The organism is Flavobacterium sp. MAHUQ-57, assembly GCF_051908335.1.
Taxonomy (GTDB): Bacteria; Bacteroidota; Bacteroidia; order Flavobacteriales; family Flavobacteriaceae; genus Flavobacterium.
On record NZ_JBPZTE010000006.1, the window covers coordinates 924540 to 1155225 of the forward strand.

The following is a 230686-nucleotide window of genomic DNA, read 5'->3' on the forward strand; positions in this document are numbered from 1 at the left end:
AATAAAATCAGTTCCCGACGGCAAATCTAATTTCGTACCCGGTTTAATTTCATTAGCCTCTTCCCCACAAGTTGACCAAAAGCTGACAAAAAATGAGTCGTTTTCATTTCTATCTTCATTGCTATTCGGTTTTATGATGACATAGGGAAAATTGGATTTGAGAAACGAGTTTTCTTTCGTTTGTTGCTCTAAAGTTGCAATGAGCTGATTCATTTCTCCAATCACATTTCGAACAAAATCACCTCCTAAAACAGAAAAAGAGGCACTTTCATCCTTTAACAATTCCAAGAGGTATTGCATCATTTCTGAAGCATTGCGCTCATCAAAACGCTCTACACCTTTGTGTCTTAATGTGGCTTGGCCGGATTCAATACTTGTTCTGGAAAAATCTTTCAGATGATAATTAAAACCTGTCGTGTCCGTAATCTCTTCAAGATCCAAAAAATGATCATTGTTAATTAAAGGAACATAGTTAATATAGGGGTCAATTCTTTGAGCCAAATTGATTAACCTTTTGTTGATAACAGGAAAACAATTCAACGAAAAACTCAGACTTTCAAAAATAGTATTGTTGATAACTTCTGGGAATTCAATCCTTAACCAGAAAACGTCTTTTTTTGCCGTTAATTTATCACTTTCGAAAGTATTTGCGATTTCTTCTGGAAGAGTAAACATATCGGGTTGGAGTGCAATTTCTTCTGTAAGATGAATGAATTTATCAGCATAAAAAGTATTGACTTCCGAATAAATTTGGTTGATGCGATTGTAATTTCTGGTTATAATTGCATCAACGTCAAAATCTTTCGTAGTGACATTATAACCTTCATTGAACTTAATTTGTCTGTCTCCAATAAAAAATTTGGCTTGTTTGAGATAATGATAAAATACTTCCCGTTGGTGCGAATTTTTAATTTCAACATAAAACATCAAATTCTTCAAAATTTCGTCAGTATCCAAACATTGAATACCTAGCCAAAAAGTTGAAGACTTCAACGATTTTGGCGATCTCAAATAAAATTCCTTATGAATTGTGTTATTGAATTGGTATAATGAAGAACCAAAAGCCATGAATTCCACTTCGGCTGTAGTCAATTGAAATGGTGCAGTTGGCCCAAAAAAGACTTCTTTGATAGTCGGTTTCACCGGATCATATATGTTGGGAATATTCCTCTTGCAGAAAAACTGATGTTCCAAAGAAACTTTATAATTATTCTCAGATGGCTTAGCGTGAACAATTGTTCTCGATGGCAATGCCCCAGCATTTGAAGCGGGCGACATAATTTCGATGAGACGTTCAACAATTCGGGTATGGGAATTATTCAGTTCTACGGACAATTTTTCCAATTCGGAAGCACATGCTTCTAAAAGTAATCCAACAATTGGATCGAAGGAAGTTTCCAGTTCACTGTCATTATATCCCCAAACTCTTGCGGCTCTTTTTAATATTCTATCTTTAATACGTTCTTGAATCTCCATAATTTTAAATATAAGAAAGCGGTCCTACGAAAAAGTAGCCATAAAAATTAAACGGTCTATTGGTTTTTTTCACATGCCCTTTTATCACAATATTGATCTTTTTTTTCATTCTGAGATTATGATTATAAGAAGCAGCTTTGGCTTCTGTGATAGACACTTCAATTTCGGTCAATTCTAATCTATACTCATGTTGTTTCACTGCATTTTTGAGGGCATCTCTGATTTTATCTTTTAATGTATTTTGATCTGAAAGCAAGTCAAAATCCATCTCCCAAATTTTACATCCGAATGTTTCATCAAATTTGCATTCACCAAATGACGAAGTGGCCACAAGATTTATAAATTGTGCTATTGAATGTTCGATATTCGTTTTTTCAATCTCTTTCTTCCCAATCAAATCCTTAAAACTAATTGGTGTTTTATAATATATTCCGTACATCTTACAGGTAAATTATCTTATTAATTTTTCCACTTTTATCCAATTCAAACTCCTTAATGCTTTTATTTCGTTTCATAACTTGAATTTCAACATTTGGAATTGTTTTAATGAACTTTTCTCGGTAGCGAATATCTCCAATAAATCGTTGTCCATTACTGTTATCAATCACACAAAAGAAATTGTCCCTTTTCGAAGTAGTAAAAAGAGTTTCCGGAATTTCACCTGCTACAAGATTGGCTACCGCATCCCCTTTTTTTAAGGTATAGGCTAGATAATTCTCTTTAAGGGTACGGTATCTAGATACCTCAAAATGTTCGATATTTACCTTTAACGGTTCATAGGAAATAGAAGGTAGACGTGTAATTTGTTTTTTAAACCATTCCAGACCAAAAAGTGAAAAACGTCCAATACTTTTAGTTGTCAATTCCTTCAATAATAAAGTATCTCTGGTGACCTGATAAAATGTGGTTTCATTCGTTTTATCATCAGTAACACTCATTTTATAAGTCATCAATTCGAGTTCGGATACTTTATTGTTTTTATGCAATTTTACTGTAACCAACCCTGATTCTTCATCGGTTATGACAATAGTTATGGTGTGTTTTGTAAGAGCAGAATCGAATTCACTCATTTTCTCTCTCTCTCCTACCCCGGCATATAAAGGTGAACCGGGATTATCTGTTATAGACATTGAAAGTCCTAGTTGTGGAAGTGGCATTACATTTTTTTATAAATGTAAGAAAAATACTTCAAACAAAGCAAGCTTTGAAAATTGTTTTAAAAAAAAGCTATGACAATCAAAATAACCAAATGATTACCAAACAATTATAATATTTTTTGAAGCTGAAATTTACCTTTTACTATAACTCCTTTCCTATCGACTTCGAGACGAATCATTTTACCTTCTTCGGAACGCAAAATCTCTACAATTTCTTCCAATTTATATTGATAAGCATAATGTCCGTTGATATTAACAATAATATCTCCTTTTTGAAAACCTGCTTGTTCTGCGGGAGAATTAGGTCTTATCTTAGTAATTTCATATTTTGGTTTTAATGAAAACTGATACTTAAAACTTATTGGAGAAGCATCTCTTAAGTCAACATTTATAACATTCGCAGGAACCAAATTTGCTCTAAACACCGTCTGCTCTTTAACCCAATGAAGACCAATGTGTCCAATCTCCAATCCACTCATATTATAGTTGAAAGGTTCCTTGAAATCAAGATTCTTTTTAAGATAAATCGTACCATTAGCATAATCAAACAATACATGGTATCGCTTAAGTATTTCTGAACCAATAGAGCCATTTCTTCCTGATCCCATGTTTACATGTCGAATCGATTCTTGATTCGGAAAGGATATTGTTGCATTATCGATAACACTGGTTCCCAATTTGATTTTTTCTACCCGAGATCTTTTACCGAAAATTTCTCCACTAAAACCGTTTCCTAAAAAATCATCAAAATAATTTTCTGGAGAAACAATGTTATTTTCCTTATTTTCAAAAAGCCAAATAGCATCGCTACCTCCAGAATCTACTAACAATCGAGTATTAATTTCTTTTCCATTTAATGTTACCTGAGCGTTGAGATACGGTTTTTTCATTTCGATATCCAAAGGTAAAACATCATAAGCTTTCTTTCTTTTTTCAGAAAAACCTGAACTTTCTTTATAAATAGTAATTTTTTTGGCTTTGTAATTCACTTCTACAAGATGATTCTTAAAAAACTCATATCCAATGATACCATGGACAGGAATACCTATCTGTGAAGAAAAATTGATTCCTTGATCCAAAATTATAAATACATCATGATTTGAATCTTCAAACTCCTTAATTTTCAACGTATTCGTTTTAGAATACAAAGCATCAATAGGTTCTCCATTACCTAATCCGCGCATTTTTATTTTCCTTACATTATTGAAAGTAATTGAATCTGTCTCTTCAAGGCTAAATAAAATCGTATTATCAACTCCGGTATCTAACAAAAAACTTAATTCAGCCCCATTAATATTTACAGGAATAATGATTAGATTATTACTGATTTTGAACGGGATTATGATTTTCTTTTTCTCAGAATTAAATCGAAACCCTTCCTGAGAAAAAGAAAAGTTAAACGCGTTCAAAAACACGATTATGAGGTAAATTTTTTTCATTAAAATGTTGGATTGATGATTGAACCTTCTCTATAAAGTTACAAATTCCCTAGGTAGGATTTTCTTTATGAAAAGTTAATGTTTTTATTTTCAGATTCTTTGTAAGTTCGCCCAACAGGAATTTTCACACCATTCACAACTAACTCATTCGCAGCATAAACTTCAATTTTATCTATTGAGACAATAAAAGATTTATGCACCCTTTTGAATTTATTTTTATCCAAAATGTCTTCAATTTTACTTATTGGCATTTTGATTTTAACATCTTCTGTTTTGGTATGAATAACAATATACTCTCTGAAACTTTCTATGAAAAAGATATCATCAGAAAAAATTTTAAACTGACGTTTACCCACATGCATCAAAATGTAATTACGCTCACTATGCTCGATCAAGGCCTCTTCAGCTTTCAAAAAATGCTTAAATTTTTGAACCGATTTAACAAAGCGATCATAAGGAATAGGTTTCAATAAGTAATCAACAACATCTAAATCATAACCTTCCAAAGCATAGTCATGATATGCCGTAGTCACAATTACTGCAGGTGGATCTGTTAATTTTCTTAAAAAATCGAATCCTTTCAAAATGGGTAAATGAAGATCCAGAAACAATAAATCAACGGTTTCATTTTTTAAAACCGAATGAGCGTGTATTGCATCGGAACAAATTTCAACCAATTTCAGCTCTTCATCCCTAGCTATAAATGATGCAACAATTTCTGCGGCAATAGGTTCATCTTCCACAATCAAACATCTGTATTTTCTTGAATGCTGTTTCATTTGTTAAAATCAATTTTTAGAGAAACCGAATAGATATTATTCTCTTTCTTGGTTTCAAGATTGTACTTTTTAGGGTAAAGTAATTCCAACTGCCTATTGATATTCTGTAATCCGATTTTTGTAGAGTCTGTCCTATTTCGTTCGTCAGTCGAATTGGAAACCTCATAATGCAATAGATTGTCTTTTAATTGCAATTTAATAGTGATGAACGCATCTGAAATGCTCTCCGAAGCTCCATATTTGAATGCGTTTTCAACAAACTGTAATAAAATCAACGGCGAAATTTCTTTAAAAGGCTGATCAACTTCATGAATAAATTGCAAATTCAGCTCTTTATGTCTTATTTTCTGAATGGAAATAAAATCTTGTATGTTTTCTATATCTTTCTCAATTGGAACAGTATCTTTTGCCGATTCAAAAATATTATACCGCATAATTTTGGATAACTTCAAAATAATATCCGGTGTTTCATCCGATTTTTTAATTGCCAAACCATAAATATTATTTAAGGTATTGAATAAAAAATGAGGATTAATCTGTGCTTTCAGAAACTTCAATTCGGTTTGCAATTTTTCCGATTTTAATTCACTCAATTCATTTTTCATGACCAAATGTTGACGGAACTTTTCAAAACCCAAAGCCAATGAAGCACCAAAACCAATATTCATCAAAGCATTGAAAATACCAAACAATGAAAAACTATCCACATCTTCTTTGACTCTATATATTACCTCATAAACAAAATAGTGACAGGAAACGCGGAAAGTGATTACAAAAAAAGCAATACATAAAATAACCGCTACTACCTTAACTACAACAGATCTAAAAAAAGCTTTTTCAGAATCTATGATTGCTAATAAACAATAAAAACAAGGTACGATCGACAAGTCAAACACCAGTATCGAAATAACCGAAAAATTGAGCACATCCAACCAATCAGTCCGTAAATGTTGAGGAAGATAGGTACTCAAGTAAGCATACTCCGAATTAACTTGATAGATAAAATATAATATCCAAAAAATAAGATGAGATGAGACTTTGTTTTTCATTAATACGAAAATCATGATTATATCTTTTAAAAGTAGAAAAATATCTACAAACAAACGTTTGTGGTCTACGAATTACTCCAAATAATCACATTTCTTTTCTAAAAATACCTTTCGGGAACCAAAAAGACAGGAACACAAAAATCAAAATAAAATTAAATTCAATCCCATTTCTACCTCCTCCAACAACATACCAACCTTCCCAAGCATGTACCATAACAATACCAGAAATCAACACTAGGATATTCAAAATCGCCGTAGGTTTTAAATGTTTATTTACCAATAAAGTATAAATTGAAAACAAATGGATTAATTTAACGGCTATGGCTACAGGTAATCCCAAAAACCCAAACCCTTTGGGAGACAAATATTCAATCCCAAAAGCAATCACATCCCCAGAAACGATAGATGGAACGCTGTGCATAAACATCACTACTGCCATTCCAAATCTTAGCAAAAACGTATCTTTCATATTTTTTTATTCAAGTGTAAGAAATGATTTCAGGATTGTAACCATCTTAGCTACCAACAGCAATTTGGCATCTATTTTTTAACAAATCAACCCGTTATAAGCCTTTTTATTTGGATAAAATGTTGCAAATTTGCATCACCAAACTTTTTAATTATGCCTAAAATATCAAACAAGGGCCAACACATGCCTGAATCACCAATCAGAAAATTGGTTCCATATGCTGAAACAGCAAAGAAAAAAGGTCACAAAGTATACCACCTAAACATTGGTCAACCTGATATCAAAACTCCTGAAGTAGCTTTAGAAGCGATTAAAAACAATGATATCAAAGTTTTAGAATACAGCCATTCGGCAGGATTTGAAAGTTACAGAACAAAACTAGCATTGAGCTATCAAAAAATAGGATTGCCAATCCATAAAGAAGATATTATCGTTACAACCGGAGGAAGTGAAGCGCTATTATTCGCTATGGGTAGTACAATGGATGCTGGTGATGAAATCATTATTCCTGAACCCTTTTATGCTAATTACAACGGATTTGCAACAGCATCGGGAGTTAGTGTAATTCCAGTAATTTCTGGAATTGAAACCGGTTTTGCATTACCCCCAATTGCAGATTTTGAAAAGTTAATCACTCCTAAAACCAAAGCGATCCTTATTTGTAATCCCGGAAATCCAACCGGTTATTTATACTCTGAAACTGAAATACAACAATTGGCTGAATTGGTAAAAAAACACGATTTATTCCTAATTGCTGATGAAGTTTACCGTGAATTTGTGTATGACGAAGGTGCCAAACACTATTCTGTTATGGATGTTCCTGGAATCGAAGAAAATGCTATTATGATTGATTCGGTTTCGAAACGTTACAGTATGTGTGGTGCTCGTATTGGTTGCATTGTTTCCAAAAACAAAGAAGTAATGGCTACAGCAATGAAATTTGCGCAGGCACGTTTATCTCCTCCAACCTACGAACAAATTGCTAGCGAAGCTGCTTTAGATACACCGCAAAGTTACTTTGACGAAGTAATCGACGAATACAGAGACCGTCGCGACACTTTAATTCGTGAAATGAATAAAATCCCAGGTGTGAAAATTGCTACACCAAAAGGCGCATTTTATTGTATTGCACAACTACCTGTAGCTGATGCTGATGATTTTGCGCAATGGTTATTAGAGTCATTCGACTTCAACAAAGAAACGGTTATGGTAGCTCCTGCCGCAGGATTCTATTCAACTCCTGGAATGGGTAAAAATGAAGTGCGTATTGCCTACGTTTTGAAAAAAGAAGATTTAATTAAATCGGTTCAAATTTTAGGTGAAGCCTTAAAAGCTTATAAAGGATAATTTTCACATTACTAAATAAAAAAAGGCTTTCGAAATCGAAAGCCTTTTTTTGTTACTTCATTATCTCTTCATTGCGAAATGTCCTCTGAATACTTTTTGTTGTGCATTTTCTTCATAATGAACAACAAACCAATAATCTGTCGAAGGCAATGGCTGATCCAAATAAGTTCCATCCCAACCTTGTCCTGATGGATATATTACTTTCAATAATTTACCCATTCTATCAAAAATCTCAATTTTGGAATTAGATTGAGAATTTAGAAATCCTATATTCCACACATCGTGAATACCATCTCCGTTTGGTGTAAAATATCTTGGAAAATCCACTAAATCAACTTGACCGGTAATTGGACTACATACATTGTGAATATCTCTTACACTAACAATATGCGCACCAGGTGTTACTCCTGTAAATACGTTACTAGATTGGTATTGTCCGTTGTCTAACTGATACTCATAATTCCCGGTTGGACTGGCAATCACTTCTATTGATAATGTTTCTGCAAAATAATTAGAAGTCACAAATGCTAAACTTTCAGGCGACGATGAAGTCTGAACTGTTGCCGATGCACTTGCCGTTGAACAAAATGGTGCTGCTATTGTCGTTGCTACCAAACTGTAGGTACCCGGTGCAGTTGCTAAATATGTACTTTGAGTTCCAACAGTATTATTTTGATCGTCTTTCCAAACAAATGTATAATCAGTAGCACTTAATTGTGAATCCAATAACAATGTACTTAGAACTGTTCCAGTTGCACTATCAACACACACATAACCGCCGTCTAACGATACTACAGGAATTGCATTTATAGTTACAGTTACTGGTTTAATATCCGAACAGGTTCCCACTGTACTCTTAATATAATACGTTCCACCTATTGCCACTGCACTAGGAGTTGCCAATGCAGTTGTAGCTGCAGCATTGGTCCAATACGTCAAAGTACCGCTTCCTGTACTGCCAGCTGTTACTGCTGCTGCGGTCAAATCCACTGTTGATGGTTCACAAACCGCTGCTGGATTCGTAATGACCAATACCGGACTTGGACTTACTGTAACCGTTACCGGTTCAATATCTGTACAAGATCCTACTGCACTTCTAATATAATACGTTCCACTTGTTGCTACTGCATTAGGGTTAGCCAATGGTGTAGTTGCCGCAGCATCTGTCCAATAACTTAAAGTACCATTACCCGTGCTACCTGCTGTAACTGCCAAGGCTGTCAAATCAACGGTCGCTGGTACACAAACAGCTGCCGGATTAGTGATCACTAAAGATGGTGTTGGATTAACTGTTACTGTTACCGCTTCGATATCCGAACAGGTTCCCACTGTACTCTTAATATAATATGTTCCACTTGTTGCCACCGCATTAGGACTTGCCAATGCAGTTGTAGCTGCAGCATTGGTCCAGTAACTTAATGTACCGCTACCTGTACTACCTGCCGTTACTGCTGCTGCCGTCAAATCAATCGTTGATGGAGCACAAACGGCTGCCGGATTTGTAATCACCAATACCGGACTTGGACTTACTGTAACCGTTACCGGTTCAATATCTGTACAAGATCCTACTGTACTTCTAATATAATACGTTCCACTTGTTGCTACTGCATTAGGGTTAACCAATGGTGTAGTTGCCGTAGCATCGGTCCAATAACTTAATGTACCACTACCCGTACTGCCTGTTGTAACTGCTGCCGCTGTCAAATCAACGGTCGCTGGTACACAAACAGCTGCCGGATTAGTAATCACTAACGATGGTGTTGGATTTACAGTTACGGTTACCGATTCGATATCCGAACAGGTTCCCACTGTACTCTTAATATAATACGTTCCACCTATTGCCACTGCACTAGGAGTTGCCAATGCAGTTGTAGCTGCAGCATTGGTCCAATACGTCAAAGTACCGCTTCCTGTACTGCCAGCTGTTACTGCTGCTGCGGTCAAATCCACTGTTGATGGTTCACAAACTGCTGCCGGATTGGTAATTACCAATACCGGACTTGGACTTACTGTAACCGTTACCGGTTCAATATCCGTACACGTACCCAAAGTACTCATAATATAATACGTACCACTTATTGCCACTGCATTAGGGTTAGCCAATGGTGTAGTTGCCGTAGCATCGGTCCAATAACTTAATGTACCACTACCCGTGCTTCCAGTTGTAACCGCTGCAGCTGTCAAATCAACGGTTGCAGGAACACAAACTGCTGCCGGATTGGTAATCACTAACGATGGTGTTGGATTTATTGTAACGGTTACCGCTTCGATATCCGAACAGGTTCCTACAGTACTCATAATATAGTAAGTACCACTTGTTGCTACTGCATTTGGACTTGCTAATGGTGCAGTTGCCGCTGCATCGGTCCAATAACTTAATGTACCGCTACCTGTACTGCCCGCCGTCACTGCTGCTGCCGTCAAATCAATCGTTGATGGTGCACAAACGGCTGCTGGATTGGTAATTACCAATACCGGACTTGGACTTACTGTAACCGTTACCGGTTCAATATCCGTACACGAACCCACTGTACTCATAATATAATATGTACCACTTGTAGCTACTGCATTAGGGTTAGTCAATGGTGTAGTTGCCGCAGCGTCAGTCCAATAACTTAATGTACCACTACCCGTGCTTCCAGTTGTAACCGCTGCCGCTGTCAAATCAACAGTTGCTGGTACACAAACTGCTGCTGGATTGGTAATCACTAAAGAAGGTGTTGGATTTATTGTAACGGTTACCGCTTCGATATCCGAACAGGTTCCTACAGTACTCATAATATAGTAAGTACCACTTGTTGCTACTGCATTTGGACTTGCTAATGGTGCAGTTGCCGCTGCATCGGTCCAGTAACTTAATGTACCACTACCTGTACTACCCACCGTCACTGCCGCTGCCGTTAAATCAACTGTAGTTGGCGCACAAACTGCTGCCGGATTGGTAATTACTAAAGAAGGAGTAGGATTTATTGTTACAGTTACCGGTTCAATATCTGTACAAGATCCCAATGTACTCATAATATAATACGTTCCACTTGTTGCCACGGCATTAGGGTTAGCTAATGGTGAAGTTGCCGCAGCATCTGTCCAATAACTCAATGTACCTCCACCGGTGCTTCCAGTTGTTACCGCTGTATCGGTTAAATCAACTGTAGTTGGCGCACAAACTGCTGCCGGATTGGTAATCACTAACGATGGTGATGGATTTATTGTAACGGTTACAGGTTCGATATCCGAACATGCACCTACAGTACTCATAATATAGTAAGTACCACTTGTTGCCACAGCATTCGGATTCGTTAATGCGTTTGTTGCCGCTACATCGGTCCAATAACTCAAAGTACCGCCTACAGTACTACCTGCCGTTACTGCCGGAGCTGTAATATCAACAGTTGCTGGTTCACATACTGCTGCAGGATCTGTAATGACTAAAACCGGTCCAGGATTGATAGTAACACTAACTGAAGGCGCTGAATAAGAAGGACATGTTCCAGAAGCTGCTATAAAATAACTTACTGTATAGGTACCGGGTGTGCTACCTTCCGGAGTTATTGCTCCAGATGTCGGATCAATTATTAAACCAGCAGGAGTTGCCGAAAAAGTACCATTAGATGTTAAGGCATTCAATGTTGGGTTTTGTGGTGTACTTACACTATCACAAAAAGGATCAGCGTAAGAAAAAGTCCCACTAGGTGATGCTACCAAATCAATGGTAAACGATCTAAAATTAGAACAACCTGTTGTATTCTGATCGATCACTTCAACCCAAATCGTTTGAGGGTATGTAGGAGAAACAGGAACATAAGCACTTAAAGAAGCATTTGGAATCTGTGTTCCAGGAGCACCCGCATTGTCCACATAATATTTAAAAACAAAATCAGCTGCTGGATAGCCATTCAACATGTAAACATTTTGATTGATGTTGAATGGAGGTGTACCACACTGAACGATATTCTGTGGGTCTCTTGTAGGTAGTGGTCCTTCAACATCTACCGAAACATCATCCTGAATTACAACTTGTGTACCATCGCATCGGGTATAGGTAGCCACTGCAGTGTAGGTTGTAGGTCCACTAACGTTCACCGTAAGATTATTAATACCTGTTCCACCGCTAACTCCAGGGCCTAAAGAAGTAGCGCCATTGAACCATTCAATAGACACATTTGATCCCCCTGCTGCTGATGGTGTAAAACGCCATGCCTCATTCGTAGCACTCCAAGCTCCAGTGTTTCTTCCCGGAGGAATTGCTGCCAAAGTACCTGACTGATTCATAACACCTATAACACCAACTCCACTCTGCCATCCTGTACAAGGAGTTCTATTTTTCACTAAAACATCAATGGTATTGGTTGTTTCATATAAAATGATTTGTGATGTTTGCAAACCAACCCCTGAGCCACAACTAAATTGAGGTAATTCGTTAAAGTTCGCAACAAAAGCTCTGTTGGGATAGGTACCTGTTGTATAAAATCGTACTCTTTGTACTGCAGGATTAGTTACTGGAGGGGTTCTGATATCAGTATCTTGATACACCCCATAAATAGCATTTTTTTCTCGAAATGTTGTTGGATTGGTTGTTGGCAAAGTTGAAGAAAATGACCAGTCGCAACCACTATGTGTAGAGCTAACATCTGTAGAATTTGGCAACTCCGTTCCACCAGGTATACCCCCTGGAACAACAGATGGATGTATATTAAAACTTATAATACCATTCGATCCAATCAGAATATGTGTATAATTTACACCATAAAAACAAAATGGAAAAGGCAACTCATACAATCTAGACCAAACATCATCATTATTAGTAGTAGTAATCTCTTCACCACTTGTAAATGAATACGCCGGGGCAAACGGAATGGACGTTACCGTATAATTATTGGTATTAGTAGCGTAGGTTTGAAGAAAATCTGCTTGAAGAGTTGTTGCATCACCAGGTGCACAGACAGGTAATGGTGGTACCGTATTAACATAAACAGTAGGTGCATTTTGACCAAAGGAATTCCCCCATACAATTGATAAAAACAGCACAAGTAGTTTTATTTTCATAATTTAGTTCTATTTATTTTGTAAAAAACGTCGAAATTTAGCAATTTTTTAACCATACACGGTTTTTTTTTAGATTTTTTTTAAGAAATAATCTCATTCCATAAATTCAATATAATACGTATATTTGCCTCATAATTGTAAATACGAGAAATAATAGAATGGCTCATAACGAAGATTTTCAAGAAGAAATTGGAAATAACCATATAGCAACAAGTGCAACCAATCCTTTACGTAAGGACGCATTTGACAAAACCGATGACGAAAAAATTGCATTGATTAAAAAAGATGTGGAAAGCATTTTGATTACTCTTGGAATGGATTTAACTGATGATAGCTTAAGCGGAACTCCTAACCGTGTGGCAAAAATGTTTGTAAAAGAAATATTTGGCGGGTTACATCCTAATAAGAAACCTGGCTCTTCTACTTTTCAAAATCATTACAAATACAATGAAATGCTTGTAGAAAAAAACATTGTAGTGTATTCTACTTGCGAGCATCATTTATTACCTATTATAGGTAGAGCTCATGTTGCCTATATCTCTAATGGTAACGTAATCGGTTTATCTAAAATGAACCGCATCGTTGATTATTACGCAAAACGTCCGCAAGTACAAGAACGTTTAACCATGCAAATTGTACAAGAGATGCAACGTGTATTAGGAACAGAAGATGTTGCTTGTGTAATTGACGCAAAACACTTGTGCGTGAATTCAAGAGGTATCAAAGATATCGAAAGTAGCACCGTTACTTCTGAATTTGGAGGTAAATTCAAAAACGAAGCAACAAGAAAAGAATTCTTAGATTATATCAAATTAGACACTAAATTTTAAAACATAGCCCTGATAGCAGCGGCATCCTTTAAAATGGTCATTGAAAAATGGCCATTTTGAAGATATAGCGGATAGCAGGACCGAGCATCTTCCAAAAACTGAGTGTTGTGCTCCTAAAAAACAAATTAAAAAATGGCCTTATATCAAACTCATTCATTGCAAGTTTACAATACGATTTCGGGTGAAAAAGAAACTTTCACTCCATTACACGAAGGTAATATTGGTATGTATGTATGTGGTCCAACCGTTTACAGTCATGTTCACTTGGGTAACGTTCGTACATTTATGAGTTTTGATATGATCTACCGTTATTTTTTACATCTAGGCTATAATGTACGCTATGTAAGAAATATCACTGACGCAGGACATTTAACGGATGATGGGAACGTGGAAAATGATCGTTTCGTTAAACAAACCCGTTTAGAAAAATTAGAACCAATGGAAGTGGTACAGAAATACACTGTTTACTTTCATAAGGTTTTGGATGTATTCAATTTCCTACCTCCCAATATCGAACCCACTGCAACAGGCCATATCATTGAACAAATTGAATTGACACAAAAGTTAATTGAAGATGGATTTGCCTATGTAAGCAATGGCTCCGTCTATTTTGATGTACAAGAATACAACAAAAGAGGCATGAATTATGGCGAACTAAGCAATCGCAATATTGATGAGTTGTTTGCCAACACAAGAGACTTAGACGGTCAGAATGAGAAGAAAAACCCTCAGGATTTCGCGTTATGGAAAAGTGCTTCTCCGGCTCATATCATGCGCTGGAACTCACCTTGGGGTGAAGGATTTCCAGGTTGGCACCTAGAGTGTACCGCAATGAGTACTAAATATTTAGGTGAAACTTTTGATATTCATGGCGGCGGAATGGATTTGAAATTCCCGCATCATGAATGTGAAATCGCACAAGGGAAAGCACGCAACGGTGTAACTCCCGTAAAATACTGGATGCATACCAACATGCTTACCATGAACGGATTGCGTATGAGCAAATCTACCGGAAATTTCATTCTACCAATGGAATTGCTGAATGGCGACAATGATTTCTTCGAAAAAGCATTCAGCCCTAGCATTGTTCGTTTCTGCTTTATGCAAGCACATTACCGAAGCGTATTGGACATTTCCAACGAAGCAATGGTAGCGAGCGAAAAAGGATTCATCCGCTTAATGGAAGGAATTAAATTAATTGATTCATTAGCAACCAGCACTACATCTAGTGTAGACATTACTACATGGAAACAATCGTGCTATAATGCTATGAACGATGATTTCAATACGCCAATTTTAATTGCACAGTTGTTTGAAGGTATTCGTTACATTAATTTAATTAACGACAAGAAGGAAACCATTACGGAAGCAGATTTAGCAACACTAAAAGCCACACTACAGCTTTTTGTCTTTGACATATTAGGTATCAGAAATGAAGCGGAAATAGCCAACAACTCTGATAAATTGAGTGGCGTTATCGAAATGCTAATTGGCATGCGTAATGAAGCTCGTGCCAATAAAAACTGGGCGTTATCTGATGAAATCAGAGATCAGTTAGCCGCACTGGACATTGTCCTGAAAGACGGAAAAGAAGGAACTACATTTACGTTTTAATATAGAAACCCGCTTAATGGCGGGTTTTTTATTACATATCCGGTTATTGTATAGAACTGATTATTCCTTAGCAAATCATCACAACACTTCCAACACAGATAAAACATTGCTTTTTTCACTATGCAGCCTATAGGTGGTTTCATTCATCTCCTGGAAAAACGAAATAGCCAACACACTAAACAACATACCGCTCCCATCAGGCAGGCTTTCGGGGGTTAGAAATAAATTGATGGGTGTAGACCGTTTTGGAACGGTAACCGGTAAACTATAAGTGACTGTATATTCACGGCTCGCAAAATCTACATCTAGAACAGCTAACAAAAAAACAGCATGGGTCGCTCCTTTCGGGAAACGCAATTGCTTGTCCGGAGTAAAATCAGGAATGCGTAATATCCCTGCTTGACGGTCCAATTGCCAGTTACTTTGCAACACCTCACCCAAACGCGCATGGCTATTAAAATCAAAACCGCTGATAAGCGCTTTCCCTTGATCTGTTTTCAAACCTTCCGATACTTTTCGTAAACCACGCGGGGAATTGGTATCCATATCTTTGATCCGACTCATAACACCTAACATTCTTCCGGCCAATTGGGTGTCTTTGGCTTTAATCAATAAAGGAGCCAATGCATTGCGTACCAACTTTCCTGCACTGCTGCACTGCCCAAATTCAGTATTGTTCTCTCGTGTACGCTCAAATTTCGGGGAATGAGCAATGCGTTGCTTCCTGTGAAGGTCTTTACGCCGCACAAAACGCTCTCCTCCCATCTTGTAAAAAACCAAATCACCTAACTGCCCTTCTACCTGTAGTATCCCTTTTGCTTTAGCCATTGTTTTCTTGTTTCGAAATGAAATGTAAGATTTTACTCCAAATTTCAAGCCAATCTTTATTACCAATGCCGTTTTGGTCGCTTTTTGCCGTTTTTTGTCACTTTTTGCCGAAAATAGACATGAAATAGTGCTCAATTCTTGGAAAAGACGAATCAAAAAGCCCCATATATAAGGCATCCCCAATAGTTCATCCATAGTTTATCCATAGTAAAGTGCTATATAAGTAGTATATAAGTGTACTATAACTAGTATATAAGTGTAGTGTAAGTATACTCTGAGTATAGTGGAAGACGAAATTACAATGGGATTCAAATACGCCTTATAGACTTATGCGCTTTTAGCACTGAATAAAAAAGAGGGAAAACAGAACCATTTATTTTAATCCTAAAAAAGTGCACGGTAAGTTATGTCGGAATCTATATTTTTCTCAACTTAGCATCAAATCAATTTCATATCCAATGCTGAAAAAAATTTTAGTATTCCCTCTTATATTCTTAGTCCGGTTTTATCAATACATACTATCTCCGCTTATGCCAGCTGCCTGCCGGTACCAACCCACCTGCTCTAGCTATATGATTGAGGCTTTGAAAAAACACGGCCCTTTTTACGGTTTATTTTTAGGGTTGAAAAGAATTGGAAGATGTCACCCTTGGGGAGGAAGCGGTTACGACCCAGTCCCATAAAAAAACAGCCATAAAACCGTACAAAAAAAATCTTGCTTAGTCCTTTTTTAAATACTATTTTTGAATCAATCGATATAAAAAACTATGACTCACTTTTTATCCTTTGTTTGGAATCCTTCGGAAGGAATACAAATAGGCTCTTTTACCCTTCGTTTTTACAGTTTAATGTTTGTTATTGCTTTTGCATTAGGCTGGTATTTAATGGCACCCATCTTCAAACGTGAAGAAGAACCTCAAGAAAAACTAGATTCTCTATTTGTATACATGGTGGTTTCCATATTATTGGGAGCTCGTTTAGGACATGTAATTTTTTACCAACCTGAATTGTTTACAACCGATCCGTTAAGTGTCTTTTTACCTTTTCATTTTGTTCCGGAATTTAAATTTTCAGGCTTCCAGGGATTAGCCAGTCATGGTGCGGCAATAGCAGTAATCATTGCCATGTATTTATACAAAACACGTATTTTAAAACGTTCTTATTTATGGATTTTAGACCGAATTGTTATTCCGGTTGCTTCAGGCGCCATATTTGTTCGTTTAGGTAACTTTTTCAATTCCGAAATTTACGGGCCGGTAACTTCAGGAGATCACTTCTATGCAGTAAAATTTGTTCGTGAAACTGAATTTTGGGAAGATCAAAGTCCAAATTTTATCACAAAAACCAACGATATAGATAAAGCGTATGATCTGATTCAGAATGATCCCCGCTTCATAGATACCTTAAATGCGATTCCTTTCAGACATCCAGCTCAAATGTATGAGGCTGTGGGTTATGTTTTTGTATTTGCTCTTTTAATGTTCATGTATTGGAAAACCGATGCACGCAAGAAAACTGGCTTACTATTTGGAACTTTCTTAGTTACTTTGTTCTCTATCCGCATTTTAGTAGAATCAGTAAAAGAAAGCCAAGGCGGATTTGAAGAAATGAAAATGTTCAATTTACTTACCACCGGACAATGGTTAAGTATCCCATTTGTAATTGTAGGCATCTATTTAATCTTCAAAGCCAAAAAAGAAACCGTATAACATAAAACATCATAAGACAAAAAAAGAGCTCCAATTGGAGCTCTTTTTTTATTTATATCTTTTGTTTTATTCTTCAACTGGTTTTGGTTTTTCAACCGGAACCGTTTCGGTAGTTGTAGGAGTCACTGTTTCCGTTGCTACTGGTTCTTGATATACCGGTGCAGATGATTTTGCAAATGCGCCGTAACGCTGTTCTACTTTATCCCAATTTACAACACTAAAAAAAGTATTGGCATACTCTCTTTTTTTGTTTTGAAATTTCAAATAGTAGGCATGTTCCCAAACATCTAAATTCAATAAAGGCACTCCTACTATTCCTAACCCTTTCATTTGCGGCGCATCATTATTGGGTGTAGTGATGATGCGTAAACGGCCGTACTTGTCCGATAACAACCAAGTCCATCCGGAACCATTCAACTTAACAGAAGTCTCTGAAAACTGACGTACAAATTCTTCAAAAGAACCAAAATCACGATTGATAGCTTCTAGCAAATCCCCTTCCGGTTCTCCACCTGCTTTTGGCGCAATACCTTCAAAGAAAAAATTATGATTGTAAACCGCACCAGCATTGTTACGGACTTCAGCATCTGAAAAATTGAGATTCTTTAAAATCGGTTCCAATTCCAATACCTCATACTTCGTACCTACAACTACTTTATTTAAAGCGTTCACATAAGGAAGCAAATGCTTTGAATAATGCAATTCTGTAGTTGTTGCATCAAAATAAGGCTCTAAGGCTTTGTAATCAAATGGTAATTCAAACAATTGAAAAGCTCCTTCATTTGCTTTTAAATCGCTTGGCTTACCTCCTTTTTGCTCTACTGCAACTATTGGAGTTGCCGGTACATCTACAACTTCTACTAGAGTATCTTTCTTACATGAAAAAATCGTAGAAGCTAATAAAGGAAAAATAACTAATTGTTTCTTATTCATTTTTTTCGAGTGATTTCCTCAATTAAATCTATATAAGCTTGTTTTGCTTCGTCTTCAGACAAATGACTAACTTGCATCCATGCATTCAACTTAAAAGCATCGACAACATCATGTGTAGAGTAATTGATACTTCCGATATTTCCGAAAGCCGCTTGCTTATAAAAAGCGTACAAACGAAGCATAATATCTTGTGGAAGCGAATCTTGCTCCATATTAGAAGCTATTTCAAAAGCTTCTTTAAATTGACTATCTAAATCTTTTTCAGACATAAATTATGCAAGTGCAATGATCGTTTGATTACCAACTGCCTTCTCTTGTAATTTCACATTTACTTTAGTACCGATTGGCAAATAAATATCTACTCTTGAACCGAACTTGATAAATCCTGCATCAGTTCCTTGAACTACATTCGTGCCTTCTTCAGCATAATTGACAATGCGTTTTGCTAATGCACCCGCAATTTGACGATACATGATTTCACCAAAGACTTTATTTTCAATCACTACTGTTGTTCTTTCATTTTCGGTACTCGCTTTCGGATGCCAGGCCACAAGGTATTTCCCAGGATGATATTTACTGTATTTCACCAATCCCGAAACTGCATAACGAGTTACGTGTACATTTATTGGCGACATAAAGATGGAAACCTGTAGTCTTTTATCCTTGAAATATTCCGGCTCAAAAACTTCCTCAATTACAACCACTTTACCATCCACTGGCGCAACGATTTGATTATCATTTGCCGCTATGGTACGGTTTGGATTTCTGAAGAACTGCAAGATCATAATAAAGAAAAAAAGTAGCACCAGATGTAAAGCCAAACGCAACCATGATACTTCTACTAATTTATCTACCAATAACAATCCCACAACAAAACTGATTGTGGCAATCAAGATGATTTTATAACCTTCTTTATGAAACATATTCTAAAATTTTAAATAATAAAAAAACAAATGGAGCTACAAATATAATACTATCCAATCTATCGTATATACCTCCGTGACCCGGCATAATATTTCCACTATCTTTAACATTGGCCAAACGTTTGAACTTCGATTCCACTAAATCTCCTATGGTCCCAAAAACACTAACAATGATTGCAATTCCAATCCAAATAAAAAAGGAAAAAGAGGTTACATAATACTGACTGATAATTATTCCTGCCACAATGGCAAAAAACATTCCGCCTGCAAAACCTTCAATTGTTTTTTTGGGCGATATTCTCTCGAATAGCTTATGCTTTCCTAAAGATTTCCCTACAACATAGGCAAATGTATCGTTTGTCCAAATCAATATAAAGATACCAATAATTATTGAAGGTATGAAATAACCTCCTACAACAGGTAATTTTGTTATACAAATAAATGAAAATACAATATATCCCATCAATGTTGCCCACTTAGACTGGCCAAATGGTTTTTGGTTTTTAGAAAAAAGCCAAAAAGTCAATAAAACCATCGTCATCACAGCGATAAGAACCAATGCTAAATCAATCCATTGCGGGGAAGAAAAAACTGAAAAATTAATAAAAATAATTGCAGAAGCAAGTATAGCTAATACTTTGGGTAATTTGACAAGACCAGTAAATTCATTCACGGTTTGTAACATGAATAAACCGAAGAGGATTAAAAAAGATTCTCTTGAAAAAAGGGTAGCTGATATTAATAGTACAATATAAACTAAACCGGATAATGAACGTATTACAGTTTCATTCATTTTACAGATCCTCAAGTAGTAAAAGGTATAAATTCTTTGGAGAACTTCCGTAATGCAAAAAGTCTTCTTCTTTGGTTTCCTCGAAATATTTTATGCTAGTAATGTTGGTTGGATAATCTGTAGTATAGCGTTTTTTAATTTCTCTCAATCCATCACTTTTGCCCAATACGATTTGACTGGTTGAAGCAACTACAATGATGTTTAATGGTAATTCTGCTACCTTTTTTTGTTTGATTTGAGAAGAAGAAAACATAATCGAACCTTCTTCCGCCACTAAGCTTTCACAACAAGTAAGAAGAAATTTTGGATTGGTTGCATTTTGATACGAGATATTATTATCCTCCAGCATCTTGAACAAACGTGGTTCGATGCATAATGCTTCAGACTCAAACCAATCATTCTCTTCCATGATATTTTCAAATTGTTCATTGAGCTCGGCAATATTTTCACAGTACAAAAACTTTCCACCGTTCTTCTTAAAATTATGAGTGAACTGCTCATCCACTGGAAGTTGCGCGTTTACATCTTGAAAAGGATTATAATCGTTATCATTTGCTTCACTGGAAGCGTCACTGCTAGTGCCAAATATTTTTCTGAAAATACTCATCTATTGCTTTAAAATGTGCGAACTCTTTGATTCATCAATCAAAGATAAAAAAATCTTAACCTAATTTTCCGATTAGATTAAGATTTTTACTGTTTTTATTAACGAAGTTTTTAACAATTATTCTCCGAAAATTTCTTTTTCGAAAGGTCTTTTGCCAAATATGTTTTCTAAATCGTCTTTGAAAATCACTTCTTTCTCGATTAAAATATCCGCAAGTTGCTCTAACTTACCTCTATTTTCCTGCAGAAGCTTGATAGCTCTTTGGTATTGTGCTTCAATAATTAGTGATATTTCTTGATCAATAGTACGTGCAGTTTCTTCAGAATACGGTTTTGAGAAATTGTAATCTGTTTGCCCTGATGAATCGTAATAGGTAATATTTCCTAATTTTTCATTCAAACCATACACGGTAACCATGGCTCTTGCTTGTTTGGTTACTTTCTCCAAATCACTCAAAGCACCTGTAGATATATTGTCAAAAATTACCTTTTCAGCAGCACGACCACCCATGGTTGCACACATTTCATCCAACATTTGATTAGGACGTACTATTTGACGCTCTTCTGGCAAATACCAAGCAGCTCCCAAACTTTGCCCACGAGGCACAATAGTCACTTTTACAAGTGGTGCAGCATGTTCCAACATCCAACTTACCGTCGCATGTCCTGCTTCGTGAATTGCGATTGCTCTTTTTTCCTCTGGAGTGATTATTTTATTTTTCTTTTCTAAACCTCCTACAATACGGTCAACAGCATCAAGGAAATCTTGTTTATCTACAGCAACCTTATTATTTCTAGCTGCAATTAATGCTGCTTCGTTACAAACATTGGCAATATCTGCTCCTGAAAAACCAGGTGTTTGTTTAGCCAAAAAGTCAGTATCTAAGTTTTCTACTTTTTTAAGCGGTGCCAAATGCACTTCGAAAATTTCTTTACGTTCGCGAATATCCGGCAAATCAACATAGATCTGTCTGTCAAAACGACCGGCACGCATCAATGCTTTATCCAATACATCCGCTCTGTTTGTAGCTGCCAAGACAATTACACTGGTATCGGTTCCGAAACCATCCATTTCGGTCAGTAATTGATTCAATGTATTTTCACGCTCATCATTAGAACCTGAGAAATTATTCTTTCCACGGGCACGTCCCACCGCATCAATCTCGTCAATAAAGATAATGGCAGGTGATTTTTCTTTCGCTTGTTTGAATAAGTCACGAACACGAGATGCTCCTACCCCAACAAACATTTCTACGAAATCAGAACCTGACAAAGAAAAGAAAGGCACTTGTGCTTCTCCAGCAACAGCTTTCGCTAGTAACGTTTTACCTGTTCCCGGAGGACCAACTAATAAAGCACCTTTAGGTATTTTTCCTCCTAAATCAGTATATTTTTTTGGATTTTTAAGAAACTCAACGATTTCTTGAATCTCTTCTTTAGCCCCTTCTAGACCAGCTACGTCTTTAAATGTAGTTTTTACATCGTTCTTTTCATCGAAAAGCTTCGCTCTTGACTTTCCAATGCTAAAAATCTGACCACCGCCACCTCCGGCACCACCACCAGACATACGACGCATCATGAAAAACCAGAAACCAATTAAAATAATTATGGGTAGAAAATTAAACAGTACGTCTGCAAAATCACTTGACGTCTTGTAATCGTAACTTGCTAATTTTCTTCCTTTTTGAGCATCTTCCAATCTTTTTTGAAAAATTTCATCATTACCAATTTCCAAGGTATAGTGTGGTCCCGAATTCGTTTTTCCTAACCAATTATTTTTGGGTAATTTTTCATGACCTTTTAGAGCTAAAGCTCCAGGTTTTAGAAAAACTTCTGCCGATTTTTTATTATAAACAACGACTTTATCTACCTGTCCGGCATCCAAAAACTCGTTGAATTTAGAAATGGTTGTTTTAGAAGGTTCAACCCAACGAGATTGTCCTGAAATCCATATAGCAAAAAAGATGACTCCTATAATGCCATAAATCCACCATGGATTAGGTTTAAAATTATTTTGCTTTGTTTCTTTTGACATAGCTATTTTTGATTAATATTTGTTTTCAATTGTTGTGATTTTCGCATCACCCCAAAGACTTTCTATGTTATAGTATTCCCTAATATGCTTTTGAAAAACATGAACCACAATATGAACGTAGTCCATTAATACCCATTCGCCATTGTCAGTTCCTTCTACATGCCATGGTTTGTCTTTAAGTTCTTTTGAAACTACTTTCTGAATTGAATTAACGATTGCATTCACTTGTGTGTTGGAGTTACCATTACAAATTACAAAATAATCGCAAACCGTATTCTCTAATTCTCTTAAATCAAGAATATCTATATCATTTCCTTTTACGTCTTCAATTCCCTTAATGATATTTGCTAATAAAATATCATTGTTTACATCTTTTTTCGCCATTTAATTCTTATAAATATTTTGCACAAAGTTATTGATTTTTGTCTTTATTTTGAAGACAAAATGCAAATGTGCTTTCTTGACAAAGTTCCAAAATTTGACACATGAAATTAATCAAACTCGATGCCATAGATTCAACCAATGATTTTTTAAAAGGACTGTCACAAGATCAAGCCCTAGAAAACTTCACTGTTGTCACTGCCAAATCACAGACAAAAGGAAAAGGACAACATGGCGCTACATGGCACACAGAGACTAATAAAAACCTAACAACCAGTATCTTAATCAAAAATACTTTAAGTAACATTGAAGGTATTTTTGCCCTTAATATTTCGGTAGCTTTAGGAATAACCAAGGCATTAAAAAAGTTTAAAATTCCTTCAATTTCAATCAAATGGCCTAACGACATAATGGCAGACAATAAAAAAATTGCTGGCATATTGATTGAAAATTTGATTAAAAGTAACGGTTCAATTGAATCAATTGTTGGGATTGGATTGAATGTCAATCAAACTAATTTCGATAATTTACCCAAAGCTTCCTCGTTAAAAAACATCACAAACACTGAATTTGACCTCGATGAAATTTTAGAAACCATCGTAATGGAAATTCAACTTCAAATCAATTGTATTGGTCAAAATCAATCCAAACAGCTTTGGGAACAGTATGAAGAAAATTTATTCAAGAAAGGAGTCCCCATGGCGTTTGAAGAAGCATCAGGCGGCAAATTTATGGGAATCATCCGAGGTGTTACTCCAACCGGAAAACTCGTCGTACAAGTAGAAGATGATTCGTTTCGTGAGTTTGGAATAAAGGAAGTGCAATTATTATTTTAAAAAAGAAAACCCAAGCAAATACTTGGGTTTTCTTTAAATCTTTATGAGCTGACTTACAGCTTTGTCATGTTTTGTGCCAACGTTTCGATGAATTTAGTAATTGGATTTTTGATCATCATCGCCATCATTGCATTGAATTCGCCATCAAAAAACAATTGTACACCTGTTGTATCTGCACCTTCTTCAGTTAAGTTAGCAGTTAACGTAAATGGTAATTTACTTGAAGCTGCCCCTAATACAATTTTAGAGTTTGGAGTCGATTCTTTTTTTACCAATTTTATTTCAGGCATACCTTTCAAACCAAATTCGAAACAATTTTCGTCGATTACTTCAAATTTAGCGATGTTATCTGGCATTAACTTTTCGAAGTTTTTTACTTGCGATAATTCGTTGAACAAGTATTCAGCTGATTTTGAAACCGATACTTTTGGGCTTTCTAAATTCATTCTTTTGTAAGATTATTTAATTGAAAGACATAAAGAAAGACTTTACATCTTATAAAAATGTTTTTAATTCCTATAGTGTTTTACAAAAACTATACCTCAACACTCCATTCCGAAGGATTTTTACGCCATTCTTTTAACGTATCCTGTTCTGCTTCGGTGATGTATTCTTTGGCAACCGCTAAATCCAATAAATTATCGTAATTACTCAACGTGAATAAATCTACATTGGCATTTTTAAAATTATCTACTGCCACCTGGAATCCATAGGAAAAAATGGCAGCCATACCTTTTACGTTTGCCCCTTCATTGCGTAAAGCTTCTACAGCTAAAAGACTACTGTTTCCGGTACTGATCAAATCTTCCACTACCACGACATTTTGCCCTCTTTGCAAAAAACCTTCCACTTGGTTCATACGGCCGTGTTTTTTGGGTTCCGGACGTACATACACGAACGGTAAACCTAAATCTTCGGCAACCAAAACACCAATTCCAATGGCGCCTGTCGCCACTCCGGCAATAACATCCGGCTTCCCGAATTGTTTTTCAATATTCTTTGCAAACTCGTCTCTGATATAATTTCTTATGGCAGGAAACGACAAAATTACCCTGTTATCACAGTAGATTGGGGATTTCCAACCTGAAGCCCATGTAAAAGGATTTTTAGAATTCAATTTAATTGCATTTATTTGTAAAAGCAATTCGGCAGTTTTACTAGCTGTATCTTTATTAAAAATCATACTGCAAATGTATAAAGTTTTTGTAAACGACAAACCTCTTTTCTTGACAAATCAGATTGTCAAAGAGACTGATTTTAAGTTTTTTTTACTTGAAAGCATTGATATTGAACAGCTTATTGTAAGCTACTTCCAGAATAAAATCAATAAAGCCTATTTGTACCATCCTGACGAAAAGGAAATTATTAAAAAATTAAAGGAGAAAATCCCTGTTAACAAAGCTGGTGGAGGATTAGTTTATAACAAAAAAGGGGAAGTTTTATTCATTTTGCGCAACGGAAAATGGGATTTACCAAAAGGTGGATTGAACAAATCGGAAGAAATTGAAGACGCTGCCATTCGTGAAGTGGAAGAAGAAACCGGTGTAAACCAACTTAAAATCACCAACAAACTGCAGAAAACGTACCATATTTTTAAACGAAACGGTAAGTACAAACTCAAAATCACACAATGGTTTGAGATGCATACCGACTTTGACGGAACTACGGTTGGTCAAGCTGAAGAAGGCATCGAACAAGTTGCTTGGCTAAATCCGACACAAATAGAAGACGCTTTGAAGAATTCGTACGAAAACATCAAATTACTTTTCGAAGAAGAAAAAAAACTACAACGTTCCTAAACCGCACTTATTTTTCTACCCTATATACCGGATATTGCAGATGTGCTTTTTCATAGTACACTGAATTTTTATGCACCCAATCCAGTTGCATTTCTGGACTTTTGGCAAAAGTACTATCCGTTTTCAATTTTTCATCGAACTGTTGTTTAAGAATCGGGGTTTCCTGAAGGATTTTTACTGCCAAATCTTCAAATAAATAATCGGAGTAGCCTTCTTTTTGTTGTAGAATCGTATCGAAGAAATTCCAATTGAAGAACGAATCTGTCATTTCTGGCTCAAGTGCTTCTATAAGGTATTTTATTGCTTTTTGGTGCGTCGGGATGATATAATCTCCTTTCTCGAAACATACTTTTTCCGATACTTTCACCACTGATGTATTGCGATGTGGGTAATGTCCTTCGTAGGCTTGCGTAGCTGTCGTATAATTGGCAATGCGGTAACTTCCCACTTCTAGTATAGTATCTTTTTTTAAGAGCGAATACTCGCAACCGTTTTCTTTCAACAACGCAATCACGTTCCACCATGATTTTGGAACGATATACGCTTCAGGAATTATGACACTCTTTGTTGCCTTATAATGCGAATAGAAATCGATTGGCTTGTCGAAAGGTTGACTTCTGTCGTAAAACAATCGGTTGCCCGTAGTTACCTCACTTTTTTTGATTATTCCTTCGTAACCTAAAAAACGACGTTTGACCATTTTGGAAGAATCGATAGTCCACGAATAAGGATAGACACTTTTCGGTTGGAATAAATTCGCATTTGCTTTTCGAGCCTCTTTAATCGACTTTCCGTTCGAATCGGCATAATGAATTACACTCGATAGGAATTCATAAGTTGCTTTTACCCTTTTGTCATAGTCTTTCCACATATGCGTTTCCACCACATAACCAATAACATTGAACAGCGAAGTACATCCTGTGGTATATCTTGGTGAATCATTAAACTGCACAAACCCTTTGTCCGGAGTACCGCTCCATACGTTTACATACGGAGTACTTTCAATACCTTTTGCTTTCAAATCGGCTTCCAATGCCGGTGTGATTTGTTGTGTCATGAAATTGTCCAGCTCCTTCCCTATTTTTGACGGCTCTGTTTGAATAAACGTTAACGTATACTGGTAATCGGCACCATTGCTTACATGATTGTCGATAAAGATATCCGGATTGACTTTATGAATTATTTCCACCAAACCTTTTGTATTCTTCGTATCCGACTTCATCATGTCACGGTTCAGGTCATAGTTTCTTGCATTTCCTCTAAAACCGTATTCTTCCGGGCCGTTTTGATTGGTTCTCCATGTTGAATTTCTATTCAGATATCCTCCAATATTGTAAACCGGAATGGTTACAACAATAGTATTTTTAGGCACTTTAACTTTAGCAGTGGCCAAATCTCGGAACAACATCATCGAAGCATCAACACCATCGGGTTCGCCGGCATGAATCGAATTGACAATTAGCACCACCGTTTTCTCCTTGTTGTTGTAATCCAATTTTCCATCGGCACTGTAAGTAACCATATGCAATGGGTTACCACTGTCTTCGATGGCCATCTTTTGCATTTTGATTGTACCAAAATCCTTATCCAGCAATTGATAGAATGAAATGACCTCCTTATAAGTGGCGGACTGATTTCCGTTTCCTTTTTCGAAGAAGGTTAGGTATTTGGATTGACTGTAAGTAAGAGACGACAGAAGAAAAAAGAAGGCTAGGATTTTATTCATGGGTTCAAAAGAAAAGGCAAGGAAACTCCCTGCCTTATGATTGTCTGTAGTTATTATTTCACTTCCACTGCGGGTGGCACCAATACTTTGTAGTTTCCGCCGTTGCGAATTACATCACGAACAATACTTGAACTGATATAAGATGTATCTGCAGCGGTCAATAAAAATATGGTTTCGATTTTTGACAAACGGCGGTTGGTATGTGCGATAGCCTTTTCGAATTCGAAATCGGCGGGATTGCGCAAACCGCGGAGAATAAAATCGGCTTCGAATTTTTTACACAAATCGATGGTTAAACCTTCATAGGTAATCACAGAAACCGAATCTTCTCTTTTGAAAGTTTCTTCGATGAAGCGTTTGCGTTCCTCTAACGGGAACATGTATTTCTTTTCCGCATTGACACCAATTGCAATAATAATTTCATCGAATAGCGGAATACTTCTATTGATGATATCGACATGTCCTAAAGTAATAGGATCGAACGATCCCGGGAATATGGCTCTGCGCATAAACTATTTATTTAATGCTAATTCAATCGCGTTAGTAAACAAATCCTGAAGTGAGATACCGGCTTCTTTGGCTTGTTGCGGAATCAGACTCTCGTTGGTTAATCCCGGAATGGTATTCATTTCAAGCATGTACGGTTCTCCGTTGACTAAAATGTATTCGCTACGGGAGAAACCACTCATTTTTAATACTTCGTAGGCTTTTTTGGCCACTTCACGAACACGCGCTTCCACTTCCGGGGTTAATCGTGCCGGCGTAATTTCCTGTGATTTACCTAAATATTTGGCTTCATAATCGAAGAAATCATTATCCGAAACGATTTCGGTAATTGGCAATACGATAACTTCCCCTTTATAATTGATTACCCCTACTGATACTTCGGTACCGTCTAGGAAACTTTCGATAATAATTTCATTGTCCTCTTTATACGCATTTTCCACTGCGGTTAAGAAATCTTCTTTATGATGTACTTTGGAAATTCCGAAGCTGGATCCCGATTTGTTCGGTTTCACGAAACAAGGCAATCCGACACGTTCGATAATCGCCTCTACATCGATGGCATCGCCTAAATTCAAATAATACGACGTTGCCGTTTTAATTCCGTACGGTTTTAGAACCGATAACAAATCCCTTTTATTGAATGTTAGCGCCGCTTGATAGTAATCGCAAGACGTTTGTTTGATATTGAGCAATTCGAAATACGCCTGCATTAATCCGTCTTCACCCGGCGTACCGTGAATGGCATTAAAAACAGCATCGAAGGTAATTTTCTGACCGTTTACCACAACTGAGAAGTCATTTCTATCGATTGGAAATTCGGTTTCATTATCGTCTACGTATACCCATTTTTCTTTGAAGATATGGATACGGTAGCCTTTGTATTGAGTTGGATCGAGATTTTGGTAGACAACGTTTCCGCTTTTAAGTGAAATTTGGTACTCGCTAGAGTAACCTCCCATAATGATGGCGATATTCTTCATATATATTATTTTGGATTGTAGGATAGCCCTGATGGAAGCGGCATCCTTTTTTTGCTTTCCTATAAGGCAAAAAAAGATATAGCGTACAGCAGGATTAGCTCCTAATAAACAAAATTATCATTTTTTTGAATGAATTGGCTTTCGCATTTTATATTTTTTACATAAAAATTTATGTAAGTTTGCAGTAAATCACTTAATCTATGAGTTGGAAACGATTTCTCCTTAGTTTTACTTTTTTCAAGCAAGTAGCCCTTGCGTTACTTATTGTTGTAGCTTGTTTATTTCTATTCATGTATTGGATAGGATTTACAACGAATCATGGGCAGGAAATTACTGTTCCCAATTTAAGCAAATTGACTTTAGAGCAAGCGGAAGAAAAATTGGATGAGTTGGATTTGGATTATGAATTATTGGATACGGTAGATTACAATGCTACATTTCCTGAGTTGACGATTGTACAACAAGATCCACGTCCGGGTACCAAAGTGAAGGAAAACCGTGTTATTTATGTAAAGATTAATGCATCGGGTTATGCCAAAGTACGTTTACCAGATTTGGTACAAAAGACGTACCGTCAGGCTGTACCGACATTAAAAGCGTTAGGTTTGGAAGTGGGTGACACCAGCTATGTTCCGAATTTAGCCAAAGACATGGTATTAGAGATGAAAATAAACGGTTCGCCAGTGAGAGCCGGTCAACAGGTAACCAAAACCACCAAAGTTGATTTGGTTTTGGGAGATGGTAAAGTAGGTTTTGACGAAGAAGAATTGGAAGACACTCCGCAAACGGATTCCATTGTTGCTGAAGAATAAGAATGAATCAAGAAATTTTTGAAAACGAAGAGCTGGACGACGAATTGTACGAACATCACAAGTTCATTTCGCCTAAAGGTCAGTCGATATTACGAGTAGATAAGTTTTTAATGCAACTTATCGAGAATGCTACGCGCAATAAAATACAACAGGCAGCGGAAAGAGGCAATATCTTTGCCAATGGCGTTGCTGTAAAATCCAATTACAAAGTCAAGCCGTTTGATGAGATCAAGGTAATGCTATCGCATCCACCGTTTGAGAATCATATTATACCGGAAAACATTCCGTTGAACATTGTGTACGAAGACGATGCCCTATTGGTGATCAATAAGCCTGTAGGTTTGGTGGTTCATCCGGGACATGGCAATTACACGGGTACATTGGTGAATGCTTTGGCCTTTCATTTTGACAATTTACCGATGAACAGCAGTGAGCGACCAGGCTTGGTGCATCGTATTGACAAAAACACTTCCGGGTTGTTGGTGATTGCCAAGACCGAGACTGCGATGACGCATTTGGCGAAGCAATTTGAAGAAAAAACCACCGAAAGAGAATACGTTGCGATTGTTTGGGGTAATGTGAAAGAAGACGAAGGTACTATTGAAGGCAACTTAGCCCGTCACGCGACCGATCGTATGCAGATGGCGGTATATAAAGATCCGGAGATTGGCAAACCTGCGATTACCCATTACAAAGTATTGGAACGATTTGGTTATATCACTGTGGTATCTTGTATTTTGGAGACAGGCCGCACCCATCAGATTAGAGCCCACATGAAACATATTGGTCACCCCTTATTTAATGATGAGCGTTATGGTGGTCATTTGATATTGAAAGGAACAACGTTTACCAAATACAAACAATTTGTAGAGAATTGTTTCAAAATTTTACCAAGACAAGCATTACATGCCAAGACCTTAGGGTTTGAGCATCCGGTTACGAAGGAATATATGCGTTTTGATACCGAAATTCCGAAAGACATGACCGAGTGTATTGAGAAATGGCGTGTGTATTCAAAATCACATATTTTCAATCAAGAAGAAGAGTAATAGTTATGGGAAAACATTCACTTCGTACCGATAAAACCTGCTTGAACTGCCATCATGTAGTCGAAAACAGATTCTGCCCCAACTGTGGACAAGAAAACAAAGAGACGAAGGAATCCTTTCACTATTTATTCACGCACACCATTGAAGATTTAGTACACTACGACAGTGGTTTTTGGAAAACCATCAAATACTTGTTGTTTTATCCAGGTCGGTTGAGCAGAGAATACATTGCTGGTCGACGCAAAATGTTTGTACAACCGGTAAAGCTGTATATTTTCATCAGTTTCATTACCTTCTTTTTATTGTCGATTTTCACTACGATCAATCAACATTCTGGAACGCCGATTGCGGTGGTGGATAAAGAAAAAGCAAGTATAGAAAAGGAGAATATCCGCTTTTCGACTGAGAAGAAAAATACCATACAGATTGACACGACCAATATTGACTCCAATTTAGGTGAGTTGAAAGGCAGTTTTGGGGAATGGCTCAATGAAAGAGCCCGTTTTGTTGCTCTGCATGCCAAAGACAAAGATTTTGTGAAGCAATTTTATAAGAATCTATTCAATACTATTCCGAAAGCCTTGTTCTTGTATATGCCACTATTTGCATTTGTGTTGTGGTTGTTTCATAACAAAAAGAAATGGTTCTATTTTGACAGTGGCATTTTTACCATCCATTATTTTTCGATGATTTTATTGTCCTTTACCATTAATCAAGTACTCACCGAGCTCCTGTATTGGTTGTTTGGAGAAGCCAATGTAGCTACTTTGACAGGATTCATGGCCTTTGGATTGATGGTTTGGTGGTTGTTTTATTTCTTCCGTTCGCATCGTTTGTTTTTTCAGGAAAACCGATGGGTATCCCGATTGAAAGGAATCTTTATTTTTTCCATTAATTTAGTGCTGTTGCTAGCCCTTATCGTGTCGTTGCTAGCCTACAGTGCATTAAATGTTAATTAATCCTAATTTTTTTGATAATCTTTATCAATTTGGTTAAATTCGTTTAACAATTACTCATTTTATGAAAAACAGCATTTTAGTTTTGGCTGCGGCTACGTTTACGTTTACCAGCTGTACCAGTCAAAAGTCTACTTCCACCTCTTTCAAGCCGGAAGCAAAAGAAGACATTACCAAGTACATGAATACCATTACGGCTGAGGATTTAAAGACACATCTTTACATTGTAGCTTCTGATGAAATGCAAGGAAGAAACACCGGAGAAGAAGGTCAGAAGAAAGCCGGAAGATACCTTATCGACCAATATACTAAGAACGGGATTTCGTTTCCTACCGGAGCTTCGGATTTTTACCAACCGATACCCTCTTCCTATTTTCAAAAAGCATTCAGTCCTAAATTAGGTGATTCTGAAAACATTTGGGCTTTCATAGAAGGTTCTGAAAAGCCGGATGAAATTTTGGTGATTTCTGCGCATTATGATCACGTGGGTATGAAGAATGGTGAGATTTATAATGGTGCCGATGATGACGGATCTGGAACAGTTGCTTTGTTAGAAATTGCGCAAGCCTTTCAACAAGCGAAGAAAGAAGGAAAAGGGCCGAAACGTTCGATTTTATTTTTGCATGTAACTGGTGAAGAGCATGGTTTGCATGGTTCACGTTTTTATACTGAAAATCCGTTATTCCCTTTGGCTAAAACCATTACCGACATCAACATAGATATGATTGGTCGTCGTGATGCACTACACAAAGACAGTAACAATTATGTGTATGTTATTGGTTCGGATTATTTATCGAGTGACCTTTACAACATCACAGAAGAAGCGAACAAACATTTTGTAAATTTACAATTGGATTACAAATACAATGATCGTAATGACCCGAACCGTTTTTACTACCGTTCTGACCATTACAACTTTGCGAAACACAATATCCCTTCGGTGTTCTTCTTTAACGGAACACATGAAGATTACCACCAGCCGGGTGACGAACCGAACAAGATCGAGTACGATGCTTTGGCAAAAAGAACACAGCTCGCCTTTACGGTTGCATGGGAATTGGCCAATCGTAATGACCGACCTGTGGTTGACAAATCAGGTAAATAAACGCAAAACTCCGACTTTCGTCGGAGTTTTTTTTGCCTTATTTTTCGTTGTGTAACGAATTATTTTCCATGTATTTGATCCATTTCTTACCAAGTCTCATAATGCAGTACACCGCCACTACAGACAAAACAAGCAACAGTATCTGTATACAAAGTAGGCCAATACTAAGATTACTAATTGGGGTTTCCATTGCACTTGTTTATTTCTTTTTATAGTATATATAACTAAAAGAAAATGAATAAATTATACAACGGCTGTAATTCTTTTGGAGTAGAACGCTTGTGTTGCTCTTTTCGATAGATGCGTTGTTTTGCTTTTTCCAAGCCTTACTTCGCTTCTTCAAGGCGTACCTTTCTTCTTCCAAGGCTTACTTTTCTTCTTTCAAGGCTTACTTTACTTGTTCCAAGCTCTACTTTTCTTCTTCCAAGGCTTACTTTACTTGTTCCAAGCTCTACTTTTCTTCTTCCAAGGCTTACTTTACTTGTTCCAAGCCTTACTTTTCTTCTTCCAAGCTCTACTTTGCTTCTTCCAAGGCTTACTTTGCTTCTTCCAAGGAGTTTTGCGCTTGACCCAAGCCATTTTGCACTTGACCTAAGCCATTTTTCACTTGACCTAAGGCATTTTGCGATTGACCTAAGCCGTTTTGCACTTGTCCTAAGGCATTTTGCGCTTGACCTAAGCCGTTTTACACTTGACCTAAGCCATTTTACACTTGACCTAAGGCATTTTGTACTTGACCTAAGACTTAGTCATAGTTAATGCTTATTGATGTTTACAAGTCCGGTATTTTGGAATCTGTATTGAGGCATTCTAATCGGAGTTTACCTTATTCGTATTTTTGAGGATTGTTCGTACAACACTATACAAAACATTGGTATTCTCATCGTCCTTATAACTAAATCCCCTATTCACACTGGAAGGGTCATCAGCCGAATATACTGAAAAATAATGGTAGAAATTTTTGGTTTTGACCTTGTTCCAAGGAATGGTATTAATTGTGTCTTTTAGTAATCCTGGAGTTCTAATAACAAGATTTTCTTTGGTAAAAGTCACATCACCAATGGAAAACGTTTCGTTCTTTTGAAATTGTTGCAAATAGTTAATAACAATTCCTTCGAAATAGAAATTCCAGATATCGGATAAGATAGCGGTGTATAGCTGATTAAGTTGATTTGTATTTCTTCCGAGATACGACCTAAAGCTAATTTTTATTTTCTTATTGTCTTTACTACGAATTTGAATTTGATAAATTCTTCCGATTATCACTTTCACTTTAATCCATTGAATTCCGAAAGTGTAACTTTCGATATTATCCTTATGGAAGATGGTAAATAAATCGGAACCACGATCTTTGTCTTCGAATTTGATGAAGTTTTCATTCAGGACAAGTTTTCGAGAGGCATTATCTTTAAAACTACGTCGAATCGTATATTCTTTTTCTTTCATTCGGCAATTATTTGGCTTTCTATCTTTTTATTGAGCGGAGATGAATTACAACGCCTCAACGTAATAGGCTACAAACTCTCGGGGTAACGAATACAGATCCCACCATTCGAAAAAATGAGGGCTTGCGCTTTCGATGTTTTCGAAACCTTTGTTTCGGAAGAGTTTTTTGGTTCGGGTTTGGTGGAAATACTGCGAGACCGTGATAGCGCTTTTGAGGTGCAGGCTGTCCATGATGCGAATGGAATTGACTACCGTTTTCTCGGTATCGTTACCATAATTATCGACAAAAATTTGATCGGCCGGCACTTGGTGTTGCACCAAGTATTTTTTCATGGCATTGCCTTCCCATTGCCCTTCCCTACCCAATCCGCCGCTTACAATGATGGTTTTCACGCGATGGTTGTTGTACAGTTCCAGTCCCTTATCGACGCGCGCTTGGAGTCGTTCGGAGAGCGTTCCGTTGGGATTGACTTTGCTTCCGAGGATGATGGCTACATCGGCAGGTTGATTTTTATCGCGGTAGCCGTCGTAGATGATGTAAATGGTGTGTATAGTTCCCCAAATCAGTGTTCCTAAAATCATTTTTTTGGTGTATTGGAGTGCTTTTTTCATGGATCAAATTACTTTTTATTTCTTCTAACGATTTTAACTACAAGGAATATACCCAGCAAGATAGTTACTATTAGACCCATTGTTTTAGGGTAATTCATTTTAGGATTATGCAGTTTCGCCTTTTCCTTTTTCAAGCCTTCTTTTGCAAACATCATTCTTTTTTTGAATAGTTCACTTTCAAATCCGTACTCTTTTGCTTTTTCGAATACTATGACTGCATTTGCATAATCTTTCTGAAGCAATCTAAAGTTACCTAATTCGAAAAGCATAGTTGCAACGATTTTATCTTTGGGCTTTACCAATGATATTCTCTCATTCAGTTGGTAAAAAAGTGCTCTATATAATTTTTGAAGTTTTGGGGTATCTAGAAACTTTTTTGGGCTACTTTCATTTCCAAAATCAGTACCCAATAAAAACTCACCGGTTATATAGTTGTCCCCTTTGATTTTAGCTTCTAGGATATTGACATGAATCCATTCTGACCCACGGTGTGAATTTGGATCGATTTCAATCGCTTTTTTGATCCATTCCAATGCTTTTTGGTTATCCCCAATCAACTCGTAAATGGTTCCAATGTTTGAAGCCGTAGAATACTTGTTAGGCTGTTTTTTTTCAATGTTTAAGTACAGCTGAAGTGCTTCTTTGTATTTCTTTTGCAGAATAAGTACCAAACCCTTGTCAGACAAATAGGCCAAATCATTTGTCTTTTTATACAGACTATCCAATTTGAAAACCATTTCGTCAAATTCATTTTCATAAAATTCATGACCGAAAGGCAAAACATTCGAATAATCTTCATACAAATAATGACCACTTTTCAATATTTTACTTTCACCGTTTAGGCAGGCGAAAGATTTAAAGGATACAATTAATAAAAGTATCAGGAGGGATTTAAGTGTTTTCATTTATTATTTATGTGTTTTTTTAAGCAATTACTATTCGAGTGTATTTAGCCAGTTAATCCAATGCTGTTGTAGGTTTTTCAATTCTTCATCGGTAGAATACATGGTTACACTTCCAAAATTTTCTCCGGTAATCATACAGAGTAACCAGTTGGCTCTACCTGCGACAATAAATAAATCATCAGCCACAATTTCGCCGTGTCCGTAGAATTCCATGTCACCGTTATCGATTCTTTCAAAAATAATCAAATCCGCAGAGTCTGTTAATCCAACTTCCTTTTTATCTGTTACTCTGTAAATCAATTCGGGAATTGCTTCTTTATAATTGAAAAGAATCCAATATTCTGCATCAAATAAATATCCAAACTTTTTTTCGTAATCAATCTTGTCGAGTATGTAATTTATGGAATGACTCTTTATTTCTTCTCTTTCTGAATCGGTTAGAAATCTTTCATAATCCTCTTTCTTCGTATTCATTGCCTGAAGAAATACTTTCGCTTTTATTGGATTTTCGGGAAATTTCAATTGCTTTACCTTTTCCTGTGCCGCCATTGTTTGTATAGCAAACCAAAAGACAAGAAGCAGTTTTATTACTATATTAGTTTTTATCATTGGTGTTCGAATTGTCCTTTAGAATGCATACTTCTTAATTTACAGATAGAGCGAAACTATTTGGGGTTGACTTATCGACTTCACCCACTTCAATTCATTTTCTATCGTCTGTAAAAAACAAAACTACAACTTTTTTAGGGTAGTAGTTGCTATTTTTTGTGTGTAGGAAACTAATTCCGGGTTATTGGGATTTTATACATTCACTCCAAAGAGATAACCGACTAATGCAGAAAGCACCATTGCGATTGTACCCCAGATGGTAATTCTCAAAATTGCTTTTTTGCTGCTTGAACCGCCTGTTTTGGCTGATGTAAGTCCAAGAATGATAAGAAATACGATTGTAAATCCGTACAGCCAATACTCCATTCCTTTTACCGGGGCAAAGAAAACCACTAAAAGAGGCAATACGCCACCAACGGTAAAAGAAGCCCCAGAAGCCAAAGCCGCTTGTATTGGGTTCGCCTGACTGATTTCGTTAATGCCTAGTTCGTCTCTAATATGTGCTCCTAATGCGTCTTTTTCAGTAAGTTCAATGGCGACTTGCATAGCCGTTTCCTTTTTGAGTCCGCGTCTTTCATAGATTTGAGCCAAAATAGCGAGTTCTTCCTCAGGCATTTCTTTGAGTTCTTGAATTTCTCTTTGGATGTCGGCCTTTTCGGTGTCGGTTTGTGAACTCACCGAAACATATTCGCCGGCAGCCATGGACAAAGCGCCCGCTACAAGTCCGGCGACAGTTGCCAAAACAATTGGTTCTCTGGTTGCGCTTGCTGCGGCAACCCCAATAGCTAAGCTTGATATGGATATTATTCCGTCATTGGCGCCAAGAACTGCAGCTCTTAACCAGTTGCTTCTGTGAATGTAATGGCTATCTAAGTAGTTGTCAATTGTTATCATACGTTAATTATTGTGTTGTTGGTTTCAGTTGTTCTAATTTACGGATAACTTCTAAATCTACACTATAAGGAATTGACGAAGGCGTAAAATTGTAATGATTTGTGTTTGGGCTTTGTGATGGCGTGTTGTAATGGTTTCGCTATCGATTTTAAAGTTAAGGGGAAAAGATTATTGAATGATAACCGTAACGTTGAAAAAAAATTCAACTTTTAGGTTGTAGTTTATATTCATTACTCTCTTTGCGGGCACGGACTGCATCCGAGCGCAGCGAACTGAAGTAGTAAATCAGTGCGATCGGGGTTATCTTTATTTGAATCATTACCATTACCCTTTTACCTTTTTATAATAAATCATAGATAATATTTTCACAATCAAATACTTCAGAGTATGAACCTGCTATACAAAACAAATTATTTAAAGACAAATGATCCGTTTTGATTATTTTATCAATTGACATATATATTGTTTCTCTTGATAGATTATCAAGGATTAACATATCACTTGCCCAAAAAAAAGATTCTTTATTATTCCTCATTATTTGGTTTATATTTTCAGTAGTAAATAGTGTAGTAACAAAAACTGTTGAAAAATCGTTTTTAAAAACAATATAAACATCAGTGTTGTCATTATATAAATCTCTTACTCTATATCCACCTGGGAATAGTACTAAAAAATCATATTTTAAATATGTGTCTCTCATACCCATCTATTTTTATTACTTCATCTATCACTTTTGTTGGTTTTTCATTTTAGATTAACCTGTTAGAGTGGTTGTTGTTGGTGCAAGTTGTGGTTGTAATTCCTTCGACTGACGCTAAGCTCGAGTGCAAATTCGTGGAATGAAGTTTTAAATATTCAAATGCAAAATTGTCAACAAAACAGAGAGTAGTATTTCAAACTCTTTGTCCTGCTGATCTTCAAAACAATTCAATTCAAGAGTTATACCTTTACTATCGAGTATTTTTTTAAGTTTTACCTTGGCCACATTTTTTGAATTTAGTGAGATAGTTGCCCATTTTTTGTTTAAAAAGTAAAGCAAATTTGATTTCACTACAATGCTATCATCTCCCATATCAAATTCCGAAAAAAATAAATTATGGCTTTTAATCTTGATTTCGTTGGTTAGATTTTGTTCTTTAATTTTAAGAGTAAACAAAAAACTAGAGCACTTCACTAGCAAAGTATCGTTTTGATAAATTTCGGCTTTGATTTTTGAACCCAATAAAAACCTTCTCTTCATTGTTACAATAAGTTCATTGTCTTTATAAACATAAACCTCAGAATTTACGTTATTGGGTAATTGTATTGTAAGAGTTGAGGGCATGTATTGTAAGGTATAAATTGCTTTAATTGATAAGGTCGTTGTTTAGATACTCCGCATTAACTTACCTCGAACTTCAGACTTTAGCTGTGTTTTGCTGATAATTGTAAATATAGGAAAAATTGGATTTGGGTGATGGTATAGGAAAATAATAGCTACAAAAAAAGCCCTGAATTACTTCAGGGCTTCTGGGTGAAAGACGGGTCTCGAACCCGCGACCTTTGGAACCACAATCCAACGCTCTAACCAACTGAGCTACAATCACCATTTGGTTTTGCTAGAGGGCTTTGCTTCGTAATGAAACTCATTTCCCTTTTGCGAGTGCAAATATATTGCAAAAGTTGGGTTTTGCAAAAGTTTTTTATAAAAATTTACTTTAAATCCCCTAAGCTATTGACAGCCAAATACCTTTCCACGGTAAAACCTTCGGCAAAGTCGGTCCCAATGAGTCTTCCGAGGTCTTGTGCGCGGTATTTTACGCTATCCAAAAAGTTTTTGGAGGTGATTGGCGTCTCCGGTTCGTTGGTATCCGGATTATAAAACTGTGACGAGTACGCCATAATGGATTCCATTTTGATGTCCATAAATCCGGTGACGTCAACAACGAAATCGGGTTCGATAGGCAACCACTGTATGTAATGGTATACCAATTTGGGGCGCCATGCTTGTTGTATGCTCCCGTTGTAACTGGTTTCTATTTTGGGTAATCCGGATAAAAAGCACGCATCGGAAACCAATTTATTCCCTTTACCGTGATCGATGTGACGGTCGTTGATGGCGTTACAGATGACGATATCGGGTTGGTATTTACGAATCATTCGGATGACTTCAAGTTGGTGTTTTTCGTTGTTTCGGAAAAAGCCATCGCGGAAGTTTAGGTTTTCGCGAACGGAGATATTCAGGATTTCGGCTGCTCTTGCTGCTTCTTGGTCACGGATTTCGGCTGTTCCTCTGGTTCCTAGTTCGCCTCGGGTTAAGTCGATGATTCCAACTTTCTTCCCTAGGGAAATTTCTTTGGCTAAGGTGGCAGCGCAACCTAATTCTACGTCGTCGGGATGTGCTCCGAAGGCTAGTATATCTAATTTCATAAATTAATTCGGTATTGTCATGAAGCCGTTGGTATTATAATACCCGTTTCATGGTTTTTGATTTGTTTACGGTTTCCTCCCATTCGGATTCCGGATGACTGTCTTTGGTAATACCACAACCGATAAAAAGCTGTGCGGTATTGTCTTTGATTTTCATACAGCGCAGGTTGACAAATATGTCGGTCGCATTGTCGTCGTTACTGAAGTTATGGTTCAGTTCACCCAAAAAGCCTGTATAGAACTCGCGATCATAGCCTTCGTGCTTTAGGATAAAGTCTTTGGCTGCGAACTTAGGCAAACCACATACAGCTGGCGTTGGATGCAGGATATCGATTACTTTTTTTAGATTGGAGTCGTTGTTGATGATTCCTTCCACATCGGTTCTCAAATGCAATAAGTTTCCGGCTCTAGTTGTATAGGGATTGGACGCATTGATATTGAAGGCATGCGATTTTAGGTTTTCGAGAATGAACTCGGTTACAAACTCCTGCTCTTCTTTTTCTTTGTCTTTCCAGAAAACGACTTCGGTACCTTGATACGTTTGTGTTCCGGCTAATGCCATCGTATTGAAGACATCGCCTTCAGCTTGGATTAATTTCTCTGGGCTCGCTCCCATCCACATTCCGATTTTCGGATGGAACCAGCAATAGCAAAAGGCTGCTGGATACAATTGAAGCATGCGTTCAAAGATGGCTTCCATTTCGAAGCTGTCCAATTGCACTTTTTCTTTGCGAGAAAGCACCACTTTGTTGAATTCGCCTCTTTTGATGGCAAAAACGCCTTTTTTTACCAAGGCCAGAAACTGTTCTTTTTCGTAAAGATCGTCATGGCTTTCGGCTATATGCGATTCAAATTGCTTTTCGAAATAAATACTATTGTATTTGACTTCGGCATTGTCAAGAGGAAAAACAATCGGAGCACCATCGAAAGGCGCGAAAACGAATCCTTTTTCAAGAAAATTTTCCGAGAAATAGAGATGGTCATTATTTTGAAAAACGCCAATTAAAGTCTTCGAATTGGGTTTTCGGTAAACCACAAAGGGTAAATTGAGCTTCTGATGCAAATGCACTTTTTCGAATAGACTTTTCATCCTTATCTTTTTGGCAAAATCATATTGGTTAGTTTACAAAGCGAAATCACTTTTCCTTCTTCATCAACTATTTTTATTTCCCACAAGTGGATTGATCTTCCTTTATGTACGATTTTGGCAGTAGCAGTAACGATTCCTTCTCTTTTGCTTTTTAAATGATTAGCGGAAATTTCGATTCCTCTTACTTCCTGCTTTTCATGGTTAATAAACATAATTGAAGCGGCACTTCCTACACTTTCCGCCAAAGCTACCGTTGCGCCACCGTGGAGTAACCCCATGGGCTGGTGTACTTTGGAATTCACAGGCATTGTGGCTGTTAAATAATCTTCCCCAGCATCAACATATTCAATTTCAAGGGTTTGCATTAAGGTGTTTTTACACCAATCATTACATTTTTTAAGAACTTCTTCTTTATTAAAAGACATATTTTCCATTTAGTATATCAAATTTACGAAATTTAGGATTAAATTTTATTCGGCAGAATAAAAAACAATTTCATTCGTTAATTTATATTACCTATTTTTATCCAAATTTAATTTGAACAATGCGTTATACTTTTCTGTTTTTTATTGTTTTCCTCTTATCCTTAACCTCTTGTAGGCAAGATTTTGAAACGGTTCCAAGCAACGGAAAACTAGCCTTTTCTAAGGATACGGTTTATTTGGATACGGTTTTTACCAACATCAGTTCGAGTACTTATACTTTAAAAGTGTACAACAAAAGTAATGATGATATTCACATTCCAACGATTGCATTTGCGAATGGTGACAATTCGAAATACCGTATGATGGTGGACGGAATGACCGGAAGAGACGGTAAAGGAAAGTATTTTGAAAATGTAGAGATTCTGGCAAAAGACAGCTTGTATGTATTTATCGAAGCGACCGCAGGTATTGAAGATGCCGATCCGGTTGACTTTTTATACACTGATAAGGTTTTATTTGATTCCGGTAGCCTTCAACAAGATGTGGACTTAGTAACGTTAATTCAAGACGCCTATTTTATTTATCCTGAACGAACGCAAAATCCGGATGGAAGTTATACCTACGAAGGAGAACCTTTAACTGAAAACGATCCGAAAATCACTGCTTTTCCCCTTGATGAAAACGATCCTGTAAATGGCAACGAATTGCATTTCACGAATACGAAACCCTATGTTATTTATGGTTTCCCAACCGTTCCGAACAATAAAGTATTGGAGATTGATCCCGGTGCAAGAGTTCATTTTCATGACCAATCTGGGTTGATTGTAGCCGATAATGCCAGTATTCATGTGAATGGAGCTCCATCGACGACTGAAGCTTTAGAAAACGAAGTTATTTTTGAAGGTGATCGTTTGGAACCTGGTTTTGCAGAAATACCCGGACAATGGTTTGCAGTTATTTTAACCGATGGAAGTACTGATAACCGTTTCAAGAATCTAACAATTAAAAATGCAACGGCTGGCCTTTTCATTCAAAATAACGATGGTACTGCTGTAGATATAGAAAATACACAAATTTACAATTGTACGGTTGCGGGTATATTAGCGCGCACCGGAAGAATCAACGGAAGAAACATTGTCATCAATAAAGCCGGACAATATGCTTTGGCTTGTACTTTAGGTGGCACTTACAATTTTACACATTGTACTTTCACCAATTATTGGTCGGCTGGTTCGCGTTCGACGCCTTCTGTTTTATTGGATAATACTTTATTAGTCGATACTACTCTTTTTGTAGCACCATTAAGCGCAACAATAACGAATTCCATTATTTACGGCACTAACAGCATAGAAATTGGATTAAAAAAGGACAATAGTGCTGCTTTTACAACCGACATTAGTTATTCTCTTATCCGTTTCAGCGATATCAACAATCAGTTTACCGATCCGATGTATGATTTCGTCAAAAATCCGGCATCTAAAAACAATATCGTAAGCAATTTCCAAACGTTGAATGATCCGAAGTTCAAAAACCCGCAAAGAAACAATTTGAGAGTTTTATTGGGTTCTTCTGTAATCGATAAGGGAAATCCTGCCGCTTTGGTTGCCAGAGATGCAGATGACATCCTAAGATCTATCACCACTCCAGATTTGGGCGCTTATCATCATTTGAATGAGTAATAAAAATTTACTACATAAAAAATCCCGCTTAAAGGCGGGATTTTTATTTATAGGTAATTCTGTTTTAGAAAACAAACATCGCTCTTTCGCTCATCATGTCGTTTACTTCATCAGCAACTTGCTCTAATACTTCTTCGTTGGTGTGATTCATCAATACACGATCGATTAAATCCACAACCGTTTCCATATCTGCTTCGACTAAACCACGCGTTGTGATTGCCGGAGTTCCCACACGGATACCTGAAGTTACGAATGGTGATTTATCATCGAAAGGCACCATATTTTTGTTTACGGTGATTTCTGCTTTTACCAAAGCATTTTCAGCTTCTTTACCAGAAATATTTTTGTTACGTAAATCGATTAACATCATATGGTTGTCTGTACCACCAGAAATGATGTTGTAACCTCTTTTCACGAATGCTGCAGCCATCGCTTTAGCATTTTTCTGCACCTGAACTGCATAGGTAAAGAACTCATCCGATAAACATTCTCCAAAAGCTACCGCTTTTGCAGCAATGATATGCATTAAAGGTCCGCCTTGATTTCCAGGAAAAACTGACATATCCAAAACGTGCGACATCATTCTGATTTCTCCTTTTGGAGTCGTTAATCCCCATGGGTTTTCAAAATCTTTACCCATCATGATCATACCACCACGAGGTCCGCGTAATGTTTTATGTGTTGTTGTTGTAACTATATGACAGTGAGGAATTGGATCATTCATTAATCCTTTGGCAATTAAGCCTGCAGGGTGAGAAATATCGGCCATTAAAATAGCCCCAACTGAATCTGCAATTTCGCGGAAACGTTTGAAATCCATATCACGAGAGTAAGCCGAAGCACCTGCTATGATTAATTTCGGTTGTTCTTTTGTTGCAATTTCTTGAATTTTATCGTAGTTCAACACGCCGGTTTCTGCATCAACACCGTAAAAAACCGGGTTGTATAATTTTCCTGAAAAGTTTACTGGAGAACCGTGAGTTAAGTGACCACCGTGCGACAAATCAAAACCTAAGATGGTATCTCCCGGCTTTAAACAAGCAGCAAAAACAGCAGTATTCGCTTGAGAACCAGAGTGTGGTTGAACATTCACATACTCGGCACCAAAAAGTGCTTTAGCTCTGTCGATAGCGATTTGTTCTACAACATCCACTACTTCACAACCACCATAGTATCTTTTACCCGGATAGCCTTCTGCGTATTTATTGGTTAAACATGATCCGGCAGCTTCCATTACCTGGTCGCTTACAAAATTCTCAGAAGCAATAAGCTCGATTCCGTGAATCTGTCTGTCTTGTTCATCAAGAATTAAATCAAAAATTTGTTCGTCGCGTTGCATTTTTATTATTTTTTGTTAAATACCCGTCAAAAGTACAAAAAGTGTTTGGTATAATCCCAATAGAAACTATATTTGAACTATCAAAACAACGTTTTATCACAAAAAAATATATTATGCCTATAACTGCTAACAACCCAAACAGAAAATCATGGTTAGAAATTTCTTCCGATAGTGATTTTCCCATTCAGAACATTCCCTTTGGTGTGTTTTTAACCAAAGAAAACATAGTAACTGTAGGGACGCGTTTAGGCGATTTTGCCATTGATTTGGGCGCATTACAACAGTTGGGATATTTTGAAGGAATTGAGTTGACAGATGACGTTTTCTTACAAGATACATTAAACGATTTTATTTCTGACGGAAAGAAAACATGGCGATTGGTTCGCAACAGAATAGCAGAGATCTTTGATGCTGAAAACCCTGATTTACGAGACAACAAAAAACACCGCGATGTAGTTATTTTCAGAATGGAAGATGTGGAAATGCAACTTCCCGTTTTTATTGGAGATTACACTGATTTTTACTCAAGTAAAGAACATGCTACCAATGTAGGAAAAATGTTCCGTGATCCTGAAAATGCTTTATTACCCAATTGGTTGCATATACCTGTAGGTTACCACGGAAGAAGTTCTACCATTGTTCCTTCAGGGATTCCGGTTCACCGCCCAATGGGACAAACCATGCCTGCAGATGCAACTTCACCGGTATTTGGCCCGTCACGTTTAGTGGATTTCGAATTGGAGACTGCTTTCATTACTACAGACGCCAACATTATGGGTGAAAACATTCCTGTGAACGAAGCAGAAGATTATATCTTCGGAATGGTATTGTTGAATGACTGGAGTGCACGCGATATCCAGAAATGGGAATATGTGCCGCTTGGACCATTCTTAGCTAAGAATTTTGCATCATCAATCTCACCGTGGATTGTAACCATGGACGCATTGGAACCATTCCGTTGCGCACAACCAAAACAAGAACCAACTCCCCTACCGTATTTACAGCAAGATGGAGATCACGCCTTTGATATTAATTTGCAAGTGGCCATTACTCCGGAAAATGGTGAAGAAACTGTAGTATGTGATTCGAATATGAAATACATGTATTGGACGATGAGTCAACAGTTAGCACACCATACTATCAATGGATGTCGAATCAATTCGGGTGATATGATGGGTTCAGGAACCATTTCTGGACCAACAGAGAACTCTTTTGGATCGATGCTGGAATTGACTTGGGGTGGAAAAAATCCAATCCAAATGAAAGATGGTTCAGAGCGCAAATTCATTAATGATGGTGACACTGTAATCATGAGAGGTTATTGTCAAAATAATGAGGTACGAATTGGTTTTGGTGAAGTCTCAAGTAAATTACTTCCTCCAACACCTACTAAATAAAATATTACGTTTTCATTAACAGATAGATAAGAGCAATTGAATTAAATTGCTCTTATTTTTTTACACATATCAAAGTAAACAATCAAAAACTAACGAAATGAGATTGACTTTTATATTCTTACTTTCTTTACTTTCGATTTCATTATTTGCACAAAAACCATGTGAATCCAATTCAAAGTATAATGAGTTTGATTTCTGGATTGGTGAATGGGAAGTTTATGGTCCAAAAGGAATTGTGGGTCATTCTAAAATCTCTAAAATTCTAGACAACTGTATAATTCTTGAAGAATGGGTATCAGCCAATTCACAGCAAGGTTTGGTATTTTCGGGAAAAAGCTACAATACCTACAATGCAGCATCCGGACAATGGCAACAAACTTGGGTAGATAATACTGGTGGTACTACCGAATATTTAACTGGTAAATTTGAGAACAACCGCATGCAGTTTCTTAGCCGACCATTTAACAACGGAAAAAACAGTTCGATACGACGTCTAACTTTTTTTAAATTGGAAAATGGCTATGTAAGACAATTGGGAGAAATTTCAAATGATGAAGGCAAAAATTTCAGTACTGAATACGATTTAGAATACCGTAAAAAAAAGACTTCCGAACAAGAGGAAATCCTTACACTTCTTAAAGAAATGGAATCGAATTATAATAAAGGGAATTTTGAAGGAATAGCCGATTATTATTCAAAAAAAGGAAAAGTTATTGGGAGAAACACTGAATTTTCGGGTGAAGTAGAGCTCAAAAAATACTGGAAATCATTTGAAAATCTGGGTGGTACATGGAAATTAACCAATTTATCCATTGAACCCATCAACGAAACAATTTGGCAAAAAGGGATTTCTGCAATCAAAGACAAGCACAACAAAGTGCACAAAGTCAATTTTACCCTAGTATTTATAAAAGAAAACAATCGTTGGAAAATCCTTCAAGATAGTTATTGGTAAAAAATAACATCAATCCTATAAAAGTTTTTTTGGCTTGATATTTGTCTTTCCAAATACATAACTATATTTGCCAAAATTCAAGACTATGAAGAAAATTACATCTTTCGTATTACTTATCGGATTATTAGTGAGTTGCAGTGGTGTTAAAAAAACCCAATCTCTATTGAGTGACGGTAATTATGATGCTGCCATCAACCGTTCTGTAGAATCTTTAAAAACGAACAAAGCTTCAAAAGGAAAACAAGATTATGTTTATTTATTAGAGGAAGCTTACGCAAAAGCGAAAGATCGTGATCTGCGTGAAGTAGAAATGCTTCAAAAAGATGGCAATCCAGCTAATCTTGAAAAAATTTACAATACCTATTTACAACTCAACAATCGTCAGGAAAAAATCAGACCTTTATTACCTTTACCGCTTTTACAGGAAGGTCGTAATGCTATTTTCCCGTTCGATGATTATTCTTCACAAATCATAAAAACACGCGAAGCCTTATCAAAGTATTTGTATGACAATTCGAAAGCTTTAATGAAACAAAACGATAAAATGAGCTATCGCAAGGCGTATGATGATTTTGGTTATTTGAATGAAATCAATCCAGGATACAAAGACATTAAGAAATTAATGGATGAAGCACATTTCAAAGGCACTGATTTTGTACATGTGTATACTAAAAACGAAACCAACATGATTATTCCGGCTCGTTTGCAGAATGATTTATTGGATTTTAGTACGTTTGGCTTGAATGACAAATGGACTGTGTACCATAATAACCGTCAAAAAGATATTAAATACGATTTCGCAATGATCGTGAATTTCAGAAACATTACCATTTCTCCCGAACAAGTTAAGGAGCGTGAGTTTGTAAAAGAAAAACAAATTGTTGATGGCAAAAAACCTTTGCTTGATGCCAATGGAAATCAGGTAAAAGATGATAAAGGAAATGTAGTTATGGTAGACAATATGAAAACAGTACGCGCTACCATTTATGAATTCAAACAATTCAAAGCCTGTCAAATTACTGCTAAAATTGATTATATCGATTTCAGAACAAACCAATTGATTGATGCATTCCCACTCTCAAGCGAATATGTTTTTGAATATATCTATGCGAATTACAATGGTGATAAAAATGCTTGCGATAGCGATTATTTACAATATTTTGGCCGTAGAGCTACTCCATTCCCAAGTAATGAACAAATGGTTTATGATTCAGGAGAAGACTTAAAAGCCAAACTAAAAAATATCATTACCCGAAATAAATTTAGAAGGTAAACAAAATAAAAAAGCTCTGATTTCTCAGAGCTTTTTTTATGAATTTATTTTTTCACCACTAACCTAAATCCTTCACCGTGAATGTTTAGAATTTCCACATTTGTATCCGATTTCAGGTATTTGCGCAATTTAGCGATATATACATCCATACTTCTTGAAGTGAAATAATTATCGTCTCTCCAGATTTTTGTTAATGCTAATTCTCTTGGCATCAAATCATTTTCATGCAATGCAAGCATTTTAAGCAATTCATTTTCCTTTGGCGACAATTTAATAGGTTCTTCACCAGGGAACGTTAAAAAACGCAATTTAGAGTTCAGATGAAACTTTCCGATTTCGAATTCGAACTTAACCACATCTGCTTTCACTTCAGAGGCTTTACGTTGAATAATTGCTTTAATTTTCATCAATAACACTTCCGAGTCGAAAGGTTTATTCAAATAATCATCAGCACCTACTTTATAGCCTTTAAGAACATCTTCCTTCATTGTTTTAGCTGTTAGAAAGATAAGAGGCACTTCTTTATTCTTTTCACGAATTTCTTTTGCTAAGGTAAAACCATCCTTATACGGCATCATTACATCCAGAATGCACAAATCGAAATTGTCTTTTTTAAACTTTTCAAAGCCTTCCATTCCATTCTTAGCCAATACGACTTCAAAGTCATTCATAGACAAATAGTCACGAAGAATTGAACCAAAGTTTGGATCATCTTCAACTAATAATATTTTCTTGTTTGTATCCATAATTTAATAAATTAATGGGAGTTTGATTATAAATGTACTTCCTTTTCCTTTTTCACTCTCGACCAACACTTCTCCGTGATGGTCATCAACTATTCTTTTTACATAGGCAAGACCCAATCCGTGTCCTTTTACGTTATGAATATCGCCGGTATGTTCACGATAAAATTTATCGAATATTTTCTTTTGCGCTATTTTACTGATTCCCAATCCCTGATCTTTGATCTTAACTACAATGAAGTTTTTAATATTCTCAGAAGTCACATGAATGACAGGTTTTTCCGGAGAATATTTCACCGCATTTTCCAATATATTGACCAAGACATTGGTAAAATGAACATCATTAAGTAATACAGACGTTTTAGTAGCTTTCAGATTTACATTAATCTCACCTTCTCTATCTTCCACTATTAGACTAACATGCTCAACTGCTTCCTCAATAATATCATGCATATTGCATGTTTCTTTTCTGATATCTAATTCTCTCTTTTCTAATTTCGAAATTCGCAATACATTTTCCACTTGCGCATGCATTCTCTTATTTTCATCCTTAATCATTTGAAGATAACGATGTACCTTCTCTTTATCATCAATCACTTTTGGATTTTTGATTGCATCCAAAGCCAAATTAATTGTAGCAATTGGAGTTTTGAATTCGTGTGTCATATTATTGATGAAATCTGTCTTGATTTCAGAAATATGACGTTGAGTATTCAATTGTTTCAATGCACTGTAATAAGCAACGATAATGATAGCAGTAAACAAGAACGATAGAACAGCAATACCAACTAAATCAGATGCTAAAAATGCTTTCTTTTTAGGAAAACTAACCAACAATTGAAATTTGCTCACACCATCATTATCGGTAAAAATAGGGGTGTCAAAAGTGGTTTTTTTATCGAATTTAAATTTTTCCGATTTAACTTTTGTAGCCAATCCGTTACTATATATTCCGAACTCGAAAGGCGTATCTATTCCATATTCCTCCAATTCATTTCGAAACAACGCTTCCAACTGTTCATTGGAGACACGTTGCGTAATGGAACGCGTAGCAGCAATATCTTTGAAATTGAGTTGAAATTGCGCCTTATCCAATACTTCTACTACACCTGATTTTTCTGTTTTTTCAGATGGAAGAACATCATTGTTAGCAGGATTACTTTCCACATTACTTTCGTTGTAAACCTCGGTCACCCTTTTTGCAACATAATTTTTAATTCTTGTGGAATCATTAGCTTTATCAAAGAACGAGGCTGAAACCGAATAATCTTCTGGGATAATACTACTTGAATATATTATCGTTTCATTCGTTAATTCGTTTTTCTCAACATAGAAAAATTTCATCAATTCACTACGTTGCGGTGCTTTACCAATACTATCTTTTAACTGGTTGAACCTACTCAAAAATGAAAACGCTTCCTGTTCTTCAACTTTCTTTGCAACATTCGAAATTACCTGCTTAACTTGATAGGTAAACTGCTCGTCTTTGTTTTTAAAAGAAGCGTGAATAAGATAGCCTTGAACAGCAATGATACCCAAGAGGGCCACTGTCATTAAAACAATCACTAAACGAAACAAAGCCTTATTCATTGATACAAATTTAATATTTTAACATTTGAATCTTAAAAGGATTAACCAAATATTAACAATTAATAAATTTACTGAAGATTTTTCAAAATTTTAAGAATTTCGGAGAAATTTGACTTTGTTTCTGCAAAATTTTCATTTTTTATAACAAAATCACTTTTAGCCATTCGTTCCTCATCCGACCATTGATTGTGAATTCTTTCCAAAACATCCTTTTCTGACGCATTATCTCGCTGCATAACACGTTTGATACGCGTCGCCTCAGAAGCATAAACAGTAATTATTTTATCACAAAACTTATAACTACCACTTTCAAATAAAATAGCAGCTTCTTTAATTACGAACGGATGTTTTTCATGAACTTTCAACCAATCGTCAAAATGTTTTTTTACTAATGGATGAATGATAGCATTGAGCTTTTTTAATTTCTCAGGATGATTAAAAACTATTGCAGCCAATTTTTTTCGGTCAATAAGATGATCACGAACCACATCTGACCCAAATACTGAAGCAACTTCACTAACGGTTTCAGGATGGAGCATTATTTTTTTCGCTTCATCATCAGCAATGTAAACAGGAATTCCCTCGGCTTCAAAAAGTCTTGCGATAGTTGTTTTTCCACTACCAATGCCTCCGGTAAGTCCAATTACTTTTGTCATCAAAGTTTAAAAAAAAGTTCAGGGAATGCTTCTTGTGGTTTTTTCTTAAGTATAAAAATTTTAAAATACGATTCGATAAATCCCAAACCATATCCAAAGAATTGTCTCCATAAAGCAATAATCGAATTAAAACCGACTATCAGGTTTCTATTTTGATAGGTAGACACCAAAAATATCAAGACAGTATAAGCGAAATACAACTTCAAAATCCAATCACCGGAAGTAAAAATCAGTTCCAAAATGCCAATCCCGAAGAATATAACAAACAATGCAGGCAAGAAAAACGTGGGTTTTGCATATTCCGGATACCATAAATTCAAAATGGGACGTACTTTTCCGAACTTATTGACCTGAATATAAAACTTTTCCCAGTCGATTCTTCTTTTGTGGTAAACAAAGGCTTTGGAGATTAGTTTTGTTTCAAACCCTAATTTCCATAATCGGATAGACAAATCCGGATCTTCACCTGGATGGATATTAGAAAAACCTTTTGAAGCTTCAAAAGCTTTTTTGGAAATACCCATATTAAAACTACGGGGTTGAAATTTTTCCAATTTTTCAGATGCCCCACGAACACCCCCAGTTGTCAAAACAGAAGTCATGGTAAAATTAATTGCCTTCTGAATAGAAGTAAAGCTAGGCAGCATATTATCTGGACCGCCAAAGCAATCAACATACTTTTCATTAAGACTCGATTCAACTTCCGTTAAATAATTGGAAGGAATAATACAATCGGAATCGAGGATAATATAATAATCTCCTTTCGCATACTGCATCCCAAAATTACGGGAATCTCCTGGACCTGAATTGTATTTAAGATAATAAGTCAAATTCAATTTTCCGCGGTATTTATCAACGATACTTTCGCACGGAATACTTGAACCATCCTCAATAATAACTATCTCAAATGACTTTGTGTAAGTTTGTTTAGTCAAACTATCCAAAAGCTCGTCAATCTCATCAGGACGATTATAAACAGGTATGATAAAAGAAAAGTTCATCTCTACAATTTTGGCAAAGGTACATTTTAACAAAAAAAGCCACAATAAATTGTGGCTTTTTTTAACATTTATAATTCTGTAAATCTATTCTTTAATCACTTTTACCGTGTTTACCAAACCGTCAACCGTAACTTTAAACAAATACGTTCCTTTTGACAGTGAAGTCATATTGATTTCCGAAGATAACGCATTCACTTTTTGCGTTAATACTTCCTGACCCAATAAATTATACACAGCAACTGATGAAATTTCTTTTACATAAGATATTCTAAAAATATCTTTAACAGGATTAGGATATGCTTTAAATCCTTTCAAATCAAAAGAATCTGAGCTTAGAGAAGCATCATAAGCAGAAACTCTGAAATTACCAATTGCAGTATTACCATATTCCCAAACTCTGAAATACAAAGTTTCACCAGGGGTTCTACCTGTAAGAGAAATTAGAGGATGGTCTCCAGAAGCACTTAATGAATCATTACAACCTTCTAAAACTAAACTATTACAAGCTCCACTGTAAACAGCACCACCGGTATCATCAAGACCACCTACAGATTCATTCACTTCAAAAGTCAATGATCCAGAAGCTGGAACAACAGCACTATACCAAACATCACCACCTAAATAACTTGCACAACCTGGAGCAGGAATAGTTGGATCTGCATTTTGAGACGCAGTTGCTCCGGCATTAGTACCAGTCACTTCACCAGCAGCAAAATTACCACCAGGAATTAAAACTACAGCACCTGAACAATCATTATTTGCCGGCGGAGTTGGTAATGTTGTAAATGAATAGGTTACCCAGTTACTATATGATCCAGAACCACAATCCGTTCTTAAGTGGAAATAGTATTGTGTACTAACATTCAATCCTGATGCTGCATAAAACTCACCTGCTAAATCTGTACCAGAGCCAGCAGGGTTAGTAGCAACATTATCTAAAACATATTGATAGTTTCCTGATGTAGCATTCCAACTTAAATCAACAGAATTGTGTGTTAAGTTATTACCAACAATTCCAGAAGGAATTATACATGCCGGAGATAATAAATTAAGAGTAAAAGTACCTTGTTCTGCAGTACTGCTCCACACTTGTATATAGTAAGTTTGTCCAGGCGTTAATCCAGTTAACGCTTCTGTAGTTGCTGCAGTTAGATCTGAATTACAAGTCCCTGTTAATAATGTCAATGAATTACAATCGGCACCTGAATATATTGCAAAATTAGCCGATGTCATAGTTAACGGAGTAACTACACAATCAACAACTCCATTTGCAGGTCCAACAAAAGAAAACCAAACATCTTGAATTGTTCCAAAAGTATCACAAGAAGGTTGAGTTGGGCTAATATCACCACAAGTATTATCCGAATTCACATCAACACCGTTAGTACTAACTGACAATGCCGTAGCACAAGTTTGATTAGCAACAGCAGGAGTACAAGCTGAAACACAAGATGTCACCATTGTGAATGCTCCAGTATTACCTGCATTCCATCCTTCAATTGCAATATAATAAGTAGTAGTTCCATCAGAAGTAAAATTCAATTTGGATCTAGTACCACCAGCAGAACATGACGCTTCATCATCGTTCGCTCCTATTAACGTCAAAGCTCCAGAAGTTCCAGTATAAACCAACACCGAAGTATCGTAAGCAGAACCACACAAATCAAGCGTTACAGTTTGTGGAGTACCACTTCCTGTATAAGAAAACCAAACATTTGGCGCATCCATATCAGCACCAAAACCATCTGGAGCATTATCTTCGTCTAAAGAGGCAGTGGCAGTAGTTCCATTATATGTATTACCACAAGTAACAGCAATTGCATTAGCAAAATTATCATTAGCTGGTGGAGATAAAGTATTTACAGTTAAAAGGTTTGTTCCTACACTAACATTATAGTAAAAATCATAGGGGCCAGCACCACATCTTGTATATTCATACACTTTAGCATAGTATGTTGTACCAGCAGTCAAGCCAGTAACAGTTACCGCCGTACCAGTTCCATCATAAACAATTTGCTCACCTCCCGCATAAGCAGCAGCTGCAGTATTAGCCGGAGCATTTCCATTTACGGGATCAGTAAAAGAGTTCACAGAGTTAAAATAAACTACACGTCTAGTTCCATTTCCATTAACCCAATTTAAAGGTATAGTAGTCAAAGTTGCTGTACCTTGGGCTAAATTGGTAACTTGTGTTGCAGGTGCATTAGGTGGATTGACTACAACTGAAGCTGTTTGTGCTGATTGTCCTGAAGGCGTACAAGTTACATTCAATCTATAATATATTGTTGTTCCTGCAAATGCAGGAGGTGTATAAACTGAAGTAGTAGCTCCTGTCCCAGTAGCTACATCTGTCCAAGCATCACCCACACCATTATCATCTGATTCTTGCCATTGGAAAGTTAAACCTGAAACACCTGGTGTAAAACCAGTACATACAAGATTTGCAGGTATAGCACCGTTACAAACATTTTGAGCAACTGGCGCAACACTTCCTGATGAAGGTGTCCCTGTACAAAGCACAGGTGGAGTCCAAGTAAACGTTAATCCTGAAGCCGGTGAAACTGTACTATTTAGAGTAATTGTTGCATTATTAGCTAAACCAGCTGTAGTGGCAGCCCAAGATGTTGTACTTGTTCTATTGTTGTAATTTGCATTAGTTGATGCTCTTAACCCCACTTGAAGTGTTGTTGCAGTTGCACTTCCGATAGCAGTACCGTAAATTACATCAATAACATTAGTAGTTTCGTTCAAAACAATCTGATAATCAATAGTAGCCAAAGACACATTATAAGGTCTCATTCTGGTAAATTGAATAACCAAACTTTGATTTGGAGCAGTTCCATTCACTTTATAACTGATTCTTCCAGCAACATTAGTAAACGTCCTTGAAGTTCCTGTTGAAGTACAGTTGGCAGAAATTGTAATAGTTGTAGCCGTTGTAGAAACTACAGTTGACCCCGCTGGAATACCAGTACCAGCTACAACAGAACCAACAGCAAATTCAGAAGCATTACCCGAAGTAATTGTTAATACTGGAGAACCATTCGTATTACTTCCCGTTACTGCGTACCCCCCATTGGAGTCTGTTCCAAAAGCTGAAATTGCACCATCGTACACATTAGTAGTACTTATGGGCACATATGTATTAGTGGCAGGTGCAGAAGCACCAAAAGAAACAAAACCATTTGTATTTACATAAATGTTTGTTCCTGAAGCATAGTTTACCCCACTAAAATTGAAAGCAAAAGGCAATGCAATGGTATAATTCACATCATCTAAGGCTGTAGCAGCTGTTCCTGAAGCAGTCGTTTGACTTGCCAAAACAGTATCACCTGTTAAACTGGTATACGTTCCGCTAGATTGCGAAAACGAATAATTGTTCACTTGCCCACTACTCTCCGTAATCCCGGCAAGCAAAAGGGCAAGTAAAAAAGTAATTTTTTTCATATTAGTCTGTTTATTTTTAATTAGCACAGCAATTTATGAAAAAAACTAAATACTTGTTAATTTTTTAAAAAAATTAAAACAAAATCAACAATATCAAGTTAACAAAAAAAACAACCTTTACGAACTACTTTTTAGTAATCTTGACTGTTTTCAGTTGATTTCCCGAAGACAACCGAATCATGTAAACTCCTTTTGAAAAACCGGACATATCCAATGAAAAATTCGAGCTACGCATCAATTTTTCAAACATCATTTTCCCTGAGATATCAAAAATAGCTACCTTTTCTATTTCAGTTGTATTAATGATATTGACACTATTATCTACAACTGCAGGAAACACTTTTAACCCTGCAAAATTTGTGTTAGTAACACCCATTAAAGTCGGAACCCATTTAAAAATAGCACCCGATACCGGAGGAGCAATCGTGTTCACCATTGCACAACCTGTTGAAGGTGAAAAACCAGAATCCGTTGCCGCCCAAGAATTGGTAGAACTTACAGAAGAAGATACCCATCTATTGTTGTAATCCGTTTGTACATAACCACCCAGCCCTACCTGTGCACTATAACCATTAGGACCGAAAGACATGCTACCATAAACCACTTCAACCTCGTTAGTAGTTTCATACAAACGAATTTGAAAATTATAATTATGCCCCGATCCGCCCACTCTTTTAAAATTCTTCCATTGTGCAACAAATACTCTATTTGGAGCCAGACCAAGTGTTTCAATGCTTAATTCCGAATCTACAGCTCCTCCCAAATCCGAACCTAAGGCAGAAACTCTATTTCTAAGCTCATCATTTGGACTCATGTCATGTGTACCATTCCCATCTGCATCAGCAAATTGAGACAACGGTGATGTAGCAATTTGAGAAAATACAGCATTATTACCTAAGCTACTTTTACCGAAAGACAACCATCCATTTGTATTTACTGCCACTTTATCAAAAGCATTGCCATTAAAAACAAATTCAAATCCAATTGAAAATCCAGGACCTGGTATAAGATTTTCAGTTTCCCCATTAAGGTTGTTCGGATCAATAAAACAATGATTTGCACTAGAAGCATTCCCAAGAACAATTCCTCCATTAATTTCATTATAAACTCCCACTGATTGTTCAAAAGTATAACCTGAAGAGACATTAGGATTTGCCATAGGCTGCGCACCCTGTTGAGCATTACTTTGTGTAGTTAAGAATAAGATAAATAGTAGCGTATTAAATTTCATTATATTTTTAGTTTAGTGTATTCAAATAACAGAAAAGCCCTGAAATTTCAGGGCCTCTACTTTAAAAACGGGTATTATTGTATACTTTCTATTTTGACCATTTCATTGGTATCTGCAAGATAATCTACCCCATCAAAACCAAATCCAAAAAGATTCAAGAAATCTTGTTTATAACCAGCCAAATCTCCAATTCCCTTCAAACTTTCAGTATCAGCTTGCGTCCATAATGTTTTCACAGCCTCCTGAACGTCATCACGCATTTCCCAATCATCAATTCTGATTCGCCCTTTATCATCCAAAGGAACTTCATTTCCATTGTACAATCTATCTGCAAAAAGACGTTGAATTTGTTCAATACATCCTTCGTGAATACCTTTTGCTTTCATTGTTTTGTACAACAAAGAAATATACAATGGAATTACCGGAATTGCTGAACTTGCTTGGGTAACCAATGCTTTATTTACCGAAACATAGGCTTTACCTCCTAAATCTTTCAAAGATTCTGTAATTTCAAAAGCAGTAGCTTCCAAATGGTCTTTCGCACGACCAATAGTTCCTTTTCTATAAACCGCCTCAGTTACTTCAGGGCCAATATACGAATACGCCACTGTTGTAGCACCTTCGGCCAAAACCCCAGCTTTTTTCATAGCATCAATCCACATTGTCCAATCTTCTCCCCCCATAACCACGACAGTGTTATCAATATCTTCCTGAACAGCAGGCTCAATAGAAACTTGAGAAACAATTCCGGTATGAAAATCAACTGTTTTATCGCTAAAAGTCTGTCCGATTGGTTTAAGTGACGAACGATGTAAAACTCCAGTAACCGGATGCAAACGCACTGGCGAAGCCAAACTGTAAATAACCAAATCTACTTGACCTAGGTCCGATTTAATCATATCGATAGTTTGTTGTTTTACTTCATTAGAAAACGCGTCACCATTGATACTTTTGGCGTATAAACCAGCTTTTTTTGCTTCTTTTTCAAAAGCAGCTGAATTATACCATCCCGGAGTAGCTGTTTTTCCAGGAGCCGGTTCTTTTTCAAAGAAAACTCCAATAGTTGAAGCCTCAGAACCAAAAGCGGCAGTAATTCTAGAAGCCAAACCAAATCCGGTTGAAGCTCCCACTACTAAAACTCTTTTAGGTCCGTTTATATTTCCTTTCGATTTTACGTATTCAATCTGATTTTTAATGCTCTGAGCACATCCTTCTGGATGAGCTGTTAAACATATAAATCCACGCATTCTTGGCTCTATAATCATAATTTTGATTGTTAGATTTCTAAATTGTGAAACAATATAGAATTGTTAGTTATTTTATTTATCTGTTCAATTATTTTTGGTCACACAAAGCTAGTAAATATCTGAGAAGTCTGAAAATCAAAACTTCTAAAAAATCTAGTTTAGTAATGCTTTAGCGTGTGTCAGTGCCGATTCTGAAATATTCTTACCAGAAAGCATTTCCGCAATTTCAATTACCCTTTCCTCATTAGAAAGCAACTGTAATTCTGAAATTGTATTTTCGCCTTGAATTGTCTTAAACACTTTATAATGTTGATGTCCTTTTGCGGCGATTTGCGGCAAATGTGTAATAGCAAACACTTGCATTTGATTACTCATTGCTTTCATAATATCACCCATCTTATGCGCAATTTCTCCTGAAACTCCAGTATCTATTTCATCGAAAATAATGGTTGGTAATTTCGAATAATTGGCCAAAATAGACTTCACCGCCAACATAATTCTCGACATTTCCCCACCTGAAGCCACTTTCTTCAACAAACCAAAATCAGTTCCTTTATTTGCCGAGAACAATAATTGAATTTCATCTTTACCAGAAATCTGGTAGTTTTCGGAAGGTCGAATTTCGAAGTTAAAACGTGCATTCGGCATTCCTAATTGTTCTAGTATAGTCGTAATCTGATCTGTTAGCACCGGAACTGCATTCTTGCGGTTTTCTGAAATTTTCAATGCCAAATCATCCAAAACAGAAATCAGTTCATTCAATTGCAAATTCAATTTTTCAATATGACTATCCAAATCATCGGCAAGAACCACCTTGTTATCCAAATCATTTTGAATTGTAAGTAAATCCTCCACTGATGTCACATTATGTTTCTTCTGTAAACTATATATAACTTGTAATTTTTGGCTTACCAATTCCAAACGTTCAGGATCATTAACTAATTTTTCGGATTGAGTATTCAATTCAGCCATTATATCATCAAACTCGATTAAAACACTCGAAACTCTTTCAAACAGATCATTAAAATCAGTCGAAATGGCAGCAATTTTATGTAATGAAGTTTTCACTTCTTTCAATGAGATTATAATTCCAATTTGTTCCTCATTGGCTAAAGCCAGTGATTTATCCAAACTTTCCTTGATAAACTCAACATTACTAAGTTTTTCCAATTCCATTTCCAAATCAGCCTGTTCCCCAACCTTCAAGTTCGCAGCTAACAATTCTTCCAATAGAAAAGCAGTATAATCTGATTCTTTAGACAAACTATCTTTTTCTTCAATACGCTTTTTTAGCTCACTTTTAACCGATTTGTATTTAGCCAGATGTTGTTTGTATTCCGAAAGAATAGTATGATGGTTAGCTACAGCATCCAGAATTTCAATTTGATATGTCTCATTAGACAACTCCTGTGTTTGATGCTGAGAATGAATATCAATTAGAAATTCTCCCAAATCCTGCAATTCATTCAAAATAACCGGACTATCATTAATAAATGCACGTGATTTACCTGACGGTAAGATCTCACGTCGAATGATGGTCATTGGCTCATAATCCAAGTCATTTTCGGTAAAAAAATCTTTAAGATTGTATTTGTCTATTTGAAAATGTGCTTCGATTACGCATTTTTGCTCTTTATCTTTAAGTGAAGTTAGGTCGGCACGTTTTCCCAACACCAACCCTAAGGCACCAAGCAAGATTGATTTTCCCGCTCCGGTTTCCCCAGTAATAATAGAAAACTGGTTGGAGAAATTCATTTCCAACTGTTCTATCAATGCAAAATTTTTAATGGATAAGGAAGTAAGCATTCAAGAAATTTAATAAGTAATCTGGCTCCACTTACTCGTATTTGTTGGAGATAGTTTATTTAATGTTACCAAAACATCTGTAATATCGACTTTGGGACCTTCTGTGAATACACTGAGAATTTCATCAGCTTTAGCATCAAAAAAAACACGAGTTAAATAGGCATTGGGGCGAACATTAGCCACTTCTGTTAATGTCTTCAATGCTTTTTTAATCCCTTCTTTGCCTTCTTTTTGATTTTCACTCATTTTATCCAAAGCTCCAAAATGGTATTCGTACATCGTTTTTCTAAATGCGGAATAGGTTGGAGACAACATATCATTAACCAAATAAAATCTGTTTTGATTGCCTGTAGACAACCAAGCTTTATCTTGAGTTTGTTGTGCCTGAACAACAATATTCGCGGCCGTTTCGAGTGATTTTGTACCACCTTCTAAAGAAAAAGTATCCGCATCTATACCAACAATCATATTTGCATAAAATGCAACGATCGATATTAAGTTGTTTTCAAAATTATTAGGATCATAGTTTATGTTTTGAAATTCATTGTATACAAAACCCACTTCTTTATCATTTACATTTAGGATAGAAGTTGAATACGTTGAATTATAAACCGGTCGTGAAGCCTGAACTTGTAATGATCCAGAAAACTGGTTTACATTATCAAATGAAGTAATATTAAAAAAGAAAGAACAATCGATTTTTTCAACTCCTCTATAGGTCTTATCCGACCATTTTGTATTGTTTAAAAATTCGGTCAATGTTTTTTGCAACGTTTTAAAAATCTGCTGATTTGTTGCTGCCACCTGATCTGTATTGAATGTCACAGAACAATTCAATTCTTGAGCAAAAGCAGAACTAACAAGCGACAGGAATACAACAACAATATATTTACGCATAATAAGCTATAATTTTATTTACAATATCGATAGCAACTTCTTCTTTGGTCTTCAATTCTTGAGGCACGATTGTATACTCTTTATCAATAAAAGTAACTTTATTAGTTGGCTTACCAAAACCAGCACCAGTATCATTCAAAGAATTTAACACAATCAAATCTAAGTTTTTTTTCTGGATTTTTTGCTTAGCATGTTCAATTTCATTTTCAGTTTCCAATGCAAAACCGATTAAAAACTGATTTTTCTTGATTTGACCTAACGAAGAAAGAATGTCCTTAGTTTTTTCTAATTCTATTGTAAACGAAGCATCGTTCTTTTTTATTTTCTGATCCGCTACATTTTTAGGTCGATAATCCGCTACAGCAGCAGCAGCAATAGCTACATCGACAGCATCAAAATAATCATGACAGGCCGAATACATTTCTTCAGCCGAAACCACTCTAATCAAATTAATTAATGAATGTTTCACCTGAAGATGTGTTGGCCCTGAAACCAAGATAACTTCTGCGCCCAAATTTGCAGCAGCAATTGCAATATCGAATCCCATTTTACCGGAAGAATGATTTCCAATAAACCGAACAGGATCGATCGCTTCATAAGTAGGTCCGGCGGTAACTAATATTTTCCTTCCTTTTAAAGGCAATTTACTTTCTAAATCTTTCTCCAGAAATGCAATGATGTTTTCAGGCTCAGCCATTCGACCTTCCCCCGATAATCCGCTTGCAAGTTCTCCTGACTCAGCTGGAATGATTGTATTACCGAACTTTTTAAGTTTTTCAAAGCTATCCAAAGTTGAAGGATGCTTGTACATGTCCAAATCCATTGCTGGCGCAAAATACACAGGACATTTTGCAGAAAGATAAGTCGCAATTAGCAAATTATCACAATTCCCATTTACCATTTTAGACATGGTATTGGCTGTTGCAGGTGCAATAACCATAAAATCAGCCCAAAGTGCCAAATCCACGTGGTTATTCCAAACTCCGTTTCCTTCTTCTTCATTAAAGAAAGAATGATAAACAGGGTTTTTAGATAAAGTTGCCAAAGTCAGCGGGGTAACAAAATCTAAAGAAGCAGGTGTCATGATCACTTGGACCTGAGCACCTGCTTTTATAAAAAGTCGAACCAATGACGCTGATTTGTAAGCGGCAATCCCACCAGAAACTCCTAGTATTATTTTTTTACCACTTAAAACAGACATTAGTTGTTTTATTTTGATGACTTATGATAGATTTTACCTTCCAACCACTCCTGAACTGCTAACGCATGAGGTTTTGGTAATTTCTCATAAAATTTAGAAACTTCGATTTGTTCTTTATTTTCAAAAATTTCTTCCAAGCTATCATTATAGGTAGCAAATTCTTCTAACTTTTCAATTAACTCTTTTTTAATTTCAGCGTTAATTTGGTTAGCTCTTCTTGCCATAATAGTAATTGCTTCATACACATTTCCGGTCGGCTCTTCTATTACAGTTTTATTGTAAGTCACCGTATTCACCGGAGCTGTTGTTTTCTTTAAATCCATACCCTTACTTATTTTGAAAATTGTTGTAATTCATTATTTATTCTAACCAACATGTCGTCAGCTACACTTTTAAACTCTGTATTTGAATTGAATTTTAGCAATGCATCATATGCATTTTTTGCTGCATTCAAACGTTCCTCCATTTTTGAAGGTACACTATTAATTGCCAATTGATAACTAGAATCCAATTTGTAATACAAAGCTTTTTCCTTAAATGGAGTTCCCGGATACTCTGAAATAAAATTATCCAAAGCCTTTATTGCCGATTTATAATCTGAAATTGTATTGTATTGTTTTGCAATTTCAAATGCTTTCTTCTCTAATTTTTCTCTTAAGTTCTTTACCGTAGTATTTGCTTCACCACTAAAACGTGAATTTGGATACTTATCGATAAATGCCTGCATTTTTGTAATAGCTTTTTCTGTATCCGTTTGATCTAACGAGTATACAGGAGACAATTCAGAATATGACTTCGCACCTAAAAAAGCAGCCTCTTCCGCTCTAGCGTTAGTTGGATACAACGAAGCATAGCTTTCAAACTGATAACCTGCCAAATAATACTGTTTTGTTTTATAATACGATTGTGAAAACATATAAAACAGATTTTCAGCTTCTTTCTTTCCTCTGTAAGCAGAAGCAATTTGTTCAAAAAGACGAATCGCTTTGTTGTACTTTTCTGCTTCGTATAGTTTAGTTGCTGCTTCATATTTAACAGCAACATCTTCAGATTTTAAAGCTTTTTGGTATTCCCCACAAGATGAAATGACCCCTGCAAGCAACAACACATATATAAGTTTATTCATATTTTGATTTAAAACAGTCAATTTTAGGGCATTCCCTTCGCCTTAAAACGAACTGCAAAGTTAGTCATTAATTTATTTTTACAAAACTTATTTTTTCTGCTTATTTGGACAGCTGTTTTGTAAAAACATCCAATCGATCAGCTAGATTCTGATTCACATTTACCAAAGGTAAACGAACCGTATTTTCAGACAATCCCAATGATTTAAAAATCTCTTTAATTCCTCCAGGATTTCCTTGTTCGAAAATCATATCGATACTATCCATCAATTTATAATGCAACGCGTAGGCCTCATCAACCTTACGTTGTAATCCCAATCGAACCATTTCGGAAAACTCCTTTGGATACCCTTCTCCGATTACTGAAATCACACCTGCACCACCTGCAAGAACCATCGGTAAAGTAATCATATCATCACCAGAAATTACCAAAAACCCTTCCGGTTTGTGCTGAATTAATTTCATTGCCTGTACAATATCACCAGCTGCTTCTTTAATTCCGACAATATTTTTAAAGTCATTTGCCAAACGCATTACAGTTTCCGGCAACATATTACTAGCCGTTCTTCCAGGCACATTATAAACAATTACAGGAATTGGAGAAGCTTCCGACACCATTTTAAAATGTTGATAAATTCCTTCCTGAGTTGGCTTATTATAATAAGGAGAAACCGAAAGTATTGCTGTAAATTTTGAAAAGTCTCTTGTTTTTAATTCTTCAACAACCTTTAATGTATTATTTCCACCCACTCCTAACACCAATGGTAATCTACCATTGTTAGCCTCAACGATTGTGTTGATAACCAATTCTTTTTCATCTTGCGATAAAGTTGCTGATTCGGCAGTAGTTCCCAAAACCACCAAATACTCCACTCCACCATCAATTACGTAGTTTACAATTTTTGTAAGTGCTTCGGTATCGACTGAAAAATCTTTTCTGAATGGTGTTACCAAAGCAACGCCAGTTCCCATTAATGACTGCATAATAATCTATATTTTGTTTAAAATTTTTAAATATCGGAATAATTCATGAACAAAAACTTTATAATTCTCCGCATTGGTATTAATCATCAAATGATGCAATCTTTTGTCCACAGCTGAAAATCCAGCTTTAAATAAAGCTTTAGAATGATGCGTAACCAACAACAAGGGCGTTTTTTCCATATCGTAGTAACTGATCAGCATATCAAAAGGTGTATTGATAAAATCGTTTACAAAAGCTACTGAAAAATCTCCTTTCCAGCCCATATGCTTAGCACTGAATGCGGGCAGATCAGTAACTTCATTTTTTTTTACCTTATCCTTAAAAACCAAGACGGCAATATTATCAGAAGGAATACCTTGTTCTACTAATTCTCTTACTAATTGCTCCTTTTCGGCAAAATAACTTTCATCAACTAATATGCCTACAGTACTGACTGGCGAAGCCAAAGAGCTGGGTTTTACATTGTGCAGACTACTTTTGAGTATTTTTTTAACAGATAATTCTTTTATATACTTTGTAAACATATTATATTTGCGTCTTGCAATCTTCGGAGCAAAGTTAAGTTTTTGTATTTAATTGGCACGATAAATGCATTGGTAAAAATAAAAAGAGAATATTACAAATGAAACATTTTGGTTTAATTTTAACGTTATTCGCTGTAAGTTTAAATACAACAGCACAGGACGTTGTTACAATTATTGAAGGTAAGCAGATTAATATCAATGATAAATCTGCGGCTAAAGAAGATTTTGAAGCCTTGATCAATCCTTTTAGAGAAAAAATCAACAAAGATTTAAATCAGACTCTTGCCGTTTGTCCAGAGACATTGGATAAAACCAAAGGACAATTCCAAAGTAATATTGGAGATTTCTTGGCTCAATTGGTGTTGGATAAAGCAAATTTTGTTTTTACACAAAGAGGTAACAAAAGCATCGACATCAGCATTCTGAACCACGGAGGAATCAGAGCTATGATTCCACAAGGTGCAGTTACTGCTCGAAACGCATTCGAAGTATTACCTTTTGAAAATTTTGCAGTAGTAGTAGAATTAAAAGGAGAACAAATTGTAGAATTTGTTAATTACTTCATTAACGAAAGAAAACCGCATCCTATTGCAGGTCTTACTTTTACCATCACTGCAGATAAAAAACCAAAAGACATCAAAATCAAAGGAGAACCTGTTGATTTGGCTAAAACTTACTATGTTGTTACTAACGATTACTTAGCCAATGGTGGGGATAAAATGGAGTTTTTCAAAAAAGCCACTAACTTAACGTCTTTAGATTATAAATTACGAAATATGTTAATTGACTACATGAAAGATGTTGACACATTACAAATACCGAATGAAGTTAAAGTAACACAAGAGAATTAAAGCAATGAAAAGAAGAGAATTTATTAAAAGTACGGCTGCAGGAACTACTTTACTGGGGCTTGGAGGTTTATCATTGAGCAGCTTTAACTCTGCTGTAGAAATAAAAAAGATTACCATCTTACATACTAACGACACTCATAGTCAGATTGATCCGTTTCCTGCGAATCATCCCAAAAACCCAAATATGGGTGGTGTTGCAAGAAGAGCTGCCGTTGTGGAGCAAATCAGAAAAAGCGAAGAAAATGTATTATTATTAGATGCTGGAGATATTTTTCAAGGAACACCGTACTTTAATTATTATGGTGGTGAATTGGAATTCAAACTGATGAGCATGATGAAATACGATTTGGCGACAATTGGTAATCATGATTTTGACAACGGTATCGACGGTTTATATGCACAATTACCACATGCTAAATTCGAATTTGTAAATTCTAATTACGATTTTAAAAACACAATTATGAATACTCACGTAAAACCGTACAAAGTATTCAAAAAAGCAGGTCTTAAAATTGGTGTTTTTGGATTAGGAATCGAATTAAAAGGTTTAGTAGACAAAAATCTATACAAAGAAACTATTTACAACAACCCTATTGAGGTAGCTACTGATACTGTAAAAACATTAAAAGAAGTTGAAAAATGTGATTTAATTATCTGTTTATCACACCTTGGTTTTGAATATAAAAATGATCCAGAAAAACCTTCTGATATCATGTTGGCTCGCAAAACCAAAGATATCGATTTGATCATCGGAGGTCACACGCATACTTTCTTAGATAAACCAGTTGTTGAAAAGAATTTGGATGGAAAAGAAGTAATCGTTAATCAGGTTGGTGCTTATGGTGTTAACCTTGGTAGAATTGACTTCTTCTTTGATAACAAAATGAATTTATCAGCTGCTGGAAAGAAAATATTAATCTAACGCTCCTTATTACTTTCAGCCAATATCATGAATTTATAAAGTGCATACTGCGCAAATACATATAGAATCATAGATATTGGCTGAAATATTACCATTGATACATAAAATAGTTTCAACACTATAATAAATTGAATGACTGCAAACAAAATACTATTAATTAGTAGCCAATAATTCATTTTATTTTCTTCAATAATATAATTTGACAGAGCAAAACCTCCTAGAAAGCTCATAAATAAAACCTGGATGATGTATAATCCGAAACCCTCTCCTAATTCATCCATAGTCATAAAAGTCAAATAAGCAAACACTGTTAAAAAAGGAATACTTCCCAGAAATACAGGCAAAAAACGCTTAATTTTTACATTTTTAAGTACTAAATAAATTACCAACGTCCTGTGCAATAAAAAAAAAGTAGAAGCCAGAACTATAGAGGTAAAATCCCTAGAAATAAATAACAAATTGGCCAACAACGCAAAAAACATAGACACTAAAAAATAAGGATTTCGCCTAGTTGATGTTTTCCAATATATAAGTGTTAGTATTGGAATTATAAGAGGTTTGAGAATATAAACAAATGCTATTTTATTAAAAAACTCTGCAAAAATTTCAGCAAAAGAAACAAAGAAAAAAAGCACTAAAAGCAATTTCTCTTCCGATTTATTTGAATTTTTAATTTCTCTTGCTATCATTTAAATTCCTTTTTGTTGAATAAGTCACCTTATAACTTATCATATAAAAATAAGACACGAATTGAGCTGCTAAGTTTAGCAACAAAAACACATACATGTTTACATAAAAATTATAAACTATATAAAAAACATCCGTTGTTATAAAGCAAATACACATAATCAAAGCATAAAATGTTTTAAGATTATGCGCTGCGACATGATTGATTATCGCCAAAGACGCCAGTGTTGAAATAACGAGTCCATAGATTAGATACATCACCAGTGTAGTAGTAGAGATATCACTCATCAGCGTCAGCATAATATACACAACAGCCAAAAAAGAAACCAAATTACCGAAGAAATACACAATTTTTTGAGTCTCTAAATTTTTAAAAGAAAAATCATGAATTACATAGTAAAGCATCACTACATAGGTAAACATATTCAGTAAAGTAATAACAACCTGATGATTTTCAACATCAAGCAATACAATCATATCAGATGCATAACTACTCAGAAGTCCAAGAAAAAAAAATACCTCAATCTTAAATTCATTTCGTTGGAGATAATAATAGAATATCGCTGGAACAATAATCGGTTTAATCAAAAAAGTAAGCCACTCCCATTCTATTGCTGTACTGATTACCGCAATTACAGAAGTGATAACATATAAAACCAATGAAGGATATTTTGATTGCATTGAATTGTTGTTACATTTTGGTTTTATTAGTTATTAGAAAAAATCGCACAAGAAAATAATAAGATACTATATTCGCCATTAAAGTTAAACATCGGAACAATATAAAATCAAAATAGTAATAATAAACGACATAAAATAAATCTGCCATTAAATAGCAAAAACTGGTTAACATCAAATACACATCCGCTTTGGTATGTTTCAAATTGTATAAAATGGAATTCAACACCACCAAAGAGGAAAGAATACAACCATACACTACCATTGGCACATAGAGTTCATAAGATGTATCAAAGATCATGAACAACAATACATACATCAAACAAGATAAAAACAGCACCATTAAAAATATGTAGGCTAAATTGACTTTATCTGTGAAACGTATTTTCACTTCAAATAGACTTTTTATGATATGGCTTATTAAAATTCCATAACCAAAAGCATTCAAAATCAAAATATAAAGTAACGCTTGGACGTCTTCAAAAAGATTCAGTATACCGCTAACAAAAAAGAACAACAAAACCAAGATATGCCAAGGATTTACCTTTCCATCCGATTCTTGCCAATAATAAAACATAATGGCAGTTGGCACAACTGGCTTACTAATAAAAACCAGGTATTCATTACCAGCCATAGACGAAATAAAGAATATAATTCCTGCAATGACATATAACGCTAATGCTGGATTAACTGATCTCATTTATACCATATTAGTATCTAAATACATATTTTCCCTATCGATAAAGTAGGCAACAATGTAAAAATAAGAAATGATTTGCAAAGCAAATTCTATGTAAGTTAAAGCTTTTACATTTAAAACCATATTGGTAAATACAAAAATAACATCTGCCACGAGACTGAAAGAAGCAGCCAAAAAAACCAATGATGCAATTTCAGAAAAATTCGTCATTAAGAAATTATACGAGCTAATACTTACAAAAAGCCCCAAAACAATTCCGTAAGACACACAAGCAAAAGTCAAATCAATTGATTTCATTGAAAAAGCATCCAGCAGAAAATACATAGCAACCATTAAAATGATAAAATAAAAAATACTCAAACTAAAATTTACTTTACAAAAGCCAATTTTAAAAGCATCCTCTGTAACCACTTTTATCAACATTATATAGGGAATGTAATCCAGCACAACAAGATAACTGGTAATTCCTTCCAATTTCACTAATGCAATAGCGTCAGAAACAAAATAAACAAGCAAAACGAAGACCAATTCCAAGCTTAACACTTTCTTTTCTGAAAAAAAATAGTATGCCAATAAAGCTGGAATAATCATTGGTTTTGATAAAATCAGCAGCCATTCGTTATTAATAATCGAAGCTAACAGAGCCAAAAAACCTGCGATTACGAACAAATAAATCGAGACAATCCTACTTTCCATGAATCATATTTTCAAAGTCATTTTCACTGATTATTGGAATATTCAACTGATTGGCTTTTTCCAATTTAGCCGGCCCCATATTATCTCCAGCAACCACGTAACTCGTTTTGGCTGAAATAGAACTACCTACTTTTCCGCCATTATCTTCAATGGCTTTCTTTAAATCATCACGTGAGAATTTTTCAAAAACCCCAGAAACCACAAAGACTTTCCCATCTAAAATAGAGGAAACTGATGTATTTGCTTCTTCTGAAATTTCCAATTGTACACCGAATTCCTTCAATCTTTGAATGATTATTTTATTTTCTTGATTCTCAAAATATTCAATTAAACTTTGCGCTATTTTCTCACCAATTTCGTCAACGGCAATCAATTCTTCTGTAGTAGCTACTGATAATGTTTCTATATTTTTATAATGTTTCGCTAGTTTTTTTGCCACTGTCTCACCAACATAACGAATACCTAAAGCATACAAGACACGATCAAAAGGAATCTTCTTTGACTTTTCAATTCCAGTTATTAAATTTTCAGCAGATTTATCGGCCATTCTTTCCAACACTACCACTTGCTCTTTCTTCAGTTCATACAAATCAGCATAATTAGTAACCAATCCGTTATTGAACAATAAAGCCACCGTTTCACCACCCAAACCTTCAATATCCATTGCTTTTCTGCTGATATAATGTTGAATCCTACCTATAATTTGAGGAGGACATCCATAAAAATTAGGGCAATAATGATTGGCTTCACCTTCTTTTCTCTCCAATAAAGTATTACATTCTGGACAATTGGTTATATAAGTTGTCGCTACAGAATCGGAAGCTCTTTGTGACATATCCACACCAATAATTTTAGGTATGATTTCCCCTCCTTTTTCTACAAACACTTCATCACCAATTCGTATATCCAGTTTTTCTATCTGATCCGCATTGTGTAATGAAGCTCTTTTTACTATTGTTCCTGCCAATTGAACTGGTTCCAAATTCGCCACAGGAGTAATCGCTCCTGTCCTACCCACTTGGTATGAAATTGAATTCAGGCGCGTAGAAACTTGTTCCGCTTTAAACTTATACGCAATTGCCCAACGAGGAGATTTAGCGGTATATCCTAATTCTTCCTGTTGATGAATACTATTGATCTTAATTACAACACCATCGGTTTCATAAGGTAATTCGTGTCGGTGTTCATCCCAATAGTTAATAAACTCCAATACTTCGTCCATATTTTTAGCCAATTTGGAATGTACTGGCACTTTAAACCCCCATTGACGCGCTTTTTCCAAACCATCGAAATGTGAAGCTATTGGCAGATTATTTCCAATTAAAGAATACAGCAAGCAATCGAGCGGTCTTTTCGCAACCTCGGCACTATCTTGTAATTTTAAGCTACCGGAAGCCGTATTTCTTGGATTAGCATAAGGCGTTTCACCAATCTCTATCAAATCTTGGTTCATTTTTTCAAATCCGGCAAAAGGCAATATAATTTCTCCTCTGATTTCAAACTTATCAGGATAATCACCTTTCAATTGAATTGGAACCGCTTTAATCGTTTTGATATTATTGGTTACATCATCACCTTGAAAGCCGTCTCCACGCGTTACAGCACGCTTCAACTTACCTTTTTCATACAAAATACTAATAGATGCACCATCATATTTCAATTCACAGGTAAACTCAAGATTCACATTACCCAACAATTTTTGAGCACGTGTTTGCCAATCGAGTAAATCTTCTTTGGAATAGGAATTATCTAAAGAATACATTCGAAATTCATGCTTAATTGTCTCAAAATTTTTGGTAACAGCACCACCTACTCGTTGTGTAGGCGAGTTTTCATCAAAATATTGTGGATACTTTTCCTCAAGATCTTGTAATTCTTTAAGCTTAGAATCAAACTCAAAATCTGAAATTGTAGGATTATCCAATACGTAGTAATTGTAATTATGTAAGTTTAATTCTTCTCTTAAGGCTTGAATTTTAGGCAACACATCCATATAAAATAAAAAAAATTGGCTGAATTAGTTTAATGCAACTAATTTAACCAATTTCCAGTAAAGCAAGGCTTTTTTTCTTTATTTCTATTGTTCTAAAATGGAAGACATTTGTTCGTACAATTCACCTTTACTAAAAATAGCACCTTGTTTCACTAATTCGAAAATTTCTGGGTTTCTGTCACCTGCAAAAACCTTTTGTCCTTTCTGTACTTCCACAGTATCAGTAAACAAATTATCACTCAACCACTCTAACCCTGTTTTGGTCATAAAATCTACGTCTTCAGCAGTTTTGATGATAATCGTTCTCATATATACTTCATCACAGTAGAATAAAAAGATATAATTTTTAGAATAATGTTCTAAATAACGTGCATTTGTTAAAACTCCTTCCCAAATCAAATCTGAGAACACCTCAATTTCTTGATCTGCGACATCGGGTTTGTGCTCTTTGATCAAATCCCATTCGTTTTTATCTATCTGTTGTGCCGAAAGAAAGTTGATAAATTCTTCGTGCAATTCTTCCAATTGCTCCTTTGACAGTTTTGCGTATTTCATCAATGCATAATTTATTAATAAGACTCTACCTCTCCAATCACTATAATATGAAAAATTACAGCCAAAGATGTTTAAATATAAAACTTAATACAGTAAGGTCAAATCTTTAGTATAAAAAAAGTCCCGAATTCGGGACTTTTACAATGTATGTTTTGTACAAAATTATGCTTGTTCAGCAACGATTTCGTAAGCTAATTCAACGATTACTTCACGGTGTAAACGAACAGAAGCAGTATATTTACCAGTTCTTTTCACGATACCTGAAGTGATGAATTTTTTGTCAATTGCTTGACCGTTTTTACCTAAAACTTCAGCGATATCAGCGTTAGTTACCGAACCAAAAAGTTTTTCACCACCTGCTTTAGCAGTAATTTTGATATCCATAGCTTTCAAAGATTCAGCTAAAGCTTTTGCATCAGCAACAATTTTAGCTTCTTTGTGTGCTTTTTGTTTTAAGTTTTCAGCTAATACTTTTTTAGCTGATGGAGTTGCTAATACAGCAAATCCTTGAGGAATTAAAAAGTTACGACCGTATCCTGGCTTAACAGTTACTACATCATCTTTAAATCCTAAGTTTTGAACGTCTTGTTTTAAAATAAGTTCCATGTTGTTGTCCTTATATTTTAGAAGTTAGGTTCCTTTAGGGAAACCAACAACTAGAGTTTATAAATTATTTTAATAAATCAGCTACGTATGGCATTAAAGCTAAATGACGAGCTCTTTTTACCGCTACAGATACTTTTCTTTGGTATTTCAAAGATGTTCCTGTTAAACGACGAGGAAGGATCTTACCTTGCTCATTTACAAATTTTAATAAGAAATCAGCATCTTTATAATCAACATACTTGATTCCTGATTTTTTGAAACGACAATATTTCTTTTGTTTGTTCGTATCAATGTTTAAAGGCGTTAAATATCTAATATCTCCGTCTTTTTTTCCTTTTGCAGATTGCTCGATTGTTGACATGATAATTAAGCTTTTTTAGTTTTTAACTTTTCTCTTCTTCTCTCAGCCCAAGAGATTGCGTGTTTATCTAAACTTACAGTTAAGAAACGCATTACACGCTCATCACGTCTAAATTCAGTTTCAAAAGCTTTCAACACTTCTCCTTCAGCTTGGAATTCAAATAAATGGTAAAAACCAGATTTTTTGTTTTGAATTTCGTAAGCTAATTTTTTCAAGCCCCAATCCTCTTTCGATACCATCTTAGCACCTTTTGAAGTTAAAAAATCTTCAAATTTGCTAACTGTTTCCTTTACCTGTTGTTCAGATAAAACGGGATTCAAGATGAAAACAGTTTCATAATGATTCATAGTTATAAAAATTTATTTGTTATAAAATTGGGTGCAAAAGTAGTGCTTTTATTTTAACCCGCAAACATTTCAGACAAATAATCGATGAAATTGCATTTTTTGCACAAAAAAGTTTGGAGGATAATTTTTTTATCCTATTTTTAACAAACCAATCTATTAAAATTGACGCTTATGAAGTTGAACTGTATTGTTGTAGATGATAGCTCTATCCAAAGAATTTTGGTCACAAAATTAGTAGATGCACATCCGAACCTTAATTTAGTTGGCGAGTTCTCAAACGCCGTCGAAACTAAAAACTGTTTAGCCACCAAGCAGGTTGATTTGTTATTTCTTGACATTGAAATGCCAGTTATTAACGGATTTAATTTACTTGACGGATTAAAAGAAAAACCTCAAATCATTTTCATTACAGCTAAAGCTGAATATGCAGTCAAAGCATTTGATTATGACGCAACCGATTATCTTCAAAAACCCATCACCAAAGAACGTTTCAATGCGGCAATCAAAAGAGCAATGGATTTGTACCAGCTTCGCCGAGAAAGTCTTGAGGAAGAAGGAGAACACATTTTCATTAAGAGCAATCTGAAAAAGTTGAAAATTTACACCTCAAAAATCAAATGGATTGAGGCTTATGGTGATTATGTAAAGATAGTAACGGAAGATGACAGTCATTTAGTACTTTCAACAATGAAATCTTTTGAAAAGGATTTATCGAAAGAGAAATTCATCAGAGTACATAAATCATTTATTATCAATATTGATAAAATCGAGAAGTTTAACAGTAAATTCGCAGAAATAGGAGTAACAAAAATACCTTTAAGTAGAAATAAGAAAGAAGACCTAGTAAAGGCTCTTGAATCTTAATCTTTAATAAAAATCAACATTTACAGCAACTTTAATTGTTCTGTATTGTGCAATCATATCAAAGCTGTTCAGTATTCTCTGAATGGCTTTTTTTGTATTTCCCAAGTGATTCTCTTGCGGTATTTTAATTAGTATTGTCCGTATATATTCGTTACGGATTTTACTTACCGGCGGTTCTTCCGGACCAAGAACAGGTATATCAAATTGTTGCTTCAATACTTGATACAACCACATCGAACCTTCTTTCAATTTCTCGAAATCTTTATGCTTTAATGTAAGCTTTATTAATTTAAAATAGGGCGGATATTTATAAATATGTCTTTCATACAATTGCTCCTTATACATCCCTATGTAATCATTATGAGTTACCTGCTGTATCGTATTATGAACGGGATTATAGGTCTGAATTACCACATTTCCTTTTTTGTCAGAACGACCTGCCCTACCTGAAACCTGTGTCATCATTTGATAACTACGCTCAAACGCCCTAAAATCAGGAAAATACAGCATCGAATCTGCATTAAGAATTCCAACCAATGACACATTATCAAAATCCAAACCTTTGGCCAACATTTGAGTTCCTACCAAAATATCAATCTCTCTGTTCTTAAAACTATCGATTAATTTTTCGAAGGCATACTTACCTCGTGTGGTATCCTGATCCATTCGTTTAACATTCTTCGATGGAAAAAGGGAAGCCAATTCCAACTCAATTTGTTCGGTACCAAACCCTTTTGAAGTCAAATCCACACTTGAGCATGCATGACAATTGGTTGGTTTTGCCATACTGTAACCACAATAATGACAACGCAACTGTCCTTTAAATTTATGATAAGTCAAACTTACATCGCATTGAGGACATTGCGGAATATGTCCACAAGTCATGCATTCAATAACCGGCGAATAACCTCTCCGATTTTGAAACAAAATAATTTGTTCACCATTCGATAAAGCTTCGGTCATACTTTCAATTAAAAACTGACTAAAATGACCCGTCATCTTTTTTCTAAAGTAATTATCCTTCAAATCTACCAGATGAATTTCAGGCAAAACTGCATTTCCAAAACGTTCCTGCAATTCAACGAAACCATATTTTCCACTTTGCGCATTAAAATAGCTTTCAATACTTGGCGTAGCTGAACCCAGCACCACTTTCGATTCATGAAAATTCGCCAATACAATGGCTGCATCGCGAGCGTGATAACGAGGTGCAGGATCAACTTGTTTGAATGTTGGTTCATGTTCTTCATCCACTACGATCAAACCGAGATTTTGAAAAGGTAAAAACAAAGCGGATCGGGCTCCGATAACAATCTGCGCCTTATCCGATTGATTCAAAACTTGATTCCAAACCTCTACCCTTTCATTATTACTGTATTTAGAGTGAAATACCGCTACTTTATTTCCGAAATGCTTCGTTAAACGGTACACTAATTGTGTGGTCAAAGCAATTTCCGGCAACAAATACAATACCTGCTTGTTTTGCTCCAAATAGCTTTCAATTAATTTAATATATACTTCCGTTTTACCTGAAGCCGTAACCCCATGGAACAAACAAACATCTTTGGTTTTTAAACCTTCTTGAATTTGACAAAAAGCCTCATTTTGATGGTGACTCAACGTGATTTCACTCTCCTCCACATCCTCAAAAGAAACCCTATCATGTTGCATGAAATATTCTTCGAAAATCCCTTTATCAATAAGTGCTTTCACAATGGCAGCCGTAGCTCCGGAGTAATCTGTCAATTCTTTTACCGAAACCGGTTTGCGTTGTGAAACTTGTAATTGAAAATAACTCAACACTACTTCTTTTTGCTTCTGGGCATTTTTCAAGAGATTCAACAACTCTTCAAGTCTATCTGCTGAGTTGAATTCAGGAAACAGTCGAATATAACGAACCAACTTAGGTTTGTATTCGTCCACCATTTCCTCTTGAAGTGACAACACTCCTTTTGCCATCAATTGCTGGATAACTGGAAAAACTTTTTTCTTATTCAGAATTGAAGCCGCTTCGGTGATTTTAATTGAAGTTTGTTGTTGCAATGCCTCAACCAATAGGTATTCCTCATCCGATAATTGCGTTGGATCTAGTTCGATATTTTTCTGAGCCGCAATTATTGTTTCACTTTCCAGCATCAGTGCCGTAGGTAAAGCAGTACGATATACTTCACCGATGCTACACATATAATAAGATGCAATCCATTGCCAATGTTTTAGCTGAATTGCTGTTACAATAGGAAACTCATCAATAATCTGATGAATCTCTTTAGCTTCATATAAAGTGGGTGGATCATTGTGTTTATCAGCAACTAAACCGGTATAGAATTTACTTTTACCAAATGGCACGGCTACACGACATCCTTTTTTGATATAATCAAACTCGGCCTCAGAAACTTTATAAGTAAAAGTCTGTGGCAGCGCAATTGGTAAAATAACTTCTATAAAAAACATTTATCGAACTCTAACCCAAGTTTGAGAGCGGCCAATTAAAGAGATCCCCATATAACCGCGAACCACTAATTTTTCTTTACCTTCCAGTTTTAAGTTGCATTTGTACAAACTACCTGATTCCGGATCTAAAATTTTTCCTCCGCTATACTCGTTGTCATCTTTTTGTAATCCACGAATAATAACCATCCCTAAAACTGGCTTGTTTTTATCTGATCCTTCACATTTATCACATTTGCGATCTCTTTTAGTTTCGTCAAAAATTTCGACGATTTTTCCGTAAATCTTTCCGTTGTTTTCATAGATTTCTACAACAGATTTCGATTTTCCCGTTTTATCATCGATGGTTTTCCATTTTCCGGTAACAGTTTGTGCATTAATTTGCGTACAAGCTAAAAGCAATAAGGTCAGTAGTATTCTTTTCATAGTTATAAGTTATAAATTTAGAGATGAGGATTTTTCGTTGGATTTGATTTTAATTTAGCAATGGAAGCATCTAATTCAAAACCTAACAACAAAACCATACAGTTAATCCACAGATAAAACATGACAACCAAAAGTGTGCCAATGGATCCGTAGAGTTCATTATATTTCGAGAATTTCACTACCCATATTCCAAAAAAATAGGAAGATAGTACAATTAATATCGTAGTAAAAACTGTACCTATAGTGATTAATTTTTTCCTTTTAGATTGTTTAATACCATATTTAAAAAGTATGGCGGTTGCCAAAAGAATCATAAGTATTACAAAAACGTATCTTCCCATTTCCAACAAGGATATCTTATCGGAAACTCTACTGGTTAACACATCCTGAATAATCGTTTTTTGAATGATAACCTCTAAAACAATGATGGCGGCAACGGTAATAATAAGAATACTCGTTAACAACAATGAAATAAGCAACGCCACAAAATACTGTCTGAAATAAGGGCGTTTCACTGTTACATGCAACGAAGTTTCAAAACCACTCATAACCGCATTTACGCCGTTTGTCATTAAAAAAACAGAAAGAAAAACCCCCCAAGACAATAATCCGGAATGACTATTATGAAGGATATCATTAATAATCTGTTCAATAGCCGCAAAAGTAGTCGGTGGTACACTTTCCTGAACGAAATAGAGAAAATCTTCCTGAAATCCTTCGATGGGAATGTAAGGAATCAAGTTCAGAATAAATAACGCAAATGGAAACAAAGCCATAAAAAAGCTAAATGCAATAGCAGCCGCTCTATAACTGATTCCTCCTTGCAAAATACCTGAAATGTAAAATTCAATAAGATCGTAGAAAGAGACACCTTCAAGCCAAGGCAGCTTAATATTATCTAAAATCACCACCAATTGTTTAATCAGCGGAATCTTATTTAGTATTTCTCTGGTTTCACTCATTTAGATTGCTTTCAGACTTAAATCCATATTATGAACCGAATGGGTCAATGCTCCCGAAGATATGTAATTTACGCCACATTCAGCATATTGACGGATGGTATTTTCGTTAATATTTCCCGAAGATTCTGTTAAACATTGATTCCCAATAAGTGCCACCGCTTTTTTGGTATCCTCAAAATTAAAATTGTCAATTAAAATTCTGTAAACACCATCGGATTGCAAAATTTCTTCAATTTCAGCCAAGTTTCTAGCTTCAACAATAATTTTCAAATCCAGATTATTTACTTTTAAATAGTGCTTCGTTTTTTGAATAGCCTGAGTAATTCCTCCTGCAAAATCATTATGATTGTCTTTCAACATCACCATATCGTACAATGCAAAGCGATGATTTTCTCCACCACCAATTTTTACAGCCCATTTTTCGGCTGCGCGAAATCCAGGAGTTGTTTTTCTGGTATCTAAAACTTTCGTAGCTGTTCCTGCAAGCAAATCAACGTAATGACGTGTTTTCGTTGCAATAGCACTCATTCGCTGCATCGAGTTTAATACTAAACGTTCGGCTTTTAAAATTGACTGAGAACTTCCTGAAACATGAAAAACAACATCACCATATTTAACCCGACTTCCGTCTTCAATAAAAACCTCGACTTGTAAATTCGCATCAACGTGATTAAAAATCATTTTGGCAAACTCTACGCCTGCAATAATTCCTTCGTCTTTTACTAAAAGTTTTGCCTTTCCCTCAGCTGAAGGAGGAATACACGCTAACGAACTATAATCGCCCAGACCAATATCCTCACGAATTCCATTTTTTATAATTGACAATAATTCTTCCTGAAACTGTGCTTCTGAAATCATACGATTGAATTTTTTATAAGGTTGCTAAAATAAGGAAAAAACTGGATTTTGTTATTTGTTGAATTGTTATTTGACAAAGCTTTTCAAGTTTGTAACTTTGCTTTTTCCGCAATTCACTTAAAATGAACATCAAACTATTGGCCATAGGCAAAACCGACAATAAAAATCTTCAAGCTTTAATTGATGATTATACTAAAAGATTATCGTTTTACATCAAATTTGAACTGGAAATCATTCCGGATATTAAAAATGTAAAAAATCTCAGCGAATCCCAACAGAAAGAAAAAGAGGGAGAACTTATTTTGTCGAAACTCTCTGCTACTGATCAGCTTATTTTATTGGATGAAAACGGGAAAAACTTTTCCAGTGTTGGTTTTAGTGAAGAATTACAAAAAAAAATGAACTCAGGTGTAAAAACCTTGGTATTCGTAATTGGCGGTCCGTATGGATTTAGTGAAGAAGTATACAAAAAAGCTCAAGGAAAAATTTCACTTTCTGCAATGACCTTTTCTCATCAAATGGTTCGTTTGTTCTTTATTGAGCAATTGTACCGTGGATTTACTATCTTGCGCAACGAACCTTACCATCATCAATAAGTGTTATCCGTACTGATTCCAACATATAATTATTCGGCATTGCAACTCGTAAATGAAATCCTTCGTCAATGCGAAGAGGCGCAAATTATCTTTGAGATTGTAGTTTCTGATGATGGTTCCAACGACAAAACAACTTTATCTGAGAACCTTATAATCAATAATTTATCATACTCTAGATTTGAACAAAATCCGATCAATCTAGGCAGAGCTGGAAACATGAACCTTTTGTCAAAAAAAGCACAATACGAATGGTTACTTTTCATGGATTGCGATACCTTTCCGAAAGAAAAAAACTTCATCAGTAATTATCTTGGTGAAATACAAAAAAGCGATCAACTTGTACATTTCGGAGGTATTTGTTACAAAGAAAACCCTCCAAACACTAATCAGATTTTGAGATGGAAATACGGTAGAAAACGGGAAGAAATCAAAGCTTCTGATCGGCAAAAACATCCTTACAAAAACACACTAACATCCAATATTTTAATTCATAAAACCATTTTTCAAAACGTAACTTTCAATTTGAAGATTACAGAATATGGCTATGAAGATTGGGTATTTGTTACCGATTTACAATCCGAAGGAGTTACTATCAATCATATCGACAATCCGACGTATCATTTGAATTACGAAACCTCTAAAATCTTTTTAGAAAAAACGAAAAAAGCGTTAGAAACATTAGTATTTATTGAAGAGTCCAAACTTATTTCAACTGAAAAAACCAAAGTTCAAAAAGCATACAAATTCCTTCAAAAGTTTAAATTATCAGGTATTTTTTGCTATTTCTTCAACTTGGTTTTTAAAAAAATCGAACATCAACTGGTTTCATCAAATCCGTCTTTATTGTTTTTCGACTTTTACAAATTAGGTTACTATACTAGGCTGAAGTCAAATCGTTAAATAGAGCTTCCCACTTTGACATAATTCTCTCAATACTGAATTGCTTTACAGAACTATTCCCCTCACTACCGATTCGCTTACGCAATTCAAAATCTTCCATTAATGCTTTCATTTTTTGCACAAATTCGTCTTCAGTTTGACTTAAATAACCATTATTACCGTTTTCTATTATTGTTCTTGGCCCAACGGGGCAATCATAAGCAACAATAGGTAATCCCATAATTTGCGCTTCAAGAAGTACCATTGGAAACCCTTCGGAACGTGAAGTCATCACATAAATCGAAGATTCTAGGTATTTATCTTGAATATTTTTAACCGGTGCATAGAAATTAACAGAAGTTGTAATGTCCAAAGAATCGGCCATCGCAAGATGTTCATCCAACAAATGTCCATTACCATAAATATCCAAAACCCAATCTTTTTTCTCTTGAACAACTTTACTCCAAATTTGAAGAAGTCTATCAATTCCTTTTTCATAAGAGTGACGCGCTATCGAAATCACTCTCTTTTGGGTCAGATTACTCGTCACCTCCGAACGAAAACTAACAGGGTTCGGTATAATCTTTCCTTCTAATTGCCATTCTTCGCGGCTATGTTCTGATAAAAAAACTCTTTTTTCAAATGTTTTCAAAAGCGTTACCCGGAGATATGCCCGTAGCGAATTTAAAAAATCAAATGATTGTTTTCTAGTTTCATTATATTTTGATCCATGAATTTCAAATACAATCTTTGCCTTACTTTTTACGAAGAGATTAAAACAAAATCCTTTCCAACCAAAATCACAAATAACAATAAGATCCGGCTGAATTTGATCGAGATAGGACTTTACTTTTTTATAATAATCCAATATACGAAATGGCTTAAATCCATTGGTTTTACAATCTATTACATTAACTTTCGGATTAAAATCGTAAAAAAAAGAAGTTGTTTCATTATTGGAAGTCAGAATATAAACTTCGTGACCACAAGCTTCAATGAAATGATTGGTTTTAATTGAAAGAACTCTGGCCACTCCTCCTTCATCATATACAGTAGGTGTCAGATATAGAATTTTCATTTTTTTGAACTCAAAAATTCATCATAATTCCTTATATAATCCTCTTCGTCAAACTCTCCTGAATTCAAAACCAAACAAACTGATCCTGAAGAAAAATTTTGAAGCTCGCGCCAGAATCCAGGCGGTATCAAAAGACCAACATTGGGTTTATTGAGAAAGAAAACCTGCTTTTCAAAACCGTCATCAATGATAACCTCAAAGCTTCCACTGAGAGCAATCAATAATTCCAGTTGTGCAATGTGAGAATGTCCACCTCTGAAAGCACTCGAAGGAACATCGAAGAGATAATAAACTCTTTTACATTCAAACGGAATAGTTCCGTTTTGAATAAAAGCCAGATTTCCTCTAGTATCTTTAATTGTTGGTATTTCTATCAGCTGTATCTTTTCCAAAATCTTCTAAATTAATCGTTTTGTCCACAATAAAAAGTGGCCTTTGTTTCACTTGATTGTAAATCCGTAACACATACTCTCCAATTATTCCTAGTGAAATGAGTTGCACACCACTGAATAAAATTATAGCCAAAATTGTTGCCGTAAAACCCTGAGGAATGTCGTTGTACATTAACTTGCGGTATAAATTATACCCAAAATAAAGCAATGAAATACATATTGTCATCAATCCTAATCGGGTGATAAAACGAATTGGAAAATCACTGAAATTAAAAATACCTTTAAACGCCAACTGTATCAGTTTTCCCCAAGTATATTTTGAGTTTCCGGCGAAACGTTCTTGTCTTTCATATTCAAATCCAATTTGTTTAAAGCCAACCCAGGCTCTAATTCCTCTCAAATACCGATCCTGTTCGGGCATTTCATTCATCAAATTGACAACTCTTGTACTCAACATAGAAAAATCCCCACTATCGATAGGTATTTCGAAATTAGAAATTCTTCGTTGCAGGCGGTAGTATAACTTGTAGCAAATCCGTTTCAAAAGGGATTCTTTTCTGTTTTTTCTAACCGCATAAACCACATCGTTTCCTTTACAAAGCAAATCATAAAAATCATGAATCAATTCAGGCGGATCTTGTAAATCACCATCAATTATTAAAACACCTTTTCCGGGATTACTATATTTCAAACCAGCACTAACTGCAATTTGGTGCCCATAATTTCTAGAAAGAAAAATTCCTTTGAAATTGGTATCATTGCCACAAATATCTTCAATCATTTCCCGAGTCAAATCAGTGCTTCCGTCATTCACCAATACAACCTGAATAGAAAAACTGGCCGTTTTGATTATTGCTTTCAATCGTTCCACTAATGGATACAATGTTTTCTCTTCATTATAAAGAGGAACTACAATAACTATATCATTTTTAAAGGAATTCATACAATCGTTATTCTGTTATGGTAGAATCTTTAACCCGTATTACAATTGATTTCTTCTGGTAAAAATCCATTAATTCCTGGTTTTTCCAATTGTCTTTATCATTTGTAAGTCCCATATCCACCGCATTATAAATTGTTGTTGGTTTGTTTTCCAAAGGTTCAACTACACAATCCTCATTTTTAGTATTTTCAAGAAAATGAAATCTTGCTTTCAATTCTTTATCATACTTATAAGCTTTCAAAGAAAGTAAATCTTTATATGCAATTGTTACATTATTATGTGAAATGAAATTAAAAATAATCAAAATTCCTAAAACAACTTTTGTGGATGGATTGATTTCAAAATGAACTCTGGCTGAAAAATAATGAACCAATGATACAAAAAAGTAGAAAAATGTAACGATAAAAAAGAATACCGAAGTATTGATGGTTCTTCCGGGTGGTGGACCATTAGTACTCCATAACCCAGGAAATATTCCCATGAACACAATCAAAAGAAGCAATCCAAGAACCAATAAAGGGTGTAAAAAAAATCTTGACGGTATTGCTGCAATTTTTTCTTTAATCGTATTGAAAAGAAAAAAACAAATTAATGTCAGCAATGGAATCCAAAGTGTAATGTAATAAAATGAAAGTTGAATTGATTTCAATATTGAATGCACTAATAAATTCTTAACCGTAAAATGACTTCCTCTCACGGAATTTCCTGGAGCGAGAACTTCAAAAGCTGCCAATCCACAGGTTAACAGCAATAGCAACAATAATAACCAACTGATTTTCTTTTCCTGAACATAAAATAATACATTTAAAAGACAATGAATCAGCAGCATTATAATTACAATAATTTCATTGCAACCCATGATCATTGGCAAAAGAACTAATGCAGCCAACACGTATTTTATTTTTTTAGCTCTATAATAATGAATAAGTGACGTAAAGTAGAATAATGCCAAGGAAACTGGCAATTGATTCGTTATAGCTCCTGGCATCCAGTAAAAACCTTCACATAGATCCGGCATCAAAAAAAGATAGGAAATTACGATTGCTGATGACAACCCTAATTTTTCACATTTGTTCAAATCCAATTGTAAACTTGCGACAAAAGCAAAAACTGAAAAAACAAATAACCCAAAAAGGAGAATCGGCAAAATTTTAAAACCGAAAAAATCATTGAAATATAGAGGATCTAAACTAAGTAAACCATTAGAAAAATACCTTCCCGACCAATCATGATATCTTCGAATTTGTACACTCCAGAAAGGCTCCAACTGAGATTCATAAGCATACCAAAAATCATCAGAACCTGGATTATTAAAAAAAGAAAGCAACAACAACGGAAACAAACTGATTAACATCAGATAATACATAAGTTTAGGGCTAACAATAATATCTGTTATTCTCTTAAATTTATTGAAAAAAATCATGGTAGTTTTGTCGCTAGGTTGACTGTTTGTCATATTTTTGCCTCAAATATAACTCTTTTGTCTACAAAAATGATTAAAAAACCCATTGTTAGTGTAATCTGCCTCTGCTATAATCATGAAGAGTATGTGACGGATGCATTGGACTCAATCATTAAGCAAACGTATGACGAAATAGAAATTATCATTATCGACGATTGCAGTACAGACAAGTCGGTTGAAAAGATTGAACTTTGGTTACAAAACCACCCCGAAATTGTTTTCATCCAAAACAAAGCAAACCTTGGCAACACCAAATCCTTCAATATTGCTGCAAAGCAAGCCAGTGGAGAATATCTGATAGATTTTGCGACTGATGACCTTCTGATTGAGAATTGCATTAAGAAACAAGTCGATCGATTTCAAAATTCCATATATAAAAATCTCGGATTAGTATATGGCAATACCCTTCTTGTTAATGAGAAAGGTGAATTTCATTCCTATTTTTTTGATGTAGACCACAATGAGAAAACAATTGTAAAAAGACCAACAGGAAGAATATTTGACCATGTTATCGATACGGGAAAAGCGATATGCTCAGTTTCTGGCATGGTTTCCAAGAAGGCATTCGATGAATTAAATGGTTATGATGAACAATTAGCTTACGAAGATTTGGATTTATGGGTTAGATTATCGTATGAATATGAAATCGATTACATTGATTCGGTATTGGTCAAAAAAAGAATCATTTCAAATTCTTTAGGTTCGCAATTCCACCGAGAAAAAAAATATTCCCAAAAAATCAATCATTCCACTTATCTGATTTTAAAGAAAATCATTCGATTGGTTACCACCAAAAATCAATGTAAAGCACTGTTAAGGAAGATTAATTATGAGATCAATCTTTCCATAAAATCAAAAAACTATGGTTTACTAATTAAGTTACTTATTGTAAAAATGAAAACACATTGGTTAATGCTTATTAAACCAAACTTTTCCTGAAAATCACCACCAAAACACAAGTATACAAAACGTAGGTTATGGCGTGCGCAATAACAACTCCTTCCGTTTTTAAGCAATTAATCAATAGCGTACTTGAAAACAACAATATCATTAATGAAATTAATTCGGTTATTATGAATGTTTTGGTCATTTTTTTAGCAAAAAACTGCATTCCAAGAATCAAAGAGGCTCCTTTAAAAAAATCGCCAATCAATTGCCAGAAAAACAAGGTTTCTACAGGTTTAAAATCATCAGTAAACAAAAGCTGTATCAAACTATTTTTCAAGACAAAAACCACAACCAAACCAATTCCGAACACTGGGACAATGTGTTTATAAAATCCTCGAATCACCTCTTTCGTTTCGTCCTCATTTTCTGCCAAAACCATTTTCGGATAATAATAAACGGTGATTAATGTGTTCAAAAACAACAAATAATACGATGAGATTCGACACATTGCCTCCCAATAACCAGCGGCATTAATATCCACTGTTGTAATCAAATGATTACGTATCAAGAGTAGAACCAAAGGACCAAAAATCCCCGACACAAATGCCATAAGAAAATAATGTGACAAATTTTGCAGCAAACTCCAGTCAAATAAACCGGGTTTAAAAAAAGTTGCTATTGAAAAATCTTCCAATAGAAAAAAGAGACTCACGAAAAACAACAATCCAGGCGTAATGATAATCGAGATAAGCGCACCGTAAATCTGAAAGTTAAAAACCAAAATCACAGTGACTAATAAACTCAAAAGTGTACCTATAATCGTAATATAAATAATCTTTTTAAACTTCCCTAAACCATTAATTACTGCATTTAAATATAATCCTCCAATATGAAGTGGCAATACAAAACCTAATAATTTAAAAATGTATTCAAAATGATACTGCTCCCCAAAAATAAACGTGTTCAACTGTTCAGCCAATACAAAAAGTGAAATTCCAAAAACAATGGTTACTACAAATAAGCAACAAAATAAGGTAGAAATAATTTTCTTCAAACCCTCTTTGTCTTTTTCATTTTCAGCCACATACTTTACTATTCCCGACTGAAAACCAAGACTAGCCACATTTTCAATTGAAACCAAAAAATTACGAAGGTTTCCTAACAAAGCCATCCCTGTTGGGCCAACAAAAATAGCCAACACTTTTGATGTAATTAAACCAACACCAATTTTAAGCAACACACTGATACTGTTCAAAGAAGTTATTCGAAACAGTTCTGAGGTTTGTATTTTTTTTACAATCCTCACTTAGTGTACCGATTTAAAACTGAAATAATATGACTTACTTCATCATCTGTCAAAACAGCACTCATTGGCAAACTCACTACTTCATCATGAATTTTTTCAGTAATTGGAAAAGACAATTGATTCCATTCCGGAATTGCCTTTTGTTTGTGTGGAGGAATTGGATAATGAATCATGGTTTGGATTCTATTTTGATGTAAATAATCTTGAAGTTGTAGTCTGTCTTTACATCGAATAACAAACAAATGAAACACATGGTTATCTGATAAATCCCAATGAGGCAAAACAATTGCATCGTTTTTAATTTCATTGATATAACGTTTTGCGATACTTCTCCTTCTTTCGTTATCCGAATCCAAATCGGGAAGTTTTATATTTAAAAAAGCCGCTTGTAATTCATCCAATCTGGAGTTAAAACCGATACTTTCGTTGTAATATTTTATTTCAGAACCGTAATTTCGCAATTTAAGAATTGTTTTTGCTAACATTTCATCATTGGTTAACACGGCTCCACCATCACCCAATGCACCAAGATTTTTACCTGGATAGAAGCTGAATGTTCTGGTGTGACTTCCTTGAAATGGCAATCCGTGACCTTGCGCGGCATCTTCAACAATTAAAAGATCATATTGATAACCCAATTCGATTATCCGATCCATTTTTGCTAACTGCCCATACAAATGAACGATTAAAATCCCTTTGGTTTTATCCGTAATTTTTTCCTCAATTAATTCAGGATTGATATTATAAGTAGTTAACTCCGGTTCAACCAAAACAGGTACTAATCCAGCATGCAGAATTCCTAAAATACTGGCAATATAAGTATTGGCTGGAACAATAATTTCGTCACCTTTTTTCAACACGCCTCTTTCGATATAAGCCAAAAAAGTCAATGTAATGGCATCCAATCCGTTACCTACTCCAACACAGTACTTGGATTTACAGTATTGGGCGAAATTTTGTTCAAAATCCTTGACTTCATTACCCAAAATATACCAGCCACTATCCATAACCCGCTTCAGACTTTCCTGAAAAACGGCTTCATAGCGAAGGTTTATTTTTTTAATGTCTAAAAATGAAATCATAGTTTAATTTTATAATGCTCCTGTGAATAAATAGCACAGCCTAATTCTTCTTTCTGTTTCAACAATCCTTCATTATACGAAGTTCCATCATTGACAATACCCATGTCAAAAAATCGCTTTCCTTCCCTTTTGAATTTTTCAATCAAATACATAAAAAGAAAATCCAAGGCTCTATCTTCTTCACCTTCTTTTGTTGTTGCTCCGTACTGTGATTTAACGCCGTTTTCAAATTCAAAAATGGTTATTCCGGCTAAAATAGTTTCCTCTTTATAGATCGAAAATTGACGAATAGAATGGGGAAATAAAACCTTTAACTTTTCCATTTCATCTAAAGTGTGTACAGGACTTGATTGGTGTTTTTCTGACAGTCTCGGGACCAACACTTTTTCCCAAAACACCTTTACACTCGATTCCTCTTTAATCTCCAAATGCAAATCATCAAACTTCTTCCAGTGTTTTTCTTTCGATTTATGAAAACGATGCTGTTGTGAATAATCAATTAGCAACGCCATATCCTTTCGATAGGCAGTGACACCTTTCTGAAACAAACAAAAATCAAGACCAAGATTTCCAATTTCACTATACAGCGGAGGTTGCATTTTAATTGTAAAATTAGTTATACCATTGCTTAGCAAAAAGGTTAAAACACTTTGAAAAACCAACGTAAAATTGGATCCCCCAATATTTTTTGTCATAACAAATCCGCCGTAGGTTAATCCTTGATGCGAAATCACTTCGCTTTTAGAAATAGTAGCAGGAGTAATGGCAATAAGATTCTTTTTCGAGTCAAAAACCAGCATTGAAAAATCTTCAAACCGATCTTTATGGTATTCCATGAAATCTCTATGAAATAGGAATGTGCCATTTTTAGCCTCTGAAACAAATTGGTTCCAAATAATATAATCTGAGGATTGGTATTTTCTTACGGAATAGTCTTTCACTACTTTACATGTTTTGAGTATAGTAGTTATAATCTTTCAAAATAGTGCGGATAAATTCTCTGTTATTGGTAGTCTCCATTTTTTTGATACCTGTAACTTTTTCGATTTTTTCCTTCAACTTATTAATAAGTTCATAATCATCCTGTGCAACCGCGTTATTGAATGTTTCCTTAATAATTCGCATATCATTATCGGAAAGTTTAATTACCATAGCATACGTTGGCACGTATTCGTTTCCAATTTCTTCCAATATCGTATTGCTAATAGTGATACTGTTCTTAAGAGTAATTACTGCTGTACCTGCAGCCATATCTCCAAAACGTTGTACTTTTTTACTAGAAACCATCGCAATTAGTCCAATTATACCTCCCATTAAATTATTTTCGATAATTCTAAAAATCCAACGTATCAAATAATCGCCAAAACCGGCTTGGTACCCATCCAGTTTAACCACTTTTATTTTGATTAGTTTTTTTCCGATGGTCTGTCCTTCAAAAATAGATTCCAATACCAACGAATAAACAAAAACAGGAAAAAACAAAACAATGATTACAGTTATACCAGACCAAGGATCTGCATTATCAATGTATCTTGACAATCCCAACATATTCAAAAACACATAGGAAATTACCAAAACGTAAGCCAATTTTATCACAATATCTATAAAACTTGCCAGTATTCGTTCGCCTACCGAAGCTGCTTTAAAATTTATATTGACATTTTGTGTTGTATTTATTGTTAATTCTGACATAATAATTATTTTAGCACTCTAATGAGAGAAGTAGCTTTTATAAAACAAAATAAAGAAAAATGGCTTGAACTTGAGCAAGCAATTTTGGGTAAATCTATAAAAAATCCTGATGAAATAGCCAATTTGTATATTCAAATCGTCAATGACTTATCCTATGCCCAAACGTATTACCCTAAAAGTAAGACTGTTGTGTATCTAAACCATTTGGCCTCACAGATTTTTCAGAAAATTTACAAAACCAAAAGAACCGAAACAAATCGACTTGTGTATTTCTTTACAACAGAGGTACCGCTATTGGTTTATCATTACAGAAGGTATTTACTGTACGCCTTTGCGTTGTTTTTTGCTACTGTTGCCATAGGAGTGGTATCGGCAAAATACGATCAAGATTTTGTGCGATTGATTTTGGGAGACGCTTATGTGAATGAAACATTAGACAACATCAAGGATGGAAATCCTGTAGCAATTTATAAATCGGGAAGTAATTGGGGCAGCTTTGTGGGTATAACATTCAACAATTTACGCGTTGGAATTATGTGCTACATCTACGGATTTTTTGCAGGAATTGGTACCTTTTACATTTTCCTTCAAAACTGTATCATGTTGGGTTCTTTCCAATATTTCTTTTATGAACAAGGTGTATTTTGGGAAAGCGTTCGTGGCATTTGGATTCACGGTTCGATGGAAATTTTTGCGATCGTAATAGAAACTGCAGCCGGATTCATTTTAGGCGCTTCAATCCTATTTCCAAGGACTTTTTCAAGAATAAATTCTTTGAAAATTGGTTTTAAAGACAGTTTTAAAATTTTCTTGAGTACTTTTCCCTTTACCATATCCGCGGGTTTTCTGGAAGGGTTTATCACAAGATATTCAATTGACATGCCCATTTGGCTTAGTAGCTTTATCATTTTATCAACATTGGCAGCTATATCCTATTACTATTTAATATACCCATTTCTAGTTCATAAAAAAATCAACAATAATTATGTTCCAACTCTATAAAAAAAGAACTTTTGGAGATTTAATTTCCGATACAATTGCTTTTTTCAGAAGCAACGGAAAACATTATTTTAAAAACTATATTTCAATCAACGGAATCTTCATTGTTCTTTTTGTTGTTATTATTTATTTCTTGATGCGACTATATATGGATTTTATATTTTCCATGTCAACAATGGCTGGTCAGAATAATAATCCTGAAAGTATTTTCAACCAATATTTCAATGAAAATTTTCCATTATTCATAGGAAGTATAATCGTGACAATGCTATTGGCAATGATTGTATCGATGTTAAATTTTGCTTTTCCGGTAATTTATCTTGACTTAATGGAAAAAACCAGAGGCAATGAATTTGGATCCAAAGAAATTATTACTGAGTTGAAAAATAATGTCGGCCGATTGTTCATTTTTGCTATCGCTTCCATTTTTATTATGATGCCTATTCTATGCATCATTGTAATGATTGTTTTTGCATTGGTATTCATAATCATTGGTTTCCCTTTACTTTTCATCGTATTCCCTGCTATATTATGTTGGGTTGGACTTAGTTTCTACGATTACCTTACCGCAAAATCAGGCTATTTTGAAGCGCTTGGCAATGGATTTTCTTTATTAAAGCAAAAATTCTGGACTAATATTGGTACCGTAGCAATTGTTATATTTATGATTCAGGTGGCACAGGGAATTATTACCATGATTCCTTATATGATTGGAATGTTTTCCATGATGACCACATTACAAAATCCTGAAGCAATTCAAGATGGCACTTTTTTAAGTGGGTTTTCTTTATTATTTTCTGTTGTAATGGTATTATCAGTTCTATTAGGACTATTTTGTAATAATATACAATTCATTAACCAAGGGCTCATTTATTACAGCCTACGTGAAGAAAACGAAGAGCATGGTTCTCATTCTGAAATTGATTTAATTGGTACTGACAGTGAATAGACTTTTATATATTTTTTTATTTTTTATTTCGAATAGTTATGCTCAAAGAGATTCTTTGGATATGGCAAAAGTAAATATTGATAAGACATCAGCAGTTGAAGTCCGTCATTTCGGATCTGACTTTAAAACCAAATATAAAGATCCAAGTTTCGTCTATGAATTCAAGACACCTGAGAAAAATGCTTGGGACCGGTTCAAAGAAGCAATTGCCGATTTTTTTAATGACTTGTTTGGATTCGCGGATAACAATATTTCGGCTAAAACAATCGAAATAATCTTAAAATCAATAGCCGGACTTATCATTTTATTTGTGATTTATCTCATAGTGAAAGCGATAATGAATAAAGAAGGAAAATGGATTTTTGGAAGAAATTCAGACAAAAAAATCATTGATTACTCTGAAGTCGAACAAAACATTCACAGTGTTAATTTTGAGAAATTAATCAAAGAAGCTTTAGAACGCGGAGAAAAAAGAATCGTTATTCGATATTATTATCTATGGTTGCTAAAAAAAATGTCTGATAAAAGCATCATTGAATGGGATATTGAAAAAACCAATTCGGATTATAGTTACGAAATTCAAAATGAAAAGCTCAAAACAGATTTCAATTATCTTTCGTACCTCTATAACTACATCTGGTATGGTGAATTTGAAATTACAGAAGACACCTTTGATAAGACAAGAAGATCATTTGAAACCACTTTCCAATCATTAGTAAAATGAACAACAAAATAATTTTATATATCGTTATACTATTACTAGTGATTATTGGTGTGGGCTACATTGACGCTGCGCGACCAAAACCCATAAATTGGAATCCTAGTTATAAAGTCAGCGACAAAATTCCGTTAGGACTTTATGTGTTTGATAAAGAAATCGGAGGATTGCTCAAAGATTCCAAAATTGAAAAGTTAGACGTAACACCTTATGAATTTTTCACGCAGAACTATGCGAATTCGGAGGATTATGAAAATGACTCCATTGCTCCCGTATATACAAAAGAAGGTACATTTCTGTATATTGATGAATCAGCACGATTGGATGATGAATCCATCAACGAAATACTTACCTTCGTTTCTTACGGTAACAAAGCTTTCATCAGTGCAAAGGATTTTCCAAGAAGTTTACAAGACAGCTTACAACTAAATCTTACTTCCGAATATTCATTTGGTATGGATATTTATAATTCGGTGTACAATGATAAACTTGGGAAAAAAGAATACAAACTCAACGAAGGAGTTTCCAATAGTTATTTCAACAAAATAGATTACGAAACCACTACTGCTTTGGGTTATATCAGACAGGATACATCCAGAATCAATTTTGTGAAAATAAATTATTATCAAGGAGAGATTTACCTTCACAATCAACCGGCTGCCTTTACCAATTTTCATTTGCTAAAAGACAATCATCACGAATATGCCGAAAAAGTACTTTCCTATGTTCCTAAAGGAAATATCTTTTGGTATACCAAAGAACAAATGGGTAATAAGGATGCTGAATCGCCATTACGCTATATTTTGAGTCAACCGGCGCTAAAATGGGCATGGTATATTTTCTTGATTGGTACATTATTGTTCATGATTTTTAATGTCAAGAGAAAACAACGTATTGTTCCTATCATTAAACCATTGCACAATACCACAATTGATTTCGTAAAAACCATTGGAAATTTATACCATCAGGAAGGAGATCATGACAATATCATCGAGAAAAAAATCATTTATTTTCTGGAAAGAGTACGAAATGAATATTTAATGGACACAACAGTTCTTGATGATCATTTCATCCGAAAATTACACCAAAAATCAGGAAAAGACATTTCAGTAATAGAGAAAGCGGTTCGATTAATCAATGCGCACAAAAAAAGTCCGCACTCTGCCATTGAATCCGATTTAATAGAAATTTCAACAGCAATAGAAAACGTTTTACATAAAGACTAACAATATGGAAGAGAATACAGCACAGGAAGTAAATTTTGAATCACGCATCAATTTAAATCCACTTTTAGAAAATATAAATGCTATAAAAAAAGAAATCGCGAGCGTTATTGTAGGTCAGGAAAAAATGATTGACCAATTATTGGTAGCCATTTTATCCAATGGCCATGTACTTTTGGAAGGCGTTCCTGGTGTAGCTAAAACCATTACGGCCAAATTAGTAGCCAAAACTTTGAACATTGATTTTAGCCGTATCCAGTTTACGCCCGATTTAATGCCTTCTGATATTTTAGGAACTTCTGTGTTTGATTTGAAAAAATCAGAATTCGAATTCAAAAAAGGACCCATTTTTTCCAATTTGATTTTAATTGATGAGATCAATCGTGCCCCAGCTAAAACACAAGCGGCTTTGTTTGAAGTAATGGAAGAACGCCAAATCACAATTGATGGGAACCAATATGCATTAACTGCACCGTTTTTAGTAATCGCAACACAAAACCCAGTAGAGCAAGAAGGAACGTACCGTTTACCAGAAGCACAGCTGGACCGTTTCTTGTTCAAAGTAAGTATCGATTACCCTAAATTGGAGGAAGAAATTGCCATTATCCAACGTGAACACTCGTTACAAAGCAACAACAAGTTGGAAAACATCAAAGCGATTTTAACCGCATCGGATATTGTTAGCTATCAGGCATTGGTAAAACAAGTGATTGTTGAACCAAATCTAATTCAATACATTGCCAAAATAGTAACCAATACTAGAGAAAACGGTTTCATTTATTTGGGTGCCTCTCCACGTGCTTCTATTGCTATTTTGAACGCTGCCAAAGGATTTGCTGCCATCAAAGGTCGTGATTTCGTAACTCCGGAAGACATCAAAGAAGCTGCGATCCCAGTTTTACAACACCGTATCATTGTAACTCCGGAACGCGAAATGGAAGGGATTACGAGTACTGAAGTAATCAAACAAATCATTGATTCAGTAGAAATTCCAAGATAATTTTTAATCTTAATAAGTCCGATTTGAATTTTTTTAAAAAACTATACATCAATAACTTCTTTTTCTACTGCCTTATCGGCATTGTAGCACTATTTTGTTTGGCATTCATGTTTCCAGTGCTTTACAATATGGTGTGGAATGCATTATTGACACTAATCACATTCCTTGTATTGGATATAGTGATAGTCTTTTTTGCAAAAACCGGAATTGAAGCCACTAGGATAACTCCAGAAAAACTTTCGAATGGCGATGAAAACCCTATCCGATTGGAAATCAAAAACTATTTCACGTTCCCGATTTGGATAAAAATTATTGATGAAATTCCGTTCCAATTCCAAGTCCGTAATTTTGAAATCAATAAAAAAATAAAGGCATCCGCTGAAGAGATTCTAAATTACAATTTACGTCCAACACAACGCGGGGAATACCATTTTGGCAACTTGAACATCTATGTTTCTTCACCCCTTCGACTCATTTCAAAGCGTTTTATATTCGATGGTGGAAAAATGGTGCCAACTTACCCTTCCTACATTCAATTACGAAAGTATGACTTAATGGCTTTTTCAAACAATCTACACCAATACGGACTAAAAAAAATAAGAAGAATTGGTCATACGATGGAGTTTGAACAAATCAAAGAATATGTACAAGGCGACGATATAAGAACATTGAATTGGAAAGCTACGGCGAAGAAAAATGCGTTAATGGTCAACCAATTCCAGGATGAAAAATCACAATCAGTATATATGCTAATCGATAAAGGGCGTGTCATGAAAATGCCTTTTAACGGATTGAGTTTATTGGATTACGCCATCAATTCTACGTTGGTTTTATCCAATATCATTCTGAAGAAACAAGACAAAGCCGGAATGCTAAGTTTCTCTAAAAAAGTGGAGAACCGTGTAATTGCAGAAAAGCGTTCGTCGCAAATGCAGAAAATACTGGAATCGTTATACAATATCAAAACCGATTTCTTCGAGAGTGATTACAGCCGATTGTATGTTGATATTAAGAAAAACATCACGCATCGAAGTCTGATTATTTTGTACACCAATTTTGAGACATTAGATAATCTACACCGTCAATTACCCTATTTGAAAGGAATTGCTAAAAATCATTTATTAGTAGTTGTCTTCTTTAACAATACCGAATTGAATCAGTTCATCGATAAAAAAACGGAAACCATTCAGGAAGTATACGATAAAGTCATTGCCGAAAAATTCACTTTTGAAAAACGTTTAATTGTCAATGAGTTGAAAAAATATGGGATTTACACCGTACTTACCCAACCTGAGAATCTGACATTAGACACCATCAATAAATATTTGGAAATAAAAGCCAGAGGAATTCTGTAATTCATTGTGTTTTTCTCATTTGGAGATGAAAAAAAACTTAGTAACTTAGCCATTTAGTAACTAAGCTATACTCCCATTGAAACAAATCACTTCGGTACAAAATCCATATATCAAATCTTTGGTTTTACTTCAGGAAAAATCGAAAGAACGCAAAAAAACGGGAACATTTTTAATAGAAGGTGTTCGTGAAATTGAATTGGCCCAAAAAGGCGGATATGAATTGCTAACGATTTTATATTGTAATGACGTATTGGATCATTCGCAAATAGCAAAATTCGCAAATACTGAAATTGAACGAATAGAAATCTCCCGTGATGTCTATCAAAAATTAGCTTATCGCGACACTACGGAAGGTATTTTGGCCGTAGCAAAAGCCAAATCATTCCATTTATCTGATTTACAACTACCTGACAATCCTTTGATTTTAGTAGCCGAAGCTCCTGAAAAACCGGGAAATATTGGTGCCATGCTGCGCACTGCAGACGCTGCTAATTTGGATGCAGTAATTATTGCCAATCCGAAAAGTGATATGTTCAACCCGAATATTGTCCGTTCGAGCGTAGGTTGTATTTTCACCAATCAAATAGCAGTTGGAACGACCGAAGAAATTATTCGCTTTTTAAAAGATAACAATATTGATTTTTATGCTGCTACATTGCAAAATTCGACAAGCTATCATGTGCAGGATTATACCAAAGCAACTGCATTAGTTGTAGGTACCGAAGCAACCGGTTTAAGTCAAGAATGGCGCAATCATGCTACACAGAATATTATCATTCCGATGCAAGGTGAAATAGACAGTATGAATGTATCTGTTGCCGCCGCAATATTGATTTTTGAAGCCAAAAGACAACGCAATTTCAAATGATAAAAAAACTCTTTTTTCTAATTCTTGGTTGTATGGCTATCCTGATGGTTTTCCGCAAAAAAATTGCCGATTGGTATTTCAAAAATAAAACCAAGCATACTGTAGAACAGGTTATTTCTAAACACGAAAAAAAAGTATTGGAGAAGTACACTCTAAACTTTAAAGAGGCGAAAATTGATTCCACTAACTTTGAAATTGCTTTATTAGCCTTTAAAGATACTCGAAAACTGGAACTATACGTTAAAAATCCAAATTCCGATTACAAACACCTCAAAACTTACGACTTCACCGCTTTCAGTGGTAAGATTGGCCCAAAATTAGTCAACGGAGACAAACAAATACCAGAAGGTATTTACAGCATGGAATACCTCAATCCAAATAGCCGTTATCATCTTTCCATGAAAGTCAGTTACCCTAATGCTTTTGATTTGGAAAAAGCCAAAACGGATGGTCGAACTGATTTAGGTGGAGACATTATGATTCACGGAAAAAAAGTAACCATTGGATGCATACCCATTGGAGATAAAAACATAGAAGAAGTCTTTACTTTGGCTGCCAAATCGACCAATCAGCGGTTTCCAATCATCATTGCTCCAACCGATTTCCGCAAAAACAAAAAATTCCCTGTTATTGAATCCATTAATTGGGAAAATGAACTATATTCCACTATTCAATTCGCACTAGAAAAATACAACACCCTATGAAGAAAATTTACTTTTTCGCATTACTACTAATAAGTTACAATGCATTTGCACAAATCACTTCGCAACAAATAGATGAAGTTGCTGCTAAAACATTAACGGCTTTTAATGTACCCGGTATTGCTGTTGCTGTGGTGAAAGACGGCAAAATAGTTCATGCCAAAGGGTATGGAGTAAAGTCATTGCAAACTAACGAACCCGTTAACGAAAATACCCTATTCGGAATTGCATCCAATAGTAAAGCATTTACATGTACGGCCTTAGCTATATTAGCTGATGAAGGTAAATTAAAATGGGACGATAAAGTCACTACATATTTACCTCACTTCAAAATGTATGATCCGTATGTAACACAACAATTTACAATTCGTGATTTGGTAACCCATCGTAGTGGTTTAGGTTTAGGCGCCGGAGATTTGATGGTTTGGCCTGACGGTACCGATTTTACAGCCACGGAATTGGTGTCCAATATTCGTTACCTTAAACCGGTTACCAGCTTCAGAAACAACTTCGAATACAATAATGTTTTGTATGTAACTGCGAGTGAAGTTGTTGCAAAAGTAAGCGGTAAATCATGGGCCGATTTTGTACAAGAGCGTATCCTAAATCCTGTTGGAATGACTAACAGCGTAAGCAATGTTGGAAATTTAAAAGACACTTCCAATGTTATTGACCCTCATGTTCCCACGGATGGTAAATTGGTAATCATCCCAAGATACAGTAGTCATATATTTGACGGTGCAGCGGGAATTTACTCGAGTGTAGCTGATATGAGCAAATGGGCTTTGGTTCAGTTGAATGGTGGAAAACTCGACAACAACAAACCATTGCTGTCCGAAGCGCAATATAGAGAAATGGGGCAATTACAAACGATTACACCAAGTTTCACTAGAGCACCATACAATACACATTTCAGTGGATATGGCTTGGGTTGGTTTTTAAGCGATATTAAAGGCTACAAACAATTGTCGCATACTGGTGGTTTGGAAGGAAACGTAACACAATTCACTTTAATTCCTGAAATCAATTTGGGAATCATAGTATTTACTAATCAACAATCTGGAGGAGCATTTTCAGCAATCACAAACACAATCAAAGACAGTTATCTAAATGTAGAGACTAAAGATTATGTGAAATTATATAGCGAAAGAGAAGCGGAAGCCTTTAAAAACCATGAAAAAACCATGTCAGAAGCTTTCGGAATTGCCAAAGAAACGTTTTCATTCCCTTATGTAGGCAAGTACAGAGACAATTGGTTTGGTGAAATTGAATTGTACCAATCCAATGGAAAATATTATTTTAAATCCACTCGCTCTAAAAACCTAAAAGGCCAAATTTTGAGCTACAAAGGCGATACATACATCGTGAAATGGGACAATCGAACCCTAACAGCCGATGCTTTCATGACTTTCGAAAACAAAGGAAAAAAAATGACGATGAAAGCCATTTCCGATTTAACAGATTTCAGTTATGATTTCCATGATTTGGAATTTACGAAAGGAACTTCAAAAGGTGTTAAAAAATAACCTAATTTTCATACAACTCTTTGAAATGTTTTCAAAAGTGAGTAATTTTAAGGAATAGAAGAAGAATGACATGGTTGAGATAGATATCGAGAAGGAAAACAAAGCAATTGCTCAGGAATACAAAGAATTACTTCGCATTAGTTACCAGACCCTTACAACTGAAGACAAAAAACTGATCAGAAAAGCTTTCGATGTTGCTGTGGAAGCACATCAGGATCAACGTCGTAAATCAGGTGAAGCTTATATATTTCACCCCATTGCTGTCGCTAAAATTGTGGCTGGTGAAATCGGTTTGGGTGCCACTGCCATTGCTGCTGCCTTAATGCACGATGTTGTAGAAGACACTGATGTTACCGTAGAAGATATCGAAAAGTTGTTCAACCCTAAAGTTGCTCAATTGGTTGCCGGTTTAACCAAAATATCTCAGGTTAAAAAGGACATGAATATCTCTATGCAGGCGGAGAACTTCCGTAAGATGCTACTTACCTTGAATGATGACGTTCGCGTAATCATTATTAAGTTGGCCGACCGACTTCATAATATGCAAACCATGGAATCCATGGCCGATTACAAACAAGTCAAAATTGCTTCAGAAACCTTATACATTTATGCTCCTCTTGCCCATCGTTTAGGCTTGTACAACATCAAAACACAACTGGAAGATTTAGGGCTAAAATATACCGAACCGGCCGTTTACAATGATATCGTTAGTAAAATAAAAGAAACCAAAGAAGAACAGGACGCTTATATTAAAAACATTTCCGATGTGCTGAAAAAATCGTTGGATGAAGAAGGAATAGAATATATTATCAAAGGCCGACCAAAATCCATCTACTCGATTCGACGCAAGATGGCAGCACAAAACGTAAGTTTTGATGAAGTGTATGATAAGTTTGCCTTACGCATTGTTTACAAATCGAATCCTCACGATGAAAAATTTCTAGCTTGGAAAATCTATTCGGTAGTAACCGATCATTACCGCCCGTCTCCGAGTCGTTTGCGCGATTGGATTTCTTCTCCAAAATCAACAGGATACGAAGCGTTACACATTACCGTTATGGGACCATTGGGAAGATGGGTTGAGATTCAGGTGCGAAGTGAACGAATGGATGAAATTGCCGAAAAAGGATACGCAGCACATTACAAATACAAACAAGGTGCTAACGAAGAAAGCGGCTTGGATACTTGGTTGAATTTATTAAAAGAGGCTTTGGAAAATTCGGAAACCAATGCCGTAGATTTCGTGGAAGATTTCAAAATGAATTTGTATGCCAAAGAAATCTATGTCTTTACTCCGAAAGGAGAAATCAAATCCTTGCCAAAAGGGGCAACTTCTTTGGATTTTGCCTTTTCCATACATTCTGAAATTGGTGTAAAAACAAGAGGAACGAGAGTTAATGGAAAATTAGTTCCGCTGAACCATGAGTTGAAAAGTGGCGATCAAGTAGAAATTATTACTTCAGCCAATCAAAAGCCAACCGCCAACTGGTTGGATTATGTAACTACCGCCAGAGCTAAAAATAAAATTCGCAACGTACTCAACGAGAATACAAAGAAAATTGGTGAAGAAGGAAAAGAAATTCTGGAACGAAAACTGCGCCATTTAAAAATTACCCTGAACGAAACTACGGTCAACGAATTGGTTGCTTTTTTGAAATTAAAAACCAGTTTAGACTTGTTTTATCGTGTTGGTATAGGATCTGTAGACAATCAGCAATTGAAAGATTATGCGGCTCAAAAAAGCAATACCTTTTTCAATTTCTTCAAAAATAAAATCAAACGAACTCCGACAAATCCGGAGATGTTGCAAAAAGACGAACTCACTAGCAATTACGACTTGTTGGTGTTTGGTGTCGAACAAGATCGATTGGATTATAAACTATCTTCTTGCTGTAACCCGATTCCTGGTGATCCCGTATTCGGTTTTGTGACCATCAATGAAGGGATTAAAGTACATAAAAGAGATTGCCCTAATGCCATCAGTATGCAATCAAACTATGCGTATCGTATTATTCAAGCTAGGTGGATTGACTCTTCACAACAGGAATTCAAAGCGACACTTCAGATTACCGGTATGGACAGTATCGGACTCACAAACGAACTAACGAGAGTGATTTCGAACAATATGCATGTTAACATTCAAAATATTTCACTTTCTGGAGAAGCTGGTATTTTTAATGGAAAACTAACCGTTGTCGTTCCCAATAATACAGTACTTAAGAAATTGATTGACAACATCAAAAAAATTGACGGGGTAGACAAAGTGACTAGAGTTTACAATAATTAACTTAGTAGTCTATTCCTGATCCATTTCTGAAAACAACACCATTTTTATCTCAGCATTTTATTCGTAAAAAGATAATCGGCTGTCTGGTACCATGAAATGGCTTCATCGAAAAACGTCTTGTTTATTGGAATGGGCGTTAGACTATTGTCGGATTTATTCCAAGTATAAAAATTTTGTTTTTTCTGATCCGACAAAACCATCACTTTATCCTGCTTCATCAGTACTAATTTTCGATAAGTTCCCATCAAGGCTCTTTCTTTAAAATTATCTACCAGCACATTTTTCCCAAAGAAATTGGATTCATACTTCCAATTCAGCATCGAAAAGAACGTTGGAAACAAATCAATTTGAGAACATTGCTTCTCAATTTTTTGGTTCATCTTATTGGGCATATTGATAATGAAAGCGGGAATATGGTAATTGGCAACGTCAATTTCTTCTTTCCCTGCACTGCTCGCACAATGATCAGCTATAATCACAAAAACTGTATTTTTAAACCAAGGTTTTTGTTTCGCTTTTTCGAACATTTCTTTCAAAGCAAAATCGGTGTATTTTACCGCTCCATCACGACTAGTTCCGGATGGAATATCTATTTTACCTTCCGGATAAGTATATGGACGATGATTGGAGGTAGTCATTACGAAATTGAAAAAAGGAGTTTGATTTTTATAATGCGCATCGGCTACTTGAATCATTTTACGGTAAATATCTTCATCACAAATGGCCCACGTATTTTCAAAAGTCACTTCGCTATCGTTAATATTATTTCGAGTGGTTTTTATTTGATCGCTTAAAACACTCCCTCTACCCCTATCGTAAATAGTAAATCCATTACCACCGAAGTAAGCATTCATATTATCAAAGTAACCATCACCTCCATAAAAGAAATTGGAAGAATATCCTTTTGATTTAAAAACGTTAGATACGGTAAACAAATTTTGATTCTCCGGTCGTTTTACAATACTTTGACCCGGCGTAGGCGGAATACAGAGTGTCATGGCTTCCATTCCTCGAACCGTTCTGGTTCCGGTTGCATACAAATTATTGAAAAAGACACTCTTTTGCGCAATACTATCCAAAAAAGGAGTAATATTCTTCTTATTACCAAACTCCTTCATAAAACTACCGCTCAAGCTTTCTACCAAAATGAAAACTACATTCTTTTTGACTTCAGGTTGATTGTTTCCACTTTTAATCGTTCTGTGAATCGAGAAATCATTGAAACGAAACGTCGCATTATTTTCCTTCAAACTATTTTTCACAATGGCAAACGCCTTATTCTTATCTATCGAAGTATAAAACTCATCATACTTCATTTGATTGTTTCGAAAAGCGGCAAAAAAAGAATAGATTCCTGATTTGGAAATTTCCGAATTGTAACGGTTCGAAGACCATTCAGCCTGATTATTGGTAATACCCATTGCAAAAGTCAATACAATCCCAGCTACTACTAAAAGTAGAAGCACACGTTCTTTCCAAGTCGCTTTTGTTGTAAAAGTAATTGTGAATGATTTTCTTTTATTGAATAAAAACAGCACTAAAAAAGTTACTACAGTCACACCTAAAACCAACAAAGGCAAAGGATAGGATTCCTGAATATTAGACACTACTTCATGGGTATAAATCAGATAATCGACAGCAATAAAATTGAATCGTGTTTTAAATTCTTCCCAAAACGTTATTTCGGCAAAAAAAGTAAGCACCAAAACAAACACGGTAAGTGATGTAAAGCACCAAACCAACAATTTATCCAACCACGAACCAATCCATTTGTTCGGAAAAACGGCAAAATAAAGTGTTGCAGGAAAAACAATAAAGGCTATGGTTCCGATATCAAAAATAAAACCGGTGAAGAATGTTCGCAAAACCGTAAAAAGATTCCAAGACACGTCTTTCTTCTCCCAAACATAAAAAACGATACGTAAAATTTGAGAGGTAATTATAAACCATACCATAAAATGAAGCAAAACCGAGAAACGATTTCGCATACTATTCAATACCAATTTTATCATTGCTGAAGATTAAGTTTACAGCAAAGGTCCAATTGAAATTAGAAGAAATTTAGAATTTTAAAAATGCAGGGTGAAATTATGCTGTCCGTTTTCAAAACCATATTCAATTCGCCAATGGTTCAAATCGACAATTTTTTTTACGATAGACAACCCCAAACCGTTCCCTTTCGAAGAAGGATCAATCTTTGCAAAGCGTTCAAATAGTGTGGTACTACTAAGTGGTTTCGAACTGCCGGTATTCGAAAAGGAAAGCGAATGATTGTTTAATGCAACCTGTATCGTTCCGTTTTCAATATTATGATTGATTGCATTTAAAAATAAATTACTCACTAAAATTTCAAATAGTGATTGATTGGTTTTCTTTAGCACATCGTTTTCCAAATGGAGAGTAATGGTAATATTTTTGGAAAGCGCCTGTTCTTTAAAAAAGTCGGACTGATGGAGAATTGTGTCATTTAATACTACCTCTTCATCCACTACATACTGTTTGCTGTCTAATTTTGACAATAATAACAAATTACGGTTCAACTTACCAAATCGGGCTGTTCTTTCGTTGAGCTTATCCAAAAGTTCAAACTGTTCGTCATTCAAATCGGTGCGTTGTAATAATGTTTCGATTTTACCTTTAAAAATCGCAATGGGTGTTTGCAATTCATGAGCGGCATTTTCGATGAACTCTCGTTGACTTTGGAAGATGATTCGATTCTTTTGGATAAGATTTTGAAGGGCATGATTCAGTCTTTCAAATTCTTCCGTTGAACTGGCGATTAATTCGATGTCTGTTTCCTTATCAATTTCAAATCGTTCAATTCGATCCAAAGCCACATAAAACGGATTCCAAATCGTCTTCGAAATGATTTTGGTAATTATAAAAAAACCTAAAAATAACAGAAGTAGCAATGAAATAAAAAGCGTAACCGTACTAAATACCAAGTTTTCTTTTCCCACCATATTCATTCGGGCCGAAAAAGTATACGCTTTACCTTCAATTTGTATTGGAGATTCTAAAATTCGGAACGGTTCGACTTCTTTATTCACCGAATCATAAAAATTAAAATCAAACAAGGTATCCTTTACCTTACCATTTGCTTTTTCAATTTTCATATCGTGACTGAAATTATTCCAAGAAACGATATCTTTTTCTTTCAGTTTACGAAGAGTGTGATTCGTAAAATTATCCTTTAGAACCAATAGATCTTCATCGGCATCATTTTCAAAAAGAAAACTGGAAATGAGATAAAATGAAGGTCCGATACTTAGTAATACAACTAAAGCATACACAAAATAATAGTTCAGTGTTTTATGAAGTAATTTTTTAGTCATCTTCCCATTTATAACCCGTTCCATATACAGATTTGATATAATCGCTGCTTCCGGATTCTTTTAATTTCTTTTTTAGGTTTTTGATATGCGCGTATACAAAATCATAATTATCGAGCATATCGGCCATATCTCCGGAAAGATGCTCCGCAATGGCACCTTTTGACAATACTTTATTTTTATTCCCGATGAGAAACAAAAGCAAATCCATTTCTTTTTTGGTGAAATCAATTTTCTTCCCTTCAATTTTTACAGTTTTACCCAAAACATCTACTTCAATTTCATTAAAAACCACCAAATTATTTCCACCGAAATTCTTTCTTCGTACCAATGCTTGAATCCGAACCAGCAATTCAGAAAGATGGAAGGGTTTGGTGAGATAATCATCGGCACCAAGATTGAAGCCTTCGATTTTAGTTTCCAGAGTTTCCTTCGCCGAAATAATAATCACTCCGTCTGTTTTATCCAATGTTTTCAGCTTCTTGAGAATCTCAAATCCGTCACCGTCCGGGAGCATTAAGTCCAGAACGATACAATCATAATCGTACAAACTGATTTTATCGATAGCGGATTGGCAGCTATCATTCATTTCGCAAAGTATTTCATTTGACTTCAAATAGTCACGTATACTATTGGCGATTTCTTTCTCGTCTTCGATAATTAAAATTTTCATGATGCAAATAAGTGACTCAAATTTGAAGCAAAATTGAATTTGGCGAATCAATGAACTAATGTACTACATATTTCCTAGAATTCACAGTTACGCTCATAGCATCTCCTTACATTCTTGCCATCTTGCTTCCAGCATTTTTCGGTAGTACTCCAAAGTCTCCAATTTCATACGGTATTGCTCTTGAATATGCCAACCGCATTTGTATAATTTTACTCTTATCCGTTCTTCAATTACAATTAAAGCCTGCATTTCGTATGAAGATATATCTTCCTCTTGCTGTTTCCAAAACTCCAATGCCTGCAAAGCCATTACTACCGATGTATACTTCTCAGTAATCCTCTCAATCTGACGACGTATTTTTATTTGCTCGAATTCATTTTCCCTGATTTCATTCTTCAAAAATACTTTCATACTTTCTTCCTGTTCTTTAAAAAACGGCATCTTTTCCTTTACTTTTTTTTCAGCAGTTTCAGCATATTGACATCCTTCTCTCAACATTTTCATTGCCCGCACGGGTATATTCTTCTGGTCCAACTCATATAATGACAATTGGCTACGCGAAACTTTTAAAATTATAGCGGCGTCTTCCTGTGTAAGACCCAACATGGATCTAAAACTACTATTTCTATTCATCTATTTTATTTTTTTTATCAGAAAATTCTTAGTAGCAATTTTTAAGCCAGAAAAAAAACTTACTACTTTCAATCAGTAGCATTTTTTAAATATCAAAAAAAAAAATGCTACTCATGATTTGTAGCAATTTTTAAATAGTAAATTTTCTCTGCTACACAATCAAAACAAAACTACTTTTCAAAAGGAATTCTTATAAACAATCTGATGTCCATTCGTTTACAACTTTACTCCTTTCATAATTTTTTCTTTTAAACAAAAGAATTATCTTTGCAGGATATGACACAAATAGCTTCGGATAATACTTCAAATCAGGAAATTGTAAAAAATGTTTTTACACTGTACCTGGAACAAAAAGGCCATCGCAAAACTCCTGAACGTTATGCCATCCTTCAGGAAATTTATGATAGTGAAGAGCATTTTGATATTGAAAATCTGTATATCAAAATGAAAAACAAAAACTATCGCGTTTCCCGTGCTACTCTTTACAATACCATTGAATTACTTTTGGATTGTGGATTGGTGCGTAAACATCAGTTTGGTCAAAACCAGGCACATTATGAAAAATCGTACTTCGACAAGCAACACGATCATATCATCATGACCGATACCGGAGAAGTAATCGAATTTTGTGATCCGAGAATTCAAACAATAAAGCAAACCATGGAAGAAATCTTTGGCATAGATATCCAAAACCATTCGCTTTATTTTTACGCTACAAAAAAACAATAATTACAAATACAACAACACAACACAATGACTGTAGACTTACTGTTAGGATTACAATGGGGTGATGAAGGCAAAGGAAAAATTGTCGACGTACTAACCTCAAAGTACGACATTATTGCCCGTTTTCAAGGTGGGCCCAATGCGGGACACACTTTGGAATTTGACGGAATCAAGCACGTTTTAAGAACGATTCCTTCTGGAATTTTCCACAAAAACTCAATCAACATTATAGGTAACGGTGTCGTAATTGATCCTGTGGTTTTCATCAAAGAGATTGAAGGCTTGGAAAAATTCAATATCGATATCTATTCAAAGCTTTTAATTTCAAGAAAAGCACACCTAATACTTCCTACTCACCGCTTATTGGATGCCGCATCTGAAGCCGCAAAAGGGAAAGCGAAAATTGGATCTACATTAAAAGGAATCGGTCCAACGTATATGGACAAAACCGGACGTAACGGAATCCGTGTTGGCGATATTGAATTAGCCGATTTCGAAGAGAGATACCGTAATTTAGCCAACAAACATGAGGAAATGATCAAGTTTTATGATGTTTCCATACAATACAATTTGGCCGAATTGGAAAAGGAATTTTTCGATGCAGTAGCCGACTTAAAAAAATTAACTTTCATCGATTCTGAAGAATACTTACACCAAGCACAAAAAGCAGGAAAATCTATTCTATGTGAAGGTGCTCAAGGTTCGTTATTAGACGTAGACTTTGGAACCTATCCATTTGTTACTTCTTCGAATACAACAGCGGCAGGTGCTTGTACCGGATTAGGAATTGCACCGAATAAAATCAAAGAAGTATATGGAATTTTCAAAGCCTATACCACCCGTGTAGGTAGTGGGCCTTTCCCTACTGAAGATTTTGAAGAAGCTGGAGATACTATGGCTAAAGTGGGCAACGAATTTGGATCGGTAACCGGCCGTCAGCGTCGTTGTGGATGGTTGGATTTAGTTGCTCTAAAATACGCTATTCGAGTGAATGGTGTTACGCAATTGATGATGATGAAAGGTGACGTTCTTTCCGGATTCGATACTTTGAAAGTATGCACATCTTACCAATACAAAGGGCAAACAATTGATCATTTACCGTACAACATTGAACCGGAAAATGTAACACCGGTTTATACAGAATTCAAAGGTTGGCAAGCAGATTTAACGGGTATGAGTGCATACGACCAATTGCCAAAAGAATTGAAAGACTACATTGATTTCATTGAAAAAGAAGTGGAAGTGCCAATTACAATTGTATCAGTTGGCCCAGATAGAAAACAGACCATCACAAAATAATACAAATAAAAAAAACGCTCAGTAAGAGCGTTTTTTTTATATCTTTCTATTTATTATTCGATTACTAGATCTTTCTTCGTTACCGCTTTGTATTCTGCTCCAATTTTATCGAGCATCACTTTCCATTCGGCAGCATTTTGCTGAATGATATTGTTGAATTTTTCTTCAGCTTGAATTTTTACTTTACAATTCGCTTCAGTAACATTTTTCTCGTCAGCCGTTTTCAAAACCTCCATGAACTCCATAAAAGCTTTTCTCTTATTTTCTTCACAAGCCTTAATTTCATTACTTTCGATAATTCTCAATCCAAAATCACCCTCTTGAGTAGCATTCCATTTTTTTACTTTAGTAAGTTGCGCTAACGCTTTCACATACTTCGTCTGATTTGCTTCTTCTTGAATTTTACTTCTTGCCGATGCTTTTTCTACAGCGTCTTGAATATCTTTAACACCACATCCAGAAGATTGAGCGAAGGTTAACTGGCATGCAAAAGTGAAAAAAGAAATAATAAAAATTTTTTTCATCCGTTTATTAGATTTTTATTTAAAAACCAAAAATAGTTTTTTTAATTAGAATACAAATACATAGATAATGATTTGTAAAGTCCTATTGTTAGCTTTTACACAAAAATAAAGCCTATATTTGTAATTCTACATTACTATAATACAATGCCAACACGAATTTCAGCATCATTTCAATTATTCTTGAGAAAAATTTTACGTCGTTTTGAAATTTTCTTTTTTCTTGCCAAAGAAGTTTTATCAGAACGCAATTTCATTTATTTCTCCTGTGTAGCTGTTGCTATTTCTTGTGCATTTGCGGTAATACTTCTAAAAAGTTTTGCTCACAATGTTTTTTTGTGGGCCAACTACATCAATAATTATTTAAAATTACCTTATTCGAACAGTATACTTCCTATTGTGGGTATTATTTTGACTGTTGTTGTCATCCAACGTTTTTTGGGTGGTAACATCGAAAAAGGAAGTTCCCGTATATTACATTCGGTAGCCAAAAAGGGAGGAATTATACCCCGAAAGCAAATGTATGCACAAATCATAACAAGCTCACTTACAGTTGGTTTGGGTGGATCTGCTGGATTAGAAAGCCCGATTGTGATTACCGGCGCTGCTTTTGGCTCCAATTATGCTCAAAATTACAAGCTGTCGCAAAAAGACCGCATATTACTATTAGCCTGTGGTGTTTCGGCCGGAATTGGTGCTGCTTTCAATGCTCCTATTGCTGGCGTATTATTTGCAATTGAAGTCATACTGACTGATATTACCATTTCTGCCTTTATACCCATTATGATTTCAGCAGCAACAGGTGCCTTGATTTCTAAAATAGTATTGAGTAGCGACATCCTTCTTAGTTTCCAACAAGAACAAGATTTTAACTTTAGAAATACGCCTTACTATGTTTTACTGGGTATTTTAGCCGGTTTGGTTTCTGTATACCACGCAAGAACATTTCGAAAAGTAGAACATTATTTTGCTCATTTTTCGGAAAGAAAATATGCCAAAGCTATTTTTGGTTCATTGGTTTTAGCCGTATTAATTTTTCTTTTCCCTACACTTTTCGGTGAAGGATACGAAAGCATCAAAACGCTGTCTACTGCGCATCCCGAAGAATTATTAGACAACACTTTATTGGAAAGTCAAAAAAGTAAAGAGTGGGTACTATTACTTTTTGTTGGAGCCATTGCATTAATTAAATCAGTGGCAACAGGAATTACATTAGGAAGCGGAGGCAATGGAGGTAACTTTGCACCTTCCCTATTTGTTGGATCGTATCTTGGTTTCTTTGTGGCTAAAACTGTGGAAATGCTAGGACTTTCAAAATTACCCATTACCAATTTTACCATTGTAGGCATGGCAGGAATTTTGAGCGGTTTATTTCATGCACCGCTAACTGCCATATTTTTGATTGGAGAAATTACAGGAGGCTATGATTTAATGATTCCACTAATGATAGTTTCTTCCATTAGTTTTGCCATTTCAAAGCGTTTTGAAATCCATTCGATGGATGTAAAAACATTGGCAGACAAAGGAGAAGTATTTACCAGCGATAAAGACCGTAATATTTTGCAAAGTATCGATGCGTTAAATTTAATCAAAACGCACAACGAATCAGTTACCGAAGACACTTCATTGGAAAAATTGACAGCGCTTTTATCGTCTCGCAAACAAGAGATTTTTCCGGTTTTAAAAAACAGCAATCAACTGATTGGCATTATAGAGTTCAACAAAATCCGCGATGTGATATTCAATTCTTTTCAGGTAAAATATTCGACGGTTAAAGAATTCATGTACTATCCAGAAGTAACGTTAGAATATGACGAAGACATCGACTCTATTATGGAAAAATTCGATTTTTCAGATCACGAAACATTACCCGTACTTAAAAATGGTAAATTTTTTGGCTTCTTATCCAAACTAGATATTTTGGAGGCGTATCGTATCAAATTCAAAGAAATGGTGATTGAATAAGTGATAAATAATTCTTAATGCAATCCTGATTTGGCTGATTTTAGTTAATTTTGGCAAAAAAAATAAACATACTTTGAGTAAGATATATTTTCGAATTTTCCTTTTCCTACTGATTACTTGTCAGCACCAAGGCTGGTCACAGGTTAAGCCAGCACAAGCGACTCCTCCTGTAGACAGCAAGCAGATTTTTATTGAACATTCAGACTATTTGGATATTTCTGAAAAAGAAGTACCAGGCGCTGTTGTACTTACAGGAAATGTTGTAGTTATTCATCAAGGAGTACGTATGACTTGCAACAAAGCCTATCATTTTACCAAAACCAATTATGTAAAAGCCTTTGGAAATGTGAACATGGTTCAAGGCGATACACTAAGCATGAGCAGCAAATATGCCGAATACGATGGCAATAAAAAATTTGCTTTTGCCTCTGGAAATGTCATCATGACCGATCCAAAAATGACGGTTACCACAGATACCATCAACTTTGACAGAAACAGTCAGATTGCGTATTACAACACGGGAGGAACCATTCGTGATGCAGAAAACACATTAACCAGTAAGTCAGGAACCTACCATTTGAACCAAAAGAAATTCCAGTTCAACACCGCTGTAACGGTTAAAAATCCGACACATACCATTCGTACCAATCATTTGGATTATTACACCAATTCGGGTCATGCCTATGTATACGGACCATCGACAATTGCATCGGCTACCAATACAATTTATACTACCAAAGGATTTTACGATACTAAAAAAGACGAAGGAAAACTCCAGAAAGGTTCCAAGATCAAATACCGGGACCGACTCATAGAAGGTGAAGATTTGTACTATGACCGAAAAAAGGATTATGCACGTGCCATCAACAACGTAAAAATCACCGATACGGTCAACAAAATGGTGGTAAGAGGTCATTATGCCGAAGTTTTCAAACAAAAAGACTCGATCTATATTACCAAAAAAGCATTGGTATCAGGACTTTTTGAAAAAGATTCGGTTTGGTTTCACGCCAAGCGATTGGTCGTAACCGGAAAGCCACAAGAACGTATTTTAAGAGGTTACAATAACGCCCGATTCTTTAAAAAAGACATGAGTGGCAAATGTGATTCCATTCATTTTGATCAGAAAAAAGGATTGACACAAATGATTGGCCAACCTATTTTGTGGAATGGTAAAAATCAAATGACGGGTGATGTAATGCATTTGATATCGGATGCCAAAACGGAAAAAATAGATTCCTTAAAAGTACTAAACAATGCTTTTATCATTTCCAAAGACACTATTGGAAACGGATTTAATCAGGTGAAAGGACAAAACTTATTTGGTAAGTTCAAAGACAACAAACTGCACGAAGTAGATATTGTCAAGAATACCGAAGTACTATACTACATGAGAAACGACAAACAAGAACTCATTGGTATCAATAAAAATGTCAGCAGTAAAATCAATATGATCCTTAACGGGAATACCATCGATACCATTACTTTTTTCACCAACGTAGACGGTGATATTTTCCCGGAAAACGAATTGCCTGAAAATGCAAGGACGCTACGAGGATTTGTATGGCGCGGTGACGAACAACTTTTATCCGTTGACGATATATTCCCGAAAGAAGAACTCGAACTCGACGCCAAGGCCAAAGCGGAAGTTAAGAAAAAATCACTGGAACCGGATGCGCCAATGGAAGCTTCAAAGGAAACATTGGAATACGACAAACCGAAACCAACTGCTAAAAAACCGGTTGCAAAGAAGAAAAAATAAACAAGTAATGCTCAACGATTTCTACAAATACCAAGCCCAAACTTCCCCCTATCCATTAGGAATGGAAGTTTCTCACGCATTGGGCTCATATATCTACGATACCAAAGGAAAGAAATACCTGGATTTTGTTGCCGGTGTATCAGCATGTACATTAGGACATCAGCATCCGAGAGTTAAACAAGCCATTATTGATCAGTTGGACAAATATGCCCACGTAATGGTATATGGCGAATATGCGCAAGATCCATCGGTAGCCTTGTGCAAGTTAATGGCAGAACACATGCCTCCGCAATTGAATAAAACCTATTTAGTGAATTCTGGTACTGAAGCTACAGAAGGTGCTTTAAAATTGGCCCGACGTGTAACAGGAAGAAGCCAACTGATTTCCTGTTTTAATGCGTACCACGGCAACACTATGGGTTCGATGAGCGTGATGGGATTTGAAGAACGCAAGCAAATATTTCGTCCTTTGATTCCGGATGTAGATTTTATTACGTTCAACAACGAAGAAGATTTACTTAAAATCACCGAGAAAACAGCAGGAATTATCTTAGAAACCATTCAGGGTGGAGCTGGTTTTATACAGCCGCATAATGACTTTTTAAAGAAAGTCCGTCAACGTTGTGACGAAGTGGGTGCTATGATGATTTTGGATGAAATACAACCTGGTTTCGGAAGAACAGGGAAACTATTCGGATTTCAGAATTATGATGTGGTTCCGGATATTGTCGTAATGGGCAAAGGAATGGGTGGCGGAATGCCTGTGGGTGCGTTTACTGCCAATGAGAAGCATATGGATTTATTAAGCCACGATCCAAAACTGGGTCATATCACCACTTTTGGTGGTCATCCGGTAATTGCTGCCGCCTGTTTAGCCACTTTACAAGAATTGGTGGAAACCGATTTAATGCCGGAATGCTTGGAGAAAGAGCAATTATTTCGTAAATTGTTAGTACATCCTTTGATTAAAGAAGTACGCGGTGAAGGATTGATGCTTGCTGCTATGACAGAAAGTCCGGAAATCACCAATAAAGTAATCTTCAAATGTCAGGATAAAGGATTGATTTTGTTCTGGTTACTGTTTGAAGGCTGTGCTATACGCATCACTCCGCCTCTAACCCTTTCAAAAGAAGAAATAGAAGAAGGATGTGGCATTATTATTGAAGCTATGAATGAAGTATTGAGTGAATTGTAACGTTTTACTGATTACAGAATTCGATAAGTTTACTACAATACAATTATAGGACTGAAAAATAGCCCCGATAGAGCCGGTATCCTTTTTTGTTGAATTTCATTTTCACGGAATTTCGGAAAGATACAACAACAAAAAAGATAAAGGCGAAAGCGGGATCAGCTCCAAAAAAAAATAAAAATTGTTAATTAAATTGTTCACAACAATTGATTTTCAATACCAATAACAAATTAAAGGTTTCCTAATTTTATTAAGGATAATTCTAAAAGCAATGAGTATGCATTTGAGTCACGAAGAAGAAGATCGCAATTTATCCTTATCACGTTTTGAATCAATGTTGAAAACAAACAAAGTGTTGTTTTTTGATTCAGAAGAATTTGAGGATATCATACTACATTATATGGATATCGGAAAGCCGTCATTGGCTAAAAAAGCGCTCAAATTAGCTTTAGAGCAACATCCGAAATCAACAGGTTTACGATTGGTCCAAGTGGAAATGCTGGTTTTTGAAGACAAATTGGAACCCGCTGAAAAACTGCTTAACGAATTGTATGCTATAGAGCCTACCAACGAAGAAATTTACATCCAGAAAGCCAATATTTATTCCAAAAGAGACAATCACGAAAAAGCGGTTGAACTTTTGAAAATGGCGCTACGCTATACCGATGATTATGCAGATGTGTATAATTTGATTGGTATGGAATACCTTTTCATGGACGAATTGGAATTGGCCAAAGAAAACTTCATCAAATGTTTGAACGAAGAACCCGAAGAACAATCCAGTTTGTACAATGTTATTTACTGTTTTGAATTTTTAGAACAATACGAAGATGCGATTGCTTTTTTAACGAAATACATCGATGAAAATCCGTACAGTGAAATTGCGTGGCACCAATTGGGTCGTTTGAATTATTCGATCAAACGCTATGAAGAAGCGTATTTTGCTTTTGATTATGCCACTGTAATTGACGATCAGTTTATGGGTGCCTTCATGGAAAAGGCAAAATCATTGGAGCGTTTAAAAAGATACGAAGAAGCTATAGAAAACTATCAAGAAACTATTATTTTGGACGATCCAACTTCGTATGCTTTGTTACGTATTGGAAAATGTTTTGAAAAACTAGGTAACGAAATAGAAGCTTTAAAATTCTACAACGAAACCGTACATGAAGATCCACTTTTGGATAAAGGTTGGATTGCCATCACCGATTTATATTTTAAAAAGAAAAATTTTCAAAAGGCTTTATTTTTTGTCAACAAAGCATTAGCTATTGACAGTGAAAATAAAATGTACTGGAAACGATATGCTACCATAAATCGTGCTTTAAATTTTTATGAAGAAGCTGAAATGGGCTATCGTAAAGCCGTGGAATATGGCGATTATGAATTGGACACCTGGTTGTACTGGGTAGATATTTTACAATTCTTGGGTGAGTTTGATGTTGCCGTGCAAACCTTACTTCAGGCTTGCGAGTATTTCCCGGAAGAGCACGAAATCGAATACCGTTTGGCCGGTTTGTACTTTATGTTACACGATACTGAAAAAGGCTCTTTTCACCTTAACAATGGTTTACGCATCAGTTTTAAAAACAGAAATACTCTGGAAGAATTGTTCCCAATCATTTGGGAAAGAAAATCGGTACAGGATATTGTAGAACGCTATAAAAAATAATGAAAAACTATTTGGTTTTAATGGGATTACTATTTTTTTGTCTAAGTTTTGGACAAAAAAAGACCAATCCTCCAACAGCAACTGAATTAATTATTAACAAAGAAGAAAAAAACTACAATCCAGATATTAATGGAGACTCTTCGAAAAAGAATTCATTAGAATTAGAAGACTCTACTGTATTTTCTATAACAGCAATCGAAATAAAACCCGAATTCAAAGGAGGTAGTAAGAATTTCTACAATGTATTCAATAAAAGTTTCAAATTGTCTTCTAGTCTTGAAAACGATGTCAAAGGAAAAATTATAGTAGAGTTCATAATCGAAAAGAACGGAGAACCAAGTAATATTAGATTAGTTCGTGATTTACCTTATCCAGGAATAAGCATAGAGGCAATTCGAGTATTCAAAACCATGGGGAAATGGCAAGCAGGTATTCAGAATGGCAAACGTGTTCGAACTTCTTACTTACTACCCATTGAAATAGATATAAAAGCGAATACTGATTATAATTCCTATGTTCCTGAAAAGCAACCCCAAACCTTTGATACCACAAAATGAAAAAACTAGGTTTGTTAGGTAGAAATATCAACTACTCGTTTTCTCGTAACTATTTTGCCCAAAAATTCATCAATGAAGGATTATCGCAAGACTACAGTTATGAAAACTTTGATATTCCATCCATTGCTCAATTTTCATCCATTCTAAAAAACAATCCGACTACCATTGGGATGAATGTTACTATTCCTTACAAAGAAGAAGTCATTCCGTTTTTAGATCAATTATCCGAAAATGCCAAAGCCATTGGTGCCGTAAATACCATTAAAGTGTTAGCTGACGGTAAACTGGAAGGTCACAATACCGATTATTTTGGTTTCACCGAATCGTTAAAACCATTACTTGAAAGTCACCACAAAAAAGCACTGATTTTAGGCACAGGTGGCGCTGCAAAAGCGGTGGCTTTCGGCTTACAAACATTGGGCATCACTTACCAATACGTTTCCAGAAAAGCTTCAGACAAAACCATTGCATACGAACAACTCGACGCGGCAGTTTTCGCTGAATACACATTGATTATCAACTGTACTCCTTTAGGAACACACCCTAACATAGAAATTTGCCCTGACCTGCCCTACGATTGTTTTACTGAAAAACACATTGCGTACGATTTGATATACAATCCGGAAACAACCGAATTTTTAAAAAGAGCCAAACAAAAAAAAGCCGTTACTAAGAACGGCTATGAGATGTTAGTTTTACAAGCTGAGAAAGCTTGGAAAATCTGGACAGATTAGTATTTTTTCAAGTTTCTGGCAGCAGCAATTTTATCAGCGGCCAACTTTTTATACGTCGTGAATTGTTCTTCCGACAACAACTGTTGCATTTCGGCGTATTTCTTTTCTTCCAAAGCATCTTGCTTTTTAACTACTTCTGAAGAAGGAATATTCATTTCCATTAGCTCGTCATTCAAACCAACATACTTATTTGTCAATTGAAAATACTGCGCTTCCTGTTCCGATGATAATTTTAATACCGATACTTCTTTTTTGTACTCTTTACTGGTTCTCAAATCTTTGTTAGCAGTTTGGGAATAACCGGCTATCGACAATAACAATACCGATACAATGAATAACTTTTTCATAATAGTAGGTTTAACTGAATGTAAATTTATGAAATAAATTGAATTACACAATTAATCCAATTTATAACCTACCATAGAACGAACAATTTAAACCAAAATTGTGGTTATAATGGATTATGTTCCCTTTAAAACGGTAATTCACCAATTAAAAATTGTTTTATAACGGTTTTTACTTTTGATTTTAGTTCGATTTTAGTAACTTCGGCGGTAAATAACTGTAAATATCCTGCAAGATGCAAGAAGAAAAACACGATAACCTGTCAGTGGAGAGTACAACGACAGACGGAAATATTACTCAAAATGAAGCTGAAATTGTAAACGAAGCGGTTGAAGTAATTGAAAACCTTAATGCTGAAGTGAGCGAAGATGCTTCTATAGAAGAAAGTCATGACATTCCAATGAAAGACTATGAAACTTTGGACATGGATCAACTTGTTTTAGAATTAGAACATTTGGTGAGCCAAGAAAAGGTTATGGCAATTCGAAACCATGTTGAAGAAATCAAACAAGCCTTTTTATCAAAATACAATCATTTTATTGATGAAAAGAAAGAAGAATTTTTACATGAAAACCCGAATTCAAACGAAGAATTTGAATATCATTTTCCATTAAAAACCAAATTCGACTCGATATACAACAACTACAAAACTAAAAAAAGCTCTCATTTTAAAAGTCTAGAATCGGCTTTAAAAGACAATCTTCAAAAGAGACTGGCAATTATTGAGGAGTTAAAAACAATAATTAATCCCAATGAAAACATCAAAGACGCGTTAAAACATTTCAATGATTTACGTGAAAGATGGAAAAATGCCGGTCCTATACCTAAAGACAAATACAACCACGTTTGGAACAATTACCATTTCCATGTGGAAAATTTCTACGATATTTTACATTTAGACCGCGAGGCACGCGATTTGGATTTCAAACATAATTTGGATCAAAAATTAAAAATTATAGCTCGCGCCAAAGATCTATTAAACGAACACGATGTTTTCAAAGCTTTTAGAGAATTACAATCGTTACACAAAATCTGGAAAGAAGAAATCGGTCCGGTTTCTAGAGAACATCGAGAAGAAATTTGGAATCAGTTTAGCGAAATTACCAAACAAATGCACGATAAGCGTGAATCTATGTTTGGCCAAATGCGCGAAATCGAACAAGAGAATTTGAATAAAAAACGTGAAATTATTGCTGCTATTGAAGCAATCGCTACCGAAAAAGTAGAAGTACACACCGGTTGGCAGGCACAAATCAATAAAATTGAAGCGTTACGACAAGAATTCTTCTCAACAGGTAAGGTTCCCGTTGAAGTTAACGAGCAAACTTGGAGCGATTTCAAAACGGCTGTCCGCAATTTCAATGCACATAAAAATTCGTTCTATAAAGACATTAAAAAAGAACAGCAATCCAATTTAGACAAGAAAAATGCTTTGGTAGCCCGCGCCAGAGAATTACAGGAAAGTGAAGATTTTGCTGCTGCAACACCTGTAATGAAACAAATTCAGGAAGAATGGAAAAAAATTGGTCATGTTCCGAAGAAGTTTTCCGATGCTGTGTGGGCAGAATTCAAAGAAGCCTGCAATCACTATTTCGATCGTTTGCATGCGGCTAGAAATCAAAACGAAGAAGTAGAAATCATAGCTTTCGATAAGAAGAAAGAATATCTTGAAAAAATCAAAGAATTTGAATTTAGCGGTAATCATAAAACTGATTTAGATGCCATTAAAGCGCATATTGAGACTTGGAAAAGTTTCGGTAAAGTGCCTTTTGCAAGACGTCATATTGAAGGTAAATTCAATAAAGTGTTGGATGTATTGTTTGAAAAGTTGAGTTCAAGCAAAAAAGAAGCGGAAATGATGCGTTTCAATAGTCGTTTGGAACAATTAGGCAATGACAACCGAAAAATTGACGGTGAAAAGATTTTCATACAGCGTAAAATTGAAGAAGTACAGAATGAGATTTTCCAATTGGAAAATAATATTCAGTTTTTTGCCAATGCCAAGAAAGACAATCCTATGGTTGCAGAAGTGAAGAAAAACATTGACCGCCATAAGGAAGAATTAGCCACTTGGAAAGAGAAACTGAAACAGTTAAGAAATATGTAATAAAAAAGCCATCATTATGATGGCTTTTTTTTATTTCTTCTCTTCTTCTTTTTTTGTTTCTTTTTTGACTTCATTCGTAGGGACTGTTTCACCACTTCCTTCCTTAGTCACTTCTTGCGTTTTCGACTTTAAAAGCGTTCCTTTTGGCACTCTGTTGATATTAAATTTAGCTTTAAAACCTGTAGACAATCCCCATTTGTCTTCAGTAATCAACATCCCTTGTTCGTCAAAGAATCCAAATTCACCTGTATTAGGCGATAAAGCTCCTTCGTTTAATGCTTCAATTTCAATATGATTAATTCCTTCCAATAAACCAATATATAATTTATTCGAATTGGCTCTTAACTCTACCATTGTAACAACTAACTTTCCATCGACCCATACTCTAATTCTGTCTGCATCAATCTCACCAAAATCCCTATAGTTAAGAGAAATAGTTGCCGATTCAGTCTTAAATTCACCAAAATACATATGTCTTCTGAAATCTTTACTGTTATCGTTTCCTTCTTTAACAACCACATTGGATTTATTCATTTTTTCAGCATAAAGTTTCCCTACATTCAAATCGCTTTTAGGCTGATTGGACATTCCTCTAGGTTCAATTTTCGGTTCTTCATAAACCTTGGTTGGAAACTTGAATCTTTCAGGCTCAAAGGGTTGAGAAATCGAATATTGAGGATTGGCAGGAGCTGATTTGGCTTTATCATCCGGTTTAGGCAAATCGACTCTTGGCAATGCAACAGCCTTCAGCACTTTACCGTCCTGAGCATACCCTATTAAGGGCAAAAAAGAAAGTATGACTATTATTTTCTTCACAGCGTAAATCTAACAAAAATTATTCCAAAGCTCAATTATTCTTTTTCAAAACTATATTCCCTTTCTACAAGACAAATTCGGGTTCTATAGGATTGGTACCACTTTTCTCTGCCTTTTTGCTGCGCCATCAAGTGGTCAATGTTTTGTTTCCAATTGCGAATTGATTCCAAATTCTCCCAATAGGATACAGTAATACCTATTTGGTTGCGTGCCGATTCCACTCCTAAAAAACCATCTTGTTCTTTAGCCAGCTTTACCATTAAATCAGCCATTTCATCATAACCTTCTTCGATATCCGTGCGAACCGAGGTAAATATCACTGCATAGTAAGGTAGTTCCATTTTATAATCGTAATTTTTTAAACGCTGTAAAAACTGCATCGTGTAAGACATCACCATGGTTTTTCCCAGCAAACTGACAGAAATGAACCTCCTTGGCTGTATCCGAGGCTGATAGTACTTCATTCAACATTTTAGCATCATTCTCCATTACCTCCCCTTCAATGCCAATTCCGATGAATATTTTAAGTCTTTGTTTAAAACCTGCTTTAGCAAATTCAGGAGTTAATTTAAGTAACGATTGATTGTCCCACCAAAGACTTGGACTAATGATGATATAATTCGAAAAAAGCGTTGGTTTTTTAAACAAAATTTCGGCTGCCAGCAACCCACCCAATGATTGACCGATGATTGTTTTTGAATCGGTTGTTTTGTATTTATTTTGCACGAAAGGCTGTAATTCATTTTCGATGAAAGCAATGAATTTTGCAGAAGAACCTGTAGTTGGGTAATCTTTTTTATCTTGCTCGATTGTTGTTGGAAAAGTAAAATCCCGTTTTCTGTCCACGTTAGCAATACCAACCACTATTGATTTTGATACTACATTAACCCAATCAAAATTTCCATATTGTACCAAACCTGCGATATGGATAAAATCTTCATCGGCAGATCCATCAAGTAAGTAGATCACCGGATAGCTCTGATTCGCGTCATATCCGGCTGGAAAATAAACATTAAGCGTTCGTTCTTCGTTGAGTATAACTGACTTAATAGTTTCAATTTTCCCTAAAACAAAATCTTTGCTTTGGGCATTAGACAGTAATGAACAAATTAATAATACGGCGGATAACGCTTTTTTCATTATAGGATTTTATATTTTAAAGTTTTTTAGCTTCTTCCCAGAATACGTCCATTTCCGCCAATGTCATATCAGAAAGATTCTTACCCAGTTCGCTAGCTTTACCTTCCAGATAAGTGAAACGTTTAATGAATTTCTTATTCGTGCGTTCCAAGGCATCCTCAGGATTTATTTTTAAGAAGCGAGCATAGTTAATCATAGAGAACAATACATCTCCAAATTCAGCCTCTATTGCATCCTGATTACCATTTATAACTTCATGTTGTAACTCACCTAACTCTTCTTGCACTTTCTCCCAAACTTGTTCCGGCTCTTCCCAATCAAAACCAACACCTTTCACTTTATCCTGAATACGACTCGCTTTGACTAAAGCGGGTAAACTCTGGGGAACGCCTTCCAAAACCGATTTTTTTCCTTCTTTAAGTTTAAGCTTCTCCCAATTTTGTTTCACTTCTTCTTCGTCGGCGACAACCACATCTCCATAGATATGAGGATGGCGGTGGATTAGTTTATCACAAATATCATTGGCTACATCGCCCATGTCAAAATGTTGCGTTTCACTTCCTATTTTGGCGTAAAAAACTATATGGAGCAACAAGTCGCCCAACTCTTTCTTTACTTCATCCATGTCATTTTCCAAAATAGCATCGCCGAGCTCGTATGTCTCCTCAATGGTTAAATGACGTAACGACTGTAATGTTTGCTTTTTGTCCCATGGACATTTTTCACGGAGATCGTCCATGATATCAAGTAATCGGTTAAAAGCATCTAGTTGTTCTTGGCGTGTGTTCATAAAATAGTTTTACTTCATACAGTTCGACCTCAAGGTCGGAGTTGTGTAAAAATAACAAATCCTGCTGTAGGTTACCCACAGCAGGACTTATAATTATGTTAAAATTGGACTATTCTTTCGATTTAGTCGCTTTTGCTTTTTTAGGTTTTTCTTCTGTAGTTGTCTCTACTTTATCAGCTTTAGCTGCTTTTTTAGCTACCTTTTTAGGAGCTTCAGCTTCTACAACTTCAGCTACTTCAACAGTTGCTAAACCTTTAGCTTGTAAAATATTATACCAGTTTAATACTTTTTTGATATCCGAAGGATATACTCTATCTTGATCATAATCAGGTAAAACCTCTAAGAAATACGCCATCAAAGCTGCTTTATCATCTTTTAAAACAGGAGCCTGACCACCATTTTCTTTTGTAGCAATAGCATTCATTACTTCAACCAATGGTTTTTCTTCAGAATACGTATACATTGAGATTTCGGATAGCAAACTTACATTACTGCGCATGCCCACTGTTACTTTTTTACCGTCAACTAATGATTCGGCAACAAAGCCAGTACGTGTTTGCATTTTTAATTCATACAATCCCGGTTTACCAGAAACAGCTAAAATTTTTTCTAATTTCATTTTTGTAATTCTATATTGTTCAACTAATTATCTTCCTTTTTTTGGTGCTGCAAAACGCATACGGTAATCAGGACGAGCCTTTCCTTCCATTATATTTTGCAATTTCTTTTTTATTAACGTTTTTTTCAGTGTAGAAATTTTATCCGTAAATAAAATTCCTTCAATATGATCGTATTCATGCTGAATAACCCTAGCAATCAGACCATCATAAACTTCAGTTTTTTTCTCGAAATTTTCATCAAAATACTCAATGGTGATTTTTTCATTACGATACACATCCTCACGAACATCAGGAATACTCAAACAACCTTCATTGAATCCCCACTCTTCTCCTTCTTCCTTTAGGATTTTCGCATTGATGAATGTTTTTTTGAAACCTTTCAATTGATTTGCCTCTTCTTTGGACAAATCATCACTTTCACTGAAAGGTTCAGTATCAACAATAAACATACGTATCGCAAGTCCTACTTGAGGTGCAGCCAATCCAACCCCATGTGCATTATACATGGTTTCGTACATGTTTGCAATTACATCTTTCAAATTAGGATATTCCGGTGTTATGTCTTCTCCGACTTTTCTTAGAACCGGGTCACCATAACCTACAATTGGGTAAATCATTTTTACATTTATTTTAAGCGTTACCCTAAAAGGGAAGTACGACATGCCACTTCAGGTAAATCTTTCAAAAACGAAAGTGACCTGCAAAGCATTCCTTAACGCATTTTTTTTAAAATTTAGAATGCAAAAATAAGTAAATTTCGAATTAAACGTTCAATTTTAATACTTGATTCGTCTTTTTTCTTACAGCATCACATAATTCCGCATTATCATTGAGGTTTTGACCAAAAGAAGGAATCATATCTTTCAATTTGGCCTGCCATTCAGGCGATTTGTATTGCTCAGGGAAGCATTTTACCAACAATTCAAGCATAATCGAAGTTGCAGTTGACGCTCCTGGAGAAGCACCTAATAAAACTGCTAAAGAACCATCTGCTGCAGAAACCACTTCGGTACCAAACTCCAACACACCGTTTCCTTCTTTGTCTTTTTTGATAACTTGTACACGCTGTCCCGCAGTTTCCAATACCCAATCCTCTTTTTTCGCAGAAGGAACATATTCTTTCAAAGCTTTCATACGATCTTTTGACGATTGAAATACTTGCTCAATAAGGTATTTTGTCAATGGAATATTTTTCATTCCCGCTCCCAACATTGGTTTAATATTATCCAATTCAATGGATTTAATCAAATCAAAGTAAGAACCACTTTTCAAGAATTTTGTAGAAAAACCAGCATAAGGTCCAAATAACAACTCCTTTTTGCCATTAATCAAACGAGTATCAATATGAGGTACCGACATTGGTGGTGCCCCAACCGATGCTTTACCATAAACTTTTACAGCATGCTTTTCAATAACATCTGGATTGGTACATTTTAACCATTGGCCACTTACCGGAAATCCTCCATAACCATGTCCTTCAGGGATATTGGCTTTTTCAAGTAGCAACAATGAACCTCCTCCTGCACCAATAAAAACAAATGGTGTATAGGTACGTTTTTTTTCTCCAGTCGTTAGGTTTTTAGTTTTGATACGCCATTTCCCATCCGATTTCTTTTTCAATTTGTAGACATCATGATTGAAATGCATCGACACTCCATCAAGGCTTTCAAGGTATTTAAAAATACTACGCGTTAAAGCTCCAAAATTTACATCGGTACCATATTTCATTGAAGTAGCCGCAATTTTATCTTTGCCTTTACGGTTTTCCATAACCAATGGTGCCCACTGCTTTATAACATTCACTTCCTCGGTATAGACCATTTCTTTGAACAATTCAAAGTTTTGTAAAGCTTCAAAACGTCTTTTTAAATAACTTACATTTTCTTCTCCCCAAACAAAACTTAAGTGAGGCACACTCTTGATAAATGTCTCTGGGTTTTTCAACAATCCTTTCTCTACCAAATACGACCAAAACTGTCTCGACACTTCAAAAGCTTCTGAAATTTTCACTGCTTTTTTAGTATCAATAGAGCCATCTTCCAATTCGGGAGTATAATTCAATTCACAAAAAGCGGCATGTCCGGTACCGGCATTATTCCATGCATCGGAACTTTCAGCGGCTGCGACGTCTAATCGTTCGTAAATTTCAATCGTAAGATTGGGTTGTAATTCTTTGAGTAATAATCCTAGAGTAGCGCTCATAATTCCGGCGCCAATTAATACTACATCAGGTTGCGTTGTGGGAGTTGTTGTCATTTGCTCAAATTATGATGCAAAGATAACCTCTAAAAAGCAAAATTCATCTTAATTTTCAAGTGATTACCCATTTTTTGAAAATTATCAAAAAACACTAGATCATTTTTCGGGTTAAATAATCTCTAAGCATAATTGTTGCAGAAATTTCATCAATCAGCGCTTTATTTTGTCGTTGTTTCTTTTTCAACCCACTATCAATCATGGTTTGAAATGCCATTTTAGAAGTGAAACGTTCATCAACCCTTACCACAGGCATATCCGGAAAAGTTTCTTTGAATTTGGCAACAAATGCTTCAATCACGGGAGTACTTTCGGAAGGCTCTCCATTCATCTGTTTGGGTTCGCCAATAAGTACTTTAAAAACATCTTCTTGATCAAAATAATTTTTCAAAAAAACCAAAATCGTATCCGATGGAATGGTAGTCAATCCCGAAGCAATAATCTGCAGTTCGTCGGTAACTGCTATTCCGGTACGTTTCATTCCGTAATCTATGGCTAAAATTCTTGGCATATCATAATGTTTTTACAAAGATAATGCATTTGTTGTTAGAGACAGAAATAAATAAAACCTCCACTCAAAACGAGTAAAGGTTTATAAAAAATGTAAAATTGGTTATTTTACTACTCCTTCTTTTAAGCATTAAAATTAGATTATAAAACAATCTCATCGATCCTATATTTACACCACTTAAAATTAAAATCTACAATTAACGATTCATTAGTTTTACAATTTTTTCAAAATCCAAATATAATTAGTATTGTTATCTTTCTTTATATTTGTTTCAATCCACTCAAAATGAGATTTCGATAGAAATACCAACAATACTAACCATCCATTACCATTTCTATTTCAATGAACGTACTTCAACAAATAACTCCTATACTATTACATACTGGAGCAAACTCTGGAAAATCAAGACTGATAAACGAAATTACAATGGCTCAAAAACAAGATAAATTAATTGCAATAACAAAACGGATTCTTGCAAAAGTGCAGGTTAATCCTAAAAAGTAAAGTTCCACTAACATTGTTTTTTAAAAAAATCAATATGAAGATAAAAGCCTTTTGTTTCATAATTTTACTATTCACACTTTGCAATTCGGCTACGTTGAAAGCAAAGGACTCATTCTTCAATAAAATAAATCGCAATCGAAGTAGTGGTAATTCCGAACAGAACTATATCGGAACCATTAATAAAAAATTGAATGTCGTTTTTCATATCAAAAATGCAAACGGTCTTTTGGAGGGTTTTTATTATTATGAAAAAATTGGTGTCGACATCAAATTCATTGGAAAACAGACCGGCAACACAATAGCTCTTTATGAATTGGATTATCAAAACAATAAAGTCGCAGAAATCAAAGCGGAAATCAATTCAAAATCCATTAGTGGTCAATGGACGAATCTCAAAACAAACCAAACCTTCGCATTACATCTATCCCTTACCTCAAAGCCAATTCCTGTATTACCCAAAAACCTAGAAGGTAGGTACAACCCCGAAATCAAAGGAAACCAATGCAATATTTCGTTGCAACTGACTAAAGTCAAAGGAGAATATCGATATCAATTCCAATCTGATTCCCGAAACAAAAGTGGAGCAGTTACTTTCTACCGAAGCTTGGATGAAAATGCAGTCTATATTGTCTTCAAAGGGATCAAATGGGCCGAAAACCTAGGCGATGTAAGCAATGAAGAAGATGTAGTGGATTCGAAGAGAAAGGAAATAAAGTTACCCGAGGAAATCGAAGGACTTCTCTCTGAAGAAGAAATCACCATTCAAAATACAGGAAACGCAATGAATTATTATGTCAAATTATACGATTGCGATCAAAAATTCATCCATTTACAAAAAATTAAAAAGCTGAAGTAATTTCATAATTTCAATTCAACAACAATGGAACAAAGTAATAGCAATTACTGGATACTTTTCCTTTTAGCACTTCTCACCTCCTGTACCCCAAGAGCCAACAAATTGTATGCGAAAGATTTTATCCTTTTGAACAAAACTGAAATGGCTAAAAAGTACAACAAACTTTATACGACTCAAAAGGTAGACTTCTCAGAACTCAAAGAAAACTAAGTATACCTAACGCATCGAAACAACGATGCTTTTCAAATTGTCGTTTTTAGCAATGACCATTACATCTATACCACTCAGTTACTCCCACTGTATTTACTGGATAGTCTCCGCTCCGCAAAGCTATTCAAAACCAATTATTTTGTTGCAGAAAAGAAAAACCTAAAAATTGAATACATTACGAAAGATATTCAATCCAAAATAGAAGAAGGAAGAATTGAAAAGGATACCATCTTCATGAATGAAAATCAAAATGGCAACAATCAGACTCGTAAGGTGTCATTAAAAAACAAATACATCGTATTACCTGATGTAACAGCATATAATTTTAATGATTTTATAATCGTAGAGAAGCAAAAACCTAAGAATGTCATCAAAAAAAACTAAAACATAATTCTTCAAACGTTTTATAATGCATAAAAAATATATCCCAACGCTACTACTTCTAACTGCTCTCTCGGCTTTAGGACAAACCCGAATGGAAATGTTGCGTTCTGGTTTGAACGGCAATACTATAGCTAAATTAGTTCAAGATGAAGAAGATAAAGGCTTTTTCACTGATCCCGTTGATGATACCCTTAACTTCAATAAAGTAATAGACAACATTTACAAAGACAAAAAGGGCAAAGTATATCTTCTAACAGGAAGCTTCCGACCCATTGCTAAAGATACCGCAGTATACTTTGAATACTACAAAGACATATCGGATTTCCTCGAATTGAAAACCTACAAATCCATCAAAAACGGTTTCTTTCAAAATAAAAATAAGGTGTATATCTGGTGGGAAAACTCAGACGGTAATTACCCTATTGAAGTTAAAGGAGCTCATGCGAAAACATTTGTCCCTTTTGACAGCATTTGCGGCGGTTACGACAAAAAACATGTCTTCTATGGTGGTGGTCCTGATGACTTTGAAATCATCAAAGGTGCCGACCCCAAAACGATTAAGGTCGTAAACCCAAAAAAAGGTTGCTGGAATTGTAACAATTGCTATTTCATTGACCGTAAATCAGTATATTTTGGAGTAACAAAAATAAATGTGGCCGATCCAAACACATTCCAATTAGTAAACACCGAAACCGTTGACGCCGAAGACAAAAACGGTTACTATGTTGAAGGCAAACGGATCTCCAATAAATAAATACATTCTTCCTCTATACTGCGGAATATTTTTGAAGGCAATAGGTGAATAAATAGATTCCATTGAAAATGAAAACGCTGATAAAGCCATTTTATAAATTCACAACATCAAAGTCCAAATAACTGAATCTTGGATTACTTTACATGCAAAAATGATTCAATTTACTTTTATGTACTGTTTGCTGCAAAGTTTTGGATATTTTTGTGTAAATCATTGTCTCTCATTCAATCACCTTTTGTAAAAAAGGCAGCACTATCAAAGCACATAAAAAATGAATTCTGAAAGCACTTTTTCTTTTTTCTTGAAACAGCCTTACCCTTTTTATTATAAAGGCAATAAACTGTTCTGGATTGTAAGTGTCATCTTTCTGATTTCTTTCTTTTTCAATTACTTACTCCAGCCATTTGATGTCAATAGCAATGAACATAAAATGGATTATTTCTGGATTTCAGTTATCCATTCGCTTTCACCCATAGCCGTGGTATTGTGTTTCTCTTTACTGTTCAGGCTGTTTCCAACTATAACGAACTCCTGGACCATGAAGAAAGAATGCATTACTGTTTTTCTTCTCGTACTTTTTACCGGAATAACACAATTCCTAATCCGCGATATCATTTATAACAATCCGCTAAACGGGTCATGGCATTATTTCAGAGAAGAAATTACCAATTCACTAGTGGCTGGGTTTTTCCTTGCTCCAATTATCATCTTCATCAATCTGAACCACCGCAAACTAATCAACAAACAAAATGCCGAACGCCTCTCTTCTACCTTATCGCATACTGAACCAACAATAACCGATACGATAATTACCATCACCACCGAGGTCAAATCCGAAAAATTTACCTTCTGTAGCAATACATTTCTTTATGCCAAAGCCGAAGGAAATTATGCCGAAATCTATCTGAAGGAAGCAACAAAAGTGCAAAAAGTAGTGAAACGCATTACGATTAAAAACCTGGAAGCGCAACTAAGTTCTTTTCCGTATATCCTAAAAACACACCGCTCAATTGTATTGAATCTGAATCATATCGAACAGGTGGCCGGAAATGCACAAGGTTATAAAGTCACTCTGAAAGACTGTCCGGATCCCGTTCCTGTTTCACGAAATTATATCCAAGCGTTCGATTTCGCTGTAAATACAATCTAAAACTGCCTTGTCATTCGTCCCAGAAGTTGCTGTCAGTCCCAAAACCTTGCCCTTCATCCCATAATCTTGTTCTTTGTAACAAGTAATTGTAGCATTCCTTTTTTGCCCGCAACTTTGTCAAAAAAAATCAGGATTATGCGTAGATATGACTTAGACTGGCTTAGAGTAATTGTATTCGGATTACTTATTTTTTATCATGTAGCAATGTTTTTTGTGGCTCCGGATTGGGGCTGGCACATTAAGAACAACCAGACCTACGAGTGGATCAAATATCCCATGTTATTTTTAAACCAATGGCGGTTACCTATCCTTTTTGTAATTTCAGGCATGGGTACATCTTATGCACTTTCGAAAAGAAATGCGAGCCAATTTGCCTGGGAAAGAACCAAGAAATTACTATTACCGCTTATCTTCGGAATGCTGGTTATTGTGCCTCCACAGGTATATATTGAAAAGCTTTCCAAAGGTCTAATCAAAGGCAGTTACTTCGACTTTTGGCCATCGCAGGCCTTTATCGGTGAATACCCCGAAGGCAATCTAAGCTGGCACCACCTCTGGTTTATTCCTTACCTGCTTCTATTTTCATTAGTACTTATTCCCGTTTTCCTTTATTTAAGAAAAAATCCCGATTGTGGCATTTTGAGGCTGACAGCAAAAATAAGTACCACCAGATGGGGTTTGTACTGGTTTGTCCTTCCTTTGTATCTGATTGAATCTTTTATAGAACCCTTTTTTGAAGAAACCCATGCTTTGGTAGGCGACTGGTTTGTGATCATGAACAGCATTACTCTATTCTTTTTCGGATTCTTACTGATCTCCGTAAAAGAAGTATTCTGGAGCACTGTGGAGAAAAACAGAAAAAGTTATCTGTTGTGCGGAAGTATTGCTTTTGCTCTTTTCCTGATGCTTATTACCGCTTTTGAAGATGGATATGTAAGACACTTCATTGAAGCACTGGTGTATGTTGTTTCGTTCTGGTCATGGATACTGACTTTATTTGGTTATGCCTCAAAATACCTCAACAAACCCAGCAATGTTCTGGCCTATTGCAACCAGGCTGTCTATCCATTTTATATTCTCCATCAAACCGTTACGGTGATTCTGGGCTACTTCATAATGCATCTCCAATGGAATTTTGCAGCAAAGTTCCTGTTCCTATCGGTTGGCACTTTCCTGATTTCATGGTTGGTCTATGAAGGCTTCATCAGAAGATGGCTGTTGATACGACCGTTTTTCGGTTTACAACAGACCAAAACAACCAAACAGTATGGAATACTGGAAACGAATTAATTCAAGGGATTGGTAATTTGTTGCATGTACTTTCTATATTTGCTTAACTAGTTCATCAACCGATTACCAATCGCTATCTTTTTCCATCACAAAACTATTACAAAAAACAATGAAAAAAGTTCTGTTTTATACTTTCCGATATCTTACACTTTATTTTCTTAGTTTTTTACTTTTTAAGTCAGTAATCCGATTTTCAGATTACAATGATACCGTTTACAACATTATCTTCATTCCATTTTTAATTATATTGCTTACTATCAATTTAATAGTGCTCTATAGTAAAGAGTATTTCAGAGGCAAAAAACAAGGCACAATCCATTACAAAACAACAAATTATACCGTTGGCTCTATTATCTTGTTTTTTATTGTTACCTATCCTTTATCTGTATGGTATAATGACAATGGACAAATAATTTCGTCAAAATTGGTTAGCGGCCACGAAGAGGTAACGCTTACGCTTTATGAAAACAACAAGTTCGAGATTAGTGAACAGAATCCACATACATCAAGTCATTATTTTGGCGATTATACTTTACAAAAGGATACGCTTCATTTATTTAGAGACGATATTGTTGAAGTCTCTGAAAACTTACTTACAAACCATTACCTCTATAATGCCAAGCAAAAGAAATTTATTCCACAATCTGAAGGTTACAACGAATTAATTGACCCGGAAGAAGTATACGGTATACTAGAGTAATTTATACCGTAGCGTCTTCTTACTTAAAATCAATTCATTTTTTTTGCTTATAAATATATATTTATTGTTTATCAATAAATTTTTTAGTATTTTTAACCATAACTTTAAAACTAAAGAGTATGGAAATTAGAATCAATTCGAAGCAAATACTACTGCTTTTACATGTCCTTTCTTGGATAATTTTCATTGGATTATGCCTACAAGCCGGTGGATTTATTTTCAACACATTCTTTACCTATTACATCAATCCAATTGATGCACACTTTTTTTGGAAGGAAGTCGATTTATCAGACCTTTATGCTCATGATCCTGGGTATTTTTTAGTAGAATGCTTAATTATGACTATTGTAGCTGTCTTGAAAGCGCTATTATTTTATCAGATAATCAAAATCCTTTACGATAAAAAACTCAATATGACTCAGCCTTTCAACAAAGAAACTGGTCGATTCCTTTTTTTAATTTCCTATATAGCTCTCGGAATTGCTATGTTTTCGCATTGGGGAGCTAAACATGTGGAATGGTTTATAACGAAAGGAATAAAAATGCCGAGCATCCAACAATTACACTTAAGCGGAGCCGATGTATGGTTGTTTATGAGTGTCATCTTATTTGTTATCGCACATATCTTCAAAAGAGGTATCGAAATCCAATCCGAAAACGAATTAACCATATAAGCTATGGCTATAATTGTAAACCTTGACGTGATGATGGCAAAACGTAAAATGTCTCTTAACGAACTCTCAGAAAAAGTCGACTTAACTTTGTCCAATCTTTCCATTCTAAAAACAGGAAAAGCAAAAGCAATTCGTTTCAGTACTTTGGAAGCCATCTGTAGAGTTCTCGATTGCCAACCCGGCGATATCCTGGAATTTGTCGATGAGAAATAACAACAAACCTATTAGCTTTATCATTATCGCATTTTGACAATCACTATGTTGCAATAAACAAAAGAGGAACGCAGAAGGGTTCCTCTTTTACTTGGTATACTACCACTACTACTGCCTACTTCTAAGTGATATTTAATAGGCAACTTGAAAGTTATGATTGGAGCAACGAAGCGAGAATCAAAAAGGGCGCCTCAATGAAACGCCCTTCAGAATTAAAATTAAGATTTCGCTTTAGCTTCTTTACAGTTGCCGCAACATCTTCCATCAGTCGCACAAGAATGCTTTTCCGCAACTGAGGAAACAGCTTTCGCTTTGTCCTTAGCGCAACAGTTCTTTTTATCGGCTGCTGCCACTACACAACATTTGGAATTATCCGACGTACTAGCCGCTTTCTTATCTGTCGAACAACAAGCTTCTTTTTTAGCTTTTGCTTTGGGTTCCTGTGCATTCGCTGTTAAAGTAAATGCAAAAAGGAATACTACTATTATGATTGAATTTTTCATGATTTTGATATTTAAATGAATTATAAAGTGTGGCGCACGGAAAAACATCTACTATCCTTCGAACAAAGAAATAGCAATGTAAAATCCATAGCACTGATTGTATCGAAAATAATTTAAATAATTTGTGGCGGATGCCAAATATCAAAAGATGATAAAGTAATTAAAAGTCGCTTGAGATTGAAGTTGTTTTGCTGAAGAGGTTCTAACAAAAACTGAGGGATTGGCTTTTCAAAAGAAGTCAAAAACAACTGTATTTTACAACAAGGTGAAGTCAAACAGCTTTTTTACTGCAACCATCGGTTTCATCATCCGAATCCGGCACTTCTGAACAAGTCGTACCGCATTGCTCCGAAGTCATTTTAGCATACAAAGAAGCCACTACCGGCATTTCTGTCAGCATTAGAATATGAAAGCTCAATATAAAAGCCAAATACTTCATCAATTCAAAAATAACGAAAAACAATATTTCTAAATAAGACAAACCAAAACTTTATGATTTTATTATGCTATTTTTCAGCTTCTTATTCAATAGAACTCTACTCAACATCCTTAATTTTAACTTCATAAACGTAAAAAGAACCTACAAGCTTGTCGTATAAAATGACTGCCCTTCTTACTCTTCTTGCATATACTTCTTTCCAAAGTAACATATATGGCGTATATATAGCGTATATATGTCGTATATATGTCGTGTTTATGTCATATCAAAATACAGTTGGATGAGTAGATGATTAAACCCTCCGACTTGTTAACTATTCAGATTCACACTACCAACTTTAAAACATTAACCCTAAACAATAAACAACAAATCCCTTTTTTTTAACAAAATCAAGTTTTTTAGTGTAGCTATAGTTTTGGCGCTTTCAAAACTTTATCTTTGCTGTAAATAGATTTTTTATGCAACACTTACAATCAATAATAGAACAAGCTTGGGAAAACAGAGCGTTGTTACAGGAAGAAACGACACAAAACACAATCCGTGAAGTGGTTAATTTACTAGACGCTGGAACTCTTCGCGTTGCAGAACCAACAGACAACGGTTGGCAGGTTAACGAATGGGTAAAGAAAGCGGTAGTAATGTACTTCCCTATCCAGAAAATGGAAACGTTTGAAGTGGGTATCTTCGAATACCACGATAAAATTCCATTGAAAAGAGGCTATGCTGAAAAAGGAATTCGTGTAGTACCTCACGCTGTTGCCCGTCACGGTGCATACATCTCAAAAGGGGTGATCTTAATGCCAAGTTACGTAAACATTGGTGCATATGTTGACGAAGGCACCATGGTAGATACTTGGGCAACTGTAGGTAGTTGCGCTCAAATCGGTAAAGACGTTCACCTAAGCGGTGGTGTAGGTATCGGTGGCGTATTGGAACCATTACAAGCAGCTCCGGTTATTATCGAAGACGGCGCTTTTATCGGTTCACGTTGTATCGTAGTGGAAGGTGTTCGTGTTGAAAAAGAAGCAGTTCTAGGTGCCAATGTATGTTTGACGGCTTCTACCAAAATCATCGATGTTACTGGTCCGGAACCAGTAGAATACAAAGGTATCGTTCCAGCTCGTTCTGTAGTAATCCCAGGAAGTTACGCTAAAAAATTCGAAGCGGGTGAATACCAAGTACCTTGTGCTTTAATCATCGGAAAACGCAAACCATCAACCGATTTGAAAACATCTCTTAACGATGCATTAAGAGAATATAACGTAGCAGTATAATTCCCTAATGAAAGTATTAGTAATACAACAGAAAATGATTGGCGACGTACTGGCTAGTACAGTCATCTGCGAAGCAATCAAAACACAACATCCCGACTGGAAAGTACATTACATGGTACAACCCAATACGATGCCTGTTGTAGACAATAATCCTTTCATCGATAAAGTGGTCTTTTTCGAGAAAAAGAAAAAAGACGGATTTCTCAAGTTAATCCAGTTCGGACTACAACTCAAAAAAGAAGAATACAATGCGGTTATTGATGCCTACGGAAAATGGGAAAGTATTATTCCTGCCTATTTCTCCAGCGCCAAAACCAGAATAGGAAACCAAAAATGGTATACTAAATTACTGTTCACCGAAACGGTTATCCCTAAAAAGTATATTGAAGGTTCGGCCATAGCACACCGATTGCAATTGGCCGAAGCTTTACTCAAAAAGCCAACTTCTATCCTATTCCCTAAAATTTACCTGACGGATACCGAAATAGCTTCGGCTCAAAAAAGCATTCAGGAAAGGCTGGATACCTCAAAACCAATCGTTATGATCAGTGTCTTGGGAAGTGATACCAACAAGAGCTTACCTACCGCACAAATGGCCACCACTCTGGATGACATTGCAGCACAAAGCAACGCTCAATTATTATTCAATTTCATGCCCAACCAGGAAGCTGAAGCCAAAGCCATTTATGACGCTTGCTTGCCTGAAACGCAACAACAAATTGTACTGGATTTTTATACCAAAGGATTACGCACTTTCTTGTCGGTACTTTCACAATGTGATGCCATGATTGGTAACGAAGGAGGTGCCGTAAATATGGCGAAAGCATTGAATATTCCAACGTTTACCATTTTCTCTCCGTGGATCAACAAATCATCTTGGAATATGCTTACGGATGATAAAAACCATATTGCCGTACATTTAAACGATTACCATCCGGAAATCTATAACGGACAGCATTCCAAACAATTCAAACAACAGGCACTGGAGCTGTATAAAAAACTAACGCCCGATTTGTATCGAGCGTCATTAATTGATTTTATAAAGCGAATTACTTCGTAAATTTTTCCAAATACCAGTTTACTTGTGCTTCTAAACCTTGCTTCAAGCTTACTTTAGGCGCATAGCCCAATAAGTTTCTAGCTTTATCGATAACAGCAGCAGTTCTTTGCTGATCTCCTTTACGAGGTGGCTGATGGTCTATAATTAAGGTTTTATTCATGATTTCTTCCACCGCTTTGATGCCATCGGCAGTAGTATTCACTTCATCGGTTCCTAAATTGATGATTTCTCCGTCTACCTTGTCTTCTTTTCCGATAATCGCCGCTAGTCCGTCAACAATATCCCCAACATAAGTAAAACTTCTTTCATGCTTTATACTTCCTTCAAACAAAGGAAATGGTTTGTCGTAGTACAAATTCTCAATTAGTTTAGTGTACAATTTCTCCGGACGCTCTCTTGGACCAAATACTGAATACAATCGAATAGAGCAAGCTTTCAACTTACCGGTACGTTGTAACCCCAGTACCAATTGCTCAGCAGCTAGTTTAGTCGAACCATAAAACGAAACCGGTTTTGCAGGCACTTCTTCATCTACAGTTGCTTCGATACCATACACCGATGAAGTTGCAATGTTCACGAATGATTTCAGTCCCGGATTGAATTCCAAAACCGCTTCCAATAAGTTTTGAGTCGCATATATATTATTATCCACATACTCCTGTAAAGAAGTCGTAGAAGAAATACCCGGTTGAGCCGCTAAGTGGTAGACATAATCGAAAGGCTTCTCGAATACAGCACTCAAATCCGAATTCAAATCAACGCGATGAATCTGAATTCCTTTATCTGCCAAATCTTTAGCATTTAACTCTTTTAAATTCACATCATAATAATCATTGATGTTATCAATCCCGACAACTTCATGACCTAATGAATATAACTTTTCACATAAATGTGATGCAATAAATCCGGCTGCTCCAGTAACTAATATTCTCATTATGCTGGTAGTTCTTGTTTTTTAATACCAAATGGAGTCCATTTGATTTTTTTATCTTTTACTTCTTTTCTGATGGCTAAATTGGCTGCCAAAGATTCAGGTGTTTTGTACCCTCTGGCATGATCCAAATGCAGTACGATTGCTTTATGACGAATTTGCTTTCCTTTGACTCCGTAATTTTCCAAACGCTCCCCAAATTCTCGGTCAGGACCACCGTATTTCATACGCTCGTCGTATCCGTTTACAGCAATCATATCCTCTTTAAAACCCGAAGAATTACAATTATTAAACGAAGGAGTAGTTGGTGAAAAGAAGTCCAATGCTTTGGCCGCAATTGTAGTAGAGCCTAATTTCAATACATTAGAAAACCCTAACTTATCAATACTCTTCAACCATTTCACATTGAAACATTTCCCTGAAACAATATCTTCTTTGGTAATATATTTACTAGTAGTCATTGGTAATTTGCAGTAGCCACCGGAAAGAAACTTCCCTTTTTGAGCTTGTTTCGCATGAATTTCTACAAAATCCTTACGAGGAATACAATCCCCATCAGTCATTATAATATATTCGTAAGCCGCATCAACAATGGCAACATTTAAAATTTCCTGACGTCTGTATCCCATATCTTCATGCCATAAATGACGCAAAGGCACTGGATATTCTGCAGCGTATTTATCAATTAAGTCTTTGGTGGACTGGCGAGATCCGTCATCAGCGATGATTACTTCAAAATCTTTATACGTTTGAACACTATATCCAATTAAGACTTTTTCCAACCATTCCTCAGCATTATACGTACTGACTACAACCGATATTTTCATAAATTAATGATCAATTTAGGTACAAAGGTAATTGATTTTTAGATTTTATACCTGTTTTACAAATTTCTGCTTTATTTGTTTCGTTTCCAAAAGAAGATTTTCCTTTTAATTTCCCTTCTTCGGTGAAAACTATATTGAAAATTGTCTGCTTTATTTTTTAAAACCTCATACACTTTATCACTTTCAATCCCTGACAGTTGAGCATATTCAGCACTAATAACCCTCAATACCTTCTCGTTGGAAGTCAGTTTTGCCAAATTAGTCATTCTCAACTCAAAAGACATGTTTTGGTGAAAATTCATCCGATTCAAATCCACCAAATAGAAATCATACCGATCATTGGCCTCTTTTTTTAATAGAGTATTTCCGGAGGTATTGTCGATGAATTCAATTCCTTTTTGATGCAATCGGAAAGAAAACTGTGCAAACTGCTTCAGTATATTTTCAAAGTCGGGATAATCTGTATTCGTTGTCAATTCCCGAAACATCAAATCCATAGCCAACTGTTCACTAATGTAATAACTTTTTCCCAAACCTAACAAACCGGATTCTTCTATAAATCCAATCGGTAGCGGCGTACAAAATCCATTTTCAATAAGGTAATTGGCATTTTCAAACGATCTTCTCGCTTTCGATTTTCGGATATATCGGTACACGAACTGATTAAAAAACTTGGGAATCTTAAACGCTTTCACATTGATTTCCAAACCATCGGACAGTAGAAACGTTTTAATCAAATTTCGTGTTCCGCCATATAAAACCTCGCCTTCCTTTTCAAAATCAGTTATACATTTGAGTATTTCATTGCTTTTATTTTGAAAATTTGCATTGAATTGGATCTTCATATGGTCTTTAATTAGTACTGCAAAATTAACCTTTTTAATATATTTACTTTATTTTTACACCAAATATTAGCTTACACAATGTTCGACCATTATCTTATCACCCGATTTAATCTAAGAAACCCGAAATGGGATGTTACCAAAAACAATGAATCGTTATTAACCGACGATTGGATGGAAGACAGGATGTGGCTGTTTGAAAACTTTTGTTTTCCTTCGGTTACTGCACAGGTAAATCAGAATTTTGAATGGTTATTATTTTTTGATACTACCACTAGTGATAAATTCAAAAACAGGATAACGGAACTTACTCGAGATAAAAAGAACATTACTATTTTCTTTATTGATGGGATGCCAGCTTTTTATGATGAAATCCAACAATACATTACAACCAATAGCGAAGGAAAATCACATCTGATTACCTCTCGAATTGACAACGATGACAGCATTAGCAAATATTTCATTGACGAGGTACAAAAACAATTCAAAGCACAGGATTACCAAGCCATTGATATCATAAATGGATATTCATTGCAGGTAAAACCTAATTTTATATTGGGTAAAAAAGAACATATTTTCAATCCGTTTATTAGTTTGATTGAAAAAAACAACCATCCAAAAACGGTTTGGTTTAGTGATCATAATATGTGGAAAAAAGAAACGCGTATCACACAAATCACGAACAAACGACTTTGGCTATCCATTATTCACGAGAAGAACAAAGTAAATGAGTTTGATGGTTATGGCAATATCAAATGGGAAGATATAAATGGTGAGTTCATTCTATCCGAAGCTATCAATAAAAAAATAAGTACCGATTTAGCGCCGTTTAGTTCGTGGTGGTTTTTAAGTTTGAAAAACTTCCTTTATGTTAAGATGGTTTTATTCAGTAAGGTTATCAAACGAAAACTAGGTGTTTATAAAATCAAATAGGCAATTGGATTAAATCCGCAAATTCTTTATTAAAATGTTCTACGGTTATTCTTTGTTTTCCTCCCCAAGGGAAAAAAGTCAATTCACCGAAATAGGTTTTATTTTGAATTGAATACAAATCAACACGCATAAAGATGAAATCTTGAGAAAGTTTTTCGGCAACCCAAATCATTTCTTCAAAATTATCCGGTCGTTTCATATCCAATTCTAAAAAATTAGAGCGATAATTTTCTTCCTTGATTTTGTTCCAATTCAAATCGTAATAACAGTTTCTGTATTTTGAATCGTGAAATGTTTTTACCCAAACGTATTTTGCTTTACCATTAAAACAGAAAAACTTATAATCAACAATACATTTTTCCTCCAATTGTGACAAGTAATTTTCGGCTAAGATTCTTGGTTTGATTTCTTTATAAATCGCTTCTTGATTTACTTTACTGTAATCCCTTTTCATAAAACCACACAACTCTTTCTTGGCTTTTTTACTATCTAATTTAGTCTTGTCGGGCACAATAACATTAAAACCAGAACCATGGGTTGCTTTTAAAACAAATTGATCGGGTAATTCATCAAAATTGATAGCGTCAACTTCATCAAAAACTCCTATTATGCTATTCAGATATTGCTCACCAATTCTTTCCTTCACAAATTGCCTAACCTCGTACTTATCCACATAGTTCTTGTAACTTTCTTTGTAATAAAAAAGCTTTAACCATTGAAGTTTTTCCATAAACTCCTCAGGTTTGTCTAAATCTAAAAATTTTAGATTTTTACTATAGTATTTTGCTTTAGAGATAGCAACATCACTAGCTCCAAACATTTTCAAAATTACTATGTAAACAGCAAAAACCTTTCTTTTAATAAAATTCATTGTTTTTTAGGTATTTCGATTATTCCATTCTTCATCTTTTCAGTAATTTCTTCATTTATAAAATTATCACCTAAAATGATGCCAATTGACTCTACATTCATCATTATGAACAAAAATCAAAGTATATCAACTCAATTTACTAGACTTCCAATTTGCATCCATAAACCCTAAGCTAGTTTCTCCATCTATTATAACTTCTGGAATTTCACCAAACATTGGTAACATAGATTGAAATAGAAGTAGCACAGGGCATAAATAAAAAACAATCAAGGGATTCATTATCAAAAATGAAAAAGCAACAATTCCTAAAAATTTAGGAAGTTGAAGCAATTTTCCGTACTGCTCATTCAAGCATTGTAATAGTATTTTTTTGGCACCACCATTGGGTATGAAAGTTAATTCTCCAAAATAAATTGTATCATCAACAGAATATAGATCAACACGCAAAAAAGGAAACCCTTCCGATAATCGAGCGGCTACATCCCTCATTTGGTCTAAATTTGCAGGTTTGGGCAGTTCTCCTTCAAGATATATCTTACAATTTACATCGGGTTGGTATTTAGTCCAATTCAGATCGTATACCGCCATTTTACCAATACCGTTTTCAGTTGATTTAATTAAAACATTGGCAGGTACACCATCAAAACATTGAAACTTATAATCAATCAATGTATTGCCATTCCCTTGCTCTAACAATTCTTCAACAATAATTATCGGTTTTAGGTTTTTATAGATTTTCTCTCTGAACTTATAATAATAATTGGAGGCCATGAATTTTCTCAATCTGGCTCTTTCTTTTTCCAAATTCAGTTTCGATTTATCATGAACAATTAAATTATACCCCGAACCGTGAGAGCATTTTAAAGCAAATTTATTGGGCAATTGATCAAAATTAATGGCATCAACAGAGTCATGTGTGGCAATCAATTTTACCAAAATATCCTCACCTACTCTTTCTTTAACCACTTCCCTACACTGGTACTTATCTGCAAATTTTCCAAAACTTTCGTCATAATAAAAAAGTTTCAGCCATTGCAGTTTATCGGCAAACGTAACCGGATTTTCTAAATTCAGTTTTTCTCCGGTTTTTAGATAGAACTGCAATTTTGATATTGCAATATCATTGGAAGAAAACGTTTTTAAAAGATTCAGATAGAGTTGACAAAACTTTTTTCTGAAAAAATTCATTGTATTATTTTGCATTATTAATCATAACCTCGTTCAATTCATCAAACATTTTTTTGGCAATCACTTCTTTCGTAAAATTGTCAATTAAAAATTGGTATCCATTGGTAATGAATTTTTGTTGTAAGTCATTATCATGAATTAAATACGATACCTTATCCGCAAAACTTACGGGATTACCCACTTCAGCCAGCAATCCTGTTTCTCCATCTACCACAACTTCAGGAATCCCTCCTGCGTTTGCTGCCACAATTGGAACATGACAAGCATAGGATTCTAATAAAACGCCACCAGTAGGCTCATTATTAGAGGTAAATAAAAATAAATCAAATTCGGGTAAAATTTCGGGGATGTCCTTTCTAAATCCGGCAAAAATAATTTCGTTTTCCAAGCCTAATTCGCGCACTTGGCTTTTTATTTCAGCTTCTAGTGGACCATCTCCAACAAGTATATATTTAATTTTTTCTCCTCTTTTATGTAATTCCGCTACAGTATTTACCCATGTTTTATGATCTTTAAAACCAGTAAATGCCGCTATATTACCCACAATTTTATAATCCAGTGGGATATCAAACTCCTTGTGCAACAATCCAGTTTTATGCTGCTTTGGAAACTTATTAATATCTGTAACACTCCCTACCACAGAAAGTTTACTATGATCCTTCACTGCAAATTTAAGCACATCCACCACCGGATAGGACACACAAATGATTTTTTTGATGCCTTTATAGTTGTATTTCCATTTTCTGAAAAAATTGGTATCCACCCTTTTTATTAAGGTTCTACAAAGAACAAGCGGTGTTTTCAATCCATAAAACAAAGAGGATAGTACGGCTAAAGTATGCGACTCACTGTTATGAATAAAAACAACATCTGCTTGGTGTTCAACAGCAAATTTCTTTAAGTCTTTCGCAAATTTCAAATCGTATTCTGATCGAATATCATAACCGAAAACCTTCATGTTTTTAGCAGTAGCTATTTTGAATACTTCTGAATCTTTGGGACATATAATCCATTGTTCTTCAACATAACCGAAATCTCTAAATGCTTCATATAAATAAATGATCTTCTGTTCATGGCCTCTCCATCCCTTTGAAGCAGTTATTTGAAGTAATCTCATAAGTAGGTATTAAGAATTTTTTAACAAATATATCACTTTTATCAAGATCCTTTTTATCACAAATTGTTATTCTTTACCTTTAAAAAAAAAGTTTCTTTCATCATTTTAACAACATTTTCTTATTATTGCATAATATATATTCTATTCGGTGAAATTAAAAAATTACAATACCCCTAGAAAAATTTTTATTTCATTACTTAAAAAGATGAAGTTCCTTCCTTTGAAGCTATACGTACCTATTCAGTATGAATCAGTTACTCAAAAAAGGCTCAATTTGGAAAAACCGGAAACTTTTAATGAAAAACTCCAATGGTATAAAGTCTACTATAAAAACCCTTCATTTCATCAGCTTGCAGACAAATACAATGTAAGAGATTATATCAAACAAAAAGTTGGCGAACAATACTTAAACGACTTGCTGGGTGTTTATAAAACTCCAAAAGAAATTGATTTTGAACAGCTTCCTGAAAAGTTTGTATTAAAGTGTGTGCATGGCAGCGGTTTTAATTTAATAGTAAAAAACAAAAAGGACATTTGCTTTAAGCAAACAATAAAGCTTTTGAAAAAATGGCAGAAAAAGAACTATTACAACAAAGGAAAAGAATGGTCCTATAAAAATATCGAACCTTTAATTATAGCCGAAAAATTCCTGGAAGATTCCAAAAATAAAATCATTAATGATTACAAGTTTTTTTGCTTCAACGGCGAAATAAAATTCATTCAAGTCGATTTGGAACGCAAAGTGAACAACTTTAGATGTCACTATGACACCAACTGGCAAAAACTTCCTTTTTATCATGAGAAAAATCCGTTTTATACCGGTGAAGCGGAGCAACCTTCAAACCTTGAAGACATGATTTATGTGGCACAAACATTATCAAAAGACATCCCATTTGTTAGGGTCGATTTGTACTCCATTGATAACAAAACAATTTTTGGTGAAATGACATTTTATCCTTCCAATGGAACAAATCCTTACTTACCTTTGGAGTACAATAAAATAATAGGCAATTATTTCGTTCTACCCAATAAAATTTAGACATGGACATCAACACTGAAGTACACAACGCATACGAAATCATTAAAAACGGAGGTATTATACTTTATCCTACAGATACGGTTTGGGGTATTGGATGTGATGCAACCAACCCAGAAGCGATAAAAAAAATCTATGCTTTAAAACAACGTGAAGAAAGCAAAAGCATGATTGTTTTGATGAATGGGGAACGTATGATGTATACTGTATTCAAAGACATTCCCGAAGTGGCTTGGCAAATTTTAGACTTATCAGAAAAGCCAACCACCTTAATTCTGGACAATCCGCGAAATGTTGCGGATAATGTCGTAGCAGAAGACAAAACACTTGGAGTACGATTAGTCAAAGAACCTTTTTGCTTCAAATTGATGGAACGCATGAAAAAACCTTTGGTTTCCACTTCCGCTAACATCTCCGGCGAACCAACCCCGAAGTCTTTCAAAGAAATTTCACCTGAAATTATAAAAGGTGTCGACTATGTAGTAAATTTGCACCACGACAAGATTTGTGACAAACCTTCAACCATTATCAAATTAACCGCTGACAGTCAAGTTAAAATCATAAGAAAATAGGTTCTGTAGCAGTCATAGTTTACAGTTTTCAGTTTAAAGTCAACCACTTTACACTGTAAACATTTAAACTTTAAACTTCAAAAATGAACTACAAACAACATTTAGAAAATAAAATATTCAGTATCATCACACAAGCGGCGCATGAACTTAATGTAGAATGTTATGTGATTGGCGGATTTGTGCGTGATATTCTTTTGGATCGAAATCACAAAAAAGACATCGACATCGTTGCTGTAGGCAGCGGCATCGATTTGGCTTTAAAAGTATCAGAACTGATTCCGCACAATCCTAAAGTACAGGTTTTTAAAAATTATGGAACAGCCATGCTTCGTTATGAAGATATGGACATTGAATTTGTAGGAGCTCGTAAAGAAAGTTACCATTTTGACAGCCGAAAACCAATGGTAGAAAATGGTACTCTCGAAGACGACCAAAACCGCAGGGATTTCACGATCAATGCACTTGCTTTGTCGCTAAACGAAAACAACTTTGGAGAATTGGTAGATCCATTTGGCGGTGTGAATGATTTGCAAAGCAAGATTATCCGAACACCGTTAAACCCAGACATTACCTATTCTGATGATCCGTTACGTATGATGCGTGCCATCCGATTTGCATCACAACTTCATTTTGAAATCGAAGCAGAATCATTGGAAGCGATTTCAAGAAATAAAGATCGGATCAATATCATTTCGGGCGAAAGAATTGTAGATGAACTCAACAAAATACTGATGTGTCCTCAGCCTTCAGTTGGTTTTTTATTATTGTACAAAACCGGTTTATTAGACATCATACTCCCTGAACTAACTGCATTAAATAATGTGGAAGAAGTGGAAGGACATACCCATAAAAACAATTTTTATCACACTTTGGAGGTTGTAGATAATATTTGCCCTAACACAGATGATGTTTGGTTACGATGGAGTGCATTATTACATGATATTGGAAAAGCACCAACCAAGCGCTACAACAAAAAACAAGGATGGACATTTCATGGACATGAATTTTTAGGTGGTAAAATGGCCAAGAAAATCTTCGAAAGATTACACATGCCACTCAATCACAAATTGAAGTTCGTTCAGAAAATGGTCATGATGAGTTCACGTCCGATTGTTTTGGCACAAGATATCGTTACCGATTCTGCAGTTCGTCGATTGGTTTTTGATGCTGGAGAAGATGTAGAAAATTTAATGATTTTGTGTGAAGCGGATATCACAACCAAGAATCCTAAAAAATTCCAGAAATACCATAATAATTTCAAAATCGTTCGTGAAAAGATTGTTGAAGTAGAAGAACGAGATAAGGTTCGTGTATTTCAACCGCCTATCACTGGAGAAGAAATTATGGGATTATTTAATTTAAAACCATCACGCGAAATTGGCGTATTAAAAGAAGCGGTTAAAGAAGCTATTCTGGAAGGGGAAATCCCGAACGAATATCAGGCGGCCTATGATTTTGTTTTGGCCAAAGCTGAAAAGATGGGATTGAAGAAAGTGAACTGACAATAATCATAATTCCCTACTAAAAACTATTTGATATTTGCAACGCTGAAATTATTGAGTTATGAATTTTACCAAAATTGCTAAAACCGCTTTAATCTTTGTTTATGCTGTTATAATTGCTGGAGCACTAGTCCGAATGACAGGTTCAGGAATGGGTTGTCCTGACTGGCCAAAATGTTTCGGTTACTATATTCCACCAACCGATGTAAAAGAACTCACTTGGGCTGAAAACCGCGTTTTCAAAAAAGGAATGGTGATTATCAAAGAGGAAAAATTATGGGTAGCTAAAGCCGATTGTTTAACTGGTAAAACATTTGATGCCTCTCAATGGGAGCCCTATACAAAACACGATTATGCCGTATTCAATCCAATGCACACATGGGTAGAATACATCAATCGGTTAATTGGTGCTCTGGCTGGTTTCGTTTGCCTTTTTATGGCTGTAGTTTCTATTCTAGAATGGAAAAAGAACAAAAAAATCACATTGTTGTCTTGGCTTGTGGTTTTTCTTATGGGATTCCAAGGATGGCTGGGTGCTACCGTTGTTTATTCGGTATTGAATCCCCTCAAAATTACCATCCACATGGTCATGGCGTTGATTATTGTTGCTTTTATACTCTATATCATCCATTTGGCCAATCCTAAGGAAAATAAAACCGTTTTCAACGCTATGTTCCGCAATATCCTTTGGTTAACTCTATTCATGACACTGCTTCAGGTTGTATTAGGCACACAAGTACGTCAGTTTGTGGACGAACAAGTAAAATCAGGGGTAACTGATGCTTCTTTATGGCTAAATCAACCGGAAATTAGCTTTTATTTTCACAGAACCTTTTCTCTAGTTGTGTTGTTTGCCAATTTCTTTCTGTACTTAAGAAACAAACGTCTGAATTTAGGTTTTGAAAAAATCAATTGGGTACTTGTACTTCTTTTGATTGAAACTTTATCAGGCATGATGATGTACTACGTTGATTTTCCTTTTGGTAGTCAAGCCTTACATTTGGTATTAGCATCCATCCTATTTGGAGTTCAATTTTATTTGATTTTAGAATGTAAAAAATCGAAGGTGAGTGTATAAAAATTAAAACACAATCAATTTACACCAAGATAAGAACCGTATTTAATGGGAAAAGTGGCCATTGAAAATTACCCAATCCATTCTTTGAAGTCAGTAACACGCTCACGTGCAACAATCACTTCGTCTTCGGAATAGGTTGGCAAAATAATTTTCAGGCGTGAATTGGTATGCACTTGTATTTCCTTGATTCCTTTCATCGGAATGATGAATTTTCGGCTAACACGGAAGAAATCCTTCGGATCTAAATCGGTTTCCAATTGCTCCAAAGTCCCATCCAACAGATAATCTCTATTGTCTATCGTATGCAAGTATGTTCCTTTGTTTTCACTATAAAAACATTCAACCTCTTCAATTGGAATGAGCTTTAACTGTTGACCAACCTTAACTGTAAATCGTTTTTTATAGCTTTTATCCACAGGATTGACCAACATACGCTTAATCATTTCAAAATCGAGCGATAAATTGGTTGCGTTCTGAGTTCGTATTTTGAATTTCTGAACGGCTGCTTCTAAATCGTCTTCATCGATGGGTTTTAGTAGATAATCAATACTATTGAGTTTGAAAGCTCTCAATGCATATTCATCATAAGCCGTTGTAAATATTACCGCACTTTTGATATCTATGGCTTCAAATATTTCAAAAGACAATCCGTCAGACAGCTGAATATCCAAAAAGATCAAATCCGGATGTTGGTTCTCTTGGAACCATTCTAACGCTTCTTCGACAGAGTGAAGCATAGTGTTAACAGTTAACCCCAACTTTTCCACTTTTCTTTGTAACAATCGTGCGGCTGGCTTTTCGTCTTCGATAATAATAATATTCATTTGTGGCATTCCTTAGTTTGTAGTAGATGGTTTTGATAAAAAATAGCTTATTCCCATTTTCCGGGTTTGTCTTTGTCCATTAATTCTTTAATCTTTCTTTCTTCCCAATCGGCACCAAAAATCCATCCTGGCAAAAATAAAGAAAGACCATGTGTTAGCAAGCCCAATCCCCAGAAAAAGGCGGTAAAAAAGTTATGCAACTGAAAATACGATTCTCCCGGATCCAATTCCTGAATATTAATAACAACAATCATTAAGTTCACCATGAGGTAAACACCCGCGTGCGTATAAAATCCTTTTATCTTTTTTACCCTTTTGGCAACTTCATAGTATTGCGCTTCTTCAGGAGTGCTCGGAACAAAATCTTTAAATGCTCTACGTTCCATTCTTCGTTCTCTTCTGCTTTCGATACTCATTTTACAATTGTTTATTCTGATTGCGTTTTTCTTCTTCCATAAACTCTCTAATCTTTCGTTCTTCCCATTCTTTGTTCATAAATGGAAACCAATTGAACACTTTAGCTCCGTGAAACAGAACACCCACACCCCATCCAAGCATTGGCCAAAAAAACCAAATATGATCCGGTGAGTACTTCAAATTGACAAACATCAAAAACAAATTGACCAAAACGTACGATATCAGATTGCCGTAAAACCCTTTAATATCTTCAACTTGCTTTCTGGCTCTTTGGTATTTTTCGTATTCTTCTTTGTTATAGTTTTCCATTGGTATCCTATTTTTTAAAGTCCATTTTATCCTCATTCATTATCTTTCCGATTTGCTTTTGTTCCCAATTGTCTCCAAATACTTTTTCAGAAAAGAAAAGTTGAAAACCTTCAACGGCAAATACAAAAGTCCAAATCCACATAAAAAATTCATTCATATAGTTTAGCGGTATGAAATTCAGTGGTGCTCCAAAATACGTCTTGGTTATATAAACTGCCAATCCAATCAGGTACACCAAAAGATGCCCATAAAAATGTTTGATTTTACGCACCCTTTTTCTTGCCAATGCTTCAAGGGTATTTTCTGGTGATTGATACTTCTCCATAACTATTTCCATTTATTGTTTGAAGCATTTTGTTTATTTAAGATTTCCCTTATTTTTCTTTCTTCCCAGTTTTTACCATAACCGAAAGTTTCAAAAGCGTGCATTGTTAGTCCGAATCCCCATCCCAACATTGGAAACCAAAACCATTGAAATCCGCTTGATGTTTGTAGGTTAATAAAAATTAAAATTGGAATCACGCAGCAGTAAGAGATTAGGTTGCCATAAAACCCTTTAAGTTTTTCAACTCGTTCTTTTGCTCTGGCATACGCCCTATTTTCGTTGTATATATTTTCAGTTTCCATAAATGCAATTTGTTTTGTCAGTATTGGAATTTTCACTTTAAAGAAAACATCGTTTTCTTCAATTAGCACTTTCCTTTCAGAGATCAAGGCATAACGGTTGACAATATTTTGCAAGCCAACCCCTTTTCGATCTTGTAACACTTCTTTCTTTTGTAAATTATTCTCAATGATCAGATAGTTGTTCTCCACATAAATCCTGATATGAAGTGGTTTTTTTTCACTTACTACGTTGTGTTTAATGGTATTTTCCAATAAAAGTTGTAGCGAAAGAGGCACTACGCGTGCTTCGGGATTATCAAAATCAGATGGTAGCTCATACGTAATACTATTTTCGAATCGCATTTTTAGCAAATTCATATACGTTTTGGCAAACGACAGTTCTTCTTCCACTGAGACCAATTCCTTATCCCGCTGTTCCAGTACATAGCGATAGATTTTAGATAACGAAGTAGTAAACTTCTGTGCACTTTCAGGGTTTTCTTCAATCAAAGAACTCAATACGTTCAAACTATTGAATAAGAAGTGAGGATCGATCTGATTTTTTAAGCTCTCAAATTTGGCAGAAGCTGTTCCTGCGATAATTCGCTGCTCTTTGATTTTATTTTCCTGATACGTTTTGTAAAAGTAAAAAGCATAAAACGAGACCGAAACAAACAACGTAATAATAACTGCAACTACATAGTTCCCGAGTTGTTCATTTGCAATAAAATCACTAAACCCCTTTTTTTCAATGATTACATCTTCAAAAATCCGCAGTAGAAAAATAACACCCATTGAAAGCAAAAAAGAAGACAGAAAACCGATTATTACTCTTTTGGCTGAAAATCGGTTTTCAACAAAGACTCTGTCCAGATATAAAAAAAGTGCTTTATTCGAGTAACCTAAAGTAAATGAATACAATTGCGTATATACAAATCCGATAAGTAATTTATTTGCCGATGGCAATGCATTCCCGAAAGCAAGGTTAATCAGTTGAATGATCATAAATACCCCGCATCCAAAAAGGAAGACTTTTACTATTTCTTTGAAAGAGACTTTCATTCTTTTCTACTTCTTTATTTTTTTGTGGATTATTGTTTTGCTTTAAGAAGTGCAGATGCGATAAATCCGACACCCATTCCAATTAAGGTTCCTACTGCAATTTTATCGACACACATTCCGATTCCCATTCCAACGAACATACATCCGATAAAAACTTTACTACCAATGTTGCTCCAAAGATTATTGTTTTGATTTTCCATGATTTCTATTGTTTTTTTTAGTTTGTTATCTGATTACTTTGTACAGTTTTCCAATGTTTTTTTGGCTCTATCCAATCCCCAGTTTGGGTGCAATGCTGTTTCTGGCTTAAAAGTAGCAAAAAGTTCAATCGATTTCTCAACTTGAGCACATAAAGGTTTAGTATCTGCACCTGACCATTTGGCTCCACCAATTTCAAATTCAGCTTTACAAAATACAACTCTAGGGTTATTTGGAGCAATAGCTTGAGCTTTAAAATATTGTTCCATTGCTTTATTAGAATATTTCATTCCGTTAGTCATTGGATCTTGAACAATCCATGCGGTATACACTAATGCTTGTAATACCATAATTTCTGCATTATTCGGACTAATGATTGCTGCTTCGTCTACTGCTTTTTGTGCTTTTTCCAGTAACGCAGGTGCTTTTTCTCTGTTCTCTGGTTTGAAAGCTTCGGTAGTATTAATCATTCCGATATAATAATTAGGCAACCAATTGTTTTTTTCCACTGATGCAATTCGTTCAATTTTTGCAGAAGCTTCCGTTGGATTACCTTGTCCCCAAAGAGCCAAAGACTCTCCCATGTTTTGCTCAAATTTTGCTTGTCCAAATACAACTGAACAAAATAATAAAACCGCTGTTGTAAATAATCGTACCATAATTTTTTAATTTAATTTGTTTAAAATTTATTGTATTGTTTTTGATGATTGAAACCCTTTGTTTGAATTTCTGAATCAAAAGTACTGTGGTTATAACTCCTTTAAAATTTATTCTGACCGAACTGTCGTTTTTACAGGATGAATTGTTCTAAAGTGTAATTTCTTTATTCAACAGGGGAATTATCAATAGTATATGAACAAAAAAAACCTGAAACATAAAGTCCCAGGTTCTTAATTATTTATAAAAAAGAATTATTTGTCAACCGTAAATTTGAGACTACTTATCTTGTTATCATTTTTCACTTTTAAGAAATATACTCCTTTTGTTAAATGATTGATATTAAGCTCGAATACATTTGCTTGAATCTTTTGGGATGGAATTACAACTTGTCCCATAACATTGTAAACCTCAAGATTGGCATTTTCACCGAGCGATAGTAATTTTACATTCAAATTAGTACTCGCCGGATTAGGATAGACTGTTAAATTATCTGCAATTTCATCAGCTGAATCAACTCCTAAAGTACAAGTACCTGAAAGATTCAGTTCAAGACCCATCTGACCTAAGTTTGCGGCTACAAGAGTTGGTGTTCCTCCCGCAAGAGAGGTTGTATAATAAGTAGTTGTCAAATTAGGATTAGTATAAGCATTTAAAGGATAATAAGCCGATGCACCCGTCGTTTGAGCCATTCCGAAATACACTAATTGATTAGCCGTAAGAGCAACGGAAGGACTAAAATTAAATGTTCTAAAAGTATTTAAATCTCCATTCGCTATAGTTAAAGTATTTGTGCTCGTAGCTAAAATTGCCCCGGAACTATTTAAAATAACACCATAAATATTTCCTCCAACTGAAGCCGGATTATTTGCAATTGCAATATTTAAACCGGTTATTGTAGACGCGACAGTTGTTTGGAATGGTGTGGACAATATACCTGAACCTGAACCAAAACCAACTGCTGTATTATAAGTTACCGGATTTTGGGCTGCACCATAGACTCCACAACTTACCGTAGTATTAAAGTTGAATGAATTGTTTGTATTTACTTGATCATTCGGAACACTCACATTTAAAGTATTGGCACCTAAAGCAGCGGGTGTCCAGTTATTAAAATTTACTATCTGGGTTGCTCCTGGTGCAATTGTGGCCACAATTTTAGTATCGGTATAACTATTTGCACCCGTCATATTAGCACTTACTGAAATATTAGTTAAAGTAGTATTGCTCTTATTTCTTACTACAGCAGAAATAGGAACGGGCGTATTCAATACATTCGCTACATTACCTAACGTAGTAATGGTTTCAACAGACATTTCATTTGTATAAGGATTAGGATAACCGAATCGCATAACAGGTCTGAAATTTGTTGTAGCCAAAGTAGTTGGTGCTACCGTTGCACTTGCTGCGGAAACACATCCTCCAGTTAATCCAGAGGAATTAGAATCATACGTAGCTGGTGTAGTTGCAGCAGTACCACTTCTCACAAAATCATAAGCAACATAAACTGAACCACCGTTATACACCAATGGTGTGCTCAATGTTAAATCAATATTTGTTGCATTTGCTGGAACAGTATACGCACCCGAATAGACTTGTGTCATCCCTGTAATGATAGTATTCCAATTTGTTCCCAATGTAAAAGAGGTATCAGTACTGTTTTTCATATAAACAGTTAAAGTCCCGGTTACAGGTACATTTGCCCCAGCAGTAGTAACAAAGCCAAACAAACTCAATGATGAACTTGCTGGAATTCCTGTTAGTTCAGAGGTTAATACAAGCGCAGAACCTCTCATAAATGAATGGTTATTGGTTCCATTTGGAGCGCGATTCTGAGTTGTCGAAGCATCACTTACTGGTGCATTAACAATAGCGGTTACTTGCCCAAAGGTTACTGCTGTTGTTAGAATTAAAAATGTGAAAATCAGCGTAATTTTTTTCATAAGTTAATTTTTTAGATATCACTAAGTTAACCAATTTTAATCACACAAATAAACTTTATTTAAATCTCACAATTTTTACATAAAAAGTTAATTACTATTACTATTCTTACAGATTATCCAAATTATTTGCTTTCTTATCGCTGCTTATTGTCCAAAAGAACCCCACGAAAAAGAAACGATCTGCAGGTTGCCCAATGGCCTGGCGCTGAAAAGTACCCGCCAAATCGGGAGAATTGGCATACTGATATCCAAATACATTGTCTCTTCCTAATACATTTGAAACCGAGAAGAACAATATCTTTTGTTGCGTTAGCAGATACGCCCAACTCAAACTCAAACTATTGTAGGCTTTCGTTTTTCCGTTCATGAATTGTGTCTGATTGGGATCGTTATACGGTCGACCCGTTGCAAAACTATTGGTTATACTGATTTGTGATTTCCAATCGTTTACCCAATACTTCCCAACTACAGAAACCGTATGATCGGCTACAAAACTAGGCTGTACTTCGGCACTATAATTTCTAAAATCTCTCTTACTATCAATAAAAGAATACGAAACCCAGTAATCTAAATTTTTGATGGTCTTACTGTCTCTCCAAAACACATCCAAACCTTTGGCATAACCAAAACCATTGTTGGTATAGTTACTGTTGTACATTGCTGTTTGGGTATCGTACTTCACTAAATCTTTATACTCTTTATAGAAAACCTCAGCACGTAATGTTCTTTTATTGGCAGAGTACATATAATTCAAAATATAATGAGCTGTTTTCTCATAATTGAAATCGGTAGTGTATTTCAGGTACTCTTGCTTTGGAGTTTGATGGAAATCTCCATACGCCAATGAAAACTGTCCGTTTTGTGAAGATTTAAAAGCCAAAGAAACTCTAGGTTCTACAATTCCTTTATCCAGTAGGTCATTGTACATTCCTCGTGCTCCCAATTTCATGGCAACGTTTTTCGATAAAAAGATATCGGCTTCGGTGAATACGGCACTCACACCACTTGAATAACCACTGTTGTAATTGGTATCACCAAAAGGTTTAAAAGTTTCGTCAAAGTTCGTAATGAAATAGTCGCCACCAAAAGCCAATTTCACTCGATCCGAGAACTTCTTATCCAATTTCACTTTAAGATGCGAAGCTACTTCCCTATTGTTCAAATTATCCTGATTCAAGTTGAAGTACACGTTATTCAAGCCAAAGCTTACCCCGGTTTGAATTCCCCATCCCGATCCGAAACTACCTTTGTACGATGAATTGAAATACAGGTTATTGTTTTTATTGCTCACTCTTACGGGTGAAGTTGCATTGATATCCTTCTGATTCAAGTCAAATTCAGAATAATCGAAAGCCGAGTACATTTTGAGTAAACCATTTTTAAGTTTCAAACGGTAAACGGCTTCTCCTGAAACACCTCGGTAGGGTTTGTTCCAATCGGCGTTTTGAGGAATTGCCCATTGATACGGCGCCAAATCAATGTAAGACGTATTGATACTGAACGAACTCTTGTCCCATTTTTTTGTTCTTCCGATACCTAGACCGACGGTCATGAACGAATATTCGGTTTTGTCCTGATCGGGTTCAGAAATCGAATTCATCAATAAAACACTAGACAAAGCATCGCCAAATTCGGCAGAGTAACCTCCTGTTGAAAACGTCATTCCGTTGAAAAGAAAAGGAGAAAAGCGACCACGAGTAGGCATATTATTAGCAGTTACCCCATAAGGTTGTGCCACACGAATACCATCAATATAGGTTTGGGTTTCATCACTTTCTCCACCACGAACAAATAATCGTCCGCTCTCCCCATTAATTTGTGCACCGGGTAAAGTTTGCAACGCACCAACGATATCTCCAGCCGATCCAGCAGTAGTAACAATATCCAACGGTTTTAATGCCGAAGCCTTACTATTATCACCAGCTTTAAACGAACCAGCAGTAATTACAACAGCATCCAATACATTGATACTCGCACGCATTTTCAACGTAATTGCTTGTGCTTTTTCGATGACAATGGGCGATTTCAAATCGTCATAATTTAAAGCCGTAGCTACAATTGTTTGGTTTCCTCTTTCGGTGGTTTCGAAAGTAAACTCCCCTTTCTCATTGGTAGTAGCGCCATCATAAGTTCCATCGATGTATACATTGGCACCTACTAAAGGACGTTCTTTGTTGTCGATAATCTTTCCAGAAACCGTTTGGTTTTGTGCCAATGCACTAACTGAAAAGAAAAAAAGTAAAAGTTTAAAAGCAGTATTCATGGTTTGTTTATTTTGATAGTCCAAAATTGCAATGAATAGCCCTCCTCTCCAACTTATACTAACCGAACTGTAGAATTTTTAGGATGAAGTGTTTTTTAGCACTTAGTTTTTAGCTCATAGTCCTTAGTACCAGTTAAAAAGTCTTTGGTACCACTTAAAGAGTATTTAGTACTTAGCTCATAGTCCTTAGTACCAGTTAAAGAGTCTTCAGTACCACTTAAATAATCATCTGTACCACTTAAAAAGTCTTCAGTACCACTTAAATAATCATCTGTACCACTTAAAAAGTCTTCAGTACCACCTAAATACTCATCTGTACCACTTAAAAAGTCTTCAGTACCACCTAAATACTCATCTGTACCACTTAAAAAGTCTTTGGTACCACCTAAATACTCATCAGTACCACTTAAAAAGTCTTTGGTACCACTTAAATAATCTTCGGTGCCACTTAAAAAATCTTTGGTACCACTTAAATAATTATCAGTACCACTTAAAAAGTCTTTGGTACCACCTAAATAATCATCGGTACCACTTAAATATCCGATTGACTGCTAACTTTCGTTACACACGAATCATTATCTTTGGCCAAATTAAAATTTACATGAAAAACGTATTCCTAAGCCTGCTGCTTGCTGTTTCATTTTCCAATTATGGTCAGGACTATTTTGAACAATTCAAAACCTCTTGGAAAAACGACCATGATTTTACGAAAACAGAGAAAATCATCAAAGAATGGGAGTCTAAAACAACCAACGATCCGAATTTATACATCGCGGCTTTTAATTTCTATTTCACCGAATCCAGAAAAGAAATCTTGGCATTGGATACCCATCCTGGAGAAGGAGAAAACTTTGAGCTTAAAGATTCTTTGAATAAAACTGCCGGATATATTAAGTCGACTAACCTTCGCAATGACGGACTGTTCGACTTGAGTCAAAACTATTTGACAACCGGAATTCAAAAATTCCCTACTCGTTTGGACTTGCGTTTTGGAAAGATTTTTGCCTTGGGTGATTTCAAGCGATTGGATGATTTCACGAAAGACATTTTGACTACGTTGGATTATTCTGCTAGCATCAATCATAAATGGTTGTGGAAGGAAGATAAGCCACTTGAAGGCGAAATTATTTTTATCAAATCGGCCGTTCAGGATTACCAAAATACACTATACCAAAACAATTCGTATGTGAATATGCGAAAAATTGCCGAGAAGATGAATACCCTGTTCCCAAAAGATCCGATTATTTTATCGACTTTAGGAACGAGCTACTTATTGGAAGAAAAACATGAAAAAGCATTAACGATATTTAAAGAAGGAAATAGTTTAGATCCTAATGACGAAATCATTATAAACAACATTGCCTTTTGTTATTTCCATTTGAATGACAAGGCCAATGCAAAGAAATACTACGAGCAATTAACGAAAGCTAAGAATACTGACATTAGTGAATTTGCGAAAGAGAAACTAAAAGAATTGAAATAATAATTCAACAGAACGATATAAAAACCTAACTCCAAAAGTTAGGTTTTTTTGTGACATTTTCAATTGTAAACAATCCAAACCAATTGGTCCTTCGACTTTTCTCATCCAAAATCTTTTGTAACTTTACTTCAATAACAGCATTATCATGAAAAACCTATTTTACACACTTCTGCTTTGTTGCGGATTGGCTGTCACTGCACAAACTGACAAACAGCAACTCTATAATGAAAAGTTAGCAAAGGAATTGGGTGCCGATGACTACGGAATGAAACATTACATATTTTGTATTCTAAAAACCGGATCCAATACTACCGCCACGCCTGACGAGAAAAAGAAATATTTCGAAGGTCATATGGCCAACATCAATAAATTAGCAGATGAAGGCAAACTGGTTGTTGCAGGTCCCTTTATGAAAAACGACCGTAATTACCGTGGTATTTTCATTTTCAACTGTGCTACTGTGGAAGAAGCACAAAAAATGGTGGAAACCGACCCTGCAGTACAAGCCAAAATCTTTGAGGTAGAACTAACGCCTTGGTACAGCAGCGCCGCTTTGATGGAAGTAGCCAAAAACCACGACAAAGTAGCCAAAACCAAGTTTTAATATGAATATTGAGAAATTACAGGCTATATGCAAGGCCTTACCTCACGTCACCGAAGATATTAAATGGGGCAACGACCTGTGCTTTTGCATAGGCGGAAAGATGTTCTGTGTTGCAGGCCTAAACCAGATACCTACTTCCGCATCGTTTAAAGTAACCGAAGAAGAGTTTGAAACCATGAGTCAGTTACCAGGCATAAAACCTGCTCCGTATGTGGCTAAATACAAATGGGTTTTGGTGGAAGATATTAATACGCTTTCTGCCAAAGAATGGGAACACTATACCAAACAATCGTACAATCTGGTCAAAGAGAAACTGACACCAAAGATTAAAAAGGAACTCAACCTACTCTAGTCAGCCTGCTTCTAGAGGTTAACTTTAACATTTTTACAAGATTTTTTGGCTCACTGTACTGTATTTTTGCGGTGACCATCCCAATTACATAGCACTCATGAAAACACTAAGCCACATCAAGAAGCACTATTCCCGCATCAAATACCAAAAACTGGCTGTCGTTGCTGTTCTGATTGGATTCCTTTGTGCTTTTCTGGCTGTTTCGCTAAAGCATATCACTGAACATTACGAAGACATTTTGTTTCATAAAGCTTCTGCCAATAGCTTCTTGTTGTTGGTATTCCCGGCTTTCGGTCTGTCTGTTATTTATTTCTTACGATACTATCTGTTCAAAAAGAAAGAAAACAAAGGCATCAAGGAAATATTTGATACAACTTCCGAAAGAAAGAATAGTCTTCCGGTTTACAAAATACCATCCCATTTCATCAACGGATTGCTTACTGTAGCTTTCGGTGGTTCCACCGGTATTGAAGTGTCAACAGTGGTGGCCTCAGCTACGGTGGGTTCTGTAGCGCAGGAAAAGGAGAATCTGTTCAACCGTCATAAAACAGAATTGATTTGTGCGGGTGTTGCTGCAGGTGTAACGGCGCTTTTCTGTAGTCCGTTTGCCGGTATACTCTTCGCTTGGGAAGTCATTTCCAAGAAACTCACCAAAACATTTCTGATTACAACCTCAATTGCCGTAATAACCGCACTGATCGTTATTTACTTACTGGACGAGAAATCTCTTTTCCATGCCGATGTCACACACTGGAACTGGAAAGCCACACCGTATTTTATGCTGTTGGGTGTCATTGCCGGAATGAATTCGGTTTACCTGACCAAATGCGTGATCTTCTTTAAAAAGAAGTTCGCAGCCATCAGCAAACATTCAACACGAATTCTGTTAGGCTCCGGCATCCTAAGCATCGCTTTACTGGCTTTACCTCAATTGTATGGTGAAGGGTATCATGCTATTAAAGAAAATCTGATTAATTCCAACCAATTAACGCTTTCATTGTCTTTATTCCTGACATTCTCCGGCATCATCATTCTAAAACCTATTGTGACTTCAGCTACGCTGGCCGCAGGTGGCGATGGTGGTGTATTCGCACCAAGCATCTTCACAGGTGGTTTTATCGGCCTCTTATTGGCCATTCTCCTGAATACCTTTTTTGATGCACAGGTCATCCCGTTGAATTTCATGATTCTCGGAATGGGTGCCATGCTAAGTGCCAGTATCAATGCTCCTTTTACAGCTATCTTTCTAACCTGCGGTCTCATAAACAATTATGTCTTGCTTTTCCCCGCAGTCATTGTCTGTTTAGTGGCAAAATACACCGCACAATACATTTATCCGCATACCGTTTACAGTTACCAGCCTAAAAAAGTCAGTTAATTTATGCCTACACACAAAATAAAACGCAATTACCGCAAAGCGAAATACGTACTCTACAAAGAAACACTGGTTGATTTCAGAGAGCACTTCTGGGCTTTCTTAGGTGCTTTTGTCGGCATGGGTAGCATTGCTTACCTCCAGTACAATGCCTTTCCAAAAGAAGATTATGTTTTTCTGATAGGCTCTTTCGGTGCCTCATGTGTCTTGGTCTATGGCGTAATCCAAAGTCCGCTGGCGCAACCCCGAAACTTAGTCGGTGGTCACGTAATTTCAGCTTTGGTTGGTGTAACAGCAGCTAAACTTTTCCCTGATACCCTTTGGTTGGCTTCAGCCCTGGCAGTAGGACTGGCAATTGTTGCCATGCAAATGACCAAAACATTGCATCCTCCAGGTGGCGCCACTGCCTTGATTGCAGTTACCGGTTCTCCGGCAATTTTAAAATTAGGTTATTGGTATGTTATTTCACCGGTACTGACTGGTGCATTGATTCTTTTACTGGTGGCATTGCTTTTTAACAATATGACTACCAACAGACACTACCCTACTAACAAAAAATTCACTAAGTTTAAAAGCAAAATTTTCGACAGGATCAAATCAGAAAGTGCAAACTAAACTAACGGATACAATGACACCATCAAAAACCTTCTTAACCGGAATATCCGGTGTTTTACTTTTTGCCTTAACCACAATTATTGCAGGAATAGTACACCCCAATTACAATCCGATGGCACAGTTCATCAGTGAATTGTATGCAGTAGATGCGCCCAATGCAGATTTTATCCGTTTCTATTGGTATATTCCAAGTGGAGTACTTCTCTTTTTGTTTGGTTTATTTGCCATTCAAGAAGCCCCGAAATCTGCTTTAGCCACGTTAGGCTTTTTAGGAGTAGGTTTGGGTTATGGATTAGGAACTGTTTTTTGCGGATTTTTCAATTGTGATGCCGGTTGCAATCCTGATTTAGTCAATCCGAGTTTTAGTCAAATCTTACATAACTTCATGGGATTTCTGACCTATCTGATTGTACCATTCAGCATTTTATTCGTAGCTATAGCCTCCCAAAAATGGAGAAATGCTACTTCTTTTTCACTATGGAGTTTTTTGTTTGCGGCTGTTAGTTTTGTCTTTTTTCTACTATTGAACGTCAATCTACAATCCCCTTACAAAGGAGTAATTCAACGTATTATTGAAGGAAGTATTTTACTTTGGATTATTTTCTGCGCTATCTATCTCTTCAAAAACAAACACAATGCTACAGCTGAATAAAGTCCATCATATTGCTATTATCTGTTCCGATTATTCAAAATCAAAGTATTTCTATACCGAACTCCTTGGATTGAAAATTCTTCAGGAAGTCTACCGAGAAGAAAGACAATCCTACAAATTGGATTTGGCACTCAACGGCATCTATACTATCGAATTGTTTTCGTTTCCGGATCCACCACAAAGAGTATCAAGACCAGAAGCGGCCGGATTGCGTCACTTAGCGTTTGAAGTGAATGCCATTAACGCTACCCGAGATTTTTTACTACAGCACAACATCATTTGCGAAGCAATCAGAACCGATGAGTACTCGGGAAAACGCTTTTTCTTTATTGCCGATCCCGATGGTTTGCCTATCGAATTCTATGAGAGCTAATTAAAATCTTATCAACAAATCGGATTTCCTAAATCCAAAATCGAAATTATATTTTACCTTTGACGTTTCAATAATACAAACGATTATGGTTTACAAATTCAGAGTCATTCTTGACGCAGAAGAAGATATTTTCAGAGATATTGCCATCGAAGAAAAAGACACCCTGGAAGACTTACACAATGCATTAGTGAATGCTTTCGGTTTTGATGGAATGGAAATGGCAGCATTTTATACTTGTGACGACAAATGGAATCAAGATGAGGAAATTCCTTTATTTGATACCGGGGATACTCCGGGTGAAGGATTAACCATGGGTGACTATCTTTTATCATCTACCTTTGATGAAGAGAATACCAAAATGATCTATGTGTACGACTTTTTGAACATGTGGACTTTCTTCGTTGAATTGGCAGCTATTGAAGAACCTGAAGCAGGCGTAAGTTATCCTGATTTATTATTCTCTCACGGAATAATGCCGGCTTTCGCACCAGATAAAGAATTTGAAGCAGAAAAAGACGGCGGCTTTCATGACGAGTTCGAAGATGACTATGATGAAGATGATTTAGATATGTTCGAAGGAGACGACTCTTTTGAAGACTACGGCTTCGAGGAAAACTGGAATTAATTTTTAAAGTAACAAAGGTTCTAAGGTTCTAAGATTTATGAGTACATTCAGAGATTTATTGATTTGGCAGAAATCAATGACTTTAGTCACAGAAATTTACCTTTTAACCAATTCATTTCCTAAAGAAGAAATCTACGGACTCACTTCACAAATCAGAAGATGTTCGATATCAATACCGAGTAATATAGCTGAAGGATTTGGAAGAAATGGCAATCAGGATTACCTGAAATTTTTGAGTTTTTCTATTGCTTCTCTTTTTGAAATGCAAACACAAATAGAAATTGCTTTTAACTTGAATTATATTACTCAACAACAATTTAATACAATATACAACGAAACTAAAGAATTGGAGCGTATGACAAGTTCTTTTATCCGAAAAATAAAGGAACGCATATAAAAACTTTGAAACTTTGTGACTTTGCAACTTAGCACCTTAAAAAAAAATGATCAACTTATTTAATACACACATTGACAATCTTTCCATACACAGAGTAGGAAACAAAAGTCGTAACGAAGCTATTTTCTTATCCGATCAGCCGTATGGCTTAAATGATGAAATCATGCCGCTTTTAAAAGAGTTCTTCTTCAAGCCTTTCAGAAGTAGTGAAGAAAACTATTATCAGTTTGCTCATGATGTGGATTTGGATTACAACGAAATGTACAACCTGGCTACAGAGATATTTGCTAATCCGGGAAGTGTACATGAAGTTTCCAAAAAAATAACCAAACATTTATTCGAGCAATCCAACCATCCGCACATTAAAAACGGTGAAGTGTATGTTGCTTATTTGACTAATGTTTCTATTGATAACAAACCGGTTGATGCTATTGGTGTTTTCAAAAGTGAAATCAAATCCGACTTCCTTCAGTTTGAAGAAAACGGATCGCAATTGGACATGATTTTACAACAAGGTATCAACTTGCAAAAACTGGATAAAGGTTGTTTGATCTTCAACTATAAAAAAGAAGAAGGTTACAAAATCCTTACCGTAGATAGCAATCGTTACGATGCGCGTTACTGGTTAGAACACTTCTTGAGTGTAGATGCGTTCCAAGACGAAAACTTCATGACGAAAAAGTACCTTAAATTTTGTCAGGACTTCGCAAAAGAAGTAGTACTTCCTGCGGAAGACAAAAAAGAGGAAGTAATGTTCATGAACCGTGCTGTAAATCACTTTGCAAAGAATGACAATTTCGAAGAAGCCAATTTCTTAAGTGAAGTAATTGACAACCCGGATTTAATCTCAGAATTCAAAAATTTCAAAGTAGATAAAGGAGAAAAATACAGCATTGAAGACTTGACTACCTTCCCGATTGCCAATGCAGCAGTGAGCGATGCACGTCGTAAAATGAAAAACGTGATTGAACTGGATACCAACATCCAAATCAAGTTAGACTTCATCAACCCTGAAAGTGCTGAAAAGTATGTGGAAAAAGGCTGGGATGAAGAAAAACAAATGTATTACTACTTGGTGTACTTCAACAAAGAACAAAAATCATAATACAACAAAAATCCTCAACAGTAGTTGGGGATTTTTTTTAGGTTTTATAGTGCACTCAGTAGAGAATGGACTTCGGCAAACAGTACTTCATTTTTTAATGGTTTTGTAAGATAGCTGTCACATCCCAATTCAAAGACTTTTTTTCTGGTTTCTTCAGTCACATCTGCCGTAACCGCAATAATTGGAATTTGAGCATTATGACTTCCGGCATTTCCTTTCCTAATCTCAATCGTAGCTTCATAACCGTCCATTACGGGCATTTGTAAATCCATTAAAACAATATTGACAATTTGATTTTTTAGAATTGCAATCGCCTCTTCCCCATTATTGGCAAATACTAATTCGATATTATTCCATTTGCTCACTATTTTTTCAATTACGTACTGATTAACGCGATTGTCTTCAACAACTAGAACTCTTTTGTTCTTAAAATCATATTGTAAATCAATTGCAGCTACTTGGTCCGATTCTTTGTTTTCAACCACTTCAAAATCGAGTGCAAAAGTACAACTGGTTCCTTTGTCGATGACACTGGAAACGTGTATGGAACCTTGATGAAGATCTATTAATGATTTCACGATAAACAAGCCTAAACCGTGTCCGCCGAATTGTCTTTTGTTGTTACTGCTATTTTGTGAAAAAGAATCAAATATACTACCCATCTTATCGTCGGAAATCCCTATACCCGTGTCTATAATCTCAACGATTAATGTTCCAAAAGCCTCCTTTTTCAGAATAAACTCAACCTCTAATTGTATCGTTCCCTCCGAAGTGAATTTTAGAGCATTGTTCAAAAGGTTATTCAAAATTTGACTTACTCTTTCCTGATCACCAACTATTTCTTGTGGGATTTCACTTTTTTCATTATACACAAAATCGAGGCCTTTGTTTTTAGCCAAAGTTTCGGCATTTCGTCGAATACTTCCAATCAATCTTCGGAGATCGAACGGTTTCTTTTCGAGTACTATTTCACCTTTATCTATTTTAGAAAAATCGATTATATCATTGATCGAACCCAATAAACTCTTCGAGGATTCCTTTATAATCTTACAATCATCTTCAATCTGTTTTGTAGTGTTTTCCTTCAAAATCAGATCCGTTAAATTTAAAATTGCATTGAGCGGCGTTCGCAGTTCATGACTAATATTGGATAAGAAGTACGATTTCAAATCGCTCATTTCTTCTGATTTGGTCAATGCAATAATGTTGAGTCTTTCCTTTTCATTCTTAAGATTTCGAATCAGATTAGACATCGAAAGTGAAAGAAAAACAATTTCGAAACCGGTGCCAAATTTCGGGCTGTTTTGGGTCAAGAAGTTATTATCCAACAAGCCGATATTGTACAAAATAAAAATTCCGAAACCACTGATTAAGCATAAAATACCAACGGTAAAGAAATAATCTACCGGAACTTTGGTAGTATACAAATAAACAATAGAGCCAATGATGAGCAATAAAAAAAGTAAAGACAACAAATTCACAACGATATAAGCCAATTGTAGTGCTTGCGGCACAAACACAATCGTTACAAAGAGCACCCATAAAGACATATATGCTACTTTATATAGCAGATAGAGTTGTTTACTGTACACTTTTATTTTTAGAAACGCTTCGCTGTATTTTCCAGAGAAATAAACCGCAATGATGGCAATTAAAAGTACTGCGTGTGTATCAATCCATCCCAGATCGTGAGAAATATATTCATGCAAAAGACCATCAATTGAAAATTGCAGTAATCCTACAAAAAAAACGTAGAGGGTATAGTATAAAAATATCTTCTCTTGTAAGGCAAAATAAAAGAAGAAATAAATGATGCCAACGATGGCTAAAATCCCATAGAAAAACCCAAAAAACAATTCCTCACTCGCCGTTTCACTTATAAAGTTACTTGCGGAATGTAGTTTCAATGGCAACTTGAGCACTTCACCATCGCTTTTAATATGCAAAAACAAACTAACCTTTGCATTGGGTGGAAATTGTAATTCAAAAATATTTTTTCGGCTATTGAAGCTACGCTCTTTATAAGGAATAGCATCACCGTTACGAAGTATTTGAATGGCATTGGAGTTTTCATCTACTACATACAATTCTACCAAATCGGTTATTGGTCTAGCCGTTTCAAGGTAATACGTATAAAATGCATTCGATTGATTTTCGATTGTGGTTTTTGTCCAATAATGATTCTGCGTAAATCCTAAATCTTCAATTTCATTTTTTATTATTTGGGGATTATATTTAGCAAAGCTTCCACGAATTTGATTAAACGTTAGCTTTTGAGAACCAACATTTACAATTGAAGTATGTTTATGCAGAGAAATTTCGTTTTGTCTTGAATTGGTCAGTATATACTGTGCATTGCATAAATTGTAAGCAAAAATGAAGAGTAAAAAAAGGGGGCATTTTAAAACTCGCATCATAATAAATCGCAGCTGTTTAAGGTAATAGGCAGTAATTTACAACTTATTTTCAATTAAACGATTATTAAATTGATTTATAGTTACTTATACTAACCGAAAATGAAATCACTTTTTGTTAAGACACAAACAAATTACTCACTCGATCAAGTCTTTGTTATTTCTATATAATGTCTTCCTAAATTTCTATGTGATTATTTTTTCGTTTTAAAAATTTAATCACACTTTCTGTGATTATTTTTTTATTTTAAAAAAGAAATCACAATTCCTGTGATTATTTTTTCGTTTTGGAAAATAAATCACAACGATGAGAGTTTCGGCGGAATAATAAAACACCGAAGGCTTGAAGGGTTTATAGGATAGTTGCCTAAGTCCGTTTGGAAAGTTGTGTAAATAAAAAACCCGAAACTTTCGTTTCGGGTTTATTTCCGCGGAGAAAGAGGTATTTGAACCTTATACATTCAGATATATCTAAATTTAGCAAACTCCTTTATTGTCAATAACTTTAGTGTAATGTTAATATTTGATACTGCTCAAATATGGTATTAAATCATATCTTTACTGTCAACTAAATTGTCAACTGACATATATATGAGAAGTACATTCAATTTAAAAGAGCCAAACAGAGATAAGGAAAGTTTGATTTTGTTTTCAGCCTATTTCAAAAATGAAGGTCGAAAATTTGTCTATTCAACTGGAGAAATGATTCATCCAAATGATTGGGATTTTGAAAACAAACAGCCAAAAAACCTTAATGGGAGGACTGAAATTGCAAATAAATTAAGAGGTATCAATAGACAATTAGAGCGTTATTCGAACTATTTTTCTGATTTAATTCAAAGATATAAGCTTTCAAATCGTGAAATTATTATCAGTGACATCAAAGATGATTTTGATATAGAATTTAAACGTACTACTTCGATTTCAAGTAAATTTTTTGAGGTTTATGATTTGTTTTTAAGCGAAAAGAAAAATGATTTTACTGACGAAGCCAATTCTGAAACGACTATTAAGCGATATGAATACAATAAAAAATTGCTTTTTGATTATCAAACAAATAGAAATAAGAAAATAAATTTCAATCAAATTGATAAAGCTTTTTACAACTCATTCATTGAGTTTTGTATTTCTGAAAAAAAACACTCAGCAAATACTGTTAGAAGGAATGTAGGTCTATTCAAAACATTTCTCTATTGGGCTACTGAAAATAATCATACTTATAAAACGGACTATCAGAAATTTAAATCTCCTAAATCTCAATTAACGGATGAGGTTGCTCTTACTTTAGAACAAGTTCAGGAAGTCTTTGAATATGATTTCAGTACAAATGAAAAATTAGAACGAGTTAGAGATTTATTTGTTTTTGGTTGTGCTACTGGAATGAGAATCAGTAATTATTCAGATATAGAAAAAAAAGACATTCATGACGGATTTATTAAAGTTAGAGATAAAAAGAATACTGATAAGGCTTTAGAAATCCCTTTGAATGATTTTTCTATTTATCTACTTAAAAAATATGATTACAAATTGCCCAAAATATCCAACCAAAAATTCAATGATTATATTAAAGAGGTTTTCAAAATAATTGGATACGACCAAAGCATTAAAAAGACAGTGAAAATCGGAAAGGAGATAATAGAGCAAATAAATCCGCTTTATGAGCGAATTTCTTCTCACACAGCTCGAAGAAGCTTCATTACTATTATGAAAAATAACAAGATACCTGACAAAGTTATTATGAGTTATACTGGTCACAGAAGCTTGGAAGTATTCAATAAATATTACAAGCCAAACAATGATGATAAAAAAGATTTCATGCAAACTGTTTGGAAAATGGAAAATGCACAACTTAAAAAAGTCGATTAATGACAGCCATCAACAAAACTTTTTATATAGATACAGCAGAAGAAATAGATATTTGTGGTTCAAAATTCATCACTTTAGAAGGTGGAGCATATCAACTTCCTTATGACGTAAAACCTGCCGAAGGTGAGCATAATTATTCAACTTGCGAAGGTTGTAGAAAAAAAAGGCAAAAGTTAATTAAAGAAATCAAGAGAGCAAATAAATTTCCATTGTGTTGTGATGGGCATAAGAAGCTTCATTTATTAGAACAGTTTAAGCAATCTGATTTTCTCGGATTAGAAGGAAGTATAGCAGATAAAATTATATATACTGCTCAATTTATAATTAACAATCTTGACAATGATGATTGGTTTGAGGATTTCCAAAATTATTTTGAATATGTTATTGAGAGTTTCGGTTGCTTTCCTAATGGATACGGTTCGCCTTATCAAATAAGTAATTATTACTCCTTTGTTGTAGATTCTATTGAAAATAAAAAAAAGTTATTGAGTTCATCAAAGATTACAAATGATGAAATCAATGTAAGGTTAGATAAAATTTTGGAACACATTCACAATGCTTTCGTTCCTACAAATCAATCACCTTCTAAAAACAACAAAGATTTTAATCTCTTATTAGCTACTTATAACAAATGGTATAAAACATTTCCATTTGAATTATCTTATTTTCAACCTTTACAAAAGAAATATAGCAAAACATTACCTCTTATTAATGGTGAAATAAAATATAATAAGTACACTGGTTTAACAACTGCATCACTTCACTCAAAAGAAAGTCTGACTCAATTTTTGGTGGAATTAACGAAAGCTATTATAACAAATATAAATGGATTAAAGCTGTACGAGAAAGGATTATTGAATGATATTCAAAAAGTGCAATTAGAGTTAGTTTTAAGCAACAGAGAATTAGAGCTTTCAGAGATAAATTCTAATAAAGAAATTGATTCCAAAACGTATATAAAAACACTAAAAAACTGGTTCAAATCAGAGAAAAAATTTATCACGGAAATAACTCCGTTATTAAAAACCAATAAATCATCTACTGAAGAAAGGCAAAAACCTCAACTTAGTATCAAACAAATAGCATTAAAGTTGGTTTACGAAGGTGCAGTCGTTAATAGGAATAATTCTCAGGCTATTGTAAAAGAATATGGTCACACTTCCGGTGAAAAGCTTTTTCAGGAATACACTTATTTTTCCAGTCAAGCAAATAGAAAAGGTAATCCATCACCTCAAACACTGAAAAAATTTGACAATAAGATTGAATTATTTGAAAGTGTGATTCAATTACTATCTGAACCTCATAAACAAAGGGCTTTGGATGAATTAAATATACTCAAAATGAATCGAGATAATTTATTTGGGTAAAAATTGTAACCAGTTATAACCGGTTACCCAAATCAAATTAGACAAAACATTTGCACATAACTCAAAAGCAAATGTTATGAATAATCCCTTTGAGATAATCGAACAAAGATTATCAAACATCGAAAACCTTCTGTTGGATATTAAGCATAAACCGATAGAAGAAGAAAAAACAGAAAATCTAACGGTAAAAGAAGCCGCTGAACTCCTAAAGGTTTCTGAACAATCAATACACAATTATATCAAAAGAGGTTTTTTACCGGCTCAAAAAGTTGGTAGAATCCTGCTTATCAAACGTATTGATGTTGAGCAATCACTCCAAGAGGTAAAATCCCTAAAGTACAAAAGAGCCTAATCCTCAAAGTTGAGGTAATAATCTGCTGGAAATGGGAAACATCTATACATTAGGACAAAACGGGACAAATAAAACGGGACAAAAACCTGTTTTTATTTCAGGAAATGGCTCTGACCTTAGCAATGATGAGGTTTTGAAAGGAAGGGCAAAACGTAAATTTATCACACAATCTATGATGCTAAGCCTAATGGATGTAGCAAAAGAAAAAGGAGATAAAGAAAAGCAGAAAAGTTATTGGAACAGTTACTATTGTCAAAACCGAGTTACAAGTGTTGATGGTCGTTTGTATGGCAACTACTGCAAAAACAGATTTTGTACTCTTTGTTGTAGCATCAGGAAAGCCGAAATCATAAACAAATATTATCCGATTATTGAGCAATGGGATGAGCCATATTTTGTAACCTTAACTGTTAAAGCCTGTTCCGCTGCAAGGTTAAGAGTGATGGTTAAAAAAGTTATGCAGGGATTTCAAAGGATAAAAGACCGTCACAAAAAGAACTATTTGAGAGGGAAGGGAATCAAATTAATTGGTGTTAAATCGTTGGAGTGCAATTTCAATCCGGCAAAAAAGACTTATAATCCTCATTTGCATTTGATAGTTGCTAATAAAAAAATGGCAGAAATACTGATTGCAGATTGGCTAAAACTGTGGACACCAAAATTTGCCCAAAGACAGGCGCAGGATATGAGGGAAATATTCAACGCTGAAACAGGGTTGATAGAGATTATAAAATATGGAAGCAAAATATTCACCGAACCGGATATAAAGAAAAAAGGAGATAATGCTTCCTATCAAATTTATGTTTCTGCTTTAGATAATATACTAACTGCAATGAAAGGCATCCGCATTTTTGAGCGTTTTGGTTTCAATGCTGAAAAGAAAGAGGAAATAATCACAAAAGAACCTCAACCGGTTATGAAGTATGAAGAATGGGAATTTAATCCACATCTTTTTGATTGGCAAAATACAGCCACAACTGAGGTTTTAACCGGATATAAGCCAAAACCTCAACTTACAGCTATATTGTCAAACTGTATTGATATTACTTCTCAATAGAGTTAGAATTTCATTCTTTGTATTCTTACTGCATTTAGGATTGCTAATAATGCCACACCAACATCAGCAAAAACAGCTTCCCACATAGTAGCCAAGCCACCTGCACCAAGAATCAAAACAATTCCTTTTACTACGAAAGCCAAAGTGATGTTTTGCCAAACTATCCTTTTGGTTTGTTTACCGATATTGATAGCCATTGGAATTTTACTCGGCTTATCATCCTGAATGACTATATCGGCAGTTTCAATGGTTGCATCGCTGCCTAAACCACCCATTGCAATACCTACATTGCTTAAAGCAACTACTGGAGCATCATTCACACCATCACCAACGAAAGCAACAGTTTCATTTTTAGCTTTGATTTCTTTAACCTTGTTTACTTTGTCTTCAGGCAATAAATCCCCAAAAGCATTAGTGATGCCTAATTTGTCAGCTACAAACTTTACAACGGTGCTTTTATCACCGCTTAACATAGTGGTTTTTACATTCAAAGCCTTAAACTTATTAATGGCTTCCTGAGCATCTTTTTTTATAACATCTGCAATAGTTATATAGCCAACAAACTTTTTATCATACGCAACAGCTATAAGCGTGTAAACGATTGAATTTGGGTCAATATCGTATGGGATTGAATGTTTATTCATTAACTTAAAGTTACCCACTAACAAGCTTTTACCGTCAACGGTTGATTTCAGTCCTTGCCCTGCTATTTCTTCTACTTTTCCAAGTTTGATAGAAGTATCAACTTTGCCAACAAATTCGTGAATGGCAGTCGCTACCGGATGAGTGCTTTGGCTTTCTAAGGCATTGACCATTTGCAGTATTTCCTTTTCCTTAAACTGCTTATCAAAAACAACTTCCTGTACTTTGAAAACGCCTTCGGTCATTGTTCCGGTTTTATCCATAACAACGTTTTGAACGGTTGCAATTACATCAAGGAAATTACTTCCTTTGAATAATATCCCGTTTCTACTCGCTGCACCAATTCCACCGAAATAGCCTAATGGTATTGATATTACTAAGGCACAAGGGCAGGAAATAACCAAAAATATCAAAGCCCTGTAAAGCCAATTTGAAAATATGTAATTCTCAACAAAGAAATAAGGCAGAAACGCAATCAAAACAGCCAATACAACCACAATAGGAGTATAGATTTTGGCAAACTTCCTGATGAATAATTCAGTAGGTGCTTTTTGTGCTGTGGCATTTTGCACCAACTCTAAAATTTTGGAGAGTTTACTATCGGTGTAAGCCGTGGTAACTTTTACCTGAGATACTTTATTGAGGTTAATCATTCCGGCTAAAACCGTATCACCTTTTGCCTTTGTGTCAGGTTTGCTTTCACCTGTTAGGGCAGCTGTATTGAATGAAGCTGATTCAGAAAGCAATTCACCATCCAAGCCTAATTTTTCGCCTGCTTTTAATTGGATTATATCACCAATTTTGGCATCAGCAGCTTTAATGGTTTGCGGAGCAGAATCGATCAAAATTGTTACCTCATCGGGTCTTTGGTCTAATAAGGATTTGATATTGGCTTTGGCTCTTGTTACGGCTAACGTTTGGAAAACCTCACCAACAGAATAAAACAGCATCACAGCAACTGCTTCGGGATATTCGCCAATAGCAAATGCCCCGACAGTAGCTATAACCATCAAAAGAAATTCGGAAAAGATTTCACCTTCTTTAATACTTTCAATTGCTTCTTTTATTACAGGAAAACCAACAGGAATATAGGCAACCACATACCAAACAATCCTTATCCATCCGGAAAACCAATCATTAGCAAAAATATTATCAAAGACTATGGCGGCTAAAAGCAATGCTAATGAAATGATTGAAGGCAAAAACATTTTGAATGTACTTTCATAGGCTGAATCATTGTGCTCGTGTCCATCATCCTCTGAATGGTCATGATGCTTTTTACTTTTGGTAGAACAACAACCTTCATCCTCAATCAAATCCTTTGCACTGGCTTTAGTATAGATTTTTTCTTCCTGAGTACAACAAAGTTGCTTTCCCTGAGCATCATATTTATGCTGATGTTCCATTTTACTTACTTTTATGAATTAGCATTTAGAATTTCCTGAATATCTTTTGGTATTTCCATAGGTCTTAAAGGAGGTACATTTGCACCACCTGTATTGCCAACCGGAACATGACCAACAAACGATTTCACACCACCAACAAGCAGTCTTGGTATTTGACCGATAACTTCTTTAGTGCTTTTAATTTTAAATCCAAACTGTAACATTTTCCAATGGACATAAGTATGCTCTAACGGATACCTTTGCCCAATAATATGTGCTCGTTCCAAATGATGCCAACTACTTTGTAAATTATTACTTTTCAAATCATTTTGAGCAGCAATTAATTCGCTTTGGTAAAAAGGCAATAATGTTTTAGGAATTGAAGTATAGAATCTCATAGTTAAACTTTACAACAGCCATCTAAACTTTCGTAACCTTTTGGATCGGCTTTAACATCATCCGCATCATAACCCAATTTACTGATGGCTTTCTTAATGGTTATCAAATCGGTTTTTTTGGAGTTAAAATATACTGTGATAGTCATTTTTTTCTCATCCAGTTCATACATTTTAACTCCCGTAATTTTAAGCATGTTCTCTTTGAACTTCATCCCACAAGTTTCACATTCTTTGCAATGGTCACAGTTGATTTTAGTTTTGATAATAGCTTTCTGATTTGATTTTTGTTGAGCAACTGCTACATTTGAAATGAAGAAAATTGCTGTAAAGAGCATCATTGATTTTAGAATTGAGTTTTTCATTTTTATTAATTTAAAATTATTTTTATTACTTATTTAACAACAGCTTTTTTCTGCTTGAATTGGGGGACATTTTACTGAACCATAGCTACAATAGACACAACAATCGCCTTCCTGTGGTTTGAGTACTGTTTTACATTTTTCACATTCATAAAAAAATTGACATGCGTTTGTTGGCATTATTTCGTTTTTCTTATAGCCACATTTAGGGCATGTGATTGTTGATTTTAATTCAACTGTTTTGCCTTCATAGATTGTACACGTTTGGCAACTTCCATGCAATTTATTTCGATAGTAATTGACTCCTGTCGCAATCAAAATTCCGAACATACCCATGTAAATGAATGTGGTATCACCCCCAACATAAAAGCCATATAAAATTAATAATGCACTTGGAATAGCTATTAATAAAGGGTATAAACATTTATGCTTTTTATAGGAAATAGAAAAACCAATAATAGAAATTAACACCATCATTAAAAACACCCACATTGTCCAACCTCCAAATAATTCAAAGCTACCCAAGCCAAGTGCCGATGCACCAAACGCAAATAATGGAAAACAACAAGGCGAAAACAAGGCAGTAACAAAAAGCCCTAAAGTTCCTAATTTATCGATGTTTGATTTCAGTTTCATATTTTAATTTATAAAGATTTGTCATTAATGTTCGTGTTCTCCACCACCTTTGGACTGTGCCAATAGATAATATGCTCCTTTAATCACAATTTTGGCATCCGAAGGAATTTCTTCAATCACCTTTACTTCTGTATAGCCTAAATCAGTTGTTCCTACTGCTACCTCAACGGCTTTGAAATGGATTTCTTTGTGTGATTCTTCTTCTTCCTTATGTGATTCTCCTTCTTTGTGTTCATGTTCTTCAGCTTCTTTTTTTGGTGCTTCTTCGTGTCCTTCTTCCTGAATGTAGATAAAGTACTTATCGCCATTTCTCACAACCGCATCTTTAGGCAATGCCGGAACAGTTTGATTTGAGATATTGATATTTGCTGCTACATACATTCCCGAAATCAAATCTTTAGTGCTACTCGTAATTTTAGCATGAACTGCCACCGTTTTACTCTCATTAGAGAAAGATTTATTGATTCCGAAGATTTTTCCTTTGATGGATTTATTGGATTGGTTAGTCAATACAAAATCAACTTCCTGACCAATTGAAATTTTCCCTAAGTCTTTTTCAAACACATTCAAATCGAGGTGCATTTGAGTATTGTCAACAACCTCAAAAAGTGTTACTCCTGTTTCTGCAAATGCTCCTTTGGTAATACTGATTTTACCAACATAACCGCTTATAGGAGAAACTATCGGAACTAAAGAAGTACTTCCTTTAGGACTTACATTCAATGCCAATAATTTATTTTTAGCAGCTTGAGCTTTGGCTCTTTCTGATGCTAATTTTGATTTCACTTCTTGAAATGCTTTTCGTGGATTTACATTTTCATCAGTAAGGGTTTTTTGGCGTTTAAATTCCTGCTCCAAATATTCAATACTGGCAATGGCTGACTGATATTCTTCCTGCATTTCTGAAACCTCAAGATTTTGGATTGTAGCTAATGTTTTTCCTTTGGTTACAAATGTCCCTTCCAAAACAAAAATATCCTTTACAACGCCACCAATAAGCGTAGAAACATCAGCTCTGTTTTGAGGTGGTACTGCTGTATAACCATTGGCTTTGATAATGGTGTTGAGGTTTTTCATTTCAATGCTTCCGGTTTCAATTCCAATTGTTTTGGCTTGTACTTCTGTTAATGCTACTTCTGTTTCCGACTTTTCTTCTTCGTGTTCTTCAGTAGCTTCTTTTTTACCACAGGAAACGAGTAGAAATAGCGAAATGGAAAGTATGAATAGCGATGATTTATTAATTATTATATTTTTCATTTTACTTGATATTAATTATTAGTGATTACTTCGTCAGTTCGCTTCGCTCGAGTGATGGGAATTGCAACTGAATTGCACTTTGATTGTAAAGATTAATCGCTTCGGCATTTTGTTTCTTAATGTCAATAGCCTGATTTAAGAAACTAATATATGACCAATAGCTCATATCACCATTAGCATAGCTTTTTTGCGCTGTATTGATTATTTGATTGGAGTATTCCAAACCTTCATTTTGATAATAGTCAAGGGCTTTTTTCTGTTTGTCATATTCGTTTTGCAATTCCTCTTTTCTTAGCTTCATTGTTACCTTATTCCTGTCTAACATCATTTGAGTTTGGGAAACATTAATTTCAGATGCTTTGGCTTTAGCTGTATTAGCTCCACCGAAAAGGGGAATCTGTAAACCGGCTGTAAATCCCTGAAACATTGATTTAGTGTCAATGGTTTGGGCAAAATAGCCCAATCCTAACTTTGGTGTTCTTTGGGCTTTGAAAACATTCGTTTCCTTTTGGTTTACCAAAATCTGTTGAGAGTAGAAATCATTCATCAAACCATCTACTTTTGAGTTATCAGCATCCAAAGCAACTTTGTATTGCAATGCAGAAGTTGTATCAGGAACTATGGCATTATCGCTTTGCACAAAGTATTGCAGCTGTTTTTGATAGATAGTCAAATCATATTCAATTTGTACTTTGATTGTTTCTATTTCCTTTACTTTAGCTTTAGCACTGATAACTTCAATTTTACCGCTTTCTCCTGTTTCAAATCGTAATTCTGCATTTTTGAGAAACTTAGTATATATCGCATTCAATTCATTGTTCAGCTTTTGCAACTCAACCCCATACAAATACTGATAATAAGATAATGTTACAGCCTTTTCAATTTCATATTCAGATAGGGCTTTTCGCTTTTCAGCCAAGTTTGCCAATTCTTCCTGTAACTGTCTATTAGCCTTTGTTATTTTCCCAATTGGGAAATACTGCTGAACCGAAACATTATGGTCATAAGCATCACTGTTGAATTGTCCACCCTGATACTGAATTTGTAATGGGTCAGCCTGAAAAGCTCCTTTTTTAAGTACTTTTTGCTTCTCAATTTCCTTATCAGCTATTTTCAAAGTACTGTTGTTCTTTTTGGCTAATTCAACAGCTTGTTCTAATGTTACTGTTTGAGGATTTTGTGCAAACGAAAATGCGCTAAATAATAGTAGTACAGCCGTAATGATTGGAGTTTTCATGTTTTTTCTTCTTTTGATTTTTGTTTCAAATAATAGATAGAGTATTGGCAAAACAATCAGCGTTAATAGAGTTGCTGAAATCAAACCGCCTATTACAACAGTTGCCAAAGGTTTTTGAACCTCAGCACCACCGCTTGTAGATAATGCCATTGGCATAAATCCTAAAGAAGCCACAGCTGCGGTCATTAAAACTGGTCGTAACCTTGTTTTTGTTCCTAATAAAATCCTTTGTAAAGGGTCTGTGATACCTTCTGTTTTAAGCTGATTGAAATAAGATATAAGCACAATTCCATTTAATACAGCAATACCGAATAAAGCAATAAAACCAATTCCAGCAGAAATACTGAAAGGCATTCCTCTCATCCATAACGCAAAAACACCACCTATTGCAGAAAGTGGAATTGCTGTAAATATTAAAAGAGATTGTTTGATACTTCCAAATGTGAAATATAGTAATACCATAATCAAACCTAAAGCAATAGGAAGAGCAACCGATAGCCTTTTATTAGCTTCGATGAGGTTTTCAAACTGACCACCATAAGTAATATAGTAACCGGCAGGAAGTTTAAAGTTTTTATCCAACTTAGATTGGATTTCTTCAACTACGCTTTTAACATCTCTACCACGAACATTTAAGCCAACAGTAATTCTTCGTTTCCCATCTTCACGCACAACCTGAACAGCTCCCTGTTCATAGCTGATGGTTGCCACTTGAGAAAGTGGGATTTGCTGCCCATTCGGTAACGGAATGAATAAATTACTTACATCTGAAATATCGGTTCTATTATCTCTATTCAATCGTACAACAACATCAAAACGTTTGCCTTCTTCATAAATTTTACCTGCACTATCTCCCGCAAATGAGGAGCGGATAATTTGATTGATGTCGCTAATATTCAATCCATAAAGGGCAATTTTGTTATAATCATATTTAACGGTAATTTGTGGCAATCCTGCCACCTTATCGGCTTTCAAATCGCCAATGCCTTCAATAGATTTAATTTTGCTTGTAAGCTCTTTGGCTTTATTGTCTAAAACTTCCAAATCATCACCAAAAATCTTAATGGCTACATCACTCCTACTTCCAGTCATAAGTTCATTAAAACGCATTTGAATAGGTTGGGAAATTTCGATGTTAGCTCCAGGAATCACTTCCATTTCCTCTTTCATCATATTGGCTAAATCTTCCCAATTATCCGCTGAAGTCCATTCGCTTTTCTCTTTCAAGACAATAATCAAATCAGCACTTTCGATTGGCATTGGGTCGGTAGGAATCTCACCGCTACCAATCTTTGCCACTATGGTTTTGATTTCAGGGAATTTTGCCTTTAGTATCTTTTCATACTTGGTTGTAGTTTCCACTGTTTGACTTAAAGAACTTCCTGTCATTATTGTAGCATTTAAAGCTAAATCACCTTCCTCAATCGTTGGAATAAATTCGCCACCCATATTTTGAAAAGTAAATAGGGCTAATACAAACAAACCAATTGAAATTAGAATAACAGTCTTTTTCATTTCCAATGCTTTATTCAATAGCGGAGTGTATTTGCTCTCAAACCAAGCCATCATTCTATCACTGAAATTAACTTTATGCTCTGTATTCTTTGACAGGAACATTGCACTCATCATTGGTACATAAGTTAATGACAGTATAAATGCTCCAATTACTGCAAATCCTACAGTCATAGCCATTGGTTTAAACATTTTACCTTCAGTTCCTACCAAAGCCAAGATTGGCAGGTACACAATTAGAATGATGATTTCTCCAAAGGCTGCACTGTTTCTGATTTTGGAAGCTGAGTTGTAAACTTCGCTATCCATTTCGGCTTGTGTTAGCTCATTTTTCCTTTTCAGTTTGGCTAAATGGTGCATTGTGGCTTCCACAATAATTACTGCACCATCGACAATAATTCCGAAATCAATTGCCCCTAAACTCATAAGGTTTCCGCTGACACCAAAATAATTCATTAGGATTACTGCGAAAAGCATCGATAGTGGAATTACTGAAGCAACAATAAGCCCTGCACGAAGGTTTCCAAGAAACAGAATCAATACAAATATGACGATTAATGCTCCTTCGATGAGGTTTTTGGTAACCGTTCCAATAGCATTATCAACCAATTTACCTCTGTCAATAAATGGTTCGGCAACAACGCCTTCAGGTAAGCTTTTATTGATTTGTTCCATTCGCTCTTTTACCCTGTCAACTACTGCACTTGAGTTTTCTCCTTTGAGCATTAGAACCAATCCACAAACGATTTCTCCTTTTCCATCTTTGGTAGATGCTCCATAACGCAAAGCTATACCTTCACGAACTGTTGCTACATCGCGAACCAAAACAGGTGAGCCGTTTCTATTTTTGATAACTACATTTTGCAAATCACTTATTCCTGAAGCCATTCCGACACCGCGAATGAAATAAGCATATTGGTCTTTCTCTATGTAAGCGCCTCCGGTATTTTGGTTATTCTTTTCTAACGCTTCAAAAATCTCGGTGATGGTTACCCCCTGACTATTAAGCGTGTTTGGATTTACTGCAATTTCATATTGCTTTAATTTTCCACCCCAACTACTAACCTCTGCAACGCCTTCTACACCTTGCAACTGCGGAATAATTATCCAATCCTGAATGGTTCTCAATTTTACGGCATCAAATTTATCTTCGTAGCCTTTTTTAGCATAAACGTCATATTGGAATATTTCACCAAGTCCAGTAGAAATAGGAGCTAATTCAGGTGAACCAGCATACTTTGGGATATTTTCTTCAGCATCTTTGATTCTTTGGAAAATTTGTTCCCTTGCCCAATAAATATCCACATCGTCTTTGAAAACTACAGTTACAACCGAAAGCCCAAAGCGTGAAATACTACGCAATTCAACAACTTTAGGAATGGTTTTTACAGATTGCTCTAATGGATAGGTAATCAACTGTTCTACTTCCTGACTGGCTAATGTAGGTGCAGTTGTAATAATTTGCACCTGATTGTTCGTAACATCGGGTAATGCATCAAGCGGTAACTGCTTAATAGAATAGCTACCCCAAGCTAACAACACAAGGGTAAAAAGTAGTATAACGAACTTATTCTTTATACTGAATTGTATAATCTTATCTAACATTGAAAATGTATATAATGAATTAGAAAATATGCAAATGGATATTTGCTATTATTAGTGCTATCGCACAACTTTCTAACCCGAAATTACTCGGGCATCATTATACTATTTGTGGGGGTTGCCAGATACTTCCGAAAAAATTGGAATGTAAAGTTGAAGTATAAGTTGAGGTTGAAGATTTTATTTCTTCAAACTGAACTGGAAAATCGTAAATGATTTCAGGTGTATAGGTTAAAGTAACCTGTCCACAACAATTGCAAATGCAAAATGGTGAGCACATGTCATTACTCTTATTGTGTGAATGATTGTCTTTATCTGATGAATAATTAACCGTCGCATGTGCAATACTGTTAATCTCTATATCTGCACAAGGAACAGTAGAGAGAACAAAAATGTAAAAGGATAGTATGACAGTTATAAATCTCACAGTGTAAATTTAAGAAGATAATATTTATATTCTAATTTTTAGGAAAAATTTATAAACTAAAAGAAGGGGAATTGTCAACTATATTGTCAACTAAAAAACAAAAGCCCCGAATATCGGGGCTTTTTAACCATTTTCGCGGAGAAAGAGGGATTCGAACCCCCGGACCTGTTACAGTCAACAGTTTTCAAGACTGCCGCATTCGACCACTCTGCCATTTCTCCAGTAAGACTCGCACTACTTCCGTATTGCGAGTGCAAATATAACACTGTTTTTTATTTCTGCAAGCGTTTGATGAAGAAAAAAACGAAATATTTACAACTTATTTTTTAACTGTTTCATTTCGTTTCATTTACATCCGAAACTTTTTTTTAATAAGTTACGTATTCTACGATTTCTAATCCGTAACCAATCATACCTACACGCTTACCCACTTCGGTATTGGATACCAATCGGATTTTAGAAATATCCAAATCATGCAAAATCTGAGCTCCAATTCCGTAATCTTTGCTGTCAATAACAATTTTAGGCGCTTTCATTTCGCCTTGTTGCTGTAATTCTTTCAATTCGGCAATACGATTCAACAAACTCACCGATTGCATATCCTGATTGACAAAAATTACTGCACCTTGTCCTTGTTCATTAATCACTCTGAACATATCATCCAATTGTTTGTCGGCATTATTGGTAAGCGTTCCCAATAAATCATTATTTACTTGGGAAGAATTGATTCTTGTTAATACCGGTTCACCTGAATTCCAAGTTCCTTTTGTAAGCGCAATATGGATTTGCTTATTCGTAGTTTGTTCGTAAGCACGCATTCTGAATGTACCGAAACGCGTTTGAATATCGAAATCTTCTTTTTTCACGATCAGACTGTCATGTTGCATTCTGTAGGCCACCAATGCTTCGATTGAAACCAATTTCAAATCGAATTTCTTAGCCACTTCAACCAATTGCGGCAAACGAGCCATGGTACCATCTTCATTCATGATTTCCACAATCACTCCAGCCGGTTTAAATCCAGCTAAACGAGCAAAGTCAATTGCTGCTTCTGTATGTCCTGTACGACGTAATACACCGCCTTGTTTTGCAATTAAGGGAAAAATATGACCCGGGCGTGCCAAATCAAATGGTCGTGTCTCTGGATTAATTAATGCCTGTACAGTTTTCGCTCTATCTGAAGCCGAAATACCCGTAGTTACTCCATGACCTTTCAAATCTACAGAAACGGTAAAAGCTGTCTCCATATGATCTGTATTGTTCGTTACCATCGCTCTAAGTCCTAATTCCTTACAGCGACTTTCGGTTAATGGCGTACAGATTAATCCTCGACCATGTGTTGCCATAAAGTTGATCATTTCTGGTGTTACTTTTTCAGCAGCAGCCAAAAAATCACCTTCGTTTTCACGATCTTCGTCATCTACTACTATAATCACTTTTCCTTGACGGATATCTTCTATAGCTTCTTCTATTGTGTTGAGTTGAATGGTATCAGTAGCCATTTTTTTATTGTGTATTGTTGTTATTGTTTAATTTTTTGGTAATAAATTCAAATGCGATTCTAAACGGCTCCGTAATGAAGTCAAAATTCACTCCACCGTTATCATTTATAGCAATTTTGGTAAAATAGATTGCCAATGGCGTTAGCACCATAGAAGACAACCACGCTCCCATGAATGGAGATATACCTGATTCTTGTGCAAACTTTTTACCGAATGTATTCAGAAAGTGAAAAGTAATGAAGATTAGCATAGCAAAAACGATAGGTAATCCCAATCCTCCTTTTCTAATAATTGCTCCTAAAGGCGCACCAATGAAAAACATAAAAATACACGCGTAAGCAATTACAAATTTCTCGTAGATGGAATGCCAGTGGCTGTTGATGTCTTTTCTTTTGGATTTGAATGTCATTTCATTCATTTCAAGATTTTGTTTTGAACTTATTGCATCACTCGAGGCAACTTCCAAAACTCTTAATTTGTCCTGACTCTTCAAAAAGCTTGTCAAATCTGGAGTTTTTGGATTCTTGGGTTTTACTGAATCCACTTGGTAGTAATTGGTAACTCCTAATCGTTGGTATACATTATCAGCAACAGAAATCACTTCTTTATTATAATCTCCCGTTAACGAATCGACCGTATATTGCAATTCACTAATTTTCAACATCGAATTGGTATTTGTTATTTCATCATCAGCTCCTTCTACCCTATTTAGCTTTGACAAATCGATGTTAATATTATATTTTTTGAAAAACGCTTTAGCAAAAGGCATTTTTTGTCTTTGCTTGAAATCTTTCGGTGTTACATCTTCATAATAATATCCATCTATCAACACCAACTGCAAAAGATTAGACTCCTCACTACTGATTAAATGTCCCTTTTTAGACTTAATTACTGTTTTAGCACCTTCACCCAGATTCGATTTCTTGTGAATGGTTACACCGGTAAGTATTTCTCCGTTTTCACCTGATTTTTTATCCACTTTGATATTGATACTCCCGATATCACTAAATTGCCCTTCTGCAATTGCCAATGCAGGTTTTACTTGCGCAATGTTTTTTCTGAAATTGACAAACTTATACTCGGCATACGGAATAACATTATTCGCGAAGAAAAAAGAGCACAAACTCAACAACAGAATAAAAATCCCTAACGAACGAAGCGTGCGCTGAAAAGATACACCCGCAGATTTCATGGCAGCAAACTCATAATTTTCGGCCAAATCACCGAATGTCATGATAGAAGAAAGCAATACCGTTAGCGGCAATACCATGGGAACCAATTTGGGCGATGCAAATAGCAAAAACTTAAAGATCATAATAATATCTAAGTCTCTACCTGCTAATTCGGAGATAAACAACCAAACGGTTTGGAGTATGAATATAAAAAACAAGATTACAAATACCGAAGTAAATGTAATCAAGTAGGTTTTTAAAAGGTAACGATCAAGAATTTTCATTCATCAAAATTAGTCCAAATTATTGATGTAGTAATTAGGATATTTAGCTTTAACAAAGGTAAAATGATTTTTAGCTAACGCAACATTTGTTTTAAAAGAATTAACAGTCAGGGTTACTTTAGTTCCATTTTTACCTACAGTGATAGTGTTATAAATTGTATTGGTAGCAACATCTACACCAACCAATATTTGTTTTCGGTCATCTTTTGAACTGATTGGGGTCAGTTTTACATACTGAATTTTCTTTCCTTTCACAGTTTGTGTTATGTCCCAAGCATATTTAAAACCTTTACTGAAAAAAGTCAGCATTTTTGCTGGAGTATCATTATCATCCTCCCCTTTACCAACAGAAACTACACTCACTTCTTCATCTTCCTTAGAAATTGTGTATACTTTTTTTCCATCACACATTTTTGTCACACCCATAAAATTCAGAATATACTGATTTCCACTTAGCGTAACATTTCCTTTGCTATCTTGGTTGATATTTTCTTTTGTATTTTGCAAGTTGTATTTAAAATCCAGTTGGATATTTTTATACGTTTTCACTTTAGCGGATACTTTATCCAATAATGCTTTTGCCTTCTCTGCATTTTGAGCTTGCATTGAAAAACTCAACAAAACGATGACAAGTACACTTACTATCTTTTTCATAATTAACTATTATTTTGTTCATTCATAAAAAACTGTTCCAGAGAAGCCAAGTCAGGAATATTAACCGAACGCGCTTTACTTCCTTCAAAAGGACCAACGATTCCTGCAGCTTCCAATTGATCAATCAATCTTCCGGCTCTATTGTAACCCAATTTTAATTTACGTTGGATTAACGATGCAGAACCCTGTTGCGCAGTAACGATTACTTCCGCTGCTTCTCTAAACAAAGAATCTCTTTCTGAAATATCTATATCAAGACTTATGCCACTATCTTCACCAATAAATTCTGGCAACATATATGCTGTTGCATAGGCTTTTTGCGATCCGATAAATTCAGTGATTTTTTCCACCTCCGGAGTATCCACAAAAGCACACTGTACACGTACCAAATCGTTACCGTTAGAGAATAGCAAATCACCTCGTCCAATTAACTGATCGGCACCACCTGAATCCAAAATTGTTCTTGAATCGATTTTTGAAGTTACTCTAAAAGCAATTCTAGCCGGGAAATTCGCTTTAATCATACCTGTGATTACATTCACTGAAGGTCGTTGAGTAGCAATAATCAAATGGATACCGATAGCACGCGCCAATTGAGCCAAACGAGCTATTGGAGTTTCCACTTCTTTACCGGCAGTCATAATCAAATCTGCAAACTCATCCACTACCAAAACGATATACGGTAGAAAACGATGCCCGTTTTCAGGATTTAATTTACGTTGTTTGAATTTTTCATTGTATTCTTTGATGTTACGCACCATGGCATCTTTCAATAAAGAATAGCGATTATCCATTTCCACACACAATGAATTTAGTGTGGTTATTACTTTCGAGTTATCGGTAATAATAGCATCTTCGGCATCTGGAAGTTTCGCCAAATAGTGTCTTTCAATTTTATTAAAAAGTGTCAACTCTACTTTCTTAGGATCGACCAACACAAATTTCACTTCAGCAGGATGTTTTTTGTACAACAAAGACGTTAAAACGGCATTCAAACCAACCGATTTACCTTGTCCGGTCGCTCCCGCCATCAATAAGTGAGGCATTTTAGCCAAATCGACAACAAAAGTTTCATTAGAAATCGTTTTCCCTAATGCAATTGGCAGTTCCATTTCCGCTTCTTGAAATTTAGCCGAAGCGATAACTCCTTTCATCGGAACCATTGTTGGATTTTTATTCGGTACTTCAATTCCGATTGTACCTTTCCCTGGCATAGGCGCGATAATACGGATACCTAATGCAGATAATGACAAAGCGATATCATCTTCCAGGCTTTTGATCTTAGAAATACGAATTCCGGCTTCGGGAACAATTTCATACAACGTCACCGAAGGACCAACCGTCGCTTTAATTTGAGCGATGTCAATTTTATAATTGCGAAGAGTTTCAACAATTCGGTTTTTATTTTCTTCTAATTCTTCCTGATTAATTGTGATTCCACCAGTTCCGTAATCTTTAAGTAAATCAATCGTTGGGAATCTGAAGTTGGACAATTCTAAAGTTGGATCAAACTCACCAAAATGCGACACCAATTTAGCTGCCAGATTTTCTTCGATTATATCCTCTTCTTCCACCTTCTCAATAACCAGTTCATCAGGATGTGGTTTTATATCTTCCTGAATAACTTCTGGTTTTTTTGAAACTTCCAAAGACAATTCAGAAGCTGAACCAATAGTTGGCTTTAAGGCCTCTTTATTGATTTCAAATTGAGAAGGAACTGTTTTTAAAGTAATTTCTCCCAATTCTTCCTCATTCTCTTCAAAATCATTTTTATTTGGCGTTGTAATCAAAGTGTCTTGAGCCGTTGAAGTTTCTTCGGCAACAGCGAATTCCTCGAGATTATAAGCTGCTGAGGACGATGCCGAAACCGGCGTAGACAAATCGTCACGAATTTCATTTTTCGTTTTCTCGAAGGCTCCTTTAATTTTGTCCGGAGAAACCTTAACCTTAAAAATAAGATAGATTACGATTCCGAAAAGCAAGGCCAATAAAGTTCCCGTTTTTCCGATATAATCCTGAGAAAATAAATTCATTTCGAACCCAATCACACCCCCTAGTTCTGGCAATTGCTTTCCAAAAAAACCAAAAAGAATGGATAAAATGATGATGACAAAAATATCCCAAAACCATGTTTTTTTCAATTTCGAAACCGCCATATCCAATACAAGATAGGCTCCAGTCAAAAACAAAAGTCGCGCAAAAAGGAAGGAAGCAACTCCAAATCCTCTATAGATGAAAAAATCCGCCAAAAAGGCACCAAATTTACCGAGCCAATTCTGTACTTCAGAATTTCGGTCGGTAAAATCATTCAATTCGCTTTGATCGAATTTCCCATTTACAAAATAAGACACAAACGATACCGTCAATGCTACTGCAAGTAGGATTAACAATATTCCGAAAGTGACACTTTGTTTTCTATTGGGTGCAAAACGACTGAAAAAATTAATTTCTTCAGGTTCAATAGCAGCTTCGGTAGTTTTTTTTGATTTGGCCATTAATAATGTAAACGTTTAAAACAAAATAACTGTTCTACTTATTAAAATAGTTTAGGAACATAAATTATTGCACCGATTGTAATTGCAGTCATTGCTGCGAAGAATACAGCTCCAGCAGCAATATCTTTAATAAAACCGATACGTTCGTGATAATCTGGGTGTACAAAATCTGCAATTTTTTCAACGGCGGTATTCAAACCTTCAATACTTAGAACCAATCCAAACACTAAGATTTGAAACATCCACTCTGTTGTAGAAATTCCAAAATAAAAACCTGCAATTGTCATTAGTACAACCAATGAAGATTGAACCATCACACTATGCTCAGTGGTAATTAATTTCACTGCGCCTTTAAAAGCAAACACTATACTTTTCAGTCTTCCTGTAAAAAGAGTTTCGTCTTTTTTAAATTCCATATTATAGCGCTGTTAACGCTGCCTCGTAGTTAGGTTCGTCAACAATTTCGGCAACTTGTTCTGTATATTTCACAACTCCATCTTCATCAATCACAATTACAGCACGCGAATGCAAACCTGCCAACGGACCGTCAGTAATTGTCACGCCGTAGTCATTCCCAAAAGAATTACTTCTAAAATCCGACAAATTCATAACATTATTCAACCCTTCAGCTCCACAAAAACGATTTTGTGCAAAAGGCAAATCACGTGAAATACACAATACTGTTGTATTCGGTAAATTACTCGCTTTTTCATTAAACTTACGAACTGAAGTAGCACAAGTTCCTGTATCTACACTTGGAAAAATATTCAAAACCACTTTAGTTCCTCTGTAATCTGCCAGTGTTTTCACTGACAAATCTGTCGCTACTAATTCAAAATCTTTTGCTTTAGATCCTACTTCAGGCAAATTACCCACAGTAGTAATTGTATTTCCTTTTAATGTTATTTGAGCCATCTTATTGTTTTTTTTTAATGCTTCCAAAAGTACAGAAAAAAATCGATTATTTATTTGGAAGTTTAAATTGATTTATCGTAATATTGCAATATTAAAATACAAACATACAATGGGCGCATCCAAATCCGATTTTTTTACAGTAGAACAGAACGAAATAGCCACTTTATTTAAGGCTATGTCACATCCAGCAAGAATTGCCATAATAGACTATTTATTAAAAGTGGACAGCTGTATATGTGGTGATATTGTAAACGAATTGCCATTGGCACAACCTACAGTTTCTCAACATTTGAGAGAATTAAAAAATGCTGGAATCATTAAAGGCACTATAGAAGGCACTGCAATTTGCTATTGTCTCAATAACGAAACACTAGAGAAATTTGAAAATTATTTCAGTATCATTAAAAAACAATTACAGAATAAATGTTGCTAATTACTAAACAATTACATTATGAGACTATCCGAATTTAAAAAGCATTTATCCGAAAATGATAATTTCGAGATCCAATTACCTGATGGCAAACAAATCCCAAGTCATTTTCACATTACAGAAATGGGCATTGTCAATAAGAAGTATACCGATTGTGGTAATACGTTTCGTGAAGAAAATTATTTTACTTTTCAATTATGGCATACAGACGATGTTTGGCACAGATTGACTTCCGAGAAAGTAATAAAAATCATTAGTGGTATCGAAAAAAACACAGTTGAATCTGACTATGAAATTGTTGTAGAATACCAGACTGAAGCTACTATTGGTAAATTTGGTTTAGCCCACAACGGAACAACTTTTGTATTGACTTCCACTAAAACAACTTGTCTTGCCAATAGTCAATGTGGAATTATCCCAGAAAAAGCCAAAAAAGAATTACAAGAACTTACGAATTGCTGCCAACCCAACTCAAACTGTTGCTAATAAAATGGAAAAGTTCTTTACAAAATACAAGAAACCAATTATTATTACTCTTGGAATAACTCTATTGAATCTCTATTATGGTTTTGACCCTAGATTTACAATTATTAACCTTTTATGGCTTTTGGTATGATTAACATTCTAGTACTTTGTACAGGCAATAGTTGCCGTAGTCAAATAGCGCATGGCTATTTATCCCATTTTACCGATAATGAGAAGGTAAAAATATACTCCGCCGGAGTAGAAACACACGGTGTAAACCCTAGAGCTATCGAAACCATGCAAGAAGAAGGAATAAATATATCGGAACACACTTCCAATCATATTGACGAATATACCGGAATTGATTTCGACTTCATCATCACCGTTTGTGATCATGCAAAAGAAGTTTGCCCTTATTTCCCTTCAAATGCGATCAAACTTCATCACAACTTCCCAGATCCAGCAAAATTCATTGGAAATGAAGAAGAAACCAAGGCAGAATTCAGAAGAGTACGAAAATTAATCGAAAATTTTTGCCAGGATTTCACAAGCAAACACCTAACAACCTAACGCACTTATTTATACTGTTTTATGATTTTTGTAAGATAATTTTTGGTAACTTTATATAGAACTTAAAATTAAAGAATTATGAAAGTAGCAACGATTATTGTAAGAGTATTGTTAGGTGCTTTATTGATTTGGGCATCACTAGCTTTCTTCTTAAAACTAGCACCAGAAACCGAAGCCGTAGGAGAACTAAAAGCCTTCAAAGCTGGAATTGTAGCCTCACACTATATTATGCCTTTAGCTAAAGCAATTGAGTTATTATGCGGAATCGCCTTTGTAGTTGGAAAGTTTGTACCTCTAGCCAATTTAGTAATTCTGCCAGTTACTGTTAACATCCTTTTGATCAACTTAATGATGAGTACAGACACTATGGGTTTGATAATGGGATTATTTGTCGCTTTTGCCAATGTATTCTTAATCTACAGTTACTGGGATAGATACGAAGGAATCGTTTCTCCATAAAAAAAGCTCTCACAATTGAGAGCTTTTTTATTTATCTATAGAACCTAGAACCCTTTGCATAAAAGCGTTTAACGCTTCTTTTTTATCTGTTCCAGTCTTCACCATTTTATTCACTTCCAAAGCACCATACATATTGGATATCAATTCACCAATCACATCCAATTCTTCATCTTTTAAAGAAGGAATTTCGGTAAGAGCTTCAAGAACTTCAATAGTCTCAACGATATAATCCTGATCATTTTCCTCAATAAACTGTGTCAAATGTTTAATTACCGGTAACTTCATAATTAAAGGATTTCTGTAACTAGTTCCGTTAAAACCTCCGCTTTGTTCGTTTGAGTTTCATTCACCAATTTCCCACCAACAAAAGTTGCAAAGGTTGGTAAGTTTGAAACATTAGCCATCTTTCTTGATTCTGGCGAATTTTCAGCATCAACAATTACAAAAGTTATATTTTCGTTTTCTGTTGCCAATTTTTTGAATTTAGGCTTCATGATTCGGCAATTCCCACACCAAGAAGCCGAAAACTGTACCACTACTTTTTCATTGTCATTAACAACGTTTTGTAATGTATCTTCGTTTAATTCCAGTAACATATTTCTGATTTTAAAAAAGAATTCCAAATCCCAACCATAAACAACATAATTTACACATTGGAATTTGGAATTAAGTTATTGATAATTGATTTAGTTTTGAGCCAAGTAAGCTGCAGTACTTAATCTGTCAGCATTCATCGCTTCTTTACCTTGTTCCCAGTTAGCAGGACACACCTCACCTTTAGTTTGTACGTGAGTATAAGCATCGATTAAACGCAAGTACTCACCAACATTTCTACCTAACGGCATATCATTAACACTTTCGTGGAAAATTTTACCAGTTTCATCAACTAAATACGTAGCACGGAAGGTAACGTTTGATCCTTCAACTAAAATATCATTTGATTCTTCATCATATACTTCTTGAGCATCTAAAATATCTAAAGCTTTAGACAAATTGCGCGTTGTATCAGCTAACAAAGGATAAGTAACACCTTCGATACCACCATTGTTTTTAGCAGTGTTCAACCAAGCAAAGTGTACTTCGTTGGTATCACAAGAAGCTCCGATAACAATTGTGTTTCTTTGCTCAAACTCAGGTAATGCAGCTTGAAAAGCGTGTAATTCTGTAGGACACACAAAAGTAAAATCCTTTGGATACCAGAACAATAATACTTTTTTGTTGTTTTTTGTTGCTTCTTCTAAAACGTTGATTCTTAAGTTATCTCCCATCTCAGAGATTGCATCAACGGTAATGTTAGGGAATTGTTTTCCTACTAATGCCATAGTTTTTAATTTTAAATTTTGGCAAATGTAGCTATTGCATTTTGTAATTTCTCCACTCTTTTAAAACAAAAATATTATATACCGATAGAATTATCTTATAGAAAGCAATTCACAGTTTTTTTATTGATTTTTTCATAAATTTAAATTCATTATACAATAAAATACTTAAAGAATTAACAAAATTCATTAAATTTAAATACTAATAAGATTGCAGTATATTATACCTGCTTTTAATTACAATCAATTTAAAAAGACCAATAAAACTATAATTTTTATCTATTAAAACCAAGAATATCATAGATTATCATTCTTTAATTTTACAATCAGGTTATTAATAATCAAATACAAAAACACATACAATGGAAAACAACACAAATTCACACGCACATGCAGGTAATGGTGGTGGAAAATGTCCTTTTTCAGGAGGAAATTCAGCCAAACAAAGTGCCGGTGCAGGAACCAGAAACACAGACTGGTGGCCTAACCAGTTAAAATTGAACATTCTTAGACAACATTCCTCCCTTTCCAATCCTATGGGAGAAAAATTCAATTATGCCGAAGCATTCAATTCGATTGATTTTGCCGCATTAAAAAAAGACATTCACGAAGTGATGACTACCTCTCAGGATTGGTGGCCTGCTGATTATGGAAATTATGGACCATTTTTTATCCGTATGGCGTGGCATAGCGCAGGTACATACAGAACTGGTGACGGACGTGGCGGTGCCGGATCAGGAACACAACGTTTTGCTCCATTAAACAGTTGGCCGGATAATGCCAATCTCGATAAAGCCAGATTACTATTATGGCCTATAAAGAAGAAATATGGCAATAAAATATCTTGGGCCGATTTAATGATCTTGGCTGGAAATTGCGCTTTAGAATCAGCTGGCTTTACACCTTTTGGATTTGCTGGGGGACGCGAAGATGTTTGGGAACCTGAAGAAGACATTTATTGGGGAATAGAACGAGAATGGTTGGGAGACAATCGTTACTCAGGAGAACGTGATTTAGAAAATCCATTAGCAGCCGTTCAAATGGGATTGATTTATGTAAACCCACAAGGCCCTAACGGCAATCCTGATCCGATACTAGCTGCAAAAGATATAAGAGAAACATTTGCCCGAATGGCTATGAACGACGAAGAAACCGTTGCCTTGATTGCCGGAGGCCATACCTTAGGAAAAACTCATGGTGCAGCTAATCCTGATCAATATGTAGGTAGAGAACCGGCTGCCGCAGGAATTGAAGAACAAAGCTTAGGTTGGCGAAACACCTATGGAACAGGAAATGCAGGAGACACTATTACTAGTGGTTTAGAAGGCGCTTGGACAGTAACTCCAACTAAATGGAGTAACAACTATTTCGAAAACTTATTTGGCTACGAATGGGAACTAACAAAAAGTCCGGCGGGTGCACATCAATGGCGACCTAAAAATGGAGCTGGTGCAGGATTAGTTCCAGATGCACATGACCCTTCTAAAAGTCATCAACCTTTCATGCTAACAACTGATTTATCCTTGCGTTTTGATCCAATATATGAGAAAATCTCAAGACGTTTTTTAGAAAACCCAGAAGAATTCAACGATGCATTTGCCAAAGCTTGGTTTAAATTAACACATCGTGACATGGGACCAAAAGCTCGTTATCTAGGTCCTGAAGTACCAACAGAAGAATTATTATGGCAAGACCCGATTCCGGCGTCAACTCAACCACTTATCAACGAACAAGACATCGCTTCCTTAAAAGCAACCCTTTCAGGTTCAGGACTAACAGTCTCTCAATTAGTCACAACAGCCTGGGCGTCAGCTTCAACATTCCGTGGTTCTGATAAACGAGGTGGAGCCAATGGTGGTCGTATTCGACTTTCTCCACAAAAAGAGTGGAAAGTCAACAATCCCGTGCAATTAGCAAAAGTATTGGAAACACTAGAAAAAATTCAAAAAGAGTTTCCCAAAAATGTTTCCATAGCCGATTTAATCGTTTTAGGCGGTTGCGTAGGAATTGAGCAAGCTGCAAAAAATGCGGGTCAAAACATCACAGTTCCTTTTACACCGGGAAGAGTAGATGCGTCTCAAGAACAAACAGATATAGATTCTTTTACTTTTTTAGAGCCTTTAGCGGATGGTTTTCGAAATTACACGAAAACAAAATTTACCGTTTCAGACGAAGAAATGTTAATTGACAAAGCCCAATTATTAACATTGACAGCACCAGAAATGACAGTTCTTTTAGGTGGTTTACGCGTCTTAAACACCAACTTTGATCATTCTCAAAACGGCGTCTTTACCAAACGTCCCGAAACATTGACTAATGATTTCTTTGTCAATTTATTGGATTTAGACACCAAATGGAAGTCGGTTTCAGATACTGAAGACGCATTTGTTGGAACAGATCGCAAAACCGGTTCCATAAAATGGATGGGAACCAGAGTGGATTTAATTTTTGGTTCAAATTCAGAACTACGTGCAATTGCAGAAGTATACGCTTGCGAAGATGCACAACAAAAATTCGTAAATGACTTTGTAGCGGCTTGGACTAAGGTCATGAATTTAGACCGATTTGACTTGGCATAATCAAAATCAGAAAACTATAACAAAAGGTGATCTTCGGGTCACCTTTTGTGCTTTAATTTATCAACATCATCCCTAATTACCAATTGGTTTTATATATTTGTTGGCTTTTAACAAACAAACCAAACAAATTATATGTCATTTTTTAATTTATTTAGAAAAAAACCTCTAACTACAATATTACAACAAGGCGGTGACGGAGAGCATTCGGGATTAAATAAAGTACTGAATGTAAAAGATTTAACTTTCTTCGGAATTGCAGCTATCATTGGTGGCGGAACCTTTTCTGCAATTGGTAACGCTTGTTTTTCAGGTGGTCCCGGAGTAATCTTATTATATGTAATGTGTGCCATTGCTTGTGGTTTTACAGCAATGTGCTATGCAGAATTTGCTTCAAGAGTTCCGGTTTCAGGAAGTGCTTATACTTATGCCTATGTGTCATTTGGGGAATTGTTCGCATGGATTATCGGTTGGGCATTATTAATGGAATATTCAATTGGTAACATTTACATTGCCTTTTCATGGAGTGGATATTTTACCAATTTGCTTGAGACTTTTGGTATACATTTACCAGAATGGCTTACCATAAATTATAAATCGGCACATGCGGCATTTATAGATAATAAAGTTGGCGAAGGATTAACAGCTTGGCAAAACGCACCGTCAATTGGCGGATTACGAATCATTTTTGACATGCCGGCTGTATTAATCAACATATTGATTACCTATTTAATTTACAAAGGCACCAAAGAATCCAAAAACCTAAGCAACGCAATGGTTTACATTAAATTAGCCATCATCTTATTAGTAATCATAGTAGGTGCTTTCCATATTGATATTGATAACTGGACTCCTTTTATGCCAAATGGTTTTGGTGGTGTTATGGCTGGAGTTTCTGCTGTATTCTTCGCTTATATTGGTTTTGATGCTGTTTCAACTTTAGCAGAAGAAAGTAAAAATCCGCAACGCGACTTACCAAAAGGAATGATTTATTCATTGATAATCTGTACTGTGGTATACATTATTTTAGCCTTGGTTTTAACAGGAATGGTTAAATATGACTTATTAGGAGTTAGCGATCCTTTGGCTGAAATTTTTGCCATCAAAGGAATTAAATGGATGTTATTCATTGTTTCTATTGCTGCTGTTGTAGCCATGACCAGTGTAATGTTAGTTTTCCAAATGGGACAACCTCGTATTTGGATGACTATGAGTCGTGACGGATTAATGCCGAAAAAATTTGCCGAAATACATCCAAAACACAAAACTCCAGGATTTGCAACAATTGTGACTGGTTTTGTTGTAGGATTACCTATTTTCTTTACCGATGAAAATTTCGTTCTTGACTTTACAAGTATTGGAACTTTATTCGCATTCGTATTAGTTTGTGGTGGAGTCTTGATGCTCTCTGCGCAAAGCGAAGCTGAACTAGCTGAACGTGCTACCAAAGGAAAATTCAGAATCCCTTATGTGAATTCTAAGTTCATTTTTCCTGCAATTGTAGTAATCGCTTCGGTTTTAGTGAACTATTATGTTCCGACATTTTTTGGTGATACTTTTGATTTTTCTGAAGGAAAATTAGCAGCCAACTTACCTATGCTTGCCTTCTTTATTTTAACAATCGCAATGGCTGTGACGGCATTTCTTAAGAACTTATCATTAATCCCTTTGTTAGGACTGATTTCTTGTTGCTATTTATTAACAGGAATGGCCGTATCAAACTGGAAATGGTTTGGAATTTGGTTAGTAATCGGTTTAGTGATTTACTTCGCTTACGGATTTAAAAACAGTAAGCTTAACAAAAATAAAATACAAGCAACTTTAGAAGATTAAAAAAATAAAAACCCGATGAAATTATCGGGTTTTTTTATACTTAAAATTCAGCTTTAACTTCAATTGTCATTACCTCACCACTAACCGGATGCTTAAAAGTAATTGCTTTAGCATGAAGGTGTAAGCGATTCGCTTTTGTTCCGTATAAATCATCTCCTACAATAGATGTATTTAATCCTAAAGGATGAGAGGCATGCACTCTTAATTGGTGAGTCCTTCCGGTTATTGGATAAAAATGCACTCGGGTTTTACCATTGTCTACAGAAATTGTTTCCCATTCTGTTTGTGCCGGTTTTCCATATTCATAACAAACCAATTGTCGTGGTCGATCCTCCAAATCTACACGAAGCGGCAATTCAATCATGCCACTTTTATTTACCAAAACTCCGTCCAATAACGCTTCGTAGCACTTCTTTACTGTTCGTTTGATAAACTGACTTTGCAACTCTACATAAATCTCTTGCGATTTGGCAATTAACATAATACCCGAAGTAGACATATCCAAACGATGAACAATCAATGGACCTGTGGCATCTGGAAACTTAGTTTTCATACGTTGGTATACCGAATCGGAGATTTCTTTTCCAGGTACGGACAAAAACTCGGAAGGCTTATTCACCACTACAATAACGTTGTCCTCATATACAATTTCCAACTCTTTACCTTCTGCTGGATTGTTTAAAAAAGGGTTCTCGTCCATTATAATTCCATCCAACATATGTCCTAATAAAATAGGCTCGCATTTGCTCTTACAAGCCGGATAAAATTGACCGTGTTTGCGAACTTCAGATTTTGGCGATTGTCCCCACCAAAACTCAGCCATACAAATGGGCTTCAAATTGTACTCGAAAGCATAATGCAATAACTTTGGTGCAGCACACTCACCAGCTCCAGCCGGTGGATTATTGTCAAATATATCCCCTAAACTTTTGCGCTTTCGTGATTGATTTAAAAAAGAATACTCCGCAAATAATTTTTGTTGTAATGCCGCCGATTTAGTTTTACGCTCTTCCTTCAACTGATTGATTACATCATCAAAAATCTGAAACTCTTTTTGTGCATCGTTAATTTTATAATTCCAATACGCCGACATTTTTTTCAACAAAATACCTTCTTGCTGACTTTGATCCTTCAACTCTTGAAGTAATTTTTCATATTCTTCTGAAGAAAGTTGTTGTTCAGCTTCTATCCGCTGCCGGTTTCTGATTATTTTCTGCGCTTTGACATGATTTTTATGACGTTGAATATCACGTTCAGCTTCCTCTTTGGTATTTTCCAACTTTTTTATAGTATTCAAATAATCCGATTCGTTTTCCAGTTTTTCAATTTTTGCATTGATCACATTGATGATTCCTTCTTCCTTTTTGAAAAAACCATCAGGATCAAGCATGTCAAAAACCGTTGGTACAAAATAATCCAAATGATTCACTTCCGCCAATTTCCCTGAAAAAGCCCATAAATAACCTAATTCTCCATTGCTATTCTGACAGACCAATACGCCAAACATTTTACCAATAACCAAACCATCCTGATCTTCAATTAATCCGAAGTTATGTTCCCAATCTGTTTGTGTTGTTAAATAATGTTGCAATTCACGAGAAGCAATTACACTCAACTCATGTGGTTCATAATAAAATGGAAAGGTGAATTTTTCAGGCAAAGCAATACCTGATATATCCGTTTGAAAGGGTTGAAAAAGGTTTTTTAACATTTGACAAAGATAAAGTAAACAGTCAAAATAAAACTCGACACCTAATGAAACAAGATTCCACAGAAATTAAACAAAAAAAAGTCTGCAAACTCCAACATTGGCTCGTCATTTGCTATGATACAAAAGAATATGTACAAAATACATTCAACTATTCCATAAAATCACCGAATTAAAGTAAAGATTATAAAAGGGAGAATAGTCATCACAACAGAAATACAAATGATCAAAAAGAATTAAAACAGAATAATTTTAAATATTTTGGAGTATTTTTACTTAGTTTTAGAAAATAAATCTATAATTTTGCATTAGTTTAGATTTTAATTCTTTTAATATTTATTAAATCCGAATTCTTAACCAATCTAAACTCCTTAAAGTATATGGACGCTATAGATAAAAAGCTACTGAAATTGCTTCAAACAGACAGCAAAAGTACAACAAAAGAATTATCGATGAAATTAAATTTATCGGTAACTGCTGTTTACGAACGTATTAAAAAATTAGAAAAAGACGGAACCATCAAGAAATACGTTGCTTTAGTAGACCGCAACAAAGTCAATAAAAGCCATGTGGTTTTTTGTCATATTAAGTTAGTACAACATGCAAAAGACTTTATTGCCGAATTTGAAAATGCAATTTTAAAACTTGATGAAGTCTTAGAATGTTTTCACGTGAGTGGCGATTACGATTACATTCTCAAGATCTGTGTAAAAGACATGGAAGAATATCGAGAATTTATGGTTACTAAATTAACATCCATTAAGCACATTGGAAGTACACATTCCTCGTTTATGATTGGTGAAGTAAAAAACACAACTGTATTTGATATCTAAACCATGAAAAAATACCTATTCATTATATCGTTATTTCTTTTAACACATTGTGATTCCAAAAAATCGGCCATAGATGCTGAAAAAGAAGCAAAGAACAGATTAAAGAGAACCTGGATGTTGGTCGAACTCAAAGGATATACAAAATCGTTTTTGATTGCCAATTCTGTAAGTTTGGATTTAACAGGAGAAGAGGCTGCTATTTATGGTGGATGCAATCGCATCAAGGCAAACTTTGATATCGTAGACGACGAAACCATCAACTTTGAAGGTTTTATTTCTACCAAAATGTTTTGTAATAAAACAGCCGATTTAGAGATTAAATATTTGCAGATGTTAGAAAAATCGACCATTTACAAAGTGGAAGGCCATCAATTAACTTTAGCAACAGAAAAGGGAAAAACCTTAAAATTCATCGCACAAGATTGGGATTAATTTTTATAACAATTTATTGCCTATTTACTACTTTTAATAGTTTATAAATTGCTAATTTTGCCATTCGAATTTAAAAACAACATAAAATATATACTATGAGTTCATTTGACGTAGTTATAATAGGTTCAGGTCCTGGTGGATACGTATCAGCAATACGTTGTGCACAACTAGGAATGAAAACAGCCATTATTGAAAAATATTCAACTCTTGGTGGTACTTGTCTTAATGTAGGCTGTATCCCATCAAAGGCTTTATTAGCTTCTTCTCATCACTTTGAAGAATTACAGCATTTTGCAGATCACGGGATTGAAGTTTCGGGAGAAGTAAAGGTAAACCTTGAAAAAATGATTGCTCGCAAACAAGCAGTTGTTGATCAAACTTCAGGTGGTGTGAAATTTCTAATGGACAAAAACAACATCACTGTTTTTGAAGGTGTTGGTTCATTCGAAAATGCAACGACTATCATTGTAACTAAAAATGATGGTTCAGTTGAAAAAATCGAAGCTAAAAACACTATTATCGCTACGGGTTCTAAACCTTCGTCTCTACCATTTATCACTATTGACAAAGAAAGAGTAATCACTTCTACCGAAGCCTTAAAATTAGCAGAAGTTCCTAAACATCTAGTTATTATTGGTGGTGGAGTAATTGGATTGGAATTAGGTCAGGTTTATTTACGCTTAGGAGCTCAGGTTTCTGTAGTTGAATTCATGGATAGAATTATTCCTGGAATGGATGGTGCTTTATCCAAAGAATTGACCAAAGTACTGAAGAAACAAGGAATGAAATTCTATACTTCACATAAAGTACAATCTGTCGAAAGAGCAGGAAATACAGTGACCGTTAAAGCGGAAAATGCAAAAGGTGAAATCATCACTTTGGAAGGTGATTATGCTTTGGTTTCTGTTGGTCGCCGCCCATATACTGACGGATTAAATGCCGATAAAGCGGGAGTGAAAATCACAGAACGAGGTCAAGTGGAAGTAAACGATCATTTACAAACAACTGCTTCTAATATTTATGCTATTGGAGATGTGGTACGTGGTGCCATGTTAGCTCACAAAGCAGAAGAAGAAGGTGTTATGGTTGCCGAATATTTAGCAGGTCAAAAACCACATATTGATTACAACCTAATCCCCGGTGTTGTTTATACTTGGCCAGAAGTTGCTGCTGTTGGTAAAACGGAAGAACAATTAAAAGAAGCTGGTATTGCCTACAAAGCTGGAAGTTTTCCTTTCAAAGCATTAGGACGTGCTCGTGCCAGTGCAGATACAGACGGATTCGTAAAAATTCTTGCCGATGCAACTACAGATGAAGTACTAGGTATTCATATGATTGGTGCCCGTGCTGCCGATTTAATAGCAGAAGCAGTAACTGCAATGGAATTCAGAGCATCTGCCGAAGATATTTCAAGAATGTCACATGCACATCCGACTTTTGCTGAAGCAATCAAAGAAGCAGCTTTAGCCGCTACAGGCAACAGAGCATTACACGTGTAAGAAAAAACACTATATTTTTAAAAAACCCGCTTTTTGCGGGTTTTTTGTTATATTTCTGTTAAATCAATTGAAAAGGGAAATTAACAACTTTCCATAAAAAAACATTTCTTATTACGGTATCCTCATTATTACAACCTAAAAAAAAACATAATCTCAGAACAGTCCTTAAAACTGCTACAATTAACCAATCAATCAAAAACACAAACCACCGCAACCCCCATGTAATCAAGTATTTTAATCGGCTGACATTTAATAAATTTGCACGTCTCCAATTAAAAAAAGCATGAAAAAAATTACTCTTCTTACCATTATTACTTGCCTTTTTTCGTACATAACCAGTTTTTCACAGGTTGGAATCGGAACCACAACTCCAAGTGCTTCTTCCCTACTTGAACTAAAAAGTACAAACTCAGGTTTATTAATCCCTCGTATCAGTTTAACCTCCTCAACAGATGTTACTACAATACCAAGTCCTGCAACAAGCCTTTTAATTTACAACACAAGCACTATAGCTGATATCACCCCAGGATTTTATTATTGGGATGGTTCTTGGAAAGCATTAACCACTTCAGGAACACCTTCAGTAAGTCCGGGATTGACTTGGAATTTAAGTGGCAATACAGCAACTGCTGCTGATTATATAGGAACAAACAATTTTTTCCCTTTTAACGTTAAGGTAAATAACTCTGACTTTGCAAAATTCCATCCAAACGGTGGCATCAACATTGGATTCAATTCGGTAGCCAATAATAATAATTCAGTAGCCATAGGAACTTCTGCACAAGCTTCAAACAACAATGAAGCTCTTGCTTTAGGCACTTCTGCCAATGCAAGTGGCTATCAATCAGCAGCATTAGGCCGTTCCTCTGTCGCTTCAAACAATAGTGCATTGGCATTAGGTCATTTATCCAACTCATCGGGTTACAGATCATCAGCAATAGGTTACTCCGCGACTGCATCAAACAATAATGCCATTGGATTAGGAAATGCTTCCAATGCTTCTGGCGAACAAGCATTAGCTTTGGGATTTGAAGCAGCGTCTTCGGGGCAAAATGCAACAGCCATCGGTTACCAAGCAAACACATCGCAAGCCAATGCTATCGTATTGGGTAATTCCAGTAATACAAGTAACAAAGTCGGAATTGGTACAAACACACCAGATGAAAGATTACATGTTGCAGGATCTGTAAAGATAGTCGATGGCACACAAGCCAATGGTTATGTTTTAACTTCGGATGTCAATGGAAAAGCGTCTTGGAAAGTTCCAACTCTTTTGAATTCCTACGGTGAAATTTACAAAACATCCAATTCAACATTAACATCAGGGGTAATTACTTTTGGCACTAACGGATTAAACCAAAGCACGACATTAAATGCAAATAACATTCAAGTAAGTAAAACCGGAACATATAGAATAACCTATTCTGTTACTTTCCGAAGAAATAGTGGAGGAACAACCATACCTGAATTTTTCATAGCTGTAAATTCATCAGAAATAGCGGGAACAAGAGCTACGGGAACAGTTTCAAACGGAGAATCCATTACAATAACAAAAAGCAGATTATTCAACTTAACGGCTTCACAACAAGTAAGTATTCATTCCAATATTAGTGATGTAAACACCACTATTTTAGGCATTGGTACCAGCCTATTGGTTGAATCTGTAAATTAATAAAAACAAAAAGCCGCTCAATGAGCGGCTTTTTGTTAAGATTGCTTTTTACTAATGCGCTTAATTAGGAAATAAGCACCAAATCCTAACAAAGCAATCCCCCATAATTGTACAACGAAAGCAATAATCGCTTCAAGCATAAACCAACCTGTTTTTAAACTATCCCAAATTTGTAAACCAATATTAGGACGATAGGCATTTATACTCTTCTCATTGGCAATCATCTCCTGTTTCACAGAATCATTCTGATAAATCGCTAAAGTAAGCGTACTGAAATTCACTTGATCTTTCAACGAGAGATTTTCAATTTTAACATTATCATTTTGTTCTTTTTTTGCATCCAATTGCTCCTCCGCATTCAACACGTTGTCCAATTTCTTTCCTTTGCCATCAATCGCATTTTCAATTCTCTTTTCCGAAGCAGAACTTCTCTTTTGTGCCAATTCGTTTGCCAACATTTTCAATGAAACATCATCTGCTTTAATTACTCTGTAATCCAGAAAATCGATTTCTCTTGCAATGGTTTTAATTACTGTGTCCAGCTTGGTATTAGGAACACGTATTGTAATATCATTCGTTACGGCATATTTCGTTGTTATTAAACTACTGTCCTGGCTCACTTTAGTTTCTTCTTTTTCAGAAACAACACTCTGAAGGTTGGTGTAAGTAACAAAACCACCAAATTTTGTGGTAGCATCTTCAATAGCGTAAGTTGATTTAGCAACATTATCTACTTTGAATTTAATATCCGCAGTACGGACGAATTTTCGGTCTGAATTTTTAGGTTCTTTGGCTGCAGAAGAGGAAATCACTTGAGTAGTATCTGCCGATGCTGCCGCAACTTCCTCCGCAGCAACTTCCTCAGAATAGTCTCTTTGTTTACAAGAATAAACAATCATGGCAACCATCAGTAGCGCCAAACCAGTGTAGTGTACTTTTTTCATACAAATAATTGATTAAAAGGTTAAAATTAAGCGTGTAGTTTTTTAATCAATATTCTTATGAAATTTAGTGTTAAACTAAACTTCACTGCACGAAAAAACATGCCAAAAAAAGGCGATTCTTCTATTTTAGTTTTTATTTAACTTTTGATTCTCGAACCCGTAAGTTTTACATCCGCATATTTCCAGCTTTCAGCAATTTGATCTTCCATTTCAGATGCTTTGGCTTTATCTTTCAATTTTTCGTAAGCCAATTGAAGTCCGTGTTGCGACCATCCGTTTTTGGGTAATTTTTTCAAATCCTCCTGATAGGTAATAACCGCCTCTTTATAAAACTCTCCATCCATCTGAATGGCTCCTAGATGATGACGCACCGAAAAAAACCAATCTGGAGGCTCATTATAATTCAGACCGTCTTCGATAGCAATAGCTTCATTCAAGAGACCAATACTTTGAAAGTATTTTTTTTCCGTTGCATAAATTTCAGCCTTCAATACTTTATAGGCAATAGTAACAACATCATGCATGGAATTTATTTCCCAAATGGTCATTTTTTTCAAATAATCATCTTTCGTAAAAGCCTCAAGTTTTGCCAGTTCTACTTTAGCATTCTTACTATCCTTTTTTCCTAAAAAAGCCATTCCTCTGGCATAATGTGAAATCGCTTTTGGATATTTAATAGTATCATTGATTAATTTCATCTTCATTATATCATCCCATCTTCCAAATTTCACTGCAACAAAATAAGGTATCACATAATAATGTTGCAAAGTGCCCAATCCGGGAATTACCATTGTTGAAGGATGAACCATTTCCGAGGTTTTATTTGCTCCGATGATGGCCCATTTTGAGTTACCTTCCAAAGTTGCAGTAGCAGCCATAAAATGATAATTATGTGGATAGTAAGCCAATGGATAGGCACCTTGCGCATGACAAATAGTAGTATAAAGACTGTCGATTTTCACAGCATTTACATTAGACATTGTTCCTTTATGATACTCACCAGTACGGATGTAAATATGTGAAGGCATGTGTGTTAAATGCCCCGATCCCGGAACCAAACCTTTATCAAACAACGCTGCCGATGCATTCCCTCTTTCTGGATTTTTAGAAGCTTCAACGGCATGTATGTAAAAATGATTGGCACCAATGTGTTTCGGGTCTTTCTTTAAAATCTGTTCCAATAGAGCAACTATCTCGGGAGTCCATTCTTTTGGAGAACCATTCTTCTCATACAAATCCCAAGGATGCAAATCCAAAATCGATTCAGCATATAATGCATTGATCTCAATGTCGTCACTGTATTTATCATTCACCGCTTTCATATCTTTGGAGTAAGCGATATCAAGATGATTCCTGTTGTCAATCGGTTTTCTAACATATCTTTTTGAGAGTGCATTAATAAGTGCTTTTTCCTTTTCTGTAGCATTTCGAGATAATTGTACCGCCTTCTGAATTGCTTTATAAGCTCTTTCATAATTGTCCGGTTCCATACCAGCGTTATAATTTGGTCCCAAAACATAAGCTAATCCCCAAAAACACATGGCACATTCAGGATCAAGCTTTGTAGCATAATAAAAAGAACGTGCCGCTTCGGCATGATTGAATCCATATGCCAATGCCAATCCCTGATTGAAATATTTTTGCGCTTCTGATTTTTTTGTCGAAATAGTATAATTAATCACATCCAAACCTTCAAAAATAGGCGCTTTTTTATCCGAAGAATACCAATCGACATCACTAACGGGTGGTGGACAACCATAGCTATTCATTCCAATTTTAGCTACTTCCTTAACTGTAGCATTCTCTTTTCTGCAACTGTAGAAAAAAAGAGAAACCATCACCAAAAACAAAACTTTTTTCATGGTACTTTTTCTATTAAAATTACTCAAAATCAACGATTTAATTCATTTTATTTTCAAATACCAATCGGATATAGTAGCAAAATGCATTTTCCTTGTTTACTTCAGGGTTAAATAGTAATTTTACATTTAAATAAATCACTTGAGAACATCCATCATAAAGACTATTTCAAACCAACTGGAATTTAAGAACCAACTACTGGCTTGGTCGCAGCAATTCCGTGAAATTGTCTTTTTGGAAAGTAACGATTACCCTCAACACTATTCCAGTTACGATGCTATTTTAGCGGTAGATGCGTTTACTTCCATTCAAACCGATTATCACAATGCATTTGAAGATCTTAAGCAATACCAGCAACAAAGTAAAGATTGGATTTTTGGGTATCTATCGTATGATCTAAAAAACGATACCGAAAAACTCAAATCGGCTAATTTTGACGGTTTGAATTTTCCTGATTTGTTCTTTTTTCAACCTAAAAAATTATTTCTGTTAAGGGGAAATCAAGTTGAAATTTGCTATCTGAATATGTGTGATGATGAATTGGAAGAAGATTTCGCGGAAATACTCCATTGTCAAAAACAGAACGTTGAAAATTACAATGCTGTAAACATCAAACAGCGAATTTCAAAAGAACAGTATATTGAGAAAGTATCCAAAATGTTAACCCATATCCATCGAGGTGATATTTATGAAGCTAATTTCTGCATGGAATTTTATGCAGAAGCTGCCGAAATTGACCCGTTGGATTGCTATCAGAAATTGAATACGATTTCAGAACCTCCTTTTGCCACTTTTTTCAAAAACGACACGAATTATTTACTCTGTGCCTCTCCTGAACGTTATTTAAGAAAAGAAGGTTCAAAAGTCATCACGCAACCTATTAAAGGAACTTCCAAACGTTTTGAAGACATGACTTTGGACGAACTGTCAAAAAAAGAATTAGAGCAAAACCCGAAGGAGCGTTCCGAAAACATCATGATTGTTGATTTAGTTCGTAATGACTTGTCTCATACCGCCACAAAAGGATCAGTTCAAGTTGAAGAATTGTGTGGTATTTATATTTTCAAGCAAGTCCATCAGATGATTTCCACTGTAGTTTCAGAAGTAGATCATGCAACATCACCAATAGAAATTATCAAAACCACATTTCCTATGGGAAGCATGACCGGAGCTCCTAAAATTTCGGCTATGCAAATTATAGAAGAATTGGAAGAAACCAAGCGAGGTTTGTATAGTGGTGCAGTAGGTTACTTCACTCCTACCGGTGATTTCGATTTCAATGTTGTTATACGAAGTATTCTATACAATCGTAAAGCGAATTATGTTTCATATTCTGTAGGAAGTGCAATCACGGCGCTTTCTGATCCTGAAAAAGAATACGAAGAATGCTTATTAAAAGCCAAAGCGATGCTGGAAGTTTTAAGCTAATACATTAGAAGATAAAAAGACATGTATAACATGAAGAAAAAAACAACGTTTTTATGTTTAGCACTATTCTTTACACCACTAGCCAGTTTTGCAGGTTGGGCCCGTGAAGCAAAAGACCCTTATCTGGGTATTACAATGTTCGTTTTCTTATTCACTTTAAGCATTACTTCTGCTCTATTTTTTGGACTTATTTCGGCTCTTCTAACCAGAATTATCTTGTTTGTTTTAAATTCGTTACATATTATACGAAGTAATTTTATTTTTAATTTTAAAAACAATAAAAAGACACGTCATTTAACGATGATTGCCATTACACTAATCAGTGTATTTTGTTTTTGTGTCACAAACAAATTTCATATTTCAGCAATTATTGCAGGAATAGTATGGGGTTGTATTACGAGTATTTCATTTCGCTTTTTTTTATTAAAGTTTACACCTGTTAACTAAATAGTGATGCTTCAAAACTTACAAAATCATATTCAAAAAAACCTACCGCATCTATCCGGTAAAAAATTGCTTTTAGCGGTTAGCGGAGGCATTGACAGCATGGTTTTGATTGATTTGTTTCTCCAACTCGATTTTAAAATTGGAGTTGCCCATTGCAATTTTCAATTAAGAGCGGAAGAAAGCGATCAGGACTTTTCTTTTGTAGCAGAGTACTGCAAAATAAAGAACATCTCCTTTTTCGGAACCCATTTTGACACAGCGCACTATGCCGAAATCAACAAGCTTTCAATCCAATTGGCAGCACGAAAACTTCGCTACGAATGGTTTGATGAATTACTCAATACTAAAGGTTTTGACTATCTTTTGACAGCGCATCATGCCGATGATTCTATTGAAACCTTTTTAATCAATTTTACTCGAGGTACCGGTTTGGATGGTCTCACCGGTATCCCGCAGCAAAATGATAAAATCATTCGCCCTTTGCTACATTTCTCAAGAGAAAAAATTGAAAAGTATGCCAAAGAAAATAATATTCAATGGCGTGAGGATTCCAGCAATGCATCAGATAAATATGTACGAAATAAAATTCGACATGCTGTTATTCCCATACTGAAAGAATTGAATCCGTCGTTTCTAGCTTCTTTTCAAAACACCATTGAAAATTTACAACAAACACAATCATTAGCCTTCGATGCAACTGAACTAATGTATGCTAAAATCGTTTCTGAAGAAGGAAATGAAAAAAAAATAGACCTCGAAAAACTTCTGGAACTCGACAATTACAAAGCGTATTTGTACCAATGGCTACAACCATTCGGATTTACAGCCTGGAATGACATTTACGATTTGACCAAAGCGCAATCCGGCAAGCAAATATTTTCTGAAAATTACTTTTTACTAAAAGACAGAACAACCTTAATCTTGTCTGAAATCAAAAAAAACAACGATTCAATTTTTTTGATTGATGAAGATTCTTCAGGAATTGTTTACCCAATTAAAATGCATTTCAGTGACCAAAATCACATTTCAAATGCAGGTACAAACACTATTTTTGTTGATAAACTTTCGTTAAAGTTTCCGTTAACTTTACGAAAATGGCAAGATGGTGATTATTTTTACCCCGCGGGAATGTCAGGAAAGAAAAAAGTCAGTAAATACTTTAAAGATGAAAAATTTTCATTGCTTGATAAAGAAAACACATGGCTTCTTTGCTCTGATAATCAAATTGTTTGGATTGTAAATCATCGAGCTGACCAACGTTTTACCGTTACTAACAACACACAACATATTATTAAAATAGAATTACAATAATGAAAAAAATCTTAACCTCAATTGTACTATTTCTTACCTTTTTAGGTGCCCAATCACAAATTTTAGATCCTGTAACTTGGAAAACATCAGTAGAAAAAAAATCAGATACTGAATTTGTGTTGGTTTTGGATGCTACCATAGAAAACGAATGGCATATGTTTTCGCAATTCACACCGGAAGGTGCTTCGTTACCAACGGTAATTCAATTCAAAAACGCCAAAGGAAACTATACTTTAGTAGGTAAAACCAAAGAAAGTCCTTATAAAAAAGTGTACAGCGATATTTTTGAAGTAGACGAATATTTGTTTGAAAACAAAGCGCAATTCAGACAAACTATAAAATTGACCAACCCGAATGCAACTTCTGCAAAAGTGTATGTAGAATACCAAGTTTGTAAAGAAGCCTGCATTCAACAAGATAAAACGTTTGACATTAAGTTACCGGTAACAACTGCAGCGACTGAAACAACTGAAACTGCAAAAGACACCTCGAGTAAAGTTATCGCAGTACCTTTGATTACAGAGGAAAACAAACCTAGCGATACAACAGCTTCTTCTTCTCAACAAGAAGATACTGATGCTAAATTGTACGGTCTCACACTATCCGAAATCAAACAACTAAAAGCTGAATCTACTTCAGATGCATCATCAAATCCAAAGATTCAAAAATCGTTGTGGAGCATATTCGGATTGGGTTTTATTGGTGGTTTATTGGCATTGCTAACTCCTTGTGTGTTTCCAATGATTCCATTAACTGTGAGTTTTTTCACTAAAAGCGGAGGAAAAAAAGCATCTGGTGGTGTAGGAAAAGCGATTTTATATGGTGCTTTCATTTTAGGAGTATATTTAATCTTAAGTATTCCATTTCACTTATTAGACAGTTTGAATCCCGATATCTTAAATGAAATTTCAACCAATGTATGGCTGAACATCATTTTCTTCGTCATATTTATCTTTTTCGCCTTTTCTTTCTTCGGTTTTTATGAACTAACCTTACCGGCGAGTTGGACCAATAAAACCACACAAGGTGAAAATATCGGAGGAATTTTAGGTATCTTCTTCATGGCATTGACATTAGCGATCGTTTCGTTTTCATGTACCGGACCAATTTTAGGTTCATTATTAGCAGGTTCATTGACAGCTGATGGAGGTGCATGGCAATTAACCGCTGGTATGGCTGGATTCGGATTTGCATTAGGCTTACCATTTGCATTATTCGCTATGTTTCCTAATATGTTGAATTCATTACCGAAATCCGGCGGATGGTTGAACACAACCAAAGTCGTTTTAGGATTTTTAGAATTGGCTCTCGCCTTCAAATTTTTATCGAATGCCGATTTAGTGAAACACTGGGGAATTTTAAAGATCGAACCTTTTTTAATCCTTTGGATCGTCATTTTTGCAGGTTTAGCATTGTACCTATTTGGAAAAATCAAATTTCCACATGATTCACCACTACAAAAATTATCTATTTTCAGAACTGCACTAGCTATAATCACGAGTGTATTTGTAGTGTATTTGGCATCAGGATTTAGAGTCAACGAAGAAACCAAAACTTTCAGTTCTTTGAATTTACTGAGTGGATTGGCCCCACCTGTAGGATACAGCATTTTATATCCTAATGAATGTCCGAACAATTTAAATTGTTTTAAAGACCTAAAATCCGGACTGGATTATGCAAAACAGCAAAACAAACCGGTACTGATAGATTTTTCAGGTTACGCCTGTGTGAATTGCCGTAAGATGGAAGAACATGTTTGGTCAGTTCCTGAAGTAGATCGATTATTAAGAAATGACGTTGTGTTGATTTCATTATATGTGGACGACAAAAAAACATTGCCGCAAGAAGAACAAATTGAAGTGAGCAGAATTGACGGAGGAACGAGAGTTCTGGAAAATTATGGCCACAAATGGGCTCATTTTCAAACCAAGTTTTTCCAATCAAATTCACAACCTTTCTATGTGCTTTTCAACCCGAAAACCAATGAAATTTTGAACACTCCTGTGGCATACATGCCCAATTCCGAGGAGTACAAAGCATGGTTGGAAAGTGGTATCAAAAATTATAAAAAATAAATCAATCCCGGGAAACCGGGATTTTTTATTACCATAACTTTTCTATATTTGTGTTATTATAAGCCATTTAAAAAAATATACGCCATGTTAGTAAAAGTATTTGGAAGCGCCGTTTTCGGTGTTGATGCCACCACCATTACCATTGAAGTAAACATCGATAAAGGTATCGGTTACCATCTAGTAGGTTTACCCGATAATGCCATAAAAGAAAGCAGCTATCGCATTGCTGCCGCTTTAAAAAACAACAACTACCATTTTCCCGGAAAAAAAATTACCATCAATATGGCGCCTGCCGATTTACGGAAGGAGGGTTCTGCATACGATCTAAGTATCGCCATAGGTATTCTTGCTGCTTCGGGGCAAATCAAATCGGAGGAAATCGATAAATATGTCATTATGGGAGAATTATCACTCGATGGCAATCTTCAACCTATTAGAGGCGCATTATCTATTGCCATTAAAGCCAAAGAAGAAGGATTCAAAGGATTTTTCTTACCCAAACAAAATGTAAAAGAAGCGGCTATTGTTACTGGATTGGATGTGTATGGTATCGAGAATGTTACTGAAGTGATTGATTTTTTTGAAGGAAAAGGGTCATTGGAACCCACAACCATTAATACTCGGGAGGAATTTTACAAAACATTGGATTATCCTGAATTTGATTTTGCGGAAGTTCGTGGACAAGAATCGATTAAACGCTGTATGGAAATTGCAGCAGCCGGTGGTCACAATATCATATTAATTGGTCCGCCCGGAGCAGGAAAAACCATGTTAGCCAAACGTTTACCTAGCATTTTACCTCCAATGACATTAAAAGAAGCTTTGGAAACCACTAAAATACATAGTGTTGCAGGCAAAGTAAAAGATACCGGATTAATGAATCAAAGACCGTTTCGTAGTCCACACCATTCTGCATCGAGCGTTTCGTTAGTGGGTGGAGGGAGTTATCCGCAACCGGGTGAAATTTCTTTAGCGCATAATGGGGTATTATTCCTAGATGAATTGCCCGAGTTTAAACGGGAAGTTTTGGAAGTAATGCGCCAACCTTTAGAAGACCGAGAAGTTACCATTTCAAGGGCCAAATTCACAATAACTTATCCCTCCTCTTTTATGTTGGTTGCCAGTATGAATCCTAGTCCGGGAGGTTATTTTAATGATCCCAATGCACCTGTAACCTCTTCCCCTTCCGAAATGCAACGCTATTTAGGAAAAATTTCCGGACCATTGTTAGACCGGATTGACATTCATATTGAAGTAACTCCGGTTCCATTCGACCAACTGTCCGAAAAAAGAAATGGAGAAAGTAGTGTCAAAATTAGAGAGCGTGTTACCAAAGCCCGAGAAATCCAATCCCAACGATTTACCAATTACGATCATGTGCACTACAACGCCCAAATGACTACAAAGCAAATTAGGGAATATTGCGAACTGGATGAAGTAGCATTACAACTTTTAAAAACCGCAATGGAACGTTTGAATCTTTCTGCAAGGGCTTATGATCGCATTTTGAAAGTATCCCGAACTATTGCCGATTTAGAAGCTTCGGAAAACGTTACGTCCCACCACTTAGCGGAAGCGATTCAGTACAGAAGCTTAGATAGAGAAGGCTGGTTGGGGTGATTATGAGTTATGAGTTATGAGTTATGAGTTATGAGTTATGACCTGAGCCGCAGACGAAAGAAACGAAGCCTGTCTTAATTTGATGCTATCCAGGTATCGCGAAATTGCGTCTGTTTACGATTGAACCTTTTTGCTTGTTCGTTGAGCCTTTTTGCCTCTTCGTTGAACCTTTTTGCCTCTTCGTTGAGCCTTTTTGCCTCTTCGTTGAGCCTTTTTGGTTCTTCGTTGAACCTTTTTGCTTCTTCGTTGAGCCTTTTTGCTTCTTAGTTGAACCTTTTTGCTTCTTCGTTGAACCTTTTAGGTTGTAATTATAAGTTCCGAATAGAATTGTAAAGCTTATTTCTAGCCCTGATAGTAGTGGAAAGCAAAACGCTCAAAAAGCACTTTCTATTTTACACTACCAAAGAGCGACCAACGGAAGCTCCTTTTGTAGTGATAAAATGGTGTTTTTTGAACGTTTTCTTGCAACGTATAGAAGGAAAAGCTCCTAATTTTAAGATTTTGCAATATTGTTTATCATCCCTTTAAAAATAAAAAAATGAAAAGGCAGCATACTGTACCAGTAGAGTCTACCCAAAATACCTTTGGGGCGAAAAGTGGCTATTTGATGTAAGGTGTTGTCGTCATCAATTTTAAATTCCAACCAGGCTTCACCGGGTACTTTCATTTCGGCAAAAAGGAGTAATCTTCTTTTCTCTTTATCCGCTAATAAAACACGCCAAAAATCAAGCGAATCACCACCATCTAAATGGGTTGGACTTGTTCGACCTCTTCGTAAACCAACACCACCAAAAAGCTTATCTATAAACCCTCTGATTTCCCACATCCATGTGCCATAATACCAACCTTTTTCTCCTCCTATTGACCATATATTTTCCAAAGCATTTGAAGTAGCATTGAGTTGTATTTTTTGATAATCTTTCAAACATCCGTATTTGGGTACTTCGATATAGTTTTTCAAGTGTGGTTTAAAATTGCTGCTGGACAAACTGTCTTTCCAACTGGATAAGACTAAGTTTTGTTCAATCTTCTTAAAAGCCAATTTAATGGCATCTGTATAGGATATTGGTTTGATATTTAGGATTCTTTGCAATTGATTGTCTTTGCAAATCACCTCAACCTTCATACTATCCACTAAGTTCCGAGCCAATTTAAAAGAGGTAGAAGTGACAAAATACAACCAATATGAAGAAAGTTTAGGTGTCATAAAAGGTACCGTTATCATTACGATTGTAAACCCCCTCACTTTCGCATACAATTGCATCATTTGTTTGTAGGTCAATACATTGGGACCGCCAATATCAAATGATTTATTGAAGCATTCTTCTTTATTGATTACACCAATCAAATACTGAATCACATCACGAATCGCTATAGGCTGAGATTTTGTCAGCACCCATTTTGGGGTAATCATCACGGGCAATTTTTCACATAAATCCCTGATAATTTCAAAAGAGGAACTACCCGACCCTACAATTATTCCGGCACGTAAAACGGTCAGATTAAAATTTCCTTTGTATAAAATATTTTCCACGTTACTTCGGGAATGCATATGTTTGGAGAGATTGGGGTCGTTCACAATGCCGCTTAAATAAATGACTTGTTTGACATTCATCTTATCCATATAAAGATTAAAATGTGAGGCTGAATTGGCTTCCATTTCCACAAAATTCTGTGTTGAATTGGCCATGGAGTGAATCAAATAATAGGCTACGTCTATTGTATCAGGAAGCGTATCAAAGCTAGGTTCATTAATAAAATCCACTTCCCATATAGTCACTTTTTTTAATGTTTCTTCTTCCAATCCTAGTCGTGAACTATCACGAACACAGCAAACCACTTCATGACCACTGGCTAGTAATTCAGGCAAAAGTCGTCTGCCTACATATCCATTTGCACCTGTTAGAAGAATTCTCATTTTACACTATTTATGGTTTGCCATTTTTTTTGATATTCACCGTTTTTATCGTATTCCGATGCTTGTTTTTTAGTATCAAAATATCTTGAAGATCTAGGATCATTTCCTACACCGGCGAGATAAGCCCAATTGCCCCAATTATTAGAAACATCGTAATCGATCAACTCTTGTTCAAAATAGGAAGCACCATAGCGCCAATCCACCTTCAAATCATTAATCAAATAACTTGCAACTATTTGACGGCCTCTATTACTCATAAAGCCAGTACACTTCAATTCGTTCATATTCGCATCTACAAAATCATTACCGGTCTCTCCTTCTATCCAAGAATGTAATTGATCCAGATTGGTGTTTTTTTGATACTTGATCGATTTAGCAATGCCATTTAACAAAAACAATTTTTCGTTGTGTTTCTTAAACATAAATCGGAAAAAATCACGCCATAATAGCTCAAATACTAACCAATATGTGGATTCATTTTCACCATATTCTGCTTCAAATTCTTTAATTTTAGCGTAAATATACCGAGGAGAAATAGAGCCCATCGCTAGCCATGGCGAGAGTTTGGTAGAATAATCGCTTCCCAATAAACCATTTCGTGTCTGCTTGTAGTTTACTATCAATTTTTTATCAAACAAATAATAATCAAGTCTTCGACAAGCATTTGTCTCCCCTCCTACAAAGTGTAAAACACTTCTTTCATCAAATTCCACCGTATTGGAACCTATTAAATCAGAGAGGGGAGGCAAATTGAATTCGGGCAAAAAAGGCGATTGTATTACACTTGGAGCATTATAAACAGCTCTGACAGTCGATTCTTTTTCTACTTTCTTTCTAAAATCTGTAAAAATATCTGGAATATCTTTGATGGAAAAGGGTAAATCTTCCGGATGATACAATGTGCTCGTGCTAAAAATAGACACATCGCAATGTATTTTGGATGCAGCAGTTCGAACTTTTTCTAAGGTATTTTTTTCACTATAGGCAACTTCTTTTTTCGTATAGATTTTAGTGGCTCCATATTTCAAAATAATTTTAGGGATTTCAATTTCAGGTTTCCCTTTCACTACTAGTAAACCTGAGCCTCTTTTTTTTAATTGATCATTTAAGTCTTGTAAGGATTCCAATAAAAATTTAGCTCGGTATTTCCCAGTTTTCTGAAATCCAAAAGCACCTTTTCCAAAGTCATTTTCATCAAAACAATAAACAGGAATGATCTCTTTATTATTTTGAATGGCTTTAAAAAGCACTTCGTTATCATTTACTCGTAAATCTGTTTTAAACCAAACTATAACTCGCTGCATTACTCAAATTTTTAAGTTACCCATTCCTCCATCTACCGCCAATATTTGTCCTGTAACCCAACCTGATTTTTCACTTAACAAAAATGAAATCATATGAGCAATATCTTCGGGCTGACCTATTTTTTGCATCGGATTACGTTTCTGCATAGCTTCAATTTTCTCATCAGTTGCTAAAAATTTTGCACTCAATGGGGTATCCACTAAAGATGGAGCGATTGCATTTACTCTTATTGCTGGTGCAAATTCAGAAGCTAGTGATCTAGTTAAGCCTTCAAGTGCTCCTTTCGCCATTGCTATTGAAGAATGAAAAGGCATTCCAACACCAACAGCGACAGTACTGATTAATACAATGGATGCATTTGTAGATTGCTTCAAATTGGGCAAATAGTGTTGAATTACATTCACAGCTCCCAGCGCATTCACTTTATAATCTGTTAAAAAATCTTCCTCTTTGTATCTGTGAAATGGTTTTAGATTTATGGTACCCGGAAAGAAAACGATACCATCAATTGGTTCTTCCAGCTGTGGTAAACTTGCACTCGAATAGTCAACAACAGAATAAGAAGAGTCATACTCCGTAAATTCTCCTTTCGTACTAAGTCCAATAACATGGTAAGAATCTTTTTGCATAAGGTTTTTGGTAGCCATAGCTATTGCACTTGATGCGCCGGCAAATAAAACTGTTCTTTTCATTGTTTTGTTTAATTTATTTACAATAAAGTTAAACAAAAATATACTAAGTACTACGCAAACAAGCCTTAAATTTTTGCAAAAAAAATAGCCAACATAAAGTTGGCTATTGAAATAAAAAGATAGATTATTAATTAAGTTCTGCAAAAGTATCACCTTGACGGATATCTCCTGTTTTAAACCCTCTCATAAACCAATATTTTCGCTGTTCTGAGGTTCCATGGGTAAAAGATTCTGGAACCACGTGTCCTTGCATACGACTTTGAATCGCATCATCACCTACAGCTTCTGCAGCGCTGATTGCTTCATCAATATCATCAGGATCCAAATTTTGCTGATTGTATTTCGCCCATAATCCTGCATAAAAATCGGCTTGAAGTTCCAAAGCAACAGACAATTTGTTCGCTTCTGCCTGGGTCATATTGGCTTGCAACTTTCGGACTTTATTCGAAGTTCCCAATACCGTTTGTACATGATGACCCACTTCGTGAGCAATTACATACGAAATGGCGAAGTCGCCACCTTTGGCACCAAATCGGGTTTTCAATTCATTAAAAAATGCCAAGTCCATATAGACTTTTTCGTCTCCAGGGCAATAAAACGGACCAGAAGCTGCCGTTGCTGATCCACAAGCTGTTTCCACTGCATCTGTAAACAAGACCATTTTTGGCAATCGGTATTGCAAATTATTTTCGGCAAAAATTTTCTCCCAAGTATCCTCATTATCCGCAAACATCGTTGAGACAAAATCGCCAAGTACTTTTTCCTCTTCGGTAAGTTCTCTTTGTTCTGTTGGAGCCGAAGTGGTTTGTTGTTGATTCATTTGCTCCAGCACAGGTGTAATCATTTGTGCATTTTCTCCACCGAAAAGATTTACTAATAGTATAATAATTCCAATGATCCCACCACCTGCAACTACTTTCCCTCCAGATGACATACCTCTGCGGTCTTCTACGTTATCACTTTGACGTCTACCTTGCCATTTCATATTGTTTGTTTTTTAGTTGATGTGAATATAAAAATAAATTTAGATTTATTGTAGCCATTTTAGTAGCATATTTTCAAAAATGTCTTTATCAATAGGTTTAGAAATATAATCATTCATCCCGGATTCGAGACATTTTTCTTTTTCCCCTTTAATGGTTCCGGCAGTTAAAGCAATAATTGGAACTTTGCTATTGGATTTCCTAATATCAAGTGCCGCTTCGTACCCATTCATAATTGGCATTTGAATGTCTAGTAAAATTAAATCCGGATTGAATTCGCTACTCCGTTGTACTCCAATTTTACCATTTTGTGCTTCAATAATGTTTGCCTTTGGTAAAAGCTTTTTAATCAATGTCCGAGCCAAAAGCATATTAATTTTATTGTCTTCCACAATTAGAATCTTCTTTTCCAGTTCAAAAACATTCCGCAGGTATTGATGACTTAAATCCTCATAACGCACATCCAAGTTATTGACATCTATGGTATTGATTCCTTCGTCTTCTGAAAAATAATCCAACGTCAAATCAAAATAAAACGTACTCCCTTTTCTGAAATCGCTATGCAATTCCAAACTACTGTTCATTAAATTCAATATCTTATTGGAAATAGCCAATCCTAAACCTGTTCCACCATACTTTCTTGTGGTAGAATTATCTTCCTGTGAAAAAGGTTCAAAAATTTTATCTTGGTTTATTTTTTTGATTCCTATTCCGCTATCAATCACTGAGATTCTGATTTTGGATTTGTTTTCGTCCTGATCGATTAGATCCATTCTCAGCTCAACCGTTCCTTTGCTGGTAAACTTAACTGCGTTTGACAATAAATTGAGTAAAATCTGTTTGATACGAAGTGCATCTGTTGAAACGTATTTAGGCACACCCACACCAATATTGAATTTCAGTTCGATATTCTTTTGCACCGAATCGAATTTAATGATATCTAACACCTGATTGGCGGTTTCGAATAAATTGACTTGTTGGATTTCCAGATCCAACTTGCCGGTTTCAATTTTAGAAAAATCTAAGATATCATTAACAACATCCAATAAAATTCCAGCCGATTTGTTAACGGTACTTAAATATTCGTGTTGGGTTTTATCCAGTTGGGTTTCGCCCAGAATATCAGTAAAACCGATAATTGCATTCAAAGGTGTACGTATTTCATGGCTCATATTCGCCAAAAACTCTGATTTGGCCTTATTGGATGCTTCAGCATACTCACGGGCTTTGATTTCCGTTTCGATGGCTTTTTTCTCGGTGATATCAATTAAAATCCCTTCGATATAGGCTACTTTACCTTCTTTTAAAATCGTATCTCCAAACTCTTCTATCCAAATGTATTCCCCCGATTTCTTTTTAAGACGATACATAACATGAAAAGGTTCACTTCTTTCAATACACTCATTGGTATATTCTTTCAGATTTTCTTGATCGTCCGGGTGCACCAAATCAATTAACGACACTTCCCCTTTTATGAATTCCGACTTGTTGTATCCGGTTAGTTTCTCGATTTCATCATTCAGATATACTTTTGTCCAATTATCATCGAATTCAGAAAGATAAACCGTACCTGGAATATTATCGGCTAAGAGTTTGAATTTATCTTCACTTTCTTGAATTAATCGCTCCGAATGGATACGTTCTATTGTAGCAGAAATATTATTGGATAAAATTTGTAAAACGCCGATTTCATCTTCAGTCCATTTTCTACCATTGGTACAATCATCGAAACCTATAAATCCATAGAATTGATTTTTTACAAAAATAGGTAGTATAACAATGGTGATAATATTCTGTTTTTCCAACATTTCTCTGAGATGGCTATCGCCAATTTCGCTAACCACTTCATTAAAAATCTTGTCCCGCAGCAATGCAATAATCATAGTGTCAATCTCTTCATGCGGAATATTCTGTAATTCATTATTCGGCAATTGAGAAAAAATACCTTGTCTTACCCACTCTTGTTTTTGGCTTAATGTTAAAGTAATCGGATTGTTCTCAAAGTAATAAATTCGATCCACGTTTGCTGCTTCGCCCAATTTGGACAATGTAGTACTGAAAATTTCATTGAACGCTTCATCAATATCCGTTTTTTTAATAAGGATTTCAGTTGAAGAAGCAATGGCCGCAAGAATTTTGGTTTTTTCTTCCAATCGTTTCTCTGTTTCAAGACGCTTACTGGATTCTATAGCAAGTGACACCACTTCCGATACGGAACGCGCAAAATTGATATCATCATTGTCCCAATTTCGAAATTCCTTGGTTGTTTCAAAAGACAAAATAGAATGCAATTGTCCATTGACCATAACAGGCACATCTAAAAGAGATTTAATGCCGTTTTTAGGAAAATAAGTCGCTGTAAATTCTTTTGTCGCATCATTGTTATACACATCTGAAGCAACAACGATATTATCTTTTTCGAAAATCTCAAAATAGATTGGGTTTTCCGATTTGTAACTCACCAAATTTTCACCAAAACTATCCGAATGCAAAGAATAAGTATAGGGGCAAAACAAATTCTCTGTGGTGTAATTCCAAAAACTAATACGGTCAATTTTTGATCCTTGAGAAGCAGCTCTCAAAATATTCTTCGCCATATCCTCAAAAGAATCATTTGCGGTATACTGCTGCGTTACTAGATTATTGATGGTTTTGCTGTAAATTTCATTTTTGGCCTGTCGTTCAAACTGCTCCAGCTGAATTTTTTTGAGCAATGTCACATCTCGGGCAATAGCTCCAAAACCAGTAACTCTTCCTTCGTTATCACGGGTTAAAGACACTTTTTGAGAAATCCACAATTCCGAACCGTCTTTTTTTCTCGTTGGGAATTCGATGGTTGGAATTTCCTCATTCTTACCATAATATTTTTTATAAAACTCTAAAACTTCCGTCACATAGTCTTCTCTGATAAAATCGCTAAAATGTTTGCCTATGATGTCGTTATCCGAATAATTCAGCAATTTTCTGGAGAATGGATTCAAATAAATAAAATAACCGTACTTATCAATTTCATAGATGATATCCGAAGCATTTTCAATAAGAGTTTTGTAGTGATTCTGCGTTTCCTGTTGTTCGGTTACATCATGACCGATACCCAAATAGGTATCCTCCGAATACTTGGAATCCTTCCATTGTATGTATTTATAGCTTCCGTCTTTGCATCTTAACTTACGTACATAAAGCGTTTTACTTATCTCATAATTCTCGGTGGTAAACTCTTCATCCTGCGTAAGTTTCCAAAAATTAAACCCTTTAACTTCCTCCGAAGAATAACCCAAAATAGCCGTAATAGTTTGGCTGCAATACACAACTTCACCGGCTTTATTCACAGCAATGACCAATGAGGTACCTTTGTTTACAATATTATCTGCAAATAAGAAATTATCTTTTACTTTTAAGTTAACAATGTACCTGACATGATTAATAATAGAAATTAAAAATGCACTATACAAGGTTGTTACCATATACACTTTAGGTATCCAACCTTTATAATTGAAAAACAATAAAATGAAGAAATTTGTAACCGCAAAAATCCAATACATTCCAGGAGTTCTGAAAATATTATACGAGAGTACAAAGAGAATTAGCAAATCAAAATAACTAGCTACATGTTCGGGAACATTGATGATCCAATAGAGAATCAGAAAATAATACCCAAAAAAAACAATCGTGAATATTTTACTTATATTCTGAAAAACACTTTGAACTCTTTGGCTCAAAAAATAAATCATAACCAATACCACACCAATTGTAGCATTAATCTCAAAGGAATCTCTCCCTCGAACTGTAAAATATTCTACCAAAAACTCTATAGTTGGAATGGTAACTCCCAAAAAGAGAAAGTACAGACTGTATTGTTCGTTGGAATTTTCAATTTCAGAATAGCCTTCTATTAAATCGCGATTAACCGCTGAATAACCTTTAAAACCGTAAAAAATGACGAAGGCCAAAATAAAAATAAAGAAAGTAATAAACCACCAAGAATGATAGATATTATTAGTCAATTGGAGTGATAAATCATCCAAACTAGCAACACTTAAGGAATTGAACAGTATAATAAACTTAACCATCGATTCTAAAATCATTAATAGGCTGTGTTTCTTAAATTTATGAAGCAAACTAAACCTAATTTAGTAAAAAAAATGATATCCTTACTTATTTAGACGCTTTTTTATTTTTCTCTTCAATCCACTTGGACATAAATTTTGTACTCTGAAAAGAATGTTGGTATAGCAAGTTCCCAATAAAATTTGTTTGACGGTGTTCTCTTATATTTTCATAAAGTTCGTTAATCCGTTTTTGAAATTGATTTACAAACTGATTGCTGTTAAACTGTTGCAATATTCCAAACCCGTTTTTCTGCTTTTCACTCCAAAGATTTTGGTTAGTATACAAAGCCACAGCACTTGCACTAAAGGTTTCAAAATCGTCTGCTACAAAGCCATTCCAATTGGAATTATCCGCAATGCCTTCAATGCCTATAGTAGTGGTAACTGACGGAGTTCCCACCTGCATAGCTTCCAATAGTTTCCCTTTTTGACCTGCACCAAAACGCAGAGGTGCCAGCATTATTTTTGCACGTTCAACCACATCCTGAGCATCTTCGGCTCGTCCCATAATTAAAAAGCCTTCCTTTTCATTATGCAATTGCAGTACTTTTTGGCTTGGATAGGCACCATAAACAAAAAGTTTAGTGTGAGGTAATTCCTTTTTTATCAAAGGCCAAACTTTCGACTTTAATTGTTTCACTGCATCCCAATTCGGTTCATGAATAAAGTTGCCTATAAAAACAAAATCATTTCTTTCCTCAAATTCCAAACAATCATCTACATGCTTTGATTCATAAAACATGGGTAAATAATGTAGTAAAGCAGAATCAATTTTGAAACAATTTTTCAGAATACTCATTTCATATTCTGAAATCATCAAAGTCAAATCACATCTATAAATACTAGCAATTTCGCGCTTTGCAATGTCGGAATCCAACAAGTTTTGAAGGTCAAAATTGATTTCTTTTTTGATTGAATTTTGCCTTTCCAATCGAAGACAATGCAAATCCTCCGTATCCAAAACTCGAATGGCATTCGGACAATTCTCTACTACACGCCAACCAAATTGCTCCTCAGAAATGTATCGATCAAAAAGCACCATATCCGGGTTCAGTTTTTGTACAAAGGCATCAAAACCGGAAGCGTTCAGTTCAATACTTTCTTTCTGAATTCCCTTTGAATTCAAGTCGAACGAAAACTCACTTTCCTGAGCAGCCGAAGCAAATGTAACCTCAAACCCTTGACCAATGAATAGATCAATCAGCTGAAGAATTCTGATTCCCGCAGCGGAAGAAGTGGGTTCTGGCCAAACCAAACCGATAACTAAAAGGCGCTTCTTTTCCAAAATGAATATTTTATACAAAATACCCACTTTTATCTGTAATAATCAATGTCAAAAAATGTAATTTTGCATACTTATTTTAAGAAAATGCTGGGATTAAAATTAAAAACTGACCCAAGATGGGCCAATATCGTAGAAAGTAACATTGGTGAGATTTTATCAGACCATGCTTGGTGTGAACAAAAAGCAGCAACCAATGCAATAACCATGATCATCAATAATTCCGAAAAAGAAGAATTGGTTACCGAACTGATTACTATTGCTCGCGAAGAAATGGAACACTTTCAAATGGTTCACGATATCATCAAAAAAAGAAATTTGGAATTTACCAGAGAACGAAAAGATGATTATGTCAATCAATTGGCCAAATTCATGAAAAAAGACGGTAGTCGTGAACAATCCTTAATTGATCGATTGCTATTTTCGGCAATGATTGAAGCCCGTAGTTGCGAACGTTTTAAAGTACTTTCAGAAAACATAAAAGACGAGGAATTAGCAAAATTTTACCGCGACTTAATGATTAGTGAAGCTGGACATTATACCACTTTCTTAAATTTTGCCCGAAAATATGGCAATGTGGATGAAGTCAATAAACGTTGGAAACAATGGATCGAATTTGAAGGCGAGTTAATTACCAACTACGGAAAAACAGGAACTATTCACGGTTAGTCACAAGGATATCGTATCTTTTATTCACAAAGAAAAACAACATTTTTAAAAAGAAAACTATAGAATTTTCGCCACAAAAGGTTATTTTTATATTTAAAATAACTTTTTGAAGGCGAAATTTTTTCATATTCTTCTTTTTCTTTTTGCAAATCAGCTATTTGCACAACAACCCGTTACCATTCAATTAACCGAAAAAGACGGCCTACCTGACATTGAATTCTACGACATTTTAGAAGACAAGAGCGGTTTTATTTGGCTAGCTGCCGACAAAGGTCTCTATCGATATAACGGAAAATCATTTGTTAATTTTACGCATCCCGAAAAAAGAGGTTTGTCTGTTTTTGGTTTATTTCAAGATGAAAATGGTACAATCTGGTGTAATAATATTTCCGGTCAATTCTTTTATGTGAAAGATGGAAAATTGATTTTGTTTACCGACTTAAAAAATGAGTTAAAAGGACAACTCCCAGAATTTATTGTCAAAAAGAATGAACTTATTGCATTCTCAGAAAAAGGAATATTCAAAATCAATACTCAAAGCAAAAAAAAGGAATTAATCAAGGACAAATTTTCAAATTCTCCTTATTACAGAAATCCTTTTCAATACAATAATCAATTGTATTTCTCTTTGACCAATGAAATCAAAACTTTTAATCACAATCAAATTGAAACTCAATTTACATTCACTAATAAAGGGATAGAACCCAAAAACAATGCCTTCTGTGATTTAAAAGGTGCACTTTTGTTTACAACGTTTTATGATGGAAAACAACATTTCTTTATAAAAGAAAATCAAGACAAATCATTTACCAGTATAGAAGTACCCAGTCAATTAATTGACAAAACTTTTGTTCGTATCTTGAAAGAAGACAATTTACTCTGGTTTTGCACCAATCAAGGTGTGGTGGTATGTCGTCAGGAAGGACATAAAATCATCTATAAAAGCACCTATTTACCCAACGAGTATATTACCAAAGTAATAAAAGATAAAAACAATAATTTCTGGTTTAGCACATTAAGAAATGGCGTTTTTATTATGCCCAATATATATATACAAAAAATACAACTACCGGAAATTGCCAAAAACGTGAGCACAATGACAGTTATTGGCAATGATAATATCGCATTTGGAACACCCGAAGGGTTACTGGGAATAGTAAATACAAAAACGTACAAAAGCACAACTTTTCAACTCGAAAACAAATCGAAAATATGGCAACTGGTATACAATGAAAATTTCAACTCATTGTTTATAAGTCAGGAAAATCAATCGTATCTCTGGAACCTTAACGAAAGTACAATCTATAAACTCGCACATTTCACTGCTTCAAAAACGATGGTGGTGGCACAAAACAACTCTTTATTGAATGCCAGTTTTGACAGAGCCAATGTTATGGAAAACCCATTCACTGGTAACCGAAATCGAACCCTTTTCAATACCAATTTAACCCCAAAAATTTCAAATAGTACAATTACCCCAACCATTAAAAACATTAGAAAAAAAAGAGCGTACACTTGTTTTTATAGCTTAAACAACAATACTAATTATGTAGGTTTTGTTGATGATTTAATTCAATTTGATTCCGATTTCAAACCCACTGTTATACGTCATAAAAACCAACCTATTTTTGCAATTGGCATAGCAGAAACCAATGACGGCACCATTTGGGTTTCCACATTCAAGGATGGCATATTAGGAATAAAAGACAAAAAAGTAGTCTACAATCTAAATGCAAAAAAAGGATTACTTTCCAACGAAACAGGGAAACTTAAAAGTGATGGTGATCAACTTTGGATTTCGACCCAGGGCGGACTTCAGGTTTTTGATGTAAAAACAGGTTCGTTTCTAAATATTACCAAAAATGACGGACTCGAAAGTTACAGTATTTCGGATATAGAAATCATTCAAAACCAAGTGTATCTCTCCTCCAACAAAGGAATATTTACTTTGGATAAAACTAAAAGTTTCAAGAACCTGCAAAAGCCCGAAATATATTTCACAGGAGTAACCATTCAAGACAAAAACTCAGCTATACAAAAGAATTATTCGCTTAGCTACAATAAAAACGCTATTAAAATAAGCTTTAACAGTAATGGTTTCCAATCTTCAGAGAGCATCACATACCACTACCGCCTGACTGGATTCGCAAATGAATGGCGACCATTGGAAAAAGGAATTGATTTTGTTCGGTATTCCAGCTTACCTCCTGGAAATTATAGTTTTGAAGTAAAAGCAGAAAATCAAAATAAGATTCAATCCAAACCCATTTCAATCCATTTTGCAATAGAAGCTCCATTCTGGCAAAAATGGTGGTTTTACACATTTCTTTCGTTGATTACCGTTTTTATGATTTGGTTTTATTTCAGAAATCGCCTTCAAAGAGTAGAAACAGAAAAAAAGGTAATGATTGAAAAAGCTGAAACCGATAAAGAACTTATTCTTTCTCGACTTGAAAATTTGCGTTCTCAAATGAATCCCCATTTCATCTTCAATGCACTAAATTCTATTCAGGAATATATTTTAACCAATGAAAAAGAAACTGCCAGTACTTTTTTGGTTAAATTTTCACGTCTGATGCGCATTTACCTTGAGCACAGCAAAGAAAGTGAAGTACCACTAGAAGAAGAATTAAAAGCCATGCGATTGTATTTGGAACTAGAAAAAGACCGCTTTGAAGACACATTAGATTATACTATCATTGTAGACAAAGCACTAGACACGCAATCACTAAGCGTTCCGTCTCTTTTTATTCAGCCTTATGTAGAAAATGCTTTAAAACATGGTTTGCTCCATAAAAAAGAAGATAGAAAACTCGAAGTCCATTTTCGCATGAATCCAGAAAACGACACATTAATCTGTACAGTTACTGATAATGGAATTGGTAGGAAAGCATCCGCTGAAATGCATGGTAAAAAAGCGTACCTGCACAAATCCTTTGCAACCAGTGCCAATCAAAAACGAGTGGAACTAATCAACAAAACAAGAACCAAAAAAACCAGTGTTACAATTGAAGATTTACATGATAGTGATTTTGTCGCTACTGGAACAAAAGTGACTATATTAATTCCCATCTGAAAAATTTCAGCAAAAACTATGATTGTTTCAGAAAGAAATTATACCTAAGTAAAGAAAGAATACTAAAATTTGCAGTAAAAACAGAATCATGAAGGTTATCATTATAGACGATGAAAACAAAGCAAGACGTCTTATCAGCACTATTATTTCAGAAAATTTTCCCGAAATAACTTCTTTACTTGAAGCATCTGATTTAAAAGAAGGTGTTTCTCTGATTAAAGAACATCAACCTGAAATTGTTTTTTTGGACATTGAAATGCCAAATCATTCCGGTTTGGAGATCATGGACTTTTTTGAACCCAATGAAGTTAATTTTCAAGTAATCTTTATTACCGCCTATAACGACTATGCCATTCAGGCTTTTAAACTATCTGCCGTAGACTATATTTTAAAACCCGTAGATATTTCCGAATTAAAAAATGCAGTTGAGAAAGCAAAACAAAATATTGAAAAAGCAAACATCAACGACAAACTCGAAAATCTTAGAAAAGTATTCCATCAATTATCACTGAATAAGATTATTTTGGAAGTTCCCAAAGGCATTCTTTTTGTTGCACATGACGATATCATTTTGTTTGAAGCAGACGGAATGTATACTAAAGTATACATGAAAAACAACGAATCTCAATTGATTTGCAAACCGCTTAAACATTTTGCAGATCAACTTTCTGAAAAGTTCATTTTCTATAAACCTCACCGATCTTATTTGGTTAATTTGCGATACATGAAAGAACTTTCAAAAAAAGACGGATTTCATATAATCATGGAAAACAACAAAACCATTCCAATTGCAAAAGAGAAAAAAGAAGAGTTCATGCAAATGATTCAGGAATTGTTTTAAAATACATTTCAGCAAAAAAAAGAGACTGTTCAGAAAAAATTTGACTACTCCATCTTCGTTCCGTTTGATCTTTGTAACGAACATTAAATCAAACGGCTATGAGATTACAATTACTCTTTTTTACTTTCCTTTGTTGCACTGTGGAAGCGATTGCACAAATTCCAACAAATGCGTTAATCAAAGATTATAAATTTACTAACGGAGCCATAACCAGCGAAGTCAATCCGGCACTTTACTCAGGGAGCGCATTGCTAGTTCCCACAGGAAATTCAAGAACAAACACTACTGACCGAAATGGTGAAGCAAACAAAGCCATCAATCTAAATGGGGATTCTTTTAGTGCTGGCGGAACCAATGCGGCGAGTGTAAATAATTTTGCAGTAAGTTTTTGGTTGAAAACCACAAACAATGAAACCTCTAAACGCTATATTTTAGACCAACACAATACCGCTGCCAATCCAGCTGGTTTCAGTATCGCTTTAAAGGACGGAAAAATTTATTTTAATGGACAATACAGTTGGAATTTTCAATCCACAAGCGGAGCCAGCGGTGTACAAGAAGTAATTAGTCAGACCATTAATGACGGCCAGTGGCATCATGTTGTATGCCAGATGAGTTCAACAAGTTCTGGTCAATACGCTGGAAGCTTGGTGCAATACACCTTAACGTATACCTATTCAATGTATATAGATAATGTTTTTGTTGGAGCCGATGCTGAAACCAATTACGCCTCAGGATTAGCATCAGACACCTATTCGGTTAGAGCAATTACAGCCAACAAACCATTATTAATTGGAAAAAGTCATGATATCAATTTTTCAAATTATCAAGATGAAATCGATCAAATCCGATACTACGAACGTGTTTTAACCACACCGGAAATTGACATACTTTTTAATGAAGACAAACCTAGAATTAAAATCTATGTAAATGCGAATGCAACCGGTGCCAACAACGGTACAAGTTGGACCGATGCCTATACTAGTCTCGATGCCGCTATCACAGCTTCTACTTCTGCCAATGAAATTTGGGTAGCTGCAGGAACTTACAAACCATCGGGAACTGCAAGAACCTCAACATTCATGATGAAAAATTCTACAAAATTATATGGCGGATTCATCGGTACTGAAACGCAAATAAACCAAAGAAATCCTAAAACAAACACCACTATTTTATCCGGTGATTTGAACGGGAACGATACGAACAACATCATTGCGACTGAGTCTTCCCGACAAGACAATGCGTATCATGTCATTACAGTGAGAGGAAACATTCGGGATATAACTGTAGATGGATTTACAATCACTGGTGGAAATGCCAACGGACCAACATTAACTGGTGGCACAGCATCGGCACAATACTATCATACACGTGGTGGAGCAGTTTACATCAATACCTTTGCAGCCAATGACAATGCATTTATTACGCTTCAAAATTGTATTCTAGAAAAAAATACGGGCTCAGATACTGCAGTAATGTCGGGTTATTTTGCCGGAGGTGTAAACAATCAAATTTTCAATGCTAATCTTGACTCATGCATCATTCGTGATAATCATTCGGCAACCAATGCACAAATCCTTATTGCCGGTGCCAATGGTTATTCTTGGTATGGTAACAGCGAAATTAAAAACTGTCTTTTTTACAACAATACATCAGCATCTGGTGCATCTTGCTTGTATCTGAGTGCTAGTACTACTAATGGTGGAAATCAAAACGGTATCAATGTCGATGTAATCAATTCAACATTTTCGAATAATACTGGAGTAACCGGAAATACAATACGCACGGACAACGGATCCAATACCCGTTTTAAAAATAGTATTATATACGGTAACGGATCGACAACGCCATTCTCAATCAACGGTACATTGGGTGGACCGTCTTTACAGAATACCATTTCGCAAGGTGGACAAATTAGCGGTATAAACAGCAATCCTGATTTAAAATCGGATTACACATTAAATTCAGGTTCACCAGCCATCGATGCGGGTAATAACAATCATATTCCATATGGATTAAATCTTGATTTAAATGGAAATCCACGTATTGTAAATACAACTGTTGACTTGGGAGCCTTTGAATATGATGCCACATTGAGTAATGACAACTTTGATGCATATGATGCTTTCACTATTTTTCCAAATCCAGCAAATAACCATATTACCATCAATAGTTTAGAAAGTATTGAAAAAATAGAAATCTATTCATTGTTGGGGCAAAAGGTAAGTTCATTCTCTTCTGTATGGGCCGATATCTCTGAACTTCCATCAGGTATTTATCTCCTAACCATCCAAACTACCGAAGGTAAAATTGGAACTAAAAAAATGATCAAAAAATAATTCAGACTACCAATTCAATTTAAAGTGCTTCTCAATTTAGGAAGCACTTTTTATTTGTTTTCATGTAACATTTCTTCGTAATAATTGTCTAATTACTATAATTGAAAAACTAAAGAAATTATGCAAGCTCACGAAATTGATTACCATATTTATGGTGAAGAAATGCAATATGTTGAAATAGAATTAGACCCACAAGAGGTTGTTGTTGCCGAAGCAGGAAGCTTTATGATGATGGACAACGGCATCAAAATGGAAACAATTTTCGGTGATGGATCCGGACAACAAACAGGTATCATGGGTAAACTTTTAAGTGCTGGTAAACGAATGCTTACTGGCGAAAGTTTATTTATGACCGCTTATATGAACCAAGATTCGGGCAAAAGAAAAGTATCGTTTGCATCTCCGTATCCTGGAAAAATTGTCGCTATCGATTTAACTCAGTATCAAGGAAAATTCATTTGCCAAAAAGACTCTTTCTTATGTGCTGCCAAAGGCGTTTCGGTAGGTATTGAGTTTTCTAAAAAATTAGGCCGTGGGCTTTTTGGTGGTGAAGGTTTCATCATGCAAAAAATTGAAGGAGATGGAATGGCTTTTGTACATTCTGGTGGAACATTGGCCCGCAAAGAATTACAACCCGGCGAAGTTTTAAAAGTAGATACAGGATGTATTGTTGGTTTTACCCAAGATATTGATTACGATATCGAATTCATTGGAGGAATCAAAAATTCAATCTTCGGAGGAGAAGGTTTGTTCTATGCTACACTTCGAGGACCAGGAATAGTCTATATCCAATCGTTACCTTTTAGTAGATTAGCCGGCAAAATTATTGCCGCTGGTGGATTCAACAGTACCAAAGAAGAAGGTGGAGTTTTAGGTGGATTAGGAAAATTAGTCGACGGAATTTAATCTGAGACTTCAATACATAAAAAAAAGACTAAGCAATGCTTAGTCTTTTTTTTATGTATTCTTTGTAGTTTATATTTTAACGGACAATTTTTTAATTCCCATACTAAACAACGTAAAAGCCTGAATATCTACATTTTCCTGGATAGTTGCTGCCACAGATTTTCCGGCACCATGTCCAGCATTGATATCGATACGAATTAGCATCGGATTTGAACCCGAATATTTCTCTTGCAATTCGGCAGCAAATTTAAAACTGTGTGCAGGCACTACACGATCATCATGATCACCTGTAGTTACCATAGTGGCAGGATATTGTCTATCGGGTTTCACATTATGCACCGGCGAATATTTTTTAATATACTCAAACATTTCCACCGAATCTTCCGAAGTTCCATAATCGTAGGCCCAACCTGCTCCAGCAGTAAATGTATGATAACGCAGCATATCTAAAACTCCAACAGCAGGTAAAGCAACTTTCATCAAATCCGGACGTTGCGTCATTACTGCACCAACCAATAATCCACCGTTTGAACCTCCTCTAACTGCTAAAAAGTCATTTGAAGTAAACTTCTCAGCAATCAAATATTCGGCTGCTGCAATAAAATCATCAAAAACATTTTGCTTCTGCATTTTAGTTCCCGCATCATGCCATTTCTTTCCGTATTCACCACCACCTCTCAAATTGGGTACTGCAAATACGCCTCCATTTTCCAACCAAAGCGCTGTAGAAATACTGAAACTTGGCGTTAAACTCACATTAAAACCTCCATAACCATAAAGAATGGTTGGATTCTTTCCATTAAGTTTGATTCCCTTTTTATAAGTAATAATCATGGGAATTTTAGTTCCGTCTTTGGAGGTATAAAATACTTGTTTGGATTCGTATTCGTCCGAATTGAAATCAACTTTCGGTTTTTGATATACCTTAGAAATTCCGGTTTTAGGATCTAAAGAATAAATACTTCCAGGAGTATAATAATTAGAAAAGAAATAATACAAAACATCATCTTTAGGTTTACCCGAAAAACCACCTGCTGTACCTACTCCAGGCAACTCAATAGTACGAACTAAATTACCATTATAATCAAATTGTTTCACCAAAGAAACAGCATCCTTCATATAATCTGCAAAAATAAAACCACTACCGGTTGTAACAGATAAAACATTATCCGTTTCACCGATTAAATCTTTCCAGTTTTCCGGTGTTGGATTCGCCACATCTACGGTTACAACCTTCTTATTTGGTGCTTTGTAGTTGGTATAGATGAACAATTTACCACCTACGTTTTCAACAACATCATTATCGGAATTGAAATTATCCACAATTGTAACAATTGGACTATTTACTGCAGAAAGATCTTTAATATACAATTCGTTACCGGAAGTCGAATTCGAAGCCGAAATTACTAAATAGTGATCGTCTTCCGTTACACCACCACCAACATAACGTCGTTTTTGATCTAAACCAAAGATTACTTTATCTTCTTTTTGAGATGTCCCTAATTGATGATAATACAATTTATGTTGATCGGTTTTTGCCGAAAGTTCACTTCCATTTGGTTTGTCATAACTTGAATAATAGAATCCATCGTTTTTATACCAAGAAATTCCACTAAACTTCACATCAACCAATTTATTCTCGAGTACTTGTTTTGTTTTCGTATCAATAATAATTACTTCGCGCCAATCTGAACCGCCAATTGAAATTTGATACGCTGCTTTACTTCCATCTTTTGAAAAATTAATTCCTGCCAAAGAAGTCGTACCGTCTGTAGAAAAAGTATTTGGATCCAAAAAAACCTCTTCTTTTCCTGATTGGTCTTTACGATACAAAACCGATTGATTTTGTAAACCGTTGTTCTTAAAAAAGTAGGTAAAATCACCCTCTGTAAAAGGTGAGCCTATTTTCTCGAAATTCCACATTTTTTCCAAACGCTTTTTCAAAGCATCTCGATACGAAATCTGATCTAAATAGTTATAGGTAACCGAATTTTGCTCTTTTACCCAAGCTTCTGTTTCTGAGGAGCGATCGTCTTCCAACCATCGGTAAGGATCATTCACTTTGATACCAAAGTAGCTATCAACATGTTCTACTTTCTTTGTTGTAGGATATTTCATTCCTTTTGCAATCTTTTTTGTTTGAGCATTAGCCGAAATTGTAATTACTATGGCCAATGATGTAACTAGTTTTTTCATTGTTTGAATTTGGTTTAACGCAAAAATACGTTTTCAAACCATAATATCTAGTTAATAACAAAATACCTGAAATTTGTTACAAATTAAAATTAATTCCAATACTAAAGTTTCTACCAATATTTGGAATACCGTCTGCTTTTAATCGCGATAAATGGGAAACATACTCACGGTTGAGCACATTATTACCATTTAAACTTAATTCACATTTAAATGCTTTACAATTAATTTGACCTCCCAATCCGAAATTCAACAAACTATATTCCGAAGTTTTCGTTTCAAACATTCCAACATTGTTTTGAGCAAAAAAAGTGTCAAAGTTTAAAGAGGCATAACCTGCTTTAAGCCATTTGAATTTAAAATCAGTTTTAATGGTATTACTCCATTTATTAGAAGGAATTAGTGGCAAAAATTCTCCATCATGTTTCTTCCCGGTTACAGATTCGAAGCTACTGGTAATATGCAGCCAATCTACTGGATGCGGATGCAAGTGAATTCCGGCTTCCCCACCATATAAATTGGCATCGTTTTGTACATAATCGTAAACATCATTACCATCGATAACATTTCCATTCGGAGCAATAAAAATATAATTCCTGATACGGTTGTAAAATCCGTTCACAAAAAATTCAAAATGTTTATTTCCGTATTCAAAATTCAAATCGGTTTGAATGTTTTGTTCATTTTTAAGGTTCGCATTACCAATTTCGTAGCGATTACTCCCTTCATGAACCCCGTTTGATGTTAGTTCGGCTAAGTTGGGTGCTCTAAATCCAGAAGCAATATTCAAACGCATGGTTAAATTAGCGGTGATTGATGTTTTATAACCCAATGAAGCGTTCCAACTGTTGAATTTTTTATCAATGGCTTGAAAGTAACCTTCTTCTCCCACTACTCCATGATTTTCGGTAGTAATATTTCTATTATCAAAACGAATACCCGCTTGAATTACATGCTTTTTCAACGTATAATTTGTCGTTATCAAAGCTCCGACATCATTAGTTTTAGCATTAGGAATTAACATCTCCTCACCAAAATTGGTATTTGTTTGTGTCATTCCTTGTACACCAAAAATAGTTTCAAATTTTCCGAATTTTGGAAATTCATATTTTGCATCAAAATTAAAAGTTTGCAAATCCATATCTAGAATAGGTTTCAAACTATCTTCAAATTCTTTTCTATCGTTAGCTATATATCCAAAATCCAAATTCAATTTAGAGTTTTTAAAGAAGATTTTATTGTGCAAGCTTGCAATTTGACTAAACACACCCTGACGCGGGAAATCTGGGTTTCTAACCGTGGTGTTTTTACCAATTTCCTCGGGTAATCCTAAAGTCAAAAGATTTAAATTATAGCGAAAGGTTGAAGAAAATTTAGCATTACTGTAACTAATACCGGTTTTAAAATCGGTTTCTTCAAAACGAGTATTGGTAACCCTGTTTCCATTTGGCATTTGGTAATCGATATGAGTATTATAGCTACCCCTAGTTAAAAATTTCCAATTTTCATTGGATGATTTCAAACCAAAACTGGTCGTACTACCTTGTGAATTGGTAAAATACTTTTGGCTAAAATCTGCTGCATATGAATTCGGATTTGCAAATTTTTCTGGATTAAAATACAACACACCTCCCAAAGCATCTGAACCATATAATAAAGAAGCCGGTCCTTTGATAACCTCTACACTTTCAACACCATTATCATTCAATCCTAAGCCGTGTTCTTCGCCGAATTGCTGATTTTCCAATCGAACACCTTGTGTATAAATCAAAACTCTGTTTCCGCTTAAACCACGTATAACCGGCTTACCTATGGAAGTACCTGTAGAAATATTGGACACTCCGGGAATCGTTGCCAAACCCTCAACTAATGAAGCCGCTCCTTTTTGTTTCAAATCTTTGATCTTCTGATTTTCAACTTTCATTACATTTTGCGATTGCATTTTATTGAAAACTGTCGAAACGATCACTTCATCAATATGGTGAGTATGTTCCTCCGTCAATACAACATCATACTCTGTTTCACCATCTTTCAATTGGATAGTGACAATGGTACTATCAAATTCAGGGTGTGAAAAAATAATCGTAAAACTTCCCGATGGTAAATTCACAAATCGGTATTTACCTTCTTCGTTGGTAATTATTTCTTTATGCAACTCTGGGATAGCCACAGTAGTATTTTTAATGGGATGCTTATTTTCGTCCGATACAGTTCCGGAAAAGCTGCTTTGCGCATTTACAAAAGACGTTAACCCTATAAATAGGGATAAAAAAAATGATTTCATTGGATTTAATGATTATTGTTTAAATAGAAAATGGAAATCCAAAATGAATTGGAAATCCTAAAAAATATCGTAAACAATAAAAGAAGGTG

The 230686-nt window shown here is 35.4% G+C and carries 218 protein-coding genes, 2 tRNA genes and 1 pseudogene (2 of these 221 only partly in view); 90 read left to right on the top strand and 131 right to left on the bottom strand.

Translation table 11 applies throughout. The features are described 5' to 3' along the window. From ACS8MM_RS04660 to ACS8MM_RS04690, 7 genes are all read right to left on the bottom strand, one after another. Nucleotides 1-1476: the 5' portion of a type VI secretion system baseplate subunit TssF gene (locus tag ACS8MM_RS04660; protein ID WP_379713570.1), read on the bottom strand. Its footprint begins 369 nt before the window's first position; the window shows 1476 of its 1845 coding nt (coding positions 1-1476); its start codon is at nucleotides 1474-1476; the stop codon falls past the left edge of the window. 4 nt (nucleotides 1477-1480) lie between these two features. Then, nucleotides 1481-1915, bottom strand: coding sequence for a GPW/gp25 family protein (locus ACS8MM_RS04665; RefSeq protein ID WP_379713572.1), 435 nt, complete (start codon nucleotides 1913-1915; stop codon nucleotides 1481-1483). A 1-nt stretch (nucleotide 1916) separates the two neighbouring features. Next, nucleotides 1917-2606: a hypothetical protein gene (locus ACS8MM_RS04670; RefSeq protein WP_379713574.1), complete on the bottom strand. Its 690-nt coding sequence runs from the start codon at nucleotides 2604-2606 to the stop codon at nucleotides 1917-1919. Between the two features lie 134 nt (nucleotides 2607-2740). After that, a complete protein-coding gene (locus tag ACS8MM_RS04675; RefSeq protein WP_379713576.1) occupies nucleotides 2741-4072 on the bottom strand; it encodes a retropepsin-like aspartic protease in 1332 nt (443 codons plus the stop codon). 65 nt (nucleotides 4073-4137) lie between these two features. Next, a complete protein-coding gene (locus tag ACS8MM_RS04680; RefSeq protein ID WP_379713578.1) occupies nucleotides 4138-4851 on the bottom strand; it encodes a LytR/AlgR family response regulator transcription factor in 714 nt (237 codons plus the stop codon). Beyond that, nucleotides 4848-5915 (bottom strand): sensor histidine kinase, encoded by a 1068-nt coding sequence (locus tag ACS8MM_RS04685; protein ID WP_379713580.1) that lies wholly within the window; start codon nucleotides 5913-5915, stop codon nucleotides 4848-4850. The genes ACS8MM_RS04680 and ACS8MM_RS04685 overlap by 4 nt, the downstream gene beginning before the upstream one ends. 70 nt (nucleotides 5916-5985) lie before the next feature. Then, complete coding sequence (locus tag ACS8MM_RS04690; protein WP_379713582.1) at nucleotides 5986-6369, bottom strand: DoxX family protein; 384 nt, start codon at nucleotides 6367-6369, stop codon at nucleotides 5986-5988. 153 nt (nucleotides 6370-6522) lie between these two features. Here ACS8MM_RS04690 and ACS8MM_RS04695 point away from each other — a divergent pair, with 153 nt between their 5' ends. Next, nucleotides 6523-7716 carry a pyridoxal phosphate-dependent aminotransferase gene (locus ACS8MM_RS04695; protein ID WP_379713584.1) on the top strand — a complete coding sequence of 398 codons (1194 nt, stop codon included), beginning with the start codon at nucleotides 6523-6525 and terminating at the stop codon, nucleotides 7714-7716. A gap of 60 nt (nucleotides 7717-7776) precedes the next feature. On the opposite strand, the gene ACS8MM_RS04700 is transcribed toward ACS8MM_RS04695, so the two are convergent. After that, nucleotides 7777-12762 (bottom strand): T9SS type B sorting domain-containing protein, encoded by a 4986-nt coding sequence (locus tag ACS8MM_RS04700; RefSeq protein WP_379713586.1) that lies wholly within the window; start codon nucleotides 12760-12762, stop codon nucleotides 7777-7779. Nucleotides 12763-12920: 158 nt separating this feature from the next. On the opposite strand from ACS8MM_RS04700, the gene folE reads away from it, so the two are divergent. Together folE and cysS are read left to right on the top strand one after the other, a co-directional pair. Then, a complete protein-coding gene (gene folE / locus ACS8MM_RS04705; protein WP_379713588.1) occupies nucleotides 12921-13592 on the top strand; it encodes a GTP cyclohydrolase I FolE in 672 nt (223 codons plus the stop codon). Between the two features lie 132 nt (nucleotides 13593-13724). After that, nucleotides 13725-15206, top strand: a complete 1482-nt coding sequence (cysS, locus tag ACS8MM_RS04710; RefSeq protein WP_379713590.1) for a cysteine--tRNA ligase — start codon at nucleotides 13725-13727, stop codon at nucleotides 15204-15206. A 78-nt stretch (nucleotides 15207-15284) separates the two neighbouring features. Here cysS and ACS8MM_RS04715 read toward each other — a convergent pair whose 3' ends face one another. Then, on the bottom strand, nucleotides 15285-16082 hold the full coding sequence (locus ACS8MM_RS04715; protein ID WP_379713592.1) for a hypothetical protein: 798 nt from the start codon (nucleotides 16080-16082) through the stop codon (nucleotides 15285-15287). A gap of 410 nt (nucleotides 16083-16492) precedes the next feature. On the opposite strand from ACS8MM_RS04715, the gene yidD reads away from it, so the two are divergent. Both yidD and lgt read left to right on the top strand, forming a co-directional pair. Next, nucleotides 16493-16717: a membrane protein insertion efficiency factor YidD gene (yidD, locus tag ACS8MM_RS04720; protein ID WP_379713594.1), complete on the top strand. Its 225-nt coding sequence runs from the start codon at nucleotides 16493-16495 to the stop codon at nucleotides 16715-16717. 84 nt (nucleotides 16718-16801) lie between these two features. Then, nucleotides 16802-17743, top strand: a complete 942-nt coding sequence (gene lgt, locus ACS8MM_RS04725; protein ID WP_379713596.1) for a prolipoprotein diacylglyceryl transferase — start codon at nucleotides 16802-16804, stop codon at nucleotides 17741-17743. A 66-nt stretch (nucleotides 17744-17809) separates the two neighbouring features. Here the strand turns inward: lgt and ACS8MM_RS04730 are convergent, their stop codons facing one another. The 7 genes from ACS8MM_RS04730 to rsfS all read right to left on the bottom strand — a co-directional run bounded on the left by ACS8MM_RS04730 (nucleotide 17810) and on the right by rsfS (nucleotide 23417). Then, complete coding sequence (locus ACS8MM_RS04730) at nucleotides 17810-18676, bottom strand: superoxide dismutase (RefSeq protein WP_379713598.1); 867 nt, start codon at nucleotides 18674-18676, stop codon at nucleotides 17810-17812. Then, complete coding sequence (locus tag ACS8MM_RS04735; protein WP_379713600.1) at nucleotides 18673-18945, bottom strand: acyl-CoA-binding protein; 273 nt, start codon at nucleotides 18943-18945, stop codon at nucleotides 18673-18675. The genes ACS8MM_RS04730 and ACS8MM_RS04735 overlap by 4 nt, the downstream gene beginning before the upstream one ends. Before the next feature lie 3 nt (nucleotides 18946-18948). Further along, on the bottom strand, nucleotides 18949-19599 hold the full coding sequence (locus ACS8MM_RS04740; RefSeq protein ID WP_379713602.1) for a phosphatidylserine decarboxylase family protein: 651 nt from the start codon (nucleotides 19597-19599) through the stop codon (nucleotides 18949-18951). Then, nucleotides 19589-20392: a phosphatidate cytidylyltransferase gene (locus tag ACS8MM_RS04745; RefSeq protein WP_379713604.1), complete on the bottom strand. Its 804-nt coding sequence runs from the start codon at nucleotides 20390-20392 to the stop codon at nucleotides 19589-19591. The genes ACS8MM_RS04740 and ACS8MM_RS04745 overlap by 11 nt, the downstream gene beginning before the upstream one ends. A gap of 1 nt (nucleotide 20393) precedes the next feature. Continuing rightward, nucleotides 20394-20999, bottom strand: coding sequence for an LUD domain-containing protein (locus ACS8MM_RS04750; protein WP_379713606.1), 606 nt, complete (start codon nucleotides 20997-20999; stop codon nucleotides 20394-20396). Nucleotides 21000-21116: 117 nt separating this feature from the next. After that, entirely contained in the window at nucleotides 21117-23033 is a 1917-nt protein-coding gene (gene ftsH / locus ACS8MM_RS04755; RefSeq protein WP_379713608.1) for an ATP-dependent zinc metalloprotease FtsH, read from the bottom strand. Nucleotides 23034-23045: 12 nt separating this feature from the next. After that, a complete protein-coding gene (rsfS, locus tag ACS8MM_RS04760; protein ID WP_379713610.1) occupies nucleotides 23046-23417 on the bottom strand; it encodes a ribosome silencing factor in 372 nt (123 codons plus the stop codon). A 101-nt stretch (nucleotides 23418-23518) separates the two neighbouring features. On the opposite strand from rsfS, the gene ACS8MM_RS04765 reads away from it, so the two are divergent. After that, a complete protein-coding gene (locus ACS8MM_RS04765) occupies nucleotides 23519-24250 on the top strand; it encodes a biotin--[acetyl-CoA-carboxylase] ligase (protein WP_379713612.1) in 732 nt (243 codons plus the stop codon). 53 nt (nucleotides 24251-24303) lie between these two features. Here ACS8MM_RS04765 and ACS8MM_RS04770 read toward each other — a convergent pair whose 3' ends face one another. Together ACS8MM_RS04770 and pyrE are read right to left on the bottom strand one after the other, a co-directional pair. Further along, the gene (locus tag ACS8MM_RS04770) at nucleotides 24304-24696 is read right to left on the bottom strand and encodes an SRPBCC family protein (protein WP_379713614.1); all 393 of its coding nucleotides are present in this window, start codon (nucleotides 24694-24696) and stop codon (nucleotides 24304-24306) included. Nucleotides 24697-24785: 89 nt separating this feature from the next. Continuing rightward, entirely contained in the window at nucleotides 24786-25433 is a 648-nt protein-coding gene (gene pyrE / locus ACS8MM_RS04775; protein WP_379713616.1) for an orotate phosphoribosyltransferase, read from the bottom strand. Between the two features lie 7 nt (nucleotides 25434-25440). Here pyrE and ACS8MM_RS04780 point away from each other — a divergent pair, with 7 nt between their 5' ends. Beyond that, nucleotides 25441-26049 (top strand): NUDIX hydrolase, encoded by a 609-nt coding sequence (locus tag ACS8MM_RS04780; RefSeq protein ID WP_379713618.1) that lies wholly within the window; start codon nucleotides 25441-25443, stop codon nucleotides 26047-26049. A 7-nt stretch (nucleotides 26050-26056) separates the two neighbouring features. On the opposite strand, the gene ACS8MM_RS04785 is transcribed toward ACS8MM_RS04780, so the two are convergent. Genes ACS8MM_RS04785 through ACS8MM_RS04795 form a run of 3 tightly spaced genes read right to left on the bottom strand, consistent with a single transcriptional unit; the run spans nucleotide 26057 to nucleotide 29262 of the window. Further along, nucleotides 26057-27775 (bottom strand): M14 family metallopeptidase, encoded by a 1719-nt coding sequence (locus tag ACS8MM_RS04785; RefSeq protein WP_379713620.1) that lies wholly within the window; start codon nucleotides 27773-27775, stop codon nucleotides 26057-26059. 53 nt (nucleotides 27776-27828) lie between these two features. Then, a complete protein-coding gene (gene coaD, locus ACS8MM_RS04790) occupies nucleotides 27829-28284 on the bottom strand; it encodes a pantetheine-phosphate adenylyltransferase (RefSeq protein WP_379713622.1) in 456 nt (151 codons plus the stop codon). Nucleotides 28285-28287: 3 nt separating this feature from the next. Continuing rightward, complete coding sequence (locus tag ACS8MM_RS04795; protein ID WP_379713624.1) at nucleotides 28288-29262, bottom strand: D-alanine--D-alanine ligase; 975 nt, start codon at nucleotides 29260-29262, stop codon at nucleotides 28288-28290. A gap of 200 nt (nucleotides 29263-29462) precedes the next feature. Here ACS8MM_RS04795 and ACS8MM_RS04800 point away from each other — a divergent pair, with 200 nt between their 5' ends. From ACS8MM_RS04800 to ACS8MM_RS04815, 4 genes are all read left to right on the top strand, one after another. After that, complete coding sequence (locus tag ACS8MM_RS04800) at nucleotides 29463-30074, top strand: PASTA domain-containing protein (RefSeq protein WP_379713626.1); 612 nt, start codon at nucleotides 29463-29465, stop codon at nucleotides 30072-30074. Between the two features lie 2 nt (nucleotides 30075-30076). Next, nucleotides 30077-31123 carry an RluA family pseudouridine synthase gene (locus tag ACS8MM_RS04805; protein ID WP_379713628.1) on the top strand — a complete coding sequence of 349 codons (1047 nt, stop codon included), beginning with the start codon at nucleotides 30077-30079 and terminating at the stop codon, nucleotides 31121-31123. Nucleotides 31124-31128: 5 nt separating this feature from the next. Then, on the top strand, nucleotides 31129-32082 hold the full coding sequence (locus tag ACS8MM_RS04810) for a DUF3667 domain-containing protein (protein ID WP_379713630.1): 954 nt from the start codon (nucleotides 31129-31131) through the stop codon (nucleotides 32080-32082). Between the two features lie 61 nt (nucleotides 32083-32143). After that, the gene (locus ACS8MM_RS04815; RefSeq protein ID WP_379713632.1) at nucleotides 32144-33184 is read left to right on the top strand and encodes a M28 family metallopeptidase; all 1041 of its coding nucleotides are present in this window, start codon (nucleotides 32144-32146) and stop codon (nucleotides 33182-33184) included. Between the two features lie 810 nt (nucleotides 33185-33994). Here ACS8MM_RS04815 and ACS8MM_RS04820 read toward each other — a convergent pair. The 11 genes from ACS8MM_RS04820 to ACS8MM_RS04870 form a co-directional block, all read right to left on the bottom strand. Then, nucleotides 33995-34630, bottom strand: a complete 636-nt coding sequence (locus ACS8MM_RS04820) for a hypothetical protein (RefSeq protein WP_379713634.1) — start codon at nucleotides 34628-34630, stop codon at nucleotides 33995-33997. A gap of 45 nt (nucleotides 34631-34675) precedes the next feature. Further along, a complete protein-coding gene (locus ACS8MM_RS04825; RefSeq protein ID WP_379713636.1) occupies nucleotides 34676-35242 on the bottom strand; it encodes a YdcF family protein in 567 nt (188 codons plus the stop codon). An 8-nt stretch (nucleotides 35243-35250) separates the two neighbouring features. Then, a complete protein-coding gene (locus tag ACS8MM_RS04830) occupies nucleotides 35251-36147 on the bottom strand; it encodes a tetratricopeptide repeat protein (RefSeq protein WP_379713638.1) in 897 nt (298 codons plus the stop codon). A 30-nt stretch (nucleotides 36148-36177) separates the two neighbouring features. Next, a complete protein-coding gene (locus ACS8MM_RS04835; protein ID WP_379713640.1) occupies nucleotides 36178-36696 on the bottom strand; it encodes a hypothetical protein in 519 nt (172 codons plus the stop codon). Between the two features lie 252 nt (nucleotides 36697-36948). Beyond that, on the bottom strand, nucleotides 36949-37650 hold the full coding sequence (locus ACS8MM_RS04840; RefSeq protein WP_379713642.1) for a VIT1/CCC1 transporter family protein: 702 nt from the start codon (nucleotides 37648-37650) through the stop codon (nucleotides 36949-36951). 340 nt (nucleotides 37651-37990) lie between these two features. Continuing rightward, complete coding sequence (locus ACS8MM_RS04845; protein ID WP_379713644.1) at nucleotides 37991-38350, bottom strand: hypothetical protein; 360 nt, start codon at nucleotides 38348-38350, stop codon at nucleotides 37991-37993. A 147-nt stretch (nucleotides 38351-38497) separates the two neighbouring features. After that, the gene (locus ACS8MM_RS04850) at nucleotides 38498-38974 is read right to left on the bottom strand and encodes a hypothetical protein (RefSeq protein WP_379713646.1); all 477 of its coding nucleotides are present in this window, start codon (nucleotides 38972-38974) and stop codon (nucleotides 38498-38500) included. 187 nt (nucleotides 38975-39161) lie between these two features. After that, nucleotides 39162-39237 (bottom strand) — tRNA-His (locus tag ACS8MM_RS04855). 105 nt (nucleotides 39238-39342) lie between these two features. Then, on the bottom strand, nucleotides 39343-40059 hold the full coding sequence (gene bshB1, locus ACS8MM_RS04860) for a bacillithiol biosynthesis deacetylase BshB1 (protein WP_379713648.1): 717 nt from the start codon (nucleotides 40057-40059) through the stop codon (nucleotides 39343-39345). 34 nt (nucleotides 40060-40093) lie between these two features. Next, on the bottom strand, nucleotides 40094-41149 hold the full coding sequence (locus tag ACS8MM_RS04865; RefSeq protein ID WP_379713650.1) for an isochorismate synthase: 1056 nt from the start codon (nucleotides 41147-41149) through the stop codon (nucleotides 40094-40096). Nucleotides 41150-41151: 2 nt separating this feature from the next. Then, nucleotides 41152-41574 carry a PaaI family thioesterase gene (locus ACS8MM_RS04870; RefSeq protein WP_379713652.1) on the bottom strand — a complete coding sequence of 141 codons (423 nt, stop codon included), beginning with the start codon at nucleotides 41572-41574 and terminating at the stop codon, nucleotides 41152-41154. A 119-nt stretch (nucleotides 41575-41693) separates the two neighbouring features. Here ACS8MM_RS04870 and ACS8MM_RS04875 point away from each other — a divergent pair, with 119 nt between their 5' ends. Beyond that, the gene (locus ACS8MM_RS04875; protein WP_379713654.1) at nucleotides 41694-43253 is read left to right on the top strand and encodes a hypothetical protein; all 1560 of its coding nucleotides are present in this window, start codon (nucleotides 41694-41696) and stop codon (nucleotides 43251-43253) included. Nucleotides 43254-43317: 64 nt separating this feature from the next. On the opposite strand, the gene glyA is transcribed toward ACS8MM_RS04875, so the two are convergent. Next, the gene (gene glyA, locus ACS8MM_RS04880; RefSeq protein WP_379713656.1) at nucleotides 43318-44592 is read right to left on the bottom strand and encodes a serine hydroxymethyltransferase; all 1275 of its coding nucleotides are present in this window, start codon (nucleotides 44590-44592) and stop codon (nucleotides 43318-43320) included. 113 nt (nucleotides 44593-44705) lie between these two features. On the opposite strand from glyA, the gene fahA reads away from it, so the two are divergent. From fahA to ACS8MM_RS04895, 3 genes are all read left to right on the top strand, one after another. Next, nucleotides 44706-45989: a fumarylacetoacetase gene (gene fahA / locus ACS8MM_RS04885; RefSeq protein WP_379713658.1), complete on the top strand. Its 1284-nt coding sequence runs from the start codon at nucleotides 44706-44708 to the stop codon at nucleotides 45987-45989. Between the two features lie 97 nt (nucleotides 45990-46086). After that, nucleotides 46087-46944, top strand: coding sequence for a nuclear transport factor 2 family protein (locus tag ACS8MM_RS04890; RefSeq protein ID WP_379713660.1), 858 nt, complete (start codon nucleotides 46087-46089; stop codon nucleotides 46942-46944). Nucleotides 46945-47029: 85 nt separating this feature from the next. Further along, nucleotides 47030-48217 carry a hypothetical protein gene (locus ACS8MM_RS04895; RefSeq protein ID WP_379713662.1) on the top strand — a complete coding sequence of 396 codons (1188 nt, stop codon included), beginning with the start codon at nucleotides 47030-47032 and terminating at the stop codon, nucleotides 48215-48217. 44 nt (nucleotides 48218-48261) lie between these two features. Here ACS8MM_RS04895 and ACS8MM_RS04900 read toward each other — a convergent pair whose 3' ends face one another. The 14 genes from ACS8MM_RS04900 to ACS8MM_RS04965 all read right to left on the bottom strand — a co-directional run bounded on the left by ACS8MM_RS04900 (nucleotide 48262) and on the right by ACS8MM_RS04965 (nucleotide 64669). Beyond that, nucleotides 48262-48963 (bottom strand): response regulator transcription factor, encoded by a 702-nt coding sequence (locus ACS8MM_RS04900; protein ID WP_379713664.1) that lies wholly within the window; start codon nucleotides 48961-48963, stop codon nucleotides 48262-48264. Nucleotides 48964-48966: 3 nt separating this feature from the next. Then, nucleotides 48967-50550, bottom strand: coding sequence for a sensor histidine kinase (locus ACS8MM_RS04905; RefSeq protein ID WP_379713666.1), 1584 nt, complete (start codon nucleotides 50548-50550; stop codon nucleotides 48967-48969). 68 nt (nucleotides 50551-50618) lie between these two features. After that, on the bottom strand, nucleotides 50619-51206 hold the full coding sequence (gene coaE / locus ACS8MM_RS04910) for a dephospho-CoA kinase (protein ID WP_379713668.1): 588 nt from the start codon (nucleotides 51204-51206) through the stop codon (nucleotides 50619-50621). Beyond that, nucleotides 51206-52207 (bottom strand): glycosyltransferase, encoded by a 1002-nt coding sequence (locus tag ACS8MM_RS04915; RefSeq protein WP_379713670.1) that lies wholly within the window; start codon nucleotides 52205-52207, stop codon nucleotides 51206-51208. Before ACS8MM_RS04915 ends, coaE begins: the two co-directional genes overlap by 1 nt. Nucleotides 52208-52291: 84 nt before the next feature. Beyond that, nucleotides 52292-55654 carry a T9SS type A sorting domain-containing protein gene (locus tag ACS8MM_RS04920; RefSeq protein ID WP_379713672.1) on the bottom strand — a complete coding sequence of 1121 codons (3363 nt, stop codon included), beginning with the start codon at nucleotides 55652-55654 and terminating at the stop codon, nucleotides 52292-52294. Between the two features lie 124 nt (nucleotides 55655-55778). Continuing rightward, nucleotides 55779-56885 (bottom strand): T9SS type A sorting domain-containing protein, encoded by a 1107-nt coding sequence (locus ACS8MM_RS04925; RefSeq protein WP_379713674.1) that lies wholly within the window; start codon nucleotides 56883-56885, stop codon nucleotides 55779-55781. A 74-nt stretch (nucleotides 56886-56959) separates the two neighbouring features. After that, nucleotides 56960-58150: an enoyl-ACP reductase FabV gene (gene fabV, locus ACS8MM_RS04930; protein WP_379713676.1), complete on the bottom strand. Its 1191-nt coding sequence runs from the start codon at nucleotides 58148-58150 to the stop codon at nucleotides 56960-56962. A gap of 135 nt (nucleotides 58151-58285) precedes the next feature. Beyond that, a complete protein-coding gene (gene recN / locus ACS8MM_RS04935; protein ID WP_379713678.1) occupies nucleotides 58286-59938 on the bottom strand; it encodes a DNA repair protein RecN in 1653 nt (550 codons plus the stop codon). 9 nt (nucleotides 59939-59947) lie between these two features. Then, nucleotides 59948-60835 (bottom strand): DUF4835 family protein, encoded by an 888-nt coding sequence (locus tag ACS8MM_RS04940; RefSeq protein WP_379713680.1) that lies wholly within the window; start codon nucleotides 60833-60835, stop codon nucleotides 59948-59950. Beyond that, a complete protein-coding gene (coaBC, locus tag ACS8MM_RS04945) occupies nucleotides 60828-62036 on the bottom strand; it encodes a bifunctional phosphopantothenoylcysteine decarboxylase/phosphopantothenate--cysteine ligase CoaBC (RefSeq protein WP_379713682.1) in 1209 nt (402 codons plus the stop codon). Before coaBC ends, ACS8MM_RS04940 begins: the two co-directional genes overlap by 8 nt. Nucleotides 62037-62044: 8 nt before the next feature. Continuing rightward, a complete protein-coding gene (locus ACS8MM_RS04950) occupies nucleotides 62045-62359 on the bottom strand; it encodes a DNA-directed RNA polymerase subunit omega (protein ID WP_250597961.1) in 315 nt (104 codons plus the stop codon). A gap of 8 nt (nucleotides 62360-62367) precedes the next feature. Continuing rightward, nucleotides 62368-63162 (bottom strand): outer membrane protein assembly factor BamD, encoded by a 795-nt coding sequence (locus tag ACS8MM_RS04955; protein ID WP_379713684.1) that lies wholly within the window; start codon nucleotides 63160-63162, stop codon nucleotides 62368-62370. A 100-nt stretch (nucleotides 63163-63262) separates the two neighbouring features. Then, complete coding sequence (gene dapA / locus ACS8MM_RS04960; RefSeq protein ID WP_379713686.1) at nucleotides 63263-64144, bottom strand: 4-hydroxy-tetrahydrodipicolinate synthase; 882 nt, start codon at nucleotides 64142-64144, stop codon at nucleotides 63263-63265. A gap of 6 nt (nucleotides 64145-64150) precedes the next feature. Then, the gene (locus ACS8MM_RS04965) at nucleotides 64151-64669 is read right to left on the bottom strand and encodes a DUF6913 domain-containing protein (RefSeq protein ID WP_379713688.1); all 519 of its coding nucleotides are present in this window, start codon (nucleotides 64667-64669) and stop codon (nucleotides 64151-64153) included. 98 nt (nucleotides 64670-64767) lie between these two features. On the opposite strand from ACS8MM_RS04965, the gene ACS8MM_RS04970 reads away from it, so the two are divergent. Together ACS8MM_RS04970 and ACS8MM_RS04975 are read left to right on the top strand one after the other, a co-directional pair. Beyond that, nucleotides 64768-65520 (top strand): 5'-nucleotidase C-terminal domain-containing protein, encoded by a 753-nt coding sequence (locus tag ACS8MM_RS04970; protein WP_379713690.1) that lies wholly within the window; start codon nucleotides 64768-64770, stop codon nucleotides 65518-65520. Nucleotides 65521-65524: 4 nt separating this feature from the next. Continuing rightward, nucleotides 65525-66442: a bifunctional metallophosphatase/5'-nucleotidase gene (locus ACS8MM_RS04975; RefSeq protein WP_379713692.1), complete on the top strand. Its 918-nt coding sequence runs from the start codon at nucleotides 65525-65527 to the stop codon at nucleotides 66440-66442. Here the strand turns inward: ACS8MM_RS04975 and ACS8MM_RS04980 are convergent. The 9 genes from ACS8MM_RS04980 to rpsF all read right to left on the bottom strand — a co-directional run bounded on the left by ACS8MM_RS04980 (nucleotide 66439) and on the right by rpsF (nucleotide 73065). Continuing rightward, complete coding sequence (locus ACS8MM_RS04980) at nucleotides 66439-67131, bottom strand: lysoplasmalogenase family protein (RefSeq protein ID WP_379713694.1); 693 nt, start codon at nucleotides 67129-67131, stop codon at nucleotides 66439-66441. The two genes, ACS8MM_RS04975 and ACS8MM_RS04980, sit on opposite strands and share 4 nt — an antisense overlap. Next, nucleotides 67112-67810: a hypothetical protein gene (locus ACS8MM_RS04985; RefSeq protein ID WP_379713696.1), complete on the bottom strand. Its 699-nt coding sequence runs from the start codon at nucleotides 67808-67810 to the stop codon at nucleotides 67112-67114. Before ACS8MM_RS04985 ends, ACS8MM_RS04980 begins: the two co-directional genes overlap by 20 nt. Before the next feature lie 10 nt (nucleotides 67811-67820). Continuing rightward, a complete protein-coding gene (locus ACS8MM_RS04990; protein WP_379713698.1) occupies nucleotides 67821-68507 on the bottom strand; it encodes a hypothetical protein in 687 nt (228 codons plus the stop codon). After that, nucleotides 68508-69203 carry a hypothetical protein gene (locus ACS8MM_RS04995; protein WP_379713700.1) on the bottom strand — a complete coding sequence of 232 codons (696 nt, stop codon included), beginning with the start codon at nucleotides 69201-69203 and terminating at the stop codon, nucleotides 68508-68510. Next, nucleotides 69193-71196: an NAD-dependent DNA ligase LigA gene (gene ligA / locus ACS8MM_RS05000; protein ID WP_379713702.1), complete on the bottom strand. Its 2004-nt coding sequence runs from the start codon at nucleotides 71194-71196 to the stop codon at nucleotides 69193-69195. The genes ACS8MM_RS04995 and ligA overlap by 11 nt, the downstream gene beginning before the upstream one ends. A gap of 84 nt (nucleotides 71197-71280) precedes the next feature. Continuing rightward, nucleotides 71281-71751, bottom strand: coding sequence for a DUF6495 family protein (locus ACS8MM_RS05005; protein ID WP_379713704.1), 471 nt, complete (start codon nucleotides 71749-71751; stop codon nucleotides 71281-71283). Nucleotides 71752-71913: 162 nt separating this feature from the next. Then, nucleotides 71914-72357: a 50S ribosomal protein L9 gene (rplI, locus tag ACS8MM_RS05010; protein ID WP_379713706.1), complete on the bottom strand. Its 444-nt coding sequence runs from the start codon at nucleotides 72355-72357 to the stop codon at nucleotides 71914-71916. 64 nt (nucleotides 72358-72421) lie between these two features. Beyond that, nucleotides 72422-72718 (bottom strand): 30S ribosomal protein S18, encoded by a 297-nt coding sequence (gene rpsR, locus ACS8MM_RS05015; RefSeq protein WP_014164395.1) that lies wholly within the window; start codon nucleotides 72716-72718, stop codon nucleotides 72422-72424. 5 nt (nucleotides 72719-72723) lie between these two features. After that, nucleotides 72724-73065 (bottom strand): 30S ribosomal protein S6, encoded by a 342-nt coding sequence (gene rpsF, locus ACS8MM_RS05020; RefSeq protein ID WP_379713710.1) that lies wholly within the window; start codon nucleotides 73063-73065, stop codon nucleotides 72724-72726. 171 nt (nucleotides 73066-73236) lie between these two features. On the opposite strand from rpsF, the gene ACS8MM_RS05025 reads away from it, so the two are divergent. Beyond that, entirely contained in the window at nucleotides 73237-73929 is a 693-nt protein-coding gene (locus ACS8MM_RS05025) for a LytR/AlgR family response regulator transcription factor (RefSeq protein WP_379713712.1), read from the top strand. A 3-nt stretch (nucleotides 73930-73932) separates the two neighbouring features. Here the strand turns inward: ACS8MM_RS05025 and priA are convergent, their stop codons facing one another. Genes priA through nadC form a run of 4 tightly spaced genes read right to left on the bottom strand, consistent with a single transcriptional unit; the run spans nucleotide 73933 to nucleotide 78623 of the window. Continuing rightward, nucleotides 73933-76380: a replication restart helicase PriA gene (gene priA, locus ACS8MM_RS05030; protein WP_379713714.1), complete on the bottom strand. Its 2448-nt coding sequence runs from the start codon at nucleotides 76378-76380 to the stop codon at nucleotides 73933-73935. Further along, on the bottom strand, nucleotides 76381-76803 hold the full coding sequence (locus ACS8MM_RS05035) for a DUF2147 domain-containing protein (protein ID WP_379713716.1): 423 nt from the start codon (nucleotides 76801-76803) through the stop codon (nucleotides 76381-76383). It abuts the gene before it with no gap. A 17-nt stretch (nucleotides 76804-76820) separates the two neighbouring features. Further along, nucleotides 76821-77765, bottom strand: a complete 945-nt coding sequence (locus tag ACS8MM_RS05040) for a YihY/virulence factor BrkB family protein (protein ID WP_379713718.1) — start codon at nucleotides 77763-77765, stop codon at nucleotides 76821-76823. After that, complete coding sequence (nadC, locus tag ACS8MM_RS05045; protein ID WP_379713720.1) at nucleotides 77766-78623, bottom strand: carboxylating nicotinate-nucleotide diphosphorylase; 858 nt, start codon at nucleotides 78621-78623, stop codon at nucleotides 77766-77768. It lies immediately after the preceding gene. A gap of 122 nt (nucleotides 78624-78745) precedes the next feature. Here nadC and rlmH point away from each other — a divergent pair, with 122 nt between their 5' ends. Then, a complete protein-coding gene (gene rlmH / locus ACS8MM_RS05050; RefSeq protein WP_379713722.1) occupies nucleotides 78746-79219 on the top strand; it encodes a 23S rRNA (pseudouridine(1915)-N(3))-methyltransferase RlmH in 474 nt (157 codons plus the stop codon). After that, nucleotides 79220-80119, top strand: coding sequence for a glycosyltransferase family 2 protein (locus ACS8MM_RS05055; RefSeq protein WP_379713724.1), 900 nt, complete (start codon nucleotides 79220-79222; stop codon nucleotides 80117-80119). Here ACS8MM_RS05055 and ACS8MM_RS05060 read toward each other — a convergent pair. The 4 genes from ACS8MM_RS05060 to ACS8MM_RS05075 are packed head-to-tail and all read right to left on the bottom strand — an operon-like array spanning nucleotide 80097 to nucleotide 83967. Then, the gene (locus ACS8MM_RS05060; protein ID WP_379713726.1) at nucleotides 80097-81176 is read right to left on the bottom strand and encodes a glycosyltransferase family 4 protein; all 1080 of its coding nucleotides are present in this window, start codon (nucleotides 81174-81176) and stop codon (nucleotides 80097-80099) included. The genes ACS8MM_RS05055 and ACS8MM_RS05060 overlap by 23 nt on opposite strands. Then, nucleotides 81173-81568, bottom strand: a complete 396-nt coding sequence (locus tag ACS8MM_RS05065; protein ID WP_379713728.1) for a sugar 3,4-ketoisomerase — start codon at nucleotides 81566-81568, stop codon at nucleotides 81173-81175. The genes ACS8MM_RS05060 and ACS8MM_RS05065 overlap by 4 nt, the downstream gene beginning before the upstream one ends. After that, nucleotides 81531-82511 carry a glycosyltransferase family 2 protein gene (locus tag ACS8MM_RS05070; protein WP_379713730.1) on the bottom strand — a complete coding sequence of 327 codons (981 nt, stop codon included), beginning with the start codon at nucleotides 82509-82511 and terminating at the stop codon, nucleotides 81531-81533. Before ACS8MM_RS05070 ends, ACS8MM_RS05065 begins: the two co-directional genes overlap by 38 nt. Nucleotides 82512-82518: 7 nt before the next feature. Then, a complete protein-coding gene (locus ACS8MM_RS05075) occupies nucleotides 82519-83967 on the bottom strand; it encodes a DUF6056 family protein (RefSeq protein WP_379713732.1) in 1449 nt (482 codons plus the stop codon). Nucleotides 83968-84003: 36 nt separating this feature from the next. On the opposite strand from ACS8MM_RS05075, the gene ACS8MM_RS05080 reads away from it, so the two are divergent. Then, complete coding sequence (locus tag ACS8MM_RS05080) at nucleotides 84004-84912, top strand: glycosyltransferase family 2 protein (protein WP_379713734.1); 909 nt, start codon at nucleotides 84004-84006, stop codon at nucleotides 84910-84912. Here the strand turns inward: ACS8MM_RS05080 and ACS8MM_RS05085 are convergent. From ACS8MM_RS05085 to ACS8MM_RS05100, 4 genes are read right to left on the bottom strand one after another with little or no spacing between them, the layout of a single operon-like run. Then, nucleotides 84893-86116 carry an O-antigen translocase gene (locus ACS8MM_RS05085; RefSeq protein WP_379713736.1) on the bottom strand — a complete coding sequence of 408 codons (1224 nt, stop codon included), beginning with the start codon at nucleotides 86114-86116 and terminating at the stop codon, nucleotides 84893-84895. The genes ACS8MM_RS05080 and ACS8MM_RS05085 overlap by 20 nt on opposite strands. Before the next feature lie 47 nt (nucleotides 86117-86163). Next, on the bottom strand, nucleotides 86164-87249 hold the full coding sequence (locus tag ACS8MM_RS05090; RefSeq protein ID WP_379713738.1) for a DegT/DnrJ/EryC1/StrS family aminotransferase: 1086 nt from the start codon (nucleotides 87247-87249) through the stop codon (nucleotides 86164-86166). Beyond that, entirely contained in the window at nucleotides 87246-88190 is a 945-nt protein-coding gene (locus ACS8MM_RS05095; RefSeq protein ID WP_379713740.1) for a FemAB family protein, read from the bottom strand. The genes ACS8MM_RS05090 and ACS8MM_RS05095 overlap by 4 nt, the downstream gene beginning before the upstream one ends. 4 nt (nucleotides 88191-88194) lie before the next feature. Continuing rightward, entirely contained in the window at nucleotides 88195-88941 is a 747-nt protein-coding gene (locus ACS8MM_RS05100; protein WP_379713742.1) for an RDD family protein, read from the bottom strand. 21 nt (nucleotides 88942-88962) lie between these two features. Between ACS8MM_RS05100 and ACS8MM_RS05105 the strand changes: the two genes are divergently transcribed. The 10 genes from ACS8MM_RS05105 (at nucleotide 88963) to ACS8MM_RS05150 (ending at nucleotide 100567) form a co-directional block, all read left to right on the top strand. Then, nucleotides 88963-89943 (top strand): stage II sporulation protein M, encoded by a 981-nt coding sequence (locus tag ACS8MM_RS05105; RefSeq protein WP_379713744.1) that lies wholly within the window; start codon nucleotides 88963-88965, stop codon nucleotides 89941-89943. Further along, nucleotides 89927-90889 carry a hypothetical protein gene (locus ACS8MM_RS05110; protein WP_379713746.1) on the top strand — a complete coding sequence of 321 codons (963 nt, stop codon included), beginning with the start codon at nucleotides 89927-89929 and terminating at the stop codon, nucleotides 90887-90889. Before ACS8MM_RS05105 ends, ACS8MM_RS05110 begins: the two co-directional genes overlap by 17 nt. A gap of 61 nt (nucleotides 90890-90950) precedes the next feature. Then, nucleotides 90951-91613, top strand: coding sequence for a DUF4129 domain-containing protein (locus ACS8MM_RS05115; RefSeq protein WP_379713748.1), 663 nt, complete (start codon nucleotides 90951-90953; stop codon nucleotides 91611-91613). Further along, entirely contained in the window at nucleotides 91610-92833 is a 1224-nt protein-coding gene (locus ACS8MM_RS05120; protein WP_379713750.1) for a DUF4350 domain-containing protein, read from the top strand. Before ACS8MM_RS05115 ends, ACS8MM_RS05120 begins: the two co-directional genes overlap by 4 nt. Nucleotides 92834-92837: 4 nt before the next feature. After that, nucleotides 92838-93830 (top strand): AAA family ATPase, encoded by a 993-nt coding sequence (locus ACS8MM_RS05125; protein ID WP_379713752.1) that lies wholly within the window; start codon nucleotides 92838-92840, stop codon nucleotides 93828-93830. Nucleotides 93831-93853: 23 nt separating this feature from the next. Then, the gene (locus ACS8MM_RS05130; RefSeq protein ID WP_379713754.1) at nucleotides 93854-95185 is read left to right on the top strand and encodes a DUF58 domain-containing protein; all 1332 of its coding nucleotides are present in this window, start codon (nucleotides 93854-93856) and stop codon (nucleotides 95183-95185) included. 76 nt (nucleotides 95186-95261) lie between these two features. After that, on the top strand, nucleotides 95262-96053 hold the full coding sequence (locus tag ACS8MM_RS05135) for a TrmH family RNA methyltransferase (RefSeq protein ID WP_379713756.1): 792 nt from the start codon (nucleotides 95262-95264) through the stop codon (nucleotides 96051-96053). A 32-nt stretch (nucleotides 96054-96085) separates the two neighbouring features. Then, nucleotides 96086-96757: a L,D-transpeptidase family protein gene (locus tag ACS8MM_RS05140; RefSeq protein WP_379713758.1), complete on the top strand. Its 672-nt coding sequence runs from the start codon at nucleotides 96086-96088 to the stop codon at nucleotides 96755-96757. Further along, the gene (locus ACS8MM_RS05145; RefSeq protein ID WP_379713760.1) at nucleotides 96754-98280 is read left to right on the top strand and encodes a serine hydrolase; all 1527 of its coding nucleotides are present in this window, start codon (nucleotides 96754-96756) and stop codon (nucleotides 98278-98280) included. The genes ACS8MM_RS05140 and ACS8MM_RS05145 overlap by 4 nt, the downstream gene beginning before the upstream one ends. A 70-nt stretch (nucleotides 98281-98350) precedes the next feature. After that, nucleotides 98351-100567 (top strand): RelA/SpoT family protein, encoded by a 2217-nt coding sequence (locus ACS8MM_RS05150; RefSeq protein WP_379713762.1) that lies wholly within the window; start codon nucleotides 98351-98353, stop codon nucleotides 100565-100567. 44 nt (nucleotides 100568-100611) lie between these two features. Here the strand turns inward: ACS8MM_RS05150 and ACS8MM_RS05155 are convergent, their stop codons facing one another. The 4 genes from ACS8MM_RS05155 to ACS8MM_RS05170 form a co-directional block, all read right to left on the bottom strand. Next, nucleotides 100612-102555 carry an LTA synthase family protein gene (locus ACS8MM_RS05155; RefSeq protein ID WP_379713764.1) on the bottom strand — a complete coding sequence of 648 codons (1944 nt, stop codon included), beginning with the start codon at nucleotides 102553-102555 and terminating at the stop codon, nucleotides 100612-100614. Between the two features lie 81 nt (nucleotides 102556-102636). Further along, entirely contained in the window at nucleotides 102637-103902 is a 1266-nt protein-coding gene (locus ACS8MM_RS05160; protein WP_379713766.1) for a sensor histidine kinase, read from the bottom strand. Beyond that, entirely contained in the window at nucleotides 103895-104572 is a 678-nt protein-coding gene (locus ACS8MM_RS05165) for a response regulator transcription factor (RefSeq protein WP_379713768.1), read from the bottom strand. The genes ACS8MM_RS05160 and ACS8MM_RS05165 overlap by 8 nt, the downstream gene beginning before the upstream one ends. Nucleotides 104573-104665: 93 nt before the next feature. Beyond that, nucleotides 104666-105076, bottom strand: coding sequence for a hypothetical protein (locus ACS8MM_RS05170; RefSeq protein ID WP_379713770.1), 411 nt, complete (start codon nucleotides 105074-105076; stop codon nucleotides 104666-104668). A gap of 405 nt (nucleotides 105077-105481) precedes the next feature. Here ACS8MM_RS05170 and ACS8MM_RS05175 point away from each other — a divergent pair, with 405 nt between their 5' ends. Both ACS8MM_RS05175 and ACS8MM_RS05180 read left to right on the top strand, forming a co-directional pair. Beyond that, entirely contained in the window at nucleotides 105482-105934 is a 453-nt protein-coding gene (locus ACS8MM_RS05175; RefSeq protein ID WP_379713772.1) for a Fur family transcriptional regulator, read from the top strand. Between the two features lie 24 nt (nucleotides 105935-105958). Next, nucleotides 105959-107230, top strand: a complete 1272-nt coding sequence (locus ACS8MM_RS05180; RefSeq protein ID WP_379713774.1) for an adenylosuccinate synthase — start codon at nucleotides 105959-105961, stop codon at nucleotides 107228-107230. A gap of 53 nt (nucleotides 107231-107283) precedes the next feature. On the opposite strand, the gene ACS8MM_RS05185 is transcribed toward ACS8MM_RS05180, so the two are convergent. Continuing rightward, nucleotides 107284-107754, bottom strand: coding sequence for a hypothetical protein (locus tag ACS8MM_RS05185; RefSeq protein ID WP_379713776.1), 471 nt, complete (start codon nucleotides 107752-107754; stop codon nucleotides 107284-107286). Between the two features lie 144 nt (nucleotides 107755-107898). Here ACS8MM_RS05185 and ACS8MM_RS05190 point away from each other — a divergent pair, with 144 nt between their 5' ends. From ACS8MM_RS05190 to ACS8MM_RS05215, 6 genes are all read left to right on the top strand, one after another. Then, nucleotides 107899-109716 (top strand): chloride channel protein, encoded by a 1818-nt coding sequence (locus ACS8MM_RS05190; RefSeq protein ID WP_379713778.1) that lies wholly within the window; start codon nucleotides 107899-107901, stop codon nucleotides 109714-109716. Nucleotides 109717-109789: 73 nt separating this feature from the next. Continuing rightward, nucleotides 109790-111478 carry an OstA-like protein gene (locus ACS8MM_RS05195; protein ID WP_379713780.1) on the top strand — a complete coding sequence of 563 codons (1689 nt, stop codon included), beginning with the start codon at nucleotides 109790-109792 and terminating at the stop codon, nucleotides 111476-111478. Between the two features lie 7 nt (nucleotides 111479-111485). Continuing rightward, nucleotides 111486-112673, top strand: a complete 1188-nt coding sequence (locus ACS8MM_RS05200; protein WP_379713782.1) for an aspartate aminotransferase family protein — start codon at nucleotides 111486-111488, stop codon at nucleotides 112671-112673. A gap of 274 nt (nucleotides 112674-112947) precedes the next feature. Further along, nucleotides 112948-114342, top strand: a complete 1395-nt coding sequence (locus ACS8MM_RS05205) for a tetratricopeptide repeat protein (protein ID WP_379713784.1) — start codon at nucleotides 112948-112950, stop codon at nucleotides 114340-114342. Continuing rightward, nucleotides 114342-114899, top strand: coding sequence for an energy transducer TonB (locus ACS8MM_RS05210; RefSeq protein WP_379713786.1), 558 nt, complete (start codon nucleotides 114342-114344; stop codon nucleotides 114897-114899). Before ACS8MM_RS05205 ends, ACS8MM_RS05210 begins: the two co-directional genes overlap by 1 nt. After that, nucleotides 114896-115633 carry a shikimate dehydrogenase family protein gene (locus ACS8MM_RS05215; RefSeq protein WP_379713788.1) on the top strand — a complete coding sequence of 246 codons (738 nt, stop codon included), beginning with the start codon at nucleotides 114896-114898 and terminating at the stop codon, nucleotides 115631-115633. Before ACS8MM_RS05210 ends, ACS8MM_RS05215 begins: the two co-directional genes overlap by 4 nt. On the opposite strand, the gene ACS8MM_RS05220 is transcribed toward ACS8MM_RS05215, so the two are convergent. Next, the gene (locus ACS8MM_RS05220) at nucleotides 115630-115980 is read right to left on the bottom strand and encodes a hypothetical protein (protein ID WP_379713789.1); all 351 of its coding nucleotides are present in this window, start codon (nucleotides 115978-115980) and stop codon (nucleotides 115630-115632) included. The genes ACS8MM_RS05215 and ACS8MM_RS05220 overlap by 4 nt on opposite strands. Nucleotides 115981-116213: 233 nt before the next feature. On the opposite strand from ACS8MM_RS05220, the gene ACS8MM_RS05225 reads away from it, so the two are divergent. Next, nucleotides 116214-118085 (top strand): DUF349 domain-containing protein, encoded by a 1872-nt coding sequence (locus tag ACS8MM_RS05225; RefSeq protein ID WP_379713790.1) that lies wholly within the window; start codon nucleotides 116214-116216, stop codon nucleotides 118083-118085. Between the two features lie 30 nt (nucleotides 118086-118115). On the opposite strand, the gene ACS8MM_RS05230 is transcribed toward ACS8MM_RS05225, so the two are convergent. From ACS8MM_RS05230 to ruvX, 8 genes are all read right to left on the bottom strand, one after another. Then, nucleotides 118116-118901 carry a hypothetical protein gene (locus ACS8MM_RS05230; protein ID WP_379713792.1) on the bottom strand — a complete coding sequence of 262 codons (786 nt, stop codon included), beginning with the start codon at nucleotides 118899-118901 and terminating at the stop codon, nucleotides 118116-118118. A 35-nt stretch (nucleotides 118902-118936) separates the two neighbouring features. After that, nucleotides 118937-119242 carry an antibiotic biosynthesis monooxygenase family protein gene (locus tag ACS8MM_RS05235; protein ID WP_379713794.1) on the bottom strand — a complete coding sequence of 102 codons (306 nt, stop codon included), beginning with the start codon at nucleotides 119240-119242 and terminating at the stop codon, nucleotides 118937-118939. Nucleotide 119243: 1 nt separating this feature from the next. After that, entirely contained in the window at nucleotides 119244-120041 is a 798-nt protein-coding gene (locus ACS8MM_RS05240; protein WP_379713796.1) for an alpha/beta hydrolase, read from the bottom strand. A 16-nt stretch (nucleotides 120042-120057) separates the two neighbouring features. After that, complete coding sequence (mazG, locus tag ACS8MM_RS05245; protein WP_379713798.1) at nucleotides 120058-120831, bottom strand: nucleoside triphosphate pyrophosphohydrolase; 774 nt, start codon at nucleotides 120829-120831, stop codon at nucleotides 120058-120060. 109 nt (nucleotides 120832-120940) lie between these two features. Continuing rightward, nucleotides 120941-121450, bottom strand: a complete 510-nt coding sequence (locus ACS8MM_RS05250) for a DUF5606 family protein (RefSeq protein ID WP_379713800.1) — start codon at nucleotides 121448-121450, stop codon at nucleotides 120941-120943. 27 nt (nucleotides 121451-121477) lie between these two features. Next, nucleotides 121478-122068 (bottom strand): peptide deformylase, encoded by a 591-nt coding sequence (def, locus tag ACS8MM_RS05255; protein WP_379713802.1) that lies wholly within the window; start codon nucleotides 122066-122068, stop codon nucleotides 121478-121480. Nucleotides 122069-122213: 145 nt separating this feature from the next. Then, nucleotides 122214-123707, bottom strand: coding sequence for a malate:quinone oxidoreductase (locus tag ACS8MM_RS05260; protein WP_379713804.1), 1494 nt, complete (start codon nucleotides 123705-123707; stop codon nucleotides 122214-122216). A 94-nt stretch (nucleotides 123708-123801) separates the two neighbouring features. Continuing rightward, nucleotides 123802-124218 (bottom strand): Holliday junction resolvase RuvX, encoded by a 417-nt coding sequence (ruvX, locus tag ACS8MM_RS05265; protein ID WP_379713806.1) that lies wholly within the window; start codon nucleotides 124216-124218, stop codon nucleotides 123802-123804. 538 nt (nucleotides 124219-124756) lie between these two features. Here ruvX and ACS8MM_RS05270 point away from each other — a divergent pair. The 9 genes from ACS8MM_RS05270 (at nucleotide 124757) to ACS8MM_RS05310 (ending at nucleotide 130953) form a co-directional block, all read left to right on the top strand. Further along, nucleotides 124757-125578 carry a hypothetical protein gene (locus ACS8MM_RS05270; protein WP_379713808.1) on the top strand — a complete coding sequence of 274 codons (822 nt, stop codon included), beginning with the start codon at nucleotides 124757-124759 and terminating at the stop codon, nucleotides 125576-125578. Nucleotides 125579-125602: 24 nt separating this feature from the next. Then, on the top strand, nucleotides 125603-125788 hold the full coding sequence (locus ACS8MM_RS05275) for a hypothetical protein (protein WP_379713810.1): 186 nt from the start codon (nucleotides 125603-125605) through the stop codon (nucleotides 125786-125788). A 234-nt stretch (nucleotides 125789-126022) separates the two neighbouring features. Continuing rightward, the gene (locus tag ACS8MM_RS05280) at nucleotides 126023-126172 is read left to right on the top strand and encodes a hypothetical protein (RefSeq protein WP_379713812.1); all 150 of its coding nucleotides are present in this window, start codon (nucleotides 126023-126025) and stop codon (nucleotides 126170-126172) included. Between the two features lie 25 nt (nucleotides 126173-126197). Next, nucleotides 126198-126926, top strand: coding sequence for a DKNYY domain-containing protein (locus tag ACS8MM_RS05285; protein ID WP_379713814.1), 729 nt, complete (start codon nucleotides 126198-126200; stop codon nucleotides 126924-126926). A gap of 271 nt (nucleotides 126927-127197) precedes the next feature. Next, nucleotides 127198-128076, top strand: coding sequence for a LytR/AlgR family response regulator transcription factor (locus ACS8MM_RS05290; RefSeq protein ID WP_379713816.1), 879 nt, complete (start codon nucleotides 127198-127200; stop codon nucleotides 128074-128076). Between the two features lie 135 nt (nucleotides 128077-128211). After that, nucleotides 128212-129366: an acyltransferase family protein gene (locus ACS8MM_RS05295; protein WP_379713818.1), complete on the top strand. Its 1155-nt coding sequence runs from the start codon at nucleotides 128212-128214 to the stop codon at nucleotides 129364-129366. A 109-nt stretch (nucleotides 129367-129475) separates the two neighbouring features. Beyond that, nucleotides 129476-130066: a hypothetical protein gene (locus ACS8MM_RS05300; protein ID WP_379713820.1), complete on the top strand. Its 591-nt coding sequence runs from the start codon at nucleotides 129476-129478 to the stop codon at nucleotides 130064-130066. A 119-nt stretch (nucleotides 130067-130185) separates the two neighbouring features. After that, the gene (locus ACS8MM_RS05305) at nucleotides 130186-130740 is read left to right on the top strand and encodes a DUF2975 domain-containing protein (protein ID WP_379713822.1); all 555 of its coding nucleotides are present in this window, start codon (nucleotides 130186-130188) and stop codon (nucleotides 130738-130740) included. A 3-nt stretch (nucleotides 130741-130743) separates the two neighbouring features. Beyond that, a complete protein-coding gene (locus ACS8MM_RS05310; RefSeq protein WP_379713824.1) occupies nucleotides 130744-130953 on the top strand; it encodes a helix-turn-helix domain-containing protein in 210 nt (69 codons plus the stop codon). Nucleotides 130954-131171: 218 nt separating this feature from the next. Here the strand turns inward: ACS8MM_RS05310 and ACS8MM_RS05315 are convergent, their stop codons facing one another. Both ACS8MM_RS05315 and ACS8MM_RS05320 read right to left on the bottom strand, forming a co-directional pair. Then, nucleotides 131172-131456 (bottom strand): hypothetical protein, encoded by a 285-nt coding sequence (locus tag ACS8MM_RS05315; RefSeq protein WP_379713826.1) that lies wholly within the window; start codon nucleotides 131454-131456, stop codon nucleotides 131172-131174. A gap of 271 nt (nucleotides 131457-131727) precedes the next feature. Continuing rightward, entirely contained in the window at nucleotides 131728-131937 is a 210-nt protein-coding gene (locus ACS8MM_RS05320) for a hypothetical protein (RefSeq protein WP_379713828.1), read from the bottom strand. 416 nt (nucleotides 131938-132353) lie between these two features. Here ACS8MM_RS05320 and ACS8MM_RS05325 point away from each other — a divergent pair, with 416 nt between their 5' ends. Both ACS8MM_RS05325 and ACS8MM_RS05330 read left to right on the top strand, forming a co-directional pair. Next, on the top strand, nucleotides 132354-133169 hold the full coding sequence (locus tag ACS8MM_RS05325) for a 2,3,4,5-tetrahydropyridine-2,6-dicarboxylate N-succinyltransferase (protein ID WP_379713830.1): 816 nt from the start codon (nucleotides 132354-132356) through the stop codon (nucleotides 133167-133169). A 7-nt stretch (nucleotides 133170-133176) separates the two neighbouring features. Then, nucleotides 133177-134229 carry a glycosyltransferase family 9 protein gene (locus tag ACS8MM_RS05330; protein WP_379713832.1) on the top strand — a complete coding sequence of 351 codons (1053 nt, stop codon included), beginning with the start codon at nucleotides 133177-133179 and terminating at the stop codon, nucleotides 134227-134229. On the opposite strand, the gene ACS8MM_RS05335 is transcribed toward ACS8MM_RS05330, so the two are convergent. The 3 genes from ACS8MM_RS05335 to ACS8MM_RS05345 all read right to left on the bottom strand — a co-directional run bounded on the left by ACS8MM_RS05335 (nucleotide 134219) and on the right by ACS8MM_RS05345 (nucleotide 136832). Beyond that, the gene (locus ACS8MM_RS05335) at nucleotides 134219-135163 is read right to left on the bottom strand and encodes an NAD-dependent epimerase/dehydratase family protein (RefSeq protein ID WP_379713834.1); all 945 of its coding nucleotides are present in this window, start codon (nucleotides 135161-135163) and stop codon (nucleotides 134219-134221) included. The genes ACS8MM_RS05330 and ACS8MM_RS05335 overlap by 11 nt on opposite strands. Beyond that, nucleotides 135163-135987 carry a glycosyltransferase family 2 protein gene (locus ACS8MM_RS05340; protein WP_379713836.1) on the bottom strand — a complete coding sequence of 275 codons (825 nt, stop codon included), beginning with the start codon at nucleotides 135985-135987 and terminating at the stop codon, nucleotides 135163-135165. The genes ACS8MM_RS05335 and ACS8MM_RS05340 overlap by 1 nt, the downstream gene beginning before the upstream one ends. Before the next feature lie 71 nt (nucleotides 135988-136058). Next, nucleotides 136059-136832 carry a Kdo domain containing protein gene (locus ACS8MM_RS05345; RefSeq protein WP_379713838.1) on the bottom strand — a complete coding sequence of 258 codons (774 nt, stop codon included), beginning with the start codon at nucleotides 136830-136832 and terminating at the stop codon, nucleotides 136059-136061. A 78-nt stretch (nucleotides 136833-136910) separates the two neighbouring features. On the opposite strand from ACS8MM_RS05345, the gene ACS8MM_RS05350 reads away from it, so the two are divergent. Continuing rightward, entirely contained in the window at nucleotides 136911-137762 is an 852-nt protein-coding gene (locus ACS8MM_RS05350; RefSeq protein ID WP_379713839.1) for a glycosyltransferase, read from the top strand. On the opposite strand, the gene ACS8MM_RS05355 is transcribed toward ACS8MM_RS05350, so the two are convergent. The 3 genes from ACS8MM_RS05355 to ACS8MM_RS05365 all read right to left on the bottom strand — a co-directional run bounded on the left by ACS8MM_RS05355 (nucleotide 137755) and on the right by ACS8MM_RS05365 (nucleotide 140938). Continuing rightward, nucleotides 137755-138633, bottom strand: a complete 879-nt coding sequence (locus ACS8MM_RS05355) for an ATP-grasp fold amidoligase family protein (protein ID WP_379713840.1) — start codon at nucleotides 138631-138633, stop codon at nucleotides 137755-137757. The two genes, ACS8MM_RS05350 and ACS8MM_RS05355, sit on opposite strands and share 8 nt — an antisense overlap. Before the next feature lie 126 nt (nucleotides 138634-138759). Further along, nucleotides 138760-139821, bottom strand: coding sequence for an ATP-grasp fold amidoligase family protein (locus ACS8MM_RS05360; RefSeq protein ID WP_379713841.1), 1062 nt, complete (start codon nucleotides 139819-139821; stop codon nucleotides 138760-138762). 4 nt (nucleotides 139822-139825) lie between these two features. After that, nucleotides 139826-140938 (bottom strand): glycosyltransferase family 4 protein, encoded by a 1113-nt coding sequence (locus tag ACS8MM_RS05365; RefSeq protein WP_379713843.1) that lies wholly within the window; start codon nucleotides 140936-140938, stop codon nucleotides 139826-139828. A gap of 205 nt (nucleotides 140939-141143) precedes the next feature. Between ACS8MM_RS05365 and ACS8MM_RS05370 the strand changes: the two genes are divergently transcribed. From ACS8MM_RS05370 to ACS8MM_RS05385, 4 genes are all read left to right on the top strand, one after another. Then, the gene (locus tag ACS8MM_RS05370; protein WP_379713845.1) at nucleotides 141144-141977 is read left to right on the top strand and encodes an ATP-grasp fold amidoligase family protein; all 834 of its coding nucleotides are present in this window, start codon (nucleotides 141144-141146) and stop codon (nucleotides 141975-141977) included. Between the two features lie 2 nt (nucleotides 141978-141979). After that, nucleotides 141980-142546 (top strand): L-threonylcarbamoyladenylate synthase, encoded by a 567-nt coding sequence (locus ACS8MM_RS05375; RefSeq protein ID WP_379713847.1) that lies wholly within the window; start codon nucleotides 141980-141982, stop codon nucleotides 142544-142546. A gap of 83 nt (nucleotides 142547-142629) precedes the next feature. Then, nucleotides 142630-144048 carry a CCA tRNA nucleotidyltransferase gene (locus tag ACS8MM_RS05380; RefSeq protein ID WP_379713849.1) on the top strand — a complete coding sequence of 473 codons (1419 nt, stop codon included), beginning with the start codon at nucleotides 142630-142632 and terminating at the stop codon, nucleotides 144046-144048. 61 nt (nucleotides 144049-144109) lie between these two features. Next, complete coding sequence (locus tag ACS8MM_RS05385; protein ID WP_379713851.1) at nucleotides 144110-145126, top strand: COX15/CtaA family protein; 1017 nt, start codon at nucleotides 144110-144112, stop codon at nucleotides 145124-145126. Between the two features lie 68 nt (nucleotides 145127-145194). On the opposite strand, the gene ACS8MM_RS05390 is transcribed toward ACS8MM_RS05385, so the two are convergent. The 10 genes from ACS8MM_RS05390 to ACS8MM_RS05435 form a co-directional block, all read right to left on the bottom strand. Then, nucleotides 145195-145950, bottom strand: coding sequence for a LytR/AlgR family response regulator transcription factor (locus ACS8MM_RS05390; protein ID WP_379713853.1), 756 nt, complete (start codon nucleotides 145948-145950; stop codon nucleotides 145195-145197). 47 nt (nucleotides 145951-145997) lie between these two features. Then, nucleotides 145998-146366, bottom strand: coding sequence for a 2TM domain-containing protein (locus tag ACS8MM_RS05395; RefSeq protein ID WP_379713855.1), 369 nt, complete (start codon nucleotides 146364-146366; stop codon nucleotides 145998-146000). Nucleotide 146367: 1 nt separating this feature from the next. Beyond that, nucleotides 146368-146676, bottom strand: coding sequence for a 2TM domain-containing protein (locus tag ACS8MM_RS05400; protein ID WP_379713857.1), 309 nt, complete (start codon nucleotides 146674-146676; stop codon nucleotides 146368-146370). 7 nt (nucleotides 146677-146683) lie between these two features. Then, the gene (locus tag ACS8MM_RS05405) at nucleotides 146684-147001 is read right to left on the bottom strand and encodes a 2TM domain-containing protein (protein WP_379713859.1); all 318 of its coding nucleotides are present in this window, start codon (nucleotides 146999-147001) and stop codon (nucleotides 146684-146686) included. A 2-nt stretch (nucleotides 147002-147003) separates the two neighbouring features. Then, nucleotides 147004-148344, bottom strand: coding sequence for a 2TM domain-containing protein (locus tag ACS8MM_RS05410; RefSeq protein WP_379713861.1), 1341 nt, complete (start codon nucleotides 148342-148344; stop codon nucleotides 147004-147006). Between the two features lie 29 nt (nucleotides 148345-148373). Next, nucleotides 148374-148544, bottom strand: coding sequence for a hypothetical protein (locus tag ACS8MM_RS05415; RefSeq protein ID WP_379713863.1), 171 nt, complete (start codon nucleotides 148542-148544; stop codon nucleotides 148374-148376). Between the two features lie 33 nt (nucleotides 148545-148577). After that, nucleotides 148578-149201, bottom strand: coding sequence for a tetratricopeptide repeat protein (locus ACS8MM_RS05420; RefSeq protein ID WP_379713865.1), 624 nt, complete (start codon nucleotides 149199-149201; stop codon nucleotides 148578-148580). 252 nt (nucleotides 149202-149453) lie between these two features. Beyond that, nucleotides 149454-151142, bottom strand: coding sequence for a T9SS type A sorting domain-containing protein (locus ACS8MM_RS05425; RefSeq protein ID WP_379713867.1), 1689 nt, complete (start codon nucleotides 151140-151142; stop codon nucleotides 149454-149456). 106 nt (nucleotides 151143-151248) lie between these two features. Continuing rightward, on the bottom strand, nucleotides 151249-153405 hold the full coding sequence (locus tag ACS8MM_RS05430) for a TonB-dependent receptor (protein WP_379713869.1): 2157 nt from the start codon (nucleotides 153403-153405) through the stop codon (nucleotides 151249-151251). 95 nt (nucleotides 153406-153500) lie between these two features. Continuing rightward, nucleotides 153501-153950 (bottom strand): hypothetical protein, encoded by a 450-nt coding sequence (locus ACS8MM_RS05435; RefSeq protein ID WP_379714998.1) that lies wholly within the window; start codon nucleotides 153948-153950, stop codon nucleotides 153501-153503. A gap of 56 nt (nucleotides 153951-154006) precedes the next feature. Here ACS8MM_RS05435 and ACS8MM_RS05440 point away from each other — a divergent pair, with 56 nt between their 5' ends. The 10 genes from ACS8MM_RS05440 (at nucleotide 154007) to ACS8MM_RS05485 (ending at nucleotide 160986) form a co-directional block, all read left to right on the top strand. After that, nucleotides 154007-154888, top strand: a complete 882-nt coding sequence (locus ACS8MM_RS05440) for a tetratricopeptide repeat protein (protein WP_379713871.1) — start codon at nucleotides 154007-154009, stop codon at nucleotides 154886-154888. A 145-nt stretch (nucleotides 154889-155033) separates the two neighbouring features. Next, on the top strand, nucleotides 155034-155492 hold the full coding sequence (locus ACS8MM_RS05445) for a YciI family protein (RefSeq protein ID WP_379713873.1): 459 nt from the start codon (nucleotides 155034-155036) through the stop codon (nucleotides 155490-155492). Between the two features lies 1 nt (nucleotide 155493). Further along, nucleotides 155494-155844 (top strand): MmcQ/YjbR family DNA-binding protein, encoded by a 351-nt coding sequence (locus tag ACS8MM_RS05450; RefSeq protein ID WP_379713875.1) that lies wholly within the window; start codon nucleotides 155494-155496, stop codon nucleotides 155842-155844. Between the two features lie 97 nt (nucleotides 155845-155941). Then, entirely contained in the window at nucleotides 155942-157222 is a 1281-nt protein-coding gene (locus ACS8MM_RS05455; protein WP_379713877.1) for a chloride channel protein, read from the top strand. Nucleotides 157223-157225: 3 nt separating this feature from the next. Next, complete coding sequence (locus ACS8MM_RS05460; protein ID WP_379713879.1) at nucleotides 157226-157834, top strand: HPP family protein; 609 nt, start codon at nucleotides 157226-157228, stop codon at nucleotides 157832-157834. Between the two features lie 13 nt (nucleotides 157835-157847). Then, on the top strand, nucleotides 157848-158486 hold the full coding sequence (locus ACS8MM_RS05465; protein ID WP_379713881.1) for a DUF998 domain-containing protein: 639 nt from the start codon (nucleotides 157848-157850) through the stop codon (nucleotides 158484-158486). Further along, a complete protein-coding gene (gene gloA2 / locus ACS8MM_RS05470; protein ID WP_379713883.1) occupies nucleotides 158470-158859 on the top strand; it encodes an SMU1112c/YaeR family gloxylase I-like metalloprotein in 390 nt (129 codons plus the stop codon). The genes ACS8MM_RS05465 and gloA2 overlap by 17 nt, the downstream gene beginning before the upstream one ends. 85 nt (nucleotides 158860-158944) lie before the next feature. Next, nucleotides 158945-159484, top strand: coding sequence for an IS1096 element passenger TnpR family protein (locus tag ACS8MM_RS05475; RefSeq protein WP_379713885.1), 540 nt, complete (start codon nucleotides 158945-158947; stop codon nucleotides 159482-159484). A gap of 37 nt (nucleotides 159485-159521) precedes the next feature. Beyond that, nucleotides 159522-159881, top strand: a complete 360-nt coding sequence (locus tag ACS8MM_RS05480) for a four helix bundle protein (RefSeq protein ID WP_379713887.1) — start codon at nucleotides 159522-159524, stop codon at nucleotides 159879-159881. Nucleotides 159882-159927: 46 nt separating this feature from the next. Continuing rightward, a complete protein-coding gene (locus ACS8MM_RS05485; protein WP_379713889.1) occupies nucleotides 159928-160986 on the top strand; it encodes a nucleoid-associated protein in 1059 nt (352 codons plus the stop codon). A gap of 44 nt (nucleotides 160987-161030) precedes the next feature. Here the strand turns inward: ACS8MM_RS05485 and ACS8MM_RS05490 are convergent, their stop codons facing one another. Then, nucleotides 161031-163403, bottom strand: coding sequence for a hybrid sensor histidine kinase/response regulator (locus ACS8MM_RS05490; RefSeq protein WP_379713891.1), 2373 nt, complete (start codon nucleotides 163401-163403; stop codon nucleotides 161031-161033). 588 nt (nucleotides 163404-163991) lie between these two features. Between ACS8MM_RS05490 and ACS8MM_RS05495 the strand changes: the two genes are divergently transcribed. From ACS8MM_RS05495 to ACS8MM_RS05510, 4 genes are all read left to right on the top strand, one after another. Continuing rightward, nucleotides 163992-165266, top strand: coding sequence for a tyrosine-type recombinase/integrase (locus ACS8MM_RS05495; protein WP_379713893.1), 1275 nt, complete (start codon nucleotides 163992-163994; stop codon nucleotides 165264-165266). Then, entirely contained in the window at nucleotides 165266-166633 is a 1368-nt protein-coding gene (locus ACS8MM_RS05500; RefSeq protein WP_379713895.1) for a hypothetical protein, read from the top strand. The genes ACS8MM_RS05495 and ACS8MM_RS05500 overlap by 1 nt, the downstream gene beginning before the upstream one ends. 76 nt (nucleotides 166634-166709) lie before the next feature. After that, entirely contained in the window at nucleotides 166710-166985 is a 276-nt protein-coding gene (locus ACS8MM_RS05505; RefSeq protein WP_379713897.1) for a helix-turn-helix domain-containing protein, read from the top strand. Nucleotides 166986-167016: 31 nt separating this feature from the next. After that, complete coding sequence (locus tag ACS8MM_RS05510) at nucleotides 167017-168042, top strand: protein rep (protein ID WP_379713899.1); 1026 nt, start codon at nucleotides 167017-167019, stop codon at nucleotides 168040-168042. 2 nt (nucleotides 168043-168044) lie between these two features. On the opposite strand, the gene ACS8MM_RS05515 is transcribed toward ACS8MM_RS05510, so the two are convergent. From ACS8MM_RS05515 to tpx, 15 genes and pseudogenes are all read right to left on the bottom strand, one after another. Then, on the bottom strand, nucleotides 168045-170090 hold the full coding sequence (locus ACS8MM_RS05515) for a heavy metal translocating P-type ATPase (RefSeq protein WP_379713901.1): 2046 nt from the start codon (nucleotides 170088-170090) through the stop codon (nucleotides 168045-168047). Nucleotides 170091-170101: 11 nt separating this feature from the next. Next, nucleotides 170102-170467: a DUF3703 domain-containing protein gene (locus tag ACS8MM_RS05520; RefSeq protein ID WP_379713903.1), complete on the bottom strand. Its 366-nt coding sequence runs from the start codon at nucleotides 170465-170467 to the stop codon at nucleotides 170102-170104. Between the two features lie 2 nt (nucleotides 170468-170469). Then, nucleotides 170470-170829 (bottom strand): heavy-metal-associated domain-containing protein, encoded by a 360-nt coding sequence (locus ACS8MM_RS05525; protein WP_379713905.1) that lies wholly within the window; start codon nucleotides 170827-170829, stop codon nucleotides 170470-170472. 33 nt (nucleotides 170830-170862) lie between these two features. Continuing rightward, on the bottom strand, nucleotides 170863-171081 hold the full coding sequence (locus ACS8MM_RS05530) for a GDCCVxC domain-containing (seleno)protein (protein ID WP_379715000.1): 219 nt from the start codon (nucleotides 171079-171081) through the stop codon (nucleotides 170863-170865). Between the two features lie 51 nt (nucleotides 171082-171132). Continuing rightward, nucleotides 171133-171462 (bottom strand): annotated as a pseudogene (locus ACS8MM_RS05535) (MerC domain-containing protein); the annotation flags it as partial. Between the two features lie 24 nt (nucleotides 171463-171486). Next, the gene (locus ACS8MM_RS05540; RefSeq protein ID WP_379713907.1) at nucleotides 171487-172719 is read right to left on the bottom strand and encodes an efflux RND transporter periplasmic adaptor subunit; all 1233 of its coding nucleotides are present in this window, start codon (nucleotides 172717-172719) and stop codon (nucleotides 171487-171489) included. Nucleotides 172720-172744: 25 nt separating this feature from the next. Then, nucleotides 172745-177073, bottom strand: coding sequence for a CusA/CzcA family heavy metal efflux RND transporter (locus ACS8MM_RS05545; RefSeq protein ID WP_379713909.1), 4329 nt, complete (start codon nucleotides 177071-177073; stop codon nucleotides 172745-172747). A 97-nt stretch (nucleotides 177074-177170) separates the two neighbouring features. Further along, the gene (locus tag ACS8MM_RS05550; protein WP_379713911.1) at nucleotides 177171-177497 is read right to left on the bottom strand and encodes a DUF6660 family protein; all 327 of its coding nucleotides are present in this window, start codon (nucleotides 177495-177497) and stop codon (nucleotides 177171-177173) included. A 136-nt stretch (nucleotides 177498-177633) separates the two neighbouring features. Continuing rightward, nucleotides 177634-177718 (bottom strand) — tRNA-Ser (locus tag ACS8MM_RS05555). 147 nt (nucleotides 177719-177865) lie between these two features. Then, nucleotides 177866-178999, bottom strand: coding sequence for a 3,4-dihydroxy-2-butanone-4-phosphate synthase (ribB, locus tag ACS8MM_RS05560; protein ID WP_379713913.1), 1134 nt, complete (start codon nucleotides 178997-178999; stop codon nucleotides 177866-177868). Between the two features lie 4 nt (nucleotides 179000-179003). Further along, nucleotides 179004-180455, bottom strand: coding sequence for an LptF/LptG family permease (locus tag ACS8MM_RS05565; protein ID WP_379713915.1), 1452 nt, complete (start codon nucleotides 180453-180455; stop codon nucleotides 179004-179006). 9 nt (nucleotides 180456-180464) lie between these two features. Then, complete coding sequence (locus tag ACS8MM_RS05570; RefSeq protein ID WP_379713917.1) at nucleotides 180465-181109, bottom strand: LolA family protein; 645 nt, start codon at nucleotides 181107-181109, stop codon at nucleotides 180465-180467. 2 nt (nucleotides 181110-181111) lie between these two features. After that, nucleotides 181112-183604, bottom strand: a complete 2493-nt coding sequence (locus tag ACS8MM_RS05575) for a DNA translocase FtsK (protein ID WP_379713919.1) — start codon at nucleotides 183602-183604, stop codon at nucleotides 181112-181114. 41 nt (nucleotides 183605-183645) lie between these two features. Then, nucleotides 183646-184020, bottom strand: coding sequence for a diacylglycerol kinase (locus tag ACS8MM_RS05580; RefSeq protein WP_379713921.1), 375 nt, complete (start codon nucleotides 184018-184020; stop codon nucleotides 183646-183648). Nucleotide 184021: 1 nt separating this feature from the next. Then, the gene (gene tpx, locus ACS8MM_RS05585; protein ID WP_379713923.1) at nucleotides 184022-184519 is read right to left on the bottom strand and encodes a thiol peroxidase; all 498 of its coding nucleotides are present in this window, start codon (nucleotides 184517-184519) and stop codon (nucleotides 184022-184024) included. A gap of 109 nt (nucleotides 184520-184628) precedes the next feature. On the opposite strand from tpx, the gene ACS8MM_RS05590 reads away from it, so the two are divergent. The 4 genes from ACS8MM_RS05590 to ACS8MM_RS05605 all read left to right on the top strand — a co-directional run bounded on the left by ACS8MM_RS05590 (nucleotide 184629) and on the right by ACS8MM_RS05605 (nucleotide 186443). Continuing rightward, nucleotides 184629-184952 (top strand): ArsR/SmtB family transcription factor, encoded by a 324-nt coding sequence (locus tag ACS8MM_RS05590; RefSeq protein WP_379713925.1) that lies wholly within the window; start codon nucleotides 184629-184631, stop codon nucleotides 184950-184952. 18 nt (nucleotides 184953-184970) lie between these two features. Beyond that, a complete protein-coding gene (locus tag ACS8MM_RS05595; RefSeq protein ID WP_379713927.1) occupies nucleotides 184971-185435 on the top strand; it encodes a DUF6428 family protein in 465 nt (154 codons plus the stop codon). Between the two features lie 126 nt (nucleotides 185436-185561). Next, on the top strand, nucleotides 185562-185984 hold the full coding sequence (locus tag ACS8MM_RS05600; RefSeq protein WP_379713929.1) for an arsenate reductase ArsC: 423 nt from the start codon (nucleotides 185562-185564) through the stop codon (nucleotides 185982-185984). Nucleotides 185985-186062: 78 nt separating this feature from the next. Continuing rightward, nucleotides 186063-186443: a DoxX family membrane protein gene (locus tag ACS8MM_RS05605; protein WP_379713931.1), complete on the top strand. Its 381-nt coding sequence runs from the start codon at nucleotides 186063-186065 to the stop codon at nucleotides 186441-186443. A 27-nt stretch (nucleotides 186444-186470) separates the two neighbouring features. On the opposite strand, the gene ACS8MM_RS05610 is transcribed toward ACS8MM_RS05605, so the two are convergent. From ACS8MM_RS05610 to ACS8MM_RS05620, 3 genes are all read right to left on the bottom strand, one after another. Further along, on the bottom strand, nucleotides 186471-186728 hold the full coding sequence (locus ACS8MM_RS05610; protein WP_379713933.1) for a DUF6952 family protein: 258 nt from the start codon (nucleotides 186726-186728) through the stop codon (nucleotides 186471-186473). 2 nt (nucleotides 186729-186730) lie between these two features. Continuing rightward, nucleotides 186731-187039 carry a thioredoxin family protein gene (locus ACS8MM_RS05615; protein ID WP_379713935.1) on the bottom strand — a complete coding sequence of 103 codons (309 nt, stop codon included), beginning with the start codon at nucleotides 187037-187039 and terminating at the stop codon, nucleotides 186731-186733. Nucleotides 187040-187129: 90 nt separating this feature from the next. Then, a complete protein-coding gene (locus ACS8MM_RS05620) occupies nucleotides 187130-187765 on the bottom strand; it encodes a peroxiredoxin (RefSeq protein ID WP_379713937.1) in 636 nt (211 codons plus the stop codon). Nucleotides 187766-188124: 359 nt separating this feature from the next. Between ACS8MM_RS05620 and katG the strand changes: the two genes are divergently transcribed. Then, nucleotides 188125-190341 (top strand): catalase/peroxidase HPI, encoded by a 2217-nt coding sequence (gene katG / locus ACS8MM_RS05625; protein WP_379713939.1) that lies wholly within the window; start codon nucleotides 188125-188127, stop codon nucleotides 190339-190341. Nucleotides 190342-190473: 132 nt separating this feature from the next. Next, nucleotides 190474-192171 carry an amino acid permease gene (locus tag ACS8MM_RS05630; protein WP_379713941.1) on the top strand — a complete coding sequence of 566 codons (1698 nt, stop codon included), beginning with the start codon at nucleotides 190474-190476 and terminating at the stop codon, nucleotides 192169-192171. 40 nt (nucleotides 192172-192211) lie between these two features. On the opposite strand, the gene ACS8MM_RS05635 is transcribed toward ACS8MM_RS05630, so the two are convergent. Further along, complete coding sequence (locus ACS8MM_RS05635) at nucleotides 192212-193882, bottom strand: RluA family pseudouridine synthase (protein ID WP_379713943.1); 1671 nt, start codon at nucleotides 193880-193882, stop codon at nucleotides 192212-192214. Nucleotides 193883-194259: 377 nt separating this feature from the next. Here ACS8MM_RS05635 and ACS8MM_RS05640 point away from each other — a divergent pair, with 377 nt between their 5' ends. The 4 genes from ACS8MM_RS05640 to ACS8MM_RS05655 all read left to right on the top strand — a co-directional run bounded on the left by ACS8MM_RS05640 (nucleotide 194260) and on the right by ACS8MM_RS05655 (nucleotide 198315). Next, nucleotides 194260-194712: an Lrp/AsnC family transcriptional regulator gene (locus tag ACS8MM_RS05640; RefSeq protein ID WP_379713945.1), complete on the top strand. Its 453-nt coding sequence runs from the start codon at nucleotides 194260-194262 to the stop codon at nucleotides 194710-194712. A gap of 3 nt (nucleotides 194713-194715) precedes the next feature. Further along, the gene (locus tag ACS8MM_RS05645; protein WP_379713947.1) at nucleotides 194716-195144 is read left to right on the top strand and encodes an META domain-containing protein; all 429 of its coding nucleotides are present in this window, start codon (nucleotides 194716-194718) and stop codon (nucleotides 195142-195144) included. Nucleotides 195145-195239: 95 nt separating this feature from the next. Then, a complete protein-coding gene (gene lpdA, locus ACS8MM_RS05650) occupies nucleotides 195240-196643 on the top strand; it encodes a dihydrolipoyl dehydrogenase (protein WP_379713949.1) in 1404 nt (467 codons plus the stop codon). Nucleotides 196644-196926: 283 nt separating this feature from the next. Continuing rightward, nucleotides 196927-198315, top strand: a complete 1389-nt coding sequence (locus ACS8MM_RS05655; RefSeq protein ID WP_379713951.1) for a hypothetical protein — start codon at nucleotides 196927-196929, stop codon at nucleotides 198313-198315. Nucleotides 198316-198350: 35 nt separating this feature from the next. Here ACS8MM_RS05655 and ACS8MM_RS05660 read toward each other — a convergent pair whose 3' ends face one another. Both ACS8MM_RS05660 and ACS8MM_RS05665 read right to left on the bottom strand, forming a co-directional pair. Continuing rightward, the gene (locus ACS8MM_RS05660) at nucleotides 198351-199259 is read right to left on the bottom strand and encodes a DUF4349 domain-containing protein (protein WP_379713953.1); all 909 of its coding nucleotides are present in this window, start codon (nucleotides 199257-199259) and stop codon (nucleotides 198351-198353) included. A gap of 137 nt (nucleotides 199260-199396) precedes the next feature. After that, nucleotides 199397-201121: a tetratricopeptide repeat protein gene (locus ACS8MM_RS05665; RefSeq protein ID WP_379713955.1), complete on the bottom strand. Its 1725-nt coding sequence runs from the start codon at nucleotides 201119-201121 to the stop codon at nucleotides 199397-199399. Nucleotides 201122-201260: 139 nt separating this feature from the next. Between ACS8MM_RS05665 and ACS8MM_RS05670 the strand changes: the two genes are divergently transcribed. The 5 genes from ACS8MM_RS05670 to ACS8MM_RS05690 all read left to right on the top strand — a co-directional run bounded on the left by ACS8MM_RS05670 (nucleotide 201261) and on the right by ACS8MM_RS05690 (nucleotide 208000). Then, nucleotides 201261-202547, top strand: coding sequence for an anthranilate synthase component I family protein (locus ACS8MM_RS05670; protein WP_379713957.1), 1287 nt, complete (start codon nucleotides 201261-201263; stop codon nucleotides 202545-202547). Between the two features lie 30 nt (nucleotides 202548-202577). Then, nucleotides 202578-202994 (top strand): hypothetical protein, encoded by a 417-nt coding sequence (locus ACS8MM_RS05675; RefSeq protein ID WP_379713959.1) that lies wholly within the window; start codon nucleotides 202578-202580, stop codon nucleotides 202992-202994. 6 nt (nucleotides 202995-203000) lie between these two features. After that, a complete protein-coding gene (gene tilS / locus ACS8MM_RS05680; protein WP_379713961.1) occupies nucleotides 203001-204305 on the top strand; it encodes a tRNA lysidine(34) synthetase TilS in 1305 nt (434 codons plus the stop codon). Then, on the top strand, nucleotides 204305-206380 hold the full coding sequence (locus ACS8MM_RS05685) for a protein-disulfide reductase DsbD family protein (protein ID WP_379713963.1): 2076 nt from the start codon (nucleotides 204305-204307) through the stop codon (nucleotides 206378-206380). The genes tilS and ACS8MM_RS05685 overlap by 1 nt, the downstream gene beginning before the upstream one ends. Nucleotides 206381-206464: 84 nt before the next feature. After that, a complete protein-coding gene (locus tag ACS8MM_RS05690) occupies nucleotides 206465-208000 on the top strand; it encodes a YifB family Mg chelatase-like AAA ATPase (RefSeq protein WP_379713965.1) in 1536 nt (511 codons plus the stop codon). A gap of 493 nt (nucleotides 208001-208493) precedes the next feature. Here the strand turns inward: ACS8MM_RS05690 and ACS8MM_RS05695 are convergent, their stop codons facing one another. The 6 genes from ACS8MM_RS05695 to ACS8MM_RS05720 form a co-directional block, all read right to left on the bottom strand. Continuing rightward, nucleotides 208494-209918: an SDR family oxidoreductase gene (locus ACS8MM_RS05695; RefSeq protein ID WP_379713967.1), complete on the bottom strand. Its 1425-nt coding sequence runs from the start codon at nucleotides 209916-209918 to the stop codon at nucleotides 208494-208496. After that, nucleotides 209915-211222 (bottom strand): DASH family cryptochrome, encoded by a 1308-nt coding sequence (locus tag ACS8MM_RS05700; RefSeq protein WP_379713969.1) that lies wholly within the window; start codon nucleotides 211220-211222, stop codon nucleotides 209915-209917. Before ACS8MM_RS05700 ends, ACS8MM_RS05695 begins: the two co-directional genes overlap by 4 nt. Before the next feature lie 3 nt (nucleotides 211223-211225). Next, nucleotides 211226-211915 carry an SDR family NAD(P)-dependent oxidoreductase gene (locus tag ACS8MM_RS05705; RefSeq protein ID WP_379713971.1) on the bottom strand — a complete coding sequence of 230 codons (690 nt, stop codon included), beginning with the start codon at nucleotides 211913-211915 and terminating at the stop codon, nucleotides 211226-211228. A gap of 127 nt (nucleotides 211916-212042) precedes the next feature. Further along, nucleotides 212043-212900 carry a KPN_02809 family neutral zinc metallopeptidase gene (gene ypfJ, locus ACS8MM_RS05710; RefSeq protein WP_379713973.1) on the bottom strand — a complete coding sequence of 286 codons (858 nt, stop codon included), beginning with the start codon at nucleotides 212898-212900 and terminating at the stop codon, nucleotides 212043-212045. 45 nt (nucleotides 212901-212945) lie between these two features. After that, on the bottom strand, nucleotides 212946-216983 hold the full coding sequence (locus tag ACS8MM_RS05715) for a PAS domain S-box protein (RefSeq protein WP_379713975.1): 4038 nt from the start codon (nucleotides 216981-216983) through the stop codon (nucleotides 212946-212948). Nucleotides 216984-217053: 70 nt separating this feature from the next. After that, complete coding sequence (locus ACS8MM_RS05720) at nucleotides 217054-218292, bottom strand: glycosyltransferase family 4 protein (protein WP_379713977.1); 1239 nt, start codon at nucleotides 218290-218292, stop codon at nucleotides 217054-217056. Between the two features lie 84 nt (nucleotides 218293-218376). On the opposite strand from ACS8MM_RS05720, the gene ACS8MM_RS05725 reads away from it, so the two are divergent. From ACS8MM_RS05725 to ACS8MM_RS05745, 5 genes are all read left to right on the top strand, one after another. Further along, the gene (locus ACS8MM_RS05725; protein WP_379715002.1) at nucleotides 218377-218958 is read left to right on the top strand and encodes a tRNA-(ms[2]io[6]A)-hydroxylase; all 582 of its coding nucleotides are present in this window, start codon (nucleotides 218377-218379) and stop codon (nucleotides 218956-218958) included. A 106-nt stretch (nucleotides 218959-219064) separates the two neighbouring features. After that, the gene (locus ACS8MM_RS05730) at nucleotides 219065-222034 is read left to right on the top strand and encodes a sensor histidine kinase (protein WP_379713979.1); all 2970 of its coding nucleotides are present in this window, start codon (nucleotides 219065-219067) and stop codon (nucleotides 222032-222034) included. Nucleotides 222035-222122: 88 nt separating this feature from the next. After that, a complete protein-coding gene (locus ACS8MM_RS05735; RefSeq protein WP_379713981.1) occupies nucleotides 222123-222875 on the top strand; it encodes a LytR/AlgR family response regulator transcription factor in 753 nt (250 codons plus the stop codon). A 98-nt stretch (nucleotides 222876-222973) separates the two neighbouring features. Beyond that, nucleotides 222974-225214 (top strand): T9SS type A sorting domain-containing protein, encoded by a 2241-nt coding sequence (locus tag ACS8MM_RS05740; protein ID WP_379713983.1) that lies wholly within the window; start codon nucleotides 222974-222976, stop codon nucleotides 225212-225214. Between the two features lie 120 nt (nucleotides 225215-225334). Further along, entirely contained in the window at nucleotides 225335-226120 is a 786-nt protein-coding gene (locus tag ACS8MM_RS05745; RefSeq protein WP_379713985.1) for a TIGR00266 family protein, read from the top strand. Nucleotides 226121-226189: 69 nt separating this feature from the next. On the opposite strand, the gene ACS8MM_RS05750 is transcribed toward ACS8MM_RS05745, so the two are convergent. From ACS8MM_RS05750 to ACS8MM_RS05760, 3 genes are all read right to left on the bottom strand, one after another. Next, complete coding sequence (locus ACS8MM_RS05750) at nucleotides 226190-228238, bottom strand: prolyl oligopeptidase family serine peptidase (RefSeq protein WP_379715004.1); 2049 nt, start codon at nucleotides 228236-228238, stop codon at nucleotides 226190-226192. A 154-nt stretch (nucleotides 228239-228392) separates the two neighbouring features. Beyond that, entirely contained in the window at nucleotides 228393-230597 is a 2205-nt protein-coding gene (locus tag ACS8MM_RS05755; protein ID WP_379713987.1) for a TonB-dependent receptor, read from the bottom strand. A 57-nt stretch (nucleotides 230598-230654) separates the two neighbouring features. Continuing rightward, nucleotides 230655-230686, bottom strand: partial view of a hypothetical protein gene (locus ACS8MM_RS05760; protein ID WP_379713989.1) — the 3' end only. It continues 331 nt past the right edge of the window; the window shows 32 of its 363 coding nt (coding positions 332-363); its start codon lies beyond the right edge, outside the window; its stop codon occupies nucleotides 230655-230657.

What these genes read in the sequence shown, in the direction of transcription:
- ACS8MM_RS04665 (WP_379713572.1), bottom strand. Translation starts at nt 1,915, where the DNA reads ATGTACGGAATATATTATAAAACACCAATTAGTTTTAAGGATTTGATT.
- ACS8MM_RS04670 (WP_379713574.1), bottom strand. Translation starts at nt 2,606, where the DNA reads ATGTCTATAACAGATAATCCCGGTTCACCTTTATATGCCGGGGTAGGA.
- ACS8MM_RS04675 (WP_379713576.1), bottom strand. Translation starts at nt 4,072, where the DNA reads ATGAAAAAAATTTACCTCATAATCGTGTTTTTGAACGCGTTTAACTTT.
- ACS8MM_RS04680 (WP_379713578.1), bottom strand. Translation starts at nt 4,851, where the DNA reads ATGAAACAGCATTCAAGAAAATACAGATGTTTGATTGTGGAAGATGAA.
- ACS8MM_RS04685 (WP_379713580.1), bottom strand. Translation starts at nt 5,915, where the DNA reads ATGATTTTCGTATTAATGAAAAACAAAGTCTCATCTCATCTTATTTTT.
- ACS8MM_RS04690 (WP_379713582.1), bottom strand. Translation starts at nt 6,369, where the DNA reads ATGAAAGATACGTTTTTGCTAAGATTTGGAATGGCAGTAGTGATGTTT.
- ACS8MM_RS04695 (WP_379713584.1), top strand. Translation starts at nt 6,523, where the DNA reads ATGCCTAAAATATCAAACAAGGGCCAACACATGCCTGAATCACCAATC.
- ACS8MM_RS04700 (WP_379713586.1), bottom strand. Translation starts at nt 12,762, where the DNA reads ATGAAAATAAAACTACTTGTGCTGTTTTTATCAATTGTATGGGGGAAT.
- folE (WP_379713588.1), top strand. Translation starts at nt 12,921, where the DNA reads ATGGCTCATAACGAAGATTTTCAAGAAGAAATTGGAAATAACCATATA.
- cysS (WP_379713590.1), top strand. Translation starts at nt 13,725, where the DNA reads ATGGCCTTATATCAAACTCATTCATTGCAAGTTTACAATACGATTTCG.
- yidD (WP_379713594.1), top strand. Translation starts at nt 16,493, where the DNA reads ATGCTGAAAAAAATTTTAGTATTCCCTCTTATATTCTTAGTCCGGTTT.
- lgt (WP_379713596.1), top strand. Translation starts at nt 16,802, where the DNA reads ATGACTCACTTTTTATCCTTTGTTTGGAATCCTTCGGAAGGAATACAA.
- ACS8MM_RS04730 (WP_379713598.1), bottom strand. Translation starts at nt 18,676, where the DNA reads ATGAATAAGAAACAATTAGTTATTTTTCCTTTATTAGCTTCTACGATT.
- ACS8MM_RS04735 (WP_379713600.1), bottom strand. Translation starts at nt 18,945, where the DNA reads ATGTCTGAAAAAGATTTAGATAGTCAATTTAAAGAAGCTTTTGAAATA.
- ACS8MM_RS04740 (WP_379713602.1), bottom strand. Translation starts at nt 19,599, where the DNA reads ATGTTTCATAAAGAAGGTTATAAAATCATCTTGATTGCCACAATCAGT.
- ACS8MM_RS04745 (WP_379713604.1), bottom strand. Translation starts at nt 20,392, where the DNA reads ATGAATGAAACTGTAATACGTTCATTATCCGGTTTAGTTTATATTGTA.
- ACS8MM_RS04750 (WP_379713606.1), bottom strand. Translation starts at nt 20,999, where the DNA reads ATGAGTATTTTCAGAAAAATATTTGGCACTAGCAGTGACGCTTCCAGT.
- ftsH (WP_379713608.1), bottom strand. Translation starts at nt 23,033, where the DNA reads ATGTCAAAAGAAACAAAGCAAAATAATTTTAAACCTAATCCATGGTGG.
- rsfS (WP_379713610.1), bottom strand. Translation starts at nt 23,417, where the DNA reads ATGGCGAAAAAAGATGTAAACAATGATATTTTATTAGCAAATATCATT.
- ACS8MM_RS04765 (WP_379713612.1), top strand. Translation starts at nt 23,519, where the DNA reads ATGAAATTAATCAAACTCGATGCCATAGATTCAACCAATGATTTTTTA.
- ACS8MM_RS04770 (WP_379713614.1), bottom strand. Translation starts at nt 24,696, where the DNA reads ATGAATTTAGAAAGCCCAAAAGTATCGGTTTCAAAATCAGCTGAATAC.
- pyrE (WP_379713616.1), bottom strand. Translation starts at nt 25,433, where the DNA reads ATGATTTTTAATAAAGATACAGCTAGTAAAACTGCCGAATTGCTTTTA.
- ACS8MM_RS04780 (WP_379713618.1), top strand. Translation starts at nt 25,441, where the DNA reads ATGTATAAAGTTTTTGTAAACGACAAACCTCTTTTCTTGACAAATCAG.
- ACS8MM_RS04785 (WP_379713620.1), bottom strand. Translation starts at nt 27,775, where the DNA reads ATGAATAAAATCCTAGCCTTCTTTTTTCTTCTGTCGTCTCTTACTTAC.
- coaD (WP_379713622.1), bottom strand. Translation starts at nt 28,284, where the DNA reads ATGCGCAGAGCCATATTCCCGGGATCGTTCGATCCTATTACTTTAGGA.
- ACS8MM_RS04795 (WP_379713624.1), bottom strand. Translation starts at nt 29,262, where the DNA reads ATGAAGAATATCGCCATCATTATGGGAGGTTACTCTAGCGAGTACCAA.
- ACS8MM_RS04800 (WP_379713626.1), top strand. Translation starts at nt 29,463, where the DNA reads ATGAGTTGGAAACGATTTCTCCTTAGTTTTACTTTTTTCAAGCAAGTA.
- ACS8MM_RS04805 (WP_379713628.1), top strand. Translation starts at nt 30,077, where the DNA reads ATGAATCAAGAAATTTTTGAAAACGAAGAGCTGGACGACGAATTGTAC.
- ACS8MM_RS04810 (WP_379713630.1), top strand. Translation starts at nt 31,129, where the DNA reads ATGGGAAAACATTCACTTCGTACCGATAAAACCTGCTTGAACTGCCAT.
- ACS8MM_RS04815 (WP_379713632.1), top strand. Translation starts at nt 32,144, where the DNA reads ATGAAAAACAGCATTTTAGTTTTGGCTGCGGCTACGTTTACGTTTACC.
- ACS8MM_RS04820 (WP_379713634.1), bottom strand. Translation starts at nt 34,630, where the DNA reads ATGAAAGAAAAAGAATATACGATTCGACGTAGTTTTAAAGATAATGCC.
- ACS8MM_RS04825 (WP_379713636.1), bottom strand. Translation starts at nt 35,242, where the DNA reads ATGAAAAAAGCACTCCAATACACCAAAAAAATGATTTTAGGAACACTG.
- ACS8MM_RS04830 (WP_379713638.1), bottom strand. Translation starts at nt 36,147, where the DNA reads ATGAAAACACTTAAATCCCTCCTGATACTTTTATTAATTGTATCCTTT.
- ACS8MM_RS04835 (WP_379713640.1), bottom strand. Translation starts at nt 36,696, where the DNA reads ATGGCGGCACAGGAAAAGGTAAAGCAATTGAAATTTCCCGAAAATCCA.
- ACS8MM_RS04840 (WP_379713642.1), bottom strand. Translation starts at nt 37,650, where the DNA reads ATGATAACAATTGACAACTACTTAGATAGCCATTACATTCACAGAAGC.
- ACS8MM_RS04845 (WP_379713644.1), bottom strand. Translation starts at nt 38,350, where the DNA reads ATGAGAGACACATATTTAAAATATGATTTTTTAGTACTATTCCCAGGT.
- ACS8MM_RS04850 (WP_379713646.1), bottom strand. Translation starts at nt 38,974, where the DNA reads ATGCCCTCAACTCTTACAATACAATTACCCAATAACGTAAATTCTGAG.
- bshB1 (WP_379713648.1), bottom strand. Translation starts at nt 40,059, where the DNA reads ATGAAATTAGATATACTAGCCTTCGGAGCACATCCCGACGACGTAGAA.
- ACS8MM_RS04865 (WP_379713650.1), bottom strand. Translation starts at nt 41,149, where the DNA reads ATGAAAAGTCTATTCGAAAAAGTGCATTTGCATCAGAAGCTCAATTTA.
- ACS8MM_RS04870 (WP_379713652.1), bottom strand. Translation starts at nt 41,574, where the DNA reads ATGTCTTTTAATAAAGAAGAAGTTCTTAAAAAATGTAATGATTGGTGT.
- ACS8MM_RS04875 (WP_379713654.1), top strand. Translation starts at nt 41,694, where the DNA reads ATGCGTTATACTTTTCTGTTTTTTATTGTTTTCCTCTTATCCTTAACC.
- glyA (WP_379713656.1), bottom strand. Translation starts at nt 44,592, where the DNA reads ATGCAACGCGACGAACAAATTTTTGATTTAATTCTTGATGAACAAGAC.
- fahA (WP_379713658.1), top strand. Translation starts at nt 44,706, where the DNA reads ATGCCTATAACTGCTAACAACCCAAACAGAAAATCATGGTTAGAAATT.
- ACS8MM_RS04890 (WP_379713660.1), top strand. Translation starts at nt 46,087, where the DNA reads ATGAGATTGACTTTTATATTCTTACTTTCTTTACTTTCGATTTCATTA.
- ACS8MM_RS04895 (WP_379713662.1), top strand. Translation starts at nt 47,030, where the DNA reads ATGAAGAAAATTACATCTTTCGTATTACTTATCGGATTATTAGTGAGT.
- ACS8MM_RS04900 (WP_379713664.1), bottom strand. Translation starts at nt 48,963, where the DNA reads ATGGATACAAACAAGAAAATATTATTAGTTGAAGATGATCCAAACTTT.
- ACS8MM_RS04905 (WP_379713666.1), bottom strand. Translation starts at nt 50,550, where the DNA reads ATGAATAAGGCTTTGTTTCGTTTAGTGATTGTTTTAATGACAGTGGCC.
- coaE (WP_379713668.1), bottom strand. Translation starts at nt 51,206, where the DNA reads ATGACAAAAGTAATTGGACTTACCGGAGGCATTGGTAGTGGAAAAACA.
- ACS8MM_RS04915 (WP_379713670.1), bottom strand. Translation starts at nt 52,207, where the DNA reads ATGAACTTTTCTTTTATCATACCTGTTTATAATCGTCCTGATGAGATT.
- ACS8MM_RS04920 (WP_379713672.1), bottom strand. Translation starts at nt 55,654, where the DNA reads ATGAAAAAAATTACTTTTTTACTTGCCCTTTTGCTTGCCGGGATTACG.
- ACS8MM_RS04925 (WP_379713674.1), bottom strand. Translation starts at nt 56,885, where the DNA reads ATGAAATTTAATACGCTACTATTTATCTTATTCTTAACTACACAAAGT.
- fabV (WP_379713676.1), bottom strand. Translation starts at nt 58,150, where the DNA reads ATGATTATAGAGCCAAGAATGCGTGGATTTATATGTTTAACAGCTCAT.
- recN (WP_379713678.1), bottom strand. Translation starts at nt 59,938, where the DNA reads ATGCTTACTTCCTTATCCATTAAAAATTTTGCATTGATAGAACAGTTG.
- ACS8MM_RS04940 (WP_379713680.1), bottom strand. Translation starts at nt 60,835, where the DNA reads ATGCGTAAATATATTGTTGTTGTATTCCTGTCGCTTGTTAGTTCTGCT.
- coaBC (WP_379713682.1), bottom strand. Translation starts at nt 62,036, where the DNA reads ATGTCTGTTTTAAGTGGTAAAAAAATAATACTAGGAGTTTCTGGTGGG.
- ACS8MM_RS04950 (WP_250597961.1), bottom strand. Translation starts at nt 62,359, where the DNA reads ATGGATTTAAAGAAAACAACAGCTCCGGTGAATACGGTGACTTACAAT.
- ACS8MM_RS04955 (WP_379713684.1), bottom strand. Translation starts at nt 63,162, where the DNA reads ATGAATAAACTTATATATGTGTTGTTGCTTGCAGGGGTCATTTCATCT.
- dapA (WP_379713686.1), bottom strand. Translation starts at nt 64,144, where the DNA reads ATGCAGTCATTAATGGGAACTGGCGTTGCTTTGGTAACACCATTCAGA.
- ACS8MM_RS04965 (WP_379713688.1), bottom strand. Translation starts at nt 64,669, where the DNA reads ATGTTTACAAAGTATATAAAAGAATTATCTGTTAAAAAAATACTCAAA.
- ACS8MM_RS04970 (WP_379713690.1), top strand. Translation starts at nt 64,768, where the DNA reads ATGAAACATTTTGGTTTAATTTTAACGTTATTCGCTGTAAGTTTAAAT.
- ACS8MM_RS04975 (WP_379713692.1), top strand. Translation starts at nt 65,525, where the DNA reads ATGAAAAGAAGAGAATTTATTAAAAGTACGGCTGCAGGAACTACTTTA.
- ACS8MM_RS04980 (WP_379713694.1), bottom strand. Translation starts at nt 67,131, where the DNA reads ATGATAGCAAGAGAAATTAAAAATTCAAATAAATCGGAAGAGAAATTG.
- ACS8MM_RS04985 (WP_379713696.1), bottom strand. Translation starts at nt 67,810, where the DNA reads ATGCAATCAAAATATCCTTCATTGGTTTTATATGTTATCACTTCTGTA.
- ACS8MM_RS04990 (WP_379713698.1), bottom strand. Translation starts at nt 68,507, where the DNA reads ATGAGATCAGTTAATCCAGCATTAGCGTTATATGTCATTGCAGGAATT.
- ACS8MM_RS04995 (WP_379713700.1), bottom strand. Translation starts at nt 69,203, where the DNA reads ATGGAAAGTAGGATTGTCTCGATTTATTTGTTCGTAATCGCAGGTTTT.
- ligA (WP_379713702.1), bottom strand. Translation starts at nt 71,196, where the DNA reads ATGGATGTGTTGCCTAAAATTCAAGCCTTAAGAGAAGAATTAAACTTA.
- ACS8MM_RS05005 (WP_379713704.1), bottom strand. Translation starts at nt 71,751, where the DNA reads ATGAAATACGCAAAACTGTCAAAGGAGCAATTGGAAGAATTGCACGAA.
- rplI (WP_379713706.1), bottom strand. Translation starts at nt 72,357, where the DNA reads ATGGAACTTATTTTAAAACAAGACGTTCAAAACTTAGGATTTAAAGAT.
- rpsR (WP_014164395.1), bottom strand. Translation starts at nt 72,718, where the DNA reads ATGTCAACAATCGAGCAATCTGCAAAAGGAAAAAAAGACGGAGATATT.
- rpsF (WP_379713710.1), bottom strand. Translation starts at nt 73,065, where the DNA reads ATGAATCATTATGAAACTGTTTTCATCTTGAATCCCGTTTTATCTGAA.
- ACS8MM_RS05025 (WP_379713712.1), top strand. Translation starts at nt 73,237, where the DNA reads ATGAAGTTGAACTGTATTGTTGTAGATGATAGCTCTATCCAAAGAATT.
- priA (WP_379713714.1), bottom strand. Translation starts at nt 76,380, where the DNA reads ATGTTTTTTATAGAAGTTATTTTACCAATTGCGCTGCCACAGACTTTT.
- ACS8MM_RS05035 (WP_379713716.1), bottom strand. Translation starts at nt 76,803, where the DNA reads ATGAAAAGAATACTACTGACCTTATTGCTTTTAGCTTGTACGCAAATT.
- ACS8MM_RS05040 (WP_379713718.1), bottom strand. Translation starts at nt 77,765, where the DNA reads ATGAGTGAAACCAGAGAAATACTAAATAAGATTCCGCTGATTAAACAA.
- nadC (WP_379713720.1), bottom strand. Translation starts at nt 78,623, where the DNA reads ATGATTTCAGAAGCACAGTTTCAGGAAGAATTATTGTCAATTATAAAA.
- rlmH (WP_379713722.1), top strand. Translation starts at nt 78,746, where the DNA reads ATGAACATCAAACTATTGGCCATAGGCAAAACCGACAATAAAAATCTT.
- ACS8MM_RS05060 (WP_379713726.1), bottom strand. Translation starts at nt 81,176, where the DNA reads ATGAAAATTCTATATCTGACACCTACTGTATATGATGAAGGAGGAGTG.
- ACS8MM_RS05070 (WP_379713730.1), bottom strand. Translation starts at nt 82,511, where the DNA reads ATGAATTCCTTTAAAAATGATATAGTTATTGTAGTTCCTCTTTATAAT.
- ACS8MM_RS05075 (WP_379713732.1), bottom strand. Translation starts at nt 83,967, where the DNA reads ATGACAAACAGTCAACCTAGCGACAAAACTACCATGATTTTTTTCAAT.
- ACS8MM_RS05080 (WP_379713734.1), top strand. Translation starts at nt 84,004, where the DNA reads ATGATTAAAAAACCCATTGTTAGTGTAATCTGCCTCTGCTATAATCAT.
- ACS8MM_RS05090 (WP_379713738.1), bottom strand. Translation starts at nt 87,249, where the DNA reads ATGATTTCATTTTTAGACATTAAAAAAATAAACCTTCGCTATGAAGCC.
- ACS8MM_RS05100 (WP_379713742.1), bottom strand. Translation starts at nt 88,941, where the DNA reads ATGTCAGAATTAACAATAAATACAACACAAAATGTCAATATAAATTTT.
- ACS8MM_RS05105 (WP_379713744.1), top strand. Translation starts at nt 88,963, where the DNA reads ATGAGAGAAGTAGCTTTTATAAAACAAAATAAAGAAAAATGGCTTGAA.
- ACS8MM_RS05110 (WP_379713746.1), top strand. Translation starts at nt 89,927, where the DNA reads ATGTTCCAACTCTATAAAAAAAGAACTTTTGGAGATTTAATTTCCGAT.
- ACS8MM_RS05115 (WP_379713748.1), top strand. Translation starts at nt 90,951, where the DNA reads ATGGCAAAAGTAAATATTGATAAGACATCAGCAGTTGAAGTCCGTCAT.
- ACS8MM_RS05120 (WP_379713750.1), top strand. Translation starts at nt 91,610, where the DNA reads ATGAACAACAAAATAATTTTATATATCGTTATACTATTACTAGTGATT.
- ACS8MM_RS05125 (WP_379713752.1), top strand. Translation starts at nt 92,838, where the DNA reads ATGGAAGAGAATACAGCACAGGAAGTAAATTTTGAATCACGCATCAAT.
- ACS8MM_RS05140 (WP_379713758.1), top strand. Translation starts at nt 96,086, where the DNA reads ATGGCTATCCTGATGGTTTTCCGCAAAAAAATTGCCGATTGGTATTTC.
- ACS8MM_RS05145 (WP_379713760.1), top strand. Translation starts at nt 96,754, where the DNA reads ATGAAGAAAATTTACTTTTTCGCATTACTACTAATAAGTTACAATGCA.
- ACS8MM_RS05150 (WP_379713762.1), top strand. Translation starts at nt 98,351, where the DNA reads ATGGTTGAGATAGATATCGAGAAGGAAAACAAAGCAATTGCTCAGGAA.
- ACS8MM_RS05155 (WP_379713764.1), bottom strand. Translation starts at nt 102,555, where the DNA reads ATGCGAAATCGTTTCTCGGTTTTGCTTCATTTTATGGTATGGTTTATA.
- ACS8MM_RS05160 (WP_379713766.1), bottom strand. Translation starts at nt 103,902, where the DNA reads ATGACTAAAAAATTACTTCATAAAACACTGAACTATTATTTTGTGTAT.
- ACS8MM_RS05165 (WP_379713768.1), bottom strand. Translation starts at nt 104,572, where the DNA reads ATGAAAATTTTAATTATCGAAGACGAGAAAGAAATCGCCAATAGTATA.
- ACS8MM_RS05170 (WP_379713770.1), bottom strand. Translation starts at nt 105,076, where the DNA reads ATGAAAATGTTGAGAGAAGGATGTCAATATGCTGAAACTGCTGAAAAA.
- ACS8MM_RS05175 (WP_379713772.1), top strand. Translation starts at nt 105,482, where the DNA reads ATGACACAAATAGCTTCGGATAATACTTCAAATCAGGAAATTGTAAAA.
- ACS8MM_RS05180 (WP_379713774.1), top strand. Translation starts at nt 105,959, where the DNA reads ATGACTGTAGACTTACTGTTAGGATTACAATGGGGTGATGAAGGCAAA.
- ACS8MM_RS05185 (WP_379713776.1), bottom strand. Translation starts at nt 107,754, where the DNA reads ATGAAAAAAATTTTTATTATTTCTTTTTTCACTTTTGCATGCCAGTTA.
- ACS8MM_RS05190 (WP_379713778.1), top strand. Translation starts at nt 107,899, where the DNA reads ATGCCAACACGAATTTCAGCATCATTTCAATTATTCTTGAGAAAAATT.
- ACS8MM_RS05200 (WP_379713782.1), top strand. Translation starts at nt 111,486, where the DNA reads ATGCTCAACGATTTCTACAAATACCAAGCCCAAACTTCCCCCTATCCA.
- ACS8MM_RS05205 (WP_379713784.1), top strand. Translation starts at nt 112,948, where the DNA reads ATGCATTTGAGTCACGAAGAAGAAGATCGCAATTTATCCTTATCACGT.
- ACS8MM_RS05210 (WP_379713786.1), top strand. Translation starts at nt 114,342, where the DNA reads ATGAAAAACTATTTGGTTTTAATGGGATTACTATTTTTTTGTCTAAGT.
- ACS8MM_RS05215 (WP_379713788.1), top strand. Translation starts at nt 114,896, where the DNA reads ATGAAAAAACTAGGTTTGTTAGGTAGAAATATCAACTACTCGTTTTCT.
- ACS8MM_RS05220 (WP_379713789.1), bottom strand. Translation starts at nt 115,980, where the DNA reads ATGAAAAAGTTATTCATTGTATCGGTATTGTTATTGTCGATAGCCGGT.
- ACS8MM_RS05225 (WP_379713790.1), top strand. Translation starts at nt 116,214, where the DNA reads ATGCAAGAAGAAAAACACGATAACCTGTCAGTGGAGAGTACAACGACA.
- ACS8MM_RS05235 (WP_379713794.1), bottom strand. Translation starts at nt 119,242, where the DNA reads ATGGAACTACCTTACTATGCAGTGATATTTACCTCGGTTCGCACGGAT.
- ACS8MM_RS05240 (WP_379713796.1), bottom strand. Translation starts at nt 120,041, where the DNA reads ATGAAAAAAGCGTTATCCGCCGTATTATTAATTTGTTCATTACTGTCT.
- mazG (WP_379713798.1), bottom strand. Translation starts at nt 120,831, where the DNA reads ATGAACACACGCCAAGAACAACTAGATGCTTTTAACCGATTACTTGAT.
- ACS8MM_RS05250 (WP_379713800.1), bottom strand. Translation starts at nt 121,450, where the DNA reads ATGAAATTAGAAAAAATTTTAGCTGTTTCTGGTAAACCGGGATTGTAT.
- def (WP_379713802.1), bottom strand. Translation starts at nt 122,068, where the DNA reads ATGATTTACCCAATTGTAGGTTATGGTGACCCGGTTCTAAGAAAAGTC.
- ACS8MM_RS05260 (WP_379713804.1), bottom strand. Translation starts at nt 123,707, where the DNA reads ATGACAACAACTCCCACAACGCAACCTGATGTAGTATTAATTGGCGCC.
- ruvX (WP_379713806.1), bottom strand. Translation starts at nt 124,218, where the DNA reads ATGCCAAGAATTTTAGCCATAGATTACGGAATGAAACGTACCGGAATA.
- ACS8MM_RS05270 (WP_379713808.1), top strand. Translation starts at nt 124,757, where the DNA reads ATGAAGATAAAAGCCTTTTGTTTCATAATTTTACTATTCACACTTTGC.
- ACS8MM_RS05275 (WP_379713810.1), top strand. Translation starts at nt 125,603, where the DNA reads ATGGAACAAAGTAATAGCAATTACTGGATACTTTTCCTTTTAGCACTT.
- ACS8MM_RS05280 (WP_379713812.1), top strand. Translation starts at nt 126,023, where the DNA reads ATGAATGAAAATCAAAATGGCAACAATCAGACTCGTAAGGTGTCATTA.
- ACS8MM_RS05285 (WP_379713814.1), top strand. Translation starts at nt 126,198, where the DNA reads ATGCATAAAAAATATATCCCAACGCTACTACTTCTAACTGCTCTCTCG.
- ACS8MM_RS05290 (WP_379713816.1), top strand. Translation starts at nt 127,198, where the DNA reads ATGAATTCTGAAAGCACTTTTTCTTTTTTCTTGAAACAGCCTTACCCT.
- ACS8MM_RS05295 (WP_379713818.1), top strand. Translation starts at nt 128,212, where the DNA reads ATGCGTAGATATGACTTAGACTGGCTTAGAGTAATTGTATTCGGATTA.
- ACS8MM_RS05300 (WP_379713820.1), top strand. Translation starts at nt 129,476, where the DNA reads ATGAAAAAAGTTCTGTTTTATACTTTCCGATATCTTACACTTTATTTT.
- ACS8MM_RS05305 (WP_379713822.1), top strand. Translation starts at nt 130,186, where the DNA reads ATGGAAATTAGAATCAATTCGAAGCAAATACTACTGCTTTTACATGTC.
- ACS8MM_RS05310 (WP_379713824.1), top strand. Translation starts at nt 130,744, where the DNA reads ATGGCTATAATTGTAAACCTTGACGTGATGATGGCAAAACGTAAAATG.
- ACS8MM_RS05315 (WP_379713826.1), bottom strand. Translation starts at nt 131,456, where the DNA reads ATGAAAAATTCAATCATAATAGTAGTATTCCTTTTTGCATTTACTTTA.
- ACS8MM_RS05325 (WP_379713830.1), top strand. Translation starts at nt 132,354, where the DNA reads ATGCAACACTTACAATCAATAATAGAACAAGCTTGGGAAAACAGAGCG.
- ACS8MM_RS05330 (WP_379713832.1), top strand. Translation starts at nt 133,177, where the DNA reads ATGAAAGTATTAGTAATACAACAGAAAATGATTGGCGACGTACTGGCT.
- ACS8MM_RS05335 (WP_379713834.1), bottom strand. Translation starts at nt 135,163, where the DNA reads ATGAGAATATTAGTTACTGGAGCAGCCGGATTTATTGCATCACATTTA.
- ACS8MM_RS05340 (WP_379713836.1), bottom strand. Translation starts at nt 135,987, where the DNA reads ATGAAAATATCGGTTGTAGTCAGTACGTATAATGCTGAGGAATGGTTG.
- ACS8MM_RS05345 (WP_379713838.1), bottom strand. Translation starts at nt 136,832, where the DNA reads ATGAAGATCCAATTCAATGCAAATTTTCAAAATAAAAGCAATGAAATA.
- ACS8MM_RS05350 (WP_379713839.1), top strand. Translation starts at nt 136,911, where the DNA reads ATGTTCGACCATTATCTTATCACCCGATTTAATCTAAGAAACCCGAAA.
- ACS8MM_RS05355 (WP_379713840.1), bottom strand. Translation starts at nt 138,633, where the DNA reads ATGAATTTTATTAAAAGAAAGGTTTTTGCTGTTTACATAGTAATTTTG.
- ACS8MM_RS05360 (WP_379713841.1), bottom strand. Translation starts at nt 139,821, where the DNA reads ATGAATTTTTTCAGAAAAAAGTTTTGTCAACTCTATCTGAATCTTTTA.
- ACS8MM_RS05365 (WP_379713843.1), bottom strand. Translation starts at nt 140,938, where the DNA reads ATGAGATTACTTCAAATAACTGCTTCAAAGGGATGGAGAGGCCATGAA.
- ACS8MM_RS05370 (WP_379713845.1), top strand. Translation starts at nt 141,144, where the DNA reads ATGAAGTTCCTTCCTTTGAAGCTATACGTACCTATTCAGTATGAATCA.
- ACS8MM_RS05375 (WP_379713847.1), top strand. Translation starts at nt 141,980, where the DNA reads ATGGACATCAACACTGAAGTACACAACGCATACGAAATCATTAAAAAC.
- ACS8MM_RS05380 (WP_379713849.1), top strand. Translation starts at nt 142,630, where the DNA reads ATGAACTACAAACAACATTTAGAAAATAAAATATTCAGTATCATCACA.
- ACS8MM_RS05385 (WP_379713851.1), top strand. Translation starts at nt 144,110, where the DNA reads ATGAATTTTACCAAAATTGCTAAAACCGCTTTAATCTTTGTTTATGCT.
- ACS8MM_RS05390 (WP_379713853.1), bottom strand. Translation starts at nt 145,950, where the DNA reads ATGAATATTATTATTATCGAAGACGAAAAGCCAGCCGCACGATTGTTA.
- ACS8MM_RS05395 (WP_379713855.1), bottom strand. Translation starts at nt 146,366, where the DNA reads ATGAGTATCGAAAGCAGAAGAGAACGAAGAATGGAACGTAGAGCATTT.
- ACS8MM_RS05400 (WP_379713857.1), bottom strand. Translation starts at nt 146,676, where the DNA reads ATGGAAAACTATAACAAAGAAGAATACGAAAAATACCAAAGAGCCAGA.
- ACS8MM_RS05405 (WP_379713859.1), bottom strand. Translation starts at nt 147,001, where the DNA reads ATGGAGAAGTATCAATCACCAGAAAATACCCTTGAAGCATTGGCAAGA.
- ACS8MM_RS05410 (WP_379713861.1), bottom strand. Translation starts at nt 148,344, where the DNA reads ATGAAAGTCTCTTTCAAAGAAATAGTAAAAGTCTTCCTTTTTGGATGC.
- ACS8MM_RS05415 (WP_379713863.1), bottom strand. Translation starts at nt 148,544, where the DNA reads ATGGAAAATCAAAACAATAATCTTTGGAGCAACATTGGTAGTAAAGTT.
- ACS8MM_RS05420 (WP_379713865.1), bottom strand. Translation starts at nt 149,201, where the DNA reads ATGGTACGATTATTTACAACAGCGGTTTTATTATTTTGTTCAGTTGTA.
- ACS8MM_RS05425 (WP_379713867.1), bottom strand. Translation starts at nt 151,142, where the DNA reads ATGAAAAAAATTACGCTGATTTTCACATTTTTAATTCTAACAACAGCA.
- ACS8MM_RS05430 (WP_379713869.1), bottom strand. Translation starts at nt 153,405, where the DNA reads ATGAATACTGCTTTTAAACTTTTACTTTTTTTCTTTTCAGTTAGTGCA.
- ACS8MM_RS05440 (WP_379713871.1), top strand. Translation starts at nt 154,007, where the DNA reads ATGAAAAACGTATTCCTAAGCCTGCTGCTTGCTGTTTCATTTTCCAAT.
- ACS8MM_RS05445 (WP_379713873.1), top strand. Translation starts at nt 155,034, where the DNA reads ATGAAAAACCTATTTTACACACTTCTGCTTTGTTGCGGATTGGCTGTC.
- ACS8MM_RS05450 (WP_379713875.1), top strand. Translation starts at nt 155,494, where the DNA reads ATGAATATTGAGAAATTACAGGCTATATGCAAGGCCTTACCTCACGTC.
- ACS8MM_RS05455 (WP_379713877.1), top strand. Translation starts at nt 155,942, where the DNA reads ATGAAAACACTAAGCCACATCAAGAAGCACTATTCCCGCATCAAATAC.
- ACS8MM_RS05460 (WP_379713879.1), top strand. Translation starts at nt 157,226, where the DNA reads ATGCCTACACACAAAATAAAACGCAATTACCGCAAAGCGAAATACGTA.
- ACS8MM_RS05465 (WP_379713881.1), top strand. Translation starts at nt 157,848, where the DNA reads ATGACACCATCAAAAACCTTCTTAACCGGAATATCCGGTGTTTTACTT.
- gloA2 (WP_379713883.1), top strand. Translation starts at nt 158,470, where the DNA reads ATGCTACAGCTGAATAAAGTCCATCATATTGCTATTATCTGTTCCGAT.
- ACS8MM_RS05475 (WP_379713885.1), top strand. Translation starts at nt 158,945, where the DNA reads ATGGTTTACAAATTCAGAGTCATTCTTGACGCAGAAGAAGATATTTTC.
- ACS8MM_RS05480 (WP_379713887.1), top strand. Translation starts at nt 159,522, where the DNA reads ATGAGTACATTCAGAGATTTATTGATTTGGCAGAAATCAATGACTTTA.
- ACS8MM_RS05485 (WP_379713889.1), top strand. Translation starts at nt 159,928, where the DNA reads ATGATCAACTTATTTAATACACACATTGACAATCTTTCCATACACAGA.
- ACS8MM_RS05490 (WP_379713891.1), bottom strand. Translation starts at nt 163,403, where the DNA reads ATGATGCGAGTTTTAAAATGCCCCCTTTTTTTACTCTTCATTTTTGCT.
- ACS8MM_RS05495 (WP_379713893.1), top strand. Translation starts at nt 163,992, where the DNA reads ATGAGAAGTACATTCAATTTAAAAGAGCCAAACAGAGATAAGGAAAGT.
- ACS8MM_RS05500 (WP_379713895.1), top strand. Translation starts at nt 165,266, where the DNA reads ATGACAGCCATCAACAAAACTTTTTATATAGATACAGCAGAAGAAATA.
- ACS8MM_RS05505 (WP_379713897.1), top strand. Translation starts at nt 166,710, where the DNA reads ATGAATAATCCCTTTGAGATAATCGAACAAAGATTATCAAACATCGAA.
- ACS8MM_RS05510 (WP_379713899.1), top strand. Translation starts at nt 167,017, where the DNA reads ATGGGAAACATCTATACATTAGGACAAAACGGGACAAATAAAACGGGA.
- ACS8MM_RS05515 (WP_379713901.1), bottom strand. Translation starts at nt 170,090, where the DNA reads ATGGAACATCAGCATAAATATGATGCTCAGGGAAAGCAACTTTGTTGT.
- ACS8MM_RS05520 (WP_379713903.1), bottom strand. Translation starts at nt 170,467, where the DNA reads ATGAGATTCTATACTTCAATTCCTAAAACATTATTGCCTTTTTACCAA.
- ACS8MM_RS05525 (WP_379713905.1), bottom strand. Translation starts at nt 170,829, where the DNA reads ATGAAAAACTCAATTCTAAAATCAATGATGCTCTTTACAGCAATTTTC.
- ACS8MM_RS05540 (WP_379713907.1), bottom strand. Translation starts at nt 172,719, where the DNA reads ATGAAAAATATAATAATTAATAAATCATCGCTATTCATACTTTCCATT.
- ACS8MM_RS05545 (WP_379713909.1), bottom strand. Translation starts at nt 177,073, where the DNA reads ATGTTAGATAAGATTATACAATTCAGTATAAAGAATAAGTTCGTTATA.
- ribB (WP_379713913.1), bottom strand. Translation starts at nt 178,999, where the DNA reads ATGGCTACTGATACCATTCAACTCAACACAATAGAAGAAGCTATAGAA.
- ACS8MM_RS05565 (WP_379713915.1), bottom strand. Translation starts at nt 180,455, where the DNA reads ATGAAAATTCTTGATCGTTACCTTTTAAAAACCTACTTGATTACATTT.
- ACS8MM_RS05570 (WP_379713917.1), bottom strand. Translation starts at nt 181,109, where the DNA reads ATGAAAAAGATAGTAAGTGTACTTGTCATCGTTTTGTTGAGTTTTTCA.
- ACS8MM_RS05575 (WP_379713919.1), bottom strand. Translation starts at nt 183,604, where the DNA reads ATGGCCAAATCAAAAAAAACTACCGAAGCTGCTATTGAACCTGAAGAA.
- ACS8MM_RS05580 (WP_379713921.1), bottom strand. Translation starts at nt 184,020, where the DNA reads ATGGAATTTAAAAAAGACGAAACTCTTTTTACAGGAAGACTGAAAAGT.
- tpx (WP_379713923.1), bottom strand. Translation starts at nt 184,519, where the DNA reads ATGGCTCAAATAACATTAAAAGGAAATACAATTACTACTGTGGGTAAT.
- ACS8MM_RS05590 (WP_379713925.1), top strand. Translation starts at nt 184,629, where the DNA reads ATGGGCGCATCCAAATCCGATTTTTTTACAGTAGAACAGAACGAAATA.
- ACS8MM_RS05595 (WP_379713927.1), top strand. Translation starts at nt 184,971, where the DNA reads ATGAGACTATCCGAATTTAAAAAGCATTTATCCGAAAATGATAATTTC.
- ACS8MM_RS05600 (WP_379713929.1), top strand. Translation starts at nt 185,562, where the DNA reads ATGATTAACATTCTAGTACTTTGTACAGGCAATAGTTGCCGTAGTCAA.
- ACS8MM_RS05605 (WP_379713931.1), top strand. Translation starts at nt 186,063, where the DNA reads ATGAAAGTAGCAACGATTATTGTAAGAGTATTGTTAGGTGCTTTATTG.
- ACS8MM_RS05610 (WP_379713933.1), bottom strand. Translation starts at nt 186,728, where the DNA reads ATGAAGTTACCGGTAATTAAACATTTGACACAGTTTATTGAGGAAAAT.
- ACS8MM_RS05615 (WP_379713935.1), bottom strand. Translation starts at nt 187,039, where the DNA reads ATGTTACTGGAATTAAACGAAGATACATTACAAAACGTTGTTAATGAC.
- ACS8MM_RS05620 (WP_379713937.1), bottom strand. Translation starts at nt 187,765, where the DNA reads ATGGCATTAGTAGGAAAACAATTCCCTAACATTACCGTTGATGCAATC.
- katG (WP_379713939.1), top strand. Translation starts at nt 188,125, where the DNA reads ATGGAAAACAACACAAATTCACACGCACATGCAGGTAATGGTGGTGGA.
- ACS8MM_RS05630 (WP_379713941.1), top strand. Translation starts at nt 190,474, where the DNA reads ATGTCATTTTTTAATTTATTTAGAAAAAAACCTCTAACTACAATATTA.
- ACS8MM_RS05635 (WP_379713943.1), bottom strand. Translation starts at nt 193,882, where the DNA reads ATGTTAAAAAACCTTTTTCAACCCTTTCAAACGGATATATCAGGTATT.
- ACS8MM_RS05640 (WP_379713945.1), top strand. Translation starts at nt 194,260, where the DNA reads ATGGACGCTATAGATAAAAAGCTACTGAAATTGCTTCAAACAGACAGC.
- ACS8MM_RS05645 (WP_379713947.1), top strand. Translation starts at nt 194,716, where the DNA reads ATGAAAAAATACCTATTCATTATATCGTTATTTCTTTTAACACATTGT.
- lpdA (WP_379713949.1), top strand. Translation starts at nt 195,240, where the DNA reads ATGAGTTCATTTGACGTAGTTATAATAGGTTCAGGTCCTGGTGGATAC.
- ACS8MM_RS05655 (WP_379713951.1), top strand. Translation starts at nt 196,927, where the DNA reads ATGAAAAAAATTACTCTTCTTACCATTATTACTTGCCTTTTTTCGTAC.
- ACS8MM_RS05660 (WP_379713953.1), bottom strand. Translation starts at nt 199,259, where the DNA reads ATGAAAAAAGTACACTACACTGGTTTGGCGCTACTGATGGTTGCCATG.
- ACS8MM_RS05665 (WP_379713955.1), bottom strand. Translation starts at nt 201,121, where the DNA reads ATGAAAAAAGTTTTGTTTTTGGTGATGGTTTCTCTTTTTTTCTACAGT.
- ACS8MM_RS05675 (WP_379713959.1), top strand. Translation starts at nt 202,578, where the DNA reads ATGAAGAAAAAAACAACGTTTTTATGTTTAGCACTATTCTTTACACCA.
- tilS (WP_379713961.1), top strand. Translation starts at nt 203,001, where the DNA reads ATGCTTCAAAACTTACAAAATCATATTCAAAAAAACCTACCGCATCTA.
- ACS8MM_RS05685 (WP_379713963.1), top strand. Translation starts at nt 204,305, where the DNA reads ATGAAAAAAATCTTAACCTCAATTGTACTATTTCTTACCTTTTTAGGT.
- ACS8MM_RS05690 (WP_379713965.1), top strand. Translation starts at nt 206,465, where the DNA reads ATGTTAGTAAAAGTATTTGGAAGCGCCGTTTTCGGTGTTGATGCCACC.
- ACS8MM_RS05695 (WP_379713967.1), bottom strand. Translation starts at nt 209,918, where the DNA reads ATGAGAATTCTTCTAACAGGTGCAAATGGATATGTAGGCAGACGACTT.
- ACS8MM_RS05700 (WP_379713969.1), bottom strand. Translation starts at nt 211,222, where the DNA reads ATGCAGCGAGTTATAGTTTGGTTTAAAACAGATTTACGAGTAAATGAT.
- ACS8MM_RS05705 (WP_379713971.1), bottom strand. Translation starts at nt 211,915, where the DNA reads ATGAAAAGAACAGTTTTATTTGCCGGCGCATCAAGTGCAATAGCTATG.
- ypfJ (WP_379713973.1), bottom strand. Translation starts at nt 212,900, where the DNA reads ATGAAATGGCAAGGTAGACGTCAAAGTGATAACGTAGAAGACCGCAGA.
- ACS8MM_RS05715 (WP_379713975.1), bottom strand. Translation starts at nt 216,983, where the DNA reads ATGATTTTAGAATCGATGGTTAAGTTTATTATACTGTTCAATTCCTTA.
- ACS8MM_RS05725 (WP_379715002.1), top strand. Translation starts at nt 218,377, where the DNA reads ATGCTGGGATTAAAATTAAAAACTGACCCAAGATGGGCCAATATCGTA.
- ACS8MM_RS05735 (WP_379713981.1), top strand. Translation starts at nt 222,123, where the DNA reads ATGAAGGTTATCATTATAGACGATGAAAACAAAGCAAGACGTCTTATC.
- ACS8MM_RS05740 (WP_379713983.1), top strand. Translation starts at nt 222,974, where the DNA reads ATGAGATTACAATTACTCTTTTTTACTTTCCTTTGTTGCACTGTGGAA.
- ACS8MM_RS05745 (WP_379713985.1), top strand. Translation starts at nt 225,335, where the DNA reads ATGCAAGCTCACGAAATTGATTACCATATTTATGGTGAAGAAATGCAA.
- ACS8MM_RS05750 (WP_379715004.1), bottom strand. Translation starts at nt 228,238, where the DNA reads ATGAAATATCCTACAACAAAGAAAGTAGAACATGTTGATAGCTACTTT.
- ACS8MM_RS05755 (WP_379713987.1), bottom strand. Translation starts at nt 230,597, where the DNA reads ATGAAATCATTTTTTTTATCCCTATTTATAGGGTTAACGTCTTTTGTA.